This window comes from Pseudocolwellia sp. G5-9 (genome assembly GCF_055808995.1).
Map to the genome: position 1 here is coordinate 1,153,428 of NZ_CM147893.1, position 230,686 is coordinate 1,384,113.

195 protein-coding genes, 5 tRNA genes, 2 pseudogenes and 1 riboswitch (2 of these 203 only partly in view) are annotated in these 230,686 nt (G+C 35.2%); of the genes and pseudogenes, 77 read left to right on the top strand and 125 right to left on the bottom strand.

The features are described 5' to 3' along the window. The 4 genes from AC0L5Q_RS04965 to seqA all read right to left on the bottom strand — a co-directional run. Positions 1–1,146: the 5' portion of a thiamine pyrophosphate-dependent dehydrogenase E1 component subunit alpha gene (locus tag AC0L5Q_RS04965; RefSeq protein WP_473614988.1), read on the bottom strand. The gene continues 39 nt to the left of window position 1, outside the view; the window shows 1,146 of its 1,185 coding nt (coding positions 1–1,146); its start codon is at positions 1,144–1,146; its stop codon lies beyond the left edge, outside the window. A gap of 406 nt (positions 1,147–1,552) precedes the next feature. Then, a complete protein-coding gene (astE, locus tag AC0L5Q_RS04970) occupies positions 1,553–2,638 on the bottom strand; it encodes a succinylglutamate desuccinylase (protein WP_473614992.1) in 1,086 nt (361 codons plus the stop codon). Between the two features lie 453 nt (positions 2,639–3,091). Then, positions 3,092–4,741 (bottom strand): phosphoglucomutase (alpha-D-glucose-1,6-bisphosphate-dependent), encoded by a 1,650-nt coding sequence (gene pgm / locus AC0L5Q_RS04975; RefSeq protein WP_473614996.1) that lies wholly within the window; start codon positions 4,739–4,741, stop codon positions 3,092–3,094. Between the two features lie 42 nt (positions 4,742–4,783). After that, entirely contained in the window at positions 4,784–5,371 is a 588-nt protein-coding gene (gene seqA / locus AC0L5Q_RS04980; RefSeq protein ID WP_473615000.1) for a replication initiation negative regulator SeqA, read from the bottom strand. 196 nt (positions 5,372–5,567) lie between these two features. Between seqA and AC0L5Q_RS04985 the strand changes: the two genes are divergently transcribed. The 4 genes from AC0L5Q_RS04985 to fldA all read left to right on the top strand — a co-directional run bounded on the left by AC0L5Q_RS04985 (position 5,568) and on the right by fldA (position 7,511). Continuing rightward, the gene (locus AC0L5Q_RS04985; protein ID WP_473615003.1) at positions 5,568–6,329 is read left to right on the top strand and encodes an alpha/beta fold hydrolase; all 762 of its coding nucleotides are present in this window, start codon (positions 5,568–5,570) and stop codon (positions 6,327–6,329) included. Between the two features lie 85 nt (positions 6,330–6,414). Next, entirely contained in the window at positions 6,415–6,636 is a 222-nt protein-coding gene (locus AC0L5Q_RS04990; RefSeq protein ID WP_473615007.1) for a DUF2788 domain-containing protein, read from the top strand. An 11-nt stretch (positions 6,637–6,647) separates the two neighbouring features. Beyond that, on the top strand, positions 6,648–6,923 hold the full coding sequence (gene ybfE / locus AC0L5Q_RS04995) for a LexA regulated protein (protein WP_473615010.1): 276 nt from the start codon (positions 6,648–6,650) through the stop codon (positions 6,921–6,923). Between the two features lie 60 nt (positions 6,924–6,983). Beyond that, a complete protein-coding gene (gene fldA, locus AC0L5Q_RS05000; RefSeq protein WP_473615014.1) occupies positions 6,984–7,511 on the top strand; it encodes a flavodoxin FldA in 528 nt (175 codons plus the stop codon). A gap of 69 nt (positions 7,512–7,580) precedes the next feature. Here fldA and AC0L5Q_RS05005 read toward each other — a convergent pair whose 3' ends face one another. Continuing rightward, entirely contained in the window at positions 7,581–8,048 is a 468-nt protein-coding gene (locus tag AC0L5Q_RS05005) for a DUF4442 domain-containing protein (RefSeq protein ID WP_473615017.1), read from the bottom strand. Between the two features lie 180 nt (positions 8,049–8,228). Here AC0L5Q_RS05005 and fur point away from each other — a divergent pair, with 180 nt between their 5' ends. Continuing rightward, positions 8,229–8,672 (top strand): ferric iron uptake transcriptional regulator, encoded by a 444-nt coding sequence (gene fur, locus AC0L5Q_RS05010; protein WP_473615020.1) that lies wholly within the window; start codon positions 8,229–8,231, stop codon positions 8,670–8,672. A 131-nt stretch (positions 8,673–8,803) separates the two neighbouring features. Here the strand turns inward: fur and glnS are convergent, their stop codons facing one another. Further along, positions 8,804–10,480, bottom strand: a complete 1,677-nt coding sequence (gene glnS / locus AC0L5Q_RS05015; RefSeq protein WP_473615023.1) for a glutamine--tRNA ligase — start codon at positions 10,478–10,480, stop codon at positions 8,804–8,806. Positions 10,481–10,767: 287 nt separating this feature from the next. Between glnS and lepB the strand changes: the two genes are divergently transcribed. Together lepB and AC0L5Q_RS05025 are read left to right on the top strand one after the other, a co-directional pair. After that, positions 10,768–11,442 (top strand): signal peptidase I, encoded by a 675-nt coding sequence (gene lepB, locus AC0L5Q_RS05020; protein WP_473615024.1) that lies wholly within the window; start codon positions 10,768–10,770, stop codon positions 11,440–11,442. 125 nt (positions 11,443–11,567) lie between these two features. Next, positions 11,568–12,686, top strand: a complete 1,119-nt coding sequence (locus tag AC0L5Q_RS05025) for an aldose epimerase family protein (protein WP_473615025.1) — start codon at positions 11,568–11,570, stop codon at positions 12,684–12,686. Positions 12,687–12,825: 139 nt separating this feature from the next. On the opposite strand, the gene AC0L5Q_RS05030 is transcribed toward AC0L5Q_RS05025, so the two are convergent. Together AC0L5Q_RS05030 and AC0L5Q_RS05035 are read right to left on the bottom strand one after the other, a co-directional pair. After that, positions 12,826–13,191: a Rieske 2Fe-2S domain-containing protein gene (locus AC0L5Q_RS05030; RefSeq protein ID WP_473615028.1), complete on the bottom strand. Its 366-nt coding sequence runs from the start codon at positions 13,189–13,191 to the stop codon at positions 12,826–12,828. A 215-nt stretch (positions 13,192–13,406) separates the two neighbouring features. Next, a complete protein-coding gene (locus AC0L5Q_RS05035; RefSeq protein ID WP_473615031.1) occupies positions 13,407–13,589 on the bottom strand; it encodes a hypothetical protein in 183 nt (60 codons plus the stop codon). Between the two features lie 652 nt (positions 13,590–14,241). Between AC0L5Q_RS05035 and AC0L5Q_RS05040 the strand changes: the two genes are divergently transcribed. From AC0L5Q_RS05040 to AC0L5Q_RS05060, 5 genes are all read left to right on the top strand, one after another. Continuing rightward, entirely contained in the window at positions 14,242–14,694 is a 453-nt protein-coding gene (locus AC0L5Q_RS05040; protein ID WP_473615035.1) for a hypothetical protein, read from the top strand. A gap of 222 nt (positions 14,695–14,916) precedes the next feature. Next, entirely contained in the window at positions 14,917–15,216 is a 300-nt protein-coding gene (locus AC0L5Q_RS05045) for a hypothetical protein (protein WP_077338389.1), read from the top strand. 110 nt (positions 15,217–15,326) lie between these two features. Continuing rightward, positions 15,327–15,926 (top strand): uracil-DNA glycosylase family protein, encoded by a 600-nt coding sequence (locus AC0L5Q_RS05050; RefSeq protein WP_473615040.1) that lies wholly within the window; start codon positions 15,327–15,329, stop codon positions 15,924–15,926. 99 nt (positions 15,927–16,025) lie between these two features. Further along, a complete protein-coding gene (locus AC0L5Q_RS05055; RefSeq protein ID WP_076419147.1) occupies positions 16,026–16,436 on the top strand; it encodes a VF530 family protein in 411 nt (136 codons plus the stop codon). A 466-nt stretch (positions 16,437–16,902) separates the two neighbouring features. Further along, positions 16,903–17,787: a phytanoyl-CoA dioxygenase family protein gene (locus tag AC0L5Q_RS05060; protein WP_473615044.1), complete on the top strand. Its 885-nt coding sequence runs from the start codon at positions 16,903–16,905 to the stop codon at positions 17,785–17,787. Between the two features lie 22 nt (positions 17,788–17,809). Here AC0L5Q_RS05060 and AC0L5Q_RS05065 read toward each other — a convergent pair whose 3' ends face one another. Further along, on the bottom strand, positions 17,810–18,721 hold the full coding sequence (locus AC0L5Q_RS05065; protein WP_473615048.1) for a lysostaphin resistance A-like protein: 912 nt from the start codon (positions 18,719–18,721) through the stop codon (positions 17,810–17,812). 510 nt (positions 18,722–19,231) lie between these two features. Here AC0L5Q_RS05065 and AC0L5Q_RS05070 point away from each other — a divergent pair. Beyond that, positions 19,232–20,164 (top strand): exopolyphosphatase, encoded by a 933-nt coding sequence (locus AC0L5Q_RS05070; protein WP_473615052.1) that lies wholly within the window; start codon positions 19,232–19,234, stop codon positions 20,162–20,164. A 133-nt stretch (positions 20,165–20,297) separates the two neighbouring features. On the opposite strand, the gene AC0L5Q_RS05075 is transcribed toward AC0L5Q_RS05070, so the two are convergent. Beyond that, the gene (locus AC0L5Q_RS05075; protein ID WP_473615056.1) at positions 20,298–21,044 is read right to left on the bottom strand and encodes a DUF1194 domain-containing protein; all 747 of its coding nucleotides are present in this window, start codon (positions 21,042–21,044) and stop codon (positions 20,298–20,300) included. 353 nt (positions 21,045–21,397) lie between these two features. Between AC0L5Q_RS05075 and AC0L5Q_RS05080 the strand changes: the two genes are divergently transcribed. Further along, the gene (locus tag AC0L5Q_RS05080; protein ID WP_473615059.1) at positions 21,398–21,988 is read left to right on the top strand and encodes a zf-TFIIB domain-containing protein; all 591 of its coding nucleotides are present in this window, start codon (positions 21,398–21,400) and stop codon (positions 21,986–21,988) included. A gap of 932 nt (positions 21,989–22,920) precedes the next feature. Here AC0L5Q_RS05080 and AC0L5Q_RS05085 read toward each other — a convergent pair. After that, complete coding sequence (locus AC0L5Q_RS05085; RefSeq protein ID WP_473615063.1) at positions 22,921–23,574, bottom strand: hypothetical protein; 654 nt, start codon at positions 23,572–23,574, stop codon at positions 22,921–22,923. Between the two features lie 449 nt (positions 23,575–24,023). Between AC0L5Q_RS05085 and AC0L5Q_RS05090 the strand changes: the two genes are divergently transcribed. Then, positions 24,024–24,536, top strand: a complete 513-nt coding sequence (locus tag AC0L5Q_RS05090; RefSeq protein ID WP_473615066.1) for a hypothetical protein — start codon at positions 24,024–24,026, stop codon at positions 24,534–24,536. 145 nt (positions 24,537–24,681) lie between these two features. On the opposite strand, the gene sucD is transcribed toward AC0L5Q_RS05090, so the two are convergent. The 8 genes from sucD to sdhC all read right to left on the bottom strand — a co-directional run bounded on the left by sucD (position 24,682) and on the right by sdhC (position 34,694). Next, positions 24,682–25,554, bottom strand: a complete 873-nt coding sequence (sucD, locus tag AC0L5Q_RS05095; protein WP_473615069.1) for a succinate--CoA ligase subunit alpha — start codon at positions 25,552–25,554, stop codon at positions 24,682–24,684. After that, complete coding sequence (sucC, locus tag AC0L5Q_RS05100) at positions 25,554–26,720, bottom strand: ADP-forming succinate--CoA ligase subunit beta (RefSeq protein WP_473615072.1); 1,167 nt, start codon at positions 26,718–26,720, stop codon at positions 25,554–25,556. Before sucC ends, sucD begins: the two co-directional genes overlap by 1 nt. Before the next feature lie 213 nt (positions 26,721–26,933). Further along, positions 26,934–28,403, bottom strand: a complete 1,470-nt coding sequence (gene odhB / locus AC0L5Q_RS05105) for a 2-oxoglutarate dehydrogenase complex dihydrolipoyllysine-residue succinyltransferase (RefSeq protein ID WP_473615075.1) — start codon at positions 28,401–28,403, stop codon at positions 26,934–26,936. Between the two features lie 27 nt (positions 28,404–28,430). Continuing rightward, positions 28,431–31,235, bottom strand: a complete 2,805-nt coding sequence (sucA, locus tag AC0L5Q_RS05110; RefSeq protein WP_473615078.1) for a 2-oxoglutarate dehydrogenase E1 component — start codon at positions 31,233–31,235, stop codon at positions 28,431–28,433. A gap of 254 nt (positions 31,236–31,489) precedes the next feature. Beyond that, positions 31,490–32,200 carry a succinate dehydrogenase iron-sulfur subunit gene (locus AC0L5Q_RS05115; protein ID WP_473615081.1) on the bottom strand — a complete coding sequence of 237 codons (711 nt, stop codon included), beginning with the start codon at positions 32,198–32,200 and terminating at the stop codon, positions 31,490–31,492. A gap of 11 nt (positions 32,201–32,211) precedes the next feature. Then, the gene (sdhA, locus tag AC0L5Q_RS05120; RefSeq protein WP_473615085.1) at positions 32,212–33,978 is read right to left on the bottom strand and encodes a succinate dehydrogenase flavoprotein subunit; all 1,767 of its coding nucleotides are present in this window, start codon (positions 33,976–33,978) and stop codon (positions 32,212–32,214) included. Then, the gene (sdhD, locus tag AC0L5Q_RS05125) at positions 33,979–34,326 is read right to left on the bottom strand and encodes a succinate dehydrogenase, hydrophobic membrane anchor protein (protein ID WP_473615088.1); all 348 of its coding nucleotides are present in this window, start codon (positions 34,324–34,326) and stop codon (positions 33,979–33,981) included. It abuts the gene before it with no gap. After that, positions 34,320–34,694, bottom strand: a complete 375-nt coding sequence (gene sdhC / locus AC0L5Q_RS05130; protein WP_076419160.1) for a succinate dehydrogenase, cytochrome b556 subunit — start codon at positions 34,692–34,694, stop codon at positions 34,320–34,322. The genes sdhD and sdhC overlap by 7 nt, the downstream gene beginning before the upstream one ends. A gap of 401 nt (positions 34,695–35,095) precedes the next feature. Here sdhC and AC0L5Q_RS05135 point away from each other — a divergent pair, with 401 nt between their 5' ends. Both AC0L5Q_RS05135 and tcdA read left to right on the top strand, forming a co-directional pair. Then, positions 35,096–36,382, top strand: a complete 1,287-nt coding sequence (locus AC0L5Q_RS05135) for a citrate synthase (protein ID WP_473615094.1) — start codon at positions 35,096–35,098, stop codon at positions 36,380–36,382. Positions 36,383–36,871: 489 nt separating this feature from the next. After that, positions 36,872–37,669 (top strand): tRNA cyclic N6-threonylcarbamoyladenosine(37) synthase TcdA, encoded by a 798-nt coding sequence (gene tcdA / locus AC0L5Q_RS05140; protein WP_473615097.1) that lies wholly within the window; start codon positions 36,872–36,874, stop codon positions 37,667–37,669. Here the strand turns inward: tcdA and AC0L5Q_RS05145 are convergent. Continuing rightward, positions 37,666–39,345 (bottom strand): SufS family cysteine desulfurase, encoded by a 1,680-nt coding sequence (locus AC0L5Q_RS05145; protein WP_473615101.1) that lies wholly within the window; start codon positions 39,343–39,345, stop codon positions 37,666–37,668. The genes tcdA and AC0L5Q_RS05145 overlap by 4 nt on opposite strands. 160 nt (positions 39,346–39,505) lie before the next feature. Here AC0L5Q_RS05145 and AC0L5Q_RS05150 point away from each other — a divergent pair, with 160 nt between their 5' ends. Further along, positions 39,506–39,685, top strand: coding sequence for a hypothetical protein (locus tag AC0L5Q_RS05150; RefSeq protein WP_473615104.1), 180 nt, complete (start codon positions 39,506–39,508; stop codon positions 39,683–39,685). A 166-nt stretch (positions 39,686–39,851) separates the two neighbouring features. On the opposite strand, the gene AC0L5Q_RS05155 is transcribed toward AC0L5Q_RS05150, so the two are convergent. The 3 genes from AC0L5Q_RS05155 to pnp all read right to left on the bottom strand — a co-directional run bounded on the left by AC0L5Q_RS05155 (position 39,852) and on the right by pnp (position 44,517). After that, positions 39,852–41,333 (bottom strand): hypothetical protein, encoded by a 1,482-nt coding sequence (locus tag AC0L5Q_RS05155; protein WP_473615107.1) that lies wholly within the window; start codon positions 41,331–41,333, stop codon positions 39,852–39,854. Positions 41,334–41,392: 59 nt separating this feature from the next. Then, on the bottom strand, positions 41,393–42,301 hold the full coding sequence (nlpI, locus tag AC0L5Q_RS05160) for a lipoprotein NlpI (protein WP_473615111.1): 909 nt from the start codon (positions 42,299–42,301) through the stop codon (positions 41,393–41,395). A gap of 95 nt (positions 42,302–42,396) precedes the next feature. Beyond that, a complete protein-coding gene (pnp, locus tag AC0L5Q_RS05165; protein ID WP_473615114.1) occupies positions 42,397–44,517 on the bottom strand; it encodes a polyribonucleotide nucleotidyltransferase in 2,121 nt (706 codons plus the stop codon). 308 nt (positions 44,518–44,825) lie between these two features. Between pnp and AC0L5Q_RS05170 the strand changes: the two genes are divergently transcribed. Further along, positions 44,826–45,497, top strand: coding sequence for an alpha/beta hydrolase (locus AC0L5Q_RS05170; RefSeq protein WP_473615117.1), 672 nt, complete (start codon positions 44,826–44,828; stop codon positions 45,495–45,497). A 61-nt stretch (positions 45,498–45,558) separates the two neighbouring features. Here AC0L5Q_RS05170 and AC0L5Q_RS05175 read toward each other — a convergent pair whose 3' ends face one another. The 9 genes from AC0L5Q_RS05175 to grxD all read right to left on the bottom strand — a co-directional run bounded on the left by AC0L5Q_RS05175 (position 45,559) and on the right by grxD (position 57,623). Further along, entirely contained in the window at positions 45,559–46,674 is a 1,116-nt protein-coding gene (locus AC0L5Q_RS05175; protein WP_473615119.1) for a GNAT family N-acetyltransferase/peptidase C39 family protein, read from the bottom strand. A gap of 204 nt (positions 46,675–46,878) precedes the next feature. Next, positions 46,879–48,318, bottom strand: coding sequence for a RimK family protein (locus AC0L5Q_RS05180; protein WP_473615121.1), 1,440 nt, complete (start codon positions 48,316–48,318; stop codon positions 46,879–46,881). Positions 48,319–48,595: 277 nt separating this feature from the next. Then, positions 48,596–50,851: an Orn/Lys/Arg family decarboxylase gene (locus AC0L5Q_RS05185; protein WP_473615125.1), complete on the bottom strand. Its 2,256-nt coding sequence runs from the start codon at positions 50,849–50,851 to the stop codon at positions 48,596–48,598. A 55-nt stretch (positions 50,852–50,906) separates the two neighbouring features. Next, positions 50,907–52,187: a polyamine export protein PaeA gene (paeA, locus tag AC0L5Q_RS05190; RefSeq protein ID WP_473615129.1), complete on the bottom strand. Its 1,281-nt coding sequence runs from the start codon at positions 52,185–52,187 to the stop codon at positions 50,907–50,909. 180 nt (positions 52,188–52,367) lie between these two features. Continuing rightward, a complete protein-coding gene (locus tag AC0L5Q_RS05195) occupies positions 52,368–53,420 on the bottom strand; it encodes a peptidase M42 (protein ID WP_473615131.1) in 1,053 nt (350 codons plus the stop codon). A 55-nt stretch (positions 53,421–53,475) separates the two neighbouring features. Next, positions 53,476–55,383, bottom strand: coding sequence for a bifunctional glutathionylspermidine amidase/synthase (gss, locus tag AC0L5Q_RS05200; RefSeq protein WP_473615134.1), 1,908 nt, complete (start codon positions 55,381–55,383; stop codon positions 53,476–53,478). A 294-nt stretch (positions 55,384–55,677) separates the two neighbouring features. After that, complete coding sequence (locus AC0L5Q_RS05205) at positions 55,678–56,211, bottom strand: Mpo1 family 2-hydroxy fatty acid dioxygenase (RefSeq protein ID WP_473615137.1); 534 nt, start codon at positions 56,209–56,211, stop codon at positions 55,678–55,680. A 357-nt stretch (positions 56,212–56,568) separates the two neighbouring features. Continuing rightward, positions 56,569–57,174, bottom strand: coding sequence for a peroxiredoxin (locus tag AC0L5Q_RS05210; RefSeq protein ID WP_076419170.1), 606 nt, complete (start codon positions 57,172–57,174; stop codon positions 56,569–56,571). Between the two features lie 110 nt (positions 57,175–57,284). Next, entirely contained in the window at positions 57,285–57,623 is a 339-nt protein-coding gene (grxD, locus tag AC0L5Q_RS05215) for a Grx4 family monothiol glutaredoxin (RefSeq protein WP_473615141.1), read from the bottom strand. A gap of 324 nt (positions 57,624–57,947) precedes the next feature. Between grxD and sodB the strand changes: the two genes are divergently transcribed. Further along, entirely contained in the window at positions 57,948–58,529 is a 582-nt protein-coding gene (sodB, locus tag AC0L5Q_RS05220) for a superoxide dismutase [Fe] (RefSeq protein WP_473615145.1), read from the top strand. A gap of 127 nt (positions 58,530–58,656) precedes the next feature. Here sodB and AC0L5Q_RS05225 read toward each other — a convergent pair whose 3' ends face one another. Both AC0L5Q_RS05225 and AC0L5Q_RS05230 read right to left on the bottom strand, forming a co-directional pair. Then, entirely contained in the window at positions 58,657–59,172 is a 516-nt protein-coding gene (locus AC0L5Q_RS05225; protein ID WP_473615148.1) for a type II secretion system protein, read from the bottom strand. A 117-nt stretch (positions 59,173–59,289) separates the two neighbouring features. After that, a complete protein-coding gene (locus tag AC0L5Q_RS05230) occupies positions 59,290–60,420 on the bottom strand; it encodes an HDOD domain-containing protein (RefSeq protein WP_473615151.1) in 1,131 nt (376 codons plus the stop codon). Between the two features lie 442 nt (positions 60,421–60,862). Here AC0L5Q_RS05230 and argJ point away from each other — a divergent pair, with 442 nt between their 5' ends. Then, positions 60,863–62,122 carry a bifunctional glutamate N-acetyltransferase/amino-acid acetyltransferase ArgJ gene (argJ, locus tag AC0L5Q_RS05235; RefSeq protein ID WP_473615155.1) on the top strand — a complete coding sequence of 420 codons (1,260 nt, stop codon included), beginning with the start codon at positions 60,863–60,865 and terminating at the stop codon, positions 62,120–62,122. Positions 62,123–62,187: 65 nt separating this feature from the next. Here argJ and AC0L5Q_RS05240 read toward each other — a convergent pair whose 3' ends face one another. Beyond that, complete coding sequence (locus AC0L5Q_RS05240; RefSeq protein WP_473615157.1) at positions 62,188–62,385, bottom strand: helix-turn-helix transcriptional regulator; 198 nt, start codon at positions 62,383–62,385, stop codon at positions 62,188–62,190. Next, positions 62,382–62,804 (bottom strand): hypothetical protein, encoded by a 423-nt coding sequence (locus AC0L5Q_RS05245; protein ID WP_473615161.1) that lies wholly within the window; start codon positions 62,802–62,804, stop codon positions 62,382–62,384. The genes AC0L5Q_RS05240 and AC0L5Q_RS05245 overlap by 4 nt, the downstream gene beginning before the upstream one ends. A gap of 262 nt (positions 62,805–63,066) precedes the next feature. Between AC0L5Q_RS05245 and AC0L5Q_RS05250 the strand changes: the two genes are divergently transcribed. From AC0L5Q_RS05250 to AC0L5Q_RS05270, 5 genes are all read left to right on the top strand, one after another. Continuing rightward, positions 63,067–65,379: a beta-galactosidase gene (locus AC0L5Q_RS05250; protein WP_473615164.1), complete on the top strand. Its 2,313-nt coding sequence runs from the start codon at positions 63,067–63,069 to the stop codon at positions 65,377–65,379. Positions 65,380–65,596: 217 nt separating this feature from the next. Next, positions 65,597–67,411: an aminotransferase class III-fold pyridoxal phosphate-dependent enzyme gene (locus tag AC0L5Q_RS05255; RefSeq protein ID WP_473615168.1), complete on the top strand. Its 1,815-nt coding sequence runs from the start codon at positions 65,597–65,599 to the stop codon at positions 67,409–67,411. A 1-nt stretch (position 67,412) separates the two neighbouring features. After that, entirely contained in the window at positions 67,413–70,229 is a 2,817-nt protein-coding gene (locus AC0L5Q_RS05260) for a glycosyltransferase (RefSeq protein WP_473615172.1), read from the top strand. A 4-nt stretch (positions 70,230–70,233) separates the two neighbouring features. Beyond that, positions 70,234–71,184 (top strand): archaetidylserine decarboxylase, encoded by a 951-nt coding sequence (gene asd, locus AC0L5Q_RS05265; protein ID WP_473615176.1) that lies wholly within the window; start codon positions 70,234–70,236, stop codon positions 71,182–71,184. A 71-nt stretch (positions 71,185–71,255) separates the two neighbouring features. Further along, the gene (locus AC0L5Q_RS05270; RefSeq protein WP_473615179.1) at positions 71,256–71,876 is read left to right on the top strand and encodes a hypothetical protein; all 621 of its coding nucleotides are present in this window, start codon (positions 71,256–71,258) and stop codon (positions 71,874–71,876) included. A gap of 69 nt (positions 71,877–71,945) precedes the next feature. On the opposite strand, the gene AC0L5Q_RS05275 is transcribed toward AC0L5Q_RS05270, so the two are convergent. Next, the gene (locus AC0L5Q_RS05275; RefSeq protein WP_473615183.1) at positions 71,946–72,662 is read right to left on the bottom strand and encodes a helix-turn-helix transcriptional regulator; all 717 of its coding nucleotides are present in this window, start codon (positions 72,660–72,662) and stop codon (positions 71,946–71,948) included. Next, positions 72,655–72,978, bottom strand: coding sequence for a hypothetical protein (locus AC0L5Q_RS05280; protein ID WP_473615187.1), 324 nt, complete (start codon positions 72,976–72,978; stop codon positions 72,655–72,657). The genes AC0L5Q_RS05275 and AC0L5Q_RS05280 overlap by 8 nt, the downstream gene beginning before the upstream one ends. A gap of 424 nt (positions 72,979–73,402) precedes the next feature. Here AC0L5Q_RS05280 and AC0L5Q_RS05285 point away from each other — a divergent pair, with 424 nt between their 5' ends. Next, complete coding sequence (locus AC0L5Q_RS05285; RefSeq protein WP_473615190.1) at positions 73,403–73,558, top strand: hypothetical protein; 156 nt, start codon at positions 73,403–73,405, stop codon at positions 73,556–73,558. Positions 73,559–73,581: 23 nt separating this feature from the next. Here the strand turns inward: AC0L5Q_RS05285 and AC0L5Q_RS05290 are convergent, their stop codons facing one another. From AC0L5Q_RS05290 to AC0L5Q_RS05305, 4 genes are all read right to left on the bottom strand, one after another. Further along, a complete protein-coding gene (locus AC0L5Q_RS05290) occupies positions 73,582–74,385 on the bottom strand; it encodes an SDR family NAD(P)-dependent oxidoreductase (RefSeq protein ID WP_473615194.1) in 804 nt (267 codons plus the stop codon). A 27-nt stretch (positions 74,386–74,412) separates the two neighbouring features. Beyond that, entirely contained in the window at positions 74,413–75,381 is a 969-nt protein-coding gene (locus AC0L5Q_RS05295) for an LLM class oxidoreductase (protein WP_473615197.1), read from the bottom strand. A 101-nt stretch (positions 75,382–75,482) separates the two neighbouring features. After that, complete coding sequence (locus AC0L5Q_RS05300; RefSeq protein WP_473615200.1) at positions 75,483–75,782, bottom strand: DUF1330 domain-containing protein; 300 nt, start codon at positions 75,780–75,782, stop codon at positions 75,483–75,485. A gap of 94 nt (positions 75,783–75,876) precedes the next feature. Further along, positions 75,877–76,863: a zinc-dependent alcohol dehydrogenase family protein gene (locus AC0L5Q_RS05305; RefSeq protein WP_473615203.1), complete on the bottom strand. Its 987-nt coding sequence runs from the start codon at positions 76,861–76,863 to the stop codon at positions 75,877–75,879. Positions 76,864–76,989: 126 nt separating this feature from the next. Between AC0L5Q_RS05305 and AC0L5Q_RS05310 the strand changes: the two genes are divergently transcribed. The 5 genes and pseudogenes from AC0L5Q_RS05310 (at position 76,990) to AC0L5Q_RS05330 (ending at position 83,790) form a co-directional block, all read left to right on the top strand. After that, positions 76,990–77,880: a LysR family transcriptional regulator gene (locus AC0L5Q_RS05310; protein WP_473615205.1), complete on the top strand. Its 891-nt coding sequence runs from the start codon at positions 76,990–76,992 to the stop codon at positions 77,878–77,880. A gap of 209 nt (positions 77,881–78,089) precedes the next feature. After that, positions 78,090–78,275: pseudogene (locus AC0L5Q_RS05315) on the top strand (transposase); the annotation flags it as partial. A gap of 705 nt (positions 78,276–78,980) precedes the next feature. Further along, complete coding sequence (locus tag AC0L5Q_RS05320; RefSeq protein WP_473615209.1) at positions 78,981–79,286, top strand: Fis family transcriptional regulator; 306 nt, start codon at positions 78,981–78,983, stop codon at positions 79,284–79,286. Between the two features lie 326 nt (positions 79,287–79,612). Further along, entirely contained in the window at positions 79,613–81,922 is a 2,310-nt protein-coding gene (locus AC0L5Q_RS05325; protein ID WP_473615212.1) for a CRTAC1 family protein, read from the top strand. A gap of 350 nt (positions 81,923–82,272) precedes the next feature. Beyond that, positions 82,273–83,790: a sulfatase family protein gene (locus AC0L5Q_RS05330; RefSeq protein WP_473615216.1), complete on the top strand. Its 1,518-nt coding sequence runs from the start codon at positions 82,273–82,275 to the stop codon at positions 83,788–83,790. 145 nt (positions 83,791–83,935) lie between these two features. Here AC0L5Q_RS05330 and AC0L5Q_RS05335 read toward each other — a convergent pair whose 3' ends face one another. Next, the gene (locus AC0L5Q_RS05335) at positions 83,936–84,829 is read right to left on the bottom strand and encodes a LysR family transcriptional regulator (RefSeq protein ID WP_473615220.1); all 894 of its coding nucleotides are present in this window, start codon (positions 84,827–84,829) and stop codon (positions 83,936–83,938) included. Between the two features lie 209 nt (positions 84,830–85,038). Between AC0L5Q_RS05335 and AC0L5Q_RS05340 the strand changes: the two genes are divergently transcribed. Both AC0L5Q_RS05340 and AC0L5Q_RS05345 read left to right on the top strand, forming a co-directional pair. After that, positions 85,039–85,560: an NADPH-dependent FMN reductase gene (locus AC0L5Q_RS05340; RefSeq protein WP_473615224.1), complete on the top strand. Its 522-nt coding sequence runs from the start codon at positions 85,039–85,041 to the stop codon at positions 85,558–85,560. 202 nt (positions 85,561–85,762) lie between these two features. Then, on the top strand, positions 85,763–87,193 hold the full coding sequence (locus tag AC0L5Q_RS05345; RefSeq protein ID WP_473615228.1) for a sensor domain-containing diguanylate cyclase: 1,431 nt from the start codon (positions 85,763–85,765) through the stop codon (positions 87,191–87,193). A 284-nt stretch (positions 87,194–87,477) separates the two neighbouring features. Here AC0L5Q_RS05345 and AC0L5Q_RS05350 read toward each other — a convergent pair whose 3' ends face one another. Both AC0L5Q_RS05350 and metE read right to left on the bottom strand, forming a co-directional pair. Further along, positions 87,478–87,783 (bottom strand): hypothetical protein, encoded by a 306-nt coding sequence (locus tag AC0L5Q_RS05350; protein ID WP_473615232.1) that lies wholly within the window; start codon positions 87,781–87,783, stop codon positions 87,478–87,480. A 238-nt stretch (positions 87,784–88,021) separates the two neighbouring features. Then, complete coding sequence (gene metE, locus AC0L5Q_RS05355) at positions 88,022–90,301, bottom strand: 5-methyltetrahydropteroyltriglutamate--homocysteine S-methyltransferase (protein ID WP_473615236.1); 2,280 nt, start codon at positions 90,299–90,301, stop codon at positions 88,022–88,024. Positions 90,302–90,430: 129 nt separating this feature from the next. Between metE and AC0L5Q_RS05360 the strand changes: the two genes are divergently transcribed. Both AC0L5Q_RS05360 and AC0L5Q_RS05365 read left to right on the top strand, forming a co-directional pair. Next, positions 90,431–91,324, top strand: coding sequence for a LysR family transcriptional regulator (locus AC0L5Q_RS05360; RefSeq protein WP_473615240.1), 894 nt, complete (start codon positions 90,431–90,433; stop codon positions 91,322–91,324). 96 nt (positions 91,325–91,420) lie between these two features. Then, positions 91,421–91,936 carry an NUDIX hydrolase gene (locus AC0L5Q_RS05365; RefSeq protein WP_473615242.1) on the top strand — a complete coding sequence of 172 codons (516 nt, stop codon included), beginning with the start codon at positions 91,421–91,423 and terminating at the stop codon, positions 91,934–91,936. Between the two features lie 127 nt (positions 91,937–92,063). Here the strand turns inward: AC0L5Q_RS05365 and AC0L5Q_RS05370 are convergent, their stop codons facing one another. Next, a complete protein-coding gene (locus AC0L5Q_RS05370) occupies positions 92,064–92,462 on the bottom strand; it encodes a hypothetical protein (RefSeq protein ID WP_473615245.1) in 399 nt (132 codons plus the stop codon). Positions 92,463–92,781: 319 nt separating this feature from the next. Between AC0L5Q_RS05370 and AC0L5Q_RS05375 the strand changes: the two genes are divergently transcribed. Further along, positions 92,782–93,114, top strand: a complete 333-nt coding sequence (locus AC0L5Q_RS05375; protein WP_473615248.1) for a hypothetical protein — start codon at positions 92,782–92,784, stop codon at positions 93,112–93,114. A gap of 94 nt (positions 93,115–93,208) precedes the next feature. Here AC0L5Q_RS05375 and efpL read toward each other — a convergent pair whose 3' ends face one another. Together efpL and AC0L5Q_RS05385 are read right to left on the bottom strand one after the other, a co-directional pair. Then, positions 93,209–93,781 (bottom strand): elongation factor P-like protein EfpL, encoded by a 573-nt coding sequence (efpL, locus tag AC0L5Q_RS05380; RefSeq protein ID WP_473615251.1) that lies wholly within the window; start codon positions 93,779–93,781, stop codon positions 93,209–93,211. Positions 93,782–93,963: 182 nt separating this feature from the next. Beyond that, positions 93,964–95,238 carry a hypothetical protein gene (locus AC0L5Q_RS05385; protein WP_473615255.1) on the bottom strand — a complete coding sequence of 425 codons (1,275 nt, stop codon included), beginning with the start codon at positions 95,236–95,238 and terminating at the stop codon, positions 93,964–93,966. A 611-nt stretch (positions 95,239–95,849) separates the two neighbouring features. Between AC0L5Q_RS05385 and AC0L5Q_RS05390 the strand changes: the two genes are divergently transcribed. The 5 genes from AC0L5Q_RS05390 to AC0L5Q_RS05410 all read left to right on the top strand — a co-directional run bounded on the left by AC0L5Q_RS05390 (position 95,850) and on the right by AC0L5Q_RS05410 (position 102,067). Beyond that, positions 95,850–96,527: an HAD family hydrolase gene (locus tag AC0L5Q_RS05390; RefSeq protein WP_473615258.1), complete on the top strand. Its 678-nt coding sequence runs from the start codon at positions 95,850–95,852 to the stop codon at positions 96,525–96,527. Positions 96,528–96,601: 74 nt separating this feature from the next. Then, entirely contained in the window at positions 96,602–97,558 is a 957-nt protein-coding gene (locus tag AC0L5Q_RS05395) for a sugar-binding transcriptional regulator (RefSeq protein WP_473615261.1), read from the top strand. A gap of 171 nt (positions 97,559–97,729) precedes the next feature. Continuing rightward, positions 97,730–99,445: a purine-cytosine permease family protein gene (locus tag AC0L5Q_RS05400; RefSeq protein WP_473615264.1), complete on the top strand. Its 1,716-nt coding sequence runs from the start codon at positions 97,730–97,732 to the stop codon at positions 99,443–99,445. 155 nt (positions 99,446–99,600) lie between these two features. Further along, on the top strand, positions 99,601–101,142 hold the full coding sequence (locus AC0L5Q_RS05405) for a mannitol dehydrogenase family protein (protein ID WP_473615266.1): 1,542 nt from the start codon (positions 99,601–99,603) through the stop codon (positions 101,140–101,142). Between the two features lies 1 nt (position 101,143). After that, positions 101,144–102,067, top strand: coding sequence for a carbohydrate kinase family protein (locus AC0L5Q_RS05410; RefSeq protein ID WP_473615270.1), 924 nt, complete (start codon positions 101,144–101,146; stop codon positions 102,065–102,067). A 228-nt stretch (positions 102,068–102,295) separates the two neighbouring features. Here AC0L5Q_RS05410 and AC0L5Q_RS05415 read toward each other — a convergent pair whose 3' ends face one another. From AC0L5Q_RS05415 to AC0L5Q_RS05495, 17 genes and pseudogenes are all read right to left on the bottom strand, one after another. Continuing rightward, the gene (locus AC0L5Q_RS05415) at positions 102,296–103,606 is read right to left on the bottom strand and encodes a DEAD/DEAH box helicase (protein ID WP_473618259.1); all 1,311 of its coding nucleotides are present in this window, start codon (positions 103,604–103,606) and stop codon (positions 102,296–102,298) included. 258 nt (positions 103,607–103,864) lie between these two features. Then, complete coding sequence (locus AC0L5Q_RS05420) at positions 103,865–104,311, bottom strand: thiol-disulfide oxidoreductase DCC family protein (RefSeq protein ID WP_473615274.1); 447 nt, start codon at positions 104,309–104,311, stop codon at positions 103,865–103,867. 57 nt (positions 104,312–104,368) lie between these two features. After that, complete coding sequence (locus AC0L5Q_RS05425) at positions 104,369–104,773, bottom strand: DoxX-like family protein (RefSeq protein ID WP_473615278.1); 405 nt, start codon at positions 104,771–104,773, stop codon at positions 104,369–104,371. 11 nt (positions 104,774–104,784) lie between these two features. Beyond that, complete coding sequence (locus tag AC0L5Q_RS05430; protein WP_473615282.1) at positions 104,785–105,273, bottom strand: DUF2269 family protein; 489 nt, start codon at positions 105,271–105,273, stop codon at positions 104,785–104,787. Continuing rightward, the gene (locus AC0L5Q_RS05435; RefSeq protein WP_473615286.1) at positions 105,273–106,424 is read right to left on the bottom strand and encodes a saccharopine dehydrogenase family protein; all 1,152 of its coding nucleotides are present in this window, start codon (positions 106,422–106,424) and stop codon (positions 105,273–105,275) included. Before AC0L5Q_RS05435 ends, AC0L5Q_RS05430 begins: the two co-directional genes overlap by 1 nt. 129 nt (positions 106,425–106,553) lie before the next feature. Continuing rightward, a complete protein-coding gene (locus AC0L5Q_RS05440) occupies positions 106,554–108,278 on the bottom strand; it encodes a B12-binding domain-containing radical SAM protein (RefSeq protein WP_473615290.1) in 1,725 nt (574 codons plus the stop codon). Positions 108,279–108,513: 235 nt separating this feature from the next. Next, the gene (locus tag AC0L5Q_RS05445) at positions 108,514–108,681 is read right to left on the bottom strand and encodes a hypothetical protein (RefSeq protein ID WP_473615291.1); all 168 of its coding nucleotides are present in this window, start codon (positions 108,679–108,681) and stop codon (positions 108,514–108,516) included. Then, the gene (locus AC0L5Q_RS05450; RefSeq protein ID WP_473615294.1) at positions 108,671–108,862 is read right to left on the bottom strand and encodes a hypothetical protein; all 192 of its coding nucleotides are present in this window, start codon (positions 108,860–108,862) and stop codon (positions 108,671–108,673) included. Before AC0L5Q_RS05450 ends, AC0L5Q_RS05445 begins: the two co-directional genes overlap by 11 nt. Continuing rightward, positions 108,862–109,047: pseudogene (locus AC0L5Q_RS05455) on the bottom strand (BrnT family toxin); the annotation flags it as partial. The pseudogene AC0L5Q_RS05455 and the gene AC0L5Q_RS05450, both read right to left, overlap by 1 nt. 646 nt (positions 109,048–109,693) lie before the next feature. Then, positions 109,694–109,993 (bottom strand): hypothetical protein, encoded by a 300-nt coding sequence (locus tag AC0L5Q_RS05460; protein WP_473615297.1) that lies wholly within the window; start codon positions 109,991–109,993, stop codon positions 109,694–109,696. A 24-nt stretch (positions 109,994–110,017) separates the two neighbouring features. Further along, on the bottom strand, positions 110,018–110,557 hold the full coding sequence (locus AC0L5Q_RS05465; protein ID WP_473615300.1) for a hypothetical protein: 540 nt from the start codon (positions 110,555–110,557) through the stop codon (positions 110,018–110,020). 53 nt (positions 110,558–110,610) lie between these two features. Then, complete coding sequence (locus tag AC0L5Q_RS05470) at positions 110,611–110,964, bottom strand: low molecular weight protein tyrosine phosphatase family protein (protein WP_473615303.1); 354 nt, start codon at positions 110,962–110,964, stop codon at positions 110,611–110,613. 297 nt (positions 110,965–111,261) lie between these two features. Further along, on the bottom strand, positions 111,262–111,561 hold the full coding sequence (locus AC0L5Q_RS05475) for a hypothetical protein (RefSeq protein ID WP_473615307.1): 300 nt from the start codon (positions 111,559–111,561) through the stop codon (positions 111,262–111,264). Positions 111,562–111,625: 64 nt separating this feature from the next. Next, complete coding sequence (locus AC0L5Q_RS05480; RefSeq protein ID WP_473615310.1) at positions 111,626–112,471, bottom strand: TIGR04219 family outer membrane beta-barrel protein; 846 nt, start codon at positions 112,469–112,471, stop codon at positions 111,626–111,628. Between the two features lie 149 nt (positions 112,472–112,620). After that, on the bottom strand, positions 112,621–115,320 hold the full coding sequence (locus AC0L5Q_RS05485; RefSeq protein ID WP_473615313.1) for a DEAD/DEAH box helicase: 2,700 nt from the start codon (positions 115,318–115,320) through the stop codon (positions 112,621–112,623). A 2-nt stretch (positions 115,321–115,322) separates the two neighbouring features. Then, positions 115,323–115,979, bottom strand: coding sequence for an alpha/beta fold hydrolase domain-containing protein (locus tag AC0L5Q_RS05490; RefSeq protein WP_473615317.1), 657 nt, complete (start codon positions 115,977–115,979; stop codon positions 115,323–115,325). Between the two features lie 281 nt (positions 115,980–116,260). Next, positions 116,261–117,196 carry a DUF1186 domain-containing protein gene (locus tag AC0L5Q_RS05495; protein WP_473615320.1) on the bottom strand — a complete coding sequence of 312 codons (936 nt, stop codon included), beginning with the start codon at positions 117,194–117,196 and terminating at the stop codon, positions 116,261–116,263. Positions 117,197–117,484: 288 nt separating this feature from the next. Here AC0L5Q_RS05495 and AC0L5Q_RS05500 point away from each other — a divergent pair, with 288 nt between their 5' ends. Together AC0L5Q_RS05500 and AC0L5Q_RS05505 are read left to right on the top strand one after the other, a co-directional pair. Beyond that, positions 117,485–117,946 carry a hypothetical protein gene (locus AC0L5Q_RS05500; RefSeq protein ID WP_473615324.1) on the top strand — a complete coding sequence of 154 codons (462 nt, stop codon included), beginning with the start codon at positions 117,485–117,487 and terminating at the stop codon, positions 117,944–117,946. Between the two features lie 2 nt (positions 117,947–117,948). Then, complete coding sequence (locus AC0L5Q_RS05505) at positions 117,949–118,170, top strand: helix-turn-helix transcriptional regulator (protein ID WP_473615328.1); 222 nt, start codon at positions 117,949–117,951, stop codon at positions 118,168–118,170. A 258-nt stretch (positions 118,171–118,428) separates the two neighbouring features. On the opposite strand, the gene AC0L5Q_RS05510 is transcribed toward AC0L5Q_RS05505, so the two are convergent. After that, positions 118,429–118,519: transfer RNA gene (locus AC0L5Q_RS05510), tRNA-Ser, on the bottom strand. Positions 118,520–118,665: 146 nt separating this feature from the next. Here AC0L5Q_RS05510 and AC0L5Q_RS05515 point away from each other — a divergent pair. The 6 genes from AC0L5Q_RS05515 (at position 118,666) to AC0L5Q_RS05540 (ending at position 121,599) form a co-directional block, all read left to right on the top strand. Next, complete coding sequence (locus AC0L5Q_RS05515) at positions 118,666–119,262, top strand: DNA-3-methyladenine glycosylase I (RefSeq protein ID WP_473615331.1); 597 nt, start codon at positions 118,666–118,668, stop codon at positions 119,260–119,262. A 132-nt stretch (positions 119,263–119,394) separates the two neighbouring features. Further along, the gene (locus tag AC0L5Q_RS05520; protein ID WP_076417950.1) at positions 119,395–120,060 is read left to right on the top strand and encodes a Bax inhibitor-1/YccA family protein; all 666 of its coding nucleotides are present in this window, start codon (positions 119,395–119,397) and stop codon (positions 120,058–120,060) included. 108 nt (positions 120,061–120,168) lie between these two features. After that, positions 120,169–120,558: a sulfurtransferase complex subunit TusD gene (gene tusD, locus AC0L5Q_RS05525; protein ID WP_473615337.1), complete on the top strand. Its 390-nt coding sequence runs from the start codon at positions 120,169–120,171 to the stop codon at positions 120,556–120,558. Beyond that, on the top strand, positions 120,558–120,923 hold the full coding sequence (tusC, locus tag AC0L5Q_RS05530) for a sulfurtransferase complex subunit TusC (protein WP_473615340.1): 366 nt from the start codon (positions 120,558–120,560) through the stop codon (positions 120,921–120,923). The genes tusD and tusC overlap by 1 nt, the downstream gene beginning before the upstream one ends. Positions 120,924–120,932: 9 nt before the next feature. Further along, the gene (tusB, locus tag AC0L5Q_RS05535) at positions 120,933–121,229 is read left to right on the top strand and encodes a sulfurtransferase complex subunit TusB (protein ID WP_473615345.1); all 297 of its coding nucleotides are present in this window, start codon (positions 120,933–120,935) and stop codon (positions 121,227–121,229) included. A gap of 31 nt (positions 121,230–121,260) precedes the next feature. Beyond that, entirely contained in the window at positions 121,261–121,599 is a 339-nt protein-coding gene (locus AC0L5Q_RS05540) for a TusE/DsrC/DsvC family sulfur relay protein (protein WP_473615347.1), read from the top strand. 36 nt (positions 121,600–121,635) lie between these two features. On the opposite strand, the gene AC0L5Q_RS05545 is transcribed toward AC0L5Q_RS05540, so the two are convergent. Together AC0L5Q_RS05545 and AC0L5Q_RS05550 are read right to left on the bottom strand one after the other, a co-directional pair. After that, positions 121,636–121,839, bottom strand: a complete 204-nt coding sequence (locus AC0L5Q_RS05545) for a hypothetical protein (RefSeq protein ID WP_473615351.1) — start codon at positions 121,837–121,839, stop codon at positions 121,636–121,638. Positions 121,840–121,986: 147 nt separating this feature from the next. Continuing rightward, the gene (locus AC0L5Q_RS05550; protein WP_473615355.1) at positions 121,987–123,435 is read right to left on the bottom strand and encodes a glyceraldehyde-3-phosphate dehydrogenase; all 1,449 of its coding nucleotides are present in this window, start codon (positions 123,433–123,435) and stop codon (positions 121,987–121,989) included. A gap of 157 nt (positions 123,436–123,592) precedes the next feature. Here AC0L5Q_RS05550 and AC0L5Q_RS05555 point away from each other — a divergent pair, with 157 nt between their 5' ends. Further along, positions 123,593–124,402 carry a DUF2989 domain-containing protein gene (locus AC0L5Q_RS05555; protein ID WP_473615359.1) on the top strand — a complete coding sequence of 270 codons (810 nt, stop codon included), beginning with the start codon at positions 123,593–123,595 and terminating at the stop codon, positions 124,400–124,402. 39 nt (positions 124,403–124,441) lie between these two features. On the opposite strand, the gene msrB is transcribed toward AC0L5Q_RS05555, so the two are convergent. Beyond that, entirely contained in the window at positions 124,442–124,819 is a 378-nt protein-coding gene (msrB, locus tag AC0L5Q_RS05560; protein WP_473615362.1) for a peptide-methionine (R)-S-oxide reductase MsrB, read from the bottom strand. Positions 124,820–125,071: 252 nt separating this feature from the next. Here msrB and gap point away from each other — a divergent pair, with 252 nt between their 5' ends. Continuing rightward, positions 125,072–126,076: a type I glyceraldehyde-3-phosphate dehydrogenase gene (gene gap / locus AC0L5Q_RS05565; protein ID WP_473615366.1), complete on the top strand. Its 1,005-nt coding sequence runs from the start codon at positions 125,072–125,074 to the stop codon at positions 126,074–126,076. Positions 126,077–126,231: 155 nt separating this feature from the next. Here the strand turns inward: gap and AC0L5Q_RS05570 are convergent, their stop codons facing one another. From AC0L5Q_RS05570 to zwf, 5 genes are read right to left on the bottom strand one after another with little or no spacing between them, the layout of a single operon-like run. Continuing rightward, positions 126,232–126,879 carry a bifunctional 4-hydroxy-2-oxoglutarate aldolase/2-dehydro-3-deoxy-phosphogluconate aldolase gene (locus AC0L5Q_RS05570; RefSeq protein ID WP_473615370.1) on the bottom strand — a complete coding sequence of 216 codons (648 nt, stop codon included), beginning with the start codon at positions 126,877–126,879 and terminating at the stop codon, positions 126,232–126,234. Positions 126,880–126,888: 9 nt separating this feature from the next. Next, positions 126,889–127,863 (bottom strand): glucokinase, encoded by a 975-nt coding sequence (locus AC0L5Q_RS05575; protein WP_473615372.1) that lies wholly within the window; start codon positions 127,861–127,863, stop codon positions 126,889–126,891. A gap of 2 nt (positions 127,864–127,865) precedes the next feature. Next, positions 127,866–129,686, bottom strand: coding sequence for a phosphogluconate dehydratase (gene edd, locus AC0L5Q_RS05580; protein ID WP_473615375.1), 1,821 nt, complete (start codon positions 129,684–129,686; stop codon positions 127,866–127,868). A 3-nt stretch (positions 129,687–129,689) separates the two neighbouring features. After that, positions 129,690–130,385 carry a 6-phosphogluconolactonase gene (pgl, locus tag AC0L5Q_RS05585; RefSeq protein ID WP_473615378.1) on the bottom strand — a complete coding sequence of 232 codons (696 nt, stop codon included), beginning with the start codon at positions 130,383–130,385 and terminating at the stop codon, positions 129,690–129,692. Next, positions 130,385–131,854, bottom strand: a complete 1,470-nt coding sequence (gene zwf, locus AC0L5Q_RS05590; protein WP_473615381.1) for a glucose-6-phosphate dehydrogenase — start codon at positions 131,852–131,854, stop codon at positions 130,385–130,387. Before zwf ends, pgl begins: the two co-directional genes overlap by 1 nt. A gap of 302 nt (positions 131,855–132,156) precedes the next feature. Between zwf and AC0L5Q_RS05595 the strand changes: the two genes are divergently transcribed. Further along, positions 132,157–133,005 carry a MurR/RpiR family transcriptional regulator gene (locus tag AC0L5Q_RS05595; RefSeq protein WP_473615385.1) on the top strand — a complete coding sequence of 283 codons (849 nt, stop codon included), beginning with the start codon at positions 132,157–132,159 and terminating at the stop codon, positions 133,003–133,005. Positions 133,006–133,053: 48 nt separating this feature from the next. Beyond that, positions 133,054–134,505, top strand: coding sequence for a pyruvate kinase (gene pyk, locus AC0L5Q_RS05600; RefSeq protein WP_473615389.1), 1,452 nt, complete (start codon positions 133,054–133,056; stop codon positions 134,503–134,505). Positions 134,506–134,687: 182 nt separating this feature from the next. On the opposite strand, the gene AC0L5Q_RS05605 is transcribed toward pyk, so the two are convergent. From AC0L5Q_RS05605 to AC0L5Q_RS05720, 24 genes are all read right to left on the bottom strand, one after another. Beyond that, complete coding sequence (locus AC0L5Q_RS05605; protein ID WP_473615392.1) at positions 134,688–135,512, bottom strand: LytR/AlgR family response regulator transcription factor; 825 nt, start codon at positions 135,510–135,512, stop codon at positions 134,688–134,690. Continuing rightward, entirely contained in the window at positions 135,509–136,591 is a 1,083-nt protein-coding gene (locus tag AC0L5Q_RS05610) for a sensor histidine kinase (protein WP_473615396.1), read from the bottom strand. Before AC0L5Q_RS05610 ends, AC0L5Q_RS05605 begins: the two co-directional genes overlap by 4 nt. A 77-nt stretch (positions 136,592–136,668) precedes the next feature. Continuing rightward, positions 136,669–137,526, bottom strand: a complete 858-nt coding sequence (locus AC0L5Q_RS05615) for a hypothetical protein (protein ID WP_473615400.1) — start codon at positions 137,524–137,526, stop codon at positions 136,669–136,671. Between the two features lie 46 nt (positions 137,527–137,572). Next, a complete protein-coding gene (gene pnuC / locus AC0L5Q_RS05620; RefSeq protein ID WP_473615403.1) occupies positions 137,573–138,196 on the bottom strand; it encodes a nicotinamide riboside transporter PnuC in 624 nt (207 codons plus the stop codon). 27 nt (positions 138,197–138,223) lie between these two features. Further along, positions 138,224–138,490 carry a YkoF family thiamine/hydroxymethylpyrimidine-binding protein gene (locus tag AC0L5Q_RS05625; RefSeq protein WP_473615404.1) on the bottom strand — a complete coding sequence of 89 codons (267 nt, stop codon included), beginning with the start codon at positions 138,488–138,490 and terminating at the stop codon, positions 138,224–138,226. A gap of 119 nt (positions 138,491–138,609) precedes the next feature. Beyond that, positions 138,610–140,757 (bottom strand): TonB-dependent receptor, encoded by a 2,148-nt coding sequence (locus AC0L5Q_RS05630; protein ID WP_473615406.1) that lies wholly within the window; start codon positions 140,755–140,757, stop codon positions 138,610–138,612. A gap of 45 nt (positions 140,758–140,802) precedes the next feature. Further along, a riboswitch (TPP riboswitch) is annotated at positions 140,803–140,925 on the bottom strand. Positions 140,926–141,040: 115 nt separating this feature from the next. Beyond that, positions 141,041–141,391 (bottom strand): HIT domain-containing protein, encoded by a 351-nt coding sequence (locus AC0L5Q_RS05635; RefSeq protein WP_473615409.1) that lies wholly within the window; start codon positions 141,389–141,391, stop codon positions 141,041–141,043. A gap of 24 nt (positions 141,392–141,415) precedes the next feature. Continuing rightward, a complete protein-coding gene (locus tag AC0L5Q_RS05640; protein ID WP_473615413.1) occupies positions 141,416–144,520 on the bottom strand; it encodes an efflux RND transporter permease subunit in 3,105 nt (1,034 codons plus the stop codon). Beyond that, a complete protein-coding gene (locus AC0L5Q_RS05645) occupies positions 144,517–145,842 on the bottom strand; it encodes an efflux RND transporter periplasmic adaptor subunit (protein ID WP_473615416.1) in 1,326 nt (441 codons plus the stop codon). Before AC0L5Q_RS05645 ends, AC0L5Q_RS05640 begins: the two co-directional genes overlap by 4 nt. A 1-nt stretch (position 145,843) precedes the next feature. Continuing rightward, positions 145,844–147,319, bottom strand: coding sequence for an efflux transporter outer membrane subunit (locus tag AC0L5Q_RS05650; protein ID WP_473615420.1), 1,476 nt, complete (start codon positions 147,317–147,319; stop codon positions 145,844–145,846). 163 nt (positions 147,320–147,482) lie between these two features. Next, complete coding sequence (gene galE, locus AC0L5Q_RS05655) at positions 147,483–148,496, bottom strand: UDP-glucose 4-epimerase GalE (RefSeq protein ID WP_473615423.1); 1,014 nt, start codon at positions 148,494–148,496, stop codon at positions 147,483–147,485. Between the two features lie 47 nt (positions 148,497–148,543). Next, positions 148,544–149,440, bottom strand: coding sequence for a sugar kinase (locus tag AC0L5Q_RS05660; RefSeq protein WP_473618260.1), 897 nt, complete (start codon positions 149,438–149,440; stop codon positions 148,544–148,546). Between the two features lie 131 nt (positions 149,441–149,571). Continuing rightward, positions 149,572–151,062, bottom strand: coding sequence for a mannitol dehydrogenase family protein (locus AC0L5Q_RS05665; RefSeq protein WP_473615426.1), 1,491 nt, complete (start codon positions 151,060–151,062; stop codon positions 149,572–149,574). Between the two features lie 192 nt (positions 151,063–151,254). After that, positions 151,255–152,865: an alpha-L-fucosidase gene (locus AC0L5Q_RS05670; protein ID WP_473615429.1), complete on the bottom strand. Its 1,611-nt coding sequence runs from the start codon at positions 152,863–152,865 to the stop codon at positions 151,255–151,257. 601 nt (positions 152,866–153,466) lie between these two features. Then, positions 153,467–155,287, bottom strand: coding sequence for an acyl-CoA dehydrogenase C-terminal domain-containing protein (locus AC0L5Q_RS05675; protein ID WP_473615432.1), 1,821 nt, complete (start codon positions 155,285–155,287; stop codon positions 153,467–153,469). A gap of 973 nt (positions 155,288–156,260) precedes the next feature. Continuing rightward, positions 156,261–156,971: a DUF6445 family protein gene (locus AC0L5Q_RS05680; protein WP_473615435.1), complete on the bottom strand. Its 711-nt coding sequence runs from the start codon at positions 156,969–156,971 to the stop codon at positions 156,261–156,263. 234 nt (positions 156,972–157,205) lie between these two features. Beyond that, a tRNA-Asp gene (locus tag AC0L5Q_RS05685) sits at positions 157,206–157,282 on the bottom strand. Positions 157,283–157,330: 48 nt separating this feature from the next. Then, positions 157,331–157,407: transfer RNA gene (locus tag AC0L5Q_RS05690), tRNA-Asp, on the bottom strand. A gap of 52 nt (positions 157,408–157,459) precedes the next feature. Next, positions 157,460–157,536 (bottom strand) — tRNA-Asp (locus tag AC0L5Q_RS05695). Between the two features lie 50 nt (positions 157,537–157,586). Continuing rightward, positions 157,587–157,663 (bottom strand) — tRNA-Asp (locus tag AC0L5Q_RS05700). A 141-nt stretch (positions 157,664–157,804) separates the two neighbouring features. Further along, entirely contained in the window at positions 157,805–159,160 is a 1,356-nt protein-coding gene (locus AC0L5Q_RS05705) for a TIGR03503 family protein (protein ID WP_473615439.1), read from the bottom strand. Then, positions 159,161–159,883, bottom strand: a complete 723-nt coding sequence (gene dnaQ, locus AC0L5Q_RS05710) for a DNA polymerase III subunit epsilon (protein ID WP_473615442.1) — start codon at positions 159,881–159,883, stop codon at positions 159,161–159,163. Between the two features lie 25 nt (positions 159,884–159,908). Then, positions 159,909–160,397, bottom strand: coding sequence for a DUF2919 family protein (locus tag AC0L5Q_RS05715; RefSeq protein ID WP_473615446.1), 489 nt, complete (start codon positions 160,395–160,397; stop codon positions 159,909–159,911). Continuing rightward, positions 160,390–161,115 carry a DUF599 domain-containing protein gene (locus AC0L5Q_RS05720; protein ID WP_473615448.1) on the bottom strand — a complete coding sequence of 242 codons (726 nt, stop codon included), beginning with the start codon at positions 161,113–161,115 and terminating at the stop codon, positions 160,390–160,392. Before AC0L5Q_RS05720 ends, AC0L5Q_RS05715 begins: the two co-directional genes overlap by 8 nt. Positions 161,116–161,387: 272 nt before the next feature. Between AC0L5Q_RS05720 and AC0L5Q_RS05725 the strand changes: the two genes are divergently transcribed. The 9 genes from AC0L5Q_RS05725 to AC0L5Q_RS05765 all read left to right on the top strand — a co-directional run bounded on the left by AC0L5Q_RS05725 (position 161,388) and on the right by AC0L5Q_RS05765 (position 177,780). Continuing rightward, complete coding sequence (locus tag AC0L5Q_RS05725) at positions 161,388–163,769, top strand: carbohydrate binding family 9 domain-containing protein (RefSeq protein WP_473615452.1); 2,382 nt, start codon at positions 161,388–161,390, stop codon at positions 163,767–163,769. A gap of 484 nt (positions 163,770–164,253) precedes the next feature. Further along, a complete protein-coding gene (locus AC0L5Q_RS05730) occupies positions 164,254–165,579 on the top strand; it encodes a surface lipoprotein assembly modifier (protein WP_473615455.1) in 1,326 nt (441 codons plus the stop codon). Between the two features lie 11 nt (positions 165,580–165,590). Next, positions 165,591–166,844, top strand: a complete 1,254-nt coding sequence (locus AC0L5Q_RS05735; protein ID WP_473615460.1) for a FecR family protein — start codon at positions 165,591–165,593, stop codon at positions 166,842–166,844. Between the two features lie 41 nt (positions 166,845–166,885). Next, a complete protein-coding gene (locus tag AC0L5Q_RS05740; RefSeq protein ID WP_473615464.1) occupies positions 166,886–170,986 on the top strand; it encodes an Ig-like domain-containing protein in 4,101 nt (1,366 codons plus the stop codon). Positions 170,987–171,167: 181 nt separating this feature from the next. Continuing rightward, positions 171,168–172,016, top strand: a complete 849-nt coding sequence (locus AC0L5Q_RS05745) for an MBL fold metallo-hydrolase (RefSeq protein ID WP_473615468.1) — start codon at positions 171,168–171,170, stop codon at positions 172,014–172,016. Positions 172,017–172,091: 75 nt separating this feature from the next. After that, entirely contained in the window at positions 172,092–174,338 is a 2,247-nt protein-coding gene (locus AC0L5Q_RS05750; RefSeq protein ID WP_473615472.1) for a CHASE2 domain-containing protein, read from the top strand. 6 nt (positions 174,339–174,344) lie between these two features. Then, a complete protein-coding gene (locus AC0L5Q_RS05755) occupies positions 174,345–175,982 on the top strand; it encodes an HD domain-containing phosphohydrolase (RefSeq protein ID WP_473615476.1) in 1,638 nt (545 codons plus the stop codon). Between the two features lie 292 nt (positions 175,983–176,274). Then, entirely contained in the window at positions 176,275–177,243 is a 969-nt protein-coding gene (gene cysK / locus AC0L5Q_RS05760; protein ID WP_473615480.1) for a cysteine synthase A, read from the top strand. A gap of 105 nt (positions 177,244–177,348) precedes the next feature. Continuing rightward, positions 177,349–177,780 carry a hypothetical protein gene (locus AC0L5Q_RS05765; RefSeq protein ID WP_473615483.1) on the top strand — a complete coding sequence of 144 codons (432 nt, stop codon included), beginning with the start codon at positions 177,349–177,351 and terminating at the stop codon, positions 177,778–177,780. Positions 177,781–177,897: 117 nt separating this feature from the next. Here the strand turns inward: AC0L5Q_RS05765 and ggt are convergent, their stop codons facing one another. Then, the gene (gene ggt / locus AC0L5Q_RS05770; RefSeq protein WP_473615486.1) at positions 177,898–179,688 is read right to left on the bottom strand and encodes a gamma-glutamyltransferase; all 1,791 of its coding nucleotides are present in this window, start codon (positions 179,686–179,688) and stop codon (positions 177,898–177,900) included. Positions 179,689–179,713: 25 nt separating this feature from the next. Beyond that, on the bottom strand, positions 179,714–180,310 hold the full coding sequence (locus tag AC0L5Q_RS05775) for a tRNA-uridine aminocarboxypropyltransferase (RefSeq protein ID WP_473615489.1): 597 nt from the start codon (positions 180,308–180,310) through the stop codon (positions 179,714–179,716). Between the two features lie 128 nt (positions 180,311–180,438). Between AC0L5Q_RS05775 and rrtA the strand changes: the two genes are divergently transcribed. Further along, positions 180,439–181,029, top strand: a complete 591-nt coding sequence (rrtA, locus tag AC0L5Q_RS05780; RefSeq protein WP_473615493.1) for a rhombosortase — start codon at positions 180,439–180,441, stop codon at positions 181,027–181,029. On the opposite strand, the gene AC0L5Q_RS05785 is transcribed toward rrtA, so the two are convergent. From AC0L5Q_RS05785 to AC0L5Q_RS05800, 4 genes are all read right to left on the bottom strand, one after another. Continuing rightward, entirely contained in the window at positions 181,030–183,519 is a 2,490-nt protein-coding gene (locus AC0L5Q_RS05785) for a S9 family peptidase (protein ID WP_473618261.1), read from the bottom strand. Between the two features lie 236 nt (positions 183,520–183,755). Continuing rightward, positions 183,756–186,191 carry a TonB-dependent receptor gene (locus AC0L5Q_RS05790; RefSeq protein WP_473615497.1) on the bottom strand — a complete coding sequence of 812 codons (2,436 nt, stop codon included), beginning with the start codon at positions 186,189–186,191 and terminating at the stop codon, positions 183,756–183,758. A 79-nt stretch (positions 186,192–186,270) separates the two neighbouring features. Further along, the gene (locus AC0L5Q_RS05795; protein ID WP_473615499.1) at positions 186,271–186,615 is read right to left on the bottom strand and encodes a hypothetical protein; all 345 of its coding nucleotides are present in this window, start codon (positions 186,613–186,615) and stop codon (positions 186,271–186,273) included. Between the two features lie 177 nt (positions 186,616–186,792). Continuing rightward, entirely contained in the window at positions 186,793–187,677 is an 885-nt protein-coding gene (locus AC0L5Q_RS05800; RefSeq protein WP_473615503.1) for a LysR family transcriptional regulator, read from the bottom strand. A 143-nt stretch (positions 187,678–187,820) separates the two neighbouring features. On the opposite strand from AC0L5Q_RS05800, the gene AC0L5Q_RS05805 reads away from it, so the two are divergent. The 3 genes from AC0L5Q_RS05805 to AC0L5Q_RS05815 all read left to right on the top strand — a co-directional run bounded on the left by AC0L5Q_RS05805 (position 187,821) and on the right by AC0L5Q_RS05815 (position 191,333). Further along, on the top strand, positions 187,821–188,444 hold the full coding sequence (locus AC0L5Q_RS05805) for a glutathione S-transferase family protein (protein ID WP_473615506.1): 624 nt from the start codon (positions 187,821–187,823) through the stop codon (positions 188,442–188,444). Between the two features lie 91 nt (positions 188,445–188,535). Next, positions 188,536–190,653 carry an FAD-binding oxidoreductase gene (locus AC0L5Q_RS05810; RefSeq protein ID WP_473615510.1) on the top strand — a complete coding sequence of 706 codons (2,118 nt, stop codon included), beginning with the start codon at positions 188,536–188,538 and terminating at the stop codon, positions 190,651–190,653. Positions 190,654–190,781: 128 nt separating this feature from the next. Then, complete coding sequence (locus AC0L5Q_RS05815) at positions 190,782–191,333, top strand: acyloxyacyl hydrolase (protein ID WP_473615514.1); 552 nt, start codon at positions 190,782–190,784, stop codon at positions 191,331–191,333. Between the two features lie 60 nt (positions 191,334–191,393). Here AC0L5Q_RS05815 and AC0L5Q_RS05820 read toward each other — a convergent pair whose 3' ends face one another. The 8 genes from AC0L5Q_RS05820 to AC0L5Q_RS05855 all read right to left on the bottom strand — a co-directional run bounded on the left by AC0L5Q_RS05820 (position 191,394) and on the right by AC0L5Q_RS05855 (position 200,735). Next, a complete protein-coding gene (locus AC0L5Q_RS05820; RefSeq protein ID WP_473615520.1) occupies positions 191,394–192,707 on the bottom strand; it encodes an Ig-like domain-containing protein in 1,314 nt (437 codons plus the stop codon). Between the two features lie 33 nt (positions 192,708–192,740). Beyond that, complete coding sequence (locus tag AC0L5Q_RS05825) at positions 192,741–193,253, bottom strand: outer membrane beta-barrel protein (protein WP_077337886.1); 513 nt, start codon at positions 193,251–193,253, stop codon at positions 192,741–192,743. 191 nt (positions 193,254–193,444) lie between these two features. Beyond that, the gene (locus AC0L5Q_RS05830) at positions 193,445–194,014 is read right to left on the bottom strand and encodes a glutathione S-transferase family protein (protein ID WP_473615524.1); all 570 of its coding nucleotides are present in this window, start codon (positions 194,012–194,014) and stop codon (positions 193,445–193,447) included. A gap of 154 nt (positions 194,015–194,168) precedes the next feature. After that, the gene (locus AC0L5Q_RS05835; protein ID WP_473615527.1) at positions 194,169–197,912 is read right to left on the bottom strand and encodes an SbcC/MukB-like Walker B domain-containing protein; all 3,744 of its coding nucleotides are present in this window, start codon (positions 197,910–197,912) and stop codon (positions 194,169–194,171) included. Next, entirely contained in the window at positions 197,909–199,201 is a 1,293-nt protein-coding gene (gene sbcD / locus AC0L5Q_RS05840; RefSeq protein WP_473615531.1) for an exonuclease subunit SbcD, read from the bottom strand. The genes AC0L5Q_RS05835 and sbcD overlap by 4 nt, the downstream gene beginning before the upstream one ends. A gap of 121 nt (positions 199,202–199,322) precedes the next feature. Beyond that, a complete protein-coding gene (locus AC0L5Q_RS05845; RefSeq protein WP_473615535.1) occupies positions 199,323–199,958 on the bottom strand; it encodes a GNAT family N-acetyltransferase in 636 nt (211 codons plus the stop codon). Positions 199,959–200,093: 135 nt separating this feature from the next. Beyond that, positions 200,094–200,330, bottom strand: coding sequence for a DUF3192 domain-containing protein (locus AC0L5Q_RS05850; RefSeq protein WP_473615538.1), 237 nt, complete (start codon positions 200,328–200,330; stop codon positions 200,094–200,096). A 237-nt stretch (positions 200,331–200,567) separates the two neighbouring features. Next, complete coding sequence (locus tag AC0L5Q_RS05855) at positions 200,568–200,735, bottom strand: hypothetical protein (RefSeq protein WP_473615541.1); 168 nt, start codon at positions 200,733–200,735, stop codon at positions 200,568–200,570. A 206-nt stretch (positions 200,736–200,941) separates the two neighbouring features. On the opposite strand from AC0L5Q_RS05855, the gene AC0L5Q_RS05860 reads away from it, so the two are divergent. Continuing rightward, positions 200,942–201,277: a hypothetical protein gene (locus tag AC0L5Q_RS05860; protein ID WP_473615542.1), complete on the top strand. Its 336-nt coding sequence runs from the start codon at positions 200,942–200,944 to the stop codon at positions 201,275–201,277. Between the two features lie 110 nt (positions 201,278–201,387). Next, entirely contained in the window at positions 201,388–203,310 is a 1,923-nt protein-coding gene (locus tag AC0L5Q_RS05865; protein WP_473615546.1) for a DNA topoisomerase III, read from the top strand. 14 nt (positions 203,311–203,324) lie between these two features. Here the strand turns inward: AC0L5Q_RS05865 and syd are convergent, their stop codons facing one another. Further along, positions 203,325–203,891, bottom strand: coding sequence for a SecY-interacting protein (syd, locus tag AC0L5Q_RS05870; RefSeq protein ID WP_473615550.1), 567 nt, complete (start codon positions 203,889–203,891; stop codon positions 203,325–203,327). Positions 203,892–203,969: 78 nt separating this feature from the next. Between syd and queF the strand changes: the two genes are divergently transcribed. The 6 genes from queF (at position 203,970) to AC0L5Q_RS05900 (ending at position 212,834) form a co-directional block, all read left to right on the top strand. After that, the gene (queF, locus tag AC0L5Q_RS05875) at positions 203,970–204,818 is read left to right on the top strand and encodes an NADPH-dependent 7-cyano-7-deazaguanine reductase QueF (RefSeq protein ID WP_473615553.1); all 849 of its coding nucleotides are present in this window, start codon (positions 203,970–203,972) and stop codon (positions 204,816–204,818) included. A gap of 254 nt (positions 204,819–205,072) precedes the next feature. Beyond that, positions 205,073–206,668, top strand: coding sequence for a GGDEF domain-containing protein (locus tag AC0L5Q_RS05880; RefSeq protein ID WP_473615557.1), 1,596 nt, complete (start codon positions 205,073–205,075; stop codon positions 206,666–206,668). Positions 206,669–206,775: 107 nt separating this feature from the next. Next, complete coding sequence (ppnN, locus tag AC0L5Q_RS05885; protein ID WP_473615560.1) at positions 206,776–208,122, top strand: nucleotide 5'-monophosphate nucleosidase PpnN; 1,347 nt, start codon at positions 206,776–206,778, stop codon at positions 208,120–208,122. Between the two features lies 1 nt (position 208,123). Further along, positions 208,124–208,921 carry a flap endonuclease Xni gene (gene xni / locus AC0L5Q_RS05890; protein ID WP_473615564.1) on the top strand — a complete coding sequence of 266 codons (798 nt, stop codon included), beginning with the start codon at positions 208,124–208,126 and terminating at the stop codon, positions 208,919–208,921. A 165-nt stretch (positions 208,922–209,086) separates the two neighbouring features. Then, entirely contained in the window at positions 209,087–209,464 is a 378-nt protein-coding gene (locus AC0L5Q_RS05895; protein ID WP_473615568.1) for a DUF3192 domain-containing protein, read from the top strand. A gap of 232 nt (positions 209,465–209,696) precedes the next feature. Then, positions 209,697–212,834 carry an FG-GAP-like repeat-containing protein gene (locus AC0L5Q_RS05900; protein WP_473615572.1) on the top strand — a complete coding sequence of 1,046 codons (3,138 nt, stop codon included), beginning with the start codon at positions 209,697–209,699 and terminating at the stop codon, positions 212,832–212,834. A 430-nt stretch (positions 212,835–213,264) separates the two neighbouring features. Here the strand turns inward: AC0L5Q_RS05900 and rlmM are convergent, their stop codons facing one another. The 4 genes from rlmM to AC0L5Q_RS05920 form a co-directional block, all read right to left on the bottom strand. Continuing rightward, complete coding sequence (rlmM, locus tag AC0L5Q_RS05905) at positions 213,265–214,347, bottom strand: 23S rRNA (cytidine(2498)-2'-O)-methyltransferase RlmM (protein ID WP_473615577.1); 1,083 nt, start codon at positions 214,345–214,347, stop codon at positions 213,265–213,267. A gap of 64 nt (positions 214,348–214,411) precedes the next feature. Continuing rightward, positions 214,412–214,831 carry a DUF423 domain-containing protein gene (locus AC0L5Q_RS05910; protein WP_473615581.1) on the bottom strand — a complete coding sequence of 140 codons (420 nt, stop codon included), beginning with the start codon at positions 214,829–214,831 and terminating at the stop codon, positions 214,412–214,414. Next, the gene (locus tag AC0L5Q_RS05915; protein WP_473615585.1) at positions 214,818–215,471 is read right to left on the bottom strand and encodes an alpha/beta family hydrolase; all 654 of its coding nucleotides are present in this window, start codon (positions 215,469–215,471) and stop codon (positions 214,818–214,820) included. Before AC0L5Q_RS05915 ends, AC0L5Q_RS05910 begins: the two co-directional genes overlap by 14 nt. Continuing rightward, on the bottom strand, positions 215,458–216,372 hold the full coding sequence (locus AC0L5Q_RS05920; RefSeq protein WP_473615588.1) for a transcriptional regulator GcvA: 915 nt from the start codon (positions 216,370–216,372) through the stop codon (positions 215,458–215,460). Before AC0L5Q_RS05920 ends, AC0L5Q_RS05915 begins: the two co-directional genes overlap by 14 nt. Positions 216,373–216,670: 298 nt before the next feature. Between AC0L5Q_RS05920 and AC0L5Q_RS05925 the strand changes: the two genes are divergently transcribed. Further along, entirely contained in the window at positions 216,671–216,946 is a 276-nt protein-coding gene (locus AC0L5Q_RS05925) for a hypothetical protein (RefSeq protein WP_473615592.1), read from the top strand. A gap of 132 nt (positions 216,947–217,078) precedes the next feature. Here AC0L5Q_RS05925 and greA read toward each other — a convergent pair whose 3' ends face one another. The 6 genes from greA to AC0L5Q_RS05955 form a co-directional block, all read right to left on the bottom strand. After that, positions 217,079–217,555, bottom strand: a complete 477-nt coding sequence (greA, locus tag AC0L5Q_RS05930; protein WP_077337904.1) for a transcription elongation factor GreA — start codon at positions 217,553–217,555, stop codon at positions 217,079–217,081. Positions 217,556–217,751: 196 nt separating this feature from the next. Further along, positions 217,752–220,970, bottom strand: coding sequence for a carbamoyl-phosphate synthase large subunit (gene carB / locus AC0L5Q_RS05935; RefSeq protein WP_473615598.1), 3,219 nt, complete (start codon positions 220,968–220,970; stop codon positions 217,752–217,754). A 25-nt stretch (positions 220,971–220,995) separates the two neighbouring features. Continuing rightward, entirely contained in the window at positions 220,996–222,141 is a 1,146-nt protein-coding gene (gene carA, locus AC0L5Q_RS05940) for a glutamine-hydrolyzing carbamoyl-phosphate synthase small subunit (protein ID WP_473615602.1), read from the bottom strand. 272 nt (positions 222,142–222,413) lie between these two features. Continuing rightward, positions 222,414–223,217 (bottom strand): 4-hydroxy-tetrahydrodipicolinate reductase, encoded by an 804-nt coding sequence (gene dapB, locus AC0L5Q_RS05945; RefSeq protein ID WP_473615606.1) that lies wholly within the window; start codon positions 223,215–223,217, stop codon positions 222,414–222,416. Between the two features lie 22 nt (positions 223,218–223,239). Beyond that, complete coding sequence (locus tag AC0L5Q_RS05950; RefSeq protein WP_473615610.1) at positions 223,240–223,674, bottom strand: hypothetical protein; 435 nt, start codon at positions 223,672–223,674, stop codon at positions 223,240–223,242. Positions 223,675–223,746: 72 nt separating this feature from the next. After that, on the bottom strand, positions 223,747–224,370 hold the full coding sequence (locus tag AC0L5Q_RS05955) for an FKBP-type peptidyl-prolyl cis-trans isomerase (protein ID WP_473615614.1): 624 nt from the start codon (positions 224,368–224,370) through the stop codon (positions 223,747–223,749). Between the two features lie 285 nt (positions 224,371–224,655). On the opposite strand from AC0L5Q_RS05955, the gene AC0L5Q_RS05960 reads away from it, so the two are divergent. Beyond that, positions 224,656–225,984: a Na+/H+ antiporter NhaC family protein gene (locus AC0L5Q_RS05960; RefSeq protein WP_473615617.1), complete on the top strand. Its 1,329-nt coding sequence runs from the start codon at positions 224,656–224,658 to the stop codon at positions 225,982–225,984. A gap of 309 nt (positions 225,985–226,293) precedes the next feature. On the opposite strand, the gene AC0L5Q_RS05965 is transcribed toward AC0L5Q_RS05960, so the two are convergent. Next, a complete protein-coding gene (locus AC0L5Q_RS05965) occupies positions 226,294–227,124 on the bottom strand; it encodes a M48 family metallopeptidase (RefSeq protein WP_473615620.1) in 831 nt (276 codons plus the stop codon). Between the two features lie 324 nt (positions 227,125–227,448). After that, a protein-coding gene (locus AC0L5Q_RS05970; RefSeq protein ID WP_473615622.1) for a zinc-dependent metalloprotease family protein crosses the window boundary here: on the bottom strand, positions 227,449–230,686 show its 3' portion. The gene runs 746 nt beyond the window's last position; only the last 3,238 of its 3,984 coding nucleotides appear in the window; the start codon falls outside the window, past its right edge; it ends in the stop codon at positions 227,449–227,451.

The window sequence follows — 230,686 nt, forward strand, 5'->3', positions numbered from 1 at the left end:
GTATTTTTTAATATGTTCTTTTAATTCATTTAACTGACGTGTTAATTGAGGTGTCGGTATGTCGTATACATCGGTAATAAGATCTTCAACAGGTGGTTTATCAATTTTTTCAGCCACTTTGACTGCTGCTAAAATTTTATCTTTGTATTCCTCTTTCAACTCATTTTCTTGAGTTTCATTCCACCAATTATTAGCTTCCATCCATTTTTTCATGCGTAAAACAGGATCATTTTTTTGCCACTTCTCTTCTTCTTCACGCGTTCTATAACCCGTTGGATCATCAGAAGTAGAATGTGCACCTAAACGATAAGTCATACCTTCAATTAATACAGGTTTGTGTTCTTTAACCGCATAATCACGAGCTACTTGAGTTGCTTTTAAAACAGCTAAAACATCATTACCATCGACACGAATGGTTTTAATCCCGTACCCAACACCACGTGATGCAATACCATTACCTCTAAACTGTTCATCTGATGGAGTAGAAATAGCATAACCATTGTTTCTACAGAAAAAGATCACTGGAGCATTATGTACAGCAGCCATGTTTAAGCCTGCATGAAAATCTCCTTCTGAGGCAGCGCCTTCGCCAAAATAGCAAAGCGTAACAGCATTTAAACCTTGGAGTTTCTGTCCGTATGCATAACCTGAAGCTTGAGGGATTTGGGTAGCTAAAGGCGAAGATACCGTCATGTAATTCAAATCATTTGAACCATAATGAATAGGCATTTGTCTGCCTTTTCCTAAATCTTTTTCATTACTGAACATTTGATTCATAAAATTTTCAAGGCTAAAACCTCTAAAAATTAAAGCGCCTTGTTCACGGTATTGCGCCATGATCATATCTTGTGGCTCAAGGCCCGCAGTACCACCAATAGTAGTGGCTTCTTCACCTAATGCTGTCAAATAAAAACTTAATCGTCCTTGACGCTGTGATGCCACCATACGTTCATCTAATACTCGATGAAAGACGAATGATTGATAAATTTTAACAGCAAGCTCTTGATTAATTTCAGGTAATTCTGCTCCTGGAAACACGGTTCCATCATGGTTAAGAATTTTAAGAACTGGAATTTCGACTGAATGACCATCAATAAAGACAGGAGTATGTACATCCAATCCTTGTTTATATTCGTCACGGTTCATAGCGATCTCTTTTTAGTACGGTTACAAAAAATACTTATTATTTTTTCATGCTTTTGATAAGTATAGATTCAAAAATCAACTTGTTTGTATTGATTTCATATTCACGACTTAAACTTTACGTTCACGTAAACTTAATTACAAAAAAATGCATACTGCGACGTATTTAAAAAACAGATGGTTTTGTATTATATAGTTTACACCATTCCTTGAAAGCTATTAAAATAAGGCTATGTAAAATAAACGTTACGAGGTAACTAAGACTTTTTTTGCCTAAAACACGGGGAATATAAAGCGAAAAAACAGTAGAGAAAGACGATTAATAGTAATTGAATTTGTAAATTCAATTACTATTAATTCACAAAAATTAAGTGAGCCCTCAAAACTTAATTTGAAAGGAACAAATAGGTTATAAAATAATGGTAGGAGTAACCGTTAATAAAGCTCTTTGTCCGATAGCAACATCAGCATTAGGGAAGATAATCGCTTCACCATCTTGTTTTACTTTAACTTCTTTATCACCATCAAAAGCTAAAACATAATTGAGCGGAAAAGAGGTGAAATTATCAACATCGTCAGCAAAGTTTAATCGAAAATTTTCTGCTTCACGGTTTATCGTTTGGTAAATTTCAAACACATCAAAATCATCAGGATTGTAATCTCCTAATTCAATATCTGCACCCGTAATGAGTGCTAAGAGTGTATTGGTCACCTGGGTAAAATTATTCATGTTGTTTTCACCAAAGGGTTTAACTTTACCTAGTTCAACGGTAAAAGCATCAGCACCAAACTCATTGGCTGAAAAGTAACTGAAGGTAGTGGTTGGCGAATGAGAAAGCAACACAGTAGTAATTCCACATTGCTTTAAAAAAAGTAGTTGTTCTTTCTTCCATGGTTTTTCATGCTGAAAAGGATACACGGCAAATTTGTCATTTTTTGACCCTCTTATCGCAGTGTGTAAATCATAATGACAACGACTGCGACTTGAAGCGACTTGATCACCTTGTTGATAAAATCTTCGTACCGTGTTTTCAAGTAATTTAGCTCTTGTTCTCTCTTTATTGATAACTAATGAACCATCAGCAGCAGGTTTTGAGTGAGCGCCTGAAAAAAGGCGGTTCATGTTTTCTTCAACAAACCGTTTACCTATATTAATAGATGCGGGGTTACCAAACAAAAACAATACTCTTTGTGTAGCGGCTATTTCACCGAATATTAATTGTTTAATTAACGTATTACAAATTTCGATAGGTGCAGTTTCATTACCATGAATAGCACTTGATAAAACAATATCTTGAGTCGTATTACAGTCGGGTTCAAAAGATATGATACCTGTATCTAACACAGTAACTTTTGTAGATATATTAGTTGAAGTATTACTAGAATTTACAATAAATGAAAAAGGTTCAGCTAAAGACCATTCATTTTCACGACTTAATTTAAGAAAGTCACCGCTGGTTTGTAACTCTTTTTGATGTTCACTTAATGTACTCATAAAACCTCTATTTACATAGCTAAAAAACTATTCTACGTTAAATTTCAGGCAAATAAAAAGGTGCAATAAAGCACCTTTTTTTAAAGTTTTGTATAATTATTCATTCACTTACTTTCTATTTCCCTGAGCTTTATAAAGAGAGCTACTCATAACAAACCTTTAAGAATAGTTACATTGCTTTAAATAAAAAATATGCGAATATTTATGCGAATAAAACAATTTTATTTATTTAAAAATAATACCAAACGCATTAATGAATTGACCTATTTTATACGAAGAGTAAATGCTCAAATACACAGGTTCATCGTTCCAGACTGAACCTAAGCACCTACGTCCTGTAGGCGAGGCATTTATTTTAATAAGGAGTGCTCTAATTATTAAATAAATAACGATGTAATTGGCCATTTAAGCGAGTATAAATGATCAATTGGTTATTGCGATTGGTATAAATACTTATACTACGCCAGCATCAGTAAATGCAGCGCTAACAATCACTTTAGCTTCAGAGAATATAAGCTGTAAATGTTCATCACTAATAAAACTCTCCGCATAAATTTTATAAACATCTTCAGTTCCTGACGGACGAGCAGCAAACCAGCCATTCTTAGTCGTTACTTTAATACCACCAATCGCAGCATTGTTACCTGAAGCATGAGAAAGTATTTGCGTAATTTCTTCACCAGCTAAAATTGTTGTTTTAATTGCATCAGCTGTTAACGCTGTTAATACCGCTTTTTGTTGTAAGCTTGCTACGGCATCTACTCTTCCGTAAAAAGGCTTACCTAATTTAGCAGCAATAGCTTCAAAACGTTGATGAGGATCTTGGCCTGTTACAGCTAACATTTCAGCCGCTAATAAAGCCATGATAAAACCATCTTTATCAGTCGTCCAACATGAACCATCTCTTGCTAAAAATGATGCGCCAGCACTTTCTTCACCACCAAAGGCATAACTGCTGTCGTGTAAACCGTCTACAAACCATTTAAAACCAACAGGCACTTCTGATAAAGGACGTTCAATCATATCAGCAACACGGTCAATTAATGAACTTGACACTAAAGTTTTACCTATTTTACAGCTTGACGGCCAATCACGATGCGTCATTAAATATTCAATAGAAACAGCAAGATAATGATTAGGGTTCATTAAACCGCCAGACTTAGTGACGATACCATGGCGATCAAAATCAGGATCATTACCTACGGCAACATCAAACTTGTCTTTCATGGCAATTAAGCCAGCCATAGCATATGGAGATGAACAATCCATACGGATTTTCCCATCTTTATCTAATGGCATAAATGCAAAGCTAGCGTCTACTACGGGGTTAACTATTTCGATGTTAATTCCATACTTTTCAGCAATAACAGGCCAGTAATGAATACCTGAACCACCTAAAGGATCAACACCAATAGTAACGCCTGATTTAGCAATAGCGTCCATATCGATAACTTGATCAAGCTGGTTCACATAATGCTCAATAAAGTTTTGTTTCGTTAATAAAGGTGAACTTAGTGCTTGTGTGAAAGCTGTTTTCTTAACATCTTTTAACTGGGCTAAAATAATATCGTTAGCACGTTGTTCAATCAGTTTAGTGACTTCGCCTTCTGCAGGACCACCATGAGGAGGATTATATTTAATACCGCCATCGGTTGGCGGATTATGCGATGGAGTAATGATTAGTCCGTCAGCTTGATCTGTATTATTTTTGTTATGGCTAATAATTAAACGAGAAATAACAGGTGTTGGTGTAAAGCCATCATCATGTTGAATAACAACAGGTACATTATTACCAATTAACACCTCAATTGCTGTAGCAAATGCAGGCTCCGACAAAGCATGTGTATCTTTACCTAAAAATAACGGACCTTTATAACCTTGTACAGTTCTATATTCTGCAACTGCTTGGCAAATAGCAATAATATGACATTCGTTAAAACTTAATAAACTTGCACTTCCACGGTGACCTGATGTACCAAAAGTCACTTTCTGTTCAACAATATTTACATCGGGTGTTTGTAAAAAATAATCACTCACTAACCGACCAATATTAATACGATCTTCTGGTCGAGCTGGCTTTCCTGCATGAGGGTGAACTGACATGTAATATCCTCTAATGTTTAATTAAATTTTTGAACCATCTATCTACAATAATTCTCGAATATCTTCCGCTTCACTTTCACTATAACCTAAAGCTATAGCGACTTTTGTTAAAATCATTTTTTTACGAGTAGTATTTGAATTAGTAACAACCCAGTAAGGGCTTTCTGGAATTTGGAAAGGTTTAGTACTGCTTCCGCTTTCAGTTAATTCATTCAAGTTTGCGGAAAAATATAAACGGTCTCTGCCTCTAATATCTGAAACAACAGAAAAATTATTTGTATGAACACGATAAAGAGCGCCAAGAATTAACAAAAATCGCCCTACCGCACCTCGCTGCATAGCTAACTCTTCTTTATTTAAATAATTAAAAACAGACTCGTTCGTTGCTATTTCTTGGGTTACAGGTTGGCTATCTATTGTTGTTTGTTCAACGGTATTTTCAAACTCAGGCTCTTCTATAGCTTTGATAAGTTCAATACTACTAGCTACTTTATCGTTAGCAATGCTACTGGCAGGTTGTTCATTTTCAAACAAAAGCCTACGTAATATAGACGATGCACTTTCGCCAATAAATTGTGTTTGTGATGCGATATATTGATAAAGGTCTTCTTCTATTTCGATATTTTTCATTAATTACCTTGATACCTTGGAGATTAAAATACTACGAGCGCATTGTGATTATACTTATCTTCACTATAAGTCTCTACAATCTTTTAAGTTTCAACGCGACTTTATAAAAAAGATCTCCCCAAATAATTTCATTAAAATTGCAAGACTTATAAAAAAAAACGACAATAGTCCCTTTATTAATGAAAAAGCGATTTTAATGCAGTTACTTAATTACACTCAACAAGGCTCTGGTCCGCATATTATTCTTATACACGGATTATTTGGTAGCTTAGAAAACTTAAATATGGTTGCCAGAGGTTTACGTGAAAATTATACCGTTACCAGTGTAGATGTAAGAAATCACGGCAGTTCGTTTCATGAAAACTCTATGAGTTATCAAGAACTGGCTCAAGACATTATTAATGTAATGGCACATTTATCTATTGATAAAGCGCACTTTTTAGGCCATTCAATGGGAGGTAAAATAGCCATGCATTGCGCGTTAGCCTTTCCTGAAAAAGTAAATAAGTTGATTGTTGCCGATATTGCTCCGGTAGAATATCCACCGCACCATAATCAAATAAGAGAAGGCTTAAAGTCAATTGACCTGTCAGTAATAAAAAACAGAAAAGATGCAGATATCCAACTATCACATTATGTTGAAGAGACTGGCGTGCGTCAATTTCTACTCCGCAACCTAACAACAATTGATAACCAGTTAACTTTTAAATGTAATATAGACTTTATCAGCAATTGCTATAAACAGATCATGGTAGGTTTAGATACTTCCCATACTTTTAATGGCGAAACACTATTTATAAAAGGTGCTCAATCAAACTACATCCTAGCAGAGCATCGTCCCAAAATACTGGCACTTTTCCCTGACAGTAAAGCTAAAATAATTCAAGATGCTGGGCATTGGCTACATGCAGAAAAAACCTCAATATTTAATAAAATTGTAGCCAGTTTTTTAGCATAATTAATATGGGTATTATAAGACTAAAATATTTGGGCTTAGATGAAGGGCTATGCTACTATACGGCCTGAATTTTTTAGGGTGAATTATGTTAGCAGAGCATTTAGAATTAATTGAAGCAATAGCACTTAATCTTGCTTTTTTAGCCATATTTGGTTTTATTGGAATAACAATTCACGATGTTATGAAAAGTAACAATGTTCCCAAGAACGGGCAATACGTTGTTTATTTAGTTTTATTTTTAGGATGTGCAGGTTTTATCGCAAAAGGCGTTATCCAATTTATTTGGGAAAGCCAAGGCGTAGGTTAAAAAGAAATAGTATGGCTAAAGAAATAACAGACTTAACAACAATTGATTTATTCCAAGACGAAAAACGTCCGGGGCGCCCTAAAACGAATCCCCATTCTCGCAGTGTGCAAATAAAGATCAACAAAAGAAATCAAGTTAAACGTGATAAAAATAACGGATTAAAGCGTGTTGAATTTAAAATTCATCAATCGTTATTTGAACAACTTGAGCAATTGGCAGAAAAAAAAGGTGTTAACCGCAGCCAATTAATTGAATCGTTATTGACACAATCGTTAAAAAACATTTAGACATTAATAGTATTAGCCTTTCAACAACGGGCTAGATTACAGATAAAAGGTTATAAATTCATGGCAATTGTAGGTTTGTTTTTCGGAAGTGACACAGGTAATACCGAAGCCGTTAGTAAGATGATCCAGAAAAAATTGGGTAAAAAACTAATTGAAGTTAGAGATATTGCAAAAAGCACTAAAGAAGAAATAGCAGAGTTTGATTTACTTATTCTTGGTATACCCACTTGGTATTACGGTGAAAACCAGTGTGATTGGGATGACTTTTTACCTGAATTAGAAGAGATTGATTTTACCGATAAACTGGTTGCGATATTCGGCTTAGGTGATCAAGAAGATTACTCTGAATACTTTTGTGATGCTATGGGTCCATTACGTGATATTGTAGAATCTAAAGGCGCTATTTTAGTGGGTCATTGGCCAACTGAAGGTTACGAGTTTGAAGCATCTAAAGGATTAATAGACGATAATACGTTTATTGGTTTATGTATTGATGAAGACAGACAAGCTGAGCTAACAGACGAGCGTGTAACTAAATGGGTTAACCAACTTAATGATGAAATGTGCTTAGCTGAGTTTGCTGAATAAGCTTTTATTATTCTCCTCTCATTTAATAAAAAAGCTTTAATATTTATATATTAAAGCTTTTTTATTACTTTATCTTAAATGCTTTTTCTTACGTATATAAAGTGTTTTATTTACCCTAGCGATTAGCTCGCCCTTTTCATCTTTTATTTCTATTTCAAAAGTTGGTAAATATTTTTCACCATTTTCTGCGCTAAGCTTAATGTCATTAATCACGTCGTCAGAAAGTGTAAAATCTGCATAAATTTTCCCTTTGCCTGGTTTAATAAAGTCTATATCTGAGTACTTATCCCATACATGATATTCACGCCTTAAAAAATGCATAAGCATTAACATATAAAATGGGTCAGTCATTGCAAAGATAGAACCTCCAAAATGAGAACCAACAGCGTTACTATTCCAAGCACTTAACGATAAACGCACACGTGCATTTTTAAAATCTGGTGATATAGACACCAATTTAATCCGAGAAAAAAATAGAGGTGGCCAAATATTTAGCAACAACTTCATTACCCATGCTTTTTTAAACATCCAGTCCATTACGCTTAACCTATTTAGTTATACCAATAACAACAAAAACACATCGTACCAGTTGTTTTATCTCAATATAACATGAAAAATACTAAATTAAACAGCCTAACTTTAAACAAACCCTTTCAACCTGACGAATAAACCCCTATAATTTTGTCCTAATTATTAATAAAAAATAATAGAATATATATGCCTGATCAAAATGAAGAACTAAAACGTGCTGGTTTAAAAATTACTCTTCCAAGAGTAAAAATCCTGTCTATCTTGCAAGATCCAGCCAATCAACATATCAGTGCTGAAGATGTATATAAAATCTTGTTAGAGCAACATGAAGAAATAGGTTTAGCGACGGTATATCGTGTACTTAACCAATTTGATGATGCTGGCATTGTTTCTCGCCATCACTTTGAAGGTGGTAAATCAGTATTTGAACTTTCTCATAAAAAGCATCACGATCATTTAGTGTGTTTAAAATGCGGTAAAGTGGTTGAGTTTGAAGACGAGTTGATTGAACAAAGACAGCTTGATATTTCAAAAGAGCACAACATAAAACTCACTAACCATAGCTTATATCTTTATGGTGAATGTAATGATGTTGATGAATGTGAAGCTTATCGCAAAAGTAATTATTAAATTTAATACTGTATATTAATTTTAATACTACTGATAAAAAAACCGACTTTTCGTCGGTTTTTTTATGTCTGTATATACCCGTAACTATTCAAGATAGCTATTTAAGTACCTTGAATAGCAACAGACTATATCTAGTCACCCATTTTAGCCCAGGTATCTCTTAAGCCAACCGTTCTATTAAAGACTAACTTGTCACCTTTAATTGATTCTTCAGAGTTATCTAAACAAAAGTAACCTTGGCGTTCAAATTGAAACGCTTGCTCAGGTTTTGCGTTAACTAAATAAGGCTCTACTTTAGCTTTAGTATTAATAATAAGTGAATCAGGATTAATTACAGAATTAAAATCTTCAGCTGCACTTGGGTTTGCAACCGTAAACAAGCGATCATAAAGTCTAATTTCAGCATCAAGGCTTTGTTCTGCAGATACCCAATGAATAACACCTTTAGGTTTAGTGCCATCTGTTGGGTTTTTACCTAATGTTTCAGGGTCGTATTTACAATAAACCGTTGTAACATTACCTTCAGCATCCTTATCACAACGAACAGCCGTTACCACGTAAGCCCCACGTAAACGTACTGCTTTATCTAAAACTAAACGCTTGTACTTTTTATTAGCTTCTTCTCTAAAGTCTTCAGCTTCAATGTATAACTCTTTGCTAAAAGGAACAATACGCGTGCCTTGTGTGTCATCACTAGGATGGTTTTTAACCGTTAGCTCTTCAACTTTGGCATCATCGTAGTTTTCAATCACCAATTTAATCGGGTCAAGAACCGTCATAGCACGAGGAGCATTATCATTTAAATCTTCACGAATACAGGCTTCTAATACGCCCATTTCAACCGTGTTATCCATTTTGGTAACACCGATACGCTTGGTAAATTCGCGAATAGAAGCTGCTGTATAACCACGACGTCTAAAACCTGCAATGGTTGGCATACGCGGATCATCCCAACCCGTAACAAGCTTTTCATCAACTAAAGTATGTAACTTACGCTTACTCATTACGGTATATTCAAGGTTCAATCGTGAAAACTCGTATTGATGAGGAGTAATATCAATAGATACATTACTAAGCACCCAATCATAAAGTCGACGGTTGTCTTGAAACTCTAAAGTACATAATGAATGAGTTACACCTTCGATGGCATCAGATAAACAATGAGTAAAATCGTACATTGGGTAAATACACCATTTATCACCTGTTTGATGATGGTCGGCAAATTTAACACGATAGATAATAGGATCACGTAAACACATGAAGCTTGAAGACATATCTATTTTAGCTCGTAAGGAACATTCACCTTCTTTAAAGCCTCCTTCTCTCATTTTTTTGAAAAGAGCTAAATTTTCCTCAGGAGAAGTATCTCTATAAGGACTATTTTTACCTGGCGCTTTAAGTGTTCCACGGTATTCACGCGTTTCTTCACCATTTAAAAAGCAAACATAAGCTAAGCCTTTTTCAATTAGTTCAACTGCAAAACCATGCAAACGGTCGAAATAATCTGATGAATAACGAATATCACCAGCCCATTCAAAGCCTAACCATTTAACATCTGCTTGAATTGAGTTAACAAAATCGATGTCTTCTTTTTCAGGGTTAGTATCATCAAAACGTAAATTACAATGGCCTTTATAGTCTTGTGCAATACCAAAATTTAAACAAATAGACTTAGCATGGCCTATATGTAAATAACCATTAGGCTCAGGAGGAAAACGGGTTTGAACTACGCTATGCTTACCACTTTCTAGGTCTGCATCAATAATTTGGCGAATAAAATTTGTTGGACGGTTTTCAGCTTCCGACATCCAAGGAACCTCTAATAAAATAGTGATAAAACGTTAATTAATTGCATTATATCAACTGTTATAACTATCTAATACTATAAATTTACTTATGTTTATACCCGTTACCAATCAAAAGGCTATTTCAGAGCATATTGAATGATAACGGGTATATTAAGTCACCTGAATTCAGGCTAAGTAAAGCTTTCCATTTTCACATTTATTTACACTTCATCACATTTTTTCGCCAACTTATCAGCCCTTAACAAGTCAGACTCAGCTATATAATTATCTTAAAAAGGGACAATAAAATGAAAAAAATAGCAAAAGTAAAATTGAGGTTATTTATAAAAGAATACACAGGCTTATTCTCATTTATCGTACTCATGGTATTTTTCCGTAGTGCCGTAGCAGACTGGTATACGGTTCCTACGGGTTCTATGCAACCGACTATTGAAATAGGAGACAGAGTCGTCGTAAATAAGATGGCATACGATTTAAAAGTCCCATTAACCAATATAACATTAACAAGAATGAGTGAACCAAATAGAGGCGATATTATTGTTTTTGAATCAAAAGCTGCAGAAAATAGATTAATAAAACGAGTCATAGGTTTACCGGGTGATAAAGTTTCTATGACTAACGAAGTGCTCACCATTAACGGTAAGCGACTAAACTATGCCTTAAATGTTACAGAAAACCATGGAAAACAGACGCTTGAAAATTTAGTAGGATTTAAACATATCGTAAAATATGACCCGACTAGAAGTCCTAATTTAGCTTCATTCAATACAGTTACCGTACCTGCAGATCATTATTTAGTCCTAGGCGATAATCGTAGAAATAGCGCAGACTCAAGAGTGTATGGTTTTGTACCAAGAGAGGAACTAAAAGGTAAAGCTCACCATGTCGCTTTTTCATTAAATTATGATAATTATTACCTTCCTAAAACAGACCGTTATTTAAAAAATTTATATAAACTCTAAAGTATGTAAGTAAATAGCTCCCCGTTAAGCTATTTACTTAGTCGCTCTAAATCGCTGAATAATTCTTACTTGCTAACAAGTGCTTAGCTGTTTATTCTATAAAAAACCATATCAAGAAAAGCACCATGACTAACATACTACTTCCACCTCTACGTTACTCTTTATGTATTATTTTCTCGCTATTTTTAATATCAACCCCAAGTAAAGCTAATGTAACAACAAAGTTATGGGGAGAAGTAAAAAATCAGCCTGTTTACTTATATAGCGTAACTAATAAAAATGGCATGCGTTTAGAAATGACAAATTATGGCGCAAAAATCACTTCATTATTTGTGCACGACAAAAACGGTAAACTCGATGATATTGTTTTAGGGTTTGATTCTTTAGCAGAGTATGTGGCGCCTAACCAAAGCTTTGGAGCCACAATTGGTCGTTATACCAATAGAATTAAAGCGGGTAAATTTACTATTGATGGAACAACCTACCAATTAAACCAAAATGATGGCGATAATACTATTCATGGTGGAGGTGAGTTTGAAACTGCGGTATGGAAGACAAAAATTGAACAAACAACACTTGGAACCGCACTGATTTTTTCATATACATCTAAAGACGGCTCTCATGGCTTCCCTGGCAACTTAAACTCCACTGTGACTTATACCTTAACCGACAAAAATGAAGTACATGTTAGCTTTGAAGCAACAACCGATAAAAAAACACATGTAAACTTTACACACCACGGTTACTTTAATCTTAATGGTATGAAAGCACTTATTTATGATCATATCGTTGAAATAAATGCAGACAAATATGTTGTATTATCAACTGATGATGTAACAGCTACAGGTGAAATAGATACTGTTGCAGATAAGCCTTGGGATTTACGAAAACCGACTCGTGTAGGTGACAAAATTCATCAAATACCACTAAACGGTTATCACCAAAATTATGTTTTTGATGATTATGATGGTACGTTAAAAAAAGTAGCTAAAGTCGTAGAGCCAACGTCAGGGCGAACACTAGAACTTTCAACAACTCAGCCAGGTGTAACCTTTTATGCCGCAATGGGGTTAACACATAAACCTAAAGGTAAAAAAGGTATTGAATATCCTCCACACATTGCCTTTTGCTTAGAAACACAACACCATGTAGGAGCAGCGAATCAACCTAAATTTCCTACAACCTTATTGAAGCCAAATGAAAAATATCACGAAGTAGCTATTTATGCTTTTGGTATTGAATAACCATGACGTAAACTTAATGCCTTGTATACATGGATGCAGACCTTAGATTTTGTTTGGAGCGTAAAATCTGCGCCTAAATTGTTTTTAGTTCCCACTGAAACCTGCATCTTGAGGTGATATGGGTAAATAAGTAAGTATTTTAAGTTTTAGTTATAACGTATTGTTCATCACGTTTAATCACCGTGTAAGCTTGATTATATTTACTGTAGATACAAATAGGTCTTCTATGTAATGAACAATACACATTGCCATCAGGCTTTAATTCATCCCGACTAATATCGGCTCCTTGATGTGGGCATGATGCAGAAATAGTCCTTAAATCTTCACTACCATTTCCTAAATCCACTTGATAAATAACAACTTTTTGTACTAATTCGCTCGAAGGTAAAATAGCCTGCCCTACTAAAACGTCATCTCGATTTGTAGGTTTGACATCAAAAATATTAATATCTTCATTCACCACACCGCCAGCAGGAAAAAATTGCTTCAGATCTTGTTGATTCATACTTGCCTTTAATAACTAAAAAATAATAACGCTATGCCCTATAAAAAGTATTTTTACACTATTTGATTATTAAGTCATGTTGAAACATATAAAAATTGATTAAAGCCTTAAGAAAAAATTCACCTAAAGCTGTTAATCAAGTGATAATAAGAAGGAGGGAACTATAAATGATATTCTTATTTAAATATTGTAGTAAATAGCTCAATACAAAAAGATTAGTAATTGTATATCCCATATTCATCAGAGGCTGGAGATTCTTTCTTTAATCGTTGTTGCTGTTTCATCATTTTTGTATCACGACGTTTTCGTTTTTTTTCACTGCTCTTAATTTCAAATTCTGAAAACTCAGTAAATTCTTCGTCATCGTAATTCACATCATCCCATTGTGTAGTTGCCATAATAAATCCTCATAAAAGTTTACTTAAATCTAATCGGTTAATATGATTATTTTATGACAAAAAAATGAAATTTATAACGAATTGATGAGCCAATTAAGGTGTTTCAGTAAAATAGCGTTATGATCATTTTGCGACTTAAGCAACAAAAAACACTAAAAGCATCAAACTAAAATTTAGGCAAAAAAAAATACGACCGAAGTCGTATTTTCATTTAAAGCTAGCCAATCCCTGCTAATACCTCACCCTGAAGTTTTATTATCCCTAGCGTCCTAGCAATATCCATATTAATTAAGTCATCCCGACTTATCCTTATACTTTCCTTAGATAAAAGCTCCTGCTTTTTCTTAAATCCTATGCCTTCCTGACAGTGTTAATATTAAAGAATTTATATTTTTTGCCTAGAGACTAAAAAAAACAATTATAATCATTAATATACAAAATATTTAAAAAACAATAATTAACAAATAGTTACGCAAAAACTCCAGATAAAAACAGTAAAAAAACCATCATTCACTTACGCCTTTGTAGGTAATGTCTTACAAAGTCACTGACCAATACGACAAATAAGCCTCGGCTGTAATTAAAGTCGCTTTTCAATATTTTGTGAAAACGATACAATTAACATAACAACATGGATTTTCAGGCGATTGGAATGCAAAATATTTTATTTATTTTACTGTTAACATATAGTTATTGTACTTCGGCAACCACAATTTATAAGTGTGAGGTGGGTGACTCTACCGTTTTCAGCCAAACGCCCTGCGATGATAACAATACCCAAATTCACGTTGATGAAACTCAGTCGTATCAATCAAACAACCAACTCCCAACAGACAATAATTCCAATTCATCAACTAACACACAAAATTACCTTGTAGATAAAAAGATCAATAGAACGTCTAAAAAAATAGAAAGTTTAACAATAAAAATGAATAAAGAGCTTAAGCTATTAGAAACAAAATCTCTGTATACAAGTAACAATCGAGCAGGAGCAATATACAAACAGGCCTTATCTAACGAAATGCTCGCCACATCAAATAAATACAAAGCACTCATTAATGTTGAACAAAATAAACTTAAAATATTACAAAATAAAATCAATTAATTTAGATACTAATAGCAAATAATTACTTTAATAAATAATAAAATCAAAGCCTTTTAATTCACTATTAAAGGGCTTTTTTATTCCTACTAAAGACACTAAACATTCCTTTATGAATATATTTAAAAATAAAAACACAGTGTCATAATATTGTAATATTAATGTGTTAGCTAAAACCCGACTCCCTTGCTACTATTATATGGTATTAAGAAATAGGAGAAAAAAATGTATAAACGTATGTTAACCATGGTTGCTGTTTTAAGTTTTAGCCAAGTTGCTGTAGCAGACAAAGCAGAAATATTTAAATGCATTGACTCTAAATCGCTTACTGTTCAAGAAGAGTGTGTTGCTAATACTTTCGCACAAGATAGTTTTAATGATAATTTTTATTCTCAAATAGCAGAAAAAGCCTACGAGCCAAGTAACGATGCTTTTGCTTCAATCACTTATTATCCAAAACTCAACTTAATTGAAGTTAAGTCTATGGAACCTAAAAGTAAAACAACCTTAATCGCTAGCCGATAATACTTTTTGGGGAATACATTCTAAAGCTATTCCCCAAATTAGTTATTTTACTCTCCTCATAAATTGTTATAAATTTATCATATCCCTTTGTAAATAAAGTGCTTTGTACTTTGAATAACAACTCAGAAAATAACAATAATATCAATCAACTTCTGCGTAGTATTAAGTCGTGTACCTTATGTAAAAACGACCTTCCCCTTAACCCTTTACCTATTTTACAAGCAAGTAATAACAGTAAAATACTTATCGCAGGTCAAGCTCCAGGAATAGTCACTCACGAAAAAGGGATTCCTTTTAACGACAAAAGCGGTGAAAGATTACGTAAATGGTTGGATGTAACTGAAGAACAATTTTACAATCCCGAACTATTTGCCATTATTCCTATAGGGTTTTGTTATCCAGGAACAGGTAAATCAGGCGATTTACCGCCATTACCACTCTGTGCTAAAACATGGCGGTCAACGTTAATGAATGAACTCAGCCATATTCAACTCACTATCATTCTAGGAAAACACGCAACTAAGTGGCACTTAAACCGTAACGAATCGATCACTGAGTTAGCGTCTCAATGGCAAACCTTACTCACTAAACAACAATTAGTGCTGCCTCACCCTAGCCCGCGTAATAATATTTGGTTGAAAAAAAACGAATGGTTTGAAACTGATGTGCTTCCAAAGTTGCAATTGATGGTACAAAAAATACTTGCTTAATAAAGGTTACTTAATAAAAACTATCTATACGCTTGCAGGAAATTTATAATAACAAATTATATAAATACACTCTTTAATAATGTTACCAAAAGGCCGCCCATGACAACTGAAAACCCATACCACAATAACCCTCTTCACGGCCTAAAACTAGAAACCTTATTAAATGAGATTGTTGACCAATACGGGTTCGACTTACTTGACGCCTACTTAAACATTAACTGTTTTAGAAAAAATCCAAGTATTGCTTCAAGCATTAAATTTTTGAAGAAAACAGATTGGGCACGTGAAAAAGTAGAAGCCTTTTATTTATATCAATACAAAGGCCTACCAAAAGCTGACGACGAACAATTTCAACTTCCGCCACGAGCACGTATTGTTCCTGCCGATCAAAAAACCAAAGAACCTGCTGATTTAAGCTTTGAAGATGCTGAACGCTTACGCGCTAAAAAAGCAATAAAAACACGAGAAAGAGCAGCAAGCAAAGGTAACCCTTGGGCGAATGTAAAATAAATTTCAGAGTAAATTTACGTACATACCTAAAATAAAAACTCACGATAATTTCGTTATTTAAATAACGTGAGTTTATTTTCTCTCTCTGCTTGCCCTGTTCACTAAATATGAATTATTCTCAGTGATGGTTTCTATTTTATTTAATTGCTCTACTTCACACTATACCCGTTACCACTCAAGAGGCTATTTCAGAGCACTTGAGCGATATCAATTCAAGACAATGCTTTGTAATAATGGTCGTTCCCTTATAAAAAGCATTAACACAGAAGTGATTTTGCTCAAGCGCTTCTTCGATGGGTCTAAAAACAACATAAAATTATTTTTATATTAGAGCGAGTTGATGTTATCCAAATTAACTTCTATGTACTATTTTATGGTAATTATGTGTTATTTTTAATTTTATCTTAATGATACATTTACACAGTTTGAATAATGATAAAAATATGTACCTAAGAGGAAAATAATAATGGCTCAACAAGATCTAGCAAGCTATAACCATCAAGTATCAGATATTTTTAAAAAAGCAGTTAACGAATCAGACTATGCACCGTTTTCATTAAGCAAAGAACAAATTGAGCATTTTGAAAAATACGGCTATGTAAGCGATATAAAAATATTGGATGAAGAGCAAGTTGATATATTGCGCGCAGAACTTGACCAAATAAGGGAGCCTAACCACCCTGGTCGCGAGTTGTTTTATGAATACCATGGTAATCAGTCGACAGATCCTAATACAGTACTATTTCATTCTTTAGGCCATTGGAGAATTACACCAGGTTTTCACGATGCCCTATGGAATCCAGCCTTTGTTAAACCGGCAAGCCAATTATTGGGAGATAAGGCCATTCGTATGTGGCACGACCAACTTTTTTGTAAACCAGCTAACCATGGTGGCGTAGTTGCTTGGCATCAAGACTACTCATACTGGATAAGAACAGTACCAATGCAACATCTTACATGTTGGATTGCCCTAGACGATGCAGACACCGAAAACGGATGTTTAAACTATGTGCCAGGAAGTCATCGCTGGGGCTTATTAAATAGGCTAGAACTAGGTGGTGAAATGGATGCTATATTTGAACAGTTAACCGATGAACAACGCGAGCAAATAAAACCTGAACCTATGGTATTAAAAAAAGGACATGCGTGTTTCCATCATCCACTCATGTTACATGGCTCTTTTGAAAACAAATCGCAACGAAGTCGTCGAGCTATGGTATTAAATGTTTTTGCTGACGGAACAATGAGTAATACCGATGAAACCATGCTACGTGGTACAGATATAAAAATAAGCAAAGGCCAACCACTTAATAATCGCTATTTCCCTCTGCTTTATAAAGGTACTAAATAACCATTCAATTAGTGGGGTTAGGTTATTTAAGTAAAGGGTAAGTAAACAAACTTAAATGAATAAAGTTTAAAACAAAATGCCCTAAAATGGCGTAAGTTATTTTACCTGTAACGTGATAAATAAAACCATATAGCACACCTGCTAATGTAGCAACTAATACATAAGCTAAACCTCCAGCGAAGTGTGCAACACCAAATAAAATACTCGCAATAAACAAACCTGCTATAGGGTTAAAATATGTTGCGAGTTTTTGTTGAATAACTCCCCTGAAAAACACCTCTTCAATCACACATGTCAGCAATAAGTTATTTAAAGCAAAGAGCCACCACCACCTAGGAATATTGGGTTCAAACTGTATTAACCTTATAACGCTAGCTAGCGTAAAAATAACAATAAATCCTACAACAATAAGTAAACACAACTGAAAAATACCCACCCTTTCGCAATAATAGGGCTTTACATTAGGCTGCAAAATAGTAGGCACCATTAACAACAACGCGAATAAAATCATCGGTTTGTCTAAATTTAAATACAAAGTAAAGTCAGAGCTATTAATACTCTTATTCACCTTATCTAACACCAATAAATTATTAAAACCCGGTAATAAATGCGCGGCTAATCCAATACACAATATAATAACTAGGCTGGTAAGTATTACCTTAACCCAATAGTGGGTATTTTTATTTGCCGCAAACGCTAAGCTAAATAAAACAGCGATCACACCAATTCCCACTAAATTTATCGAATTCAATAAAAAAGACGATATTAAAGTAATAGCTATACCAAACCATGCCACTTTAGGTTTAATAAAAACACTAAAAATACTAATAAATAGCAATAACCAAGGTATGATTTGTGGATAAAGCAACGTTGAAAATTGAGACGACACTTCAGAAGTTAAGAGTGCGGAAGGTAAAAAATCAGTATTAAACATAATTGCAGATAGCTAATAAACTCAATATATAAATTATCATAACTTAGTAACGAATAATAAGTGTAAACATCTATTCATCTTTTATACCCATAACCATTCAAGATTCAGGTTTCAGTGTAACTAAAAATAATTTAAGCACAGATTTTATATTCCAAAAAAAATCTAAGGTCTACACCCATGTAGGAACGTGACTAAAGTTAATAACGAAGCATAAATGGTTTTTAGCCCCATCGAAAAAGCCCTTGAGAAGAATCACTTAATCAACAGTGCCTTGAATTGATATCGCTCAAGAGAGCTGAAATACGTATATTGAGCGGTAACGAGTATATATTTACTATTTTTTGTAAGCTTAAACATCAAAATACAATAATGATTAAACAAACTTTAAACAAAAAGTCATTTATTTAAACTTAAATGAGATTTCCCCTAATTAATTTACTTTTATTATGCTTAAATAAAGAATGTGTCGTATTAAATAACAAACAACAAAATATCTAATGGAGATAATTAATGTCGGATAATAAAAAATACCGTTTAGTAACCCGTAGTGATTTCGATGGATTAGTTTGTGCCATACTACTCAAACATATTAACTTGGTTGACGATATTCTCTTTGTTCATCCCAAAGATATGCAAGACGGTAAAATTGAAGTTGGAGCAAACGATATTTCAACCAATTTACCTTATGTTGACGGTGTACATATTGCTTTTGATCATCACCACAGTGAAACCATTCGTAACGGTAAAAAAGACAATCATATAATCGATCCAGATGCTCCTTCAGCCGCACGTGTAGTTTACGATTACTACGGTGGCTTAGAAGCTTTCCCTACAAGCTGGACAGATATGATGGAAGCCGTTGATAAAGGTGATTCTGCACAATTTAACATGGAAGAAGTATTACATGCTAAACGTTGGGAGTTACTTAACTTCATCATGGACTCGCGCACAGGCTTAGGTCGTTTCAGAGACTTTCGTATTTCAAACTACGAACTTATGATGAACTTAATCGACTTTGGTAAAGACCACAATATTGACGAATTACTCGCACTGCCTGATGTTAAAGAACGCACAGACTTATACTTTGAGCACGAAGAGAAATTTAAAGAACAAATTAAGCGTTGTGCCACAGTGCACGGTAACTTAGTTGTTTTAGATTTAAGAGAAGAAGAAGTTATTTATTCAGGTAACCGTTTTGTTATTTACGCTCTATTTCCGCAATGTAATATTTCAATCCATGTTATGTGGGGTCTTAAAAAACAAAATACGGTATTTGCTACCGGTAAATCTATTTTTGATCGCAGTTCAAAAACCAATGTTGGCGAGCTAATGCTTAAATACAATGGTGGTGGACACAATGCCGCAGGTACATGTCAGGTTCCACATGCTGAAAACGAAGCATGCCTTGCAGACTTAATTAAAACAATTAACGCTGATGGCTAGTTATTAGCTACATTTCATAACATTGTACTTTGAATAAAACTAGATAGGTTGAATGTGAACTACAGTGGATCAATGAACTAAGAATACTTGCTTTTGATGCAAGTATTCTTAAACATATAATATGCTATATCAACTACGCTTTTTTACGAAGTCTAGCCAATACTAAAAATGATAAAGCCATAATACCTAGAGTTGCAGGTTCAGACACAGAAGTACTTGTTTCACGTTGCAGTTTATTAATAACAGCAGTTTCAAAATCACCAAAGGTATTTGCAACATTAACAAAAGCACCAGGGCCACCAATTACATTATTAGTATAGTAATTTGATATACTTGAACTACCAATAGCTAAACCATTAATAGTTATACCGTTACTTACCGCATTATCTCTAGCAGCTTGATCTAAAGATGCAGAACTAGTTCCGTCACCTGATACATCAATTAAAGAACGTGTTGCTGTAAATCCGTTATTAATCATTAAGTCTACCGCTCTATTTACACCAGTGTAGATAGAAGTACCGCCACCACCAGGTCTTACAAAAGCATCTAGAACATCCGCAAATGCGTTAGCGTCAGCTATAGTGTTTAATACTACAAAAGTATCTAAAGATGTACTAAAGAAATTTGAAGAGAAAAACACAGCATTTACTGCAATACCATTTACGCTATTAGCAATATTATTTTGTACTGTCGCATTACGGAATGCAGCTGCGTAACCATCCATTTGTAAATTATATTCTGAAGTGCTTACACTACCAGAGACATCAATAGTTAATGATAACTCTACATCAATTATAGTTGCATTAGCATTTGGTAAGACAAATGCGAATGCCATTAAAGAGCTACATATTATTTTTTTTAATTGGGAGCCTATGTTCATAATGAATCCATCCTATTTTACGTGTTGAGTTTTTTTAAAGTGTTTGATTTTTTTCGTTACATTACCGTTAAATTATTGTAACAATAAGTTTAAAAGCAAAAACTAAACCATAAAAATAACCTTATAAAAATCAATAATTAAAAGAATATACATATAAATCTTTATAATAAGTGTAAAATAATCTGACAATTGCATTGCAGATTATGTATTTATATTTAAGAAATAAAACGTTATATACAGGCAATCAATTTGTTATTTTCCAATAGTAAATATATTTTTGACCACTGTTTAAAAATATAAATATGTTATGACATAACACAATTAAAAAATCATAAAGGTAAATAAGGACATTTATGGCTGAATCTCAATGCTCGTCTTGCAAACATATTGTTAAAGCAACAATCCGTCATTGCCCTATGTGTAATGGGAGTATGAAAGCGATTCAAAAATCGGCACTAAAAACATGCCCTCGCTGTACCACAAAGTTAGATGAATACATTTACCGAGACCACGAGCTCGATAAATGTAATACCTGCGAAGGAATATGGCTACAGCCAGATGAATTCTCAGTACTCACCTCTGAGTTTGATGTTTATAGAGACGACAACAGCAACCCGTTATACCAGCGCCCCGGTTTGCCCGCATCAGAAAACTACCTACCTTGTGCTAACTGTAAAAAAATAATGTCTCGTCGTAATTTCAAATCTATATCTGGCGTGCTTATAGACTCGTGTATTAACTGCGGTATCTGGTTAGACAAAGGTGAGTTAGAATTTATTAGAAACTTTGTAGCCAGTGGTGGCTTAGATAAATCACAAGACAATAAATTAGTGAAACATGAACTACAAATTGAAGCATTAGATGATCGTATTTCGGATGTTGAGTTGATGCAAAAAATGCTAAATAAATATAATTTGAAAAGAATATTCTTTAAAGGGTTTTGATCTTTCATTTAGTCAAACATCTATTCAAATATGTTTGACTAAATCCTAACTAATTATAGTAGATACGCGCTCAATCATTTAATAAACACTCTAAACCCAAGGTTACTTTACCTAATAGCCTATTGTCGCGGTGGCGACGACACCCAAAGGGAGTCTGCCTCCGGCCTCCCCTTGGAACCCCACGGAGCCCTAACTCAGCGACAACTGAAATGATAATTTTGCAGTTATCGATTCCTGTCGAATGCTCGTCACTGCGCGACGTCAGTTACAGCCATCTATGGCTGTAATCGAATAACAGCTATTAAAAATTATAATTTCAACGCTGAGATAGGAATAGGTGCACGCTGAACTAATCAGAAAACATTAAAGTTTTAGGTCATCTGATAAATAAAAGTCACACAAAGAAATGAGTAAATTAGCTCTGGCGGTAAGCTTAAATAATAGAAATTGAATAAAAGAGAAAACTAAGATGAGAAATATACAACTGGCTATAAGTGCTTTAAAAATGTCTGAGTGAGAAATAAATATCAGCTATTACTGGCAGTACGCCAGTAAAGTTAAGTGACATGGATTATATTCAGGATGAACGGTAACATGCGATGCCATGGATGGCAAAGAACGCAGTGCGTTCTGTACATTAACTAGATATATTCATTCTCAGGAAGAAATACATTTTTCAGCAGCGCCATGGAGTCCAGAGGGGGAATGTATTTTAACGCGTCGTCCCTTCCTTTTTTGGGCGCCGTCACACTGCGACAATAAAATATTCAGATTTAAGCCAAAACTAATGCTTAAATATTTCATCAGTTTTAATTATATTATTTAAAAGATATCTAGAGTTTGATATTACTTTATTTTTAAGAGGATCTAACTGATTAATTAATCCATCAAGGGACTCGTTAGTATCAGCCATAGTTATTGAATTACATACCTTAAAAAAAAACATAAATGTTACTTTTCAATTCAATAAATATATTAAATATTTCATCGGAAAAATAATTTTTAATATAAAATTCTATTTCTGGCTGCATATTGGCCATTTTATTTTTAATACTTTCATTCATTTCTTTTAACTTATCTTTATTTTCAATCTCGCAAATTTTAACTATTTGATATTGTTCAAAGTAGAGATTCATTAGCTTACAAATACTTATATAAACAGTTTTTTTTACGTCACGTAAAACTTCGTGATTTTTTAATTGTTTTTCATGTTCTATATCAGTTTTTTGCCGTTGTGCTTCTTTTGCTGCAAGGTATTTGACCTTTTTTGTTTCATTTATAATAAGTTTTGCGTGTCTTCTCGATTGAAAACAATTAGCAATCCAGGTTATTACCGCTGTACTCAAAACAGCAGCAAAAATAGTAAGATATAAATGTAACGGTATTGTGTATTCGGTGGGAAGTAGCAAATTATCTGTTTTTTGAGCAATATACTGTTTTAGTAACTTTTGATTTGAAATATCATTATTTTTCAATAAATTTAACTCTAAAGTTAAATTTTTTATACTATTACTGAACTCAATGTAGCTATGCTCCTCGAGTTGACTAATTTCAATATCCTTTTGCTTTTGTGTTGTAGACTGCATATTAACTCGTAAAAATTATTCAATAATAATCTAATATAACTCATTATTAATGTATAAAATAACAAAAACCGCCTTATCTATTAGATAGACAAGTTTTTATTAAGAACGACTGTTTGCAATCAAAAGCTAATTACCAAGCTGTTTTCTCTTTAAGTGTTTTACCGATATCTGCAAAAGAACGAACAATTTCAAGGCTTCTCTAGATTACTAGCGACATTCATAATTGTCGCTATTTAAATATGATTAGCTATAAGGCAAATCTTTGCCGCATCAACCTGCCCATCCCCCCTTAAGCAAACAATTTGTACCTAAACTTGCCCTAACACCAACTACAAAACTATCTCCAAGCATCTAATTTAAAAGGCTTATCACAGATACAAACATTGGCACATACTCTGCTAAATAATCATCATGTAAATAAAGAATTAAAAAATTTAAGGACACTTATTATGATGATTACCAATATAGATTATGCCAGCATAGTAGAAAAGGCTCGTGCAAATGGCGCGAGTAATGTTGATTTTGGTAAAAGTGTACAGCCAGTAGAAGCGATAAAAGGCCAACAAGACACGGTGACCTTATCAAAACAAGCTTTAGCATTAATGAATGGCGATAATACTAATACTGAAGAAGCCGCTCCTACCTATATAAAACCTGAAACAGCAAGCTCGTTATTAGCACAGAGTAAAACTGAGTCAGGAGATGCTGAAGAGCAAGAAAAAAGCACGAACTTTTCTGAAGTTATGCAAAAAATATTAGATCAACGTACAGGCGTTGATCGCAAAAAGCTTGAAGAAATAAACGCTATGATAGAAGAAATAGCAAACAACGAAGATATGAGCCCAGAAGAAAAAGAAAAGACAATGGAAATGCTAGAAAAAATGAAAGAAGAAATCATTGAAGAAAGTATAGAGCTACAAAAAGTGGCTAAGCAAACAGATAAACCTGAAAACGAGGTTTAGTTCGAGTCTAGTTTATTGAGAGTATATAACTGTAAAAAAACCCGTTTTATCTATTAGATAAAGCGGGTTTTTACATACAGGCTATATTGTGTCGTTATGGCATGAATACCAAAGTACAACACAAATACAAATTAGCAGCGTTAGCTTACCAACCTGTTTTCTCTTTAAGTGCACTGCCGATATCAGCTAAAGAACGAACAGTTTTAACACCTGCCGCTTCTAATGCTGCAAATTTCTCATCAGCTGTACCTTTACCACCAGCGATAATCGCGCCAGCGTGACCCATACGCTTACCTTCTGGTGCAGTAACACCAGCAATGTAAGATACAACAGGTTTAGTAACGTTAGCTTTGATGTATTCTGCAGCTTCTTCTTCAGCTGTTCCACCAATTTCACCAATCATTACGATTGCTTCAGTTTGCGGATCGTTTTGGAACATTTCTAAAACGTCGATGAAGTTAGTACCTGGAATTGGATCACCACCGATACCTACACAAGTAGATTGGCCGAAACCAGCATCAGTTGTTTGCTTAACCGCTTCATAAGTTAATGTACCTGAACGAGATACAATACCTACTTTACCTGGCTTGTGGATATGACCAGGCATAATACCAATTTTAGTTTCGCCTGGAGTGATAACACCTGGACAGTTAGGTCCAATCATGCGAACGCCAGATTGATCAAGCTTAGCTTTAACGTCAACCATATCTAAAGTTGGAATACCTTCAGTGATAGTAACAATAAGCTCGATGCCAGCATCAATAGCTTCTAAAATTGCATCTTTACAGAAAGGAGCAGGAACATAGATAACTGTAGCTGTTGCGCCAGTTGCTTCTACTGCATCACGTACTGTGTTAAATACTGGAAGGCCTAAATGCGTTTGACCGCCTTTACCTGGGCTTACGCCACCAACCATTTGTGTACCGTATTCAAGTGCTTGTTCTGAATGGAATGTACCTTGACCACCAGTGAAACCTTGACAGATTACTTTAGTATCTTTGTTAATTAAGACAGACATTATTTGCCCTCCGCAGCTGCTACAACTTTAGTCGCTGCATCAGTTAATGACTCAGCAGCAATGATATCTAAGCCAGAATTTTTAAGAACTTCACGACCTAATTCAGCATTAGTACCTTCTAAACGTACAACTACTGGTACTTTAACGCCTACTTCTTTAACTGCACCAATAATACCTTCAGCGATCATGTCACAACGAACAATACCACCAAAGATGTTAACTAAAACAGCTTTAACGTTATCGTCAGAAAGGATGATTTTGAATGCTTCAGAAACACGTTCTTTAGTCGCCCCGCCACCAACATCTAGGAAGTTAGCTGGCTTGCCACCGTGTAAATTAACGATATCCATTGTACCCATTGCTAGGCCGGCACCGTTAACCATACAACCTACGTTACCATCTAATGCTACGTAGTTTAATTCGAATTTAGCTGCATGTGCTTCACGCTCATCTTCTTGAGATGGATCGTGGAAGTCACGCATTTTAGGTTGACGGTATAAAGCGTTACCATCAATACCAATTTTACCATCTAAACAGTGAAGGTTACCTTCGTCAGTAATTACTAACGGGTTGATTTCTAATAATGCGAAATCAAAATCTTCAAACATTTTAGCAAGACCTAAAAAGATCTTAACAAATTGCTTCATTTGTGTAGGATTTAAACCTAATTTAAAACCTAATTCACGTGCTTGGTACGGTTGAGCACCTACAAGTGGATCAATTTCAGCTTGGTGAATTAACTCAGGCGTTTCTTCAGCAATCTTTTCAATGTCAACACCACCTTCAGTAGAAGCCATGAATACAACTTTACGACTTGCACGGTCAACAACAGCACCTAGGTATAATTCGTTAGCAATATCAGTACAGCTTTCTACTAAAATTTTTGCTACCGGTTGGCCTTTCTCATCTGTTTGGTATGTAACTAAGTTTTTACCTAACCAGTTTTGAGCAAAGTCTTTAATTTCTTGCTTAGATTTAACTAGCTTTACACCGCCAGCTTTACCACGTCCACCAGCGTGAACTTGAGTTTTAACAACCCACATATCGCCGCCAATTTTATCAGCAGCTTCGGCAGCTTCTTGAGCGGTATCGCAAGCGAAACCTTCAGAAACTGGTAAACCATATTCAGCGAATAATTGTTTCGCTTGATACTCATGCAAATTCATGGTGTTTTATCCATTTATCTGTAAATGATGACAACCGTTCCATATTTTCCCTCATAAAAAATATGCACCGCTGTCAGTAAAAATCCGGTCAGATTATAGTACAAAAGCTCTATAGACGGTAGTCTAAAGAGCTATTCGTAAGAATTATAATCGATATAAATACTGGTTATAAATGTTTATTATAAACGTACATTTTTATACAAAACTTTGTTATTAAACGTCTAAAAGAAGTCTTGCAGGATCTTCTAGCAACTCTTTAATAGTTACTAAGAATCCAACAGATTCTTTACCGTCAATTAAACGATGATCGTACGATAGTGCTAAGTACATCATTGGTAATATTTCAACTTTACCGTCAACAGCCATTGGGCGATCTTGGATTTTGTGCATACCTAAAATTGCCGCTTGCGGTAAATTTAAGATAGGCGTTGAAATAAGAGAACCAAATACACCACCGTTAGTGATAGTAAAGTTACCGCCTTGCATTTCAGCCATGGTTAACTTGCCGTCACGACCTTTAATCGCTAAGTCACGAATACCATTTTCGATACCCGCCATGCTTAGTTGATCGGCATCGCGTAATACAGGAGTTACTAAACCACGAGGAGTAGATACAGCAATACTTATATCAAAATAGTTGTGATAAACAATATCATCACCGTCAATTGATGCATTAACTGCTGGGTAACGTTTTAATGCTTCATTTACTGCTTTTACGTAGAAAGACATAAAGCCTAAACGCGTGTCATGGGCTTTTTCAAATAAGTCTTTATATTGTTTACGTAAATCCATAATTGGCTTCATGTTAACTTCGTTAAACGTAGTTAACATTGCCGTTGAGTTTTTAGCTTCAAGTAAACGAGTTGCAATAGTTTTACGTAGACGAGTCATAGGTACACGTTTTTGAGTACGTTCACCTAAGTCTTGTGCTACCGGAGCTGCTGCTTTAGGAGCTACTGGAGCGGCGGCTGGTTTGTTAGCTGCTGCTTCAACGTCTTCTTTAGAAATACGTCCGCCTTTACCAGAACCCACTACATCTGCTGCTGTAAGACCTTTTTCAGTCATTAAACGACGTACTGATGGACTTGCTAATTCATCATTGCTGATCGCTTCTTCTTTAGATTCAGTTACGATTGCTTTTGCGCCGGCATTAAGTTCACCAATTTTTTGGTTTCCTAATACTGTGTCGCCTTCAGCGTGGATAATTTTACCAATTACGCCATTGTCTTGAGCTACAACTTCTAATACCACTTTATCTGTTTCGATATCAACTAAGTTTTGATCCATAGTTACGGTATCACCTTCAGCAACATGCCAACCAGCTACTGTTGCATCTGCTACGGACTCAGGCAATACAGGTACAACAATATCAATTACGTTAACTGTGTCGCTTGCTGGAGCTGAAGATGCACTTGCTGCTGGAGCTGGAGCACTATCAGATGCTGCACCTTCAGACAAAATACCAATAACTTGTGAGCCTAGTACAGTTGAGCCTTCAGCTTCTGATATTGATGTTATTACACCATCAGATAAGGCTTGTACTTCAAGTACAACTTTATCTGTTTCGATGTCTACTAACACTTGATCGCGTGTAACTTTATCACCTACTTGTACATGCCAAGTAGCTACTGTTGCATCTGCAACTGATTCAGGTAAAACGGGAACCTTAATTTCGGTTGTCATTTATTTTATTCCTTAACAAAAACTAGTCTATTCAACATTTAGCGCGTCATGGACTAGCGCTTGTTGCTCTTTAACATGAACTGACATATAACCTACAGCAGGTGCTGCTGAAGCCTTACGGCCGGCATATATCAAATTAGTACCTTGAGGTATTACTGCTCTAAAATGATGCTGTGAACAATACCAAGCACCTTGGTTTTGTGGCTCTTCTTGACACCAAACAAAGTCTTTAGCATTTTCATATTTTGCAATTTCAGCTTTAAGATCTTTCTCAGGGAAAGGATAAAGCTGCTCTACACGCACAATAGCAACATTAGTTTGTTCGTTTTTACGACGTAGTTCTAATAATTCGTAATAAACTTTACCACTACAAAATACGACTCTTTCAACATCTTTCGGTTCTATTTCATCAACTTCACCGATTACGTTATGAAATACACCTGTAGAAAGCTCTTCTAATGAAGAAACCGCTAATGGGTGACGTAATAGTGATTTTGGTGACATAACAATAAGTGGACGACGCATAGGACGAACAACTTGACGACGAAGCATGTTAAATACTTGAGCAGGTGTAGATGGTACACAAACTTGCATATTATGATCAGCACACAATTGTAAGAAGCGCTCTAATCGAGCAGATGAATGCTCTGGACCTTGACCTTCATAACCATGAGGAAGCAACATAGTAAGACCACATAAGCGCCCCCACTTTTGCTCACCTGAACTTATAAATTGGTCAAACACTACTTGTGCACAGTTAGCAAAATCACCAAATTGTGCTTCCCAAATAGTTAAGCCTGCAGGTTCAGCCGTTGTATAACCATATTCAAAAGCTAATACTGATACTTCAGATAATACCGAGTCATGAACATCAAAAGGACCTTGTCCTTCACGTATGTTTTGTAACGGTAAATATTGACTTTGATCTGCTTGATTGTGTAATACGGCATGACGATGAAAGAATGTACCCCGTCCTGAATCTTGCCCAGTCAAACGAACACGCTGACCAGAATCAACAATAGAAGCATACGCTAAGTTTTCAGCCATACCCCAATCAAGTAATTTTTCACCTGAAGCCATTTTAACGCGGTCATCATAAATTTTCTGAACACGACCATGCACTTTATGTTCTGCTGGAAATGTTGAAATTTTAACCGCAAGTTCTTTTAACTTACTAAGAGAAATCTCTTTTTCGTAATCATCATCCCATTCATGACCTAAATATGGAGTCCAATCTACAGAATGTGCTGTCATTGGACGCCATTGTTCTACGGTACACTGACCTTCATCTAGTAGTTTACGGTAGTAGGCTGTCATTTCGTCAGACTTTGCTTTTGAAACAGTAGCTTCAGCGGCAAGTTTGTCTGCGTATAATTGACGCGGAGTAGGATGTTTTTTGACTTTTTTATACATCAACGGTTGAGTTGCACTAGGCTCATCAGCTTCGTTGTGTCCGTGACGACGGTAACAAACTAAGTCGATTACTACATCACGTTTAAATTCGTTACGGTAATCTAATGCAATTTGCGTTGCTAAAATTACAGCTTCTGGATCATCACCATTCACATGTAAAATTGGCGCTGAAACCATTTTAGCAATTTCCGTACAGTATTCACCGCTACGTGTATCTTGTGGGTTCGACGTTGTAAAACCTACTTGGTTATTAACAACAATACGTATTGTACCGCCCACTTTAAATGCGCGCGCCTGCGACATATTAAAGGTTTCTTGTACAACCCCTTGACCAGCAATAGCAGAGTCACCATGAATAGTAATAGGTAATACTAAATCACCTTGGCTACAGTTACGGCGATCTAAACGAGCGCGTACAGAACCAATAACTACAGGATTAACAATTTCAAGATGAGATGGGTTAAATGCTAATGCCAAATGAACATTACCTGATGGGGTAACAAAGTCAGATGAATAACCTTGATGATATTTAACATCACCAGAAGATAATATTTCATCATGCTTGCCGCCAAACTCATCAAATAATTTAGACGGATTTTTACCCATAACATTCACAAGAACGTTTAAGCGCCCTCTGTGCGCCATACCTATAACAACTTCTTTAGCACCTGCAGTACCTGCACGAGTAATAAGTTCTTTAAGCATAGGAACTAGTGCATCTCCCCCCTCTAACGAGAAGCGTTTTGCACCTGGAAATTTAGCTCCTAAGTATTTTTCTAGGCCATCTGCAGCAATCAAACCTTTAAGAATTTCTTCTTTTTCAGCAACCGTTAATACAGGTTTAGATTGAACTGACTCTAAACGATTTTGTAACCAACGTTTTTCGTCTGTTGAAGTGATATGCATATATTCAGCACCAATAGAACCACAATACGTAGTTTTAAGGGCTTTATATAAGTCGCCTAGCTTCATTGAATCTTGACCAATCGCAAATGATCCAACATTGTAATCTTTGTCAAAGTCGTTTTCTGATAAGTCATGGTGAGATAATTGTAAATCTCGCACTTTATCACGCTGCCATAAACCTAATGGATCGAGGTTTGCATTTTGATGGCCACGAAAACGGAACGCATTGATCAGTTGTAAAACTTTAACTTGTTTGGCGTCACCACCACTTGAAACAACTACCGTTTTACTGGGCTGTTTAGCTAAAGCTTTAAATTCGTCGCGAATTTCAGAATGTCTGTATTCAACATCTGAACCTTCAACTTTCGGAAGTTGTTGGAAAATTTCTCGCCATTCTGCAGAGACAGATTGTGAGTTATCCAGATAAGATTCGTATAATTCTTCAATATAAGCGGCGTTAGCGCCACTTAAATGGGAAGACTCTATCCAAGCCTTCATTGCACCTTCGGGCATTGCCTGTTCCTTTACTGGGATAAAAGCAATAAAACACATCGTAACTTTTTAACTTTCAATACGCTTATCAACGCGATGGGATAAATAAAATAAAGTTGATTTTATTTATCCCTTTGTGCTTTTAAACGAAATAACAAATGTTAAGCCGTTACACCAATCGTAAACTTTTCATTTACAATAGCAGAATATTACAATAATACCCTGCCATTTAGGAAATGAATTACATTTATAAATAAATGAAATTTATAAATGAATTAAACCGCTCGCGAAAGCAACATAGACTTTATATGCCCTATCGCTTTCGTTGGGTTTAAACCTTTTGGACATACATCAACACAGTTCATGATCCCGTGACAACGAAATACACTGTATGCATCTTGTAAACCATCTAAACGTTCTTCGGTCGCTGTATCACGGCTATCAATTAAAAATCGATAAGCATGTAACAAACCCGCTGGACCGATGAACTTATCAGGGTTCCACCAAAATGACGGACAAGAAGTTGAACAACACGCACATAAAATACATTCGTATAGCCCATCTAAATGTTCACGCTCTTCGATAGATTGTAGATGTTCTCTTGCTGGAACTTCTTTACCATCATTGATTAAATATGGCTTAACTTTTTCATACTGATTATAAAATTGAGTCATATCAATAATTAAATCACGTACTACAGGTAAACCAGGTAAAGGTCTTAGCACTATTTTATTTGCTGGTATATCTGATAACGGCGTGATACAAGCTAGGCCATTTTTACCATTCATATTTAAACCATCACTACCACAAACACCTTCACGGCATGAGCGACGGAATGATAAACTTGGATCTTGCTCTTTAAGTAAAATTAAAGCGTCTAGTACCATCATATCTGAACCATCAGGAATTTCTAACTCGTAGTCCTTCATATATGGTGCATTGTCTACATCAGGGTTATAACGGTAAATTGAAAATATCTGTTTCATCAAAATATTCCTTAGTAAACACGAGCTTTAGGTGGGAAAGCTTCACGGTGAACTGGACTCATATTAACTGAACGTTTTGTCATATCTTCTGTGTTAGGAGAGTAAATTGAATGACATAACCAGTTTTCATCATCACGTTCTGTGAAATCTTGACGAGCATGAGCACCACGAGATTCAGTTCTGAAGTTAGCTGCTTTAGCGCTACAGAATGCTGTTTCCATTAAGTTATCAAGCTCTAAACATTCAATACGTTGTGTATTAAAGTCTGAAGATTTATCACTTAAATGAGCATTTTGTAAACGTTCACGGATTTCAGTTAATTCCTTCATACCTTCAGCCATAGCTTCACCTTCGCGGAATACCGAGAAGTTAAGTTGCATACATTGCTGTAGGTCTTTACGAATTTGAACTGGATCTTCACCACTTGTAGATGATTCCCAACGATTAGTACGAGCAAGAGAAGCTTCTAAATCAGATTCTGAAGCATCATTTAATTTTTCAGATTCAGCTAAGTACTTACCTAAGTAATTACCCGCAGCACGACCAAACACAACTAAATCAAGTAATGAATTACCGCCTAAACGGTTAGCTCCATGAACTGATACACAAGCAATTTCACCAACAGCAAATAAACCTTCAACTAAGGTTTCAGTGCCATCAGCAGCAATGTTTAATGCTTGACCATTAACGTTACATGGTACACCACCCATTTGGTAATGACATGTAGGTATAACTGGAATTGGTTCTTCAGCAGGGTCAACATGAGCGAATGTTTTAGATAAATCACAAACACCAGGTAAACGTTGGTTTAATGTTTCACGACCTAAGTGATCTAGTTTTAACTTAATATGTGGACCCCAAGGACCGTCACAACCACGACCTTCACGAATTTCAGTCATCATTGAACGAGCAACAACATCACGGCCTGCAAGATCTTTCGCGTTAGGTGCATAGCGTTCCATGAAACGTTCACCATCTTTATTCAGAAGGTAACCACCTTCACCACGACAACCTTCAGTAACTAGTACACCGGCACCGGCTATACCTGTAGGATGGAACTGCCACATTTCCATATCTTGCATTTGTACGCCAGCACGAAGCGACATACCAACACCGTCACCTGTATTGATGTGAGCATTAGTTGTTGAAGCAAAGATACGACCCGCACCACCTGTTGCTAGAACAGTAGCACGAGCTTTAAAGTAAACCACTTCACCTGTTTCAATACATATAGCCGTTGCACCTACAACTGCACCATCAGCATTTTTAACAAGATCTAGTGCATACCATTCTGAGTATACGTTGGTTTTGTTTTTAACATTTTGTTGATACAAACAATGAAGTAAAGCATGGCCAGTACGGTCTGCTGCTGCTGCTGTGCGAGCTGCTTGTTCTCCACCAAAGTTTTTAGATTGACCACCGAATGGACGTTGGTAAATTTTACCTTCTTCCGTACGAGAAAAAGGTAAACCCATTTTCTCTAATTCGATAATTGATTCTGGACCAGTTTTACACATGTATTCAATTGCGTCTTGGTCACCAATATAATCAGAACCTTTAACCGTATCGTACATGTGTTGTTCCCAATGATCTTCATGCGCGTTACCTAACGCAACAGTAATACCACCTTGCGCTGAAACCGTATGAGAACGAGTAGGAAAAACTTTAGAGATAAGAGCACAAGATTTACCTGACTCTGTGATTGCTAATGCAGCGCGCATACCCGCACCGCCTGCGCCAATTACTATGGCGTCAAATTCACGAACTGGAACGCTCATTTATACACCCCATACTATGATGAATCCCGCAGCAAGATAAACAAGCAACGTGATTGAAAAAACAAATTGTAATGATCCACGAAGAAAAGCGGGTTTAACGTAGTCAGATAAAACCTGCCATACACCAATCCAAGCGTGAACGACTAATGCAATAATTGCTAATAACGTAAATATTTTCACGCTCATACATGAAAATAAATCATGCCAAACGTTAAACGTTACTTCTGGGGTAATAAGAAAGAAACCAGCTAAAAAGAATGTATATAAAGCAAGAATAATTGCGCTTGCTCTTAATAATATAAAATCGTGTACGCCGCTACGGCCTACTGTTGCTGCATTATTTACCATAACCAAACTCCTACTACAACAGTTAATACAAGCCATAAAACCATAATTAATTTAGCAGTCATATTACCTGATGCTAATTCTTCAAAATGGCCTAAGTCCATTAACAAATGACGAATACCACCTAGGAGGTGATAAATCAAAGCAGATAGAATACCTAAAAGGATAAACTTGAAGATAAAACCATCAAGTAGAGCTTGAAGTTGAGAAAAATCTTCAGCAGAAGATAATGATAGAGAAAGTGTCCACAATAATATGCCAATAGCAAAAACCATAATGACACCAGATATACGGTGTAGTATGGAAGCATTTGCAGCAGGATGCATTTTAATTGTAGTTAGATCTAGGTTTACAGGACGTTGTTTTTTCACGATTGTTGCCTAAGGAGCTCTTAGAGCTTTCAACTTGTTTTCTTTGCCACGTTAATCATTGTTATAACATGACCCCCCGTCGATCTTAGTTAATGTTTTATAATTTAGCTAAAAAGCCTGTAATTACCGAACATTAATTAAGAGCTGATTGATTATATAGACGATAATAATGAATTACAATTTTCTTAATTTAGCATTTTATTGCTATTTTAAAGGCTTGTGACTAAATTTTAAGCATATTTAATTTTTTGAGCATTATATGACCAACATCAATTTTACCTATTCACAATTGAATTGACTTACTAGGGGTGTTATGAAGTAGAATACGGTCAGTTTTATATTCACCAAAACTGACTAAATCTTAGTTTTTTCAGATAACGAATTTAATAGGGGATGAACATATGGCTGAATCAAAGGCCTCTCTAAGTATTAACGGCAAAGAAGTTGCTGAACTACCGATCCTTAAAGGTAGTGCAGGAAACGACGTAATAGACATCCGAACGTTGGGCGCTAGTGGTTATTTTACCTACGATCCTGGCTTTTTAGCCACCGCCTCTTGTGAATCATCAATTACTTTTATCGATGGCGGTAAAGGCGTATTACAACACCGTGGTTATCCTATTGCTAATCTTGCTAAAGATGCTGATTACCTTGAAGTTTGTTATATATTGCTAAACGGTGTAGCACCTTCTAAAAGCGAATACGATGATTTCGTAAACGTAATTACTAACCACACATTAGTACACGAAAAATTAGTACAATTCTTCCATGGCTTCTTACCTGATGCTCATCCAATGGCTATGCTTTGTGGAGTTGTAGGTGCCCTTTCATCTTTCTATCACGATGATTTAGATATTACAGATCCTGCGCAACGCATGCGTTGTGCACACCGTTTAATTGCTAAAATGCCAACTATCGCGGCAATGGCATATAAATATAATATGGGCCAACCTTTCGTATATCCGCGTAACGAATTATCGTATGCAGAAAACTTCTTACACATGATGTTTTCAGTACCTGCGGAAGAATACAATGTTAACCCTGTTGCTGCTAAAGCGATGGATCGTATATTTACACTTCATGCTGACCATGAGCAAAACGCTTCTACGTCAACAGTACGTTTGGCGGGCTCTTCAGGGGCTAACCCTTATGCATGTATTGCAGCAGGTGTTGCTTCTTTATGGGGTCCTGCACATGGTGGCGCAAACGAAGCCTGTTTAACTATGCTTGAAAAAATCGGCGATGTATCACGCGTAGATGAGTTTGTTGCTAAAGCTAAAGATAAATCAGATCCGTTCCGCTTAATGGGCTTTGGACATCGTGTTTACAAAAACTTTGATCCTCGTGCTACCGTAATGCGTGAAACATGTCATGAAGTATTACAAGAATTAGGTATTCAAGATCCGCTTTTAGATGTTGCTATGGCATTAGAAAAAGTAGCTTTAGAAGACCCGTACTTTATTGAGAAAAAGCTTTACCCAAATGTTGATTTTTACTCAGGTATTATATTGAAAGCATTAGGAATTCCTTCAAGTATGTTCACTGTAATTTTTGCAATGTCTCGTACTGTTGGTTGGATTGCTCATTGGGAAGAAATGTTATCTCAACCGGGACAAAAAATTGGTCGTCCTCGTCAATTATATACAGGCGAAATCGATAGAGAATTTGTTCCATTAAAAGGTAAATAAATCATTTTTCGATTTAAAAAGGCAGCATTAGCTGCCTTTTTTATGTCTTAAATTTAAGGATAATTATTCATATTTGCTTTTTTCATAGTAAAAAAATTAGAGTTTTAGCTCTTTTTATATTTATAGCTTTGATATTTACTATTCACAAACTAAATATCATCTGGATAAAAATCACCTTAAACAGGTTAGATCAACGCTTAACAAAATGATTTTATTTTTATAAATTTTGTTAATCTATAAATTATTTAAAACAAGGTGACTCAAGCTACCGTAACAGTTAAACAGGTCAAACATGAAAACTGGTATATTTTTTCTGTATAGCCCATTAATTATCATAAATTAAATAAATATTGATAATCACTTAAAAAAATACTTTTTTAAAAATATAAGCAAAATAGACATAAATTCTCCTCTGCTTTTAATTCACATCACTGCTTTATGGTTTACAGACTGATATAATTACTCTCTTTTTATTTTAGTTCTCTATGTATGTCTGATTATCAACTTAGGTTTGGCGGAATTAACCGCCTGTATGGCAATAATGGCTCTCAAATCCTTCAAGACTCACACTTTTGTGTTATTGGCATTGGTGGCGTAGGCTCTTGGGCTGCTGAAGCATTAGCACGTAACGGCGTAGGCGAAATAACACTGATTGATTTAGATGATATTTGCATAACAAATGTAAACCGCCAAATACATGCTTTAACCCATACGGTTGGTTTAAGTAAAGTCGAAGTAATGAACGACAGAATTAAAGCAATCAACCCTGATTGCAAAGTACATTTAGTAGAAGATTTTGTAACGCCTGATAATTTATTTGATTTACTCCTGTCAACTTTTGACTACGTTATTGACGCTATAGACTCTGTAAATGTGAAAACTAAACTTATTGCTCACTGTAAACGTAATAAATTACCTATTATTACTATTGGTGGCGCAGGTGGTCAGATAGATCCAACTCAAATTCAAATTTGTGACTTAAGCCAAACCTACCAAGATCCGTTATTAGCAAAAGTAAGAAATCAACTACGTCGAGAGCATAGTTTTTCAAGAAATGTGAAACGCAAGTTTTCAATTGATGCAGTATTTTCTACCGAGCAGTTGGTGTACCCAGATAATGAAGGAAATGTTTGCCACCAAAAGCCAGAAGCTAATGGGGCAATGAAATTAGATTGCAGTGGCGGGTTTGGATCTACAACTCATGTTACTGCAACTTTCGCTTTTTTTGCAGTAAGTAGAGCCATTCAAAAGTTAATCCGTAAAAAGTCAACTAAAGAGCAAAGCTAGCTACTGACGGTACTTTTTATCTTATCAACAATCGCAATAAGTCCATTCGCTCTTGATGGACTTAAATGCTGAATTAACCCTAGTTCATCAAAATAGCTATCTATATCAAACGCTAAAATATTTTCTACTGTTTTGTTATTGTAAGCAGCTAAAATGATAGTAAGTAAACCTCGTATGACTTTAGCATCGCTATCTGCGTAAAATTGATATATCCCCTGCTCTACGGTATGAATTAACCAAGCTTTGCTTTCACAGCCTTGAACTAGGTGTGTATCCGTTAATTGTTCTTCCGGTAAACGGGAATGTGCTTTACCTAGTAGCATGATTTCACGATGTCGGCTATCCCACCCTTTTAGCCTTGAAAACTTATCGATAATTGTCTGGCTATCCATAACGCTATTTATGGCATTACCGTAAATGACATGACTATTATCAACGCCTGCTATTTTTTCTTGCTCTGAAGCATTGATCAACTCTTTAATAGTATTAATGAACTGATCCACTTCCTCAAAAGTATTATAAGCAGTAAGGGCTATACGAATGCAGCCTTCATATTGTAAGTACTCCATTAAAGGCATTGCACAATGATGACCCGATCTAACCGCTATATTATTGGCATCTAAAAAGCTTGCTACATCATGATTATGGTGATGAGCTACCGTAAATGAAAAAAGTGGAATACTTGGGGCTTCATCCGTTATAAACGATACTGAATCGATAGCCTGCAGTTTTCCGTAGCAGTAATTGAGTAAACTATTTTCATATTCAATAATAGCCTTCATACTTTGTGTTAATATGAAATTAATCGCTGTAGCAAACGCAATAACTCCCGCGATATTAGGTGTACCCGCTTCAAATTTAAAAGGAAGAGTATTGTAGGTAGTTTTAGAAAAGCTAACGCTTGATATCATCTCTCCTCCACCTTGATATGGAGGCATTTTCTCTAAAAGAGCTCGTTTCCCATACAGCACACCAACACCTGTTGGACCGTACATTTTATGAGCTGAAAATACATAAAAATCACAATCTAGCGCTTGTACATCAACCATCTCGTGAGCAATAGCTTGTGCGCCATCAACAATAGAAATGATATTATTCTTTTTACACAGCTCGATAATGTCGTTAATAGGATTTATTTTGCCTATTACATTAGAAATATGAGCAAAACTGACTACTTTGGTTTTAGGTGAAATGAGTGATTTAAGTGCTTTTGTATCAATAATTCCGGTTTTAGTTAAAGGCACAACCTTTATTATAGCTGATTTTTTTTCAGCTATAATTTGCCACGGTACTATATTTGCGTGATGTTCACTTTGAGAAAGAATGATTTCGTCACCTGAATTAATGACTAAATCTCCTAAGCTATTCGCTAATAAGTTAATACTTTCTGTTGTGCCCTTCGTCCATATAATTTCTTCAATATAACGAGCATTAATAAATTGCTGAACAGAGCCTCTAGCATTTTCAAATGCAGATGTTGATATTGAACTAAGTTGATGAGATGCACGATGAACATTCGCATTATATTCTTGATAATACTCTTGGTATTTATCAATAACACACTGAGGTTTTTGTGTAGTTGCGGCATTATCAAAGTAAATAAGTTCTGAATTATTTAACTTATTTTTTAATAAAGGGAACTGCGTACGAAATTTTTCAACGTTAAAAGACTGCATTAAATAAAATAACTTATTTATATAATAATATTGAAATAATTATAACTGATAATTGCCTCAGATTTATACCCTTTACCATTCATGAACATGGTTTCATCATATTGATTGGTAAAGGGGATATACAGTATGTTTAAAACAATCGCGACTAATAGGCAATGTTATGAAACTGTATTCTTGGTATGACAAAAGCTCACAATATTTTCAAAATAATGAAAGTATTGAATCTCATGTTGAAAAGCCTCAAGTAGATAACACTAAAGTAAAAACGCCGGTTTCAAACAGAATAAAAACAACTCATTCAAAAACAACTTTTTCAGCATTCCAAAAAGGCTATTCTTAACACAACACTTATTAAAGAACATAGTTAAAACGGCTAATAAACACTGTCCTACGGATCCGTTTAAATGCTTATTGCTCATTGTTGTAAGGAATTTATGGAACAATGAGCAACAAGCATTTAATTCGAACAAAATTAAAACATGAAAGATCAACAGAGCCTAGTTCAACTAATACTCTCCTAATTTAATTTTATTGTATCGCGTTACTTCATTTTTATTTTCAATACTACCTGCTGTATGCATTTCTCGTCTTAATGCTTTATTTAACCACTGCAACCCTAACTGTTCTTTATTATTTTTAAACAAAGACTTAGCTACATTATAGTGGTAACTAGGCATAGAGTACTTATCAATATTTTTATTTAATAACTGTAAATACAATTCAATAAAAGGCTCTTCATAATAACGTAAGTTAGTTTTTATTTTTGTTGGTTTAAACGCTTGTGTACTATTGTTTTGACAAGTTTCAGCTTCAAATAAACCGATTTTTTGCGAATCATTAAATGCGTAACTAACTGGAGTTCCTATTTTCCATTTATTACCTACTCGTTCCATTAATGGTGTTGCTTTATCAATTAAATCAAACCATGGGATCTGCTTTGCTAGTATGGTTAAAACTTCTTTCCTGCTTCCTTCATAATAAGGTTTCAGCACAGAAATATTGTGTGAAAAAATACTTGTCTGTGGTTTTTGACAAATTTTATGATGACTAGATAATGGATACTCATCAACAAATCCTAATAAATGAGAAAGCTCATGAATGAACACATTTTTATCGTCAAGTTCATCTAAATACAAAATACCATTATTAACATTCGCTCCACCTTTATTGAGCATAAGCCCTAAGTAACGTGTATTCACTTCTGGATGTAATTGGCTCCATGCCGTTTCATTGCATTGAATAGCCTTTTCTGTATCGTAGCTACAATTAAGCTGCTCAATTGATATATAACGAGGACGATTAAAACAAAAGTAACGACTTATGGGCTGTTGCTGTACATTGCTAATAAGCGCATCTAACTTATGTAAGTTAGCTAAGTTAGTCGCAAATAATTGAATGCTATTACGACATTGATTTGGATTATTAGCTTGCTGATTGATTAAATGAATATCGTAATTTTTAGATATTTGATATTGTCGAATATCGTTAATCAGTGTGTTTTGCTGTTGTGACTCTATTAAAGGAAGTAGTTCATCTAAAGATTTTAGATCTCCTAAAGTAATGACTACATCAATTAATTTCTCTAAAGCATCGTGATCATACTTTTGTGTTAGTAGTAATGCTTTTGCTGCAATTAATTCGTCTTCTGCAATATAAAGGTCAGCCAACTCTACTAAGGCCTTTTCATGTTTAAGAAAAGCCGCTTGTTTATACCAATAAATAGCTTGAGTTGTGTCATCTTCAAGGTGGTAAATAGTTGCTAAGTCAAACGCTATGCTTTTATCTTTTTCGGCTAAAATTTTAGCTAAATAAAACCATTCATTCGAATGTTCTTCTACCATCAAAAAGCGATATTGAACCGCGTTTCGTATTCCTTTTTTAATAGCATAAGAAACTTCAGCTTCGCTAATATCGTTTAACGCTATTTTACTTTTTATATATTGAGGAAAAAAAAATGAGCCTGACGGTATACTTACCATCAGGCTCACTATTAATACTTTTAGAGTAATTGAAAAGAATTTCACTTTATTTAACAAAGCCAATAAATTTATTCAGGCTCAGTCGTAGTATCAATCTCTAATTTTTCACTGCGCATAAGATCTAATTCTAATTTAGCATAACGATGCTCAACAAATTCAAATACGTTCGTACTTAATGCTAATTTAAAAAAGTTAGCTGCGGCACCTTCTTTACCCAACAGTTGATTATACTTGCCTAGGTAAAAATAAGCTTCGCAAAGCCTATCGCTTAACTCTTTATTGGTACTTATATTAAGTGTTAAATTTTGAATAAACTCAGCTTGTGTTTCCTCACCTAAATAAAGGTTAATAATATTTTTTGCCCAAACGTTATCTGCAACTTCCGCAGAACGTGCGGCAAGATCGGCTTTGGCTTGCACTGCGTCTATTTGATATTCAGCTAAGTATAACCATAATAAACGGTATGGATCATCAGCACGACCATGATGAAATACTTGAAAATCGCTACGTGCTAAATTAGGTCTACCGCCGTAATAAAGTGCAATACCTCTATTTAAGTAGGCGTATTCATGTTCAGGATTTAAATCTAAAGCAGAATCAAATGAATCATAAGCTTGGTTAAATTCTTGTAGCTGAGTAAATTGAATACCAATAAAATTATACGCATCAACTAAATTAGGTTTTAGCTTAAGTGCACGATTAAAATCTAATCGAGCAAGAGAACGAAGCCCTACACTATCGTAGATAACACCACGGTCATAAAATAACTGAGCACGTTGTTCATCAGTAATTTTTGCTCTAAGTATAATGTCACTCAAGCGTAAAATTGCAATTTCACTTTTGTAATTAACAGCAACAGGTTCAGCAATAACTAATTGACCTATTCCGTTACTTTCACTTTTATTGCCATTGATTGCCGCACAACCTTGTGCACACAACACCATACTAATAATTAACAATCTACTTTTTAACAGCACAACATTCTTCCTATAAAACAATTGCTCTCAGTATATAAAAAAGGGAACCAATAGGCTCCCTTTTTTCTTATTTGCTCATTAATTCTTACAAATAATTATTCTGCTTCAGCTGGTGCTTCAGTCGCGGCTGGTTTTTCAGCTGCTTCTTTCATACTTAAACGAACACGGCCTTGACGGTCAACTTCAAGTACTTTAACAGTAACTTCTTGACCTTCTTTTAATACATCACTTACCGCATTAACACGTTCTTCAGAAATTTGTGAAATATGAACTAAACCATCTTTACCAGGTAATACATTAACAAATGCACCAAAATCAACAATACGTACAACTTTACCTTGGTAAATAGTACCTACTTCAATTTCAGCCGTTAATGCTTTAATACGGTTAATTGCATCTTCAGCTTGCTCGCTTGAAGTAGCTGCAATTTTAACTGTACCATCATCTTCAATTTCGATAGTTGTGCCAGTTTCTTCAGTAAGTTGACGAATAGTTGCGCCACCTTTACCGATAACGTCACGGATTTTATCAGTATTAATTTTTAATTTATGAATACGCGGAGCAAATTGTGAAATATCATCACGAGCGCCAGCAATAGCATCATCCATTACACTTAAGATATGAATACGAGCACCTTTCGCTTGGTTAAGCGCAGTTTGCATAATATCTTGAGTAATACCTTCAATTTTAATGTCCATTTGAAGAGCAGTAATACCGTTTTTAGTACCCGCTACTTTAAAGTCCATGTCACCTAAGTGATCTTCATCACCTAAGATATCAGAAAGAACAACGTGGCTGTCACCTTCTTTAACTAGACCCATAGCAATACCCGCTACAGAATCTTTAATTGGAACACCAGCATCCATAAGTGCTAATGAAGTACCACAAACAGAAGCCATTGAAGACGAACCGTTTGATTCAGTAATTTCAGAAACAACACGTACTGCGTACGGGAATTCTTCCATCGTTGGCATAACAGCTAACATACCGCGTTTAGCTAAACGGCCATGACCAATTTCACGACGCTTTGGAGAACCAACAAAACCTGTCTCGCCTACTGAGTAAGGAGGGAAGTTATAATGCAACATGAAGTTGTCAGTTTTCTCACCTAAAATAGTTTCAACACGTTGTGCGTCACGTGCAGTACCTAAAGTAGCGGTTACTAATGCTTGTGTTTCACCACGTGTAAATACAGCTGAACCATGCGTTCTTGGTAATACACCTGTCATAACATCTAGAGCACGGATCATTTCAGGATCACGACCATCAATACGTGGATGACCTTGAGTGATACGACCACGAACTACTGTTTTTTCTAAGTCGTGGAATAAATCTTTAGCTTCTTGAACGTTAAGTTCTGCATCTTCAGCTTCTAACTGTGCAATTACAGCATTTCTGATTTCAGCAACTTTTTCATAACGAACAGCTTTTTCTGTAATTTGGTAAGCTTCATCAACTTGTGCCGTAGCAAGCTCAGCAATTTTAGCTGTTAATGCTTCATTTTTAACAGGAGCAACCCAGTTCCATGAAGGCGTATTTACTTCAGCAGCAAATTCTTTAATAGCATTAATAGCCGTTTGTGATTGCTCATGGCCGTACATTACAGCGCCAAGCATTACATCTTCAGATAAAACGTCAGCTTCTGATTCAACCATAAGTACAGCAGCTTCAGTACCAGCAACAACTAAGTCTAATTGACTTGTTTCTAATTCAGACTGTAATGGGTTAAGAATATATTTACCGTCAGTGTAACCAACGCGAGCCGCACCAACTGGACCATTAAAAGGAGTACCTGAAATAGCTAATGCTGCAGAAGTACCTAATAATGAGATAATGTCTGGTGCAATTTCAGGGTTAGCTGAAACAACAGTGATAATAACTTGAACTTCGTTAGTAAAGCCTTCAGGGAATAACGGACGAATTGGACGGTCAATTAAACGACAGATTAATGTTTCTTCTTCTGAAGGGCGGCCTTCACGTTTGAAGAAACCACCAGGAATTTTACCTGCTGCGTATGTTTTTTCTTGATAGTTAACTGTTAAAGGGAAAAAATCTTGCCCTTCTTTAGCATCTTTTTTAGCAACAACAGACACTAATACACAAGTATCGTCCATGCTTGCCATTACAGCAGCTGTTGCTTGACGAGCGATAGCGCCCGTTTCTAGAGTTACGGTATGTTGACCGTATTGAAATGTTTTTGTAACAGTGTTGAACATATGTTCATTCCTTATTTTTTCGGATTATTTCCAATCTGTACAATTATTTATTCACTTAAGAAGAAAGCGAACTTTCTTTTTAAATTAAGTTGAACAAAAAATTATACAGTTTGGATAATGTAATAATTTTGCAAGAAAATTTGCTGAACCACAAAAATTCGCCCGCACATTATACTAACTAACCACACGATTTCCACAAAGAAAGTGGATTACTTACGGTATATTTTTTTATAGTTATTCTTTTGCATTACTCTTTATACGCTTCAGTTGATATAATTTAATTCTTTTTCAGTAAAAAGTTTAATTATATGACAACACCTTCATTAGAAAGAATTACGGTTGAGCCCAAAGTTAATGCGCAATCGTGCGTTATTTGGTTGCATGGTTTAGGCGATTCAGGTGCAGGTTTTGCCCCTATCGTTCCAGCGCTAAGTTTACCTTCAAATCATAGTATTCGTTTTATTTTCCCTCATGCCCCTGATAGAGCTGTGACCATTAACCAAGGCTATGTGATGAAAGCTTGGTACGACATTAAATCAATGGATCTGCACAACAGAGCAGATATGGAAGGTGTTTTAGAATCAGAAGCTTCTATTCATACACTTATTGACGAACAAATAAGTTCGGGCATTCCCGCTGAAAAAATTATACTTGCTGGTTTTAGCCAAGGTGGTGTTATAAGTTTATTTACTGGCTTGCGCTATTATAAGAAGTTAGCGGGAATTATGGCGCTTTCGTGCTATTTACCTAATGCCGATAAACTGCCTGATAATCTTCATGAAGCCAATAGTAAAACAAACATACTGCAAAATCATGGCGAACAAGATGAAGTGGTTTTAATGTCTGCAGGTAAAATGGCGAATAAATTATTACTTGAGCAAAACTACAACGTAGAGTGGAAATCGTACAATATGCCCCACAGTGTGTTACCAGAACAAATACAAGACATAGCTCAATGGATTAAAAAACGATTAGATTAACCTATACCCTTTACCATCCAATAAATTGCCAACAAGGTTGTTGGCAATTCACCAGCTCTAATTATGCTAAAGAAATAGTTACTGCAGCCCGTAAGCGTTGGCTACCAAAAGAAGCCATTTTATCAAAGTCTTCAATCGCAATAGGCACATATTGGCAATCAATAGCTGTTTGTAAATCTTCATCTAAATCAGGGTCGTGAACAAATAAGCAACGTTCATCAATGCCGGTAACGACCACCCAATGTGGCGATTTTTTCCCGTCAAGACGATAAGTACTAACTAAAATTAACACCGCTTCATTATTCTCTAAGCAGGCTTTAATATCATTGAATGAAATAGACTGCTCCAATAAGTTCACTTTTTCTTGCTGACATTGCGCTAACATTTGTTGATGTACCACAGTCATTATGTGTTTTTTATGCTCAGTTCGCACACCATCAACAAATAAAGGTTGATCGGTATTCAACCATACTTTGCTATTAAAACCTCTTCGCTGTGCTGACAATGCAAGCCCAAAGGGATGACAACCTCCATGACCAGAGGTCATAAAAATGGTGGTCGCCTCACGCCAAAGGTCCAGTTCTAGTGTAAGTGAGCTTTTTATACGGCTATTTAAACTTGTCATTGCCATCATTAAAGAAACAGGACCGCAGGTAAATTCAGTATTTTGCTTGAACCAAGGGGTTAGTTTTTTAATGCCTTTATCACCCATGGAGCGTATGCGTTTTTGCATACGTAAAGCATCAGAGTGATCATCGTAATAATCAACATATTCACCAAAAATACGGTAACCAAACGACTGATATAACGAAATTGCGTTCGTATTTTGTTTAGCAACTTCTAAACGCATGTAGTGGCGCTCATCCGTAGCAGCATGCTTCTCACTATATTCAAGAAGCTTTTTAGCAACCCCTTTACCACGAGCAACAGGTAATATTGCCAATGAATATAAACGCGCTAGCCGTGTTCCTTGGTGTTTTAAAATAAGTGCATAACCCAACATTTCATTTGAATTAGATTTTGCTACCCATAAATCGCTATGAGTAGATAAAATATGATGACGAAAGCTACGCTTACTCATTTGATCATAATTAAAACATGTTTGTTCTAATACGAATAAATCACTGAGATCTGTCAGTATAGCTTGCGATAAAAGAATATTGTTATCGTGTTTCATTAACGGTTCGAGCCTAGTAAACAAGATTGTGAATTCATCAGTTATACCAATTTGATTAAATAAGTGTTCTACTTTTTCATGAGGAAAAATGGATAAATATAAGGCATAAAATTTAGTAACTAGTGATTCTACTTATAAATTTTATAACGCTGTAGTTATTCATTTTAACCATTAAAAATGACCAGTTAATTAATCAACTTGGTATTACTGTCCTCTTTGCTCAAAACGTCTTAAAAACTCAGACATTACCTGCATGTAAAGTTCTTCACCTAAATAAGCATCTTCTACACCGCGATCAATATTAGGGTTATCGTTAACTTCTAGCACGTAAGCTTTACCATCTAATTCTTTAATATCAATACCATATAATCCATTGCCAACAACTGCTGCTGACTTTAAAGCAGCTTGAAGTACATGACGAGGCACTTCAAAGGTTGCTAGTGCATCAAAGCCACCTGAAAAATTACGTGAAGAACTGTGATTGTAAATTTGCCAATGATTTCTTGCCATGTAATAACGACAAGCATATAAAGCACGACCATTTAATACACCAATACGCCAGTCATAATCTGTATATAAATATTCTTGCGCCAATACCAAGGCTGACTCTTTTAAAAGCTCAACAATTAAGCTTTCTAATTCCGGTCGAGATTTAACTTTAAATACACCTTTAGAAAAAGCGCTCTCAGGCATTTTTAATACCATAGGATAACCAAACGTAGCCTCCAGTTGCGCTAAAGTTTCGGTTGAACTATCGCTAATAAACTCAGTTTTTAAGCTGGGGACTTTTTGATAATTAAAAGCATCATGTAAAAACACTTTATTACAGCAACGTAAAATAGAGTCTGGATCATCAATTACAACAATCCCCTGCTCTTCAGCTTCATAAGCTAATCGATAAGTGTGATGATTAATTGCTGTTGCTTCACGAATAAATAAGCCATCGAACTGATTAAGATGTACTAATTCATCTGCGGTAATAATTTGTGCTCTTATACCTAATTTAGCTCCCGCTTTCACAAATCGCTCAAGAGCACCTTTATTGCTAGGAGGCACTTTTTCATTCGGATCAACTAAAATAGCTAAATCCCAACGATATTTTTTATTACTGCGCTGATTACGATATGCAGTACGAGAGCTTTGTTCAACAATTTGTAAACATTGCGCTAACTGCTCTTTGGGTACTTGATTTAAACTTGCTCGCGTAATTTTGACTCGTAAGCCTTTACTTTCAGGGAGTAAAGTTATAGTTAATAATGGTGCAGGAAATTCACGAAAAACTCGCTGAGCAATAGCTTTGTAGTCGCCACCAATAACTTCTCCCATACAAACAAGTAAAGAAACTTCCGTAGCGGCCGAGTTATTAGACGTTAAAAACGCACCTTCAAACCACAAAAATTCACCTTGTGATCGCAATGCATTAATTGTTTTAACACTAGGAAAAACTGAATGTCCTCGAGCTTCAGCTAATAAAGAACAATAGTAGCCTTTACTCAAATAGCGTTCGGTATCGCATAAATTAATAATACGGGTTTTAGATTCGTGTTTTTTGGGGTAATCGTTTAAATAATCGTTAAAGCTTGTCGCATCAATTGAGTGAGTTAACAAAGTTTCGTCATCAACAACAAAAATAGTATTAAACATTGGGTCAATCCATAAGGATGGTGATGCTTGAGCACATCAGGAACTGACGGTTTGGGCACCCCATAAAAAGTACAGGGTTAAAAAGTTGCTAATATTTAGCGTGTAAATAGCGCTTTGTCAATCATATTTAATTGAATGAATTATTAAAGACGTTGGTATAAACAAATCGACAAAAAAGAGCAAATAATATGCTCTTTTTCCTTGTATACCCGTTACCAATCAAGAGGCTATTTCAGAGTGCATCTTGAATAATAACGGGTATATAAAAACACTATACTTAAGCTTTAACAACATCGATATAATAGCCTTCAACTCCATTAACGGTTTCTTTAACTAAGCCGTGAACATCGGTTTCAAAACCCGGTAATTCACTGTTAAAATCTCGAGCAAATTTTAAGTAGCTAATAATAGTTTTGTTAAAACGTTCGCCTGGCACCATTAAAGGAATTCCAGGAGGATAAGGTGTTACCAACATTGCAGTAATACGACCTTCAATGTCATCAATTGAAATACGTTCTATTTCACGGTGTGCCATTTTTGCCCAAGCATCCGCCGGTGTCATGGCCGTTTCAATGTTTGATAAATACATATTATTCGTAATTTTAGCTACGTCGTATTTTTTATACATTGCGTGAATTTTATTACATAAATCTTTTAATCCAATACGTTCATATCTCGGATGTTTTTTAACAAACTCAGGCAATACTCGCCATAGCAGTAAGTTTTGATCGTAATCATCTTTAAATTGCTGTAATTCAGTCACCATAGAATTCCAGCGACCTTTAGTAATTCCGATCGTAAACATAATAAAGAAAGAGTACAGGCCTGTTTTTTCAATAATAATACCGTGCTCTGATAAGTATTTACTTACAATAGCGGCTGGAATACCGCACTCATCAAAGTCACCTTTTACGTTTAAGCCGGGAGTGATAATGGTGGCTTTAATCGGATCAAGCATATTAAAGCCACTTTCTATTTCACCAAAATCATGCCAGCTGTCGCCTTCATGGATCATCCAATCATCTTGTTCGCCAATACCTTCATCAGCAATAGTGTCTGGTCCCCAAACTTTAAACCACCAATCGTCATCACCATAATCTTTATCAACTTTACGCATAGCGCGTCTAAAATCCATGGCTTCAAGTAACGATTCTTCCACTAAAGCATGTCCGCCTGGTGCTTCCATCATGGCAGCGGCAACATCACACGAAGCAATAATAGAGTACTGCGGGCTTGTTGATGAATGCATTAGATAAGATTCATTAAATCGATGAGTATCAAGCTTACGGTTATTAGCGTTTTGTACCAAAATTTGTGACGCTTGCGATAATCCTGCTAGCAACTTATGGGTGGATTGCGTGGAAAAAACTAATGTATCGTCTGAACGTGGTCGATCTGTACCTATAGCATGCATATTCTTATAAAAATCATGGAATGTCGCGTGTGGTAACCATGCTTCATCAAAGTGTAAGGTGTCGATTGTTGAACCTAAAATGTCTTTAATTTGCTCTACGTTATAAACAATACCGTCGTAAGTACTTTGTGTGATCGTTAAAATACGCGGCTTTTTATTTTTAGCATTACGCGCAAAAGGATTAGCCGCAATTTTCTTCTGGATAGATTCAGGGCTAAATTCAGATTTAGGAATAGGTCCAATAATGCCGTAATGATTACGCGTAGGCATTAAAAAGATAGGAATAGCCCCCGTCATAATAATTGAATGTAAAATCGATTTATGACAATTACGGTCAACGACGACAATATCCCCCGGCGCAACGGTTGAATGCCAAACAATTTTATTTGATGTTGATGTACCATTCGTCACAAAAAACAAATGGTCTGAATTAAAAATGCGTGCAGCATTTTGCTCACTGGCGGCAACAGGCCCTGTGTGATCTAATAATTGCCCTAATTCATCCACTGAATTACACACATCGGCACGTAACATGTTTTCACCAAAAAATTGATGAAACATTTGCCCAACAGGACTTTTTAAAAAAGCTACGCCACCCGAATGCCCTGGGCAATGCCATGAGTACGAACTGTCGCTCGCATAATCCATTAGCGCGCTAAAAAATGGCGGTGCTAACGAATCTAAATATTTTTTAGCTTCACGAATAATATGACGCGCCACAAATTCAGGCGTGTCTTCAAACATATGTATAAAACCATGTAATTCACGCAATACATCGTTTGGTATGTGTTGAGATGTTCTCGTTTCACCATACAAGAAAATAGGAATATCAGCATTACGTTTACGCACCGCGGTTATAAATGCACGAATTGAAGCTATTGCCTCATCTACAGCAGCTTCAGAACCATCACCAAATTCTTCGTCATCAATCGACAAAATAAAACTCGATGCACGACTCGCTTGTTGAGCAAAAGCGGTTAAGTCTACATAACTTGTAAAACCAACAACTTCCATTCCTTCGTTGGTTATTGATTCAGCTAAATCACGAATACTTGAACCTGATATATTTTCAGCTCTAAAATCTTCATCAATAACAACAATGGGAAAACGAAATTTCATGCATAGATTCCTTAAAATAATATGTAACCTACATTTAGGTTCGGTAGATATAAATTTAGACTATTTTTGTGACAAGTAGCTTAGTAATTTTAAGGTTATCCATATCAATAACCTCAAAACGATGTTCAGCATAAATCACATGATCCGTTAATGCTGGCAACCTACGTAATTTATACATAATAAAACCGGCTAAGGTTTCGTAATTTTCAGGTTCAGGAAAACCTTCTATATCAAGTGCTTTAGCAACATCAATAATAGAAGTAGCGCCGTCAATTAACCAAGAGCTACTATCGCGTGAAAGTATCTGCTGCTCATCTTGTGAACCTGAAAAACCATCAACAACCACAGAGGTCAATTCTTTTAAGGTAACTATTCCGACGACAAGCGAGTATTCGTTTAACACCACAGCAAAAGTTTCAGCATGATATTTAAAGGCTTCTAATGCTTCAGATAAGCTAAGAGAATCAGGTAAGTACATCACTTTTTTAATGATCATATCTGGTAATATTTCAGCTTCATTTCCCGCTAATACTTGTTTAAGTAAAGCTTTAGATTCAATTAAGCCTACAATAGAATCAAGCCCGTTATCACATACCAAATAAAAATTATGTGGGTGCTCAACAACTTTTGAACTGAGCGAGGCGGTAGATTCATTAACATCAAAAAACACAATATCGTCTCGTAAAGACATAACCGACATTAAACTTCTGTTTTCAAGTTCAAAAACATTACCGATCATTTGATATTCTTGTGAAGCAATTGAACCACTAGCCGCCCCAGCGTCAACAATAGCAACAATATCTTGTGCTGTTATGTTTTCTACGCGATCGATAGGAATACGACATAAGCGCATAATAGAGTCTGAAATTGTGTTGAAAAAAAGTACAAAAGGCTTTAGTAACACCACAAAAAACATCATAGGTTTTACTACGCGCAAAGCCACAGGCTCAGGTAGTGACATACCTATGCGTTTTGGTATTAAGTCAGCAAATAAAATAAATAAACTGGTGACCAATAAAAATGAGCAAGTAAAGCTAATTTGTGGGAGATATTTACCTTGATAAAAGTATGAAATAGACTCTTGAATTAATGGGGTAAAGGCTGCTTCACCAATAATACCGCCTAATATTGCAATAGCATTTAATGCAATTTGAATAACCGCAAAAAAAGCGCCTGATTTAGCTTGTAGTTGAAGGACTAACTTAGCGTTTTCGTTGCCTTCTTCAACCAGTACATTTAGCTTAAGTTGACGAGCTGCTGCTAATGCAATTTCAGCAATAGCAAAAAAAGCACTGGCAACAATAAGAACAAAGATCCAAAAAAAATCATTATTCACTTTATATATTCCACAAAATAAAAATAGAAAACGCTTTAGTTAATAACCAAATGATAGCGGTAGTATTAACTAAAAGTAATTTTAAAAATCATTAAAAACTCGCCATATTTTTGCTTTAAATAGTGTGAGCTTTGAAATTTCGCGGATTTAATCACCAATTTTTAATAAACGCAATCTATATTATTTAATATTTGCAACGAGCTTTAATAATTTTAGAAAAGCCTCTACAGACTCCTTCGAGGCTGACTCTTCCATGGTGTGATAACCTGTTGTAGGTATTTGTATTGTTGTACCGTCAACTAAGCCATTAGAGGCCGCAATAATTCGTCCTAGCTCAGTGCTCCCTAACGAATGAGGTGTTTCTCCAGCCTTTACTAAAAGCTTGTTTTGATTTTCAACATATCTATTTTTATAAGTAAAACTCAAGTTGTTTTGTACACATAAGTCTTCTATATATTTTGTACTTTCACTATTGAAATTTGCGTTCGCGTCTCTTTCTCTTAATACTAATAGTTGCTGGTCAGCTGTTGCTACGGTTGGAAACGGACTGGTATCAACAACAAATAACTTGTTGGTTGAACCTCCAAAACGCCTGAACCATTCAAGTAGGTAACGCCAACTTTTGCCTGCTTCTTCTTGCGCGGTAAAAAATGCTGTGCCTTTAAAGCCATGGCTAAATAAATCAACTAGAGCCGCATTGGTAATCACATTGTCGAGCTGGCCTGAGTATCTACCGTCTTTAAGAATCAACTTATCTCTAAATGCTATCGGCGTTCCTGCTACAACCCCTTCAAGACCATCAACTTCAAAAATTAAATTGTTACGGTTTTCACAAATATACGATTTAGTAATAATACCTTTACCACGATAAACACCTGACCACGGTTCATACGCATAAACTTCAACGGCATTAAAACGCTCGGTTATTTTGGTCATTAACTCTTCAGAAACCGAGTTATTTAATAAATCAGTTCTATTACCTGAAACAAATGCAGCATACTGAAATTCATTAGGCCCAGTACAAATAAGACCATGGCGATCACTATGAGCAGAAAACATAGCACTAAACGGATCGCTGCCTTGTGCAACTAATAAACCTTCGTACCACGTAACTTTAGCGCCACGCTCTTCAAGTTCACGCTGGAGTATACGAAAAAATGAATGCTCGGCACTCACTACACTTGGCTCTCTTATTAAGGTTTTTAATAAATCTAGAAAATCATCATCAAACATTTTTATTTACTCAAGTTGTTATAACTGTATCAATATCATTAAAAAACAATCGCACTTATTCTTGTAAAAACTGTTTATCATTAACAAATTGTAAAGGTAAACAATCGCTGTTTTTATTAATCACTCGCGAGCGATCAACTCTTACACCGCTACCAGAATATACACCTGATACCATAAAAGTTGATACTTGTGTGTAACTACCTTCAACATGAGGTAACGGAAAATATTGCTGATAGATTTTTTCTTGTTCACTAAAGTGCCCGTCTGTTGACTCTACCAACTCTTCATTTTTACTGAATAAAGAAATATTGGCACCACAACGCCCTACAATAGGCTTAGCAACATAGCCCAGCGCTTTTAACTCATCAGATAACTCAAAAGATGAATTAAGTAGTAATGGATGATTAGGAAATAAACTCCACAACACGGGTAAAATCGCTTTATTACTAGGAATAAGTGACCATAACGGCTCAAATACCATGACATTTTTACGAAATAGTACGTCTGATAACCCTATAGTTTTCCCTTTTTGTTGTCCTGGCTCATACACCGTTTGCTCTTTATCAAGGTTTTCACACTCTTGTCTTATTTGATCTAAGGCGGTTTCCCAAGCCCATGTTTTCCATACCCATGAAACTTGCTCGCCGTCTTCATCAATAATATTGTCGTTTTCATCCCATTCGAGGCCATTCAAGCCAATAACAACTTTACTATTTAAACCTGCGGCTCGAATAGCGTCTTGCATAAATAAAGCGTGATATTCTTCTTCAGGGTCGTTATCTCTTAAAATATGAACAACACCTTTAACATGACTTTTTTTCCATGCTTTAACTAAATCTTTAAATAAGTCTTTTCCGCCATTTTCGTCGTCGTTAAGTTTATGGTGATTAAACCATTTACCTTGCACTTTACCTGTTTCCATATAACAAGAGGCTGAATCACAGTTGTATTCGTATACCTTTAGCCCGTCTTCAGTTAAAGCAAAATCGAAACGACTTGTGATCACTTCATTCAAGCGGTTATCCCAAGATTGACGTATTTTAGGCAAAATCGCATTCGGTAAATTAAACTGACTTAGCAGTTCATCATTCGATAACACGTACTCGGTTGCATGCATAAATAAGCCATGCAGTTCGTTACTGGCATTTTCTAACGTATGTTGTGTAGTTTTTGACAAAATAAGGTATCTGTTTTGCTCTTCCACTACATCAGACAGGAAATGTCCTCCCATCGCTTTTACAAAAGCCGCTTCATCATTATTGGCAATATTGAGCCAAGATTTTTTCTTAGACTCAGCAATATCAATACGCCTACTTTTTACTTTATTTAATTCAATATTTTTGCCTACCGTTGGTTCAGCAAAGGTTTGGTCATCTGTTTGAATCATCCATCCTAAAATTTCAGCATCACCATAAGAACAAGTTATCCAATACTCGCCATCTTCATTGATAACAGCTTTAAGTTCTCGGGCATAATTATGTCCTTCAGGCCAAAGCGCATGCCCTACATTTTGTTCAGCAATACGAATATATTCAGAAGTAACTTCTGTAACAATAGCAACGTGGCCAGTGTCTTCAAACTCACCACCCTCTTTCCAAATTAATAAACACCCAATACTTGGGTGTCTCTGACTACCGTTAGCAAAAGCATTTAACGGTAATTCAACATTAGCGGTTACGTCGCGAACACTACGTAGTTCAAAAATATCATAAGCCATGGCAACATCATTAAAGATCAAGCCTTGGTTGATATACATCCAGCGTCGTGCAAATTCAACACATTGCCACTTATACCCCATATACACACCGTTATAATAACTACGGTAAGCACTGCGATTAGGGTAATCAACATCTGATGCGGTTTTATAATCAGATGAATAAACAGGCACATTGCCCAAGGCATGTCCTAATAAAGTACCAAACGCTTCAACCTTTTTATCAAAAAGCTTGTTGGAATATGTCATGAAAAGTGATCACTATAGGTGTGTGTAAAATAAATTTTTAAGTTATTAAACCTAAAAACAGTATTTCTATACTCAATTTATTAAAAGAATATTAATAAAGACTCTGTTTTATTGAGTACGTAGATTTAATAAGCGTTTTAATGCAGTTTGATAAAAAACACAATATTTATTTACATAAAACTGATAATAATTAAATAAGATATTGTTTGATGATTATTTAAAGAAAAAACCTTTAAGTGAGGTGACTTAAAGGTTTTTATTATTTTACGAAAGGGTTAACGCTATTGAAAGAAACTAGCCATGACTTGGGTTATTTAATTTTCGTCTTTTAGTAACCGCCATAGGCGTAATAGTGTCTTCTAATGTTTTCTCCCATCCTAATAAAAAATAGATCTCAGCCATTAAAAATAAAGGTGCAATAAGAAACTGACCCAAATCGTCAATAAATGCAGGTTTAGCTTTTTCGTAATAATGCCCAATAAACTGAAGTACCCAACCAACAACAAATACCACTAAAGCTATATATAATGCGTATTCATGATCAACAAAAAAACTCACTAAATATAAATTTATCGCACTATAAAACACCATAGCTATGGCCAATTTAACGTGCAAAATAAAATAATAGATAAGTGAAACCGCGAAAAAAACATAAGCAGGCGTGTATGTAAAACTGATATTGGCAAGGTCAAACTGATAAACGTTTAAGCTCAGAAACAAGGTTAATGCCCATATAATTAAAGGCACACCAATAAAATGGGTTTTAATATTAGTTTTATTAAAATGTGAACTTTTGTATTGAGATAATTGCTCTTCAATATTTTTCATATAATGGTCTTATTTATGTGGTTACTCCATTTTCATCATGACAATAAATAAGAGCAATGTAAACAAGTCAGACCAGAAGAAATAATTATTGAATAAAACGGTTTTATAATAAAAAGGCATTACATGAATAAATTTCAACATTAGAAAACAATGAGCGTGTTCTTTTAATAGTATTTATTTATATTTATCATTTTTTATATATAAATCAGTAGATTAAAAAGCCCATCATCCCGAGTTCGGGTTAAAGTAGAAATCTTAATAAAGTAGTAAAAACAAGATATAAAAAATGCCAATCAGTTAACCTGATTGGCATTAAACTTTATGTAACGCTTATTTAAATAGTGTTGTTAAACAATATTATAATTTGTCAGCATTATCAGATAAGTATGCAGCAACACCGTCTGGAGAAGCAGTCATACCTTTATCACCTTTGTTCCAGCCTGCAGGACAAACTTCACCGTGGTCTTGGTGGAATTGTAATGCATCAACCATACGTAACATTTCATCTACGTTACGGCCTAATGGTAAATCGTTAACTACTTGATGACGTACGTTACCTTCTTCATCAATTAAGAAAGAACCACGGAAAGCTACGCCAGCATCTGGATGCTCAACATCGTATGCTTGACAGATAGTGTGCTTAGTATCAGCAACTAATGTGTATTGTACTGGACCAATACCACCTTCGTTTACTGGTGTGTTTCTCCATGCATTGTGAGAAAATTGTGAATCAATAGAAACACCAATAACTTCAACACCACGGCTTTTGAATTCTTCAATACGGTGATCAAAAGCTAATAATTCTGAAGGACAAACAAATGTGAAATCTAAAGGATAGAAAAATACTACAGCTTTTTTACCTTTAATTGCTTCAGATAAAGTAAAGCTATCTACAATTTCACCAGTACCTAATACTGCTGCTGCTGTAAAATCCGGTGCTGGACGACCAACTAATACACTCATTTTATTCTCCTAATATATAAGTTTATAAAACCTTAAAGGCTAAATTATTTAATTAACACTAACCATTATTGTGACTAACATTTATATTTCAATACTCTTTGAAAAAGAAATTATGCTTCTTTTTCAGAATTATTTTTTGCTGCTGATGCTTTAACCAAAGTTTGTAGCTCACCTTGTTGAAACATTTCAATAATAATGTCACATCCGCCCACAAGCTCACCATCAACCCATAATTGTGGAAATGTAGGCCAATCAGCATATTTAGGTAATTCGGCTCTAATTTCTGGATCTTGTAAAATATCTACGTAAGCAAATTTTTCTTCACATGAAATAAGTGCTTGAGACGCTTGAGAAGAAAAGCCACAACTAGGAAGCTTAGGCGAACCTTTCATGTAAAGTATGATTGAATTTTCTGAAATTTGCTGTTTAATACGTTCGATCGTATCCATGGTAACCTCTATATTTAATTAACTTAACTGTATTATATACCCAAAGCACCTATGTAGTACTGAGTCATGAATATTAAAAGTGACTTGGGTATAACATGGAGGCAAAGTACAGATATACAATGCCATTCCTTCTTACAAACAAAATAGTTATATATTAAAACTTACTAACCTTGATAAAATCAATGTTAATCCCTATATATTGGGTTAAACTAAGTAAGCTTTATAAATACCCGAGTAGTTTACTAGGTTTATAATAAAAACAAACTAATTCTTTAATATATTCTATAAGAATATATATTTTTAATTACTTTTCAGGAGATAAAAATGGCTATTGAATTACCAGCATTACCCTATGCTATGGATGCGTTAGCACCACACATTTCACAAGAAACTTTAGAATTTCATTACGGTAAGCATCACAACACTTACGTTGTTAAGCTTAACGGATTAATTGAAGGTACTGACTTTGAAGGTAAATCTCTTGAAGATATCATTAAAACATCTTCAGCAGGCGTATTTAACAACGCAGCACAAATTTGGAACCACACGTTTTACTGGAACAGCTTAAGCCCTAACGGCGGCGGCGAACCTACTGGTGCTCTAGCTGACGCTATTACAGCTAGCTTTGGTTCTTTTGCTGAATTTAAAGCAAAATTCACAGACAGTGCAATTAACAACTTTGGTTCAAGCTGGACTTGGTTAGTTAAAAACGCTGATGGTTCTTTAGCAATCGTTAATACATCTAACGCTGCTACACCATTAACTGACGAAGGTGTTACACCTGTTATCACTGTAGATTTATGGGAACATGCATACTACATTGATTACCGTAACTTACGTCCTAGCTACATGGATGCTTTTTGGGCATTAGCTAACTGGGAATTTGCTTCAGCTAACTTTGCTTAATTTTTATAAATTAAAGTAAGTTGCTGGATCTGAATTTAAAAAGCCTTTGATTTTATCAAAGGCTTTTTTGTTTTTGTCACGCTTATATTGAGTTCCAGTTACGTTACTTAACCTGAGTTCGGGTTAATTAACAACCTGAATCAATAAACGCTACGACTGGCGCTACACCAGCACTTGTTGAACCTGTATAAGTAATATAGCAGTTACTCGCTAATATATTGACTGTGTTTACATATTGTCCTTTTGTTTTACCTAGTGTCGCTGTAGTGATAAAAAATATATTGTTACTACCATTTCCCGACCAAGTCCAATCATCACCAGATATATCTAATGCTTTTACAATACCCTCAGATCTATGCGCATTAGGGTACCCATATTTAATCGCTATATCGTCAGTTCCATCTCCATCTAAATCAATATTATCGGCAGCCTCATTCTGCTTACCTTGTACTATTGATTTTGTATAAACAAGTTTAGCTGCAGAAGCCATAGAACCTGATAATGATTTAAGTACTGATTCATTAGCATCGCCAGTTAAATCAATAAACTTAGGTGCCGCAGTCGCCGCTAAAATACCTAAAATAACAATAACAACAACTAACTCAATTAGCGTAAAACCATTTTTATTCATTTCGTGTTTCATTCGTTGTACTTCTCTATATATCCACTTGATAACAGTATAGAAGCTTTATTATAAAGAATACAGTATGTGATTTATCGTCTAATCACTCATCTAAAATCAAATTAAAAAATATGCTATTTAAAGCGCATTTACTTTTCTGATAAACATGGCATCTTTGAAGAGGACATTAATGTGTTGAAGCCCCGATAAATTAATTTTATTTTGGAGATAATAAAATTCAATAGGGTCATCATCACGTGAACCTAAACCACTGATATATGAAATATCTTTAATATCATTAAAAGCAACAAAATCCCCAAAACGACAAGCTATATAACAAAGTAAATTATTTTGTATCTCTTCGGTACTCACATCATCACCTAAACTCCCATTACATAACATTAATAAACTATTACCAATACCATTGATGAGAGAATCAGGGAGTGTCCACTCTTGAGCCATAATTTTACCAACAATAGCAGAGTTAAAGCCGTAAGACACCTGTGCTTTTTTCACTCTTTCATACAATGAATTTGACAATAAATAATCATCCGACAATTGCGGTTCATTAGATAACATAGCCATATCACCCAAATAACATAATAAACACCGTGTAGATAATTCAGCAGCGTTTTCTTTACCCAGCTCTTTAGCTAACAGTAAACAAAATGCACTTGCCATATAACTCGCTGTCGATAATTTTTGATATGCTTTTTCTTGTTGAGGAGTGTTAAATTTTATTACATCTTGTAATGTGATCTGCGCAATAATATTTTTAATTCCATTGACCCCCATAAAATTAATCGCATGCTGTATGCTTGTTATAGGTGTTCTTAATGCAAAAAGAGGAGAGTTAACAACATTTAATATTTTAGCCGTCATTTTAGGATCTGTTTTTATCAAATCAAATAGTTCGTTAGGTTCAAAGCCTCCTTTAATCAAGGTTAATAATATAGGATTAGGCTTCTTAAAGGTTTTTGCAATACGAGTGACTTCAAGCGTTTTTTCTTGGTTCAGATCACTAGCAAGGTTTACATTAAAATCAAAAAAACCATCAGGCATTTCACGAGTATTTTGAAGAACGCTCGAACTATCATTTGTAAATTGAGTTTTATTTACACTTTCAGGGAAGCTCTTTATATGCTGGTTTTTAAAGTTTCGACTATTACTTTTTGACACTTTATAAACAGGTTTCTTATTGTTCCCCCTAAAAAAAACAAAATACAAAACGATTAAAACTATCAATAACATAATGATTTTAAAAGACATAAAGCACCTAAAAAATTAATCCATAATATAATTAAATATATATTAACGATTAACTCACCAGATAACCACGTAAATATATAGCTAACCTCACTCGGGGTAATGAATGTTAGTGAATTAATTAAAAGCTTTATTTATCAAGTGATTGATGTGTATTGTTGTTTTCCTAAGCGATATTAGTCTCTCAACATTAATATTTTTGTGTATAACAAGGCGAATTTTTCTATCTATTAGTAATAAATTCAACGAAGTTAGGCGCAAAAATAGCTGCTAGAACAGCATTTATTAAGCCGAGTTAAGGTTGTTTAATACACAATATAAAAGTTCTGAAGTTATCTGATGATTTTTCGCAGGTATTTGTAAATAGTGAATCTATTTGTTTTGCATAAAAAATCATAAAAGCGTAATATTTATTTACTTTTATTTTTGTATTGTTATAGATGTTATGCCTGTTAATTTACCTGAACTTATTCCCGCGTCACTTACTCCCATTGAAGGCATCCGCCTAGGTTGGGCTGAATCAAATATTAAAAAACTAAATCGTAAAGACTTACTGATTATTGAAATTGCCGATAACAGTTCTGTATCCGGTGTTTTTACACAAAACCGCTTTTGTGCAGCGCCCGTTACCTTATGTAAAAAACATTTAACGGCTGTAAAAAACAAACAAGTCGCCAGTATTAAAGCCTTGGTAATAAATACCGGAAATGCTAATGCAGGCACAGGTGAGCAAGGCATGTTAGATGCAATGACTACTTGTCAGCATTTAGCTGAAACGATGAATATTCCTGTAGAATCTATATTACCTTTTTCAACAGGCGTTATTTTAGAACACCTACCGATGAATAAATTATTAGCCGGTTTACCGCTTGCTATAGCAAATTTAAAGAGCGATAACTGGGCCGATGCTGCTACAACCATTATGACCACAGATGTTGCTCCCAAAGCCTATTCTACTCAAGTACAAATAGGTAGCGAACAAGTAACGATTACAGGAATATCTAAGGGTGCTGGCATGATCCACCCTAATATGGCCACCATGTTAGGTTACGTAGCAACCGATGCCAATATAACTCAATCGTTATTAGACGAAATTACAAAAGAAGTCGCCGACTTATCGTTTAACTGTATTTCTGTTGACGGTGACACATCAACCAACGACTCATTTATCGTTATCGCTACAGGAAAAAGTAGTGCTCCTGCTATTACTAGTCGTGAAGATGCTGGCTTTAAGGAAGTATTTAATGCTCTACTTGAAACCTCGCAGTATTTAGCTAAAGCCATCATACGAGATGGTGAAGGTGCCACTAAATTTATAACTGTAACCGTTAACGGTGCCTTAAGTATTGAAGAAGCCAAAACAATCGGGTTTTCTATTGGTAAAAGCCCGCTGGTTAAAACAGCCATGTTTGCGTCAGATCCAAACTTAGGGCGTGTACTCGCTGCTATAGGTTACGCTTCACGCGAATGTAAATCGCTAGAAGACTTAGACACAGCACAACTAGAATTATATTTTGGTGACACATTAGTCGCTGAAAAAGGTGGTCGCGCCGCTAGTTACAAAGAAGAAGTAGGCCAAGCTATTATGAACGAAGCTGAAATAGATATTACGGTAGAACTTCATCGTGGCAATGAAAGCGCAACTATTTGGACATGTGATTTTAGCTACGATTACGTAAAAATTAATGCTGAATATAGAACGTAAATAGTTAGCGTTAATTACTCCGCTCTTCGTGTTACACAACCTACTTGTAAACAGGTTGTGTAATACTATTTCGTTTCGTCTTGAAATATTTCCTCAATTACCATTCCAAATAATCGAGATATTTTAAAAGCGAGCGGTAAACTAGGATCAAACTTTCCTTTTTCGATCGCATTAATCGTTTGCCTAGAGACCTCTAATTTTTCAGCTAAATTTGCTTGTGTCCAATTCAATTCAGCACGAAGAGCCTTTAACCTATTCTTCATTTGTATTTCACTCGTCCTACAACAATACCAATCATATAGCTAAGGCTTAGTATCATAATTAAGTGAAATGTCTTAGCCTCACCAATAATACCTCCCCTAGCAAGAATAGATAAACTAGCAAAGCTAACGATTGTAACCCCAACCGATAAAGCTAATGCGTCAAGTTGGATTTTTCTTTCCATTTCATCGAGGTAAATTAGGAAATACTTGTACGATAAAACAAGTTTAATTCCAACAGCAAGATTCACTATAAAGCACATGATAGCCGTTGCAGTATTAAACCATTCTACGGTTGTTAAATACGTGAACATACCTAAACTCAGCGTCCATAATATAGCCCAAACATTAGCTCTCATAGAGTTTTTAAGATCACGTTTTGGTAGCCCCTTACCCATAATACAATTAATCATGTCTTTCATATTGCGCCCCTTAATGTAAAGCAAACTTGACTTTAAGATAAAACAAACCAAACAAAAAGTAAAGTGAACTTTACTTTTTTTAAAACTGCTAGATATCAATAATTGTATTTGAGATTTCCTCTAGATGTTGATATTTGCATTTAAATTTATTGCCAAATAATCAAGCTACGTGGTAGATTGTCAACTTTCACCAATAAACAAATAAATTTACTAGTGATACACCGCTATAGATTTACCCAATAAGCTGATTAGGTTAATAAGCATGAAAAACACAACAATGTATTCCGTATTTTTACCCATGTCTCTATTATTAGGGGCTTGTGGTAACGATAAAACAACAGAGGTTACCAACACAGTATCTCCGACTAGTGATGTATTAATTGCAGACTTCGAACAAAATATTCCATCATGGGTAAGCAGTGAAAATGCTGTAATAAAGCAAATATCAAATAGTGGCGTAACAAAAGGTAAGCAAGCTCTTAACATTGATTTTGATTCCACAGAGCAAAAAGCATCAGTAACTTTACAGCCAGAAAAGCCTTGGGACTGGAGTCAACTTAATGCTTTTAATTTAGCAACTGATATCACTAACCCTAGCGATGTATCCGTACACCTTTATTTAACCGTTAAAGATAACAGCGGCTGGTTTCATAGACGTAGCGTTAGTATTCCTGCTCACTCTAGCGGAACATACTATGCAGAATTGAAGGGTGAACAATTAGAGTTTGATAGCGGTTTACGTGAAGATCCACCAGCATGGACGTCAACTGATCAAAAAATGTTTTGGCAAAATGGCCGAAAAAAACTACAACTTGAAAATATTGTTAGCATTACTTACAACGTAGACACGATGAATGAAGATAAAAGCTTGATCATCGACAATGTAAGATTAAGAGAAAACCCTGAAATTGACCCTAGCTATTTAGTTGGTATAACTGACAAGTTCGGTCAAAACGCTAAAATAGATTTTCCTAACAAAGTAAAATCTGAGGAACAGTTAAAAGCACTAGCTGATGCTGAATTAGCGACATTAGAAAAAGAAGGCCCTATGGCCGATCGCTCTAAATTTGGTGGTTGGAAAAGCGGACCTAAGCTAGAAGGTACAGGCTACTTTAGAACTGAAAAAGTTGATGGTAAATGGGCCATGGTAGATCCTGAAGGTTACTTATTTTTCTCTTCAGCCTTAGCCAATATCCGTATTGCTAATACCACTACAACTACAGGTGTTGATTTTAAAGACGATTCGGTTAGATATATCGATCCAAACGATGTAACGCCTGAAGACTCTTTAGGTATTCGCCCAGTATCAAAAGAAGCACAAAAAACACGTTATATTTCATCAGACGTTCGTCATAACTTATTTACTTGGTTACCTAGCTACGACGATGAATTGGCTAACCATTACAGTTACCGACGTTCTGTACATCGTGGCCCTATTCACCATGGTGAAACCTTCAGCTTTTACCAAGCTAATTTAGAAAGACGCTATGGTGAAACTTATCCCGATTCGTACAATGAAAAATGGCGAGATGTTACCATTAAACGTTTTAAAAACTGGGGATTTACTTCTACTGGTAACTGGACTGGTGCCGAATTTTATCAAATGGATCGCATCCCTTATTTTGCTAATGGCTGGATAATTGGTGACTTTAAAACCGTTTCTTCAGGCCATGATGTTTGGTCACCCATGCCAGATCCATTCGATCCTGAATTTAAACACAGAGCAGAGCTAACTACTCAAGTTATTGCTGAAGAAGTAAAAAACAACCCTTGGTGTATAGGTGTTTTTGTTGATAACGAAAAAAGCTGGGGTAATATAAGCACTAAACGTGGTCACTACGGCATAGTTATTCATACCTTATCAATTGAAGATAAAGACAGCCCAACTAAAAATGAATTTAATCGTTTATTAAAAGAAAAATACACCTCTATTGAATCTCTTAATACCGCTTGGAATACAAAGCTTGATTCATGGGAAACACTCAGCAATGGTTATAAAGTAGGTGATTTAACCGATGAGATGATTGCTGATTTTTCAACGTTATTAGAAGCTTACGCAACTCAATACTTTAAAATTGTACACAACGCATTAGAAAAAGTATTACCTAATCATATGTACATGGGCGTTCGTATGGCGCATTGGGGGATGACACCTGAAGCTGTAAAAGCGGCTAAAAAGTACGTTAACGTAATGAGCTACAACTATTACAAAGAAGGCCTACACGAAAAAGCATGGGAATTTTTAGCTGAAACCGATATGCCCAGTATTATTGGTGAATACCATATTGGCGCAACAAGCGATACCGGCTTATATCACCCTGGTTTAATACTCGCTTCAGATCAACAAGACAGAGCGCGTATGTACAAAGAATATATGAGAACCGTAGTAGACAATCCGTACTTTGTTGGCGCACATTGGTTTCAATACATTGATTCACCGCTTACAGGTAGAGCTTACGATGGCGAAAACTACAACGTAGGGTTTGTTACTATTGCCGATGTTCCATACAAAGCTATGGTAGATGCCACTAAAGAAATAAACAGCGAACTTTACCAACGACGATTTGGTAAGTAATACTCGCTGCATATAAGTAATAAAAACAATCATCAAGGTAATGTTACCCCAAAGTTACTTTGATGATTTATTTCATTCCATTTAATCTTAACGCTTCGCCTTTATCACCTTTGTCATGTATCTAAAACAAAGCTGTTACACAAACGACATATATCTGAAATAAATCCTTCAAATATCATTGGTAATCTCAAAGCTAAAGGAATAGTTGAGACTAACAATGAAAGAGAATTTTTTACTATACAGTCTATTTGCGGTAATTATAGTTTACCTATTAAACCGTATTAGAATACGTTTACAGCTATCTAGAGCTAAACACCCATCATTACGTGGTCATAGTAAATGGTCGCGCAGAATCACCAGTAAAATACCTTATTTTTCATATAATGAATCTCACTATTTTAGTTGCGATGGCGCGCCAGAGCACATTGCTTTGCAGCGTAAAGAGGCTTTATACAATTTAGCAACAAACGTTAATCAAAATTGTTCTAAAACCATTGATTACTGTAATAAACTTGAAAAAAGTATTTCTGATATTCAATTTACCAGCAATTACCGCATCCCCTTTCCTTTTCAAAAATTATTACCTAAAGCCTTTAAGTTAGGCTCTATTACCGACGAAACCCAAGGGACAAAAATAAAAGATTTAGATGGTAACTGGCGTTTTGATTTATCGGGTTCTTACGGCGTCAATGTATTTGGTTACGACTTCTACAAAGACTGTATGGACAAAGGCTTTGAACAAGTAAAAAACCTCGGCCCTGTTTTAGGTTCGTATCACCCTATTATTGGTGAAAACGTCGAGTTAATTAAACGTATTTCAGGATTAGACGAAGTGTCTTTTCACATGTCGGGCACTGAAGCCGTTATGCAAGCCGTTAGATTAGCGCGCTACCACACTAAAAAAACACATTTAGTACGCTTTTGTGGTGCTTATCATGGCTGGTGGGACGGCGTACAACCCGGTGTAGGTAATCGTCGCAAAGTAAACGATGTTTATACCCTAGCTGATTTAAGTGAAAACGCGTTACAAGTGTTATCAACCAGAAACGATATTGCTTGCGTATTAATAAACCCATTGCAAGCCTTTCATCCAAACTCTGATTCAGGCTCAGACTCAACACTTATCGCCAGCGACAGAGCCACTAATTTCAATAAAAAACAGTACACAGCTTGGCTTAAAAATATTCAAGAAATATGTAACCGTCGCAACATCGTACTTATTTTTGATGAAGTATTTACAGGGTTCAGACTTGGTTACAGAGGCGCACAAGGCTATTTTGATGTACAAGCTGACTTAGTGACCTACGGTAAAACTTTAGGAGGAGGCTTGCCTGTAGGCGTATTAGCTGGGCAATCACATTTAATGAAACGATTTAGAAAAGACGCGCCCGCTGATGTGTCTTTCGCACGAGGTACGTTCAACTCTCATCCTTATGTAATGGGTGCTATGAACGAGTTTTTAAATCGTATTCAATCGCCTGAAATTCAAAACATTTACCAAAGCATTGAAAGTGTTTGGAACAAACGCGTTGAAAAATTTAACCACAAGTTACAAGCCAATAACTTACCGCTCAAAATTACTAATATGCATAGCATTTTATCGGTTTTATACACTAAACCCAGTCGATACAACTGGATGCTGCAATTCTATTTAAAAAATGCAGGTTTAGAAATGAGTTGGTTAGGATCTGGCAGAATGATCATGAGCTTTAACTTTACTGATGAAGAGTTTGAAGAAGTTATGGCTCGCTTTGTTCAAGCTGCGCTTAGCATGAAAAACGACGGTTGGTGGTGGCAGTCAGCAGAGCTTACTAACAAAAAAATTAAGCGTCAGTTCTTATTCGACATGTTAACAAATATGTTTCCTGTTCTCGCTAACATTATGTCTTCCCCTATTAAAAGTATTTCTTTAAAGGCAGATTCAAGGTTACCTAATACGTCAGTAATAAACACAACTAACATCCAACCCATTAAAGAACCATTAACCTACAAACCTGAAACGAAAAACACAACAATAAAGAAGGTATCTTAATATGCTTCAAATCACTGACGCCATAAATAAAGAGCAACCATTAAAGAAGCACGTTACCAAAAGTAATTTCAGGGAGTCGTTACAAAACGAATACAACGACTACTTAGATTCTCAAATCAATCGATTCGACAGTGAAAACTGTTTAAAAATAGATTTACATTGCCATGACCATAACAGCGACGTGCCCGATGAATTGTGGGGCCGTATATTACGTTTACCTGAAACATGGCTAAAAACAAAAGAGCTCGTGAGCTTACTTAAAAAGAACAACATGGATGTGATCACAGTAAGTAACCATAATAATGCGCGTTCATGTTGGAAGCTACTAGACCAAGGTATTGATGTTTTAGTTGCCGCCGAATTTACCTGTTACTTTCCTGAATACGAGTTATACATTCATGTATTAACTTATGGCTTTACTAAAGAACAAGAAGTTGAGTTAAACGAAAAACGTCAAAATATTTATGACTTTCTTCGTTACACCGCACAAGCCGACATTCCGGTAATAATGCCTCACCCACTCTATTTTTATACTAAAAATGAAAAAATAGATCTCTCATTATTTGAAAAGCTCGCGGTAATGTTTCAACGCTTTGAAGTGTTAAATGGTCAGCGCGATTTATGGCAAAGTGTACTGACCTTAAATTGGGCGCAAAGTTTAACGGCAGAAAAAATACTCTCGTACGCTAAAAAACACAACTTAAACCCTTTTGATTTTGCGGTTGATCCCAACAAACCTAAAATTTTAACGGGGGGTTCCGACGACCATACAGGTATTTTTGCAGGGCAATGTGGCTCAAATCTTTATATTCCTAATTTAGCTAAAAGGTTAGAAACCGAAAAACCTTCTGCTCTCGCTCTTGAAGCTCTACGAGAAGGCAACGTATCGCCTTTTGGTCAAATAGGTGAAAACCAAAAGCTCAATATCGCCCTGCTCGATTATTTTTCGCAAGTGGCAACCAAAATAACCGACCCCGGCTTATTACGCATAATGCTGCACAGAGGTTCAGCATGGGACAAAATAGGTTGTTTTGTAGTAAGTAACTTTTTGTTAGAAATGCAAAAAAACAAAAAAGCGATGAAGTTCTTCCAGTTTATTCATGACGCACTTCAAGGTAAAAAACCCAACAAACTCATTAAATGGCAAACCTCTAAAAACTATCGTTTTTGTTTTAATTATTTAGAACAAATAGCCGACAGTAAACATAAATCTCCAGAAGAATTTGTAAGTACCGTTAACGATGTTATTGGCAAGTTATTCGCGTATTTAAACAAATTAATGGCCACTAAAATCGAAGAAACTATTAACCATAACAAAGGCCCTAAACTAACTAATATTTCTACCGAAGCAATAACCCGTAAATTTGAAGTACCTAGCCAACTTACAGCACTATTTTTTGGTAACAACGTAAAAAAAGACAACATGAGTAATGTGAAGGTTGAAAAGCTGCTCGACCACCTTTCATTTCCACTACTTATTAGTACTTTTTTAGCCGGAGCAACTTTAGCGTCTACACGTGTTTTATACCAAAACCGTAATTTATTAAATGGTTTTGCTGACCACTTAGGTAAAAATCGCCATCAAAATAAAGCCTTGTATTTAACCGATACATTACGCGATAAAAATGGTGTATCCAACTCGTTATCAGGCAAGTTAAAAGAAATTCAAAAAGCCGATTTACCTATCGACTTTTTAATTTGTCATACCGATATTGCACCAGAACCACACCTTTATGTAGTGCGTCCTATTTCAACGTTTTCGGTTCCTCATTATGGCGATCAAGAAATACGTATTCCTGACTTAATGGAAATAGCGCGTATATTTTACGAAGGCGGTTACGACCGTATTATTTGCTCTACCGAAGGGCCTATGGCAGTTGTGTCGTTGTTTATTCAACAAATGTTTAATGTGCCTTGTTACTTTTTTATGCACACCGATTGGATCGACTTTATCAAGCACGGCACTGACTTAACACAATACGAACGCGACCGAGTACGCCGTTTATTACGTGCTTTATATAATAGATACGACGGTATTTTTGTATTAAACAGCGAGCATAAAGAATGGCTAACGGATCATGAAATGCAGCTAGAACCCAGCAAGGTATTTTTAACTGCACACCATACACAGCCAAGAAATGCTAATGCCAAGCCCATGAAAAAATCTGACCTGTTTGCCGATGCTACAGACGACACACCTATTTTATTTATTGCGTGTAGAGTCAGCAAAGAAAAAGGCTTATTCGACTTACCCAAAATACTCGAAAAAGCTAAACAAGCCATACCTGATTTACGCCTTGTTATAGCGGGCTCGGGCCCTGCAACTGAAGAGCTACAAGACAAACTGCCTGAAGCGCTATTTTTAGGATGGCAAAGTAAAGAGCAACTTTCAACCCTGTACTTAACACTCGACTTATTCATATTTCCGTCAAAGTTTGACACCTTTGGCAACGTAATTTTAGAGTCTTTTGTGCACGGTATGCCAACACTCGCTTATAACTGCAAAGGGCCAAAAGATATTATTCAACATAACAAAAATGGTTATTTAGTTGAAAATATTAATGAAATGGCGAACAAAGTAGTGGAGTTTTACAGCAACAACACACAACGTAATGTAATGAAAAACAATGCTTTAATAAGAGCTTCAGAATATCAAGCAGAACCTATTATGCATCAGTTTATGTGTGACTTAGGTTTAGATATTCCATCGGGATATCCAACAAATAAACATAACACGCACACCACCACCAAAGCTGACGCTGAACCTCAGTACAGTTCATCTGAAAACGCATACGCCCAAGAGAAAACGGTTGCCTAACTCCATGACAAAAGTAACAACAAAGTTCACTCACACGTTAACCACAAAAGAACAATTAAATTTTTTAATTACCAACCGTATTCCAAGACGTTGGTTAACACAATTTATGGGGTGGTACAGTAAAATAGAAAACCCCATATTAACTAAAGTATCTATCGCGCTTTGGGCTGCTTTTTCCGACGACTTACAATTAAATGACGCAAAAAAGCAACGATTTAAAAGCCTACAAGACTGCTTTACGCGCGAGTTGAAAGACGGCTTACGCCCAATAGATTCTGACGAAAACATAGTCACCAGTCCTTGCGATGCCATTGTTGGCGCATGTGGAAATATTGAAGGCACTAAGGTGTTTCAAGCAAAAGGCTTTCCGTACGAATTAAATGACCTAATACCTGACTTTCATTTAATTAATAAATACCGTGACGGAAAATTTATCACTCTTAGGCTTAAATCAAGCATGTATCACCGTTTTCATGCCCCCGTAGATTGCTCAGTTAAAAAGGTGAATTACATTTCAGGCGATACATGGAATGTGAACCCTATTGCATTAAAGCGTGTTGAAAACCTATTTTGTAAAAACGAACGCGCCGTTATAGAACTTAAAACAGACGATCCAGATAACAGCATAACTTTAGTACCTGTTGCTGCAATTTTAGTGGCCTGCATGAAATTTAACTTCTTACCTAAACCCTTAGACATTAAATACAAAGGGCCTAATTACATTCATTGTAATGCTCGTTTTAGTAAAGGCGACGAAATGGGATATTTTCAACACGGCTCAACCATTATTTTATTCGCCACAAAAAACTATACGTTTTGTGAAGGCATAGAAAATGGGCAACGTGTAAATATGGGACAAGCCTTGTTAAGTGGCCACAAAATGTCTGACACAAAAAATAAAGGAAATAACTCAACAGAAAACACTAAAACAACGGCAAGTGCAGTAACACAGTAAAGCTTTAAAACAACACATTGCATTAAAAACATAAACTAACTTTATTCACTTACTTTATAAATGGGAAACTTATGAAATTTTACGACGAACTACAAAAACAACGCTGGGATGATCACCGTTTTTATCACCACAACCGCATCAACCAGTTTTTACATTTGCTAAGCGCTTGTTGTTTTTTAGCAAGTTACGTATTGGTATTTTACTACCCTGCCGCCGCCGCTTTAGTAGGTTGGTTACTGGCAATGACACTTCGTCAAACAGGCCATTTCTTTTTTGAACCTAAAACCTACGACCAAGTAAACCAAGCCACGCACGAACATAAAGAAAGTGTAAAAGTCGGCTACAACTTACAACGTAAAGTCGTGCTACTTTCTATCTGGGCCTTAATTCCTGTTATTTTATTTTTCGAACCGTCATTTTTCGGCATGATGCAAGAACACACCGAAGTAATGGGCTTCATCAACAACATGGCAATGATTTGGTTAGTAGTAGGTTTTGGTGCCGTAATATTTAGAACCGTACACCTATTTAAATTAATGGGCGTTCAATCAGGTTTGGTATGGTTTACTAAAATTTTAACAGACCCATTTCATGATATAAAAATTTACCACAAATCGGTTTATCATCTAATGAAAGGTGAAATGTACGACGACATGACTGACTGGTATGAAGAAACGCCAAAGGCAAGTTAAGCGTTAATTAATTCAATAGTTAAAACATATGAAAAAGTAGAGTGTACTTTTAACAGGCCCTGTAACGCTTTACTTTTTCTCATTAAACACCTCACAATCAGCATACTGTTTTTTTAATCGTAATAAATAATTATCTAAACTTACCTTAGGGTTAGGCGTTATCACCACGTCATCTACGTTTAATTTTTGTATGCGATCTAATCTAAATTCACGATAGTTTTCCCGTAATAAACACCATGATATTAAGGTCCATTTTTGCCCCCAAAACACTAAACCTAAAGGTTGAATACTGCGAGTAGAATGTTCGCCATCGGCTCTTATGTAATCAATGGTTAAACCAAAATTTTGCTTTATAGCTTTACGAATAGTAAGCGAATAATCAGATGCTGATGAATCAAGAAAATAAGACGGAACTAATAAGCTATTTTCAACGTTCGTTTGTTTTAGGCGTTCAGGTAACACCGCTTCAATTTTCAGCCTTGCTTGTTCAGCTGCAATGGCAAGGTCTTTATCGGTCCACCCTTTCACCATTTTTAAACCTAGCTGTACAGCTAATAGTTGTTCTGCGGTAAACATAATAGGTGGAATTTCAAAACCAGGTTGAAGCCGATAACCAACGCCAGCTTCACCTTCAATAGGAAAGCCCGTATCAAGCAACACCTGAATATCGCGATAAATAGTTCGCTCAGAGGTTTCAACAACTTCAGCAAGTTGACGCGCTGTAATAACAGTGCGTCGTCCTTTTAGTAGCGTTATTATTTTTAATAATCGATCGGCTTTAGCCACAGTTTTCAGCTTCAGTACACGTTGAATACAGAATATCGCCTAGCTGCATGCTCGTCGACTCTTTTTCAATAATATCCATCAGCTTTTTACAGGTAGGAGATTGCATAAAAATTTCACCTGCCTTTTTTTGTACTTCTCTATTTTGCCAATAAATAACATCAGTCCATGTATTAGTCGTTTCATCAACAGATAACGAACGATATTCAAAGCCCTCAATTTTTTCTATTTCTTTTAAAGCTAATTTATTTACTGCAACCACTTCATCATGGCTTACACCCGCTTTTGGTTTAAATGTAATAATTTCGACAACTTGCATAATACTTCCTTTATTTTAATTTAAATTTGATTAAGTTCGTAAATAAATATCAATCCGACTAATCGTTTGATATTTACGAGTTGTATTATGAGATAGGGCTCCTGACAAAACCTGTCAGCAGTGTTTTTATTTTTTACTAAAGCATTAACTTCAAAATATGTAAGCGCTGATTAATAATTAAAAAATAAAGATAAAAACATAGTAATAACCAGAAAAATAAAAAATAACATACTTTACTTTTAGTAATAGACAGAGGTTATATTCTAGTTTATATTTTATTTACACTCGTTTTGGGTTTAAATAAACACTAAATCGAACGTGTCGATAAATCACGGAAAATAACACAAATAATTGGCAAGTTAACCATCGTTCGTACCGCGATAATTTTAGCCAACATATTTTAGCTTTCTAACTAGGTGAATATATGAGTAAGCAATCGAGTATAAATATTCAAGTCCTTGATGGTAGTGATAGTGTTGCTAGTGAGCTTGAAGTTGAGTTATTAAAATCATTAGGTGAGGTATTACTTCAATCAAATAATTCGAGCTTTGTTTTAGCTATTAAAGATTCGATGACGTAATGAGCATAAAGTAAAATAGAACGTTAGCCTTTATTCATAATAATTTCTATTGCTTCTACAACCTCTTCTGATTTTTTTAGGTTTAATCCATCTGGGTGTGGCTGAGAAAACTGCCCACTATCGTTATCAAAATATTGACCTGAATGTTGGGAAACACTTTCTTCTAGTGCCATACGTTTCAATATTTCCGCGCCAATACTTAAATCTTGTCCTTCAACACCAAATCCCTCTTTTACCATTTTTGAGGCGAGTAAAGATCCAGGGTTAACGGCAATAATTGTAGGTCCTTTTTCGCCAAATTTTTCGGCAAGTACTTTACTCCACATGGTAATAGCCAATTTGCTTTGAGCATAAGCTTCCATATCACTCAGTTTTACTTTTCCAAGTAATGCCAGGATATTTACAGGCGATTGAGCGGCCGAAGAAAGGTTGATAATTCGCCCTGAATTCCCAAGTAAATGTAAAAGTTCTTGCGCCAAGATATATGGCGAAACAGTATTAACTACAAATCGTACATCTAATCCTTCAGGTGTCATTGAGTTATTTGACTTAAATACCCCCGCATTATTGATAAGTACATCAAGATTTTTATGTTCATTCTTAATATTATTGACAAGTTTTGTGACATCTGAAAAGACAGAAAAATCCGCTAAATAACCCTTGATGCTTCCTGCATTTGGTATTGCAGCCAATAGGTTCTTAACTGAGTTTAACTTTTCAACATTACGTCCATGTATTAATAAATCATGCCCATTAGACGCTAAAAGTTTCGCAGCCTCTAAGCCAATGCCGTCAGTTGCACCCGTGATTAGGATTGTTTTTTTCATGTTGTTTTCCCTTAAAATAGTAACAAGTTACGCAGTGAAATTAGGTAGTACTTCATCCGCAATACGTTTTAACGTTGCGGAAATATTCAATTGATTAAATCGTAAGTTAAGTGCAACGTGATTAACACCTATGTTTTCTAACGAGGTTAAATAGGTGATAAGGTGACGAGTTCCAATCCTAAAACCTAAATGAATAGGTGTTGGGGGAAAGTCTGGATCATCAGCCAAATCAAGATAAAGTGGCTGCATTACGGGTTGAGCCGTTCTTCCTGCCTCTTTCACTTTTTGTTGCCAACTATTAATAACATGAGACTGATCTTCAAGCTTTCTTGGGTAAGTCATCCAACCATAACTATTTTCAGCAATCCAACTCATATTTTGTTGGCTACTTCCCGTAACAATTAAAGGAAGCTTTTTTGACAGTGGTTTAGGTAACATATTCATGCTGCCATTAAGCTGTCCATAATGATTATCAAACTGTGGTTTGTCTTGCCACATTTGGTTTATGTAAGTAAAACTTTCTCGAAAACGATAACCACGATCGTCAAACGATTCATTCAATGCGGGATATTCTTCTGGCCTATCACCAGAGGCAACACCTAAAACTAATCGTCCTTTTGAAAATACATCGGCACTTGCTGCGGCCTTAGCCACATGAACTGGATGCCTGATAGGTAATACAATGCTTGATACACCAAGGGTAATGTTAGTCGTTATACCTGATAACAGACCCAAATAAACAAAAGGGTCGAATATTTGTCCTGCGTCACCAAATGTAGGTACGTCGAAAGGAACATCTCGTAACCATATTGAAGCAAACCCTAAGCTTTCAGCGAGCTGTATACGTTCAATATGATCTTCCATTGTAGGCACATTGCTATCAGCGTAATTTTCTATCGGAATGACTAAACCAATACTTAATCGGTTAGGTTTGAAAATACGATTATAACCTCGATTTACCGAGTCAAAATCCATTTGTTCTATTGAGGACTGCATTTAAAACTCCACTTTTATTCATTTTTTCGCCTGTTTACCGAAATAAAATACGCCAGAATTAAATGGTTAATTTATTCAATTCTGACGAATAATAACTTAGGCTAAGCATCAACGCTTTCAATAAGAAAATGATGACTAATCGAGCCTGCAGTACGTGCTTTCAGGTGAGGAGCATATTCAGGATCTTCCATAAAGGCTATTGCTGACTCTTTCGACGGCCACTCAATAATAACGCGAAGCGCTGCATTGTCGCCTTCACCCTCTAAGCGTTCATGGTTTGCTGTTCGCGCAATATACTTGCCACCGTGTTTAGTGACTATGGCATTAGTTGGAGCAACATAAACAGGTATCCAATCTTCATCGGTTGGTGTTACTTCTATCATTGAATAATAAGTCATCATTTTTCCTAATGTTTTTTATATTAAGGCTCTCTGGCAACCCCACCAAAGGGCTTTAACCAATATGTTCAAATGTTGAATTTAAGATAATAGCTCCTTAAATTTCTACAACCACTTTACCCATGCCTTGGCCACTTGAAAGGCGATCGTGTGCTTTACCAGCCTCTTCTAAACTAAAGCTTTGCTCATCTAACACTGGACGCAAAGCCCCAGCTTCAGCTATTTCAGTTAATGTATTAAGAATGTGAGCATGGGCTTCACGTTTATAGTTATGCAACATAGGAATCAACATAAAAACAACATGCAATGAAAGTCCTTTGAAATGTGCCACACTTAAATCTAATTCCACCATAGCAACCGTTGAGGCAACTTGCCCATTTAACGATGCTGCGTTAAATGAATTTGTCATGTTTTCGCCACCAACAGAGTCAAATACCACATCAAAACCATTACCTGCGGTATATTTAGCAACGTACTCTTCAACTGTTTCACTTTTGTAATTAATGCCTTTTGCGCCAAGATCTTCAATTAATGCTAGTTGTTTGTCACCACCACCGGTAGCAAAAACATTAGCACCCATATAGTTAGCCAGTTGTATAGCAATATGCCCAACACCTCCTGAGCCACCATGTACTAATACATTTTGGCCTTTGCTTGTATTTGAACGCGTTAATCCTTCGTAAGCGGTAATGCCTACTAATGGAATTGCAGCTGCTTCTCGCATGGTTAAATTTTTTGCTTTTCTAGCGATTAAATTAGCATCAGCCACTATGTATTCTGTTAAGGTCCCAGGTAAATCGGCTAACCCACCAGCACAACCATAGACTTCATCCCCAACTGAAAACTGAGTAATACCTTCGCCTACAGCTTCAACGATTCCCGCAAAGTCCATTCCTAAGACTGCGGGTAATGGTGGTGCAAGTGGTAAATCATTACCCATTAGACGTATCATGGTATCTACAGTGTTTACACTGCTCGCTTTAATATTAACTAAAACATGGCCCGCTTTAATTTCAGGCTTTGCTATCTCTGCTACTTCAAATACTTCTGAACTGCCAAAACTTTTTATAATCATTGCTTTCATGAGATTTTCCTTGTTGGATACGTCATTTATTTATAGGTGTTATTTAATGAGGTAAGTATATTTACTATTGGTTGCTTTGATAATAGACTTGAATAAAGAATCACTTTATAGTTTTTATTGATAATAATGAATATTGAACATCTTAAACTTTTTATTAGAATTGCAGCGACACATAACATTAGCTTAGCGGGAAGCGAGTTAAGGTTATCTCCCGCAGTAGCTAGTTCTCATATCAATAAATTAGAAGCAGGGTTAGGTGTTAGATTAATTCATCGAACGACTCGAAAAGTATCACTGACGGAAGAAGGGGAAGCCTTTCTTCCACACGCAGAAGATGTGATCTCTAGCATTGAAGCAGCACGAGCTTCAGTCGGTGCGGGTAACGCATTCCCCAGAGGAACATTACGCGTTGCTGCGCCTGCTTCTTTTGGACGAATGCATATATTGCCTGCACTAACAAAATTTCTAACGTTATACCCTGACTTAAATGTTGATTTAAAACTCTCAGATACCATTGTTGACCTAGTTGAAGGTGGGTTTGATATTGCTATTCGTAATTCTGAATTGAAGGATTCGAGTTTAATTGCGCGAAAATTAGCGCCCGACAACCGAATTTTGTGTGTATCGCCCACTTATTTAGCAAAAAATGACGAGCCAAAATTTCCAGAAGAATTGAATCTTCATCAATGTATTACATTAATGGGATTGGATGACTGGGCCTTTCATACCCCAAATGGACAAGTGAATATTAAAGTTAAAGGTAATTTAAGAACCGACAATGGGGAAGCTGTAAGAGATGCTTGTATTAATGGTTTAGGTATTACCATAAGCTCTAAATGGAGTGTTTATAAACACCTACAGAATGGAGAACTCATCCAAATACTTAACGAATATCCTCTTGCTAGCGATACGGCTATTTGGGCTGTTTATCCTAGTTCTAGGCTACTTGCCCCAAAAGTTAGAGCCTTTATCGATTACTTTACTGAATATTTTGGGAATACCCCTTACTGGGAATAAGTTATTTATAAGTATTTCCCTTCAATTTAGAGAGAACTAATCGAAGGGAGGTAAAGCACCGACCAAGATCGTATGCATTAAAGATGTATTAATCTTCTTAACTGACTAGCATTAGTGCTAGGGCGTGTTGAACTTTACTGTATAAAAAGTAGACGGAATGAAGATGAGGTATAATTGAATTCGCCAAGAAAACTTTATGCCAAACCTACATGCCTAGATTAATGTTAACAGATGAGACGTGGAATGTCCTATCCAGAGCTATGCACCTCAGTGGTCGGATTTATACTAAACCAGAATATAGAAAAACGCTTTAAGCCATACTTTATAAGATGCGAACAGGTATTCTATGGAGAGACCTTCCACCTTATTTTGGCGCATGGAGTGCCATTTATAGGCCAACACCATTCAGCGAAAACATGCTTAACTGAATGGTGTTGCCACAAAGGCGGCTTTGTTGACTATCAAGATGAAGGTAGCTCAACGTCTAATGAACACTAAAAACAGCTCGAAAACCCATTGATGTTAATGTCCGCTTTCGCATCAGGCTGTGTGAAAACTCCCAGCGTAAATTTTTTATGTCACGCTACGTAAATTAATAAGTAATTTGGCACCAAACTTACAACATGATTTAATCTACAGAGTCTTTTCTCTCTGATATTATTGAATTATGCCAATTAAAAATAGTTTTCACACAGTCTGATATCTAAGCAGACTATTTATTTTGATAAATTTACACCTAAATTAAGACCGTTTTGTAGCATAAGTGATCTTACAAAGACAACATTTAACTATCATCTATGAACTTGAAGTAGGCATTAGGATTAGCGAGTCAACGCATAAAGTGACCATAGCAATTGGGTGGTACAACTTATGTAATTTTCCACTAAAGACGCTGGTTGTTTAGTTGATTAAGTTCGTAAATGAATATCAATCCGACTAATCGTTTGATGTTCACGTGTTGTACTATTCAACAAGCCTACTAACAAAACCTGCCAGTAGGCTTTATTAACTACAAAACAACATTAATCTCATTGATGTTTTTAGCTGAAGAAATTACTATGCACCCGCCCCTCTTTATAAACAATGCTCCTCTGGTAACTATGAATAAACAAGATAAAAAATTTGAGAAAGAATTAATTAAAGCCCTTACGATATGCTGTGAAGAATTTAAAACTATGGTTAGCGGTTTTGAATGGCTGACTCACACCGTTAATTTTTCAAACATTGCTCAAAGTATAAAAATTATTTGCGTGTTTAAAGATAGTGCCACGTTAGAAGATGCAAAAGAAAAAGACGAATTAACGCATATGACTCATTCACTAATAGCCTGTTTAAACAACTTAGGTATTAGTATTAAAAAGCCAGCCCAACATATTCGTTTTGATAGCGAAGAAAATATGAAGTAATAACCGTTTAATAATAAATAACCGTAGCAATTAACCACAAGTTCGCGACTTTAATTGCTAAAACACATAATGCCATCATCAAGCTTGATATTTAAAATAACAAGTGTATATATAAAACAAAAGAAAAGCTGATATAATAACGCCTTTACAAAAGGCCGTACTACTTTCCCTATTTAATAGCAATTTGATCATGGGTTGTATGACTATAGTGTACTTATTACAGAATAATTACATATCAATCACTTTGCCTTTTCTAAAAAATTAATCGTTATCAAACTCCCTAAAAAACGAATTTAATAAAGTATTCTATGTATCAAGGACTAAAAATGAATATAAAAATAAAATCGCCTACTCTTATCTGCCTAGCAGTAAGCGCTTCAATATTAGGTATTTCCGCTTGTAATAATGTATTACCGCCAGCACATCAATCTACAACAAGCATAAACAAAGAAACTAATAATTTAGTTACTCAACCAATTCTTATTAATAATCAAAAAGACTTTTCAACCCTTTACCAAGTAAATGGTTCATTAATTAAAAAAATAATTATTAATGTTAGTGTAGATAAAAATTATGGAAGTTTAAGTTTATATGCAAATAACAAACTACTTGTTGATAACCTTGATATACCTTCACAAGGTTCACATACTTTAAATGCTTTAGTTATTTTTGATCAAAAAGGTGAGCAAAATTTACGTTTTTCAGGTCGTAGTAATAATATAACAATCAACAGTATCCACTTTGAAGATATAGATAATTTATCTTTACCTCAATTCACTGATATTTCAAAAGAATTAAGCTTTGAAACAGAAAAAACTTACAAGTATGGTGGCCCATCAATTGGTGATTACGATAATGATGGTGATTACGATTTCGCACTAAATAATCATAATCATATCCCTACTCAATTAGTAACAAATAATGGCGATTCGGTTGATATAAAAAGATTATTCCCTGGACCATTAGATTTTCATGGTTCAGCTTTTGGTGATTATGACAACGATGGTGATTTAGATTTAATGGTAGCCTTAGGTGGCGCTAATGGAACTAGCCCAACATCATACTCCTTATTCAAAAACGACAACGGTGAATTTAAAAATGTTTCTGTTGATGTAGGCATTACAACACCAGCTAGGGGGCGTTCACCACGTTGGATAGATTTAGATCTTGATGGTGATTTAGATGTAGCTCTATTTAACGCAAAAACACCCAATTATGACGGTCCAGAACAATTATTTTTCACTAATAATGGTGATGGCACTTTTAAAAAAATCAATATTGCAGGCTTAGAAGATGCTTACTCGGAACGCGCATTAATTACTGATGTTAACCATGATGGTAAAGACGATGTTTTATTGTTCTCGCCTGCTTCACTATGGATAAATAATGGTGATTTAACCTTTACTGATGCTTCTAAACAGTGGTTACCTGACTCTATCAGAGGAAAAGATGGCATTATTGCCTCTGCTAACCTTGATGTAAATAATGACGGCTTATTAGATCTTTATTTTGCTCGTGGTAAAACACATTATCAAATATCAAGAAAATCAATTGATTTTGATCCGAAAAAAGAAAAATTAGATATACGAGATGATGGTGAAACGGGTACAACAGTTATCAATTTTGATGCCAAAGGAAACGTTAAATTATCAGACTTAGAGCTGACCTATCGTCAGTATAATGGTGGTTACGCCATATTCTTAGGCGAAAATAAACAACGTAAAATAGTGAAAGCAAAAGGCTTTCAAGTTAGCCAACTACCAAAAGAAATGAAAACAGCAGATGATTTTTTAGACATATCAGCTGCTAGCGCACAAGGATGGCCAACAGAACGTAAAGAAAATGGTTTGTATATTGGGCACATTGGTAATGGAAAATGGAAAGCCGAATGGGTTAGAACACAAAACGTTTACTGGACTGTTACCTTCTCATTAACCGGTTTGACTGATATTGACTACGACTGGAAGCCGAATAACCGTAACGAGAAAGACGTATTATTAATAAACCAAGGCGATACTTTTACTGATGCACCAGCCAGCTGGAACCTACCACAAGGTGGTGACCATTGGGGAGTTACCCATGGTGATTTAAATAATGATGGCTTTGAAGACATTTTCTTATATCGCTATGGTTTTTTAAAAGAAAGAATAGCCGATTTAGCCTTAATTAATACCGGTAATAACTCTTTTGAAACTCTCACCTACCACGGAGCTAAAGATCCAAATGATCCGGGTCATGGCGACATGGGACAAGCATTTGACTTTGACTTAGACGGTAAGCTTGATTTATTAAATGGCAGTGAAGAAGAAGGTCACTGGTATTTATATAAAAACAATACACCTGATATAGGGAACTATGTATTAATTGATGTGGGTTATAGCCCTAAGCAAAATGTAGATCCATACTCTGCGGTTGTAAAAATAACAACAGCCTCAGGTAAACAACTGACCAAACGAATTGGTTCAGCCGGAGAATCATTCTCTCAAAGCTTACTAAGTAAAGTACATTTTGGTTTAGCTGATGAAAAACAAATTAAAAACATCAGCATACAATGGCGTAATGGTGAAATAGTTACTCTAAACGACGTAAAAGCCAATGCTTTATATTCAAGTAAGAATGGTAAAACAATAAAATAAAATATGCTCATTATCCCTGAAGATGCATAGGTAAGAATACTTGAGCGATATCAATTCAAAGTAATTTTTTATACTAAGTTGAATGCTAAATTAATCAACTTAGCTTTATAAAAATTCAATAAAGAATTGATTTTGCTCGAGTAATTTTTATATCGTCTTTATCCCCTCATATAAAATACCCATTACATAAAGCTTCAAGCTAAAAGATCAGTACCCTCTAAATTATTTATGATATTATTTACCTGATAATTTATATATAAATCACATATTTTATATAGATTACTTTGTATCATGCATCTTGCTACTATCAATAATCCTTTAATAAAAATAATTTAATAAGTTAGGTAAAAATGAAGATTACTCATCAAATAAAATTAACACTTATCACCCTATGTTGTACTTTTTCAACAATATCAGCAGCACAAAATAAACAGCCTAATATTGTTATTATTATGGCTGACGATCTGGGTTTAGGTGATGTTAGTGCTTTTCATCGACAATACAGTGATAAACCTGTTGTAGCTGAAACCCCTACTATTGATAGCTTAGCAGCACAAGGTATGTCATTTACTGATGCTCATTCGCCTACGGCTTTATGTGCTCCAACGCGCTACTCAGTAATGAGTGGTAATTCAACCTACCGTGGATACCAACCATGGGGAGTATGGAGCACATTCGATAAAACCGCTATTACCGATGATGATGCAACTATTGGCCGTGTAGGGAAACAAGCAGGTTACACCACTGGCTTTATCGGCAAGTGGCATATGGGAGGAACCTTTAATAGAAAAGACGGTACTCAACATAGCGGTGCAAAAGGTGGCCCTAAAACTAAAGTGGTTGACGTAAGCCGTTGGATTGCAGGAAATCCTAAAGAAATAGGCTTTGATTACGACTTTACGGTTCCTTCTGGTGTTCAAGGCCCTATGTATTTGGCTTATGAAAATTCAGTATGGTATCCACTTAACAAAGATTCAAAAATTGCTTATGTAGATGAAAATAGCGCATTAGACAAAAAGTTTGTTTCAGATAAAGGCCCTGGAATGGGAGAAAGCCACTGGGATGCTCGTAAACTTAATATGTTATTAGCAGAAAAAGCCACTGACTTTATAAAGCGTAATGCAGGAAAAAAACCTTTTCTATTAAACTACTGGAGCCCTGCTGTACATATACCGCATACACCCCCTCAAGAAATTAACGGTATTAAAATAGCAGGCACAACCCCAACAAATCACTTAGACATGAACCGTGTTCTTGATATTGAAGTGGCACAAATCATTCAAACGTTAAAAGATACAAATCAGTATGATAATACATTGATTATATTTACTTCTGATAATGGTGGTATAGGTAATCCATTTGAACAAAAAGCAGGTCATTTTTCATCAGGCCCTTACAGCGGAAGAAAAAACTCCGCTCTAGAAGGTGGACACCGAGTACCATTTATTGCTGTATGGCCTAACAAAATAAAAGCAGGTTCAGTAAATAACACTTTAGTTAACGGCACCGATATTGTTGCAACGATTGCTGCATTAACCCAAGTAAAATTAAACGAGAAGCAAGCGAAAGATTCATGGAATTTATTACCAACACTTTTAGGGCAACCTTTCCAAGAACGTAAACTATTAATGCAACAAGCAGGTAGTAATAAAGAGCTTATGATGAGAGAAGGCGATTGGAAAATTATCATTCAAACAAACAGAAACGTAACCGAACGTAAAATACATGCTTTGTATAATTTAAAAGATGACCCTCAAGAAAAAAATAACTTAGTAAATAAATCGGCTTATAAAGAACGTGTAACAGCCATGTTTAATAAATATTGGCAAATTAGAGACTCAGGTAAACGTACTGCACCTGTACTTTAAACAACCACTATAAACGTCCACTAAAAAGGCTTTTGTATAATCAAAAGCCTTTATCTAATAGCAATAAAAATGCATATTGCGAGTACTTATATTTCATAAAATTCATACGGCATTATTTATCAACAAGTCTAAAATACGATTGAAATTATCCCTCAACCAACAAATCTAAAAATTTTCTAACTTTAGGCGATAGGTGTTTTCTGCTAGGATATAGCGCGTAAATATCAATATTAACCTGCTTAAAATCTTCAAACAAAACAACCACTTTGTTTTCTTTCAGCTCTTTTTCCATATAAAACTCAGGTAAACGACTTATACCTTTATTTTGTAATACCATAGCCAATTCCATTTCAGCGTTATTACACAATATAGTGGCAGGCACATCAACTTGAACAACCTCCCCGCTTAGGGTTTCAAATTTCCATTTAGTCGGGTTTTTAAGGTTGCTGTAGCTAAGACACTTATGTGTTGATAAATCTTCTGGTTTTCGTGGTGTTCCGTGTAGCTTTAAATATTGAGGAGAGGCAACCGTATACGCTTTATAAGTTGCTATTTTTTTACAGACTAAACTTGAGTCTTCTAAATATTGCGTTGCCCTTATGGCAAGGTCATAACCTTCTTGAATAACATCAACTTTACGGTCGTTAAAATCAAGATTTAATTTAACATCAGGATACAACCTTGAATATTCCATAAGAGAAGACTGTAAATGAGTCATCCCGTATCCTATAGGACAACTTATTTTAAGCACACCTTTCGGTTCAATATTCGCTTGATTAATAATACCTAAAGCTTGCTCAGCATCTATGATCATTTGCTCACATTGTTGATAAAACGCCTGCCCTTCTGGTGTTAAACTTATTTTTCGTGTGGTTCTACTTAATAGTCTTACGCCTAAACGCGATTCTAATTTATTAACTTCTTTACTAATAAATGAGGTTGAATGGCCATTAATAAGTGACGCAGCGGTAAATCCCCCACTGTTTACTACCTGTGTAAATAACACCACGCCATCAAATAAATTAAGATTGTTATTCATGCTTAAACCTATTATTTTCTCATGAGAAAATAATAGCGCTACCACCAATCAATTAAAAGTCATTTGGAAATAATGTTTACACATTAAACCCATTAATCTTTATATAGAAACTATATAGAATAACTTTATAGCAACAAAACTTGTATTTTAAATAATAATTAATCACCTTTTTAACCATATAAATAACCATATTGAAAAGAGAAAATATAATGAAACTATTAGCCTTTGCAGCCAGTAACAGTAAAAATTCTATTAATAAAAAATTAGCAACGTATGCCGCTAATTTAGTTGAAAATGCAGAAATTGAAATTATTGATATAAACGATTATGAAATGCCTATTTTTAGTGAAGACAGAGAAAAAGATCTCGGGCAGCCACAGCAAGCAAAAGACTTCTATCAAAAAATAGGAGAAGCAGACGCTATTATTATTTCTTATGCAGAACACAATGGAACTTATACTGCGGCATTTAAAAACTTATTTGATTGGACTTCAAGAATAAACCAAAAACTTTATCAAAACAAAGCCGTAATTGCTTTAGCGACATCACCAGGTCCAGGAGGCGCAAAAAACGTTTTAAATAGCGCATTAACATCAGCACCACATTTTGAAGCTAATATTGTAGGATCGTTATCGGTACCGAGTTTCTACGATAATTTTGATAGTGAAACAGGAAAATTAACCAACACAGTATTAAATGAAGAATTAATTAGCATAATCAACAAGCTTTAAATCACTTACTTAAGCTTATTGTTTACCTATACCCGTTACTAATCAAGAGGCAAGATTCACTCAGACGTCCTGAAACTACATATTAGGTATGGGTACAAATGAATAGAAAATTAATACTCAATAATTAATTTTTTATTTTTCTCTCTTGTATTTGAGCATTATTCCTGCAGAATAGCGTTTTTTTAACTGCTTTGGATACTTAATGCTCAAAAGACAAAAAGACTTTAGCTCCCTTCTCGCTATTTTAATACTGTCTGGCTTTCTTGTAACAAGTTGGTTAAGTTATCAAGTAGCGAGCAGCTCAATAGAAAAACATATTTCAACTGATTCACTCCCCCTAACTAGCGACAATATTTACTCTGAAATTCAACACGATTTATTTAGACCTATTTTTATTTCGTCACTCATGGCACAAGACACCTTTGTTCGTGATTGGAAATTAAATGGAGAAAATAATCCCGAAAAAGTCGTAAAATATTTAAAAGAAATTCAAACCAAATATCATATTGTAACCAGCTATTTTGTCAGTAATGCAAGTGGCAACTATTACCACCCTAAAGGCATACTTAAAAAAGTATCAAAAAACGATCCGCAAGATAATTGGTATTTCTCCTTTAAAAACACACCTAGCACGCAAGACTATGAAATAAATATCGATCACGACACCGCTGATCCAAATAACATGACGGTTTTTGTCAATTACAAAGTATACGATTATAACAATAATTTTATTGGTGTTACCGGAGTTGGGCTGGCTTTAAATACCGTAAAACAACTCATCGAAAGTTACCAACAACGCTACCAACGTACCGTTTATTTTATTAATAAAATAGGCGATATAACGCTTCATGGTGATAATTTTAAAAACGAGTTACAACTTTCAAAACGACTAAATAACAGTAAACTCGCAGAATTTATTCTCAATACTCCATCCAACTCAATACATTATCAAAATGAAGGTAATAAAATTTATCTTAATAGCCGTTTTATTGAAGAATTTAATTGGTATTTAATTGTAGAACAGGGAGTGCTAGACAGTGAGAAAGAGCTCACCAAAGCTTTTATTATAAATATATTACTCAGTTTACTGGTTACTGCAGGTGTATTAATTATTGCCCATATTGCTTTTAATCGTTATCAAAGTAAATTAGTGATAATGGCGACTATCGACAAGCTATCAGGACTCCTTAACCGACAAGCCTTCGAACCTATTTTATTAAATAATATTGAACAGTGTAAAAGGAAAAAGCAGCCACTCACTTTAGTTTTACTCGATATAGACCACTTTAAAAATATTAATGACACTTACGGACATTTAACGGGTGACAAAGTTATTCAGTATGTTGCTCAAGCGTGTAAGCTTTATATAAGAGAAAGTGATGCTGTGTGTCGATGGGGCGGCGAAGAGTTTATTATTATGCTGGCAGACACATCTATCGAAGGTGCAAAACATACGGCTGAACGCATTCAAGAAAACCTGCTTAACAGTAGTATAGAACCTAAAGTAACTATCAGTTTTGGTATTACTGCCTATAAACCTAAAGAACAATTAGATAGCTTTTTAAACAGAGCAGATAACGCTTTATACCAAGCTAAAAGAAATGGTCGTAACCGTATAGAAATTAACGAGTAACTAACCTCAACTCGGGTTAATGAATGTTAGATAATGAATTAAAATTCTTATTTATCAAAAACCTTAATCTGTATCGTTGTTTTCCTAAGTTATATTAGTCTCTCAACAATGATATTTTTGTGTATAACAAGGCGAATTTTTCTATCTAATAGCTAGCTATTAGTAATAAATTCAACGAAGTTAGGCATAAAAATAGCTTGTTGAGTAACTTTGCTTATCCCTAGTTGAGGTTAACTATTTTTTTATATTTCATTTTGTTAAACATCTTTTAAACTGAGTTCAGGTTAAATAGATTTAGATTTACCCAAAAATAGTAGTTGAATGATTTCTTTCAAACTGGCACTTAGTAACCAGTAACTTAAACGACTTTGTTTCTTTTTAAGTATTCTCATTTCATTTCTTTTATGAATAGCTTTAAGCTGCATGGCTTTTTGCCTTTCTTCTAATTTAATTTGATCCCGTCGTTCTTGCGCTAAATTAGCTCGCTCTGTAAATCGAATTCGGCTCTGAGTAGATATACTCGACAAAATACTGCCACCTACAGTCTTTGTGCCTTTAACTTGAGTTTTAGGTTTTGGTGAACTACACATAAGCTCCTCCGGCTAATATTTTATCTCACCTTAGTAGACCTGATACTTCATAAAAAAAATTCATAATAAGGAAAATAGCAAAACATTCGCTAAAATATTTTGCTAATCGTATTTATCTAATACCATTAAATAAAGCTTAACTTACCTCAACTCGGGTTAATGAATGTTAGCGATTAGTAATAAATTCAACGGAGTTAGGCGTAAAAAAGCTGGTTGAGTAACTTTGCTTATCCCGAGCTTAGCTTGCTTTAGCTCTTAAAATTTGAGCTGCTTTCACCATGTTATGTAATGCCGGTTTGACTTCTTCCCACTGTCTTGTTTTTAAGCCACAATCAGGGTTTACCCATAAACGTTCTGCAGGTATACGCTTTTGTGCTTTTTCAATCAACTCAACCATGTAGTTTTCTGACTGAATATTAGGGGTATGAATATCATATACACCAGGCCCTAGCTCATTTGGATATTTGTATTCGTCAAACACATCTAACAATTCCATGTTAGAACGCGATGTTTCAATAGTAATAACATCAGCATCCATATCAGCAATAGCACCAATAATATCGTTAAATTCCGAATAACACATGTGAGTATGAATTTGCGTTTTATCGCTTACACCATTAGCAGTAATTTTAAATGACTGTATCGCCCAATCTAAATACTGCGACCATTGCGATTGCCTTAAAGGTAGTCCTTCCCTTAATGCTGCTTCATCTATTTGAATAATGTTGATGCCTGCACTTTCTAAATCTAACACTTCGTCTCTTATGGCTAACGCTAATTGTAAGCAAGTAGTTGAACGTGGTTGGTCGTCTCTTACAAAAGACCAATTTAGAATAGTCACGGGCCCTGTCAGCATGCCTTTCATTGGTTTTGTTGATAACGATTGTGCGTATTTAGTCCATTCTACCGTCATGGCTTTAGGTCGTGAAACGTCACCAAAAATAATAGGTGGTTTCACACAACGTGAACCGTAAGACTGAACCCAACCTGCTTCACTAAAGGCATAGCCATCAAGCTGCTCGCCAAAATATTCAACCATATCGTTTCGTTCAGGTTCACCATGCACCAATACATCAAGCCCCAATTCATGTTGAATATCAATACATTGCGATATTTCATTTTTCATAAATTCCGTGTATTGAGCTAGGTTAATTTCACCCTTCTTAAATTGTTGTCTGGTTTTTCTAATATCAGCGGTTTGAGGAAAAGAACCAATGGTTGTGGTTGGGTACAAAGGTAAATTAAAAATAGTGCGTTGTAGTTGGCTACGTTCAGCATAAGCTGACTTTCTTAAAGCAAGCGCTGGTGTAATAGCCGCAACTTTAGCTTTAATAGCTGAATTATTTACTCTGCTTGAAAGCTCTCGACTTTGTATTGCCTGTGCATTTAATGCTAACTCGGTTTGATAAGCATCGCGGCCATTATTTAATACCTGATGTATTAACGATAATTCTTCTAATTTTTGAATCGCAAAAGACAACCAGCTCTTTATCTCAGCATCAAGTTTTACTTCATTTGTTAAATCAACAGGCACATGTAATAAAGAACAAGACGGCGCTACCCATAATCTATTTTGAAGCTTTTTAGCTAATGGTTCTAACCAAGTTAACAGTGCATTAATATCTGTTTTCCAAATATTTCGACCATTAACCACACCTAGAGAAACAACTTTTTCTTCACTGATATTATCAATTAAGCTTTGTACTTCACTTTTTGCGTTAATCGTATCTAAATGCACACCGTCAACAGGTAACTCACAAACTAACGGTAAGTTTTCTTTTAGCTCACCAAAATAGGTAGCGAGTAAAATTTTACTACCGCACTGGCTTAACACTTTGTAAGTGGTATTTATTGCTTGTTGCCAGTTATTGTCTAACTCGGTAACTAATATAGGCTCATCAATTTGCACCCACTCTACGCCTAGTGCAGCAATGTTATTTAATAGCTGTTGATAAACCGGTAAAATTTGTTCAAGTAAGTTTATTTTTTCAGAGTTATCGGTTTCTTTACCTAACCATAAATATGAAACAGGACCTAAAATAACCGGCTTAACCTTATAACCTAACGCTTGTGCTTCTTTAATTTGACTAACTAAGCGTTCGCTATTCAATTCAAAAGTTGTACTACTTGAAAACTCTGGAACTATGTAATGGTAATTTGTATCAAACCATTTGGTCATTTCGCCTGCACTTACACAGCTACAAGCACTATCGTTCGCCGAACGTCCTCGTGCAATTCTAAAATAATTGTCTAACGAATTACCTGCTAAACCTTGTACTCGATCAGGAATATTACCTAATAAAAAGCTGGTATCTAATACTTGATCGTAAAAAGAAAAGTCGCCAACGGGCACATAATCTAAAGCTTCTTGGTTATTCCAATGGGTTTGTCTAAGGGTTAATGCTGTGGTTTCTAAATCAGCTTCTGTTATCTCTTTTTTCCAAAATTTCTCTAATTCAAATTTAAGTTCGCGCTTAGCGCCAATGCGTGAAAAACCAAGATTGTGTAAAATTGCCATGTGTATTATTTCCTTTCATAAATGATATAAGCAAATTGTACGCAAGCTCATTCATGAAAAATAATGATATAAATACATAGTTCTATGAATTAAACTCATGGGTAGGTTTTATAAAAAACAAAACATCATATGATTGAAAGAACACATTTATCAATAATAAGAGAAGTAGACCGATTAGGCACACTAACCGAAGCAGCCAATGCGCTATTCCTAACTCAGTCAGCCTTAAGTCACGCAATTAAAAAATTAGAAGGTCAATTAGGTATTAAAATTTGGTCGAAAGAAGGCCGAAATTTACGACTAACTCAAGCAGGCGAACATATATTATCGTTAGCTAACCGCACCCTTCCACAGCTTGAACATACTGAGCACTTAATCGCACAAATAGCGAAAGGTAAACGCGGTTCATTAAGAATAGGAATGGAGTGTCATCCTTGTTACCAGTGGTTATTAACCGTAGTTTCACCCTATTTAGAACAATGGCCCGATGTCGATTTAGACGTAAAACAACGCTTTCAGTTTGGAGGTTTAGGCGCATTATTCAGCCACGACATAGATGCTTTAGTAACGCCAGATCCGCTCTTCAAAAAAGGCTTAACTTACCTACCCGTTTTTGATTACGAGCTTGTTTTAGTCACTCATAAAGATCATCCATTGGCAAATAAAAGCTTTATAAAACCCCAAGACTTAAATAATGAAACATTAATCACTTATCCCGTAGAAACTGAACGCCTTGATATTTTTAGTAAATTTTTAACCCTTGAGCAATGTAGCCCACATAAACATAAAGTAATTGAAACAACCGACATTATGCTGCAAATGGTAGCCAGTAAACGTGGTGTTTCAGCTCTTCCTGCGTGGCTAGTAAAAGAGTATTCAAAAACATTACCCATCAAAGGTATAAAGCTAGGTAAACACGGAATTGATAAACAAATATTTATAGGCTTACGTGAGAAAGATATTGAAATTGAATATATTCAAAGCTTTATTGATATTGCCAGTCAGCTTAGTGTAGCTAAGTAATACTGACTCCCATCATAGTTTTTGTTTATTCAATAAGGTAAAATCAGTACTGATTTTACCTTTGTACCCATTTGATTAACCGAGTTAAAACATATAATGAAATTATTAAAATCTACCGTGCATCCTGACGTTTCAGACCTTTCAAACTCATGTTTTACACGTAAAGCGGCTCGCGCTATTGTACTTAATGGTGATCAAATACTGCTTTTATATACTCAAAGATATCACGACTATACCTTACCCGGTGGTGGCATTGACGAAGGTGAAAGTAATATAGAAGGTTTGATCAGAGAACTACGTGAAGAAACCGGTGCTCATAATGTTACTGACATTCAGCCCTTTGGTTTATATGAAGAATATCGACCTTGGCATAAAAGCGACTTTGATATAGTGCATATGGAGTCGTATTGCTACGTATGTAACATTGATGATGAATTACGTGCAACAGAGCTAGAAAGCTACGAAATACAAAATGGTATGACTCCCGTTTGGATGAACATTCATCAAGCCATAAAACATAACGAAAAAACGCTCGCTAAAAGCGCTAAAAAAGGTTTATCAATAGTACGTGAAACTTTTTTATTGAAAAAGATAGTAGAAGAGTTGCTTTAAATTCTCAGCTTTCATTACTGAGTAAAATAGCTTAACCAGAGTTCAGGTTAAATACATAATAAGTAGAACAAAATAGCGACAATATTCACCTATCTACTATTCTGCCCTCACTATTTAACCTCAAAATTTACTTGTATGACACTTTAGCTTTGTTTTTCAATCTATCTTTATAAATAGGATATAAATTATAGGTAGGATAAAACTCAGTCGTAAATGCCTTCCAAGCACTTCTCTCAATAGCAAGATTAACTTCATTAAGTTTGTGTGCGGGTACTTCTAACGTAACCACTTGTCCAATGCCCATCATCACATACCAACTTACAACAGAAACGCCTTTTGGCGGAAACTTATCAAAGAAGCCTTGCTCTTTTAAAATCTCTTGAATTTCATCTAAGTTCTTACTGTGATCATGTTTTAAGAAAACCGTTAAAAGAATTGAATCTTTCGGCGGCTTATCAACCTCAGGCTCAGCTAAAGAAGTAAAACTTGTTACAACAAGTATAAAAAACATAAATAATTTAGTCATAAACTTTCCTTTTTAAAATGAACTTTTAAACCTCATTAAGAAGCTAAATAGAATAAGCTAAAGTAAAGATATACATACTAATAGTCAATAAGAATATAACAATAATTAAAGACGTTAATGTAAATAGCCCCAACTCGGGTTAATGAATGTTAGATAATGAATTAAAATTATTATTTATCAAAACTTTAATCTGTATCGTTGTTTTCCTAAGTTATATTAGTCTCTCAACATTGATATTTTTGTGTATAACAAGGCGAATTTTTCTATCTAATAGCTAGTTATTAGTAATAAATTCAACGAAGTTAGGCATAAAAATAGCTTGTTGAGTAACTTTGCTTATCCCGAGCTGAGGTTAAATAGTACTTACGGTGAAGCAGTTATTCGATTGGGTGTTGGCAGAGCGCACAATAAATCGCTGACCCCTGTTGTTAAAATTAATGGAGCTGAAGTCGCTGTTATTGAAGATATTCGAGGTCACGATTTAAAAACACGACCTGAATTTTTTGGTGTACTTGAAATACCCGTAAGCTACGATTTATTAAAAGAAAACAATACTATAACGGTTAACTTTCCTGATACAGGCGGTAACGTGAGTAGTGTAACCATGCAAGTATTTAACATGACTGACGAAGCGGCAAGAACACCACGCTAGTTTATTACCCCCCAACTAAAAACAAAAAAACCTCAATAACATGACATTATTGAGGTTTTTTATTGCGCTAAGTAAAAACAATCAGCGCATCTATTTACTTATCAGCACGGCCCATAAATTTACATTCAGCCGTGTTTACTTTAATTTTATCGCCAGTAGAAATATGCTCAGGTACTTGTACAGTTAAACCGGTTGAAAGCACAGCAGGTTTAGTACGAGCCGTAGCAGAACCACCTTTAATTGATGGGTCAGTTTCAGTGATCACTAATTCAACACTTGCTGGTAAATCGATACCTACAGGCGCATCATCAATTGATATAAGTAACAAACCTTCCGTATCTTCACTAATGAAACGTATTTCGTCAGCAATTGCGTCTGCATTTAGGTTATATGGCGTGTAATCTTCATTGTCCATAAATACATATTGGTCGCCATCAATGTATGAAAACATAACCGGACGACGTGTTAATTCAGCCAATTTAAGCATATCGCTATCTTTAAATGTTTCATCAACTTTATGGCCTGTTACCACATCGTACATACGCATACGGTATAAACTACCACCTGCACGACCTTGCGGAACTGAACGCTCAATATCTTTAATAATGTAAACACCGCCGTTATATTCTATCGCAGTATTCTTTTTAACTTCACTTGCCTTTGGCATGAAAAACTTCCTTAAAATAATGAATGTGAGAAAAATAACATGAACTGGATTTTATGCAAGAATTTATCAGTTAAATGTTTACTTATCTTAAGTTTACTAAGCTAAACTGTAACTAAAAAAATACCGCTAAGCGGATTGTTCATTCCATTTAGCGGTACTTTTACCAATAAGGTTACAAATCGTTAATCAAAAAACACAGATATTTCAGCCGTGATACCATCCCAATCAGATCCTATTTGCCCAGCAGAGGCATTACCTTCAGACTGTTTAACATATTCAGCTTTAACTAACGTGCCACTTGCTACCCACCAACCTAAACCGACTTGAAAACGTGTTAAGTCTTTATCGCCTGAAACACCATCGCTTGCGTTAGTAATAGAACTATAACGCGTCGCTAAATATAAGCTTTCTGGTTTTATGTATTGTGTCGCTTCAATCGCATAGTAATGAATTTTACTTTCTATTTCTTGATAGCCTATCGCTTTACTCGCTACAGTTTGTTTACCGTTACTGTCTACAAAGCTGTAATCGTCTTTCGCAATTCCTGCCCAAGCTCTTAATAAAGTACTAGCACTTGCTTGGTACTGAGCATTTATTTGTAAAATATTGGCATTTAAACCGGGTAGTAATCCAGCATGAGTATCACGTGAATTGGTGCCTGATGATACAAAATTATAATTGTCGCCATCGCCTTGAATAAGCCCAGCGGTTTGAATATTAGCAAATTCTCGGCTAGCAACTTGGTCACCTAAATCACTCACAAACCAACCTAATCCTACATCTAAACCTAAATTGGTATTAATAGACGCTCTACCAAATACGTTATATCCTTTGTCGCTACCATAGTCTTCAAAAAAGGTCGGTACTGAAAGTCCAACATCAGCATTCACTTTAGTAATAGTAGAACCCATGATTTTTTTCGACCATAACGTTTGAATACCTGATTCAGCCGTTACAAAATCGATAGGTGAATTACCAATAAGAGGATTTTTTTGTACGGCAGCCCCATCAGAATAGCCACGATAATCAAATACAGTAGAAACAATGTTCCCAGCTCTAAATAACCATTGCGTATTTTCATCGGCTTTGTCGGCTAGGCCTAAAATGTCTAAATCGATATAAGCTAAATCTTGCGATATTTCAAACTGGTCGTCTGAACCAAAGTCGTTGGGTTCTTCGCCAAGATCTGCATAAGCAGTCACATAATCATTAATTTTAACGGCTAACTCTATGTTAAAACGTAAACGCTGAAAACCTGACGACATATTTGTGTTTATATTTTCAAATGCGCCAGCATTAGCTTCTATTGATTGATAGCCTTGCATAAGTAAAACTTTAGCATCAACTCTCCCATCAAAAAATTCTGCGGCATTTGCTGAATGTGTTAGCCCAACCGCCAAAACACTGGTTGAAATTAAAGTACGGGTCGATTTCATTAGTTTTGTTTTAATCATCATTATTATCCTAATTTTTTAGTTTGGCAGTATGAATTCTTCAGTTGTTTATCTTCACAAACACCACTGAGCATAAGCTCTTTTTGCGGGCATATTCCCAAAGCAAATTTATATCGTCAACCACTAATAATTAAAAAATAGATTCCCTATAAATTTTAAAAATATATTTCACTTTAAATTCAATAAATTAAGAATTTAATTTTTAGAGTAATAATTTTTTGTACGTTAAATATCCTCTTAAATTTAAAAATTTGAGCTAAACCTCAGGTTAAAAATGTCAAAAAAGGTGCAAAAAAGTAAAATAAACGGATCTTTTTTCATGAATAAACGTGTAATGATCAAATATGAATATATTTTTAATAAACACTAAATATATGAAATTAAATAACTTTACTTACATTCACGGTTTTTTAACTTTTCTTTTGATTAAAAATCACACGATAAAAGATTGACATTGCACTTTCTTGGTGGGATTATGCCCAACATTGGAGCTTACGCCCAACCTGATGGCAAATGCTCATCATAGGTATTTAATTACGTTAAAGTGGTTCGGTGTAAATGCACTGAAGTTTTATGCTAAGTTGCTTATACAAAAACTAGGTAAAAGGTAAAACATGAACGCGAACATTGAATTGATTATTTTTGACTGTGACGGTGTATTAATTGATAGCGAAATTATCAGCGCTACGGTACTTATTGAGCAATTATCTACCATAGGTATAGAGATTAATATCAACTACATCCAACAGCATTTTTTAGGATGTAGTTTTAGCTCAGTAAAAGAAAAAATACATAAAGCGTTTAATGTAAAGCTGCACAATAATTTTGAAAACGAATACCGTATTGCACTATTAACAGCGTTTGAGAGTAATTTACAAACCACCAAAGGTATTAAAACAGTTTTGTCTCAGCTTAGCGTACCGTTTTGTTTAGCAACAAGCAGTAGCCCGCAACGTACTGAAAAAGCATTAAGTCTTGTTGGCTTAACACCTTTTTTTAAAGAAACTGTTTTTACCGCTAGCGAAGTTAAAAATGGTAAGCCGGCACCTGATTTATTTTTGCATGCCGCTAAAACAATGAAAGTAGCACCAGAAAATTGTTTGGTTATTGAAGACAGCATGGCGGGAGTAACCGCCGCATTATCTGCAGGTATGCAAGTTATTCACTATAAAGGTGGGTTACATATGTCTGATGCAACTCATGCGGTTTCAATACAGTTTCCAAACGTTACGGTAATGCAACATTGGGATACGTTTATAACATTGCAGCCAGCACTTATGGCAAATAAATAGTTAGATAGGCATTACTAAGTGCCACACAAAAAAAATAAAATAATAAATAAAAATAACTAAACAAAGGCATCCTTATGGATAACAAATCAAATTCAGAACTAAAACGCTTAGAAGATGCTGCGCGTGCTGCTTGGCTTTATTACGTAGCTAAAAACACACAAGACGAAATAGCTCAAAAGTTAGAAGTTTCTCGTCAGTCAGCACAACGTTTAGTTGCCCTTGCAGTAAATGAAGGGTTAATTAAAGTACGTTTAGAGCATCCTATTACCGAATGTATGGAATTAGCCCAACAGCTAAAAGATACATTTAACTTACTTGAATGCGAAATAGTGCCGAGCGATCCTAACGCCCCAAATTCTAGTTACGGTTTAGCCCAGTGTGGAGCCACTATATTAGAACGTTATTTAAAATCAGACACACCTAAAACTTTAGCTTTTGGTACAGGTAGAGCATTAAAAGCTTGTATCGACGAGCTACCTTCAATGCAATGTCAGCAGCACAAAATAGTTTCATTATTAGGTAATATGATGGCAGATGGTTCAGCCTCAGCTTTTGATATTGTGGTAACCATGGCCAATAAAGTTAATGCTAAACACTTCCCGATGCCGCTTCCTGTTATTGCATCAACCGTTGCAGAAAAACAAATATTGCACAGCCTTAAACCCGTAAAAAGTATTTTTAGCTTAATTGAGCAAGCTGACGCTACTTTTGTCGGTATAGGCCAAATTACCGAAAACTCCCCTTTATTATTAGACGGTTTTATTAACGACTTTGAGCTTGAAAGCGTAAAAAACGATGGTGCACAAGGCGAAATTATTAGTTGGTTATATGATGAAAATGGTCAACTCCTTAATAATACCACCAACGAGCGAGTGGTAAGTTCTCCGTTAACCATTAATGCCAGTAAACCTGTTTATGGTATTGCTGCAGGTAGCGATAAAGTCAAAGCAATTCATGCAGCCCTTAAAGGTAAATTAATAAATTCATTAATTACAAATGAGTATACCGCCAAAGCCATACTTAGCATGTAATTAAAGTAAGTCCCAAAAAGTAGCTCCACAGTTAAAGCCTTGGTTTATAACTGCGGACAACGCTACTTAAAATAAGATGAAACGGTTAAATATTATTCATAAAACGTTTCAATTTCAAAACACATATCATGCACTGTTTATTTAACAGCCATGATAGAAGGAAAGCAAAAAATGGCCAATATTCATAGAGATAACTCATTTAGTAATATAAATGAAGAACAAATGCCAGTTGCAAAAAACAAATTGCATGGGTGGAAACATTTTGCAGGTTTATATGCTGGGGAGCATGTAGCCGCAACTGAATTTGTAATAGGTGCAACCTTCGTCGCATTAGGCGCTGCAACTACTGATATTTTACTGGGTTTATTAATCGGTAATTTATTAGCCATGTGTTCTTGGTGGTTATTAACAGCACCTATCGCTGTTGAAACACGCTTAAGCTTATACAATTACCTCAATAAAATTGCGGGTAATTCTATGACCAAGCTCTATAACTGGGCAAATGTTGTGATATTCTCCGTAATATCAGCCGCCATGATCACCGTATCTTCCACCGCGGTTAGGTTTTTGTTCGACATTCCAGCTCAGCTCAATTGGTACCCCAACAGTTTTTGGTTTGTCGCTATTGTGCTCGCCGTAGGATCTATCGTGGTGTTTGTTGCTATGTATGGCTTTTCAACGGTAGCTGACTTTTCTAAAATTTGTGCCCCTTGGTTATTTGTTATTTTTATTGCCGGTTCGTTTACCCTATTCCCTGCTTTATCTAACCATGTATTAGGCACAACAACTCTTAGTGGTTGGAGCGACTTTATTACCATTGGCGACAGTTCCATTTGGACAGGCTTCACCAGTGATGGTGAAAAAGGTATCGGCTTATTTGAAGTTATCGGCTTTGCATGGGCAGCTAACTCTATTACTCACTTTGGTTTAATCGACATGGCAATATTTCGTTTTGCTAAACGTAAAAGTTACGGTTTATTCTCAGGTGTTGGTATGTTCTTTGGCCATTACTTAGCATGGATATCTGCAGGTATTATGGGCGCTGGTGCAGCCGTATTACTTAAAACAACCATCACTTCGTTAGATCCAGGTGATGTGGCTTACCACGCATTAGGTTTAACCGGTTTTGTGATAATTATTATTGCTGGCTGGACAACGGCTAACGCTAATTTATACCGCGCAGGTTTAGCTGCACAGTCTATTTTTGTTAATCAATCACGCGAAAAAACAACCGCTATTGTAGGTGTTGTTACTGTTATTATTGCCTGTTTCCCTTTTGTATTTTCGCAAATGTTACCGCTATTAACTTACGCAGGTTTATTAGTTGTTCCTGTAGGCGGCATCGTATTTGCTGAGCATGTGTTATTTCCAAAAATTGGTTTAACGCGTTACTGGGCTAAGTATCAAAATATATCTCGCAGCGTACCAGCCATAGCAACTTGGGCCTTAGCTTTAGTATTCGGTTTTGGCTTAAATATTTTAGATGTTATGTCGTTCTACTACTTATTCATTCCTACATGGATTTTCAGTATTGTTGTTTACACCGTATTAGCAAAAAAATACGGTGCTGATAAAGACTACACAAAAGAGGTTGCTGCTGAAAACCTTGAACAAAAACAGATTGTTGCTTACCAAACAGAAGAAGCGCGAAACGACACACCCTTTGTTGAAGACACCAGCACAATAAGCAAAATATTAAATGCGGTATCAACAGTTTCGTTACTTATTATTACCGCGTTTGCTACCCAAGTTATGTTTTTCAGCTCAACGATGGACATATACGACACAAACAAAGTGCAATTTGAATATTACTGTTTCATTTTTACTATCGTTTATTTTGCTAGTGCTTATGCATCTCTTAAGCGCCAAAAAGCACTCAACAACTAACAACAGTAATACAAACTAATAAACACGCGCACATTAACGTTTAGGTTAACTAACAACACGCTAATGTGCTGCGTTTAACATAAAAAATTGAGTAACTACAAAACAGTTACCCTAATTTATTTTTAGGTTTAATCCTATTAAGTAAGGCCAAACACATGACAAACACCACACTAAATGAAACACAAAACGGTTCATTAAACCAACTTACATTAGCTAACTTACCTAGCCATATTGATATTCCTACTTATGATCGTAGCCAGTTAACCGCAGGTATTGTTCATATTGGTGTCGGTGGTTTTCATCGTGCGCATCAAGCTATGTACATTAATGAATTATTGAAAACACCGGGGTCAGAACAGTGGGCAATTTGTGGTGTAGGTTTATTAGAAAACAACCGTGGTTTGCGTGATATTTTAGTTAAACAAGACTACTTATATTCGTTAGTGGTACGCCACCCTAATGGCCAAATAGACAACAAAGTTATTGGTTCGATGATTGATTTCATCTTCGCGCCTGACAACAAACAAACCGTTATAGACAAATTAGCTCATAGCGAAACTAAAATAGTTTCGTTAACCATTACCGAAGGGGGTTACAACTTACACCCTACTACAGGCGAACTTGATTTATTAAACGAAGGCATCGCACACGATATTGCTAACCCTAACGACCCAAAAACAGCATTTGGTTATATTGCTGCAGCATTACAAATACGTAAAAACAAAGGTATGAACCCCTTTACGGTACAGTCTTGCGACAACATTCAACATAACGGCGCCGTAACACGAAAAATGTTACTTACGTTTACCCAGCAGCAAGATCCTGAGTTAAGCCAATGGATTAAAACACATGTTGAATTTCCAAATGCTATGGTTGACCGTATAACGCCAGTAACAACAAAAACAGATATTGACTACGTTACTAAAACTTATGGTTTAACCGACGAGTGGCCAATTACCTGTGAATCGTTTTCGCAATGGGTAATTGAAGACAATTTTAGCGACGGCCGACCTAACTGGAATTTAGCCGGTGCACAGTTTGTAACAGACGTAACCCCTTTTGAAAAAATGAAAATACGTTTATTAAACGCAGGCCATTCAGTACTTGGTTTATTAGGTTCTATTCATGGTTATGCCACGATAGACGAAACTGTATCCGACAAAGATTTTGCACAATACCTACGTGCATTTATGGACTTAGAAGTTACGCCGTTATTAGATAAATTAGACGGTATTGATTTAGAAGAATACAAAGACACATTAATAGAGCGTTTTTCAAATCCAAATATTAAAGACAGCCTCGCGCGTATTTGTTCTGAAAGTTCAGCCAAATTGCCTAAATTTTTAATTGCCTCTATTAACGAAAACTTAGCCGCAGGTCGCGATTGCTCTTTAGCCACTTTAGTGATTGCCACTTGGTGTTTATACAGCGACAAACAGGTAAACCAAGCGAATAATCCGTTAGATATTCAAGACGCAATGCGTGACGAACTAGCAGAGTATGCTCAACAAACTCGTACCGACCAACTCGCTTTTTTAAAGTTAACGAGCTTATTCGACAATTTAATTAATCAAGCTGATTTTAGTGAAAATTATACAACAGCAATTAACGCGTTATATTCGCCAACAAGTAACATTAAAACCATAATGAAAAACACGCTTGAGCAAAAATACCATACCCTTGCTAAAGGAAAATAACATGAACAGTTTATTTATTAATCATAAAGCCCCTAGCGATATCACTATTAATTGTTTTGGTGAAGTACTATGGGATTGTTTTAGTAGCGGTAAGCGTTTAGGTGGCGCACCTTTAAATGTATGTTTGCGCTTAAACTCTCTTGGCATTAAAGCCAATATGATCAGCGCCGTTGGCAAAGACACCTTAGGCAACGAACTACTTAACGTGATTACAGAACGCGAAATGAACACCCACTTTATCGCTGTCAATCCCGATAAAAAAACCAGTACAGTACAAGTTACGTTAGACAAAAGTGGCTCAGCATCGTACGAAATTGTTGCAGATACCGCTTGGGATAATATTGACTTAACCCCTGCCCTTATCGAACAAGTACAATCGTCAGATATTTTTGTATACGGCAGTTTAGTTGCTCGTCAAGAAACCTCGTTAAACACTTTAAAGCAGCTAATAAATGTCGCTCAATTTAAAGTGTTTGACGTAAACTTACGCAAACCCCATTACAACATTGAAACCTTAATAGAGTTAATGCAAGCCGCTAATTTTATTAAACTAAACGATGATGAGTTATACGAAATAGCTTACGCGATGGGTTCTAAATTTAACTCGCTAGAACAAAATTTAGAGTTTATTGCAGAAAAAACCAATACACCTTACATGTGCGTAACCAAAGGTAATCACGGTGCATTACTTAAAATTAATGATAAAAATTACTACAACTCAGGCTTTTTAATTAAAGTCGTAGATACGGTAGGAGCTGGCGATTCATTTTTAGGTTCATTAATTTATCAACTATGTAACACCACCAATGCACAATACGCAGTTAACTTTGCCTGTGCTGTTGGCGCTATGGTGGCACAAAGCCAAGGTGCCACACCTGAACTGTCAATGGAGGAAATTGAACAGTTTATGAATCCAACCTCTTAAATAGGTAGTAAACAATTAAAGCAATTATTTATCAACAGCTTAATGTGTATTATTGTTTTCCTAAGCTATATTAGTCTCTCAACATTGATATTTTTGCGTATAACAAGGCGAATTTTTCTACCTAATAGCTGGCTATTAGTAATAAATTCAACGAAGTTAGGCGTAAAAATAACTTGTTGAGTAACTTTGCTTATCCTGAGTTGAGGTTATTTAACTCAATACAAAAGTTTACTCATCATCACCGCTATTTAGCCAAATATCAGCATTAATGGTGGGTTTCTTTTTACGCTTTTTCTTACCGCTTCCAGCCGGTGCAGCCATAGGTTTTGTTTGTTCGGCAAACTCAGCCAGCAAAGCATCAATGGTATTTTCGTCAACTTCAAAGCCTTCAACTTGCTCGCGTTCAAGCCAAATTTTGTTCTTTTTCTCAATCACTTTAAAGTGATGATAATCTTCATGATCAATCAGCGATAAAGCCAAACCTACTTCGCCAGCACGACCACTTCGACCAATACGGTGCATGTAATCAGACGGGCTTCGAGGTAAATCAAAGTTAATAACAACAGGTAGTTTTTCAATATCTAAACCACGTGCAGCAATGTCGGTAGCAATTAATACTTCTATTTCACCACTCTTAAAGCCTTCAAGTACTCTACTACGAGCGCCCTGACCTTTGTCGCCATGAAACACTTCAGCCGTAATGCCGCGTTTAGAAAGCTTTGCCGCTAAATGTTCACAACTGTTTTTAGCATTTACAAAAATAAGCGCTTGTCGCCACGAATGCTGAATAATTAAATGGGCTAACACCGCTGTTTTCTCGCCTTTGTTCACCTCAAATACACGTTGTACCAAGGTACTTGCGTCAGCACTTTGTACTTGTATTTCAATCGGGTTATTCAGTAATTTTTGCGTTAAAGCTTTTACCTGATCAGGAAAAGTTGCTGAAAACAATAAAGTTTGTTTTTTAGTGGGCAATAAAGCTAAGAGCGCTGTTAGCTCTTCGGTAAAACCTAAACTTAACATGCGGTCGGCTTCATCAAGCACTAAGGTTTTAACCTTATCGAGTTTAATCGCATTACTTGAAATTAAATCGAGTAATCGACCCGGCGTTGCCACCAAAACATCTGTACCACCACGTAACGCCAGCATTTGTGTATTAGCTGACACACCACCAAACACAGCCACTGTTTTTATTTCGCCATTAAAATGTACCGCGTACGACTTAATGCTATCAGCCACTTGCTTAGCTAATTCGCGCGTAGGTACTAAAATTAATTGAGTAACAAAGTTACCTTTATTACTTACACTTTTACCTGAAGCTTTTTCAGCGTCTTTACTTTTAGAAAGCTGCTGCAAAATAGGCAATGCAAAAGTCGCCGTTTTACCCGACCCTGTATTTGCCCCTGCAATTAAATCGCGCCCAGCTAACACACTAGGAATAGCTCGCGCTTGAATAGGCGTTGGCTGCTGGTATTCCAGCTCAATTAATCGAGCTAATAATTGGGGAATAAGGCCAAGTTCTGTAAAGCTGGCAGGCATTGTAGGTATGGTTGTAGCTGTGGTAGCAACATGAGTTGAATCAGTGTTTTTGGCAGAGGTCATTAATATAAAGGGCTTAAAGCTAAAATAATTGCGGCTATTTTAACTTATTTAAAGCGGGTAAGTTAGTGAAATTAGATATTCATAAATAAACCCATTGAATACTTACTGAAGTCACTTTGCAACAGGAATAATTCATTGTTCAACGTTTTGGTTTAATTCAAAATAAAGGAGTATTACGCATAATAGGGTTAAAGCTTACTTTTTATTTTCTGCTTTAAGGTATCTGCTTTCATTCTCTTGCGTGGGTAACATGCAGGTATCGTACTTACCAAATAAAGCGTAACGATTAAGAGCAATACGATCATACAGCCAGCTTCTTATCGGCTTTGGCAATATTTTGAATACGTACAACACACGCCACGGGTACCCTAACTTATTTATAATATGTAAGAATGCGTCGCTCTTATCAAAACACTGATTACCTTCTACATATAACATAGTGTCGAAATGTTCTGTTGGCATATTAAAGTGTTTTAATATGCTCTGCCCTTCTGGCGATTGGACACTGCATAATTTGAAAAGCTGCTGCGTGTCGTACTTAATAATAAACTGACTCCACGCGTTACAAAGCTTACAGACCCCATCGAATAAAATAACGCAGTCGTTTTCAGTAATATGAGGTGGGTATTTTACAACGGGCATGAGCTTTCCTTGTTAATTTAATCCTTTAACTTACCAGCATTTCTTTAGTTATTAATTTTAATGTTCAGGCTTTGATTGAACAGAATTAACATGACTTGCGTATAAATAACCAATCAAAACAATGATCGGAATATTCTTAGTAATAGGTCCGAACGGATGCAACCAAAAACTCGCATCAATAAAAGTTAACAGTATCGTATAAAGTACAATAACACTCACTTGCACAATACAGCATACCTTGATTTTAAATGAAGTAATTAACCAAACACCAAGCATTATGTCTAATATACCGCCCGCATTAATCGCTATATCGGCAAGCATTCCTGTGATATTGGCGCTAGCTAATATTTGATAACCTATGTTGGGAGAGAAATACACTGAGGTTAATCCCGTAAAAATCCATAAAAAGGCTAATGAAAATCGCGCTGCTTTATTTAATGTTTTTTGGTTAACCTTATTCACTCAGAATTCCTTTAAACTAATGGGAACGGTTTAAAAACCATTAACCAGAAAATACCTAATATAGCTAAAAAGGCAGGTATACCCAGCAATACCCATGTTCTCATTAACGACTTAAACTCAGGTGTTACTACATTAGCATTAACCGACATTTCGGCTAGTTCACGTAATTTGTATTGAATTCTCAAAACAGGTAACCAACAAAGTCCAATAAAAACAAACAATCCTAATACCCAATAAAACCAAGGTGACGAGAATGAATAACCTTGCATGTTCATTAGAAATATTCCGCTAACTATTTGAGTAATAACCGCAGGTGTTGTAAATATCCAGTCGCCTAAAATTACATGTTTAGTAGTAATATAAATAGCTTGTGGATTATTAGAACGATTAGCCATAAACATAAAAAAAGCAATGCCCGCACCAGTGCCCGTTACGATAACAGCCGCTAAAATATGAATTAATTTGAGGGTTAAGTAATTTTCCATTAAAAAAGTCCCCATTATGTTTCCTGAACTTGTGCTTCACGAGACAAATTATCTTCAAATACAATATCTAAAGCATCAAAAGATGAACTAAAGTCGCTTAACTGTAATAAGCCTACACAAGACTTAGCACCGCTTTCTATCTTATGAGTACCTTCAGAACTAAGCAGTTTTTTTGCTAAAATAATGGTTGAAAGTGTTGGAATATAAGGACCGTTACCTTTAGGTGCGTACAAGGTCCACTTTACTTGTTTTGAATTTCCACTAATGCCTTTACCACTAATAAGTACCTCCATCGCTCCTTGGTCGCTACCAAAGGGTAAAAATATATTACTCGCGCTAACAATAGTTTTTGATAACGGTGCCCAGTTTTTTACAAGCTTTATTTTTGACAGATAAGCCATACCAACCATAGTTAAGTGCAGTATTGGCAGCTCTAATCCTGCTTGAAAACTTACTTGTTGTGAAACGCTATAGCGCTTAGGGAATAACTCTAAATCAGGTACGTCCACATTGGCTAAATAACGTTTACCAACAAAGCCACCAAAGTCGTTTACCTTAGAATCCATCCAACCATATACATTTTGCCAACGACCTTCTTTAAACACATTTAAAGGGTGACCTGTGTAAGACAATATAGCCTCAACGGTTGCTAAACCACGTTCAGCTTTATTACCCGGTGCAATGGCTAAATTTATCGATTCAATAGCGCTAAACTGATTTTGATAAAAGTCGACAACGGCTGAAGATAATCCAGGTACAGAGCTCGCTCCACTAACAATCAACACACCTTTTTCTTTCGCTTGCTTGTCTAGCTCGGCAATGTCACAAACAAATCTACGATCGTCAGCTAAATCAATATAATGAGCACCACAATCTATACATGCTTTAGGCACTCGGTAATCTTGCCCTTGAAATGGACCGCTTGTATGAATAACAAGAAATGGGGAAATAGTCGCTAGCTGTTGAGCAAAATCATCAGCAAATATATCAATAACCAACGGAGCTAAACTAGCGGATGCAGAATCCTTTAAACTTTCAACCAATGCTGATGCTTTACTTAAATTTCTGCCAGCGATTAGTATGTTTATCCCCTCAACTTCTGACAGGTTTTCAACAATCCTTTTACCGAAATTTCCGTAACCACCAAGAACAACTATATTTTTCACTTGTTACTTCCCTTTAATTATTCATCAATTTCATAATAAATTGTGGTACTAATCAACCACGGTATAAGCACACTTTATGTAACATAAACACAGAAGCTAAGCCTAAAATAGAACCACCCGTAATAATTACTAACTCATGTGACGTTGTTGTCGTTGTAACGACTTATTCTTAACTACTTGCGCTACTTGCGGAACAGCGTAAAGATTAAGACTACTGAACAAGCTTTTCAATTTAGCGGCTTCATAATCTTGTTCTATTTTTTCAATCACTAACGCATGCTTTTCAGGGTATAAAGCTTCAACCGATTGCGAAATCAACTCAAACAACTTCTTCAAATTAATTTTATGTATTTGTCCTGTTTTGTTAAAAATCCATTCGGTAATCGCCATAAAATCATCAAACGGTTCGTCCGATAATATATGTGGTAACGAATATTTAAAACGACCTGAATTACCAATCATATCCCAATAGCGAGCAAAGCGATTAATACGTTGCATCGTAGGAAAGCTAACTCTGTCGGTACTTAAAATATTAAACGGTGGTAACGGATTAAAACGTAAATCGAACGCTTCGGTATGCCTGATAATGGGGCTACCTTTTAAACGTTTTAAAATACCCATTTGAATTTCGTGTGGTCGACAATGGTAAAGCTGATTAAAGCTATCTTTAAAGGTATCAAAGGTTTCGCCAGGTAAACCAAAAATCAAATCGGCATGAATATGCGCTGAAGTATGATCTCTTAACCAAAGTAAGTTCTCTTTCGACTTAGCATTGTTTTGCTTACGGCTAATGTTTTTTTGCACTTCAACGTTGAAGGTTTGAATACCAATTTCGAACTGCAAACTACCCTCAGGAAACTGCGCTAACAATTCTTTGAGTTTTCTAGGAAGATGATCAGGCACCACTTCAAAATGAAGATAAAGATCGTCAGTCATTCTGTCTAAAAAGAACTGCATAATTTGCATTGTGGTTTTAATGTTTAAGTTGAAGGTTCTATCAATAAACTTAAAGTTACGCGCGCCACGTTCATACAAAATTTCCATTTGCTCAAGGAAGGTTGTTAACTCGAACGGCGTAGAGGCTTTGTCTAAAGACGACAAACAAAACTCACATTTAAACGGACAACCACGCGACGCTTCAACATAAAGCAAGCGATGTGTTAAATCTTCATCGGTGTAATATTCATACGGCAAAGCAATATCTTCTAACCCTACAGGTTGCGACTTAAGCACTTTTTTGTCGGGTAACTTGTTATTGAGTATGTTTTTACACAGCTCATAAAAACTAATATCTGCAGGACCCGTTAAAACATAGTCAGAATACTTAACAATAAGCTGTTCTTCAGTTTCGTAACTGACTTCTGGCCCACCTAACACCACCTTGATTTCAGGCGCTATTACTTTTAATAAGCTCACAACATCAGTGGTTTCAACAATATTCCAAATATAAACACCAAAGCCAACAATAGTAGGTTTAGACGCTAAAATTTGCTCAACAATATCGATAGCGCGCGTTTGAATAATAAATTCTTGAATCTCGCAAAGCGGCTGTAGCTCTTTTAAATTAGCGTACAAATAACGTAAACCAAAACTGGTATGAAAATATCGAGCGTTAAGCGTAGCAAGTACAATTTTAGGCGCACCATCATTTTCAGCCCTATTGTTTTCAACATAAGTAACTACATCAGCATTATTGTTGATATCTTCACCTGTAGAAGAAAGCTGTGGAGCAACTTCAATAAAGTTTGGCGTGTTTAAATCTGGCGAAGTTGTGCTAGATAAATCTGTAGTATTCTCTTCAGTTGAATGAATCTGTGTAACCGCTATGTCGGGATGTTTATTTTGCTCAGTCATACTGAATTGAATACCTTGATTGGGTCTGTTGATGGTTTTAAAGATGATTCAGGGATTATACGGGGAATGAGGAAGTTATTCAGTAATCTTATTTAAGCAATTAATAATAAAGTAAAAATCTGGTCTACAATACCTATGCTTGATATTCATTAAATTTTAGACGAAAAAAATCGCTAATAATTTAGCGATTTTTAATTACCTAATGAACAGATCAATGTACAAAAGCAGCCTTCTGTCACTTTGTGCTATTGGTTCGACATAGTTGCGATAACTCAACCGGTGTCAGTAATTTCGCTTCACTCGTTTTAGCGGCTCTTTCAATATCAGCATCTGTTTGTTTCTTTACTGATGTCCAGTTTGTTGAACCTACACTTTTTTCAATATTTTCTAGTTTAACTTTCATTTTCACCTCCTTTTGGAACGGGTTTAAACTCTTCCAGCTCTTTATCTGTGATGTTTGGTGAATCAATATCTGACAATATACCACGCTTAATATCGGCTTCAGTCATATTATCAATTACACTCTTATCAGTTGTTCCTTCCGACTTACAAATATCTTCCAGCTTGATTCGTTTAATTGCCATTACAACTCCTTAAAGGGTTTTAAAAAACCTAATTCATATGATTTTCTTTCTCGACTATTAGCTTTTCTAGCACTAATCAAACGGGTTACACCATCATTATCTCGAAAAGTATATACAATCATCAGTATACCAAACTTAGTCATACCTATAGTTTGATAGCGATCTTCGCCGTAATTCTTTCGTGTATCTTTTCGATAAACTCTCTAAGCATCAATAAATACATGAACAGCGTCAGAAAAATCAATATTATGCTTTTGTTTATTTATAACACTTTTCACATCATCCCATTCAAATTCCATTTTATCTCCTTTGGTTTGTAAGTTAGCCAGAGAACTGACTATTTTTAGTAATTACAGACTAATTATAAACCTAATCAGGGATTGTATGCAGATGAAGATCGATTTTATTCAAAGTTCGCTCCTTGAATAATTAAAAAATATACGCTTCTATCCTATAGCCATCAAACTAGATACGTATGCTGACTTTAAAACAATAATCAATATGGCTATTAAGTACCAAACGGCACTGAATATCATATTAAGGTAAGGTGTTAAATCCATCTATTGCTTAGTCCTTGTGAAAACTACTTTTACTCTCTGACGAAAGTTAATTTCATAATAAAATCAGCAACAACTAATCTACTATACAAACATATAAATAAACAACAAATTACAGACGAAAAAAAACCGCTATTTTATTAGCGGTTTTTAAAATATAGCGATATGAATATAAGCGCTGATTTTATTCTATAAAATAAAATTTATAGCAATCATAAAATAGCTACTTGTATCTCTTTTAGGCTATGTATAAATGTATTTTAAAACAAGCATATTATTTGTTTTTATTGTCTGTTTTAACTACTTTTAAATGTGCCCTTCTACGCTCTTCGTCAGCTTTTTCCATAGACTCATTTTCAGCGTCAAGCTCTTCTTCTGATTGATAAAGAAAATCCCAAGAACCACATAAAATATGTGTATCTGGATCTAACTCAGGAAGTTCTCTACTTTCGTCAAAATAAAATTCAGCACGTTTTTTTGCTCGTTCATCTAACCACGCTGCAAGCTCTGGAGAGCCTTCGGGAGGACGCTCTTTTTTCTTGTTGTCGTATGCAAGTTTAATTTTTTTAGTCATAATTTAATCCTTATACTATGGTAATTATAACATTTTCCAAAGGTGTTCAGGATCGCTTCCTTTACTTTTTTGATAAATAAAACCGTGGTTGCGATAATAGTGAATAAGTTTGTCATTTAATGGGCGCATTATTTTAATTTGGCTTGCGCCAATTAAATCGGCATACGCTTCAAAAACAGTGATATTTATTTCAAATATACGTTTATCTAAAATATGTTGTTCACAAGGGTTTTTCTCAATAACATCAAGGCGCATCGATTGCCCTGTTTTGGTTGGGAATCCAATCGCTAAACTACATAATGTTGTATTTAACCAAACAGCCAAATCTAATCTATCAGGATGTCGATAAGCCCACTTTTTATAGCCTTGAGAAAAAGACCAAGGAAGGTTTTTTCGATAAGGTGAAGATTCCCATATTTGAGCCATCAACAAAGCATCTTTATCTATATCTCGGAATATTACATTGTCTTTTAAATCGTACGGCAAGTTTTTTTTAGCGAGAGCTAAAGCTTCATTTCTATATTGTTGATATTTATTTTCAGCGTTTAAATGTTCCGTTTTCATTGTTATTTACTCATTCCTTGTATTAATTTCAGGCTGCTATGATATCTATTTTTTTAATCAGTTGGTAGCCGTGTAGTTCTCGATATTCCTAAATACGCACTAACAGCTTGGTCTAAAATCTCAACCAGTTCTGCATCCATGTATTGATAGTCATCGGGAATATCGAGCACTTGAATATTTTTATATTTGAGTGTGTTGGTGAACTCTGATTTTAGTCGGCTTTTATGATGTTCTTCCATTACAAAAATCGTGTCAGCCCATTCAATGTCTTTCGCGTTTACTGTTTTTCTAGCACTTGAACTTGTTCCTGCAGATCTTACGTTCAGGTTTGGGTGCTTTTTAAAGATGTGTTCGGCTGTAGGGCTACGCCATTGATTTTTACTGCATATAAAAAGGAGGTTTGTCATATCCATATGAAACTTGTGTTAGTGGGGTTAGCGAAATATTAAAACTTATTAGAAAGAATCGTTTATTTACGCAGTAATTACAAGCAGGTAAAAGGCCTTATTAATACTTTACTATAGATATTTGAGGTTTACTTTATTTTAGACGAAAAAAAACCGCGAATAAATAAGCGGTTTTTAAAATATAGCGATATGAATATAAGCGCTGATTTTATTCTATAAAATAAAATTTATCGCAATCATAAAATAGCTACTTGTATATCTTTTAGGCTATGTATAAATGTATTTAAAACAAGCATATTATTTGTTTTTATTGTCTGTTTTAACTACTTTTAAATGTGCCCTTCTACGCTCTTCGTCAGCTTTTTCCATAGACTCATTTTCAGCGTCAAGCTCTTCTTCTGATTGATAAAGAAAATCCCAAGAGCCACATAAAATATGTGTGTCTGGATCTAACTCAGGAACTTCTCTATTTTCATCAAAAAGAAAATCAGCAAACTCTTTAGCACGCTCATCAAGCCATATCGAAAGCTCTGGAGAACCTTCGGGAGGACGCTCTTTTTTCTTGCTGTCGTATGCGAGTTTTAATTTTTTAGTCATTCTTTTTTATTGGCTTTTATCTTTATATGTAACTACTTAGTTAGCGTAAAACGCCATAAGGTCTTTAAAAGTGAGCTATTACGCCGACAAAAGCACCTTTTAACTCAACATCTGCATACAAATTGTTTACGTTTTCAAATTCTATTTTCTCGGCTTGATAGCCTACGGTAAGATTAAAGTCCATTTTTGCTTGATCAAGTAGTCGATAACTTAAGCCAACTTGATAGTTATAAAGTGAATAGTCGTCTTTCAATGACACATTACCTTGTGCAAATACACTTAAATTAGCTAACGGTAAGCTAGCGTTAGTGGCAACATACAACATAGGCACAACTTTGCTTTTCTTTTTATTATCTGTTGTTACTGTATCTGTTATTTCTGTAACAGAATGATCATGCCCTTCGTGCTCTTCTACATCCCAAATAAAATCAGACGTTGTAGTAACTGTATTTGTTGTTGCGGTTACTGTAGCTGTGACATCAAAATCTCTAGCGGCTATGCCTAAATCAAATGAAAACAACGAATTGTCAATTACTTGATAATATAAAGTGTAATCGATATAACTGATGTTAAAGCTTGCATTAAGATCAGAATTTACATGAAGATTAACATGAGAAGTTTCGTTGTCGAATTTAGATTCTTGCACTACATTCGTTTTAGCTGTGGTATCAAACTTGGTATTCGAAATACGTACATTAGGGAGAAAAGGAAATGGATGTTTGGCGGCAACAAAGTAGTTATTTTGTTGTGCTTTTTTTAAATCTGAGTTAATTGGGTTTTGTTTCTCACCAAAAAATCCACTTGCTTCTCTTTGCCAAATTTGACCGCCAAGATATAAACCAACTGAATTTGCTTGCACGTTAGAGGTACAAAATACAGCAAGCGTTGCTGTAAAAAACGTTTTTTTCATGTGGTAACTGTCCTTGATTTACGAATGTAATATTCCATGTTTATACCCGTTATCTGAGCAATAAGGTTATATCAAAAATGTATTATACCGTGACTTTAATACTGCCATTATTAAAATAAATGATTAAATATAGGCTTCATATTAAAAAATTAGCGGTTAGTTAACCTGAGTTTTTTTACTACTTTTGCAATACATGTTTCTTTATCTACTACCCATAACCCGTAGCTAATAGGTAAGACTTCAACACCCGCACGTTTAAATAATTTGTAGGTGTTTAATTCAAAAAAGTCTGCCCATGGGCCAGGAAAACCGATCAGGTCTATGGCTAAGTATTGCTCCTTATATCGACACAGAATATCTACGTCTGTTCCTGCAATTGTGTAACCTGCCCACGTTTCAATATTTAATGTCGCTAATTCAGATATTACACTTTGCTGAAACTCGTCAAGTTGAGATGATACTGAATGGCTAGCTTCAAATTCGCTAATAGAGCCTAAGTATCTACGTAGTAAGTTGTGTTCAGGCAATTGAGTTTCATCTATCGATAGAAATAATATTTGCTTTTGCCTTGCCCGTGTAATGGTAACGTTGAAAACATCTGCTTTGTTTAAATATACCGCTGCGCGTTTTGAATTGTTATCGACAGAAAAAGAGATAAGCATAATGTCTCTTTCTTCTCCTTGAAAACCATAAGGCGTTGCGGCACGAATTTTATGTTTAATAATTTCAGCTTGGCTAAAGTTGACTTCAATTTCTTTGGCTAGGTGTTCTGCTTGATGCCTAAAGGGCGAGATAACGCCGATGCTATGGTCAATCCCAACATGTGTGTCTGCTTCTATTTGGTCTTTAATCGTCTGTATTACATGTTCAGTTTCTAGATGATTAACACCTGCTTTATCTCTAACGCCATTGACTCTTTGTAAATGAAGATGACCACTACTTGTGCAGGGGCGGTGTTGCATAACCTTTAACTTATTTTGATAAAAGTGTTGGTTACTAAAATGAATAAGCTCAGGTTTACTTCTAAAGTGTTCATCTAAAAAAGCTAACTGTTGATGGCTGGAGAGTGCAGTTAAGGCTAAATCTAAAATTGAATTATCACGATAACTTACAACGCCTTCACTATCAGGTTTGAGATCGTTTTTAATCGTTATTTGGGCTTCTTTGCTTTTAGCCAAGAACGAGTAATGCCTTAGCTGTTTGGTATCTCCAACCACCATCGCCCTTTTTGCGCGATAAAGTGCAGGTAAACAACTGCTGATATTGCATTGTGTTGCTTCATCGATAATAACTAAATCGAACATTTCTGCTTTTAAAGGCAACACTCTGTAAAGTGTATTCAAACTAACAAGCCAAACCGGAAAGGCAGAAAGCAATGAGGAATATTCAATATCGTCAAAAAGCTCAAATTGCCTTTTAGATGTTCGACTACGGATTGCTTTATTAAAGGCTTGTAGCGATGATCTTTGTTTTTCGACTAAGGTTTTTAAATTTCTATTTTTTAAGGCACTTAAATAACCGGCTGCAAGCTTTTCTCGCTGAATGTGCTTTGTATTTATTTCATTTAAAGAAACCCACTCTTTGGTGAGTTTTTTAATGCCACTTTGCGCTAAAGCTAAATATAAGCGCGTTAACCATTGTGCATCTCTTTGTTGTAGCCCTTTTAATCTTTGCCCTCTTACAATGGCTTTCTGACAAAATTTAACAAAGCGTTTTTCTAATACATTTAATGCGTTATTGATCGTTTTTAATTCTAATTCGCAAGTATCAGGTGCTTTGCTTAACTCTTCTGAAAAATACCCTGCTAAAAGATTTTCAATGTAAGTTTTTAACTTTTTAATAAACGCTTTTTGTCCTGCTCTAATTGATACGTCACTTAAACCAAAGTTATCGCCTAACTTTTCAGCGATCACATCTAAAGCGGCATCGTTATTAGCAACGATAAGTACAGATTCACCGCGTGCCATATGCTCTGCGGCAATGGCGGCTATTGTATAGCTTTTGCCCGTACCTGGAGGCCCAGAAGCACAACCTAAGTTAGCGTTTGCGGCAATTGATATGATTTTTTTCTGTGGTGTTGACAGCAAACCTGGTAGGTAATCATATTTTAGAGGTTTGATTGCTTGTGAGTTGTTGGTTGCCTTTTGTGAAGGCAACAACAGCTCTGATAACGGTGGAGATAGGTTGTCAGATTCAATGATCTCTTCCAATTCATGAAGAACTCCACGACTACTTGTCGACCTTTCAACAAAAACCAACATGGATGCAGGAAGCAAGGTGGGTGTTTTTCTTTTTAGTGCTTTTTTAATTTCGTTTGAGTTAACAAGGTTAGGAAAATTAAGTAACTCAAGTAAGTTTAATTCTATGGGGCTATCTTTGAGCCACGAAACCCACGTAGATGTAGATTGAATGTTGGTGTTATCTTCTAAGTCAGGCCTGCCATCACTTTCAGGCATTAATAATTGCGTTAACGATTCATTTATTTCAGGCGTTTGATTGTTAACAGAAAAGTAGTAATTGTTCTCATCTTTTTCGATTACAGCTTCATTAAACAAAATGGGTGTAACCACCTCTTTTATTTCGCCTTTAATCTCCAACTTACCAACTAAAATAAAGCTCGCGTAAAGTAATACACGCTCGCGTTGATATACTTCAACATGCTTCATCATTTGTTCTGCAAAGTTTTCAGGAATAGGCATTCGGGGAAGAAAACCAGAGCCTAAATCATCTTGCCCTTCTAAAATAAGACAGTCATCTTTTTTAAGTTTACTTAGGTTCCATAAATTCAGATCTGCACTGTCTTCTTTGTAGCAATCTCGGTAGTAGGAAAGGATATTTTGGATCGACACGGTTAACTTTGCCCTGACTGAATAAATTGATTTATCACTAAGGCACATTCTTTAGGTTTTGTTTGTATCACAAAGTGAGGTCCTTCTATTTTTTTAAATTCAATATGTTTAAAAACTTTAGAAAATTCATGACTTTTATTAGAAGATATGAGCTTATCTGAATGCGCTTGAATATACATGGTTGGAAGTTCAAAAGTTACCTGCGGAAGAACCTGTTTGCTCATAACCTTTAATCTATTTTTAATAATTTCATCTGGAATGGATTTAATCACTTTTACGAATTTAGATAAAAGCGCTTTTGAAGCTCCTGTTCCAAAGAAGAGTAATTTATAAAAAACAATTGATATGGATGAAGAAGCAAAAGCTTTAATAGGTAACCTTTTAGTTATGGGTAATAAGTATTTATTAGGAGAACTTAGAAAGCTAGCTACAAACACCACTCCTTTTATATGTGTTAATTCAAGCTTAAGGAGTTCAGGAACAATACCTCCAGAAAATGACTCAGCAAGCAAAATGTAATCTTGTTGCGGTAATTGTTTGCGAATGACTTGAGCTAACGAAGCATGATCTTGAGGACCATGGTTTGGCAATGGAATAACTAAATAATCACCATCAAGATGAGATAGAAAGTCTGTAAATAATTCTCCTGTACCATCCATACCTGGTAATAACACTAATGTAGAAATAACGACTTTCCTTGCTAGATATAAACAATAAACACTTGTTAACAAACTATATTATAGGTAAGTAAAAAAAGCCATTGATGTAATAGTTAGAACGATAGTTGGAATAAATAACAAGAGGTCGCGCTAAAACAGTTATGTGCTCTTTATCAAAATTTAGACGAAAAAAAACCGCGAATAAATAAGCGGTTTTTTAGCATGTGGCGGAGCTAACTGAATAAGTGATTAAGCTGAATTAACTGTTTCAACTTACTGCTTTATTGTAAACAACACTTTTTGAATTTCTTACCACTGCCACATGGACAAGGATCATTACGGCCCACTGTAGCTAAAGAGCTAACAGGAACACTGTTTTTTAGAATGATATTTTCGTCGTACAGGATATTATCTAATAAACCGCCTTTCTCCATTAACGAATCAAAGCCATCAAGTTCTTCATCTTCTGGTTCGTTAGCAATCCAAGTATTTAGGGTATCAACAACATTAAAGTTTGTTTGAATTATGCCAGATTCAATGAGCTTGTGTGAGCTGTCGCTATTCCATGCCTTTACTTCACTTTGTTTAAATCGGTCTTCATCGAATAGGTCTTTGTCACATAATTCGTTAAATTGGCTTTTAAAACTATCGAGTTGATATTTAATACAATAGTCTGCTAATGCACTTATTAAAAAGCTATTGATTGAACTTGGTAAAGCCAAAAATCCAGCTAGCCATTGAGTTATATGATCTTCTAGTTCAATTTTATCAATAACACCTGCTTCGTATTGAGCAAATACCGCTTCAATAGCTGATGCTTTGCAATACATGGCTTGATGACTACCCGTAATATAATTACATAAGGCTTGTGTATTACCGTCGGCGACATTATAAAATAACGTAGATGTTACCTCGGTGAGTGCGTCATCAAATATGGTATCAATGGGAGTTGCCAATGAATCGCTGCGAGCAAATAACTGTAAACACTTTTCTAACGCTGGTGAGTATTTTAATTCTGCTAATAGTAATGTTCCAAAAAATAAAATAGCTTCTTGTTCATTTGTTAACGATGTATCGTCTGCGCTAAATTGATCTATCAGCCGTTCTAATTCAGGGTAAAATGCAGACCAATTTTCTTTCGCTGCTTCTATACCGGCAATAGTTAATTTGTTGTCGTTTGTATTACTTATTGCCAATAAAATTTGTTCTACGTTCATTTAAAGTTCCGCGTTAACTAATCAATTCTGAGTGCATATACTGAAGTTCGTATACTAACATTTCTTATTCTTGTTAACATTTAAATAGATAAGTTAACCAAATAAGTTACTCACTTTAAATCACCAGCCTGTTTTTTCGTCATAAAACAAACGATTAATAGATCATTGAGATCAGTTACAAGTCAAATTTAGGATACATTATGTCAAACATATTTGACATCACTTAAAAGTAAAATTAACATTACACCATGTCAAATATTTTTAACACCACATAATAAGGAGTGAGAGATGTCATTTGTTCATAAAAGTGTTTGGGTGCAATTTTTAATTACTGTATTTATTGCATATTACTACGGTAGTGAGTTTGTTCATTTATTTTCAACAGAGCAACTTAATGATGATAACTTTACCTCATTACTATTTTCTACGGTTATCAAGCTCGTTATCCTGAATATCGTTGTACATACCATAGTGGCAGTGTTGAGTAACAAAAACGAAGTCGAGCAAGAAAGTGATGAACGAGATGTATTGATTAGTTTAAAAGGAGGGAACGCCGCCTACAACATGCTGAGTGCTTGGGTCGTATTCATAATAGTTAGCTTATGGGCAACATCATTAGGAAAAGGTCTTTACCATTTTGATACATTGAGTGGAGAATACAACATCTTGAATATATTACTTGTAGGCTTTCTTGTTGTAGAAATAATAAAATTTTCTTATCAGTTATTTCACTATCATAAGGGCGTGTAATTATGCCTAAAGTATTAACTAATAATGTTCGAGTTTTACGCTTTCATCGCAATGAGATGACACAGCAAGATTTAGCCAAAATGGTTAGTGTCTCTAGGCAAACTATTGTAGCAATAGAAAAAGGCAAATACTCACCATCGTTAGAAGTTGCCTTTAAAATTGCTGATGTATTTGGTGTATCTATTGCAGAGGTATTTAGTTATCAAGAACAAGTTGATAACTAATGTTTGATTTTAAATTGCTACTGATTGAGGAATATTAGCACCATGATTTGAACTCTAAATCAGGTTTAGCGCTACAAACCCTCTATTCTAAACATCAAACTCTAGACGAAAAAAAACCGCTAAATAATTAGCGGTTTCTTAGAATGTGGCGGTGAGATAGAGATTTGAACTCTACAGCAGGTTTAGCGCTACAAACCCTTTTGTTTTACTAAACACTAAATAGCAAAAAGCCGCTACAAGTAGCGGCTTTTTAGAATGTGGCGGTGAGATAGAGATTTGAACTCTAGAAGGGCTACAAACCCTTGCCGGTTTTCAAGACCGGTGCTTTCGACCACTCAGCCATCTCACCTGAATGTAATAAAGCAAGTGCTTGCCTTAAGACGAGGCGAATATTAAAGTGTGGAAAATAACTTGTAAAGTATTTATTTACATTAAGTGTTTGTTTGCTGAGTAATTAGTCAGTTTGCTTTCTATTTATACGTTAAAAGAGAAATTATGCCTGAAAATATGAAGTGTCGTTGTCCTTGGTTAGATGTTACCAAACCTGATTATGTAAAATATCATGATGAAGAATGGGGTGTTCCTGTGGTTGACGACCAAACCTTGTTTGAATATTTAACTTTAGAATCAGCACAAGCGGGTTTAAGTTGGTACACCATTTTAGTTAGACGTGATGGTTATAAAGCGGCATTTAATCATTTTAATGTTGAAGAAGTGGCTCTGTTTGATGAAAACAAAGTTAACGAGCTTTTGCTTAACGATAAAATTATTCGCCACAGGGGTAAAATAGAAGCTACGATAAATAACGCTAAGTGTTTCATTTTAATTCAACAGGAGTTTGGTTCGTTTAGTGAATACTTATGGCGCTTTGTTAATAACCGCACCATTGTGAATAGCTGGCAAAATAAGAACGACTACCCTGCTACGACTCAAGAGTCTGACGCGCTAAGTAAAGACTTAAAGAAACGAGGATTTAAGTTTTTAGGTTCAACCACTTGTTATGCTTTTATGCAGGCGTGTGGCATGGTGAATGATCACAGTGTTGATTGTTACAAACGGACACAAATAATTAATGAATATCAACAAGGTTAGTCATAGCAATTTGAAAAAACCCGTGCCATAATATGTCACAATGGTTTATCGAAGATAAGTAGTAAAAATACTTGAACTTCATTAGTATGACCATATCTAAGAAGTATAACTACGTTTTTAAAGGAAAACAGTATGCAATCAAATATTAGTTTAAATGCAACTAAAAGCTCTGCAATTGAAATTAATAAAGTATTAAAAAATACTTATATGTTGTTATCAATGACATTAGCATTTAGTGCAGTAACTGCTGGTATCTCTATGTCTATGGGCTTACCTCATGGAGCTGCTTTAATCATGACATTAGTTGCTTTTGGTTTGTTATTTGTTGTTAACAAAAAAGCTGACCAAGCAAGTGGTATTTATTGGATTTTTGCTTTCACTGGTTTAATGGGAGCTTCTTTAGGCCCAATGCTTAACCACTACGCAGCTCTACCAGGCGGACCTTCTTTAATTATGCAAGCGTTAGGCGGAACAGCATTAATATTTTTCGCTTTATCAGGTTATGCATTAACAAGTAAGAAAGACTTCTCATTTATGGGTGGTTTTTTGATGGTTGGTCTTATCGTTGCTCTTGTAGCGGGTATTGCTAACATCTTCTTTCAAATTCCTGCGCTTTCTTTAGCTGTAAGTGCTGCTGTTATTATGATTATGTCTGGCTTAATTTTATTTGATACAAGCCGTATTATTCACGGTGGCGAAACTAACTACATTAGAGCTACAGTGTCTTTATACTTAAATATTTATAATATTTTTGTTCACCTACTTAGCCTTTTAGGTGTTTTTGGTGGTGATGATTAATAATCATTAATTTAAAGTGATTATCGGTTTATAATAAAAGCCTCGCAATGCGAGGCTTTTTTTTACTTTGTTATTTACGTTTAGCTTTTTAAACTCTTGGAATTATTCGTGCAAACTCTATCAGTTGTTATTACCACCCCGCCCTGTAGCTATTTAACGATTACAGCTATTGATTATATTAACCATGCAATTAAAGCCGGTGTTGATATTGTGGGTGTGTTTTTTTATCAAGACGGTGTGTTAAACGCGAGTGCGAATATAGCGATTGCGAACGACGAATATCAAACACATAAACATTGGCAAAAGTTAAATACAGAGCACGGTGTTAATTTACATGTGTGTATTACGGCTTGTGAAAAAAGAGGCTTAAGCGACGATATTGGCGATACGGTTAACACAGAGGTTACGCACAGTAATATTAGTCAATACTTTACGGTTTCTGGCCTTGGTGAGTTGGTTGAGTTAACGGCTAAGTCTGAAAAAATGGTGCAATTTTAATGTCTGAATCATGTAAAAAAATCGCTATTTTAAATGCGTCTTCAACCATTAATCAAGCCAGTAAAGAAGCGTTAGATGCGGCGTTAATTTATGGTTCGTACGAGCAATCGACTTCGTTATTTTTTCAAGGTGAAGGTGTAAGGCAACTAATAAGCAATCAACAACTTGAAACGGTTCACGTTAAAGATTATTTAAAAACAATGGCGGCATTAGAGTTTTACGACATTGAAAATATATATGCGTGTAAAGCATCACTGATTGAACGTGGTTTAGCTGAAGATTTTCATCTTGATAATGTGCAGGTTTTAAGTAGCGATGCATTTTCAGATAAGCTACATCAGCACAATGTTATTTTAAGGTTTTAGTATTTTTATATGACTATTTTACATTTACAAAGAACATCTGCTTTTGATAAAAACGATTTTGCACAATGTGTGTTATCTATTAAACCTGACGATGCTTTGGTGCTTATTGATGATGGTTGTTATAACGCAAGCCATTCATTGTTTATCAACTTTAAAAAACAAAACCCTACAGTTGCGGTATTTCATATACAAGAGCATGCGCAAGCAAGAGCCATTGAGATTAACCATGATCAATCAAGCCCAATAACTATAGCTAAATTGGTTGAATTGACTTCTCAATATAACTCAACAATAACGTGGCAGTAAGCCGTTTTATGTATAAATTAGTGATATAAAGATGACAACAGAATTAGAATACAACGGGCAAATTATTCCTACGGATAAGCACGGTTACTTAGTTGACTTTACACAGTGGACAGAAGAACTTGCACCTTTGTTAGCTCAAACAGACGATATAGAGTTAACCGAAGCGCATTGGGAAATAGTAAGATTTGTACGAGAATTTTATTTAACTTACAACACATCCCCTGCGATAAGAGCATTAACAAAAGCGTTGAAAACAAAGTTTGGGGAAGATAAGGCAAGTAGCCGTTATTTATTTAGATTATTTCCTGATGGGCCTGCGAAACAAGCAACAAAATATGCAGGGTTACCGAAACCTGCTCGCTGCTTATAGCGATTAATTATTGTAAGTTGGTTAATAGAAAAATGATTAAACACTAATGTTAACAATACTTCCTAATGCTTCAGTACTTGCCCCTGCAGGTTGTACAGCAACATTAGCAGACTGAATTAACCTAAGCGCCATTTGCCCTTCAATTTCAGCTTGGCTTTTTGCTAGCCCTGCGGTTTTAATTCCTTGTGCTGTGTCTGTTTGAGTCATTGCTGGATTGCTTGTGTTCATGGTGATAGACATAAATTAAGTCCTCTGTGTGTTTCAACAATAATAATAAATTTAACTCAGAATATAACTATAGTCTGTATTGATAAAAATGCTCAAAAAAAAGCAACATATTTTTCAATATGTTGCTTTTTGTTTTAAGTATCAAACTAAAGGTGTTTGTTATGCTTGTGGCAATGTAGGTATTTCAATGCCGGCCATTTCAAGCATTACCCTTACCACCTGACAGCTATAACCAAATTCGTTATCGTACCATACGTATAATACGGCTCTGTCACCATCAACAATTGTTGCTTGTGAGTCTACAACACCTGCATAGCGCGAACCCACTAAATCGGTTGATACAATTTCTGTGGATGCGGTGTAATCTACTTGGTTTTGTAAATCTGAATTTAATGAGATTTGTCTTAAATAGTCGTTTAAGTCTGACTTAGTTGTGCTTTCTTTTAAGTTTAAGTTCATTATCGCCATAGATACATTGGGTGTTGGTACTCGGATCGCATTACCAGTTAATAAGCCTGCAAGCTCTGGTAATGCTTTAGCTACCGCCTTTGCTGCGCCTGTTGTGCTAATAACCATGTTTAATGGTGCACTACGACCACGGCGAGGTGCCGGATGATAGTTATCAATTAAGTTTTGATCATTGGTGTATGAATGTACGGTTTCAACATGGCCGTTTTTAATACCAAACTTGTCGTTAAGTGCTTTTAACACTGGCGTAATAGCATTGGTAGTACAGCTAGCCGCTGACACTATAGTGTCTTCAGGTTTGATCATTTTGTGATTAACACCATAAACCACATTTTTAATATCGCCTTTAGCTGGAGCTGTTAATAATACTTTACTAACACCTTTCGATTTAAGATGTTGACCTAAACCTTCTTCGTCACTCCAAATACCAGTGTTATCTACAACTAACGCGTTATTAATACCATACTCAGTGTAGTCAATTTCTGAAGGTGATTTAGCGTAAATAACTTGAATAAAAGCACCATTCGCTTTAATTACGTTGTTTTCTTTATCAATAGTAATACTACCGTTAAAAGCACCGTGAACTGAATCTCGACGTAATAAACTCGCGCGTTTTTCAAGATCATCTGCTTTACCAGGGCGAATAACAATGGCTTTTAAATTTAATGTACTACTTGGCCCTGTTCTTTCAATAAGCAATCGTGCTAATAAACGCCCAATACGACCAAAACCATATAATACAACGTCTTGAGACATAGACTCTTGTGTTTTATTAGCAATGCTATTTAATTCTTTACTTAAAAATTCTTCTATAGTTAAGCCATTAGCCTCACCTTTAAATAAATAACGGTAAGCTAATTTACCTGCGTCAATACGTGCTGGTGCAAGAGGAAGCTTACTTAGTGCCTCTATAAAAGGATAGCTTTCTCTGAGTCTTAATTTCGTTTCTTCATGAAGAGCAACTGACTTATGTGCTTTAATAATATCAATAGCTGATGCATTTACTAACGGACGGCCATGAATGGTAATTTCAATGCCTTTATTTCTAAATAATTGACCGATAATAGGTTGCATATTTTCAGCAAGAGTTTGTCGTTCTTGCCAACTACTTTGATATTGTTCTTCAAGAATACTTGTCATTATTTAAACCTTTTTATTTCTGTTAATTTCGCAATAAGCTATGATTAATTATTATCTGATTGGTATAAGAAAATTCACGCATATTGTAATTGATCATAAAACCTTTCACCATAGGTTACATGCAATTACTTTATAGATTGCAGGAATATTAAGCATAATGAATAGAAAAAATAATTTAATGCACGTAATAACGATAAGTAGCTGTGTATTTATAGCAGCCTGTAATCAAGCGCCGAGCTTTGCAGATTTGTGTAATGAACACCCTAAAATATGCAATGAGTTTAAAGAAGACTCATGGTGTAAAAAAGAACGAATAACAATAGGTTTTGCTAATCTTGCACAACAAACAACGCCAAAAGATGAAAACCAATACAATCAACTTGTTGGTTACGAAAATTACGCTAAGTGCATGGAACACGCATCTAAAATAGAACATATTAAGTTTAAAGAAAAACAAAGCATGCGTATAAATAACCTGGTTGACGCAAAAAAAAGAATTAAAGAGATATCAGACGACACTAAAGATTCAAAGCACCCTAGCTTGCTGTATTACCATTGGACACGGCATTTAAATAAAGGAGCATTACAAACATTTTTAGCGTTAGAAAATACGCATCAACTTGAAACACCCAGCTTACAATTTAATTTAGCCACTTATTACGCCAAGAAAGATCAAAATAAAACGTTGAATTTGCTATATCACGCTTTAGAACTAACAAATGAAAATGATCCAATCAATACTGAAATTTTCAAGTCTATTGCGACAATTTTTGCCGATAAGAAAAAATATAAACAAGTTTATATTTGGTCTAAAATATTACAGACCCATGCACCTGATGATGAGTCTATAAAAGGAGTTAAGCTAGAAAAATACGCTAAAACGTTTAACTTAAAAAGTAGCTTTTTGGATAATGTAGCCTTAAAAACACTTGATACAATTTTGAAAGGCGAATTCAAAAAGCCATAATGTTGTAAAGAAACAACAAAAGTATTATTACAACATAGGTTACACTTTACTTGTGAACGTTAAGCTTAACGAGTTAACACAGTACCTTTGCCCTGTGGGTAGAGGTCCATCGTCAAATACATGACCTAAATGAGAGTCGCAAGCTGTACATGTTATTTCAATTCGTTTCATGTTTATTGAATTATCTGGCTTGTAACTTACATTACCTTCCACAGCTTTGTAAAAGCTTGGCCAACCGCAACCGGCATTAAATTTATGCTCAGATGAAAACAAAGGTTTATCGCAACAGGCGCAGAGGTATTGTCCTGCTTCCCAATGATCATTATATATTCCAGTAAAAGGTCTTTCTGTAGCAGCTAATCTACACACTTTATAAGCTTCTTCAGATAGCTTATTTTTATACTCTTCGTCTTTCATAGTATTTCCTATAATTTAGCTATAACTTAACTATATCAAAGTTCATCATACTTTCCCGTTAACTTTTAAAATAGAAAAATAAAACCATAAATTACACGTTATTTTGTTAAAAAAACATTAAATACATCCCTCAAATTTATGACGTAAATTAATAAAATGATCACATGTTTTTTCATCGAAAATGTAAGTTTTACTTGAATTTTTCTCAAAATGATGTAATTTTACTACATTATTGTTATTTAGGATTAGATTATGACTATTAGAGTAGGTATTAACGGTTTTGGCCGTATTGGCCGTTTCGTATTTAGAGCAGCAGCAGAAAGAAATGATATTGAAGTTGTTGGTATTAATGATTTGATTGATGTTGACTACATGGCTTACATGCTTAAATATGACTCAACTCATGGTCGTTTTAAAGGGACTGTTGAAGTAGAAGACGGTAACTTAGTAGTAAATGGTAATACTATTCGTGTTACTGCAGTGCGTAATCCTGAAGAGTTAAAGTGGAACGACATTGACGTTGACGTTGTTGTTGAGTCTACAGGTTTATTCTTAACAGATGAAACAGCTCGCAAACATATCACTGCTGGTGCGAAAAAAGTAATTTTATCTGCTCCTTCTAAAGATGACACGCCTATGTTTGTATCGGGTGTTAACTTTGATAAATACGAAGGCCAAGACATCGTTTCTAACGCGTCATGTACCACTAACTGCCTAGCACCTATCGCTAAAGTATTAAACGATAAATGGGGCATTGCTGACGGTTTAATGACTACAGTACATGCAACAACTGCTACACAAAAAACAGTTGATAGCCCTTCTGCTAAAGATTGGCGTGGTGGTCGTGGTGCTGGTCAAAACATCATTCCATCATCGACTGGTGCAGCAAAAGCTGTTGGTAAAGTAATTCCTGAGCTTAACGGCAAATTAACAGGTATGGCTTTCCGTGTTCCTACTCCTGATGTTTCAGTAGTAGATTTAACGGTTAACTTAAAAACTCCAGCAACTTATGCAGAAATCTGTTCAGCAATGAAAGAAGCTTCTGAAGGCGCATTAAAAGGTGTTTTAGGTTACACAGAAGATCAAGTTGTTTCTAACGACTTTGTTGGTGAAATCTGTACTTCAGTATTCGACGCTAAAGCGGGTATCGCATTAACTGATACGTTTGTTAAAGTAGTTTCATGGTACGACAATGAAATTGGTTACTCTAACAAAGTTCTTGATTTAGCAGCGCACGTAATTAACTACAACAAGTAGTTATTACAACTAAAGTTTTGCTATAACAGGCATTACCGCTAATAAATGAAATGAAGCCAAGCAATGCTTGGCTTTTTTGTATCTATTTTACAGACATAAATTTACAGACATAAAAAAACCAAGCATTGCTTGGTTTTTATCACTCTACATAAATATTATTTAACGTGAGCTAGTGCTTGGCCTGCTAAATCAGTAATTGCTGACCAGTTTTTATTAGCAATAATTTCGTCTGATACTAACCAAGAACCACCACAACAAGCAACATTAGGTAGCGCTAAATAATCACGTATGTTGTTAATGTTAATGCCACCAGTTGGACAGAATTTAATATCAGGGAATGGACCACCAATTGATTGCAATGCTTTAACACCACCAGATGCTTCAGCAGGGAAGAATTTAAGGTGATCGTAACCGTAGTCAATACCATCCATAAGTTCTGAAATAGATGAAATACCAGGGATTAAAGCAATATCACCTTCTTTACCTGCTTGTAATAAGTCTTTTGTTAAACCAGGACTTATTGCAAATTTTGCTCCCGCGTCTTGACACTGTTGTAGCATAGCTCTATTTGTTACTGTGCCAGCACCAACAACAGCTTCAGGTAGTTCTTTAGCAATAATGCTAATAACATCTAATGCTGCGGGGGTTCTTAAAGTAACTTCTAATACCTTAACATTTGCAGCAAGAAGAGCTTCTGCAATTGGTAAAGCGTCAGCTACATCTTTAATAACAAGTACTGGAACAATCGGTCCCATGGCAAAAAGATCTTTTGGCGATACTTGCCAATTATTTGATAACGTCATAATTTCTCTTTATACAGTTTTTAAGGTTAGTTTTTGGCAAATAAAAGCAGTTGCACCAAGTAGGCCAGGTTGTGGCTCGGTGATCACAAATGTTGGTATCGCTTGATTAAATGCTTCAAACCTACCCTTTGCTTCAAAACGGCTTCTAAAGTTACTATTTTTAATATATTCGATAAATCGAGGCACTATACCCCCAGCGATATAAACGCCACCGAAACTTGCTAAAGTTAACGACAAGTTACCAGCAAAGCTTCCTAATATTTCACAAAATTTATCTAATGTTTCTTTACACACTTCACATTCATTGTTGATTGCTTTTTGTGTAATATCTTTAGCTTCTAATGCTTCAGGTTCAAGCCCTTTGATAGACATTAGTGCTTGATAAATCTGTTGAATTCCTAATCCTGAAAGTACTTGCTCGTAAGAAACATGCTTGTACTTTTTAAGTAAAAAATTAAGAATTTTTATTTCTGTTTCATCAGTAGGAGCGAAGTCAACATGACCGCCCTCACCACCTAAACTCACCCATTGCCCATTTACGTTAACAACGTTAGCAACACCTAAACCTGTGCCGGGGCCGCAGATTGAAATAGGTTTACCTTGTACAACATCGCCTGTACCAAGTTGAACCTTTTGTTCGTTATTTAATAACGGAACAGCATGAGCAATTGCGGTGTAATCGTTAATGAAATACATGTGAGTTAAATTTAACGTTTCTTGAAGTTCTTTTTTAGAAAACTTCCACGGTAAATTTGTCATTGACATTAAATCATTATCAACGGGGCAAGCTATTGCAAAACAAGCATTAAGTTCAGCATTACTTGTATCAATTTCTGATAAGTAATCTTGAATAATTTCAGCTAAACCAGAAAATTGATTACATTGATATAACTTCAGGTTACTGATATTGCCTTCGATATCCGTGGTACCAATTCTTAAATTAGTACCTCCAATATCAGCAACTAAATTAATCGATGAACTCATTTTTAAACGTCCTGATCAAACAGTGAACAAGCTCCGGTATTAGCAGAACTTAATGATTTACGCATAAATCCAAATAGCTCACGACCTAAACCTTCATGATGACCATTCACTTGAAATTGCGCATTTTCACGTTTAGCCAGCTCTTCTTCGCTTACTAATAGTGTTAATTCACCAGTTTCACCGTTTAATAAAATCATATCGCCTGTTTGTACTTTAGCGATTAATCCACCGTCTAAAGCTTCTGGGCACAAATGAATTGCAGCAGGAACTTTACCTGAAGCGCCAGACATACGGCCATCAGTTAATAAAGCTACTTTAAAGCCTTTATCTTGTAATACACCTAAAGGAGGCGTTAATTTATGAAGCTCAGGCATTCCTCGAGCTTTAGGGCCTTGAAAACGAACAACAGCAACAAAATCTTTATCAAGCTCGCCTGATTGGAAAGCAGCATCAAGATCATTTTGATCTTCAAATACAACAGCAGGTGCTTTAACTATTTCACAACCCGGTCTTAAAGATGATGTTTTGATAACAGAAGTACCTAAGTTGCCTTTTAATACTTTTAAACCACCATCAGCTTTAAAGGGCTGAGCAACTGTAGCTATAACTTCTTTGTCGCTTGACTCAGTTGCGCCATCAACCCAAATTAACTCACCATCTTTTAATATAGGTTTTTGTGTATAACGTGTTAAACCACGTCCACAAATAGTTTCAACATCTTCATGTACTAGGCCGCCTTCAATAAGCTCTTTAAATAAAAGTGCCATACCACCTGATTGTTCAAAGTGGTTAATGTCTGCGTGTCCGTTAGGGTAAATACGAGTAATAAGCGGTACAGCATCTGAAATATCATTAAAATCTTGGAAATCAATGATAATACCCGCAGCACGAGCAAAAGCGATAATGTGCATAGTTAGGTTAGTAGAACCACCTGTAGCTGTTAACCCAACAATAGCGTTAACAATTGAACGTTCGTCAATCATTTCACCAATAGGCATGTAGTTGCCAGCTTGTTCGGTTAAACGAGTTACTTGACGTGCCGCAGCTTTGGTTAGCTCTTCACGTAACTGGGTATTTGGAGCAACAAATGAAGCACCTGGTAAATGTAATCCCATCACTTCAACAACAAGTTGATTTGAATTAGCAGTACCAAAAAAAGTACACGTTCCAGCACTATGATATGAAGCGGATTCAGCTTCTAGTAATTCTTCTTTACCTACTTCGCCTTTAGCAAATTTTTGGCGAACACGTACTTTTTCTTTATTGGGTATACCCGATGGCATAGGACCAGCAGGAACAAATACCGTGGGTAAGTGACCAAAAGTCATACTAGCGATCATTAAGCCTGGTACTATTTTATCGCAAATACCTAACATTAATGCGCCATCAAACATGTTGTGAGATAAACCAACAGCCGTAGCCATTGCTATAACGTCACGACTCATTAAGCTTAAGTCCATACCTGGTTGACCTTGTGTAACACCGTCACACATGGCAGGAACACCGCCAGCGAATTGTGCAACACCGCCAGTTTCAGAAACGGCAGCTTTAATAATATCAGGGTATGTTTGATAAGGTTGGTGCGCTGAAAGCATATCGTTATATGCTGAGATAATAGCAATATCTGAGTGATTCAAACCGCGTAATTTTTGCTTATCTTCTTTTCCACAAGCAGCAAAGCCATGGGCTAAATTACCACATGATAAACTCGCTCTGTGAACTGTAGTTGACTTGGCGGCTCTGATCTTTTTTAAATATGCACTTCTAGAGTTCTTACTTCGTTCTATTATGCGTTGAGTAATATCTACAATTTCTTTTTTCATGAACTATTCTGCCCAATATACTTGTGTAGTGACTTTTTGATCTTGTAAGAACGCTCTTATTGGCATTTCAAAAAAATCAGCTCCAGCATTAGCTTGCGCTAATACTGTTTTCTTACTTTCACCACACACATGTAAAATAATATTTTTACTTTGTATAAGATGAGAGAAAGTGAATGTAATACGATTATTAGGCGCTGTTTTAGGTACAACTTTCATTAGCGCATCAGTATTATTAAGTGATAAACCTTGCTCAATTTGATCACTACATGGAAATAATGATGCGGTGTGACCGTCTTCACCCATTCCTAGAATTAAAACATCTAGCGGTAATACACTTTCTTTAGCCGCAATATTTAGCTCTGTTAATGTGCTTTCAGATAACTGTTCTCCCTTTTTAATATGGAAGAATGTTGCAGCTTTTGCATTATTTTGTAATAAATTTTCATGTACTAAACGTGTATTACTTGCATCACTTTCAAAATCAACCCAACGCTCATCGGCCAAAGTAATCGTCACTTTATCCCAAGCTAAATCAATTTGTGATAAGGCTTTAAAAAAGCCCTTTGGTGTAGACCCACCTGATACAGCTAAACTCGCCTTACCTTTTTCCGCAATAGCTTTACTTAACTCATTAGCAACTTTAGTGGCCAATGCTTCATCTAATTCATTACGCGTATTAAAATCATTAACTTGTTGCATTATTCAACCCACTGTCTATCGTCACGAGCAATTAAAGAAATTGAAGATACCGGTCCCCAAGAACCTGCTGGATAAGGCTTAGGTGGTTCGTTACTTTCTTTCCATGCTTCAATAATACTGTCTGCCCATGTCCAAGCAGCTTCCACTTCGTCACGACTAACAAATAAAGATTGATTACCGTTAATAACTTCAAGCATTAAACGCTCATAGGCATCAACAACTCGTTCGTTTTTATAAGTATCTGAAAAACTTAAATCAAGTTTGTTTTCTTGAATGTGCATTTGTGATGCGATACCTGGAATTTTGTTCATCATTTGCAATTCAACACCTTCATCTGGCTGTAGACGAATAGTTAATTTATTTGCAGGCAACTCTGAATAGCTTTCTTTGAATATGTTATGTGGCTGCTCTTTAAAATGAACAACAATTTCACTGTGTTTAGCAGGCATTCTTTTACCAGTTCTTAAGTAGAACGGTACGCCAGCCCAACGCCAGTTATCTATTTCAACTTTAATAGCAACGAATGTTTCAGTGTTACTGTTTGCTTTAGCACCTTCTTCATTCAAATAACCAGGTACAGCGTTTCCATTTAAGAAACCATCAGCGTACTGACCACGAACTGTTTTGTCTTTAATGTTCATACGGTCAATAGGTACAAGTGCTTTAATTGCTTTTAACTTTTCAAGACGAATACTGTCAGCACTTAAATCAGCAGGAGGTTCCATTGCTAACAATGATAATATTTGTAGTAAATGGTTTTGGATCATATCACGCATTTGACCTGCGTCGTCGTAAAATCCCCAGCGCCCTTCTATACCTACACTTTCAGCAACAGTAATTTGTACATGATCAATACTGTTTCTGTCCCAGTTCGTTGTAAATAACGAATTAGCAAAACGTAATACAAGTAAATTAAGAACCGTTTCTTTACCGAGGTAATGATCAATACGATAAATTTGATTTTCTTTAAAGAAACGAGATACTTGATCATTAATAACTTTTGAAGATTCTAAACAATGACCAATAGGTTTTTCCATTACCACGCGATCTTTATCAGTAATTAGATTTGCAGCATATAAACCATCAGAAATGTCACCAAAAATAGCAGGAGCCGTTGAGAAATAGTAAACTCTTGTGTCATTAGCGCCTTTAAGTGTTTTTGCTAATTTATTAAACGAACTGGTTTCTTTAAAATCAAGTTGTTGATAAACCAAACGATTTAAGAAACGTTCTAAAACATCTTCATTAAGTCCTTCTTTAACAAACTTAGTAAGGTTTTCATTTACTAGACTAGCAAAGGCTTTTAAATCATGCTCTTGACGAGCAACACCTACAATACGACTTTCTGGGTTTAATAAGCCGGCACAATCTAATTGATACAATGCAGGTAATAATTTACGGCGAGATAAATCACCTAAAGCACCAAAAATAACGATTTCACTTGGTGCTTGGCTATCAAAATTATTCATATTATTACTTCTCTAATTCGTTTATTACTTATTAACCCTATTATAGCCCTAATTTAGCGTGTGCTAGCTCATCAGTAAAGAACTTTTTGTAATTTTATTACATTATCGAAAAACGACTTCCCCCCTTATCCTTGCACAATATTTTTACAAAAAAAGTTGAAGTTTCAATTAAATATTTGCCAATATTTAGCATTTTCTTTATATTAGTAATAATTATGAAATAAATTTTCATTTTTTCTGTTATCATTTAGAAAATAAATTACAGTTAGTTTATTAAAAATAAGATCTAGGGTTAGTAATTAATGAATATATTAGAAAAAATCGCCAATGAACTAGACACCTTTAGTAAGTCTGAACGCAAAGTCGCTGACGTTATACTTTCATCTCCTGGCACTGTGATACACGCAAGTATCGCAGCTTTAGCAAAACAAGCTAATATCAGTGAGCCTACTGTAAATAGATTTTGTCGTAGATTAGACACTAAGGGTTACCCTGATTTTAAATTACATTTAGCGCAAAGCCTCGCTAATGGTACACCCTATGTAAATAGACATGTTGATGAAAATGATTCGGCTGAAGAATACACAACCAAAATCTTTGAATCAACCATGGCTAACCTTGAACTTGCACGTAAAAGTTTAGACACATCAACCATTAATCGTTCTGTAGATATTCTCACTCAAGCTAATAAAATTTCATTTTTTGGTTTAGGTGCTTCAGCTGTTGTAGCACACGACGCATTAAATAAATTTTTTAGGTTTAATGTGCCTGTTGTTTATTTTGATGACATATTAATGCAACGTATGAGTGCTATAAATAGCCGACAAGGTGATGTTGTAGTAGTTATATCTCATACGGGACGCACTAAATCATTGGTTGAAGTGGCAAGTTTAGCCAAAGAAAATGATGCTACAGTTATTGGGATTACTTCTGCTGGCACTCCATTAGCTAAAGAATGTAACATCGTTTTATCTATCGATGATGCAGAAGATACTGATTTATATATGCCTATGGCGTCACGTATTGCTCAACTCACGTTGATTGATATATTAGCAACCGGTTTTACGTTAAGACGTGGCACTAAGTTTAGAGATAACCTTAAAAAAGTCAAAGACAGCTTAAGAAGCTCAAGATTTGATCGAAAAGAATAAAGATTTACCCTTACCAATTAATTTAATTTAAAAAAATTAAGGATTAAAATGCCTAGAAGAACGAAAATAGTTGCCACATTGGGTCCAGCAACTGAAAATAGAGAAGTATTAAAAAACGTTATAAAAGCGGGTGTTAATGTTGTAAGACTAAACTTTTCACACGGTACTGCTCAAGACCATATTGATCGTGCAAATACTGTACGTGAAATTTCTAAAGAACTAGGTGTATATGTTGGTATTTTAGGTGATTTACAAGGTCCTAAAATTCGCGTATCTACATTCAAAGATGGCCCAATCAAGCTAGCTGTTGGTGATAAATTTGAATTAAATGCTGAGTTAGGTAAAGGCGAAGGTACTCAAGAGAAAGTGGGTATCGACTACAAGAAATTACCCTTAGACGTAAACGTTGATGATATTTTATTACTCGATGACGGTCGTGTTCAGCTTAAAGTATTAAGTACTACAGATACACAAGTATTTACTGAAGTTACTGTTGGTGGCCCTTTATCAAATAATAAAGGTATTAACCGTCAAGGTGGTGGTTTAACAGCTCCAGCATTAACCGAAAAAGATAAAGCTGATATTTTAACTGCTGCTGAAATTGGTGTTGATTTCTTAGCTGTTTCTTTCCCACGTGATGCTGCTGATATGCGTTTAGCTCGTTCTCTTGCTGAAGCGGCTGGTTGTGATGCACTTTTAGTATCTAAAATTGAACGTGCCGAAGCAGTTAACGATGACCAAGTGTTAGATGATATTATTTTAGCATCTGATGTTGTTATGGTTGCTCGTGGTGATTTAGGTGTTGAAATTGGTGATGCTGCATTAGTAGGTAAACAAAAACATATTATTGCTAGAAGCCGTCAATTAAACAGAGCTGTAATTACTGCAACTCAAATGATGGAAACTATGATTGAACAGCCTATGCCGACTCGTGCGGAAGTTATGGATGTTTCAAATGCTGTATTAGATGGTACAGATGCAGTAATGCTTTCAGCTGAAACAGCAGCGGGTAAATACCCTGTAGAAACAGTTAAAGCAATGGCTGCTGTTTGTGTTGGTGCTGAAACTCATCGTTCTGTAAATAGTTCAAATCACCGCTTAGAGCTTAAGTTTACTGAAATTTCAGAAACTCTTGCTTTATCTGCTATGTATGCCGCTAACCATTTAGATGGCGTTAAAGCAATTATTGCCCTTACAGAGTCAGGACAAACAAGTAAAATAATGTCTCGTATTACTTCTGGCTTACCGATTTACTCTGTTTCAAGACACAGTAAAACGCTAACAAGATCGGCTATTTATCGTGGTGTTTACCCTGTACAGTTTGACTCTACTTCTTGTGGTAACGATACTTTGTCAACTGAAACTCTTAAAATGGTTATTGGTAAATCAGAATTAAAAGTGGGCGATAAAATAATATTTACTCACGGCGATTCAATGGAAACTGTTGGTGCAACAAATACACTTAAGATATTAACAGTAGAAGAAAAACACTTAGGTTAATTAATTATTTAACCTATTTAATAGATAATAAAAAAGGTAGCCTCTGAGCTACCTTTTTTATTATCTTTATTTCAAAAGTACTACAAATATACCCGATATAATCGATATATTCGTAATGTTTTGATCGCAAACCTTTTGTTAAATTATCAAAATTATGTAATAAATTACATTTTTGTAATCAATTACGAATTAACAATACTTTTTACTTTATCTTTATAACTTCGACTTACCTTCAACTCTTTGTCGTTACTCATTACAAGATAATATTCACCATTAAGCTGGCTACAAAATTTACTGATATAATTTTTGTTAACCATGGTTGAACGATGACTACGAATAAAAATTCTAGGATCTAAACTTTCTTCTAATTGCTTCATTGTTTGTCGAAGAATGTGGGTTTCCGTTGCTGTATGCACACACATGTAATCACCTGCGGCATCTATCCATAAAATATTTTTAACAGGTACTCTACTCACTTCCCCTGCATCTTTTATCGCAAGTACATCAGAGTAATGATTAAAATGAATCGGCTTGTTGTTTTCTATCGCTTCTAAAATATCTTGGCTTGTATTACCCGTAACATCGCTCACGAGTTGGGCTAGTTTTAATTTTTGTTCAGCGTTATCTTTATTAGCAATACGTTCTCTAATTTTTTCTAATGCATTTTCAATTCGCACATCGTCAGCAGGTTTTAATAAATAATCTTGGGCGTGTATTTCAAAAGCTTTTAATGCATATTCTTCAAATGCAGTAACAAAGACAACAATAGGCATAGATAAGTTTTGAACAATAATTTCATTAACAACTTCAAACCCATTTAAACCCGGCATTTTTATATCAATAAACATTAAATCTGGCTTATGTGTTTTAATCGCTTCAAGCGCCTCTCGGCCATTACTACAATCTTTGATAATATTGATGTCTTTATGTTCTGCTAGCCTAACCATTAACCCTTTTCTGGCGAGCGGTTCATCGTCTACAACAATAGTGGATAAAACTTGTGTCATATTTCAGCTTCAACTTGGAGAGGAATTCTTATACTTACTTTAACACCTTTTGGCATATTGTTGGACACAATAAGAGAATAATCATTGTCAAATAATGCCTGTAAGCGTTCACGTGTATTAACAAGCCCTATGCCGTTTTCACGATGTAGGTTGTTATTAATAATAACAGCACCGGGGCCATCATCAGATAATTCTATGAATAGGTATTGACCAATAGCTTTTACGGCAACAGAGATAGTACCACCTTCTTCCTGTACCGATATCGCATGTTTAATGGCATTTTCGGCTATAGGTTGTAAAATCATACTTGGTACAAGAGCATTATTGCAGTTTTCATCTATATCAAAAACAACCTGTAAACGCTCTTCAAATCTTACCTTCTCTATATCTAAATAAAGTGTAAGTACTTGAATTTCGCTTTCAAGTGTTACTTTTTTCATTGGATCTTTATCTAAAGTATAGCGTAAAAAATCACTTAATTTAGTCACCATCGCATTAGCGACAATATTGTCTTTCACTAATATTAATGTAGAAATAGCATTAAGGGTGTTAAATAAAAAATGAGGGTTCAATTGATATCTCAACATTTTAAGTTGAGCTTGATGAGCTTCCGTATTAGCTGTTAATACATTTTGTTTTTCGTTTTGAAGCATTTGATAATATTTAAGACCAAAATATAAAACACTCCAACTAATCACTATATAAAACGACCATAAACTGAATTTAGTATAATAAATCAAGTATTCAGGACGATAACCATGTTGGTATATTTCCCAATAATTTAAATTTTTAATTACCTGCCAAATTACACCCGTTACAAATGAAACAACAATAAGGCTTAACGCGATTTGAATAGGTTTGAAATTCCAAACGTATCTATATATATAACGTAACGGTACAGTTAACATCCAACCAGAATAGGCATTAAGAAAAACGATAACAATAAAAATATCACGTAAATCGTGTAGTAAAGACCCTAAATAATGAACCAAAGCAAAGCCAAACCAACCAATAGTATGCATTAGCCAAAATAGTTTATCTTTATCTCTTATTAGGCTTTTCCAATTCACGAAAAACATCTCTATTTTATTATATAATTTATTATGCGGCAGGATTAATGGCGCTGCACGGTAATTAGACGTAACATTTTAGCGCCTTATCTCATAATGCTTTTTAAAGGCATCTCACTAGGCCAGATAAGGTCAAACAAATGAAATTGCTTAGCCGCTAATGTACGAAAATTTATTATTTTAGATTCATTCATAGTTTCCTCTACTTTCTCAATATACCACAAGCCATTAAGAAGATAAGAATATAATAAATAAGTGTTTAGGCTTTTTATATTAATGCCCTCATTAGGATTTAATGCTTGATACACTTTAAGCGCATAGCTTTGCTCATCAGCAGTAAGTAAGTTAATCGCAAAGAACATCGCTATTTCAAATTCTTTTTCCGCTAAACATGCGCATTCAAAGTCAATTAGCCAAGCCCTGCTATTTGCCATAATAATATTAGAAAAATTAATATCGCTATGACAAACCACGTAGTTATTACCAAACGGTGTTGGGAGTTTACAGAGTAATGCTTGTATATGATCTTTTTGAACATTAGAAAAACAAGAATTATTGACTATACGGGTAATGATCTTTGTTATGTTTAATAACGGTAAGGTAACTTTCAATGAATGGCATTGCTTCATCAAATCAAGTGCAATGCCTATTTTATCGGGCATTGAAGCACCACTTCTATCTAATGTTTCACCATAAACAAACTCATTTACTAACCAATCATTGGCTGCGTAAATAACCCTAGGTGACAATGCTATATGGGAAGCTGCTTTTGATGTTTTCAGTTCATTTTCAAAAAATGATAAATTATCGTTATATTTAACAAAGTAGCTTTTATCGTCATGTTTAACTTCAAAACATAAACTACTTTGTCCAGCTTCGATACGATTAATAATTAGTGAAGATGGGTTATGAAGTGCTACAAAACACGGTAGCGCCTTTATCATTTCGCATAATTGGTTATGGTTATAAATATATTTCACCATGAGTAATTTAATTAAATAATTCAGAATGGGTCATATCATCCCCCTTATATTCTCGTCGCCAAATATAATACCCATAAGCGGCAATTAATATAAACACGCCAAATAAGAAGGCTGTAGGCGTTAGACCTTTTTCTACATATAAATAAATAGAAACCGCGTCAATAACAATCCAATACAGCCAGTTTTCAATCACTTTTTGTGCAACTAGATAGGTTGAGAAAACAGCAAAAACAGTAGTCGCGCTGTCTAAATAAGGAAAGTCTGTTGGGGTATATTTATCCATAAAAAAACCAACACCTAAAGAAACAATACCCAGTATTGCTATAGAAATTAAATGCGTTTTAGCTGAGTATGTTTTCAGTTGAATACTGTTACTATGAAAATCATCGGTAGTTTTATTCCAACAATACCAACCGTAAAAAGCCATTCCCATGTAATACACTTGCAGAAAGCTATCCATCCATAAATAAAATTTATAAAACAAAAAAGTATAAATAGCGGTACTTATAAAAGCTGCCGGCCAACACCAAATGTTTTTTTTAGCGGCAAGTATCACATAAGCGAGTGAAGTAAAAACAGCAGCTAGTTCTAGAAAAGACAATGTTGAATAATAATTTAAAATAACGTCCATTAAAACTTACCCATTATAAGTTGATCATTACAATTCAGCTTCCACTTCTGATCTATTTCCGCCAATAAACTTACAAACAAATACGGCGGCATCAACACTATGGTGAACTTTTTTAATTTCAGACATAACATGATGTACGGCTAAATCGTAATCTCCAAACACTTGCGTGCTCATACCATTAGTAACAACGTTTAAACCATCAACCTCACGAAGTTTTTTAATAAAGTCCCATATTTCTTTCTTAAAGTTTTCTTCTGCTAATGGGTATAAACTTATTTCTATTGATATTTCCATTTTATTTATCTCTTATTCATTTTTTATTAAGCGAGCTATCAGTAATAATATACCGTTTATAGCTCGCTCTAATACTTCTGTTTTTCAACTAAATACTCTTTAAGTATATGTTTATTAAATTAAAAATCATAATTAAATGTAACACCAAAAACGGCAGGTTCACCTAACTGAGTGTAGCCAGATGTTGTATAACCATCGCGTGGATCATTCGGAAATTCAAAACCACGCACTTGGTATTCTTCATCTGTTATATTTCGTGCCCATACACTTACATTCCATTCGTCTTGAGAATAAGTGATTGATGCATTTAACAATTCATAAGCATTTGATTCTTTATCATGACTATCTGAGAAGTAAAAAGAATCTTTACCCTCTATCGATACATTTAATAATAAATTTTCTGTTATCGCGTAATTAGCGCCGATGTTAAATTGATATGACGGCGCGTGCGCTTGCTCACGACCTGATAACGATTTTATTCCATCTTCAGTTTGATATGAAAAGTCTTCATATTCAGTATCAAGTAAACCTAATGAACCATATATATCTAATGTATCTGTTGCTTGCCAACCTGACTCTATTTCTATACCTAAATTTTTACCTTGCGAGGCATTAGAAAGAAATTCAATAAATTCGCCTGCTTGTTCTACTTGATATGAAATTTTCACCTGAACGTCTTTGCGGTCCATATAAAAAGCGGCAGCTCTTAAATAAGCGTCGCCATCAAGGTAGGTGGCTTTAAAACCAAGTTCGTAGTTCATCACAAATTCAGGATCAAATTCACGCTGATTATCTTCGAGGGTTCCGTCGGTATTTACCCCTCCAGCTTTATAACCACGATTGATAGATGCATAAATTAAACTATCTTGCGTTTGATATGACAGAACAATTTTACCACCTATCATAGTGTCTGATGGTTTAGCAGAGAAGTTTGTTGAATTTTCATAATCTGCTTCACGATTTTCAACACGTAAGCCTGTTGTTAAAGTAACATTTTCTGTTAATACGGTGGCTAACTCTGCATATGCTGCCAGTGTTTCTGTATCAAAAGTTGACGAGAAGTCGCTGTCGTATGTATAAATACGCGTTAAATCTGATGTTTCTTGTTTATAGTAAACACCAGTAACCCAAGAGGTTGAACCATCAAATATTTCATCACCTTCTTTAGAAGTAGCACGTAACTCTAACGTTTGTGTTTCTTTTTCTCTAAAGTAATAATCTGTCGATGAATAACCATCAACTTCAGCTAAACAACCTGTAGGTGTAATACATGGATCAGGGAAATAAAGACCATTATCCCAATCATCTGCATTGTATTCATATTCACCATACGCCCAATCTTCATCATAGCCGTAACCAAGATCGCTATTTGCGTAACTCGCTATAAGCACTACATCAGCACTATCCAAGCCTTTATAATTGAATGTAGAAGCAATAGCCGTTGTTTCTTGTGTATCAAAACCAGGCTGGTCTGAGTAAGTTGTGCGGTTGTTGTCTAGTGAAAAAGCATCGTAACCATTATCAAAATCAAAATGCATAACAGTTAAATCAATCGATAAGTCTTTAGAGGCTTCAATAGCTAATTTACCACGAAGGCTTAATTCATCACGGTTATTTACGTCGTCACGATTCAAATAAATGTTATCAATAAAACCATCACTGTTATATTGTTCAGCCGCTAAACGGTATTTAACTTTATCGCTAGCAGGCCCAGAAAGAACAATGCCAGCACCTTTACTACCATAATTTCCCAAGGTCACTTTAACAGCACCTTCAAATGAATCACTCGGTGCATTAGTTTCAATATTAATAATACCCGCTAATGCATTAGCACCAAAGCGTGTGCCTTGTGGGCCACGAAAAACTTCGGTTTGTGCAACATCAAAAAGAGAAGAAACACTACCTATACCGGTAAATTCAACATTATCAATAATTACACCAACAGAAGGATTGATGGGTTCGCTGAATTGACTACGTTCACCAATACCACGTATTTGATAATAGCGTGCTCGTTGTGAGCCACTTGAAAAATTAACGTTAGGTGTTAATGCTAAAACTTCTTCTAAATTTTGAGCATTACGGCGCTTTATATCTTCTTCAGATAGTATGCTAATCGCGTTAGGGATTTTTTGAAGACTAGTTTCTCTGAAATCACCTTTTACGGTAATCACTTCTATAGAAGTCGTGTTTGCTTCTTCGGCAAAACTCGTTTGAGAAAATAAAACAGAAGATATCGCTAAAGCGATTGTAGATAGTTGGTTTGTCATTTGGTTCTCATATAAATATAAAATATGGAACCAGCGCATTTAATGGCGGTGTAAAATTCCCATTCCTACGCTGGCATTATCCAGTTCAGGTTCGAGGGTTTGTGCATTACACATCTCAGCAAATACGTTAACGTTAGTTAAATTGTATTCGCACCCCTTGGTTTGGCGTGAATTTTAACAATATTTAAACGAATGTACAGTGAAGAAGAAGGTAAACGAGGAGTTATATAGCATTTTATTATGTATCTCATAATAAAATGCTATTAGATAGGAGAATAAACGATTAAATAGAAAGCATTTTACCTAAGGGTTCGCCGCCAACTAAGTGCATATGAATATGATAAACCTCTTGGCCACCATGTTTATTACAATTCATAATTAAACGGTATCCGTCTTCATCAATCCCTTCTTCCTTTGCCAACTTTCTAGCAACACTGAACATTCGCCCAAGAGCAAGTTCATCATCTTCAGTGACATCGTTCACCGTAGGAATTAACTTATTAGGAATAATAAGTATATGACTTTTAGCTTGCGGTGAAATATCTCTAAAAGCGGTAACAAGATCGTCTTGATATAACAAAGGCGTTGGTATTTCTTGTCTAACTATTTTAGAAAATATGGTTTCTTCGGACATTATAATTCCTATCAATATTATGATTTATTGTGGTAATGATTTGTTCAATAAACTTTTCTTACTTCCCGTAACCCGCTGCACAATGGATTCAACTAATAAATAATTAACAGGTACTAAAATTAAGGTAATAAAAGTCGCAAATATAATACCAAAACTTAAGGATATTGCCATTGGGATCAAGAATTGTGCTTGAGTTGATTTTTCAAATAGTAGAGGCATTAAACCAAAAAATGTGGTTAGTGACGTTAATAATACCGGTCTAAATCTAGTTTGCCCTGCGGTTAATACTGCATCCATAAGATCAGCACCTTGTTGACGTTTTTTATTTATAAAGTCAACTAACACTAAACTATCGTTAACCACAACGCCAATTAATGCCATCATGCCTAATATACTAAAAATAGTAAGATCCATTCTCATAAACCAATGCCCAACGATTGCACCAATGATACCAAATGGAATAATTGACATAACAATAATTGGTTGAATATAAGATCTAAAAGGTATTGCAAGTAAACAATAAATAATAAAGAACACAAGAATAAGGCCTAGTCCTAAACTACTAAAAGAGTCAGCCTGTTCTTTTGCTTCACCTTCAATTACCAACTTAACACCGGGATATGAAGCAACTAGATTATCCACATAAGGTTGTAGATCTGCACTTAATACTGTCATGTTGGTGACTTTTTTATCTACATCGGCAGTAACATTTACACTACGGAAACGATCAATACGTTTAATAGCTGCAGGGCTTTTCCCTGGAACCAAGCTAGCGATATGTGATAAAGGTACTTGGCCACCTTGTGGCGTTTCAATGAGCATATCGCTTAAACTACTAATAGATTCTCTTTCTTCTCGTGGAAACATAACACTTACACGTACATCGTCTCGACCACGCTGAATACGCTGTATTTCAGAACCAAAGAAAGCACTCCTTACTTGTTGAGTAACATTAGAAGCAGATAATCCCATAGCATAACCTTGCGCATTTAACACAATTTGAAGCTCTTCTTTACCCGTAGATAAACTATCTGTAATTTCAAAAACTGAAGGGTATGTTGCCAATTTTTCTTTAATTTTATTGGCTATTTCTTTTAGCTCTTCAAAATTATTGCCCATCAATTGAAAATCAATCGGTGCACCCGACCGCCCAATCTCAGCTCTATAAGTTAGCTCTTCAGCGCCAGGAAGTTCCCCGATCAAATCACGCCACTCATTCACTAATTGCCTAGAACCTATTCCTGTTGTATTTTGATCTGCAGGTAAAATTTCAAAACGCACACGACCTGTTTCATTATTAGTAATAGCTAGAGTATTTAAAATAATACTATTACCTTCTTCATCCCGGTATTTATCTTGAAGTGTTTTAGCTGCGTTCGACATTTTTTGTACGTAACCGTCAACTACATCAAAACTAGTACCCACAGGCATTGTTAAATCAGCTCGAGCTGTTTCACTTGGAATACGTGGGAAAAATACAAATTTTGTCCAGCCACTCATAATAAATGCGCCGATCAATATAAACACACCTACAAATAACGATAATGTAGTTAATTTATTCATTACCGCTTTTTTAAGTAGTGGTTGATAGTATTTTAAAATTGCGTTTTCAAAACCATCAGCAAATCGCTCTTGCCACATAGAGAATTTAGATTGCTTTGTTTTTTCACTACGTAGTTTCAAATGTTTTAGATGTGACGGTAAAACAAACTTAGACTCAATTAATGAAAATAATAAAACAGGAATAACAATCGCTGGGATTTGGAAGAATATAGCACCACGTCGACCTTCAATAAAAGCTAAAGGCAAAAATGCAGCAACAGTGGTAAGTACACCAAAAGTAACTGGACCAGCAACTTCTTTCGTACCAATAATTGCAGCTTCTAAGCTTGATTTAGATGTATGTGTGTGTCGGTAAATATTCTCTCCCGTGACAATAGCATCATCTACCACTATCCCCAGTACAAGAATAAAACCAAATAGACTCATTATATTAATGGTTACACCAAGAAACGGCATAAAAACAAAAGCCCCCATAAAACTAATAGGGATACCAATAAATACCCAGAATGCTATAGAAGGTCTTAAAAACAATGTTAATAACACAAGGATAAGAATGCCGCCCTGAATAGCGTTTGTAATTAAAGTATTTAATCGACCTTTAACAACTTCAGAATCGTCATCCCAATAATTAAGTTTAAAACCTTCTGGTAAAGTATCTTGTCTATCGTCGATATATTCTCTTACCGCTTCGGCAACATCAATCGCATTTTGATTCCCAATTCTGTAAATATCAATCAGTGCGCCCTGCTGGCCATTAAATCGAGCTCGTAGTGGTCTTTCACCAAAACCGTCATCTACTTTTGCAATATCAATTAAACGCAGTAAAGAGCCATCAGGATTCGTTTTAATAACAATATTTTCATATTGTTCTCGACTATATGCTTGCCCTTTACTACGTATTAATACATCTCCGCCTTCTGTTTTTACATTTCCGCCAGAAACATCTTGAGAACTAACTCTAACGGCATTAACGATGTCAGAAATAGATAAATTATATTGTTTTAATGTATCTTGTTTGACTTCAATAATAATTTCGTAATCACGTACGGCATTCAGCGAAAGTTGAGTAACCTCTGGTAAGTTTAATAAATCATCTCTTACTTTTTCAGCAAATTCTCTAATTTCACGTTCGCTATAATCAGATGAAATAGTTACTGAAATAACATCACGTTTGTTTTGTCTAACTGAAGTGATTGGATTTTCGATACCGGCAGGAAACGTATTAATTGCATCCACTCTGTTTTTTACGTCTGCAAGTAATTCTCTGACATCATAGCCAGGTTCAGCTTCAATAGTGATACTTGCGGAACCTTCAACTGAAGTACTGATCAACTTTTCTATACCTTCAAGATCTTGAACAGCCTCTTCAACTTTTATCGCTAATCCAAGTTCTGCATCTTCAGGTGTGGAGCCTCTTAATTGAACTTTTACCTCTACAATTTCAGAAGCAATTGAAGGAAATACTTCAAGCGGGATATTACTTTTTAATGAAAACACTCCCATCAACAAAATGGTGATCATTAATAAGTTAGCCGCTACATGATTTTTTGCAAACCAAGCAATCATCGCTCTACTCCATTAACATTAGTTTGTTGACTTTCTCTTTTCGCTTTCATGAGTTTTCTTTGCTCAGGTGTTAACTCTTTTCTTAACTTACCGTCACCTTTTCCTCTCATAGCTTGAGCATTTTTCCTTTTATTTGGAGTAACAGCAGGAATACCATCAATTGATGTTACGGCTACTCGCATTCCTGAAGAAACTTGTCCTAATGGCGTTAAAACCAGTAAATCATTTTCAGAAAGTCCTGATTTAATAACTGCCACATTCTTATTTTGCCAAGCAATATCTATAGTTACCCTTTTTAATAAGTCGTTTTCAACAATATAAACATAACTACCTTGATATATAGTTTTATTAGGTATAACTATTGCGTTTTCAATAACTTTGCCTGAAATATTCGCTGTAACATACTGACCTATTTTTATTGGGTTAATATCACTATTTTCTTTACCATATGGGTCATTAATTTGCGCAACTACAAATAATTGCTGAGAATTAGTGTCTAATGCACCCTCTGTTCTCACAATCTCTCCTTGCCAAGATTGTTCACCTATAAGATCGGAATAAAACTCAACTTTAGGTAACTCCTTTTCAGAATTAACCGTAGATGTAAATCGATTAGGCTCAGGTAACACAACATAAGGTAAGTCTTTATTTTTTATCGGTAATCTAATTTCAACGTAATCTACAGCATAAATTTCAGCTAACTTGGTATTTGATGAAATAACCTGACCTATATCAACTTCTTTTTTTAATATACGTCCGGTATAAGGTGCTTTGATATCGCTTCGCTCTAACGCTAATTTAGCTTGCGATAAAGATGCTTCTGATGAGAACACATTCGCTTGAGCAGCCATTAACTGAGGTTTTCTTAATACTAAATCTGGCGCTTGGTCTTGATTTCCTAACCTTATCCAATCTTGTTTAGCTTGTTCAGAACGCGCTTCTTCTTCTTGTAAAGCTTGTTGTGCATTAAATAATGCTGATTTCGCTATTTGTATACTGGTTAACAAGTCTCGCTTGTCTAGTTCAATCAGAGTTTCCCCTTTCTCAAAAAAACCACCCTCTCTAAACTTAGGATTGATTTCAATGATTTGTCCTGACACTTGTGAATATAAAACACTTTGTGTTCGGGGTTTTACCGTTCCATAACTTTCAACATTAATTTTTAAATCTTCTAACTTTACTTTAACAGCTTCAATATTAAGTTTAGCAACATCTTCTTGTTTAAATTTTTTAAGAGTAGGTGGATTAGAAACAACAACATACGCTGTTATACCAAATGCAGCTAAAACAAGTATAGGGAGTATTTTTTTTATAGTTTTCACGTTATTGTTCCTGAATATTTGAAGGATGACTTTCATCATCTAATAAATTTGATTTTAACCCGCCACCCAAAGCTAAATAACTATCAGCTCTATTTTGTAATAATTGATTAGTAAGTTGAATAAGTGTTGTTTGGGCATCAAAGGCGCGTCTTTCAGATTCTAATACAGTTGTATATGTAACTAAGCCTCTCATATATTGGTTAAAAGATAATGTTTGTGCTTCAATCGCATTCACTTGCGCCTCTTTTGAATAAAGTAAACGTTCAATCAAAGATTTTCGTTTACTCATTAAATTTTCAACTTGTGCAAATGCACTAGAGACTTGAGCAAGATACTCTTGTTCTTTTTTAACAACTTCTAGCCTTGCTTGCTCTTCTAAAGAGGCTAAAGTTCCGCCGTTAAATATCGGTGCAGTTAAATTACCAATTAACGACCACGTTAAAGGATTGCCACTAAATAAATCCGTTAACTCTCTGCCTGAATCCCCATAAGTTCCAGTCAACGCAAGCCTTGGAAATCTTTGTTTATGAGCAACAGCAAGAGCCGCATCTAAAGATAAAAGCCCAAACCAACTTGAGGCAATGTCATTTCTTCGTGTTAATAATAAGGCGGGCTTTTCAATATGAAGTTCAGTATTGATTTTAGGAAAAACACTGTCAGCGTGAATAGTCCCTTTTGGATAATCACCTAACAGTAATTCTAAAGATCGTGCTGATTCTTTTACGGTTTGTTTTTGTTGAGCTACACGTGCTAACTCGCTATTCACGTTATTTTTCGTTAGATAAACATCTAAAGCATTATTCAAACCTAATTTATATGATGACTCAATCATATTTAAATTTTTAACAAGATTATCTGCTCTTTCTTGATATAAATTTAATAACTTTTGCGCTTCTATTAAGTTATACCAACCTTTTATGACATTAGTGACTAAAGTCAATTTTTGGTGTTGATATAAAGAATTTGCAGATGCATAAGCAAGTTGCTGCTGTTGTTGTTTATCTGATAACTGCCCCCAAATATCCACTTCATAACTTAAATTAAGTTTTATATTTGCGGAGGTTTGATAGGTTTCAGTATTTTCGCTTAATGTTTTGCTTCTTGTATTATTTGTTGAGAGTGATAGTTCAGGAAAATCACTCGCATTAGATACAGCCAAACGTTCCTTTGCCAAACTCACATTAATCGCTTGCGATTGAAGATCATGATTATTAGCTAATGCAACTTTTATTGCTGCAATAAGAGGTTCATCTTTAAAATCTTTTACCCATGGATCAAAAGTGTCATGACTTTCAGATGAAATGATATTAGTTGAGGCTTCTGTTTGCCATTGCTCAGGAACAACAATATTTTTGCTCTCATCCGTAATAGCAGAAATATTCGAACATGATTGAGTTAAAACTATTATGGGAAAGATTATTCTAGTGAAGGATGAATAACTTTTCTTTTTATACTTATTAGAATCAGCTTTAGTCAAAATAATGCCTGAAAAAGTTAAATATTAGGAACTTGTAATATAAAGTAAATAACTTAATTAAAACAAGCGTTTTAACATTCGCTTACATATTTTATTTTCAGGTAATACTTGAAAAAGAAAAAAGCCAACAACCTTCAGTCATTGGCTTTGTATAGAATATCGATTACGCGTTATAACCGTTCGGATTATTTGATTGCCAGCGCCATGAGTCATTAACCATATCTTCTAAAGACTTTTCGGCTTTCCAGTTTAGTACTGAGGCAGCATGAGCAGGGTTTGCATAACATTGCCCAATATCACCGGGACGACGCTCAACAATTTGGTAAGGAACATCTTTACCACAAGCTTTAGAAAAGGCTTTTACCATTTCTAATACCGAATAACCTTGGCCTGTGCCTAAGTTAAAAGTATGGCAACCCGCATTACCATGTAATGTTTCAATAGCTCGTACATGACCTTTAGCTAAATCAACTACATGAATGTAGTCACGTACACCTGTACCATCAACCGTGTCGTAATCATTACCAAAAACAGATAAAAACTCACGTTTACCTACAGCAACTTGAGTAATAAATGGCATTAGATTGTTTGGAATACCTTTTGGATCTTCACCAATAGTACCTGAAATATGAGCGCCAACAGGATTAAAGTAACGTAATAACACAACCGATAAGTTGCTGTTAGCATTAACCGTTTCACGACACATTTGTTCAACAACTAATTTAGTTTGACCATAAGGGTTTGTTGTACTTAATGGGAAGTCTTCAGTAATTGGAACCGTAGCAGGATCACCATATACGGTAGCAGAAGAACTAAACACTAACGTATTTACGTTATGTTTTTCCATTACCTGCATTAATACACGAGAACCGTTTACATTATTATCATAATACTTAAGAGGAACTTGTGTTGACTCACCTACAGCTTTTAAACCAGCGAAATGAATAACAGCATCAATAGTGTGTTGAGAAAAAGCAGCATCTAATGCTGCTTCATCACGTATATCAGCATTAATAAAAGTAACTTTTTTACCTGCTATCTTTTCAACACGACGTAGTGATTCTTCACTGCTGTTACTTAAATTATCAACAATAACAACTTCGTGGTTCGCTGCTAGTAATTCAATACATGTGTGAGAGCCAATATAACCAGCTCCACCTGTTACTAATATTTTCATGAAAAAATCTCCAGTATATTTTTAATATTTAGTCCATAAACACTTATTTAAAAATGTTTTTTATCAACAATTGCACCGTGGTGTTGAACAACAATAGAAGCGACGCGAGCTGCGCTTACTAGTGCTTCTTGTATACCTTCACCTTTTAGACGAGCCGCTAAATAGGTTCCAGCAAACGAATCACCAGCAGCTGTTGAATCAATCTGTTTTGCTGCAGGAGTAAAAGGTAGATGATACTCTTTATTTTCTTCATCGTATGCATAAACACCGTCTTTCCCACATTTTATAACCTGTTCATTTACATTGAATTTTTTCATGTAAGAAATAACAGACTCTCGATCATTTTGATTTAATAAATCGCTATGATCTTCTAAACCAGGTAATACAAGATCACTTCGGCTGTATATTTCTTCTAACCAATGGATTGCGTGTTCTTTACTGTTCCACATTCTAGGACGGTAATTAGGATCAAAAACAATTTTTGCCCCTTTACTTTTTAACAAATCGATTAACGACATTAATTTTTGCTTATCTTCGTCACTAAAAATAGCTAATGTTATGCCACTAAGGTAAACAAAATCAAAAGCACTTTCTGATAATTGTTTAACATCCACTAATTGCATTAACTGTGTTGCAGCAGAGCCGTCACGCCAATAAGAAAAGCTTCGTTCACCTTCATCATCTGTAGTTATTGAATAAATACCAATAGGTTTATCTTGCGATGTTTTTACAAAATCAGAATCTATACCTTCCGATTTCCATACATTGAGCATTTCTTCGCTAAAACCATCTTTACCTACTGACGATAAATATTGAATAGTAGCTTCAGGAAAATAACGTTTAGCGTATACAGCTGTATTATAGGTATCGCCAGCAAAAGACTTTACTAAACAGTTATTATTATCGGTTCGTAATTCGAGCATACACTCACCAATGATTAACATAGACGACACGGTCATTCTCCATATAAAATACAATAAAAAAGGCTAGTTATTACTAACCTTCAATTATATCTATTATTTTAGGTATAGCGCTACCATCATATAGTATTATCTTAGATTTAAATCTTATTAGCTCAAACAAAATCTATTTTAGAGGAAGCCTCAGCATAAAGAAGTGGTAACATTTTTTGATAACTATTTTGTAAACTTTGAATAAATTGTTGATTATTAGCTAACTCAACTTTAAATACTTGTTCGATTGAACATAATATTTGAATATCGTGTTCAATATCATCATTACATAGCGAAACTTTTTTCAGTAAGTTATCGGCTAAAGGATCCACTAACTCTTCTTTTTCGATACAACGTTTTCGCAAAAATAAAAACCAAGCAACAATAGCTCCACTTAACGACTCTATACTTCGCTTATCATGAAGGTTTTGTTCAATGATAGGAAGTATTCTCATTGGAAGTTTTTGTGAACCATCCCAAGCAATTTGAGCTAGTAAGTGCCTTATGGCTGGATTTCTAAAACGTTCAAAAATTTCATTGCTATAAGCTTTAGCATCAAGTTCTTTAGGTGAAATAAACGATGGAATAATTTCTTCATCTATCATTTTTTCAATAAAAGTTACTAGTTCAGGGTTTTGCATTGCATCAAAAACTGTTTCGCAACCAAGAAGTACACCAATGTAAGCTAAAGTTGAATGCGGGCAATTAAGTAAACGTAATTTGGCATTTTCAAAGCCTTCAACATCTGAAGTTAACACTGCGCCTGCGGCTTCCCATGCAGGTCTATCTTCAGGTAAGCAGTCTTCAATAATCCATTGTAAAAAAGATTCTCGTTTAATAGGCCAATTGTCTTTGATTGAAAACTCTTGTTCAATTAATTTACGTAAACTTTCATCAGTAGCAGGAGTAATACTGTCTACCATAGTACAAGGACAAATAAGGTGTTTTGATAGCCAATCAGCTAAATCGTTATCAAATGCTTGCGCAAACTGAATAACTGCAGCACGTAATTTTTTACCGTTATCAGTAATATTGTCACAACTAACAATACAAAATGGAGCTATCCCCTGTGCTTTTCTAATAGCTAACGCATTAACTAACATGCCAACAGCGGTTATAGCTTGCACGCTATTTGAGCCATTTGCTGTAGCTAAATCTTGAATAATTTCGCTGTGAGTTAGATCTAACTGACCTTCGTTATTTAGGCAGTAACCTTTTTCAGTAATAGTTAAGGTAACAAACTTAGTGTTTGTAGCTGATAAACGCTCAATAACCGCTTGGTATTGTTGAGTTGCAATCAATACTTCAGTAATAGAACCAATCACTTGGTATGAATTTTCGCTGTCTAATTGCGCTAAACTATATAAACCATTTTGTGGTGTTAAAGCATCACTTACGCCACTAGAGCGCATAGATACTGCACTTATAGCCCAATCACCACCTTGTGATTGTAGTGCCTGATGAGTATACCAAGCTTGATGCCCTCTAAAAAATGCTCCTGGACCTATGTGTACGATACCTATTTCAGGTTTATGGTGCTCATTTCTATATTTAGGTACATCAACGCCCCTACTTTCCAGTTCATGTAATGTTTTATCGCACAACAATTTCATTCTTTTTCCTTTCAACAAAACCAATAAATTCAAATACAATATAACACATTTATAGGTAAATCACATATACCACTAATGTTTATTCTTAAATATAAATACACGACTTGAAAATAAAAAAGCACTACTGACACAAAATAATAAAGTATCAAGTAGTGCTATAAATAACCTGCTGCTGCCAAGTTCACCTAAAGGTTATGTAGGATCGTCTTCGCCACCGATACCTATTTCATTTTCAAGCTGTAAATCGATTTTAAAGCCTGTGGCAAACTCAGTAGGAATATGATTAGGTAACTTAATAATTAATGCCTGAGGAGTTATCTCCCATTGTACAGTTTCGTTACTACCTAACATTTTTATATTCGCTATTTTCCCTTCTAATAACGTTAAGTCGCTACCTAAAGTTTTAACATGAATATCTTGAGTTGGAGTATCCATTACGTACATATAAAGCGTTTTATCGCCTTTTTTTGTAAAACGAATATCTTGCTGCTGGTAGACAATTTTCTGTTTTTCTACTTTATGCCCTCCACCGCGAATTCTTGTAGGACCTTCACCAAAAGATTTCCAAGGACGCGTACCATAAATACCTTCCCCATTCACTTTTAGCCAAGCCCCCATTTTAAGAAGCATGTTTTTCATCTCTTGAGGAATTGAACCATCAGGATTTGGCGGAACATTAAGTAACATCAAGCCATTTTTAGAAACAATATCAATTAAAATATCAATAATTTCGTTTGGAGAAACAAATTTAGCATTATGTCGATAGAACCAAGCACCTGGCGATGTATCTGTCATCCAGAAATCATCTTTAATTTTATTAGGTCTGCCACGTTCATAATCATGCACACCAGTATTTGCTGGAAATGATGTGTTTTTATAACTGACAACAACTTCTTTACCCCATTCTTTACCTTTATTAAAATAATAAGCTAAGAACTTTTTACGATATTCTTCATCTAACTCTTCTACCCACCAATCAAACCAAACAACTTCTGGCTCATATTTATCAACCACTTCTTTTAGCTTTGCGTACCATTCATCATGAAAACGTTTAGTAGGTTTAAAGTCAGTAACACTATGACGATCAGTGTATAAATCTGAGGTTTCTTCCGTTGCATCAAACTTGTATGCATTAGCGTAGTAAACCCAAGTAAAAGCGTGATGGAACGAAGTTAAAAACTTCATATCACGTTTTTCAATCGACTTTTTAAGCTCGCCCGTAACATCAACACCCGTAAATTTTTTCACATTCCAACGTGTTACATCACTGTCCCACATTGCAAAATTATCATGATGCATAGCAACTGGCCCAGCAAACTTAGCACCTGATTGAGCAAATAAGTCAGCCCACTCTTCAGGATCAAAAGCAGTGGGCTTAAAATTAGGGATAATATCTTTATAACCAACAACCGATGGATCACCATGCGCTTTGTAGTGATGTTGATATACATCACCGACAATAGGCTTGCCATTTTTTAAACGCTTTTCACCTGTATGCCAGTCGTACACTTCATCCATGTATAAATTCAGACCATACCAACCGACACCTCTTTTCATATTTATATTCGCGGTTGAAACAGGTCCCCAATGCGCATAAATACCTAATTTTGCATCTTGAAACCAATCAGGTTTTTCGTCATGCCTACCTAATGACTCCCATGTTTCTTGGTAGTAAGGTTCGGTTTCATTCACAACCTTACCCTCATTTTTTTCATCTACTGTTTGAGATGTACAGGCAGATATACCTAACGCTAAAGTAATAACAGAAAGTGTAAATATACGATTATTTGAAATGTTAAACATATTTTATATATCAATTTTATTTTTTACATACAATACAATATTTTTACAGAGGGATCTAGCTTTATACAGGTATGTTAAATAGGTAAGCTGTTCTAAACTAACAAAAATATAACTAACCTATTGTCTTAGTTAATAAATAACCTCAACTCGGGATAAGCAAAGTTACTCAAGAAAAGTATTCTATTTTTCAGAGGGGTTAATTCTATGTAAATAAAAAAGCCACTAATAAAATTAATGGCTTTAAGTTAAGTTAAGGTCTGTTGCTCTTTACTGATTGTTTTTTAAGTAATTTATTAACCTTTTATACAAGGCAAAGTATATGTTTCGTCGTTAATCTAATCTACTAGGCGATAAGGTAGTAGAAATAGCGAATAAAAGCTCTCTTACAGATCCGCTTAAATACTTATTGTTCATTGTTGCAAGGTATTTATACCCGTTACCATTCAAAATGCAGGTTTCAGTAGGAACTAAAAACAATTTAAGCACAGATTTTACGTTCCAAACAAAATCTAAGGTCTACATCCAGGTATGAACCTGACTAAAGTTAATAAGCATTTAATTCAAACATGAAAGTTCAACATACGCCAGTTAGTTTGAATAATTACAGAAATGATAATAACTCTTCATCGAGCTGCATTAATGTTTTTGGATCTGCCATCATAGTTACCGCTAACGACTTAGTTCTAGGTAACATTTTTTCAAAATAGAATTCAGCAGTTTTAATTTTAGCGCGATAGAAATCTCTATTTTCTACATCACCAGCTAACTTCTCATAGGCAGATTGAGCCATTTTCGCCCACATATAAGCCATAACAATATAGCCTGAATACATAAGGTAATCGACAGAAGCTGAACCAACAAAGTCTCTATTCTTTTTAGCTTTCATTGCTAATCTAAAGGTATGCTGTTGCCAGTTTGCTACGGCTTTACTCAATGGCCAAATAAATTTATTCATTTGACGTTTATGAGGGTTACTCGAAATCATACTTTTTTCTTTACAGAAAGATAAAATATCAAAGGTAAACTCTTTTAAAGAACTACCTCGAGTTAATAAAATTTTACGCCCTAGTAAGTCTAACGCTTGTATACCTGTGGTACCTTCATAAAGAGTGGCAATACGTGTGTCTCTTACTATTTGCTCCATCCCCCATTCTTTAATATAACCATGACCACCAAATATTTGTAAACCATGATTAGCACTTTCTAAACCGAGTTCAGTTAAAAAAGCTTTTAAAATAGGAGTAATAAAACCTAATTTGGTATCTGCAATTTTTTTCTCTTCATCTGTTTTAGCCATTTCAATTTTATCAACGAGTTTCGCTGCAAAATAAATCATGGCACGGCCGCCCTCAGAAATCGCTTTTTGTGTCATTAACATTTTACGAACATCTGGATGAACAATAATAGGATCCGCTACTTTTTCAGGCGCTTTTTTACCCGTTAAAGAACGCATTGAAAGTCGTTCTTTAGCATAAATAAGGGAGTTTTGAAAAGCCAACTCTGCTGCACAAACACCTTGCAATGCTGTACCTACTCGGGCTGTATTCATAAAGGTGAACATACATTCTAACCCCTTATTTTCTGGCCCAATGAGGAAGCCTTTAGCATTATCAAAATTCAGTACAGCTGTAGACGAAGCTTTGATCCCCATTTTATCTTCAATAGAACCACAAGTTACATTGTTAAATTCACCAATATTCCCCGTAGAATCAACTTGCATTTTAGGGACTATAAATAAAGAAATACCACGAGTACCTTCAGGTGCATTAGGTAAGCGAGCCAGTACAATATGAATGATGTTATCGGTTAAGTCGTGCTCACCTGCAGAGATAAATATTTTAGTTCCACTGATATCAAATGAACCATCATCATTAGGAACAGCTTTTGTTTTTACTTGCCCCAAGTCAGTACCACATTGAGGTTCAGTTAAACACATAGTACCTGTCCAAGTACCTTCAGTTAACTTTGTTAAATAAATTTCTTTTTGTTCGTCAGTCCCGTGTTCGTGAATAGTATTCATCGCACCATGGCTTAAACCAGGATACATGGCAAACGACCAGTTTGCTGTTCCCATCATTTCAGACTTAACCATGCCTAACGATGAAGGAAGCCCTTGACCGCCATAACCTTCTGGATGAGAAAGTGACTGCCAACCACCGTCAACATACTGCTGATAAGCTTCTTTAAACCCTTTAGGAGTAATAACTTTACCTTGATCAAAAGTACAACCTTCTTTGTCACCACTTTGATTTAATGGTAAAAGCTCCCCCTCACAAAACTTGGCGCATTCTTCCATTATAGCATCGACTAAGTCGGGAGTAGCTTCAGCAAACTCAGGTATTTTTTCATAATGTCCGTAATAATCGAAAACATCTTCAATTAAAAACTTTATATCCTTTATGGGCGCTTTGTAAGTTAGCATCAGGCGTACTCCTAAAAATTTAAGGGGATCTTTTGATTTCAATTAAACATTAAGTTTTATGATAAGTCAACTGGTCGTACCTCTAAAAATTAATAATAAAAAAGAACAAGTTAGAAAAAGGTAATAAAAATTAACGATTAAAAACAATATATTAGATTGTTTATTTATACGGTGGGTTCTATAGAATTAAATTGTTCGGCAATTATGCCTCACACTTAGCATAAAAAGGCCTACAATATTTTTTGAACTGATATCAAACCCATTAATGAATTAACCTCTTTGATATGAAGAATAAATGGTCAAATACAGGGGATTTATTTCAATAACTAAAGCGTGTTTTTACAACAGATAGTTTTCTATTTATGCAAGACTTCGTTTTTGATATATAGTTATTCTTGTTAAAAAACAATAATGTAGAAAAGTTCAAGCTAGCATTATCTAGAGGTTTATTTAATGAATATAAATGACAAATTGGCTATATTAACCTGAACTCGGTTAAGAGATATTTAACAATTTAAAATATAAAAAAATAATTTCATAGGATCTCTAGATAGATATTTTTTCTTAATTCAAGGCAAATTTCGCGTCAATACTCCTCTATTGCAAGTGAATTTAACGCAGACGTTAGGAAAAGTAACGCCTAGAGAAACATTTGTTAAGCCGAGCTCAGGCTATATTAATAAACTTCATATTATTCACTAACACTAGGTGATTGACCTTCGTGGAACATAAATCAAGTCACAATAAAACAGCTATTAAAAAGCTTAATGTACAAATAATCCCTTTGCTACTTATTTATAGCCGTTACTATTCAAGATGTAGGTTTCAGTGGGAACTAAAAACAATTTAGGCACAGATTTTATGTTCCAAACAAAATCTAAGGCCTACATCCATGAGAAATCTGACTAAAGTTAATAAGCCTCATAAATTATTTTAGCCATATCGCATAAGTGATTGATTGGTAACGGGTATATCATTTAAAGTCTATAAAAAAATTAGCAGTTAACCGCCCTGTAGCGGGATCATCGTTAACATCATGCTCTGGGTTTTCAATAAAAATTGAATGTAAAACACTCGCAGGATATATCAATAAGCGATTAGCTTTATAATCTACCTTTTTTAATAACTCATAATGTTCATCAGAATGAGTAAAGTATTTTTGCGTAGGAAGACCATTGTTATCTATATATTTTTGTGCGGCACTTATATAACTACTTTTTCTTCTTTGGGTAATATTTTCATAACCTGTAGGGCGATGGCGATAAAAGCCAGTCCCCCCAAATTCACCAGGATTTAAATAATGTAATACAGCAAAACTATATTGATTTTTATTATCGTAATGAGGAAGGCATTGCAGTAAATCTAATTCTCTTTCTGACTGTGTTAATAAAGAATATTGACCACTTTTCGGGATCAATGTTAAATTTTTAGGCACCTGATAAAAGCTATAGAAAATAGACTGAATTGCTTTTAAAATTGTCATGCCATAATCGCCACCAACATCAGCTCTGACTCCGGGGTAATATGTACCATCAACATTTTTTTGTTGTATATAATTAGCTGATTGGGCTTCGATAATAGCTGCAGAAGTATCAAGTAATATATCATCAAGAATAAATATAGGTGTGTTTTCATCACCAATAAAGAAATGGCTTGGTTTAGCTTTTAAATTAATTTCATTCATATTATTTCTGATGCTATATATAAAATTAGCATTTTAATAATAAAATATATGTATTACCAGTTTCATTATTAAATTAAACTATTTTATAGAACCGAGGTAGTGATTTGAATCAGGAGAAATAATTATTCAAGTTGATATGCGTAACGATTATCTAGGGAATAATGAATAAATATTTATTAAAGTAACTATGGGGAAAAGAATAAGATTAATACAAAGTTATACTATTTTAAAAATTGGCGGAGTGGACGGGACTCGAACCCGCGACCCCCGGCGTGACAGGCCGGTATTCTAACCAACTGAACTACCACTCCGCTATTTTTAAATAGCTATAAAATAAGAAAGAAAAAAACAAATAAAATTGGCGGAGTGGACGGGACTCGAACCCGCGACCCCCGGCGTGACAGGCCGGTATTCTAACCAACTGAACTACCACTCCGCAGAGATTTTATTTGAGATTTATAGGTCTCACCTATTTTATATAAAACAATTGGCGGAGTGGACGGGACTCGAACCCGCGACCCCCGGCGTGACAGGCCGGTATTCTAACCAACTGAACTACCACTCCGCTATATCGTTTTTTAGAATTTTTTTCAGGATCCTTAACCTTAGATTAATTGGCGGAGTGGACGGGACTCGAACCCGCGACCCCCGGCGTGACAGGCCGGTATTCTAACCAACTGAACTACCACTCCGCTACATCAATCACTGCATACAACATCTCGTTGAATGCGGCGGAGATAATACGGTTATGATGAGTTTCAGTCAACCCCTTTTTTAATATAATTAACTGTATGGATAATTGATGAGCAAAACGTTGGAAAACTCATCAAATTTTAAGCAGTTCCTTGTGCTTTAATCGCTTTTTTCTTACGTAAAGTTAAAAATACAAATATACAAATACCTACAACAATAATTACGCCATTAACAACGCCTATCATTATATACATTTGTTTTTGCTGTTCTTCTTCTTCCGCTTGAATTCTTGCAGCTTCAATTGCTCGAGCTTCAGCCTCTAGAGCTTCTTTTTCAGCAAGGATCTCTGCCGCTGTTTTTCTTGGAACCATAATCTCATTACCTTCATCATCAAGAGAAGGAATTAATAGCCCATTTTTGTTTTCAGCATTAAAAGTAAATTCTGGCAAAGTTAAGAAAAATTCACGTCCATTGATTGTTTTTCCAAAAACATCAACAGTAATACGGTGAATACCAGCCTCTGTATATTCCAATGTTTTTATTCTAGAATTGCTTTCTTTTTCAAGTAGAGAAAATGGGATTTCTTGCTTATCAGGATAAACAACCTTACCTTGTAATATAATACTATTTGGATCGACATACGTTGGGTCAATATCAAAGGTAACTACGTGATTAACACCTTCTTCATCACTTACTTCAACAGAGGTTTTAACTGGTGCTTTTTGAACAATAATAGGCTTTTGCCTTAACTCCCTCTTCATTAACGGCATTTTCACATGATAAATAGGCAGCCACTCTCCAGGAGCAAAGTCTAAAACAAACTCCCCTGTGTAAACGCCATCACCTGCTTTTTCATCAAAGTCATACCCATCATCTAAAAAAGATCCCAGCTTGATAGGTTGAGCACCAAAATTATCATATTGCCGATTATTAGAGCTGAATAAATCAATATCTAAATTAATAACAGCTCTAAATAGTGGATCACTTAAACCTTTATCGCCATTCATTAAACGCCCTGTTACTTTTAATGTTTCACCAGCGAGTAATATTTCAGGTAACGGCTCTGCTTCAATAACAACATCTGTAACTACAAGAATTTGACTATCAGGTAATATTTGACCTATTGCTTGCCAAGGTCCAGCCATTGGCTTTTTAATTTTAACTAAGTCGTAAGTGCGATCATCAAACCATTCAACGCTACCATCTTCAGGTAAACTGTTTATTTTGAGCTTACTACCGTCAGGCCTAACAAGAATAATAGGTTGAGAGCCTCTTTTACGATAAAAAATAAGTTTTAATTCATCTATATTAGCGTCAATTCGAAAACGGTTATCAAAATAAGGAATTTGATTCGTTACATTGTCTGAATCGTAATAATTAACCTGTGGCACGTCATCATCGGCAAAAACAAATAGGGGTAAAAAAAACAATAATGTGCTTATACAATACAAAATATGTAATGGTTTATTATTTTCCCTCATTTTTATGCTTCCCATTTATTTTCCCCATAGTGGTGAACTCCCTTTTTCTTCGATAACAGCTAAGCGTTCTTGATGTGCAATCACTTCATCGGCCGTGGCATCAATAATCTTTAATTTTGGTCGATTAGCGTCAAGTCTTCTAATCTCATTTGAGTCCCCGCTTTCATTATCTCCAGCAAGCAAATTAAAGGCAGCTTGCTTTCGAGTCATCTCTACATAAACAAAAGCAAGCAACTGAGCATCAATTAATGCACCGTGATAGGTTCGATCAACAAGCTTATCTACTTTATAAAACTTAGCTAAATAATCTAGAGTTTTGGGTGAACCAAACTCATCTTTAGACACTTTTAATGTATCTATAACAGTACACATATCATATGTCATAGGGACTTTTTTAGTGAGCATAGAAAACTCATGATCCATAAAGCCAACATCAAACTTCGCGTTATGAATAACTAATTCAGCACCATCAATAAATTTAATAAAATCATCGGCTACTTGTGAAAATACCGGTTTATCACTTAAAAAATCATTCGTTAAACCATGGATATCAATAACCTCTTGTTCCATTTGAATTAATGGATTGATATAAACATGATAATTTCGCCCGGTTAATTGACGATTAACCATTTCCACACAGCCTATTTCGACAATTCTGTGACCTTCCCTAGGATTTATACCTGTTGTTTCGGTATCGAGAATGATTAATCGTTCATCTTGTTTTTCAATGTTGTTCACGTGTAGGACCTTTTAGTTGAACACTTTATTTTGCGAGCTCTTCCGGAAATTCTTGAATGTTTAATCTTATTTTATGGCTGCTATACAAAAACCCAATCAATAATAAAGTAATTGATAACTGAATTAACAACCAGGATAAAGATATAAGTGATAAGTAAAAATAGCCAATAAGGCTCACACTTAAATCAGCTATCAGTGCAAATAATAAAAACTTTCTAATATGCTGCCAACAAACTTTAACCCATGGATGGGCATCAGGTCTTCTTAAACTGATGATTAGAATCACAAACAGTCCTACAGCTCCCGACACTAAACTTAAATAAAACATTTTAGGATCAGGAAAAACCATTTTAATGGTACCTGTTTGATTTTTCATATTCGAAATAGAAAGTATCCACACTATATAACCACGAGTTACAAAAGCTAATATTGCATAAATACTCTTAGATAATTTTAAACAATCAAACTGATTAAAATCTTTAAGAGAATACTTTGCATATTCATGTTTATGCATCGGGGAACCTTTCAGCTCTCTCTTTTTCTAAAAGATGCTGAGCTAAAGTAATAGCCTTAACGGCTTTAGAGTTAAACTCTCGATTATATAAGGTATACACAACAAAAATGGTGGCAAAAATAGATAATAATGGGTGATAAAACCAGCACATAACAGCAATAGAAAAATAATAAGCACGTAAACCATAATTATAGGAATGAGCGGCTTGATCATGCACTACAGCCATTTGCCTAGCATAAGCTCTAAGGTTTTCATTCAAACCACTTTCATCGATAGGTGCAGCTCCTATCATTACATTTAAAAAACCATACTGCCGCATTGACCAAGTAAATTTAAAAAACGACATAACAAAAATAAAAGCCAATATACCTAATTTAAATTGAAACATATGGGCACTGGATGTTGCAGCATAAGGGATAGAATACAATACTTCTTGAACTTGTTCTGTTTTTGCAAACAAAGTAAGAATACCAGCAATAACCAGTAACGTGGTAGAAGCAAAAAAAGCAATATTACGCTCAAGGTTTGAAATTAAGGAGGCTTCCCCAACTCTAATGTCTTTCTTTATAGCCTCATACATCCAATGAATACGATGTTGATTCAAACATCTTGCAATGCAATTTGTTGTTTTTGCTTTTTTTCTCGCGAAAAAAGAGTACCCCACCCAAAAAATCACCAAACAAAATAAAGCAGTATAATCTAATAGATATATAGACATTTAATTAAACGCATAAAGTTTTTCCTTCATTATGCAGTAGAGCAATTAAAGATTCGACCCTAAATAATGAAAAATTAAATAATGTTTTATGCTATCGACATAAAAAACACGAATAAATAATTGATAATAAAACAAAGTATAAGTTGTGCTAAGATATTATTTTTGTAACAATTTAAAGAATATAAATTGAATATTGAATTAATCAGTTCAATTTATATAAACATAATAAACACATCAAACAAACTATAATAATAATTAAACTCGGAGCACTAATGCGAAAGCTAAGGAATAGCTGTTTATATTTTTCAGCTGGCTTATTCTTACTAATTTCACTGTTTTCATCAGCTCAAACGCTTAAAGACAATAACGAGTTAATTATTCCAAACACTCATGATTCCATCGTTATTGATGGTGTTCTCGACGATCTTGTATGGAAAGATGCTCTTAATATTTCATTAGATCTTGTGAATAGTCCTTGGGATAACCTACCTAGCCCAGTTAAAACACAAGCTAAAATCATTGAAAACGGAAAATACATTTATATTTCGTTTGTAGCATCGGATCCAAATCCAACAGCAATTCATGGCTTTTTAGCAGACCGAGATACAACTTGGGACGATGACCTTGTCGGTATAAAATTAGATACTTTTAATAGCCGACAATTAAACTATAATTTTTTTGTAAATCCCTTCGGTGTACAAAACGACTCTATAACCAATGAAGTAACAGGGAAAAGTAATCGTTTATGGGATGGTAATTGGCAATCTTTTGGAAAGAAAACACCTACGGGTTATCAAGTCGAAATAGCCATACCTTACAATATTTTAAATTTTGACGAAAACAGCGCAGATAGAGTTTGGGCAATTGAATTAATCAGATTTTACCCGCGAGATGAACGCCTTCGAATTTCACATATACCACTTGATAAAGATAACAATTGTTGGTTATGTCAAATGCCAGAAATTAAAGGTTTTAAACACTCTAATATAAAAGAAAACCTCACGATAACGCCTTCTATCGTGGCATCACAGAACCAGAAAAGAAACATATCAGATCAGAAATGGTCAAAATTAAACGATATAGATGCAGGTATGGATATTCGCTGGGGCCCTAACCCAAATACACTACTTAATGCGACAATTAATCCTGATTTTTCAACAGTAGAATCTGATGCTGGTCAATTAAATATTAATAACGCTTCATCGTTATTTTTTGATGAAAAACGTAGTTTTTTTTTAGAAAACGCTGATTATTTTAGTAGTAATTTTAATCTTGTTTATACACGTAATATTGCTGATCCCGATTATGGAGCTAAGTTAACAAGTAGAACGGATAAATACAGTTACGGTTTATTTGTAACAAACGATCAACAAACCACCTTTATTGTTCCTGGTAATGTTAGTGATGACATTGCAACACTTAATAGAGAAAGTCATTCAGCAGCTTTTAACTACCGATATAATTACAGTGAACAATTAACCTTAGGCTTTGTTTCAACATTAAGAACCGCTGATGATTACCATAATTCATTAACTGGTATAGACGCAAAATATAGAATAAATGATTCGCATACGATTAATGCCCAGTTTTTATATTCAAATACCGAATACCCTAATGAGCTTTCTAAAAGCTTTTGTTTCGATGATTCTGAAGATGCTTGTCAACCCAAAGTAAGTAACGATTGCAAATTTGGAAATTGTGCTTTTAACGAACAAGTCAACAGAACCAATTTACAAGATGATTTTAGTGATCAAGCCTACAAAATAGATTATGAATATAGAACCGAATATTGGAAAGTAAGTCTCAACCATGAAAATATTGATAACTTATTCAGAGCAGATTTAGGTTTTATGACCAAAGCAGATTACCAACAAGACAACGTAGAAGTTATGCATTTAATTTATGGCGATAATGACGACTTTTGGTCAGAAATCTACTTATATAGTTCATGGCATAATACAAAAAATGAAAAAGGTGAATTTATTGAGCGCGCTTTTGACGGAACTATTGAGCTATTAGGACCTAAGTTATCATTTTTAAGTGTGAATATATCGCAAGCAACAAAAACAGGCCTCAGACATGATGATTCATTACTCAATTTAACAGGAAATACTACAAGGTTTGATGAAAAGGTTATTAAGTTATACGCTGAATTTAAGCCAAACAATAGGCTGTTCACCGGTATAGGGTTCGACTTTGGTGATAAAATTGATTACAACAACAATCGTTTAGGTACTTATCAAGAATTATATGCTGAGTTAACAAGCAATGTGACTGACCACCTATATGTCGCATTAACTCATACTTATAGTAAGTTAGACGCAGACTCTATTGCCCCTACAGTTAATGATAATGTCTACACAGCTAACCTAACAAATTTACGCATATCTTATCAATTTGATGTACAAAGCTATTTAAAACTTAATGTTGAATACTTTGATGTTAAATACAACACGAACAACAATCCATATATCGCACCAGATAACATTAATAAAGACCTATCTACACAACTTATATATTCATATAAGTTAAATCCTCAAACCGTCTTCTTTTTAGGGTATTCTGATAATAGTATTCAAAATGATAATTTAACTAAAATGTTTCGAAGAGAAAAAACATTTTTTAGTAAAGTAAGTTATGCATGGTCGCTATAAAAAGGTCAATCCTTAAACTTAATAACTAAATTCGTTTATTATTTTATAGGAAATCACTAGGGTCTGTTGAAATTTCCTGTTTAAGTTTTGTTCGAATTAAATACTTATTGCTCTCAGCGCAAGGTGTGTAGGCTAATTGTTCTATGTAAACTTCTTGCAACAATCAGCAAAGTTCAACAAAACCTAACGTCCCATTATTCATGTTGTTGTTATAAAAACGTTAACAAAAACCAACCAACAAGTTAATTTTTAAGCACCTTAAATTTACATTAAAATCATATAGATAACATCTCATTTACCAAACAAGAATTACCTTACAATTTTATTGATTATCGCTACCTGTAAAGGGTACGATGGCGTTTAAATAGACTAATTGTAAAAAAATGTAATTTATTTAATTCAAAAAATTAAAATTTTATAGAAGCTTCTTTTGCTTACTTAGTTTGATTATTTAAATAGATATTCTTATTAGTTGTGGATAAATATGATTAAAAATACGCTTTTCCCTATATTGTTATCTCTTTCTTGTATTTCTCATCAAGCGATCTCTGCTGAAATGCAAAATGCTGCCACTATAGATAAATTAAAAAAAGAGATAAATGAAAAGGATTTTCAAAACGCTTGGAATACAGCTCAATTACTAGAAGACGAATACCTTGGTGAAGCTTCCTTTGATTTTTTATATGGTGTTGCAGCTTTAGCAAACCATAATGCTGAACATGCAGTATTTGCGTTTGAAAGAGTTACAGCTAATAAACCTGATTGGTTGGATGCTCAATTTTTACTCGCTAAAGCCAACTATAAAATCGAAAACTATCAAGGCGCAATTAATACTAGCCAACAACTTATTAATAACCCTAAAACGTCTGTAAAGCTTAAAGAGTCTGCGAATAGCTTATTAAATGTATCTCAATCGAAATTAAATAAACAATCGTTTCATCTATCACAACGTGTGTCATTAAATGTAGGACACGATTCGAATATCAATGCAGGAACAACCGAAGATAATATATTTATCCCACTAACTGGAGCTACTTTTCCTTTAAATAATGATAGCAAGAAGAACAGCGACAATTACGCTGCATTAACTTACCGCGCTTCAGGGAGTAAAAAATTCTCGCAGGTATCTCAAATTAATTTTTCAGGAAAAGGCACTACACATAATTTTCAAAATGAATCTCAATATAATCGAATGTTTGCTGACCTAAATTTTCAATATCAGCATACTTTTGATTTTGGTCGTTTATCCGTAGGTTTAAAATTTACGCCTTTATGGTTAGACGACGACTTATACAGAACAAAAACCATGTTAACGACTAACTTCGAAAAGCAGCTAGATCCTAAATGGTTAGTTACTGCAGGTGTAGATGTTGGTCAAACAAAAAACAAAAACAGCGAATCATTAAATACAGATAATATTTCTACTAATTTAGCAGCTCATTACTTTTCAAATAACCTAAAACATTCTTTCGCTTTAAGTTATGCAGATGAAAAAAGCGATGAAAGTATCTACCACTATAATAGCCAAAAAATAACTACCGTAAGTTATTCAAATTTATGGCTTATAAACAACGCTTGGCTCGCTAGCAGCATGGTTGCCTTTCAACAAAAAAAATATCAAGATTTACATCCGTTCTTTCTTGAACAACGCGATGATGACATGTGGCTCGCATCGATCAACCTGCAATACACTCAGTCTAAAAGATGGTCTTACAATTTAAATATTAATGCGCAAGATAAAGACAGTAATTTATCACTCTTTTCTTATCAACGTTCAGACATTAGCTTAACTGCTAATATGAACTTTTAGGGGTAAATGATATGAGAACACACAATCAATTAAGCGATTTAACTTTACTAATAAAAATATCACCTAAACTAATACTACTTAGCTGTTTAGGCTACATTGGTACAAGTTACGCAACCCCTGAAGAAATAATTGCAGGAAAAACACTTTTAGCAAAAGGTGTTGTTAACGCTGTAAACCCAAAAACAAACAATGTTCGATCTTTAAAGCGTCGTTCTAAAATAATGTCTGTTGAGCACATCACCACAGGTGAAAATAGTAAAGCGCAATTTAGTATGTCTGATGGCGGTTTAATTACCCTCAAAGAAAATACAGAAATTAACGTCAGTAATTATGTATTTAACGAAGAAACACAAAAAGGTTCAGCAACACTGGAAGTGATCAGCGGTGGCTTACGTTCAATCAGTGGACTGATAAAAAAAACAGGTGGTGATTACCAAGTAAAAACCCCTGTTGGGTCAATTGGTATTCGCGGAACTCACTTTGCAGTTGAAGTATCAGGAGATGATGTTTATTTTGGTGTTTATAGCGGTAATATCGACATTGCACTAAATAATAATCAATCTCTTTCATTAGGTGTTACTGAAGGTTTTGCCTTTGCCTCAGTTAATCAAGCAGGTGAAATCACCCCATTTACACAGGCGCCTGAAATATTATCTTTAGGTTATAACACTTCGCAAGAAGCTTCAGAAGACGTTACAGCAGAAGAAAACGATAACACGGCATCTACAGATGTTAGTACTGAAACGACTACAATTGATACATCTGAAACATCAACAACTAACGAATCTACTAGTTCTGAGGAATATGTCCAAATAGCTTCAGAAAATAATGCTCAAGAAATAACAGAAGACATTATAGAGAAAATAGAAGATATAGAAGATACCCAAACCATTGCAGAATTAATCTCAGAAAGAACAGGAACCTTTGACTACCAACAAATAACTGAAAGTAACATCAGCTCATCTGTTGGCGCTACTAGCGATTTAACACTTAATTTAGCTGTTGATTTTGACAATGGAACAGTCCCTGGCGGTTCACTTAGCTTTACGGACGCTCAAGGCGAATGGTTTGCAACCTATTCAGGATTAATCAATGTTGACCAGTTAGATCTAGGTGTTAACTTTGCTTCTCATGCTAATAAGCTCGCAGATGGCAATATATCAGCTGACTTTTCTAATGGGTTAGACGAAATTACCGGAAATTTTGATTTACAAGAAATTGAAGATACAAGCGTAAATGCAACAGGCTCTTTCACAGTTAAATAACTGAGAGCTAGCTTACGATTATCAATATTAGGATTTTAACAATGCGTAAATTAAGTATTATTGCCGTTTCATTAATAACCTCAAGTTTACTACTTGCAGGATGTGGTAGCGAAGGCTCTGTATCTAATGAAATAAGTCAATCTCCAATTACTGTTGACCCATCTACTCCTGAAGTTCCATCACCTATTATTGATACAAATAATAATTCAATATCTCTTGCTGGAATACAAGGTAAAAATCAAATACAAGTACAAAAAGTTAAAGGTATTACCAAACCCCAAAATGCCATTGTAGATGCAGAATTCTCAAACGCTAAAGGCGACTTTGTTTACAAAGATAATACAAGTAGTGTTGCAGGCAACTTAACTTTTGCCATTAACGTTGAAGAACCAGATCAAATAACAGATATTTCACTTTACCTACCAAGCGTTGAACAAACTATCTCTGTATGTTCAAATAATTGCGGTACTACATTTAATAGAACACTCACAGGGTTTAATCCTCAGCTTTCAGGTGTTCAAGCAGGTAACTTACGTATAGAGTTGTTTGTTACAGATAGCGCACAAAACACAGCAATGCTAGATGCAATATCTATAGACTGGAGCCCGATTGAAATTACAGGTATTAGTGCAACAAGATCAGAAGACAAAATCACGGTTAATTGGCAAGGTGGCTCATCACTTAACCGATATAATGTTTACTCGGCAACTGAAGCAAATTTAACTCCAACAAGTGTGCTTAGCTTATCAAACGGTAGCCAACAACTCGCTATTAATACAAACCAAACAGACATAGCGGTAATCGACGAAACATCCAATTATTATGTTCTCATTACCGGTATAAACGAACAAGGCGAAAGTGGCCAATCAGCTCCTTTTCAAGTTACAGCGACAAAAGTTACTGTAAACCAACCACCTCAAGCGATTACCGATAACGTTATAATCGACGAAGATAATGTACTTAACACTAATGTGCTTGATAACGATATTGATCCTGAAAACAGCTTACTCACTTTAGATTCGATCATAACGCCACCTGTAAACGGACAGTTAACTTTCGACAATGCAGGTAATATTAGCTACCAGCCCAACAAAGATTTTTTTGGACAAGATAGTTTTACATACCAAATATTAGATGATGAAAGCAATAGCGCACAAGCAAATGTTTTAATTACAATTAATAATATAAATGACGAACCTATAGCAACAAACGATGCATATACCTTAGCCATAAATAACTCACTAGCAATAAGTAGCACGGGTTTATTAACTAACGACACCGATATTGATGGCGACTTTTTATTTGTTGATATACTCCCTGTATCACCTCCTCTACACGGTACTTTACAACTCAACTCGAATGGTAGTTTTACTTATATAGCAGACAATAGTTTTATTGATGAAGATAGCTTTGTATATCAAGTTACAGATAATAAAGGTGGAACGAGTAGTGCCCAAGTAACTATTTTATCTTCAGGAAGTGATGCTCCCCCTATTGCATTAAATGATATTTATGAAATAAATGAAGATACAACGCTTATTATCAACTCTGTTAATAACGGTATACTTGCAAACGATACAGATCCAAATTCATTGTCGATATCGTTAAACGAAACCTTATTAACATCAACAACTCATGGACAATTAAACCTTTCAACAGATGGTACTTTTACTTACATACCTGCTCCTAATTTTTTCGGTATTGATAGGTTTCAATACGAAATAATGAACACTTTAGGTAAAACGTCTCAGGCTTTTGTAAACATAACCGTTAATCCTGTTGCTGATATTCCAACAGCAAATAACGACAGTTATCAAATAAATGAAGATATTACACTTAGCATTAATTCAAATTCTGGCTTACTTGCTAACGATTCTGATATCGATGGGGGTACCTTAACCGTTAATACAACTCCTCTTGTTGCTCCACAACAAGGTAGCCTTATATTAAACACAGATGGTAGTTTTACTTACTTACCTAAAAATAACTTTAATGGTTTAGATACCTTTACTTATCAAATATTAAATAATAAAGGTGCTATCACAACAGCTCAGGCAAGTATCACGATAAACCCGATAAATGATGCACCTGTAGCCATGAATGACCAAGCTCAAACTAATTCTGAAACGCTGTTAATACTTGATGTACTCCTTAACGATAAAGATATTGACGGTGATGAATTAACTATTAACCCTTTTACACTAGATGAAGCATACGGAACGGTAACCGTTGAAAATAATAAATTACGCTTTGTTCCTTCAGTTACCTTTGGAGGACTAGCAGAAATAAGTTACACAATCTCGGATCCATCAGGAGAAGAAAGTACAGCAACCGTTTCTATATCAGTAAGCTTAGTTGGCTCTTTAAATGCAGATCCTATAGGCATTAACGACACTTATACGCTTGATGAAGATGAAGTATTAATAGGTTCATCTTTTTTAAATAATGATACTGACTCTGACGGTGGCACATTAACGGCCTCAACAACACCATTTACCAATGTAAGTAACGGTACATTAATCATCAATACTGACGGTACATTTATTTATACTCCAAATGCTAATTATAATGGAACAGACAGTTTTTCTTATAGATTATCTGATGGTCAAGGTGGCTTTAACAATGCACAAGTTACATTAAATATTGATCCCGTTAATGATGTACCTGTCGCCGTATCTGACATATATTCAACTCAAGAAAATACAAGCCTTACCGTTATAGCTTCAAGCTTTAATGCCTTGTTAAAAAATGACACTGATCAAGACGGCGACTCTTTAAGCATAAATGTTGGCATGAGCGGAAATCCCTCTTTTGGTAGTTTAACGCTGAGTAGTGATGGTAGCTTTACTTACATACCTGAAACTAATTTTAGTGGTATAGATAACTTTACTTATCAGTTAGAAGATAACCAAGGAGGCTCAACCTCAGGCAATGTAAGCATTAATGTCATTAATGTGAATGTAGCACCTAAAGCAGTAACAGATAACTACACTATGCTTGAAGGTGGTGTATTAAATGCGCTGTCTGTACTAAGTAACGATACTGATGCAGATGGAGATACTTTAACTGTTGATACCTCATTTTTATCTTCACCTTCGAATGGAGTTGTTAATTTTGCTAGCGACGGTACCTTTGTTTACACTCCTAGCATCGGCTTTGTAGGTTCAGATACTTTTACCTACAAAGTGGATGATGGCAATGGAGAGCAAGATGAAGGCCTTATACATATAACAGTCTCAACAGATCCTAGCGCTCACGGTAATCCTTTAGCTGTAACAGATTTTTATAATATTAACCAAGGTACAATTTTATCAGGCTCAAACCTATTAGATAATGATTTAAGCGACCAAACCAATAGCGCTGACACTAGCTTATTAACAGTAACAACTGTTCCACATGTAGCGCCATTACATGGCACGTTAATATTAGAAAGTAATGGTAACTTTACTTACACCCCAGAAAGTAGTTTTTCAGGTTTTGATTCATTTGAATACGAAGTTAGAAATATTTACAACAAAACCTCAACAGTTATCGTTACAATTAATATTGCTTCAGTAAACACGGCACCAAAGGCTGTAGCAGATACTTATGTAACAGACGAAAATACTACCCTAAATGCTTCTTCTGTATTAAATAACGATACCGATGTTGATGGAGATGCCTTAACAGTAAGTACTTCATTAATATCTTCTCCTTCTAACGGAAGTGTTTCTATTTCTTCTGATGGTACGTTTACTTACATACCAAATACAGATTTTGTTGGCGGAGACAGTTTTACCTACAGAGTACTTGATACTTATAGTGAATATGATGATACGGTAGTTAATATAACGGTAAAACCTAGTTCTTCATCTTCTAATCAGCCCTTAGCAAGAAATGACTTTTACTCTGTAAATACAAATCAATCTCTTACGGTAAACACAATACTTGATAATGATGATGACGGACAAATACTGTCTCTATTTCAGCTTTCAGTAGCAAAAAAAAGGGATGTAGAGCACGGAACACTAGCATTACAAAGTAATGGTAACTTTACTTATACACCAAACACTGATTACAGCGGCGAAGATTTCTTTATTTATCAAATTACAAATTTTTATGGTAAAAAATCTACAGCAAAAGTTATTATTACCGTTCTTTAATAACGAACAAACTAAAATTTTTAACAGTAATTTGGTACAAAGTTAAATTTAAACCCAATTATTAGAAAATATATAGATGTTAGTCTTTAATATAATTAACATCTATATATTATAAGCCGACAAACAAGTCTGTAGATGATGTTCGCTTACTTAAAAAGAAGAACTAATGGTATTAAAATAAATGAAAATCGAATTTTACGGCGTTAGAGGTTCTATGCCGACACCTGGAAAAAATACCGTATTGTTTGGTGGTAATACATCATGCGTATATGTTGAGCTTAATAATGGCGACTTTGTTATTTTAGATTCAGGTACAGGTATTACAAAGCTCAACAAAAAGTTAAATCATTACAAAGAAACAATTAATATTTTAGTTACACATAGTCATTGGGATCATATTCAAGGTTTTCCATATTTCCATCCTATATACTGCACGAACACAAAAATTAATATTATAACAGGAATTATGGACAATAATGACAACGACATGATATTGAAACAAATGTCTGGCTCAAGTCACCCGGTAAAATACAACGAACTCCCCTCCTCAATCACATTAAATGCTATTTCATCGCCTCAAAGTAAATTTAAGCTAAATGACTTTATTATAACAACACAAGCCTTAAATCACCCCGACGGTGGTACGGCTTACTGTTTACAAGGCGACAATCAAAAAATAGCTTTTGTTACCGATAATGAATTAATTCCACCTTCTGCAGCAGCCACAACATGGGATGAATGGATCGAATTTATATCTGACGCTGATGTATTAATTCATGATGCTCAATATAACAACCATGATATGCCGTTAAAGCATGGTTGGGGCCATAGTACTTATGAACAAGTTATGAAACTTGCTATTCAAGCCAATGTAAAACAACTCTTTTTTATTAGTCACGATCCTTGTAGAACAGACCAAGAGTTACTCGCGCAAGAACAATCAATTCAGTCAAAAAATACAGGAATAACACAAATTGCTTGTGCAAAAGAGGATTCAACGTTTGATTTAAATACAATGAGTTTACGTTAAGCTAATAATCATTCTATTTTATAGAGTACCGCATTTATTAAAAAGCTATTCGCACCCGAGGTTTAAAAAGTTCACTTGAAATCCCTCTTACACAATATATTTATAAGCACGTGCAACAAGTTATTCACCACACGCTTTCTTATTGGCGTTTGTATAACTTGCTTCGTTATAAGCTTACAGTTTATTAATGTTTCTCAAGTACAAGAAGTTATTCAGCGTATTGAAGGGATATTGTACGACTTCAGGCTTAATACAAACCTGCCTGCTGAAAAACGGCAGTTTGATGAACATATCGTTATTATAGATATAGATGAAAAAAGCATGAAGGAACAAGGTCGCTATCCTTGGAGCAGAAGTAAAGTCGCTGAATTAGTAGAAAAACTTCATCAAGCGGGTGTGGTGGTTATCGCATTTGATATATTTTTTGCAGAGCCAGAAAGAAACCCCGTCAATGAAATATTAAATAAAAATCCTCAATTAAATAAACAGCTAAGCACTCAAGTTAACGCGTTATCAGAGTCTGTTGATGCTGATACTATTTTTTCTAAAACATTAGAGAATTCTGAAGTTGTTTTAGGTTTTTTATTTGATAATCAAGCCGAAAATACAGGCTATATACCGCCTAGCTCAATTATTTGGACAAAAAATAAAAACGAGTCATCCGAGATCAGCGTATTTAATAATGCATTAGGCAATATTGAAAAACTACAAACATCTGCATTAGGCGCAGGTTTTATTAATGCCGTACCTGAAAGTGATGGATTTATCAGAAAAGCCTCTCTTGTACTTAACTATAACGGCACGCTTTATCCTTCGTTAGCACTAGAAGCAGCACGTGTTTATACCTTAAACGATTCAATACAAGCTGTAACTAAATCAAATAATAATATCTCATGGTTACAAGGCGTTAAGTTTGGAAAAAACATTATTCCCACTAACGAAAAAGGTCAAATACTTATTCCTTTTAAAGGAAAAAAACATAGTTTTGAATACATTTCAGCCACAGATGTACTCAATCAAAAATTACCTAAAGGTCATTTAGAAGGAAGTATTGCTTTTGTAGGAACTTCAGCCGTTGGGCTATCTGACCTACGAGCAACATCAGTTGGTGTTCAATACCCTGGGGTTGAAGTGCATGCCAACGTATTTGAAAGTTTAATTCATCCTGAAATTCTTCCTTTTGAGCCAGACAGTACTTTAGCTATATCGTTATTGTTATTAATATCTACAGGGCTAATACTTTCTTTTTTAATGACAGAGCAAACGCCAACAAAGATACTCATTTTTAGTACGTTTTTCTTCTGTATTCACATAGTCATTAACTGGTATTTATGGAATAAACTAAAAATAAGCCTACCTTTATTTCAAAATCTACTCTTAACTTTATTACTAACTCTCTATTACGCTGGTATAGGGTTCATAATGGAGAGCCAAAAAAGAAAAAGTATTATAGGCATGTTCAACCAATACGTTCCCCCTGCCTACATAGAAAAACTTATTAAAGCGGATAAAAATTTACAACTTAAAAGTGAAAAAAGAAACATGTCTGTACTTTTTGCTGACATTAGAAGTTTCACCGAACTTTCAGAGAATTTTACCCCTGAAGAGTTAACTGAATTTATGCAAATTTATTTAACTGAAGTCACCTCTATTATTTTTGATCATCAAGGCACTATCGACAAATACGTAGGCGATATGGTTATGGCATTCTGGAATGCGCCTTTAGATGACGACGATCACGCAACCCATGCCGTAGTAACCGCTTTAAAAATGATCCAAGCAACTCATAAACTATCCCGTATTTTTAATGAGAGAAATTGGCCTAGCGTTAATATAGGCGTAGGTATCAGTTCTGGTGATATGAATGTTGGCGATATGGGTTCAAGCTACCGTAAAGCCTATACCGTATTAGGTGATGAAGTGAATTTAGGATCAAGAATAGAATCGTTAACCAAGTATTATGGCGTAGATATTCTTATTACAGAAAAAACATTAGAGCAAATGTCACCTAATTATATTTTATGCCGGCAAGTTGACAAAATTAGAGTAAAAGGAAAAGCTCAGGCGGTTACTGTCTACCAACCTATAGCATTTAAAGAAAATTCAAATAAAGAGATTGAAGACTATTTATTACTGCATCAAAAAGGGATAAACGCATACACATTAGGAGAGTGGGATGAGGCAATAAAAGTCTTTAACCAATTAAAACAAAATGATTTTTGTTCAAAAGCACTTTATGATATATATTTAGATAGATTAGCACTATTAAAAAACTCACCACCAATATCGTGGAATGGTATTTTCGTCCATCAGTCAAAATAGGGAATTATGAATAATAAATATTTGAACGAGACTGTTTTCCAACATTTACTTAAAATTAGTATTGAATTAAGTAGTGAAGAAAATACCGAAATTTTAATGGAAAAAGTGCTTATTGCTGCCATGACAATTTCAAACGCAGATGCGGGATCAATCTATATGGTTGATCAAGCTAAAAATGCTGAATTTAGAACTGTTCTTAATAACAGTTTAAATTTACATTTAGGTGGTAGTTCAAATAACCCTATTACATTTCCAAGCATCCCATTATTTATAGATGGTCAGCCAAATAAAAGTGCCATGATCGCACACGCCATTAATAGCACTAAAGTTATAAACATCAAAGATGTATACGACGAACTTCCTTACGATTTAAGTGCCGCGCGTAAAATGGATAAAGAAACAGGCTATCGAACGCAATCCATGCTGACGTTTCCATTAAAAGATCACATTGGCGATATTATTGGTGCTATTCAAATAATCAACGCTCAAGAAAACAATGATCAAGGTCAACCAGTAACCGTAGAATTTACACCCGAAGTTGAAGAGCAAATACTTTCGTTTGCTTCACTTGGGGCTATTGCGTTAACCAACAAAGCATTAATAAAAAATATGGAAGAGCTGTTTGAGTCTTTTGCTCAAACTATTGCTGCCGTAATAGATGAAAAGTCGCCTCACACCGGCGGTCACTGTAAAAGAGTTCCTGAACTTACCTTATTAATAGCTGATGCTGTACATGATGAGAATAAAGGACCACTGGCAAGCTTTAACCTTACACCACAAGAAAGGCATCAACTCGATATAGCAGGTTGGTTACACGATTGCGGTAAAATAGTAACGCCTGATCACATTATTGATAAATCAACCAAACTAGAAACCATTTTTGACCGAATTCACTTTATTGATTCTAAATTTGAAATAGCCAAGCGAGATATAGATATTCGCTTTCAAAAAAGTATGATTAAAGCCTTAAAAAATGGTAATACAATAGAAGTTCAACAACTTGAAAGAGCATCTGATGTAGCCCATAAACAACTCAATTTAGATAGAGCTTTTATACAAAAAATTAATATTGGCGGTGAATTTTTAACAGATCAGCAAGAACAGCATATTAAAGAAATAGCCACTCGTTATAGCATAGTAATAAACAGAGAAAAGCAATCGTTACTTACCGAAGACGAAGTCACTAATCTTTGTATTAAAAGAGGAACGTTAAACGATAAAGAACGCTTGATCATTCAGCATCACATGGATGTAACGAGTGACATACTTGAAGCACTCCCCTTCCCTAAGCATTTATCAAATGTTGCTGAATATGCTTTAGGTCATCACGAAACAATGGACGGTAAAGGTTACCCTAAAGGCTTAACAAAAGAACAAATGTCAGTACCTGCACGCTTAATGGCTGTAGCAGATATATTTGAAGCCCTTTCGGCATCAGACAGACCTTACAAAAAAGCAAAACCCGTTAGCGAATGCCTAACAATTATGGGGAAGCTGGTATTAAATAATCATCTCGATGGGGATATTTTTACTATTTTTGTACGTTCCAAAGTATACGAAACTTACATTTTAAAGTTTGCAACCCCTGAACAGCTTGACGACTTTAATATAGAAGATATACCGGGGTTAAGTCATTATAATTAAGAAAAAACACGTAATAAGAGTACAAAAATCACTCGTAATATATCAACATATATGCCAATTCAAATTATCCCGTATATCTTATAACTAAATATCACTTCTTTTTTATTTATAAGCATATAACCTAAGACTGTAAATTTATTCGAATCAAGATATTCGTTAAATACCTAATTTATACCAAGTTGGTTCTGTAACGTTAAGTTACTCAATTTATTATTCAAATTGGTATTAATATCAAATAAAGTGCTATTAAGTCAGTATTAAAACTTAAAGCCAAAATGTATAGGAAGTAAGCATGTCAAATATATTTGAAGATAACTCAACGTCAGTAGGAAAAACGCCTCTTGTAAAGCTTAACCGCGTAACAACAGGTAATGTGTTCGCTAAAATAGAAGCCAGAAATCCAAGCTTTAGCGTTAAGTGCCGTATCGGTGCAAATATGATTTGGGACGCAGAGAAAAAAGGTTTATTAACACCAGGTAAAAACATTGTAGAACCTACAAGTGGTAATACAGGTATTGCATTAGCATTTGTTGCTGCAGCACGTGGTTATGGCATTACATTAACTATGCCAAGCACTATGAGCTTAGAGCGCCGTAAATTATTAACGGCTCTAGGTGCAAAAGTTGAATTAACTGACGGCGCAAAAGGCATGAACGGTGCTATAGCTAAAGCAAAAGAAATTAGAGATGCAGATCCTGAAAATACCATTCTTTTAGGTCAATTCGATAACCCAGCTAACCCAGAAATTCATGAAAAAACTACAGGCCCTGAAATTTGGGAAGATACTGATGGTAATGTTGATATTTTTGTTGCGGGTGTAGGTACAGGTGGCACAATAACAGGTACAGGCCGTTACCTTAAAAATGTTTCAGATAAAGAAGTTTTGTGTGTAGCTGTTGAACCAACAGATTCACCCGTAATTACACAAAAATTAGCGGGCGAAGAATTAAAACCGGGTCCACATAAAATTCAAGGTATTGGTGCTGGTTTTATTCCAGGTAACTTAGACTTATCGATTGTAGATGCTGTTGAACAAGTATCTAATGAAGATGCTATGGCAATGGCTCATCGCCTAATGAAAGAAGAAGGTATTTTAGCGGGTATTTCTTCAGGTGCTGCTGTAGTAGCGGCAAAAAGACTTGCTGAAAAACCTGAGAATAAAGATAAAAACATTGTTGTTATTTTACCAAGCTCTGCTGAACGTTACTTATCAAGTGCCTTATTTACTGATAGTTTCTCTGATAAAGAATTAGTTCAATAATACAAAGTAAATCAAAAAAGGCGCTTTAGCGCCTTTTTTATTGCCTAAAATAACTTTACAATGCCAATAGATTAATCGTTTAAACACAATGTTCTCAAGGAAATTATGAACTTTACTAGATATATACTGCTTGGTTTAGCGCTTTTAGTTTTAGGCTGTAATAAAGATAAAAATGACATATCAACAATAGATAACCCTGAGTTAGTTGTTATTGCATTTTTTGATGCTTTATATAATGAAAAAAACATAAAAAAAGCAGCTAGTGTATGCAGCCCCAAATTATCTCGAATTATCCTACATTACAAGTCACCTCAAGCCGTTGGACGTCATCTATTCAATATGCAATTTGATAAAGTAGAAATTACCCCTGACGACAGTGGAGTCAAAGTACGTGAACAATTTAAAGATGCTGCAACTATCACTGTTTTTTTTGATGGACTTTATAGAGGAGATAAAATAAAAGATGTTAAGCGTTTATCTCTTATACAAGTTGATGATAAATGGGTTATTAATAAAATATTAAAAGACCCCTTTTAAGGACTGTTATAGACCAGTTAAGAATTAACAAAATTTATTCAAATACAAAAAGCCCGAACGTAAGATAATGTTCGGGCTTTTTGTTATATTCACGTTTTTAAATAAAACGATAATAACCTACTGACCTAACACTTTACCTTCTCGTCTCGGGTCTGCTCCACCCTGTAAGCCATCCTTAAGTACTTTAATGACATGTAATCCACTATTTAAGTCACGAATACCTACCTTATGACCTATTGCCGTTAAACGTGGTGCTAGCGCCTCTAATGAGGTGCCTTTTTCAAGAGTTGTTGAATCATTACGATTGGTTATTTTAGGTAAGTTAACCGCCGCTTGAGGTGACAAGTCCCAATCTAAAACACCTACAATGGTTTGCGCTACATAATTAATAATTCGACTGCCTCCTGGAGAACCCAACACTAACTTTAAATTATTGTTTTGATCAAATACCATAGTAGGAGCCATTGAACTTCTTGGTCTTTTAAAAGGCTCTACACGGTTAGCCACTAACTTTCCGTTTTGGGTAGGCGACAATGAAAAATCTGTTAGCTGGTTATTCAGTATAAAACCTTCAACCATAACCGCTGAACCAAACGCCATCTCTACGCTGGTTGTCATTGATACGGAGTTTCCATCGGCATCTACAATTGAAATATGGCTAGTTGACGGACGCTCTATCGCATTATCTAAGCCTAAAGCAAGCGCACCTATAGGAGCGCCAGCTTGTGCTTTACCCATATCTTTTTTCGGATCAATTAACTTAGCCCGTTCAGCTAAATAATCAGGGGCTAATAAGCCAGCAACAGGTACATTTGAAAATGCAGGATCAGCGATATATTTTTCTCTATCAGCAAATGCGAGTTTCGAACTTTGCGTAAATAAATGTAGTGATTCAATACTGTTTGGTTGTTGTTTGCTTAAATCGAAATGACTTAATAGCCCCAACATTTGTATAACAGCTATACCACCAGAGCTTGGTGGAGCCATACCACAAATATTATAAATTCTGTATTCACCACATACAGCATCAACTTGATTAGGTTTGTATTGCTTTAGGTCGCTAAGCGATAAACGCCCCGGTGCAATTTGTGTATGTTGAACTTTATCTACAATTTTTTTAGCGACCCAACCTTCATAAAAAACAGCAATACCCTCTTGCGCAATACTTTTATAAACCTTAGCTAGTTTTGGATTTTTTAAAATATCGCCCGCTTTTATAGCGACACCATTAGGGTAAAAATAAGCTTTTATTTCAGGTAGCTGTTTTACACCGGGGTTATAAGCTAATGAAATTAATTTTGCTAAGCGTGGTGAAACAACAAAACCCGTTTCAGCAAGTTTAATCGCATCTACAAACAGCTCATTCCAAGCCAACTTACCATATTTTTGATGTGCTTGATGCAAAGCTGCCAATACACCTGGCGTACCAACCGAGCGTCCACCTACAACAGCTTTTATCCAAGAAACTGCCTTGCCATTTTCATCTAAAAACAAGTCAGACGTTGCTTTTTCTGGCGCGGTTTCTCTACCGTCAAAAGTAGTTAAATGTTTATTGGCTTTATCCCAATAAAGCATAAAAGCACCACCACCAATACCTGACGATTGCGGTTCAACTAAAGTTAACACCAACTGAACGGCAATAGCAGCATCAACCGCACTACCGCCTTTAGCAAGTACGTTGTAACCCGCTTGGCTCGCATAAGGGTTAGCCGCGGCGACCATAAACTTTTCAGTAAAAACATCTTTTTTCTGTTTTAGTCCTGTTGCTGCTTCTGGCTCCCTGTCTTCTTGCTCTGCTTTTTTAACAATATTTTGAGAGTTTGGTTGTTCTGGTGAAAAACTATTGCCACACGATGAAATCATTAACAGTGCGCTAATAATAAGTGACGGTTTAAACGGAGAAATCATAACCTTCCTTACTGATGAACTTGAGCTAGTTACCTTGCCTGAATAACAATTGAAAATCGTTAAACTGGCTAAAACGGTTTAATAATGGTTTATATTTATTTGAATTAGTTTCTATTGAACTTAAAGCATAAACACAGGCTTCTAAAGATGATAAAGCCTGCGCTTTTTGTGTTTTTCTAATATGATATTTACTTTCAATATCATCTGGTAAGGTTAAATGAGGCATGCCATGTAAAAAGTCATTTAGCATATACATTTTATAAGATTTTTTCCACGTGCCATCAATTAAAATAATACACTTTATTGAATTCAAAACTTTATCACATTTAACCATTTCATTTGTTAACGTTTTTGCATTTTCACTTGGGTATAACAAGGCAATTTCATTTTGGTATAAAGATAAAATTTCAGTTAATTCAGCATTCTCCTTAAAAACCTCACCAACAATTACCGTACAATTAACTAAGGAATTGGCCAATAACGTTATAGTACCTTTGGTTTGTTTTACTTCTGTAGGATGTTGAAGTACAACCACGTGAATATCATTTATTATTTCTGTAAACAAATGGCATATACAGGCTGATTTTGCACGTAAACAAAGGGGACAACATTCTCTTTTCATCTTTAACTACTGTAATTAAACTGCACATCAAGTATTTACACAGGTGCATTCAAAATATAATCGGTATACTATCAAATAAATAGACAGTTACGATATTGAATAACCTTTAAAATTCAACAAAAATTGATATGTTCACAATAAAATCACTCCCGCTTAAAAAACATCAAATCGCTTTACCTTTATTGGTTATTATTTTATCCACACTCGCTTTTATTTTCGATGTAGATTCTTTAGCTTTTCAACGTGATCGCTTTATAGAGGGTGAATTTTGGCGAGGACTTACAGGACACTTCTTACATACTAATTTTAATCATTTTGTTCTAAATATAAGCGCGGTTATTTTACTCTGGGCATTACACGGTCAATTTTATAATTTACTTAACTACACACTTATTTTTATTGTTTGCGCTATTACCACAACCTTTGGTGTTTATGTCTATTCACCTGAAATTATGCAATATGTTGGTTTATCGGGTGTTTTACACGGCTTATTTATATGGGGAGCCATTAAAGACATTCAAAATAAAGATAAAACGGGCTTTGTGTTACTTGTTGCCGTTATAGGTAAGGTAATTCACGAACAAGTAAAAGGAGCAAGCGAAGAAGTAGCAGACTTAATATCTGCTACTGTTGCGATAGACGCTCACTTATGGGGCATGATAGGCGGTGGAGTTATTGGTTTACTTTCTCTTTACCATGTTAAAAAGTCGAAAAAATAGCTATAAAGTAGTTTCAAACAATTTAAATATTCTACGGTATTCATTTAACCAAGAACTAGGCTGTACAAACCCATGTGGCTCTACGGGGTAAATAGCTGTTTCAAAGTCTTCTTTTTCTAATTCAATTAATCGCTGTACTAAGCGAACGGTATCTTGAAAAAATACGTTATCGTCAACCATAGGTGCATTAATTAATAGTGGTTTTTGTAACCCTTCGGCAAAGTAAATAGGTGAGCTACGTTCATACGCAATGGGATCGTCAGCAGGTGTATTTAAAATGTTAGACGTATAGCCATGATTATAATAAGCCCAATCAGACACTAAGCGTAAAGCTGAACCTGACTGAAATAAATCAGGTTGAGTAAACATAGACATTAGCGTTAAAAATCCACCGTATGAACCACCATAAGTTCCCACACGGTTGCGATCAACATTAGCATTTTCAACTAACCAATTAACACCATCTCGCATGTCTTCTACTTCTGGTTTTCCCATATGGCGATAAATAGCCGTGCGCCAATCGCGTCCATATCCAGCGGAAGCTCTATAGTCCATATCAATAACCACATAGCCTTTTTGTACTAACATACTATGGAACATGTATTCTCTGAAATATCCTGACCAACCTAAATGAGAATTTTGTAAGTAACCCGCGCCATGTGAAAACATAATCGCTTTATTTTTACTCTGTTTATTATTAACGTTTTTACTATCAACCCCTTCAGGTAAATACACTTTTGAATAGATAGGCTCAGCTTGATTGCTTGATGGAATAGCGACAATACTTGGTAACGACCAAGGCATTGATAAAAAAGCCTCTGAAACCGTATGCGTTAAACGAATAGCTTCAGGCGTATCATCAACAATTTCCACATAAAGTTCAGGGGGCATGTTTATCTCAGAGTGAGAAATTAACAGCTTGGTATTATCAGGGCTTAATTGATAATAATTATCGCCCCCTAGATCGGTTACCGCAGTAACGTCACCAGACTGTAAATCAAGTTGGTAAATTTCATAAATACCAGGATGCTTTTGATTTGCCCTAAAAAATAAAAAATCTTGGTTATTCGATAAAACTAAATCGTTTACTTCATACTTACCAAACGTCAACTGTTTTGCTTTACCTTTTAATGGCTTAACATAAATATGTGAGTAACCCGACTCTTCCGATAAATAATATAAGGCGTCGTCACTTTTTGCTGTTGCATTTAACCAACCAAACTCATTAAACGACCAATTGATCCAAGCATCGTCATGTAACCTATGTTGTGATTCAAAGCTTTTGGTTGCAAAATCAACCGTTGCTAACCATCGATCTTTGTTATCCCACGCTTCAAACAAAATGGCGACATTATCGCCTTTTTCATTCCATTGAATAGGCTCATTCGCTTCCATGACATGAATATACCGAGGCGACTTTTCACTTTTATAAACATGGCCCTGTTTTTTATAATTTTCTGCACGCACCTTAGCTAATACATCATCATCAAATCCAGGTAATGTATCAAAAGGTATATACGCCATAGTGCCATCAGTAATATCTAACAAGTAAACATATTCATTATATTGTCGATTATCGGCTACTCGACTGCGTACAGATTTGATCGCAATATCGCCCGACTTACCAATATAATCAGGCATAACATCGCTACTGTCAGACATAGCAGCAGAACTTGCTACACTAACTATTATTTTATTTCCTGCGGGCGATAAACTCGCATGAACAACTTTGTAGTCTTTATTAAAGTAAAAATTAGTTTGCGTAATTGAGCTATTTTTAACACGCCAAGTGCGTTTTTGGTCTTTAATCAGCTGCGCGTTTTCTTCTTGTAATTTCAGGTATTTAATCAGCTTGGTTTGCTCATTCGCTAAGTAAGACTCGTTAGCTGAAATATTTTCAGCTTCATTTTCCGAAGTCATTAATAAATTAGCTAACTCTTTAATTTGATTATTTTTTAAATTTACGCTGTAAAAAACATTACCAATTCGATAAGCCACATCGCCATTGTTTAAAAACATCGGTGAAGTTTCAACAGCCGAGGTATACGTTAGCTGATGTACATTGCCACTAGCGAGCGTTTTAATAAATACGTTGCCTTCAAAGGTATAAACCTCATGTGTTTTGTCATGATTAAGAATCGCGTTTTTGTCTGACACTTGATGTAAATGAGCTAAATTAACTTGTTTTCCATTACCTTTTTCATTAACTTTTTTTACAAATAAATCGCGTAAAATATTACCTTCACGCTTTTGTTGATAAAAAATAGTGTTACTGTCATCCCCCCAATACCAAGCCTCTGGCGCTCTACCAAACCAATCAGGATCTGACATTATTTGCTCCAGGGTTATCTCTTTATTTAAAGTATGAACATTTAAATTCGGCTTACTTTGAATAATTGCAGGTATAACAACTGTATTTTGAGTATCAACTTGAGAAGTGGCTGGAATATTAGTATCTGAGTTATATACCGAGGTACACGATAACGACATGACGCTAAATGCGGTGAACAATAATTGAGGTTTTATGTGTTTTTTTACTGAGTAATTTATTGGATGTTTGATTAACTGATTTATTAGAGATTTCATGTAATAGACACTGAATTAATGAAGGCATTTAACGTTATACTTCGGCTAGTGTCTAAATTCAATTTTCTGAGATAAAGAGTAAACATTTCATGATGAAAGGTGGAATTTTCATTCCACCTTTATCACTTTCGAATGCTTACTTAAAAACTTCCTCTTACACCTAAACTCACACCTCTTGCAGGCAGTGGCGCTACATCTTTCAAGAAAGATGAATGTACTCTAGCGTCAACATCAGTAATGTTATCTACTTTTAAAAACACAACAAAATCGTCACCTATATTGTTTATATAGTAATTAATGTTTGCGTCAACCATGGTATAGCCCTCTGTAGACGTTTCGTTTTCAGCGACTTTGTTTTGGCTAAAATAACGTTGAGCAGTTAACGATGCAGAAAAATTTTCGCCTGTGTAATTAAATTCAGAACCTATACGTAAAGGTGGAATTCTTGGTAAGTTGTCGCCTTGCGTTAATTTAGCTCTGATGTAGTCACCAAAAATTTTAGCGGTAAAGTTTGAAGATACTTGATAAATCAGCTCAGATTCTAATCCATATAAATCGACATCTGATTGTTCATAGGCATAAATAGGTAGAAAGCTTTCTTCTTCATGCTCGTGATCTGCTTCGTTATGCTCTTCTTCGTCTTCAAATATTTCGCTGGTAAACCCTGTATTGCGTTGAAAATAATAATCATCAATTCGATTATAAAAAGCACTCATAACAAAACCTAAATCACCTTCGAACTTTCTAAAGGTAACGTCAAAGCTCAAACTTGATTCAAGCTCAACATCTTTATCGGATAAAACCACTTGTTCTGTAGCTTCATCTATTTTGTATAGCGCTCCTAGCTCATAAGTACTAGTACCAATATGCGGGCCATTTGAAAACACTTCACTGGCAGACGGCGCACGTTGAGAATAACCTAACGATAAACCTAAGTTGTAGCCCGGAGTAAAGTTCCATACAACGCCTAAAGATGAACTTAATGGAGTAAATGATTGATCTTTCATATCCTGATTTAAAGCAATAAAATTATCACTTTCATCGGTTGGTTCTGCTTTTAATGACACATGTTCAAGACGTATTCCTGCTTGCACAAGAAATTGATCAAAGTGTTTTTCTTCTAGCCATGCAAATGCTGTCATCGCTGTTTTTGAAGGAGGCGTAAATGCTTCTTCCCCAATGGCTTCAAAGTCTGACTTTTTATAATGGAGTGTAAAAGCCCCTTTCCAGTCGTTTAAAGGTTTATGGTATAAGTCAAAGCGCGTTTCAAACATTTTATTTTTAAAGGTAGTCCCCGGAGCGCCATCTTCAATTTCTTGATGAATATAATCGGTATACGCAATTTTAGTAGCAACACGATGGAATACGTCATTATCAAAAGTTAGATCACTTAAAATCTGATAACGATCTTGCTCTAAAATACTGTATACCTGCTCTTCTTCGTGTTCGTCATGTTCTGCTTCATCATGGCCTTCCTCGTGTTCATGTCCAGGTAAACCGTACTTACGGTCTAAATATCCGTAAGAAAACCCTATAAAACCGTTATCCATTAAATAGCTAACACCGGCGTTATAGCCTTTAGCCCTTGAAGAAGAGTTTTCTAAGGTATCCGTTAATTCTTCATGTTCTTCGTGCTCTTCTTCCGTTTCGCCTTCATGCTCTTCATCTTCATGTTCGTCATGCTCTAGATCAGTTAACGGAATTTTATAATCGTTAGATTCACGATAAAAAGCATCTACATGAAAAGCTAAAGCCGTATCGTTATCAAGCTCTACACCGGTATTTACATTAAAAGAAGCTTCGTTTTCATCAGACACATCGTTGTGTTTAACTAAATAATCTACTTGATTATCTATGCTGGTAGGCACTCGGTTATCAACCACATTCACTACACCACCAATAGCGCCACTGCCGTAAAATAATGTTGCAGGTCCGCGTAATACTTCAATTTGTGTTGCTGTGCTTGCTTCAGATGAAACGGCATGATCAGGACCTACGCGAGAAGCATCACTTACATCAAGTCCGTTTTGAGTCACCATGACACGCGGCCCATCTAAACCACGAATAATAGGGCTACTTGATACAGGACCAAAGTAGCTTGAATGAACACCTAATTCTCCTTTAAGTGTTTCACCTAAGGTAGACGCTTGTTTTAATCTTAACTCATCACTCGATAACACGTTAATTGGCAATGCTGACTCAATTGAAGAGGAATGTAATGGCGTAGCATAAACGTCAATATTTTCCATCACACTTGGTTTTAGGGTGTATAACAATCCGCTTAAGTCGTTGTCGCCTACACTAACAAGCTCATTAAAGTGGCTATAGTTTTTAGCGACAATATGAAGCTCGTATTCGCCGGCATCTAATCCTGAAATTTCGAAATAACCTTGGTTATCTGTAAATACTTTTTTATTACTATGGCCAAGAACAATCTGGCTATTAACGCTAGGTTTTCCAGCAGTATTAACTACTTTTCCTGAAATTGTTTGTGCGAATGTTTGCGGTATTGCAAGCATACCTAAAGTACAACACGACAGCTTAAACGCCATCGTACTTTTTTTAATAAAAGTCATTGGATGTTCCTGTGAACTCAAAAATAAACGTTAAAAATACCGAAACACGTTGTGGTAACGGTAAAATAAATTTTAAGTATTACAATTGAACAGGAGGAGCTCTTAAAGGAGGTGTTACAGAGTAGTTTGAATGTGCTAACGGTTTAACAACATTCGATGAAAAGCTTAAAAAACGTGAGGCCAGCTGCTGAATAATTTCAACATTATTATCAACATTATCTATATTTTGCTGGCATAAATGACAGTTTTGCTCTGCACTGCTACTTGTTAAATCACCAATAGCTAAATCATAGTGGTTTCCATGACTTATAAATGAAAACAACAAGGCAAAAGCCAATACGATAGGTACAAAAACCTGACGTGCATTGACTCGCTGTAATTGAATTAAAAAGTTAGATAATTTGTTAGGTAATACGTTTAACAAAATAGATGCAAATGATTGATACTAATTAAGTGTGATATTATAACGTATATTGTTTATGTACAAGGGCTAATGGTTATAAGTATTATTTAATCCCCTTTTATAAATAAAGAGCTTATTTTAATTCAAAAGAAAATTAATAAAGTCGTGCTAATTTAGTCTGTAGAAATTACCAATTCATTAAAAATCATAATACTCTACAAGATGATCAATAAAAGCTCTAATGCGTGCCGTTAAATGTCGGTTAGGCGGATAAACCGCATAAAGACCAATGGCTGATGCTTCCGCAGCTTCAAATAATATCTTCAAGCTGCCGTCTTCCACATGCGAATTGACTGCATATAATGGTGCTCTGCCTATACCAACACCTTGCACAGCCATTTGTACAATAGCGCGTGGTGAATTGGCATGAAAGCTCCCCTGCATTTTGTAGGTTTTTATTTCGCCTTTTAGTTTAAAGCTCCAATGGGCAGGTTCCTTGGTGGTCATTTGTAATAAACAATTATGCGTTGTTAATCCACTCGGGTGTTTAGGTTCGCCGTATTTAAGTAAATAATCAGGTGATGCAACAACAACAATACGCATGTCGCGTAGCTTACGAGCGATCAATGTAGAATCATCTAATTTGCCAAAGCGAACGGCTAAATCAAATCCTCCCTCTACAATAGAAACAAGATGATCGGCTAAATGTAAATCTATACTTACATTAGGATGAATAAGCTGAAACGCTGCTATTGCCTCTACCAGTTCTTTACTACCAAACCCTGTTGGTGCTGTTATTCTTATAGGTCCAGCGAGATCTGATTGTCGCTGTTGAACCATGCCTTCTAGTTCATCAAATTGATCCAGTAAAGGCACACAACGTTCATAATAAGCTTTACCCGTGTCGGTTAACGTAACACTTCGGGTAGTACGGTAAAATAGCTGAGCACCTAGTTTTTCTTCTAACTGTTGTACATATTTACTGGCAAGTTTAGTACTAACATCTATTTGCTTAGCCCCACCAGTAAAAGATTCATTCGTAGCAACAGCCACAAATGCTTCCATACACTTTATCGTATCCATTAGCTTATCTCATCTCTCACATATTATCCCCATAATGTACATAAAGATTCCATATTTCAAGCTATTGTCTTCGATTCGATTCAAAAATATAGTAGTCACTCATTTAAAACAAGCACCATCACTGTACTTAAGAGAGAATAAAAATGACAAATTCAATAAAGATCCATAGCTTTCCACTTTCAGGCCATGCTCACCGCGTAGAGTTATTTGCAAGCATTGCGGGTATAAAGCACGAAGTAAATAATATTAATTTACCAGAAGGTGAACATAAACAAGCCCCTTTCTTAGCCTTGAACCCATTAGGACAAGTGCCAACGATTGAAGATGGCGATATTGTGATCAGCGATTCGAACGCTATTTTAGTTTACTTAGCGAGAAAATATGCGCCAGATTATCTCCCGCAAGATCCTCAATTAGAAGCTGAAGTACAAAAATTTCTTACCTTAGCCGCAGGCGAATTAGCTTATGGCCCTGCTGCTGCAAGATTAGTTACGGTATTTAATGTGCCAATTGATCACGATTTTACTAAAGCAACCGCTGCAAAAGTATTAACTAAGCTTGAAAATCATATGGTGGATCGTGAGTTTTTAGTAGGTAATGCACCGACTATTGCTGATATCTCTATTTATAGCTATACAGCACATGCTCCTGAAGGTGGTGTTTCATTGGAACCCTACCCTAATGTTCGTCGTTTATTATCAAACATTGAATCGTTATCAGGTTTTAAAGCGATGCCAACAACCAAAGCGGGTTTATTAGCTGAGTAAATATAATACAACTTATACACCGATAGAGCATGCCACGTTAATTTCGACATGCTCTCTTAAATAACTTCCCAATCGTTTTACCGAGGTATTTATGGATAAGCAAATAACAACTCAAGATAATAATGAAACTCCATTATCACCTTTTCATCGTGGTGAACATGAATTACAAGCACGCATAGGCAAACGTGAAAAAATGGAAAACATTGGTCATCGAGCTGTGCGTTCATTTATGCCAGATCAACACAGAGAATTTTTTGCGCAACTGCCTTTTATGGTTGTGGGTAGTGTAGACAATAACGGCTGGCCATGGGCTTCAATTTTACCCGGTAAACCGGGCTTTGTTGAATCACCAAGTCCCACTTCATTAAATATAGCAAGTACAGCCATTCAAGGTGATCCGCTTGGCGAATCATTAAAAGAAACAGGCCGACCTCTAGGTTTTGTTGGTATAGAACTCAATACACGACGACGCAATAGAGTAAATGGGCGTATCGCTACATCGAATGAAAATAACGTAACCGTTAACGTTGACCAATCCTTCGGTAATTGTCCGCAGTATATTCAACACAGAAGCCTCAACTTTATTCGTGAAGTAGGCGAACAAGGTCAGCATTATGAAAAACAAACCTTCTCAACACTTGACCAAGCAGCAAAAGCTTTAATTAAAACTGCTGATACTTTTTTTGTTTCAAGCTTTGTTCAATCAAAAGATCAACCCAAAATAGAAGGTGTTGATGTATCTCACCGAGGAGGCCGACCTGGATTTATTAAAATAGAAGGAAACACCTTAACAATACCTGATTACGCGGGTAATCAATTTTTTAATACCTTAGGTAATTTTTTGATTAACCCTAAAGGCGGCTTAATATTTATTGATTTTTCAACTGGCGAATTATTAATGTTAACGGGCACTGTAGAATTATTATGGGGTGCTAATGAAACACTTACTAATGAAGAGACTAACGAAGAAATACAAGCTTTTAAAGGCGCTGAAAGAGCGTGGAAGTTTACACTTGATCACGGTATTCGATTAAAAGACGCTTTGCCTTTTCGAGCAAACTTAGGCGAGTATTCTCCGAATACATTAATGACAGGTAATTGGGAAGAAACCGCTAAAACCATTGCTGCTCAAGCTAAACAAGAGCAGTGGCAAACTTTTAAAGTAACTAAAGTTGCAAACGAAAGTGAAGACATTCGTTCATTTTATTTAGAGCCTAACGACAACAGCGCGCTATTAACCTTTAAAGCAGGACAATACTTAACGGTAAAAATCCCCTCTTTGCCTGATCAAAAAGCACATATTCGCACTTACACCGTTTCATCAGCACCTGATGAAAACTATTACAGAATTTCAGTAAAAAAAGAAAATAAAGGTATTGTTTCAAACTACTTACACAACAACTTACAGCAAGGTGATGTTATTGAAGTAAAAACACCTCGTGGCGACTTTTATATAAATGCTTTAGAAAAAAGACCCGCCGTACTTATTGGCGCGGGTGTAGGTATTACTCCCATGATGTCAATGGCCTTGCATGTTTACAATGAAAGTATTCGCATGCGACAGCTTCGCCCGTTAACCGTTATTCATGCAGCTAAAACAACAAATAGCCGTGCATTTCTAGCTGAATTTAAACAATTAGAACAAGTAACAAACGGTGCTATACGCTACTTGAGCTTTATCAGCCAGCCTTTAACAACAGAAAAAGCAGGCATTGATTTTAATGCTAGCGGTCGTTTAAGTGCAGTTATTTATAAACAAATATTGTCTCTCGACGACTATGACTTTTTTCTTTGTGGTCCAACAGCATTCATGCAATCACAATACAATACTTTGTCTGAATTAGGCGTTAAAGATTCCCGTATTTTTGCGGAAGCTTTTGGCCCTGCATCAATACAAAGAACAGTTGCTCTTACCACTACTGATCAAGTAAACCTAGAAGCTGAAAACAGTGTGATCAAATTTACCAAATCTAAGTTTGAACAACCATGGAGCCAAGGTGATAAAACGATTTTAGAAACAGCTGAAGAGCATGGGTTAACGCCTGAATTTAGTTGTCGTAATGGTAAATGCGGATCCTGCGTAACGACATTATTATCAGGAGAAGTGACTTACAGAAATCAACCTAGCGCACCAATAAATAAAAACGAAGTACTGATCTGTTGTGCTGTTCCGGCAAAAAACAGCAATACAATCGAAATCGATTTATAACTCAGCCTGAATTTATATCTTTGGACGATTAGATTCAAAATGAAGACTTTTAGAAGCCTTTCCAATGACCTCTATTTGTACCATATCTTTACTGAACATTACCAAACACATTAATAGAAACTAAAAAAATGAACATATTAAACAACCTAAAAACATACACAGCAGCCCTATTACTTTTCACAACAGCTACCCATTTACCTACAGCTCATGCAGATAGTAATGTGATTGCTGTTGACTACATTCGTGGCGAAGGCGACGTAGAAGGTATTAAAATTGCCTATCAGCGTCATACTGATTACTTAAAGCAATTTTCATCAAACCTAGGACTTTATATTGAAACTAGTGTGAATTTTTGGGAATACGGCGCAGAAAACAAACATGATACAAACTTTGTATTAGCGATGTCGCCAGTAATTAGGTATCAAATTGGCAGTGCCTACTCCAACCCGTTATATGCAGAGTTAGGCATAGGCGTATCATTATTAGATGATACGCAGTTTGCAGGAAAAAACGTAAGTACTCATTATCAGTTTGAAGACAGATTAGGCTTAGTTTATAAGTTTGGGAAAAATCAAAAAAATAGCATTGCATTACGCTATTTGCATTACTCAAATGCGGGCTTTAAAAGTCCAAATCCGGGGTTAGATTTTGTGAGTCTTTCGTATAGTTCTATGATCTAGTTACTTATTTAGTTTTAAGTTAAGCCTTGTTTAACCGTTTAATTAAACAAGGCCAAGTATTTACTCAATATTTACACGAATAGTACTTGCAACTCCGTCATAAATAGCAGAAACAATTACAACGCCTTTAGCATTTGCTGTACTTGTTAATTTATAACTCGCCTTATTCGTACCTAATTGAACAGGTTTAGCTTCTACTAGCTTACTTCCGCCGTTAGTACTCCATTGAGCAAATTCAGAAACATTCAAGCTTTCAGGTGTCCCCTTATAATTAGCAGTTAATGTTAACTCTATTGAATCTGAAGGCTCAAGAGTGATATCTGTGCCATCATTGATTTGCATAGAGTCTATATCTGCTTCACCTGTAACTTGTAATGTCGCTATAGCTTCTTTACCACCACAGGTTCCAGTTAATGTTGTAACACCTGGTTTAAGTGCTAATATAGTTCCTTTATTATCACCCTCTGTTGTTATACCACTAACGTTCTGACCTACTTGTGACCAAGAGATAGCATTATCAATAACAAAATCTTGTTTAGAAGCTTTAGACTCTAAAGTTGCTTGGCTGCTAATTTGCATACGTTCACCAACGTTTAAGGTAATCAAACTAGTTATTTCGTCATTACGTAAAACATCGATATTATCTAAAAATTGAGGATCAGCTGTAACAGCTAATAACTTTGAAACATTACCTATTTTTGCTGTAATAATAATATCTTCAATTGTAGCGGACGAGGTATACAAAGTACCGTCAGTGGTGATAGTTGCACTTGTATTTTTATTCAGGCTAAACTCCATATTTTTTACTGTGTTTTCTGATACGTAGCCGTCATTGTATGTGACATCTCCTCTTATAGGAGTACCGATACAAGTATAAATATTACCGTCATATACCTCATCGGTTATTGGTGAAATTGTCTTTAATGCAATATTTGTTACACCTACGTCACTGACGGATATTTCACCTTCACCATAAATATCCTCTAAAATAGTAGTGGCTGTGATAGTGACAATACCTTGATTAACCGTTGAATTAGCTACTGCCGTTACTAAACCTTTACTATCCACAGTAGCAATACTAGGATCACTTGAAGTCCAACTTTTTATTTCATTGGTTACATCTCGTAGTTTACCATTACTATCAAGCCCCATCACTTTAAGTTGATGTTTATCATCTTTAGATAAACGTATATGATCATTAATAATGGTTACTTTTTCGATAATAGTGCCATCAGCACGTAGCTTTTCTAGCTCAACTGAACGGGCTAACTCAGCCGAATTATGATCTGAATTACAACCCACTATAGCGAAACAGCTTGATATTAAAGAGCTAATGAGAAGCCTATAAGGCAGTGATTTTTTTTGAATTTTCATCTGAATTCCTTTTATACAGCAAGGTAATAGGTACTAAAACTGATAAGTTATACCAAGAGAAATAGCCGTAATTTCAATATCGCTATCTTTATAAAGTGACTGATAGGCGAGCCTAACTTGAGTGTTTTTTAAGTAAGGAACTTGTTGATGCATAGCAATAGCCCACGAGAAACCATTATAATCATCGGTACCATTGTATGCTTCTTCAGGACCCGAAACCGTCATTTCAGTCATTGCATAGCCTGCTGAAAGATCTAAACCGAAACCATCCACAATACCTGATTGCATAACAAAATAGAGCCCGATACTTTTTTCTATATCAAATTCTGTACGAAGAATATTATCGGTATTATTAGCGACTAAATATTGAGCTTCAAAAGCCATATTGTTATTACTAACACCTACTCGTAAAGCTGTTGCTTTGGGTTTAGCTTCTTCACTAGAAAGCTCAATATTAGTAGATAAATAATCTACACCAATATAAGGAGTGTCAGCAAAGCACTGAAATGAAGAGCCAAGTAATAGTAGAGAAAAGAACTTGTTCATGAATGATAAAATCCATATTAAACTGAGGTGTGCATAGTATCTAGGCAGTTATATGGAGTCAAGGTTAGTAACTCCATATAGAAGAGTAAAATCATGGAAAAAATATTATAAATTAAGATTATAATTTGAAGTTAAGTTAACTTTACGGTGTCTAATAAATTGACTAGTAATGTAAAAGTTCAACAGTCCTATCAAGCTTTATCTGGACTTGTTGCTTCAAATAATTCCCAAGTATTAATTTTTGCTAAAAAGTCACTTAACCCAGTATGCCTATCAATTGAAAAACGCTGACGGAATACTCCCCAACTAAGTAAACAAGCTAAGCGAATTTGTCCATCAGAGTAATTATGTTCGCTAATAGTTGTTGAACTAATTATCGTATTAAGTTGCTTTAAACAATCACTCACTCTATCTCTCTGACGTTGCATGTAATCATTGTTTTCAGGCGTAATGCCACTATTACCTAAGATGAATAAATTAATTTCTGAATCAAGTGCTGTATTTACTAATGCGTATAGATCAAAGTCTGCAACATCAACAAATCCCGCTTGACCATTTTTTTGTTTAATATGCAATAAAATACTGCTTGAATCAGTTAACGTTAAATTACCATCTTGTAAAAATGGTACTTTCTTCGCTGGTGATTTTTCAGCACTGCTCGCATAGTCGGTATCAACAAATTCAAAGTCGATATTCGCGCTTAATAAAGCAATACGACAATGTCTTACAAACGGTGATGTGTAGCTGCCATAAAGAATCATATTTTTACCATAGTAGAGTTATTAAGAAGTTGTGCTTCTTATGTTAATTCAAATCATGTTAATCCGTTAATTAATTTTGAAACAATATTTGTGCAAGGTTCTGTTGCTCTTTCAGATACATTTTTGCAGCAATGAAGTTCAACAGATCCTAATATTAATTTGAAATAAACTTAAACTGAGCGTCTAACTCACTAATCCCTAAACCACTCACCTTTTTAACTTCAATTTGAACACTTATACGTTGCTTTAATGTTTCAACATGACTGATTATACCTATGGTTTTACCGCTGGCATTTAGGTTATCTAACGCATCAAGCGCTATTTCTAACGTGTCATTATCTAACGTGCCAAAACCTTCATCCAAAAACAGTGAATCGATACTCGTTTTTGCACTGACTAAATCTGAAAGTGCCAGAGCGAGGGCTAAACTGACTAAAAAGCTTTCACCGCCTGATAAGGTTTTAGTGTCGCGCACAGTATCCGCTTGCCATGTATCAATCACTTCAAGGGCAAGCGTGTCTTGCTCTTGTCTTTGTAACTGATAACGACCATGTAACTTAATTAATTGCTGATTAGCCAAGTAAACCAAATGCGCTAAAGTTAAACCTTGTGCGAAACGTCTGAATTTTCCACCGTCTGAGGAACCAATTAAACCATTTAAATGAGCTAAGTCATCAACGGTTTTCTGTTTTTCTAACATTGCGTCTAATAACTTTTGCTGTTGTACTTTTAGCTTTTTATTTTGTGCTAAGTTTTCAGTTTTTTGGCCCAACAAAAGTTGTGTTTGTTTTAACTGCTCGCTCAATAAAGCTAACGCCTGCTCTACTTGCGCAATCTCAAAATCTTTAATGCCTTTTTCTACTAACTGTTCTTTTTGCTGGTTTAAGGCTTCAAGGGTTTCGCTATGTTGCGCTATTAAAATTTGCGATTGTTGCTTATCTCGCTGTAACGATTCTTTTAGTTCAACTAACGTTTTACGCTGTTCGTCACTCATTAATGCATTTTTGAAGCTTGCTTCATCTGCAAACATGCTTTGTTGAATGGCTAACTCAAACGCTTTAATTGCGGTATCCTGCTCTATTTCTAATGCCGCGTATTGCTCTTTACTTGCTGTATATTGACCTTCTATCGTCTGAAACTTTTTAACAAAATCATTATGTTTGGTTTGTAGCTCAGTAAAGGCGACTTGTTCAAGTTTGCGTTGCTCTGCTATTTCAGCCCTCACCTGACTAACTTCTTTCTCGGCAAATAAGGCGGTTCTTTCTTCAAGGCTCTGCTTGTATTTTTTCTTAATATCTTCTTTTTGAATGGCTAATTGATCAAGTTCTTGCTGAGTTTGTTGTTGCTGAGAGTTTCCTATCGCGATTTGTTTTTCACATTCACTTAAGTGTTCTTTTATTTGATTAATTTGAGTTACATGCTGTTGATAAACAGATACTTGTTCTGACTGATTTATTAGCCATTGTTCCGCTTGTTCGATAGGTGGAATAATTAAACCAACCGAATGAATGTCTTGCGTTAATGCTTGTAAGCTTTGTTCAGCGCTATCTTTTTGCTGGGTAATTTGTTGAGCGATTACCGCTTGGTTTTCATGGGTAATTGACAATTGCTTGTCTAAAGCAGCAAGTGCATTTGTGCCTTCAAGTTGATGTTTTTCTAGCGTATGTAATTCTTTCTGAATAGTATTTAACTGTTGGCTTAGCTGATTTAGCTGACTAACAAGTTGATTCGTTTGTTGTAGTTCGCTCTCATTATTTTTTATCGTTTGCTCAATAAGCTGAAGTTCTTTTAATTCGCACGATAATCCAATAGCAGATTTTTGTTCATTCCATTGTGCAATCAAGGCATTTTGCTCTACGACCTTACTTTCAAGATCTTTTTCAGCTGAAGCTAAGTTAGTTTCTACCTTGGCTTTTTCTAAGTTAAGTTGAGCACCACTGTCTTTAATACGTTCAACTTCTTGCTTTAATTGATTAAATCGATGTTCTGTTTCGTTTTTCTGAACGTTTTTATACTCTTCAATCGCTGGATGCTCAAAAGAGCCGCATAACGGACAAGCCTCTCCTGCTTGTAATTTATTACGATGCTCTGTGAGTTCTACAATTTTTTTCTGCTGATTTAATATGGTTTCAACATCTTTAAATTGTTGATTTGTATTTTTATATTCAATTCTTAATTGCGCTAACTGAGCATCAAAATTAGTTATAGATTGCTTAAAATCCTGGGTGCTTTGTCGTACTTGTTCATTCGCTTGTTGCAACACAGAGTAACGCTGTGCACATTGCATAATTTGCGCTTGAACATTTTGGTTATTTTGTAAAAAGCTTAATTTTTCATTTAATACATTTTCGCCTTCTTCAATCGGATTATTACTATTAGTTACCAGCTCTTGTGTGCTTGGATTTTGTTGTAACAATGCAAACTTATTTTGAATAAGCTGTTCAGACTGCTTAATAACATTAGTGTATTGTTCGTTAGTCTGTTGGTTAGCACTAATTTGGTTATTTTTTTGCGTCGTGATCTGTTTTACTTGCTCTGCACTTTCTTGATTTTTTTGTGTTAATTGAGTAATACCTTGATTGATATGATCAATTTGCTGAAACTGATTTTTCCATAACGGAAGTTTTTCAGGCAAGGTAATTAACGATGGATTTTCTTCAATAAAGCGCGACGATATGGCAAAGCTTTCTTTATATGATGCAGCTTGCGTTTCGTGCTTTTTTCTCTCGCTATTATGTTTATTTATGGTTGTTGTAGCGCTTGCTAATTTTTGTTCAAGTTCGATACTTTGTTTATGGAGTTGAGCTAGCTCACCATCAAGCGGAATTATTTTTTCAACAATCAAAGTTTCTTGAGCAATACGTTCATTTTCTGATTTTTGCTGAACATGTTTTAGTTCATCAAGCTGATTTTGCGTATGTTTTACATCTTTTTGACCGAATGCTATTTGATTTTTTAATTGTGTTAATTGCTCTTTTTGAGCTGTAAGTTGCTTACCTGTTCGTTCTTTTAATTCGTAGTCCGTACGTAAACGCTCAGCGGGTTCTGAAGCTTTAAGTTGTTCCAATTCGTTGTGTGAGCTTTTTTCTTTGACTTCACACTCTGCAAATAGCTCGGTAGCTTTTGTTAATTTTTGCGTTGTTTCGTTAAAATTACTGGCCCACGTTTTAGCTTGTTGCGATAAGGTGAGCTGCTGTTGAAGCTCTGTTTCTTTTTTATTATTTTCTACTATGTCGTTCTCAATAACTGAAACTTCATCATCGCTTAATAAGGTTACGCCTTTGCTTTGTGCTTGTAATAACTTTAATTCATTACTTTCGTGTTTATGTTGTTCAAATACTTTTCGAGAAACAACGCCGTAAATTTCAGTACCCGTTAGCTCTTCGAGTAATTCTGCTCTATCTTTAGCCGGTGCATTTAAAAAAGCTGCAAATTCGCCTTGAGATAACATCATAGACTTGGTGAAACGTGGAAAGTCTAAGCCGGTTACTTTAGCAATTTCGGTTCTAACTGTTTGTAATTTTTCAGCCAAAATTTCGCCATCAAGGGTTGCCAATTCAGCTTTAGCGGCTTGTAAGTTACCGTTGATTTGCCCTTTCGCTTTACGCTGACTCCAAAAAGCACGGTAACCTTTACCTTTTACTTCAAATTCAACCTCGGCCAAACAAGATGCAGTATGACGTGTCATCAACTGGTTTTGATTGTCAGACACGGTAAGTCGTGGTGTACGGTGATATAAAGCTAAACAAATAGCATCTAAAATAGTAGTTTTACCCGCGCCTGTTGCACCGGTAATCGCAAATAAGGCGTTGTCTTTAAACGGCGCTTGTGTGAAATCAATTTTCCACTCACCTTTTAACGAGTTAATATTTTGAAAGCGTAAACTTAAAATTTTCATTGCGCTTTCTCCTCATTTTTTACTGTTTTACTATTTAATTCTTCTTGGGCTTCTTCAACGGCATGTTGAAATAAATGGGTAATTCGAGTTTTACGTGCCTGTTGCTCTTCTGTTTCCCAATGTTCGACAGCTAAACGGCTTTCAAAAACCTCATCTAACGAAAGTTCATTTAAGGTGATTTTCTTTTGATGGCTTGGCATTAATTCTCGCGCTTTTTTACTGCGTCTGATCAACAAGATTTCTACCGGAAAATCTTCAATTAAGGTTTCAATACGAGCAGTTAAGTCTTGTAAATATTCAGCACTATTTATTTCAATATCTAACCAAATTTTAGTGTTATCTTGAAGATCAGAACTGGAGCTATCAACTAAAGATAAATATGGTTCTATGTCTTTATTTAACGACTCTAAATTTGTTTTTAAGGTAACTAAAGGCTGAAAGCACGGTATGTCAATTTCGCTAATAATACGTTCAAATTTATCTTTTTTACCGGAAGCTAAAAATTCAATCATAACAATGCGTTTAGTTTGACTGGCTTCATCAAAACTTAGCGGAATAGGAGATCCGCAGTAACGAATATGTTCGGTTTTTGCGACTTTTTGTGCGCGATGTATATGCCCTAAAGCAATATAGTCGGCATCAGGAAAAGCATTGGCAGGAAAGGCTTCTAATGTACCAATATAAATATCTCTTACTGATTCAGACGTGGTTACGCCAACCGTAGTTAAATGCCCTGTGGCAATAATAGGATATTGTCCTTTCGATAAATTTTCTGCTTGATCAAACAAGGTTTGGTAGTGGCCACTTATGGCTTGTTGCAATGATTGCTGTTTTTGCGAAGCCGATTGCCCTGCACTACTTTTAATCACATCGCGTGGTCTAATAAAAGGAATGCCGCATATAACAGCTTGCGCTTCGCCTTGCTTGTTATTTATGGTGAAGACTTGCTCATCAATATTATCGCTAACCGCTGGAATAACCCTAGTTGATAAACTTTTAAGTAAAGTTTTAGACTCGCCCAGCATAGCAACCGAGTCGTGATTACCCGCCATAATAATAAGTTGGCAATGAATGTTATGCATTTGGCTAATAAAGTCGAAATACATTTCACGCGCATAACTTGGCGGTGTGCCTGTATCAAAAATATCGCCAGCAACAATTACCGCATCAATACTGTTTTCTTGAACTTGTTCAAGTAACCAATCAAGAAAAAGTTGATGTTCTTTAGCACGACTTTTGCCGTAAAAGTGTTGTCCTAAATGCCAATCAGAGGTGTGCAGTATTTTCATATGAGAGATATTTTGTTAGCGCGATTTATTGGAAAGGATTCTACCTGATTTTAAACGAAAAAACGGCTTTAAAAGCCGTTTTATTTAATGAATAACTAAATTAAATTACGAGGATAATACACTAACGATAATGAACCATTAAAGTCCCTGATACATTACCAACACTCACTTCTGAAAACGTTTTGTAATCAACATCGTTAAAAAAGTCTTGGTATTTTTTCGTTGTTACATAAACTACAACACCTTCACTGTCCTTGTCTTCTTCTAAAATAGTATTAATAGCAGCAACAAGATAATGACCAAACCCATGATGTTGATGCAACGGATGTATTGCAATAAACGACAACATATGGAATTTATTCAAAGGCACTGCAGCAAGTATTTTTTCTTCTTTTTCAATCATTTGCTTGGTACTAAAATAACCAGCGCCTAAAAGCATTTTTAAACGCCAATGCCAAAATCGATCTTTTCCCATTCCTGTGTCCGGCTTATTTAAACAAGCAACACCAACAATGCTTTCACCTAAATACAAACCAACCATAGGTTGTTTAGCGGTCCAAAAAGCATTGAGTTCTTCGCGAATTGATGTTCTTAGTCTTTGCTCGTAATCAGGTTTATCGCCATTAAATATTTCAAGAAAAACAGGATCATCATGGTAGGCTTGATACAATAAAGAAGCAGCAAGTTTTAAATCTTCAGCGGCTAAATATTCAGCTCTAACATTTAAATCAGTTTTTTCAGACACGGTATCACCCATCCTATTTCCTCACTTTATCCAGAATAATTTTAAAAGTTAAACCACTATTGAATTAAAACGGTCTACATAATTATAGACGATATACAATATCAGCATATTTTATAGTGAGCAAATTTCAAACAAATGATGCTAATATTACATCGCCATCAGCCTTTTATAACTTTTACCTTCACCTGTATCGGTTAAAACACCATTTTCGAAGTGTAAATAAGTACATTCATCTTTTGTTGTTAACCCATCTTTATGTATTCGTTGTGTTCTAAAATAAAGTACTTTAATTTCTTGTTCTTTAACTTGGTAAGATTCAGTAAAGTCAGCAACACCTAGCGTATCAATAACTTTTTGATGGGTTATATATATACCCGTAACCATTCAAGATGCAGGTTTCAGTGGGAACTAAAAACAATTTAGGCAAGGTATTAAATTTACGTCATGGTTATTCCCTGACTAAAGTTAATAACGCAGCATAAATTGTTTTTAGACCCATCGTAGAAGCACTTGAGCAAAATCACTTCTTCGTTAATGCTTTTTATAAGGGAACGACCATTATTGCAAAGCATTGCCTTGAATTGATATCGCTCAAGTGCTCTGAAATAGCCTCTTGATTGGTTACGGGTATAAAGGCATGTTAGCTATTTTTTTGCGGTTTTCAAATTCGCGCTCGTGATCATTTTGAAACATGTGATCTCTATCGTCACCATCAATGGCAATAACGCAGCCACTTAAAGTAGTAGCAATCGGTGCAACAAGAAGTAAAGCTAATAATGTTTTTTTCATGATATTTCCTAATAAGATAAAAATTACTGTGATCACTGAGCAATAATAAGTCATCACAACACTGAGTATTAATTCAATTAGCAAACACTAAACCAAAAATATAACTACTTGATTTAAAGCTATTTTATTTATAAATTAAAGATAATCGTATTTAAATTTAGTAAAATACACTAAAATTTAGCTACATTAACTTTAGGTTTATAAAAATGACTAACTTTGAAAAAATTATAATTATCGCCAATCAATTAGCTAATGAAGGAAAAAAACCTAGTGTTGCTTTGATTAAGTCAAAAGTCGCAAGCCCATTACCTTTACCTCAAATAATTAGTGCATTAAGAAGTTGGCAACACGAACCTGAGAATTGCGTTTTATTTGAAACATCAGCACCAGAAGATAAAAATACTCCCTTAATTGAGAATGATGAATTATCTGCTGAATTAATTAATGAAGCTATTACGGTAGCAATAGATAACGCACTTGGACCTATTAAGGCTGAACTAGCCAAAGTAAAAGCGCAGCTACTACAATTAACTCAAAAATAAAAAAACAGCTAAAAACAAGTTAAATTCTTTCGATTTATTTTACACTTAGCAATAAAGCATGTATAAATAAACAGTACAACTAATAAGTAGTGTAAACAGGTTTAATAGAATTGAAGTTATTTATTGCGGAAAAACCCAGTTTAGCAAGAGCAATTATCGACGTATTGCCTAAACCACATAAAAAAAATGATGGTTTTATTGAAGCAGGAAATGGCGATATTGTTACTTGGTGTATTGGCCATTTGCTAGAGCAAGCTCCGCCTGAAGATTATGATGTAAAATATAAAAAATGGGTTGTTGAGCATCTACCTATTATTCCGCAACAATGGCAATTAAAACCAAAAAGTAAAACACGAAAACAACTGACAGTGATTAAACGCTTAATTAAGCAATCAGATATTATCGTAAATTCTGGTGATGTAGACAGAGAAGGTCAAATTCTAGTAGATGAAGCCATTAGTTATTGCGGAGCTTCCAAAACCAAAATAAATAACGCCTTACGTTGTTTAATAAGTGATATGAATTTTGCTGCGGTAAAAAAGTCTGTTAACAACCTAAAGCCTAATAAAAATTATATTCCCTTAGCTACATCAGCCCTTGCTAGAGCAAGAGCCGATTGGCTTTACGGTTTAAATATGACACGTTTATGCACGCTGCAAGGACAAAAATCTGGCTACCAAGGCGTATTATCGATAGGACGAGTTCAAACACCTATTTTAGGTTTAGTGGTAAATCGTGATATTGAAATAAACAACTTTATTTCAAAACCTTTTTATGAGGTACTAGCAGACATAGCCACAAACAACGGTGAAAAATTTCAAGGAAAATGGCAACCAAGCAAAGCTTGCGAACCTTACATGGATGAAGAAAAACGCGTACTATCAAAAGAGCTTGCGTTAAATGTAGTAAACCGAATTACTGATCAACCCGGTAAAATCACCAAAGTAACGCAAGATAAAAAACAGCAACAAGCGCCGTTACTTTTTAGTTTATCTGGCTTACAAATAGCGGCTGCAAAAGCATTTGGTATGACCGCAAAACAAGTATTAGATACTTGTCAAAATCTTTACGAAAAACACAAACTCATCACCTACCCAAGATCAGACTGCCAATACTTACCCGTTGAGCATTTAAACGATGTAACAGCCGTTACCAGTGCCATTAGCCAAGTTTCAAATAAACTTGCACCTATGCTTAAATCAGCTGATTTAAAGAAAAAAAGCCGAGTATGGAATGATAAAAAAGTCAGTGCACATCATGCCATTATTCCTACCGCTAAAAATAAACCAACAGGTGTATTATCTTCAACTGAAGAAAAAATTTATGAGTTAGTAGCACGCCAATATATCGCGCAGTTTTATCCTAATTTTGAATATGTAGATAAACAAATTGATACTGTTATAAGCGGTGGGCTTTTTATTAGTAAACAAAAAGATATTGTTAAAAACGGTTGGAAAGATTTATTTCCCTCATTTAATAAAAATAAAGATACTAACTCTCAAGATAAAGAGTTTTCAGCAACCCAATTACCTAACGTAAAAGTGGGCGATACAGTACATTGCTTACAAGGAAATTTGATAGAAAAAAACACGAGCCCACCTAAACCTTTTACCGACGCGACTATTTTGTCAGCCCTTACTGGCATAGCGCGTTATGTAACAGACCCAGATATTAAAAAAGCTTTACGAGAAACAGACGGTTTAGGAACTGAAGCAACACGTGCGGGCATTATAGAGTTACTTTTTAAGCGCCAATTTTTAACACGAAAAGGAAAAGAAATAAGAGCAACAGAAATAGGGAGAAAATTAATTACTGCTTTGCCCTTACGAATTTCACAACCCGATATGACAGCTCTTTGGGAATCGCAGCTTGAATCAATAAGTACTCAATCACTCAATTATCAAGCCTTTATTGGTGGTGTTGAACAAAACTTAGGGCAACTAATTAACGAAGTAAAAAACATTAGTTTTACAGGGTTACCGCAATCAACTGCCCCGAGAAAGTTTACGAGAAAACGAAAAGCTAAAAAGTAAACTAACGGTTTAATCTAAGAAGCGTGCACACTCGGCGTTAAACCCGCAATAAATTCAACAAGATTATTAGCTAATTTTTTATGAGGCAAACACCCTACTTGCTCGACCCAAACTTCACCCGTTTCATTATCAATTGAAATGATCATGTCGTCTTCATCTGTTACCGCAAAGAAAATAGTAATACTCTGCTTTAACTTTTGTTTCATCATAATATGGCCTATCAGGTTTTGCTGTAGCCTTTCAAAGTCATCTTTGTTCCATGGTAAAAGTAATGAAAGCTTGCCATCGGCACTCTCAGCTTCAATTGATTCGCTATATACACAGGTAAAATAGTCTTTTATGTCTTGATGAAGTGAAAATTCAAGCGCTTTTTCAACATTTTCAAAATTTAAATCACTATCAATTTCAATAGGCTTCCAGTAGCTTTCTTCTTCGTTACTTTGCCCTTGTTCACAAGGAGAAACCCAGTCTTTATCTGATACAACGACAGGTAATTGGTGATGAACTTCCTGATACTTTTCGATATAAGAAGTGGTAAATGCTAACAAAGTATTTTTTACAGAAGTATTTGGTAATGTCATATCAGAGAAAGATCCTTTAAAATAAACGCATATTCTGCGTGCAAAATACGTTAACACAATATTGATAACAAGCCCTTTATGACTTTATACAAAAATTCTATCGAACTAAACGATTTATCTTTAGGTAAACCTACTGAATATTGTAGTGAATACAACCCTCAATTATTACAAGGCGTACCTCGCTCGTTAAACAGGGATGGTTTAGGAATAGATGCAAATAACCTTGCCTTTAAAGGTGAAGATGTTTGGTACGGTTACGAGCTTTCTTGGTTGAACAGTAAAGGTAAACCTATTGTTGCTGTTGCTGAATTCAGATTTGATTGCACTAGCCCAAATATTGTTGAATCTAAGTCGTTTAAACTTTATTTGAATAGTTTTAATCAAAGCAAATTTAGTACTTGGGATGAAGTACAAAAATGCTTAACTCAAGATTTGTCTAAAACAGCTGGCTGCCAAGCACGTGTAGCTCTTTTTAAAATTGACGAATGTACCGCCTTAAATATTGCTTCAACTTCAGCAAAGTGTATTGATGACATAGATGTAACTATTGATACTTACGATATTAATCCAGCCTTATTATCACTCTCTGATAATAACAATAGTGTTGAAAATAAAGCCTTAGTCAGTCATTTACTAAAGTCTAATTGTTTAATTACCAATCAGCCCGATTGGGCCAGTGTTTATATTACTTATTCTGGTACTGAGATAGATGAAGCATCATTATTAAGTTACTTGATTTCATTTAGGCAACATAACGAGTTTCATGAACAATGTGTTGAACGAATTTTTACTGATTTGATGAATGCTTTTACGCCCGAAAAGCTTACCGTATTTGCTCGTTATACAAGAAGAGGTGGATTAGACATTAATCCTTTTAGAACAACAGAAAATATTATTGCTCCTTGTTTAAGAACATTAAGACAATAAGTAGCTAACTTGTCATATTTATGACTATTCAAGCTAACGAATATATTAACTACAAATTATTAACATAAATGTCATAAAGTACATACGAACTAATTACTTATCCATACAAATCGCTGTCACAATAATCAGTGCTATGATAAATTTTGATATATACTAGTTAAATACACATTTTAATTTCGAATCGCTTTATTATGTTTTAAACATAATTAAAGGATTAAGTTAAATGATTCGATTGGCAGGACATAATTCCTTTTATGAGCGATACACCATCATCTGATACGCAGGTAACTCAATTAAAGCGTAAATTAGAAGCCGCTATTTCGTCGCGTGCGTCATTAGAAAATGACTTGAAGACTCAATCTTCGATGTTAGTTGATTTTATTGGAAAATTATCTCAAACCTGTAAAGGCCAAGATAAAACATTAGATAATAAGTTAGCCAATTTAAGAAATTTACTAAAAAAATCGGCTGCATTAGCTGATATTGAAAAGCAAATTTCAGTAATATCTCAACTATTACAGCAACACTCTACAACCAATGCTGCCAATATAAAAACCCTACACAACGATTTTTTATTAGCAGGAAAATCATTACAAAAAGTTAATGGTTTACCTAGTGGACTTAGACGTGATTTACGTTCTTTGCTAGAAAGCAGTGAAGATGAAAAAGATGCGGTGGTTCAATATATTCCTCTGTTAAGTCAGTTAGTCTCTTTTTACACTATCGTTTTAGCTTCAAAAAATACTCCTACAGGTAATGGTACAACCGCCGTAACCTCATTAAAAAATATAAATGAATTAGATACTGAACAACCTGTCAGCAAAGAATTTATCGAGAAATTTTCTGGTATATTAAATGAGCTTGCTTTATCTGATATCAACACAAAACAACTATCAACAGTTAAAGCCAAAATAACGCCTGACATGTCTAATAGCAATTTATTAGACCGCTTTTTTGAAGTATTTGATGTTATTGTAGAAGACTTAAAAAATGAACGAAATACAGCAAAAGTCTTTTTATCAACATTAAGCGAAACACTTTCTACTGTGCAATCAGCAGTTAAAAGCACATTGGAGATGAGCTCTGAGTCAGGCTCTAAACATGAAAAAATAAACAATATACTTCAAAAACAAGTCGGTGAAATGGCAACAGATATTAATAACGCCACATCTATTAATACGATAAAAAATGATATAAACAACAAGTTGAAACGCATAGCGCTTACTTTACAAAAAAAATCAGAACTTGAACAAGAACAAAACAACTTACTACAAGCTAAAATGCAAGATATGTCCGCTAAGGTAAAATCACTAGAAGAACAAAGTAAAACCTTTGAAAAACGAATTCAAGAACAACAAACTAAAAGCATGACAGATGCCTTAACTAAGCTGGCTAACAGAGCGGCTTTTGATGACTACTACGCCAAAGCACTTATGAAGTTTCACAGTAATAATTTTGACTTAGCGATTGTTGTTTTAGATTTAGATGACTTTAAACGTATAAATGATACCTACGGCCATACAGCAGGCGATAAGACATTACAAGTAATAGCAAACACCTTGAAAAAGCAAATTAGTGAACATGCATTCGTAGCTCGCTACGGTGGTGAAGAATTCGTGTTAATTATGTCTGAAATTAACAAAACACAACTTTTACAACGCTTAGATACCCTCAGACAGCAAATAGCCCGCTTACCCTTTAAATTTAAAAACGATAAAGTCAGCATTACCATTTCAGTGGGCGCTAGCCATATCAACAAAGAAGATAATACCCATACCGCATTCGAGCGAGCCGACGAGGCTCTTTATCAAGCTAAAGCCGAAGGAAAAAATCAAGTAGTTTACGTATAACCTTCATTTATCATCATAAGTATTAACGCTGTATATTTTTTATCGTGTTAATACTTTGGCCTATTACATCAAACATTTCATCCTAGGCCTTCAGAAAAGGAATAAACATGCATACACAACTTAATCCTGTAGGAAACATGAAACTACTTTCTCAAGTAGAAGTAGATCAACTTCAAAAATCTGCAACAAGCGATTTATACAACTTATACCGAAACTGTTCTCTTGCTGTATTAAACGCAGGTAGCCATACAGATGATGCCGAAGAAATTTATCAAAAATATACTGATTTTCACATTCAAGTATTAAGGCGTGAACGCGGTATAAAGTTAGACCTAGAAAACCCACCTCAACATGCATTTGTTGATGGCACCATCATTAAAGGTATTCAAGAGCATTTATCTGTAGTTTTAAGAGATATATTATTTACCAACACTAAATATAAAAATATCAGTAACGACTCAAGCGAAATAACACATGTAACATTCGATATTTTGCGTAACGCTAATGTTATCCAACCCGAAACTGATCCTAATTTAATTACTTGTTGGGGTGGTCATTCCATCAACCAAATTGAATATAAATATACCAAAGAAGTCGGCTATCAACTTGGCTTACGTGGTTTTAATATTTGTACTGGTTGTGGGCCCGGAGCAATGAAAGGGCCAATGAAAGGCGCAACTATAGGTCATGCAAAACAGCGTAATAACTTTGGTCGCTATATAGGTTTAACTGAACCGAGTATTATTGCTGCAGAGCCACCAAACCCGATTGTTAATGAATTAGTTATAATGCCTGATATTGAAAAAAGACTTGAAGCTTTTGTTCGTATATCTCATGGTATTATTATTTTTCCTGGTGGCGCAGGTACATCAGAAGAATTACTTTATTTATTAGGTATAATGCTTAACAGTAAAAACCAAGCACAAAAACTCCCTATTATTTTAACGGGACCTGTAGAAAGTGAAGAATACTTTAAAGAAATAGATGCTTTTATTGGCGCAACCTTAGGTGCCAAAGCACAAAGCTTGTATAAAATTATTATTGGTGATGCTGAAAAAGTGGCAAAAACGTTAAAAATAGAGCTTGAAGACGTACTCACTTATCGAAGAGAAATTGGTGATTCTTACCACTTTAACTGGTCTTTAGTCATAGAATCTGATTTTCAGCGCCCTTTTGAACCCACACATGAAAATATGGCAAACCAAAATATTAGCTATGATCAAGAAACCTCGACACTTGCTGCAAATTTAAGACGTATATTTTCAGGTATTGTCGCCGGTAATGTTAAGTCATCTGGTATTAAAGAAGTAAGGGAGCATGGTCCTTTTGAGATAACTGGAGATCCAAAAATAATGGCTTTAATGGATAAACTTTTAAAATCGTTTGTTGAACAAGAACGTATGAAACTTCCTGGCACTAAATACCAGCCTTGCTATCGTGTTATCGGAGAATAAAATGAGTGTACACCTTGTACTTATAGATGCTTTAAATTTAATTAGAAGAATCTACGCAGTACAAGAGCGCCCTTTTTTAATGAATAATGAGTTGTCGGACAATACCAAACAGCAAGTATTGTTCAACACTCAACAAGCTTGTATAAATGCAGTAAAAAAAATAATAGAACAACAACAACCTACTCATATTCTTACTGTATTTGACAGTAAAAATCCCTGTTGGCGCTACGAACTTTTTCCTGATTATAAGAAAGGCAGAAAGAAAATGCCTGAGCATTTAGCCAACCATCTCTCTTGTATTCAAGATGAACTGATGGAAATGAATGTAGATTCATTAATTTCTGAAACTGATGAAGCTGACGATTTAATTGCAACACTCGCCATTAAAGTAGCTTTGAAGGGACAAAACGTTACTATTATCTCTACTGATAAGTGCTTTTTATCTATGCTCAATAATCATATTAATGTTTATGATTACTTTAACAGACGTTATCTTAATGAAGCCTACGTACTTGAAAAATTTAATGTAACACCAGAACAGCTCATTGATTTATGGACGCTTACCGGCGATAGTACCAATAAAATCCCTGGCGTTGCTGGTATAGGTCAAATTACGGCATCTGATTTATTAAATGAATACGGCTCACTTACAGCGATAACTTCAGCAGAAAACCTTAAAGGTAGTATTGCTAAAAAGTTGGCTGAACACATAGATACAATCGAACTCAGCCGGAAGCTATTATCTCTAAAAAATGATATTCCGCTTGGCTTTAACTTGAAAGATATTCGATATCAATAATATATAAAATAGTCTAGATTCGTTTAGCTCCCTTTTAAATAGGATCAAACGACTTCACATAACGCTTTTTTATTTATAAGATTTATCTAAACACTCACATTTAAATACATCATGATGTGCGTTAACAATTACTAAATACTCGTATTTATATAAACAAGGCTTTTCATGAATCATAAATTTATAATACGCGCCATTATTGCATTAGCTATATATATTATTAGCTTTGCGCTCGTACTAAAATTTTATGACGACAACCCATCTAAAATGCAGTGGGAAGAAAGAGAAGATTACATTAGAAACTTTTTAACTACCGTAGAACTAAATAAATTTACTTTTGATGAAGCCTTACACTTACTTGGTAGCCCAGACATTACAGAAGCTAAACGGATTGATAATGACTATTATCAAGTCACGTTTTATAGAACCCATCATGTAAAATCAGATGGGATAACAACACAAGAAGAATGCACCCCCTTATTGTTTAAAAACAACATATTACTTGTCTCAGGTAAGAATGCTTACGAATCATTCAAATTATTATGATGCTCTAAAATATTGTATTAAATTTAAAAATCACAATCCTCCCCAAAAAAATCAAACGTAAAATCAATATCTGCATATACCTGTTACCACTCAAAATACATATTTCAAAGCATTTTGAATAACAACAGGTATATAACCTAAAAATTTATATTATTTTTTAAAATCCCTACCTGTTTGATAGTTTATTTAGTAAAGTCACTTTATTGTCAACAAAATACAGTTAACCAAAACCATGAAAATTTATAATAATCCAAACAAACTATTAAAAACATTAGTTGCTATTGTTGTATCAGGAAGCTTGCTTAATGCCTGTTCAAATACAAATAGTATTGCTTCAGCAATCTCAATAAAAGCAAATTCTCCCATTGTTATTCAACATACAATAACCGGTGATTTGGTCAAAAAAATCAAATTTGATATTAACAATCCAAAACCTTATGCATACATTAGTGTTTATGCCAACAACAAGCTATTAATAGACAACCTAAACATTCCCAAAAAGGGACAACAAATATTAAATGCTATTGTAAAGTTTGATGAATCTGGTGAAGTAAAACTAACGATAAAATCAAATAATGCTGATATCACGCTTAATAACCTAACATTTGAAGAAGTAGACGGATTAGCTATACCTCAATATCAAGACATCACCGTAAAAGCAGGTATGGATAAAGCAAGCTCGATTAAATATGGTGGGCCAACTATTGCTGATATTGACAATGATGGTGACTATGACTTTATTGTTAATAACCACAATGCTGAAACCAGTAAACTCTATTGGAATAATGGCGACGGTACAGTAACTAAACATAGTAAAAATCTTTCTAGATGGTTCATGCAAGACTTACACGGTACGGCAGCCGGCGATTATGATAACGATGGTGACTTAGATCTTGTTTTAACAATGGGTGGAGGAAACGGTAAACAACCTACAAAAGCAAATTTTTATAAAAATAATAATGGTCAATTTGTATTAAGTACCGGCGATGTAAATATAGATAAAGGTGGGCGTGGCCGTGGCGCAAAATGGTCTGATATGGATTTAGACGGCGACTTAGACTTAATGCTATTAAATGAATCTAGCCTCACCCACTCTAAACCACAGCAATTATTTTATAAAAATTTAGGTGATGGGACCTTTGAATACACAGCTATAGCAGGTTTAGAAGACCAAGAACCTTCACGTGCGCTGATCACTGATCTTAATAACGATAATATTGATGACATTATTCTATATAGCCCTTTATCTGTGTGGCAAGGTAATGGTGACTTTACTTTTACTGATATCACTTCACAGTTTCCACAAGATATTAGAGCACTTAAAGATGTAATGGCGTTAACTGATATTGATATTGATAATGACGGTGATTTAGATCTGTATCTTGCTCGAGGTAAAGTATTTGAGCATGGCTATGGTGAAGCACCCTCTGTAGATCATGACCCTATAACTAAAGAATTTTCAATAAAACCTCGCGGCTATAAAGGGGTTAATGAGTTTGAATTTATTGCTGATGGAGACATTAAATTTCATAAATACAACTACATGACTCAAGGCGCTTTTAGAGGTAAAGATTACCCTATATTTCTAGGTAATAAAAAATCATCAAAAATATTAAAACCTGGGGAAGAATTCGATCTTAAACAAAATGATGCGCAAGGTTGGCCTGATGATATTTCTGAAAATGGGGTCTACTTTGGCCACTTAGGTAACGGTCGCTGGAAATCAGCTTTAGTCCGTAATGGTAATATTTTTTGGTCATTCCGATTTAGCCTCAACGGCGTTAATGATGTCACGTTGGGCTTTGAACCAGAAAATAGAAATATTAGTGATATCTTATTAAAAAATGAAGGTGGGAGCTTTGTCGATGCTTCAAAGGAATGGAATATCCCAACAGGCGGTAATGCATTAGGTGTAACAACGGGTGATTTTAATAACGATAGTCATCAAGATCTTTTTGTATATCGTTGGGGATTAATTGGCTCTAGAATTTCTGATCTAATGTTATTAAATACAGGCAAAGGCAGCTTTGAAACATTAACCATGCATGGTGCTAATGATGTTGGTGGGCCAGGAAATGGAGATATGGGCCAAGCTTTTGATTTTGATTTAGATGGTGATCTTGACTTGTTAAACGGCAGTGAAGATGGAGAATGGTACCTTTACTCAAATGAATCTAAAAATCTAGCTGATCAAGGCAATTACGCATTAGTGAAAGTGGGGTACGCTCCTAAGTCTAACGTTGATGCAATATCTGCTGAAGTCATCATTAAAACACCTACCCATGAATATCGTAAACGCGTAGGATCAGCAGGTGCTGTTTTCTCGCAAAGCTTACTCAATATTGTTCATTTTGGTCTAGGTAAAGAAGACGTTATTGAAAGTATTAAAGTAAGATGGCGCAATGGAGAAGATCTTGAGATTTTGAATAAAAAAGCTAATCAGCTATTTGATACAAATAAAATTGATCCTCAAAAAATAAATATACACCCATCAACAACAGATATTAGAAAAGGAACATCAATTAACCTACATCCTCTAATATTACCAATAAATGCAGACAAAAATGTAAACTGGTCGTCAAGTAACAGCGATGTTGTAACCGTAAATGATGAAGGTTTTATCACCGCAGTGGGTGATGTAAATCAAACAGCTATAATTACTGCAACAAGCCCAATAAACAACCTATCTAGCAGTAGTAAAGTAAACATAGTGAAATGGTTTACACAACCACTTAAAAACATTTCTTTATCAGCTAAATCAACAAACCTAATTGCTGGTGAATCAATGACGATAAACGCAACCATAACTCCTGAGTATGCTGATAATGCTGATTTAACATGGATAAGTAGTAATACTACAGTTGCAACTGTAAGCGGTACGGGTGTAGTAACAAGCTTATCCAAAGGAGAGGTAACTATTACAGCTATATCAAAAAGTAATAAAAAGATTCAAGAGAGTATCAAGCTTACTGTTGAGCCATTCGTTGAACCTTTCCTAAAAATTATTAACAGCGAAAAATATGATAATGGTACCCCGATCGTTGACGATAATATTACTTTAAATGTTGAATATCATGCAGGTAGTGGTAATGAAGTTATTTCAGCTGACGAAGGTGGAATGAGATTCTGGTTAAGACACTTCAAATCTAAATGGATACCAGCAAAAGATATTGTATTAACTGACGCTAGTGTATTAAAAACGACCTCAGGTAGCGCAAAAATGGTAATACCACTAAAAGGTGCAACACCAACAGCTGAACTGCCCGAAGGTCACTTCTATCAATTACGAGTATCATTTACAAGTAGTGACGGTAAAAATCACGATGCACTAATATACCCTGTTAATATAGTTGCTTCGAAACAGCAGTAAAGTTTTATTAATAATATAGGTATAATGTATAGGAGAAGGAAATAGTATATTTTCTTCTCCTGATTACTACTACGTTATTCATACGCTTTACACAATAAAAAACCCTAAGTTATTAATAATATAACTTAGGGTTTTCTGTTTTATTTCAGGTTTATTAATGCGTTTGGTATTACAAGTCTAGGTTATTTAACCTAAACTCGGGTTAATGAATGTTAGTGAATTAATTAAAAGCTTTATTTATCAATTAATTGGTGTGTGTTTTTGTTTTCCTAAGCTATATTAGTCTCTCAACATTGATATTTTTATGTATAACAAGGCGAATTTTTCTATCTAATAGCTGGCTATTAGTAATAAATTCAACGAAGTTAGGCGTAAAAATAGCTTGTTGAGTAACTTTGCTTATCCCGAGTTGAGGTTATTTAAATTATGATTAAAATTCAGGTAAAGGCGATAAAATTCTCGCGTGAACAGTAACTTCCTCACGGTCATAATATAAATGCTTAGCGTAAAGTTCGTACTTAACTTTATAATGAGTAAACATATCTTTCATGGTTTGAAGATCTTCATTTACCTGCTGGTAACGACCTTTCATTGGAAGCTTTAAGTTAAACATAGCTTCTTTGCAATAACCTTTTAGTAACCACTCAGCCATCAGTTTGGCTACACGTTGCGGCTTTTCAATCATGTCGCACACTAACCAATAGTTATTTTGCTTCGTTGGTGTGTATTTAAAGCCATCCATCATTCGATGTTTTACTTGACCAGTTTCCATCAGTGAATCAGCCATAGCGCCATTATCAATAGAAGTTACCATCATACCACGTCTGACTAGCTGATATGTCCAACCTCCTGGTGCTGCGCCTAAATCAACAGCATTCATACCTGAAGTGAGACGTTCATCCCATTCGTCTTTAGGAATAAAATATAAAAAGGCTTCATCAAGTTTAAGGGTTGAGCGACTAGGCGCTGCATTAGGGAATTTTAAACGAGGTATGCCCATAACATGTAAAGACGAATTGTGCGCGTGTGAATAACCTAAAATAACCTCATTACCACTTAAAAATAAGGCATGTAGTATTGCACCGTCTTTATCATTCTTTTCTGTTAAAGAGCCTATTTTTCTTAGCGCTTGTCTAAGTGGGACGGCTAGTTTACGGCAAAATTTAGAAAGCTCTTTACCATCATTCGTGTCCGTCATTTCCATACGTAAATCAGCATATTGCCAATCAGTACCTAGGGCTTCAGTAATCGCTTCAACACGGTTATAGTCAGGTAAATCTAACTTTTCTGTTATCGTTAAAAACCACTGACGAGCAAAAATCAAACGACTCAGTGGCATTTTACTGATCAGCTGCTCGCCCTCTTCCGCATTATTTAAATGAAAATAAACAAGCCCTTCATTTTTTTTCAATTCTAAGTAGCCGTACACTTCATTCCATGCTGCTTTTTCTTGAATTTCTGCTCCACACTCTTTTTCAAAGCCGGGGCGACAATATAATATAATAGAGGCCATATTTACTTTCTTATTTACTTTCTAATGAACGAGGGTAATTACCCAAAGAGTGAATGAATAGCTTTTAACGATGTGCTTGATCATAATTTTCGAGCAATTTCTTGCCAATAAATATAATACACAACCAACCTAAAGCTAATAACATACCACCTACAGGTGCTAGTTTTCCGATAACAATGCCGATATCAGAAAATGCAAAAAATGTTTTAACGTATAAACTTCCGCTAAAACACAAAATACCTAAACAGAAACATACGCAAGAACCTAACAACCACTTCGATGGTATTTTTATATACCAAAGTGTTGTTATAAATAAAGCAAGCGTATGAATAAATTGATAAAACTGCGCACTGTCAATTCTAACTTTATCAATTGCAGATAATGTTTGCCCTGCATGAGCAAACCAAGCGCCGAATAATACTGAAAAAGCGCCACTTATACCAACAAAAAGCAATAATAACCGTATCATATTAAGATTTTTCATGAACAAACCTGACTAATTGTTCTACCGCTGTTTTAAGATGCTGCTCTTGAGTATAGCCTGACTTAACTCGTGGCTTTAAATCATGATCACCATCTGTAAAATAAATCACTTCACATAAATCAGATAACGCGTAATTTTCTATCTCTTCTTTATTACCTAATGCATCTCTATCGCCTTGAAGGATCAATATAGGTAACACAGTCTCTTGCAATGGAGCTAAACGCAGATTTTCAGGCTTTTTCTGAGGATGAAAAGGAAAACCTATACAAATAGTACCTTTAACGTGCTCAAGCAGCTGTTTTGAGAGTGTTGCAGCTACACGACCTCCCATAGATTTTCCGCCAATAAATAGCGGTAATTCGTTAGAGGTACTAGGTATGTATTTTTCAAGTAACAACTCATAGCAGGCTTCTAATTGCGGCATTCTATTAGGTGGGTACTTTCTTCCATCAAGTAAACGTTTATCCATGTAAGGAAAATTAAAACGTACTACATTTATATTTTTTTCATTTAACTTTAAGGCAAAATTTTCCATGAAATGATGGCTTTTATCTGCTCCAGCTCCATGAGCAAAAATAAACAAAGCCTTAGGCTTCTCAACAAAGTTTTCAATAACGGAGGGGAAGTTAATCGTTGTCATATAAATCTTCTTCTTGTTCTTGCGCTACGGTGTTTAAAACCCAATCTCTAAAGGCTGATATTTTACCTAACTCAAGTTGATGCTCTCTGCAGACAATATAATGTGAGTTTTTACTCACTAAAATTTCATTAAAAGGACAAATTAAGCGCCCTGAATCAATATCTGGTTTAGCAAAGGCACTATGCGCTAAAGCGACACCTTGGCCATGTATAGCGGCTTGTGCAACCATAGCAGAATGACTAAATATAGGCCCATTATTTACGTCTACGCCCTTCAAACCTACTTTTTTAAACCAGCGTTTCCAGTCTTCCCTTGATTTATAATGTAATAATGTATGATTTGCTAAGTCTTCAATACGCTTCAACGATTTACCGCTAGAAAAAATTAACGGAGAACAAACAGGAATTAAATATTCTTGATGTAATTTAACAGCATTAACATCTCCCCAACTACCGTGACCATAATAAATAGCAATATCTATATCTTCTGTTAATAAATTATCAGGTTGATCTACTGCTTTAATACGTACATCAATGTCAGGATGTAAAAGACTAAAAGCTTTTAATCGTGGTACAAGCCATTGAATAGCAAAGCTCGCTTGCACACTAACGGTAATAGCTCCTTTTTCGCCACGTGCGAGTAGTTTCTCTGTAGATTCTTTAATCAGATTGAAAACATCTTTAATATCTAAATAATAAGATTGCCCTTCCTCTGTTAAAAATAGTGATCTATTTTTCCGCATGAATAATTTAATTCCAATAAATTCTTCTAATGCTTTAACTTGGTGGCTAACAGCGGCTTGCGTCACAAAAAGTTCATCAGCAGCTCGTGTAAAGCTAAGCTGTCTTGCAGCGGCTTCAAACACTCTTAATGCGTTCAGAGGCGGTAATTTACTTGCCATTAGTAGGTTTCACTCAACTGGGTTGTTATTATATTTGATCTTATTACTTACAAGAATATGATATCCAAATCCTACACAAGTATCCATTAGTTTATCTAATGACTAACATTAAATTTGATCGTTTTTATTGTTCAATGCATTAGCTTAATATATACACCATAGATGAAGGACTTCATCTCAACCCCATAACCAGATGGGCTATAGAAAAAATTGTGACTCCCAACCCACAATTAATATTGAGAAAATAGGTCCTAAAAATCTATACGTAAATTAATGTATTTTTTTAGAGGTACCAAAAATGAAAAACGTAAAAATATTAACAAACACAGCCATATTCACTTTAGCTTTAGCTGCTTCAGCGTTAACACAAGCTGCAGAGTTAGTAAAAGTGGAAACTATAAACGATGTAGTTATTGAAACCAATGTAAACGCTGAATTAGCTCAAGCTATGAAAAACATAAGCATATTAACATTGAACATTGAAGAAACAGCAGATGCAATGCTTGTAACTCAAACTGAAGAACAATTTAATGCATCTGATGTTACGTCTACTTTAGTAGCAATTGCCGAATAGTTTAATTCTTAGCTTCTCTAGGGCTATTATTGATAAAAAAGGTGAGATGTTATTAATATGAAATATTATCATTCAATTATAAAAAAAGGTGCTCGTAGCACCTTTTTTAATACCTATAAAATGATATAAATATTAAATATGATCAACTGAAATAATTTCGTATTCAACCACTCCACCTGGAGTTGTTATTTCAATTTCACTGTCAACTTCTTTACCAATTAAGCCTCTAGCAATTGGAGAGTTTAATGAAATACGACCTGTTTTAAAGTCAGCCTCATCATCACCAACAATTTGATAAGTCACTTCTTCTTCCGTATCAATATTTAATAATTTAACCGTAACTCCAAAAATAACCTTTCCGGTGTTCGGTATTTTAGTTATATCAATAACTTGAGCATTACAAAGACGCCCTTCAATATCTTGGATACGACCTTCGCAAAAACCTTGCTCTTCTTTTGCTGCATGGTATTCAGCATTTTCTTTTAAATCACCATGTTCACGTGCTTCAGCAATATCTTTAACAATACGTGGACGTTTTTCTGTTTTTAAAATTCTTAATTCTTCTTTTAACTGTTCAGCGCCAAGAAGTGTCATTGGGTATTTAGTCATTTTATTTCTTCTTAATTTTCAATATTACCAATTTAATTAAAAAAACTGGTATAACAAATAAAAAAGTGGTCTTTCGTTAGAAACACCACTTTAAAAATAATTTTTACTCAACGGGTAAATTGCTTTATTTAAAAATAAATACAATGTGAGTAGCGACCTAACATCTTAAATCACTACTCACCATAAAGCTAGAGGCTTACTTACAACGAAGGTGTAATTCTTGAATAGAGTTAACCGTATTTCTATCATCTGCGGCATGAGCTTGGCACGCTGCAAAGGCTGCATTCAATGTTGTAGTGTATGCCACCTTATAACGTAATGCGCCGCCACGTAAAACTTTTGAATCTTCAATGGCTTTACGGCCTTCTGTTGTATTAATAATGTAGGTATATTCGCTATTCTTAATTCTATCAAGAATATGAGGACGACCTTCATGTACTTTATTTACACGACGTACAGGAACACCTGCTTCGCGTAAAATAACTTCAGTACCATGAGTAGCATCTAGCTCGTACCCTAACTCAACCATTTTCTTGGCTAAATCAAGTACACGACCTTTATCACTGTTACGAACAGAAATTAAGGCACGGCCATCTTTAGGAACAGATACACCTGCACCTAAGTTAGCTTTAGCAAAGGCTTCTTCAAATGTATCACCAACCCCCATAACTTCACCTGTTGAACGCATTTCTGGTCCAACCAATGGGTCACTACCGTGGAATTTGTTAAATGGTATAACAACTTCTTTAACAGAAAAGTATGGTGGAATAACTTCTTTAGTAATACCTAATTCTTTTAAGGTTTTACCTGCCATAACTTGTGCGCCAATTTTAGCTAAAGGAACACCTGTTGCTTTAGATACAAATGGAACTGTACGTGCGGCACGAGGGTTTACTTCAATAAGATAAACTTCACCATTTTTAACAGCCATTTGCGTATTCATTAAACCAATAACACCTAGCTCAAAAGCTAAATCGGTAACTTGCTTACGCATTACGTCTTGAACTTCTTGGCTTAAGCTATATACAGGTAATGAACATGCTGAGTCACCTGAGTGAACACCTGCTTGTTCAATGTGTTGCATAATGCCGCCAATAACCACATCAGTACCATCACAAATCACGTCAATATCAACTTCAATCGCATCATCTAAGAAGTGATCAAGTAATACTGGTGAATCGTTAGAAACGCTTACAGCTTCTGTCATGTAACGACGTAAATCATCTAAGTCGTATACAATTTCCATTGCACGACCACCTAATACGTATGAAGGACGAACAACAAGTGGGAAGCCAATCGCTTCAGCTTTAGCCATGGCTTCATCAATTGAAGTTACTGTTGCATTTTCAGGTTGTAATAAACCTAAACGGTCAACCGCTTGTTGGAAACGCTCTCTGTCTTCTGCACGGTCAATGGCATCCGGTGAGGTTCCAATAATTGGTACACCCGCAGCTTCTAAAGCGCGTGCTAGTTTAAGCGGGGTTTGACCTCCGTACTGAACAATTACGCCTTTAGGCTTTTCAACACGTACAATTTCAAGTACATCTTCAAAAGTGATAGATTCAAAATATAAACGATCAGATGTATCATAATCGGTAGAAACCGTTTCAGGGTTACAGTTAACCATGATGGTCTCAAAGCCATCTTCACGTAAAGCTAATGCAGCATGAACACAACAATAATCAAATTCAATACCTTGACCAATTCGATTTGGTCCGCCACCTAAAATCATGATTGATTCTTTATCTGTAGGATTAGCTTCACATTCTTCATCGTAAGTTGAGTACATGTAAGCTGTATCTGAACTAAATTCAGCGGCACACGTATCTACACGTTTATAAACTGGAAAAATATCAGCAGCATGGCGCTTTTTACGAATTTCAGATTCATTAACACCAATAACATCAGCAAGACGAGAGTCAGCAAAACCTTTACGCTTTAATTGTCTTAGATATTCAGGTGTTAACGACTTCATGCCGCCTTCAGAAACTTTTTTCTCTTCAAGAATTAAATCTTCAATTTGCACTAAGAACCAACGATCTATCTTAGTTGCATTAAAAACATCTTCAATGGTTAACCCTAAACGAAATGCATCGGCAACATACCAAATACGGTCTGCGCCTGCTTCTTGAAGCTCGTGCATAATTTTAGTTTTAGCACCTTTTTTGGTTACATCAACAATTGGGTCAAAACCACTCACGCCAACTTCTAAACCGCGTAATGCTTTTTGCATTGATTCTTGTTGGTTACGACCAATAGCCATAACTTCACCAACAGATTTCATTTGCGTTGTTAACCTATCTTCAGAACCAGCAAATTTTTCAAAGTTAAAACGAGGGATCTTAGTAACAACGTAATCAATTGTTGGTTCAAATGATGCTGGAGTTGCACCACCGGTAATATCATTTTGCAATTCATCAAGGGTATAACCTACAGCTAATTTTGCTGCAATTTTAGCGATTGGGAAACCTGTCGCTTTAGAGGCTAATGCAGATGAACGAGATACACGTGGGTTCATCTCGATGATAACCATACGCCCTGTATCAGGACATATACCAAATTGAACGTTTGAACCACCAGTTTCAACACCAATTTCACGTAATACCGCAATAGAAGCGTTACGCATAATTTGGTATTCTTTATCTGTTAGCGTTTGTGCTGGTGCTACAGTGATTGAATCACCAGTATGAATACCCATAGGGTCGAAGTTTTCAATTGAACAAATAATGATACAGTTATCATTTTTGTCACGAACCACTTCCATTTCATACTCTTTCCAGCCAATTAATGATTCATCAATTAATAATTCAGATGTTGGAGAAAGATCTAAGCCACGGGTACAAATCTCATCAAACTCTTCGATGTTATATGCGATACCGCCGCCTGTTCCACCCATAGTAAAAGATGGACGAATGATACAAGGAAAGCCTAAGTTCTTGCTTGCCGCATGCGCTTCTTCAATTGTATGAACAATTTCAGCTTTAGGACATTCAAGTCCTATATTTTTCATTGCTTGATCGAAGCGTTCACGGTTTTCCGCTTTGTCGATTGCGTCAGCTGTAGCGCCGATCATTTCAACATTAAATTCAGCTAATACGCCTTTCGCTTCTAATTCTAAAGCACAATTAAGTGCTGTTTGACCGCCCATTGTTGGTAATACCGCACAAGGACGTTCTTTTTCAATAATTTTGCGAACAACTTCCCAATGAATAGGCTCGATATAAGTTGCATCAGCCATTTCAGGGTCTGTCATTATAGTTGCAGGGTTAGAGTTAACTAAAATAACTCGATAACCTTCTTCGCGTAACGCTTTACAAGCTTGTGCGCCTGAATAATCAAATTCACATGCTTGACCAATAACAATTGGTCCAGCGCCTAAGATCAAGATACTTTTTAAATCGGTACGTTTTGGCATTTCTTTTTCTCTCTCTTGTCTTAGCTTAAGCTTTAGCAGCTTTGATTAAATCAATAAAGTGGTCAAACAAAGGTGCCGCATCATGTGGACCCGGACTCGCTTCTGGATGTCCTTGGAAACTAAATGCAGGCTTATCAGTTAAATGAATACCTTGTATTGTTCCATCAAATAACGACTTATGTGTTACTTCAATGTTTGCTGGAATATTTACTTCATCAATAGCAAAACCATGATTTTGTGACGTTATCATCACAACATCGCGTTTAAAGTCTTTCACTGGATGGTTAGCACCATGATGACCATGACTCATTTTAATGGTTGAAGCGCCATTAGCTAAGCCAAGTAATTGGTGGCCTAAACAAATACCAAACACAGGTAAATTAGTGGCTAAAATTTCTTTAATTGCTTCAATTGCGTAAGTACATGGCTCTGGATCACCAGGACCATTAGATAAAAATACGCCATCAGGATTCATGGCTAAAACATCGGCAGCAGACGTTTGTGCTGGTACAACTGTTAATCTACAACCACGGTCAACTAACATACGTAATATATTACGTTTAGCACCAAAATCGTATGCAACAACATGAAATGGTTTTTCAGCCGGTGTTACAAAGCCTTGACCTAATACCCAGCTACCTTCTGTCCATTCATATTGCTCTTTAGTAGAAACAACTTTTGCTAAATCCATACCTTTAAGGCCTGGAAATGCTTTTGCTTGTGCTAATGCACTTGCTTCATCAAGTGTCTCGCCTTCAGCAAGGTCGCCAGCAATGATACAACCGTTTTGAGCACCTTTTTCACGTAGAATACGTGTTAGCTTACGTGTATCAATATTAGCAATACCTAAAATATTATTGCGACTTAAGTAGTCACTTAAGTTCTCTTCATTTCTGAAGTTACTTGCTAGTAAAGGTAAATCTCTAATAACTAAACCTTTTGCTACAATCTCACCCGACTCTTCATCTTCTGAGTTAGTACCGGTATTACCGATATGAGGATAAGTAAGCGTAACAATTTGCTCTGCATATGAGGGATCGGTAAGAATTTCTTGGTAACCGGTCATTGAAGTATTGAATACAACTTCGCCAACAGCCGCCCCACTTGCACCAATAGCAGTACCTTTAAATACAGTGCCGTCTTCAAGCACCAAAATGGCAGATTTAGTCAATTTAACCTCCGTAAAGAAGAAAACAAACTTAATAATGAACAACTAAATAAATTCCATCATTAAGCATAAAAGTGGTATTTATTATTTTATTAAATACCACATAGAAAAAATGCCAAAAACAATGCTTTTATTTAAAAAGACTTAATTTTTGACAAAATCCACTTATTTTACGCTTGTATTACCTTTTCGTCTAGTCAAAAATGTAAAAAACAAGCTTTAATTTGAATTTTTATTCAAAACTGCCAAAAGTAGCAGTTATCTATAAAATTCTTTTATTTTAAACCTAATACGTCTTGCATATCGTAATAGCCGATATCAGCTTCACTCAACCAAAATGCGGCGCGCATAGCACCTAAAGCAAAAGTCATACGTGAGCTGGCTTTATGGGTGATTTCTAATCGTTCTCCAATATCCGCAAAAAAGGCAGTATGTTCGCCAACTATGTCGCCAGCCCTAACCGTTGCAAAACCTATGGTTTCTTTATCGCGTTCACCGGTAATACCTTCCCTGCCATAAACAGCACATTTATTTAAATCTCTACCTAGCGTATCAGCAATCACTTGACCCATTTTTACTGCGGTGCCAGACGGTGCATCTTTTTTAAATCTATGGTGTGCTTCAAATATTTCAATGTCGGTATGTTCACCAATTGCTTTTGCTGTGATCTCTAAAAGCTTAAAAAGTAAGTTCACTCCAACACTCGTATTAGGAGCAAGAATAACGGGAATGCTTTCGCCAGCTTGTTTAATTTCATCTACTTGTGCATCTGTAAAGCCTGTAGTACCGATAACTAGCGCTTTATTGTGCTGTTGACACCATTTAATGTTCTCAAGTGTTGTTTCAATTGAGGTAAAATCAATAAACACATCAGCTTCGAGTAGTTCATTTAAATCAATTGATGTTTTAGAACCAATTGCACCAATACCAGCTAATTCACCTAAATCAAAATTAACAAAAGAAGATGTTGCTCTAACGCTTCCACCCACTAATTCAATAGATTCATGCTCTACAGCTGCTTGAATTAAATTGCGGCCCATTCGACCACTACACCCTAATATGGCTACTTTTACTTTCATTCTTTATCTCTTAATTTCAAATCTACAATATTTTAAAAGGCTGAGCTAGTTCAATAGAGTTTTGTAACTCGTGCGAAACAACACTCACTATTTTTCCAATTTCTTCTGATTTATCATCATTATTAGCAATATGATAAAACGCTGTGAAGTCGGTAAATAGCTCATTGTTTTCATCATAAAACAACCAATCTATACATACATCTAATGAGTTTTTTTGACAATGCTGATAGCTAGCTTTATCAGCCACTATTTTCGAAATATTGGCATGCTTTAACACAGTAAATATATCTATAAATTCCTGTTTAAATTGTTCTTCATTAGCTAAGTTAGCTATTTTTTCAGGTGTATGTAAAGTACAAGGCAAATGATAGCAACTAAGTGCTGCATCCATATCATAAAACTTAAACGCTTCAATATAGCGGGTAAATAATACCTTTAGCTCTTGTTCTACTTGCATCAATCAATAAACCTAAATTTTTAAAATGGTTAGATATAAAAAAGCCCTCAACTGAGGGCTTTAAAATAACTACTAGCTAACAATAGCTAATAGCTCAACATCAAATATTAATGTTGCGTACGGAGGAATAGCTCCTTGAGAACCTCTCTCACCGTAAGCTAAGTTAAATGGAACGTATAAGCGCCATTTTGAACCTTCAGTCATTAGTTGTAATGCTTCAGTCCAACCAGCGATAACACCACCAACTGGGAACTCAGCTGGTTGACCGCGCTCTACAGAGCTATCAAAAACGTCGCCACTAATAAATGTACCGTGGTAATGTGTACGAACAGTACTTTCAGCTGTTGGCTTTTCGCCTTCGCCAGTTGCTAATACTTCGTATTGTAAACCTGATTCAGTAACGGTTACTTCATCACGCTTTGCGTTTTCTACTAAAAAGGCTTCGCCTTCAGCTGATAATGCTTTAGCAGCTTCTTGCTCTTGCTCTTGTAATTTTTTAGAAACAATAGCAAATGCTTCGTTTAATTGTTCGTCATCTACTTGGCTTGCAGCGTTTGCAATTGCATCCGCTAAACCAGCTTGAACAGCTGTTACGTCAAAATCTTTAAAAGGATTGTTACGTAATTGGTCACCTAATTGACGACCTACACCGTAACTTACACGTGCTTCGATTGATTCAAATTTGTTATCAGACATTTGGGGGGCTCTTATATTTGATTGCCATTCTCCATTTAAGTAAGTAATCAACCATTTAAAATTATAAAATGACTGAGGTAACTTTTTAAACGTTACTTGGCTTTAATAAAATTCGCGCGAAAGAATACCATAAAACATATATACCCTACAGTAAGATTTTAAGAGAATAATGTGATTAATTTGATATAAGTTATTTTTTATCCGTGAATGAATAGTTTTGCTAAAGCTTGAGCCTTTGAAAAATAAAGTGAATAATGCAACTCTATGCTCTTATTAGATGACATTATGAATTTAAACAGTACTTCACATAACTCAAACACCGAAGAAAAACGATTAATCAGCTTATTACCTTTTGGAGTATTCTTAGGACTATTTTTAGGTACAGGGATTATTTTAACTCTGAATGGCGTTGATTTTGCTTTTTATCAATTACCTGCAAGTATCGCCATTATCCCAGCTATTCTCTTTGCGATCTTCTTAGGTAAAGAATCTATAAACACACAAATCAATCAGTTTATTGATGGTGCTGGCCATAACAACATTATTACCATGTGTGTTATTTACTTATTAGCAGGCGCTTTTGCCACCGTAGCTAAATCAACCGGCAGTGTTGATGCAAGTGTTCAGTTAGGTTTATCTGTATTTCCTGATTACTTATTATTACCGGGGTTATTTCTTGTAGCAGCATTTATATCTACGGCAATGGGCACCTCTATGGGTACGATTGCGGCAATAGCTCCTATCGCTTTAGGTTTTATTGAATCAGCAAGTTTAGATGCTGGACTTGTAGCAGGTTGTATTATTTCAGGCGCTATATTTGGCGATAATTTATCTTTTATTTCTGATACCACTATTGCTTCAACCCGAAGCCAAGGGGCCAAAATGAAAGACAAATTTAAAGTTAACTTTAAATTTGCTATTCCCGCAGCGCTTATTTGTTTAGCCATTTTTGTATTTATGGGAGAAGACATTCCGTTTGAGCAAACACAAGACATCTCATTTATTGGCCTTATTCCTTATATTGTTATTCTTATATTGGCGTTGTCAGGAGTTAATGTATTTGTTGTATTAGTTATTGGTATTATTTTAGCAGCCTTTATTGGTATGTTGTCGAATGACTATCAATTAGGAAGTTGGGTTAGTGATATCAACACAGGCTTTGCAAGTATGCAAGACACCATGATACTCGCCTTATTTATCGGTGGCTTAAGTGAACTCATCAAACAACAAGGTGGCCTTGCCGCACTTACTGCAGCAGTTAAGTCTTTAGCAAATAAACTTTGTCCTAATAATAAAAAACGCTCAGCAGGAATAGGTATTGCCAGTTTAGCGTTTGCCTGTAACTTCTTTACTGCCAACAATACCGTTTCAATTATTGTTACCGGTGAAACCGCAAAAAACTTAGCAACCGACGGAGAGTTACCGCCGGCATACTCTGCTAGCATATTAGATATATATGCTTGTATCAGCCAAGGACTATTACCTTATGGTGCTCAAGCTTTACTATTAGGCGCTACGTTAAAAATTTCACCTGTAGAAGTTGTTTTAAGCTCTTACTACCCTATGGTGTTATTTTTTGTTGGTGGATATGCTTTTTGGCGAGCAACAAAATAAGAATTGATATAAAAAGGCGTAAACTTATTAGGTTTACGCCTTTTTATTTATTAACCTCAACTCGGGTTAATGAATGTTAGATAATGAATTAAAATTATTATTTATCAAAATCTTAACCTGTACCGTTGTTTTCCTAAGTTATATTAGTCTCTCAACATTGATATTTTTGTGTATAACAAGGCGAATTTTTCTATCTAATAGCTAGCTATTAGTAATAAATTCAACGAAGTTAGGCATAAAAATAGCTTGTTGAGTAATTTTGCTTATCCCGAGCTGAGGTTTATTAGTATTTTAAGCGTTTCTCTACGTTTAACTCTTCGCTTCTTCCACTTTAGAAATAGGAATAAACTCAGGCTTTACACAGTTTGGAGTTTTAGTTCCTGTCATCAATTTTTTAGACACAGGCAAATGAGCCGTTAATTGTTTAATACGTGTTTGATTTGACGGATGAGTCGATAAAAATTCAGGTGGCGCTGATTTTGAATTTTTAGCCATGTTTTGCCAAAGCTTAATACTGGCGCTAGGTTCAAAACCTGATTTAGCCATTAAGTCTTGCCCTACTATATCGGCTTCACTTTCGTGTGTTCTGCCATAAGGCATTAACACACCATATTGTACACCTAAACCTAATCCAGCCATCCAAAGGGCTTTATTTTCATTGCCTTTCGCTGCAAGCGCTACACCAGCAATAGCTAACCCGCCTTGAGCAACTTTGTTTGAAGATAAACGTTCGTTTGAATGATGTTCAATAACATGCCCCACTTCATGTCCCATAATGGCAGCAAGCTGGTCTTGACTTTCAGTGACATTCAAAATACCTGTATAAACACCTATCTTGCCACCGGGCAGTGCAAAAGCATTAATTTGTGGAGAATCAAATACCACAACTTCCCATTCACCGTCGTGAGCAGATTTAGGTACGTTTATTGTAATAGCATCTGCAACACATTGTACAAACTGGTTGGTAGCAGGATCTTGACTAATTTTTACTTCTGCTTTCATTTGTTCAAAAGATGTAGCGCCCATTTTGCTCAATTCAGTATTTGAATAAAGCATAATTTGGTTTCTACCTGAAGACGATGTGCTACATGCACTTAATAAAATTTGCGCTGCAACAGCACAAAGTAATAGTTTTTTCATTCATATTCCTAATTCAACATTCTTAAATCGATATGCTTAATTCAACCGCGTCAGAGTTATGTCACTGGTTTATTCAAATTATAAAGCTATACCAAGAAAAATAATGAATAAACAGCTTAACCATATTTAAAGTATTAAGAGGGACACCTTTATAATTTTAAGTCTAACTCACCCTATCCCAAAAGAATATTAAGTTGTTCTTAATTCCTATTTTAAATAAAAACAAACCCAACACAAAACACATGTAATTATTGATATCCCGTAAAAGCAAAAAAGCTTTTGAATAACTCAAAAGCTTTTAATTGAAAATCATACCTTTAACAACTAAACAATAACTTTAGTTTTTCGCAAATAATAACTAAAAAGCACTAAAAGAATTAACCCACTTCCCTCGCCTCCACTACTCTCATTTTGGTTATTAGGGGTAACGTCTTTGGTATTGTTATTAGCAGGTAAAGAAGATAATGATGCATCTAATGGGTATGCATCTAAACTATCAATAACATTATCACCATCATCATCAGTATCTTCATTATTGCCCACCCCATCCAAATCAGTATCTATTGACTCATTTGGATCTAGTGGAAAAGCGTCATCGACATCATTAACATTATCACCATCATCATCGGTATCTTCATTATTGCCCACGCCATCCAAATCAGTATCTATTGACTCATTTGGATCTAATGGAAAAGCGTCATCAACATCATTAACACTATCATTATCATCATCCAAATCTATCATATTAATGGCACCATCATTGTCACTGTCTACACAACCATTTTCATCAAATACATCAGGCATTTTATCTAAACTATCAACAATACAATCGTTATCATCATCAATATCTATAAAGTTTACAAGTCCATCTCCATCAGTATCATCAGCACCAAGAAGCCCCTCTGGTAAGAGTGTTATTTTTGTAAATTCAAATGTTTTGGTTTCAGCTTCTTCACCCAAACCAAGTCTATATTGAACGTCTGAATAACCTGTAACCCATAGGCTACCGTCTTTCTTTAATGCATATGTAGCATCCACAATCGAATAACTAGCCAACCAATCAGTATCTTCTCCAACTTTATTTAATTCTTTTGTTGCATTTTCACCACGCCCTAATACTGGAGAGTTATTGCTAACGGAAGCAGTATAAAGCTCCCCCGAAGATGAGATTATTGAAATATTATAATTTGAAACAGAAAAATGTGACCAACTATTATCTTCAATAAGTACAGGTGTATCATAATTTACATTTTCATCTTTTAGTAAGAAGATAGATCCCCAACCATACAGTCCTGAAGATGTATGTGCGTACTTTCGCCAAAGACCACCATTTATTTTTGTTACTGGTTCAGGAATATCTACTGGTGCTATTTTCCCATTAGTATCCATTCTCCCAAGAGAATTACCAATTCCACCAGTCCATACTTCTCCCTCATTATTCAAGAACATGTAAAAATGTTGTTCATGTTTTGATGCCCCAATCCAATTATACAATCCATTTACTTGAACAGGTGATTCAAAAGATTCAGAATTACCTACTTCAAAAAATGATGCTAATTTACCTATTCCCCACAAACTACCGTCAGCTTTTTGTAAGAAAATTCCATCACCAAAAACTCCAGAATTACTATATATAGCAGTCCAATCTTTATCTATTCCTATTTGCACCGGATCGCTGAAATACTTATCCTGGCCGCTGGTTGAAATGTCAACAGAAGAATAAGTTTCCACTCTCCATAAAGTCCCGTCGCTCTTCAATAAAATCAATAGATTACGGCCAGTACGAATATAAGCTAAATCAATCCAAGAGCCATCTGAAAATAGTTGAGGTTTAGCTCCCGACTTGTCTCCCCAAAACCACAATTGGCCGCGGTGTGTTAATAAAAATGAATATTTGAAGTAATCAAAAAAATCTTGTCGATAATTTGTTTGTAATATAGGAAGAGGTTTTACATGAACTAACGTGGTATAAACATCGTCAGGAAGATTGTTATCATCTGTTACACTTAATTGACTTTCTAAAACAAAGCTATCTTCTTTAAAATCAGCTGCTGCCTGATAGGTAAATGAGTTTTTCTCTATATCTAAGGTGAGACTTCCTTGCTTAGGTTCCTCATCTATTTTATAACTTATTACATCATCATCAATGCTATATCCAGGTAATATTCTGGTTAATGGTTCATTATTAGAAACAAACAATGTTATTTCTGTCGGTATCGTTGGTGGCTGATAAACTTGGCGTTCTACATGAATATTTACACTTTTAAGAGTTAATAGCTCACCATCAAAAGCTGAAAAATCAACACTACCAACAGAACCAAACTTTTGACTATTAACACTAATGATTAACCTGCCCTCATTATCAGAAACAGTAATGTCCCTAGTAGCGTTGATCTTGGTTGTAAGGTTATCGCTTCCTCCATTATCAAAAATAGAATAATCGACAGTAACACTGCCATTTTGAGGAATAACAATTGTATCTGCTACATTAATAACAGGTGCAGTATTAGTATAACCGCTAAACTGAACAGGTATATATTCTTTAGTGCCGCTTGCATCAATCACAACTACACTTGAAGCAGAAATGCTCTTAGTATTATTTAACAATAATTGAAACTGGTTATTTCCAAGTGATATGACGGTGGCTTCCAGCCAATCTTCAGCAGTTGAATCGAGTATACTAACATTAATCTCAGCTGCTATATTTGTAGAAAAATTTAATGTTAGTTGTGTGTTTTGATCTGTAATATGTTGAGGTAATATGTCACTAATATGTATATTGTGTTCTTTGCTATAACCTACTTCAACCGGCGTTGGTGCTGAATAATTAATCGCGCCATGTTCATATGTTTTATAAGCTCTAACCCAATAACATACTTGTTCGTCACCTTCAGGTATGCTTATTTCTGTTTCTTCAACAGTATTATAAATAGCGTAAGTATCTTTAAATAATGGACAAGTACCATTAAGTTTAACTTTTCTAATTTCATAACCATCAGCTTTTGGCATAGCAGACCAACTCAATTTCACTTCATTACTATATATACCTTTAGAGACAACAAAATTATCGGGATAACCAACGCCATTAAAATTAGCAACTATATTCGCAGTCTTATTCAACAACGATGCATTGTCTGCACTATTACCTTCTGATTCATCAATTCCTGTAGGTATTGATTGATAATTAATACTAGGATTTGAATAATGAGTAATAGTCTTGCAACTTACACCTGCTTTGTTACAAGCATCATCATATGACATAATAGTTTTAAATTGATTTTCCACATCAACATGGCCGTATGCATAATCGTTTTCAATAGTTTTTGAGCTTTCAACGAAGCGGTCATGCTTAGCGCCAAGATTGTGGCCTATTTCATGAGCAAAAGTTAAACCTCCTGTACAGTTTATACCTATAACACTAAGTCCATAACGGCTATCAACCCAACCTGAAGCACTCGTTGTGTAATAAGCCTTGCCGCAAAACGAATCAGTAAAAGCCCCCAAATGTCCATAATAATTGACTAAATCCGCATCATATTTATCACGTAATTCATCTAAACGG

Bases quoted from the DNA above. Each gene is read 5' to 3' on its own strand.
- astE (WP_473614992.1), bottom strand. From the start codon at position 2,638: ATGAGTACATTAAGTGAACATCAAAAAGAGTTACAAACCAGCGGTGAC.
- pgm (WP_473614996.1), bottom strand. From the start codon at position 4,741: ATGTCAGTTCACCCTCATGCAGGAAAGCCAGCTCGACCAGAAGATCGT.
- seqA (WP_473615000.1), bottom strand. From the start codon at position 5,371: ATGAAAAATATCGAAATAGAAGAAGACCTTTATCAATATATCGCATCA.
- AC0L5Q_RS04985 (WP_473615003.1), top strand. From the start codon at position 5,568: ATGCAGTTACTTAATTACACTCAACAAGGCTCTGGTCCGCATATTATT.
- AC0L5Q_RS04990 (WP_473615007.1), top strand. From the start codon at position 6,415: ATGTTAGCAGAGCATTTAGAATTAATTGAAGCAATAGCACTTAATCTT.
- ybfE (WP_473615010.1), top strand. From the start codon at position 6,648: ATGGCTAAAGAAATAACAGACTTAACAACAATTGATTTATTCCAAGAC.
- fldA (WP_473615014.1), top strand. From the start codon at position 6,984: ATGGCAATTGTAGGTTTGTTTTTCGGAAGTGACACAGGTAATACCGAA.
- AC0L5Q_RS05005 (WP_473615017.1), bottom strand. From the start codon at position 8,048: ATGGACTGGATGTTTAAAAAAGCATGGGTAATGAAGTTGTTGCTAAAT.
- fur (WP_473615020.1), top strand. From the start codon at position 8,229: ATGCCTGATCAAAATGAAGAACTAAAACGTGCTGGTTTAAAAATTACT.
- glnS (WP_473615023.1), bottom strand. From the start codon at position 10,480: ATGTCGGAAGCTGAAAACCGTCCAACAAATTTTATTCGCCAAATTATT.
- lepB (WP_473615024.1), top strand. From the start codon at position 10,768: ATGAAAAAAATAGCAAAAGTAAAATTGAGGTTATTTATAAAAGAATAC.
- AC0L5Q_RS05025 (WP_473615025.1), top strand. From the start codon at position 11,568: ATGACTAACATACTACTTCCACCTCTACGTTACTCTTTATGTATTATT.
- AC0L5Q_RS05030 (WP_473615028.1), bottom strand. From the start codon at position 13,191: ATGAATCAACAAGATCTGAAGCAATTTTTTCCTGCTGGCGGTGTGGTG.
- AC0L5Q_RS05035 (WP_473615031.1), bottom strand. From the start codon at position 13,589: ATGGCAACTACACAATGGGATGATGTGAATTACGATGACGAAGAATTT.
- AC0L5Q_RS05040 (WP_473615035.1), top strand. From the start codon at position 14,242: ATGCAAAATATTTTATTTATTTTACTGTTAACATATAGTTATTGTACT.
- AC0L5Q_RS05045 (WP_077338389.1), top strand. From the start codon at position 14,917: ATGTATAAACGTATGTTAACCATGGTTGCTGTTTTAAGTTTTAGCCAA.
- AC0L5Q_RS05055 (WP_076419147.1), top strand. From the start codon at position 16,026: ATGACAACTGAAAACCCATACCACAATAACCCTCTTCACGGCCTAAAA.
- AC0L5Q_RS05060 (WP_473615044.1), top strand. From the start codon at position 16,903: ATGGCTCAACAAGATCTAGCAAGCTATAACCATCAAGTATCAGATATT.
- AC0L5Q_RS05065 (WP_473615048.1), bottom strand. From the start codon at position 18,721: ATGTTTAATACTGATTTTTTACCTTCCGCACTCTTAACTTCTGAAGTG.
- AC0L5Q_RS05070 (WP_473615052.1), top strand. From the start codon at position 19,232: ATGTCGGATAATAAAAAATACCGTTTAGTAACCCGTAGTGATTTCGAT.
- AC0L5Q_RS05075 (WP_473615056.1), bottom strand. From the start codon at position 21,044: ATGAACATAGGCTCCCAATTAAAAAAAATAATATGTAGCTCTTTAATG.
- AC0L5Q_RS05080 (WP_473615059.1), top strand. From the start codon at position 21,398: ATGGCTGAATCTCAATGCTCGTCTTGCAAACATATTGTTAAAGCAACA.
- AC0L5Q_RS05085 (WP_473615063.1), bottom strand. From the start codon at position 23,574: ATGCAGTCTACAACACAAAAGCAAAAGGATATTGAAATTAGTCAACTC.
- AC0L5Q_RS05090 (WP_473615066.1), top strand. From the start codon at position 24,024: ATGATGATTACCAATATAGATTATGCCAGCATAGTAGAAAAGGCTCGT.
- sucD (WP_473615069.1), bottom strand. From the start codon at position 25,554: ATGTCTGTCTTAATTAACAAAGATACTAAAGTAATCTGTCAAGGTTTC.
- sucC (WP_473615072.1), bottom strand. From the start codon at position 26,720: ATGAATTTGCATGAGTATCAAGCGAAACAATTATTCGCTGAATATGGT.
- odhB (WP_473615075.1), bottom strand. From the start codon at position 28,403: ATGACAACCGAAATTAAGGTTCCCGTTTTACCTGAATCAGTTGCAGAT.
- sucA (WP_473615078.1), bottom strand. From the start codon at position 31,235: ATGCCCGAAGGTGCAATGAAGGCTTGGATAGAGTCTTCCCATTTAAGT.
- AC0L5Q_RS05115 (WP_473615081.1), bottom strand. From the start codon at position 32,200: ATGAAACAGATATTTTCAATTTACCGTTATAACCCTGATGTAGACAAT.
- sdhA (WP_473615085.1), bottom strand. From the start codon at position 33,978: ATGAGCGTTCCAGTTCGTGAATTTGACGCCATAGTAATTGGCGCAGGC.
- sdhD (WP_473615088.1), bottom strand. From the start codon at position 34,326: ATGGTAAATAATGCAGCAACAGTAGGCCGTAGCGGCGTACACGATTTT.
- AC0L5Q_RS05135 (WP_473615094.1), top strand. From the start codon at position 35,096: ATGGCTGAATCAAAGGCCTCTCTAAGTATTAACGGCAAAGAAGTTGCT.
- tcdA (WP_473615097.1), top strand. From the start codon at position 36,872: ATGTCTGATTATCAACTTAGGTTTGGCGGAATTAACCGCCTGTATGGC.
- AC0L5Q_RS05145 (WP_473615101.1), bottom strand. From the start codon at position 39,345: ATGCAGTCTTTTAACGTTGAAAAATTTCGTACGCAGTTCCCTTTATTA.
- AC0L5Q_RS05150 (WP_473615104.1), top strand. From the start codon at position 39,506: ATGAAACTGTATTCTTGGTATGACAAAAGCTCACAATATTTTCAAAAT.
- pnp (WP_473615114.1), bottom strand. From the start codon at position 44,517: ATGTTCAACACTGTTACAAAAACATTTCAATACGGTCAACATACCGTA.
- AC0L5Q_RS05170 (WP_473615117.1), top strand. From the start codon at position 44,826: ATGACAACACCTTCATTAGAAAGAATTACGGTTGAGCCCAAAGTTAAT.
- AC0L5Q_RS05175 (WP_473615119.1), bottom strand. From the start codon at position 46,674: ATGAAACACGATAACAATATTCTTTTATCGCAAGCTATACTGACAGAT.
- AC0L5Q_RS05180 (WP_473615121.1), bottom strand. From the start codon at position 48,318: ATGTTTAATACTATTTTTGTTGTTGATGACGAAACTTTGTTAACTCAC.
- AC0L5Q_RS05185 (WP_473615125.1), bottom strand. From the start codon at position 50,851: ATGAAATTTCGTTTTCCCATTGTTGTTATTGATGAAGATTTTAGAGCT.
- AC0L5Q_RS05195 (WP_473615131.1), bottom strand. From the start codon at position 53,420: ATGTTTGATGATGATTTTCTAGATTTATTAAAAACCTTAATAAGAGAG.
- gss (WP_473615134.1), bottom strand. From the start codon at position 55,383: ATGACATATTCCAACAAGCTTTTTGATAAAAAGGTTGAAGCGTTTGGT.
- AC0L5Q_RS05205 (WP_473615137.1), bottom strand. From the start codon at position 56,211: ATGAAAAATATTGAAGAGCAATTATCTCAATACAAAAGTTCACATTTT.
- AC0L5Q_RS05210 (WP_076419170.1), bottom strand. From the start codon at position 57,174: ATGAGTGTATTAGTTGGTCGTCCAGCACCGGATTTTACAGCAGCAGCA.
- grxD (WP_473615141.1), bottom strand. From the start codon at position 57,623: ATGGATACGATCGAACGTATTAAACAGCAAATTTCAGAAAATTCAATC.
- sodB (WP_473615145.1), top strand. From the start codon at position 57,948: ATGGCTATTGAATTACCAGCATTACCCTATGCTATGGATGCGTTAGCA.
- AC0L5Q_RS05225 (WP_473615148.1), bottom strand. From the start codon at position 59,172: ATGAAACACGAAATGAATAAAAATGGTTTTACGCTAATTGAGTTAGTT.
- AC0L5Q_RS05230 (WP_473615151.1), bottom strand. From the start codon at position 60,420: ATGTCTTTTAAAATCATTATGTTATTGATAGTTTTAATCGTTTTGTAT.
- argJ (WP_473615155.1), top strand. From the start codon at position 60,863: ATGCCTGTTAATTTACCTGAACTTATTCCCGCGTCACTTACTCCCATT.
- AC0L5Q_RS05240 (WP_473615157.1), bottom strand. From the start codon at position 62,385: ATGAAGAATAGGTTAAAGGCTCTTCGTGCTGAATTGAATTGGACACAA.
- AC0L5Q_RS05245 (WP_473615161.1), bottom strand. From the start codon at position 62,804: ATGAAAGACATGATTAATTGTATTATGGGTAAGGGGCTACCAAAACGT.
- AC0L5Q_RS05250 (WP_473615164.1), top strand. From the start codon at position 63,067: ATGAAAAACACAACAATGTATTCCGTATTTTTACCCATGTCTCTATTA.
- AC0L5Q_RS05255 (WP_473615168.1), top strand. From the start codon at position 65,597: ATGAAAGAGAATTTTTTACTATACAGTCTATTTGCGGTAATTATAGTT.
- AC0L5Q_RS05260 (WP_473615172.1), top strand. From the start codon at position 67,413: ATGCTTCAAATCACTGACGCCATAAATAAAGAGCAACCATTAAAGAAG.
- asd (WP_473615176.1), top strand. From the start codon at position 70,234: ATGACAAAAGTAACAACAAAGTTCACTCACACGTTAACCACAAAAGAA.
- AC0L5Q_RS05270 (WP_473615179.1), top strand. From the start codon at position 71,256: ATGAAATTTTACGACGAACTACAAAAACAACGCTGGGATGATCACCGT.
- AC0L5Q_RS05280 (WP_473615187.1), bottom strand. From the start codon at position 72,978: ATGCAAGTTGTCGAAATTATTACATTTAAACCAAAAGCGGGTGTAAGC.
- AC0L5Q_RS05285 (WP_473615190.1), top strand. From the start codon at position 73,403: ATGAGTAAGCAATCGAGTATAAATATTCAAGTCCTTGATGGTAGTGAT.
- AC0L5Q_RS05290 (WP_473615194.1), bottom strand. From the start codon at position 74,385: ATGAAAAAAACAATCCTAATCACGGGTGCAACTGACGGCATTGGCTTA.
- AC0L5Q_RS05295 (WP_473615197.1), bottom strand. From the start codon at position 75,381: ATGCAGTCCTCAATAGAACAAATGGATTTTGACTCGGTAAATCGAGGT.
- AC0L5Q_RS05300 (WP_473615200.1), bottom strand. From the start codon at position 75,782: ATGATGACTTATTATTCAATGATAGAAGTAACACCAACCGATGAAGAT.
- AC0L5Q_RS05305 (WP_473615203.1), bottom strand. From the start codon at position 76,863: ATGAAAGCAATGATTATAAAAAGTTTTGGCAGTTCAGAAGTATTTGAA.
- AC0L5Q_RS05310 (WP_473615205.1), top strand. From the start codon at position 76,990: ATGAATATTGAACATCTTAAACTTTTTATTAGAATTGCAGCGACACAT.
- AC0L5Q_RS05320 (WP_473615209.1), top strand. From the start codon at position 78,981: ATGAATAAACAAGATAAAAAATTTGAGAAAGAATTAATTAAAGCCCTT.
- AC0L5Q_RS05325 (WP_473615212.1), top strand. From the start codon at position 79,613: ATGAATATAAAAATAAAATCGCCTACTCTTATCTGCCTAGCAGTAAGC.
- AC0L5Q_RS05330 (WP_473615216.1), top strand. From the start codon at position 82,273: ATGAAGATTACTCATCAAATAAAATTAACACTTATCACCCTATGTTGT.
- AC0L5Q_RS05335 (WP_473615220.1), bottom strand. From the start codon at position 84,829: ATGAATAACAATCTTAATTTATTTGATGGCGTGGTGTTATTTACACAG.
- AC0L5Q_RS05340 (WP_473615224.1), top strand. From the start codon at position 85,039: ATGAAACTATTAGCCTTTGCAGCCAGTAACAGTAAAAATTCTATTAAT.
- AC0L5Q_RS05345 (WP_473615228.1), top strand. From the start codon at position 85,763: ATGCTCAAAAGACAAAAAGACTTTAGCTCCCTTCTCGCTATTTTAATA.
- AC0L5Q_RS05350 (WP_473615232.1), bottom strand. From the start codon at position 87,783: ATGTGTAGTTCACCAAAACCTAAAACTCAAGTTAAAGGCACAAAGACT.
- metE (WP_473615236.1), bottom strand. From the start codon at position 90,301: ATGGCAATTTTACACAATCTTGGTTTTTCACGCATTGGCGCTAAGCGC.
- AC0L5Q_RS05360 (WP_473615240.1), top strand. From the start codon at position 90,431: ATGATTGAAAGAACACATTTATCAATAATAAGAGAAGTAGACCGATTA.
- AC0L5Q_RS05365 (WP_473615242.1), top strand. From the start codon at position 91,421: ATGAAATTATTAAAATCTACCGTGCATCCTGACGTTTCAGACCTTTCA.
- AC0L5Q_RS05370 (WP_473615245.1), bottom strand. From the start codon at position 92,462: ATGACTAAATTATTTATGTTTTTTATACTTGTTGTAACAAGTTTTACT.
- efpL (WP_473615251.1), bottom strand. From the start codon at position 93,781: ATGCCAAAGGCAAGTGAAGTTAAAAAGAATACTGCGATAGAATATAAC.
- AC0L5Q_RS05385 (WP_473615255.1), bottom strand. From the start codon at position 95,238: ATGATGATTAAAACAAAACTAATGAAATCGACCCGTACTTTAATTTCA.
- AC0L5Q_RS05390 (WP_473615258.1), top strand. From the start codon at position 95,850: ATGAACGCGAACATTGAATTGATTATTTTTGACTGTGACGGTGTATTA.
- AC0L5Q_RS05395 (WP_473615261.1), top strand. From the start codon at position 96,602: ATGGATAACAAATCAAATTCAGAACTAAAACGCTTAGAAGATGCTGCG.
- AC0L5Q_RS05400 (WP_473615264.1), top strand. From the start codon at position 97,730: ATGGCCAATATTCATAGAGATAACTCATTTAGTAATATAAATGAAGAA.
- AC0L5Q_RS05405 (WP_473615266.1), top strand. From the start codon at position 99,601: ATGACAAACACCACACTAAATGAAACACAAAACGGTTCATTAAACCAA.
- AC0L5Q_RS05410 (WP_473615270.1), top strand. From the start codon at position 101,144: ATGAACAGTTTATTTATTAATCATAAAGCCCCTAGCGATATCACTATT.
- AC0L5Q_RS05415 (WP_473618259.1), bottom strand. From the start codon at position 103,606: ATGCCTGCCAGCTTTACAGAACTTGGCCTTATTCCCCAATTATTAGCT.
- AC0L5Q_RS05420 (WP_473615274.1), bottom strand. From the start codon at position 104,311: ATGCCCGTTGTAAAATACCCACCTCATATTACTGAAAACGACTGCGTT.
- AC0L5Q_RS05430 (WP_473615282.1), bottom strand. From the start codon at position 105,273: ATGGGGACTTTTTTAATGGAAAATTACTTAACCCTCAAATTAATTCAT.
- AC0L5Q_RS05440 (WP_473615290.1), bottom strand. From the start codon at position 108,278: ATGACTGAGCAAAATAAACATCCCGACATAGCGGTTACACAGATTCAT.
- AC0L5Q_RS05445 (WP_473615291.1), bottom strand. From the start codon at position 108,681: ATGAAAGTTAAACTAGAAAATATTGAAAAAAGTGTAGGTTCAACAAAC.
- AC0L5Q_RS05450 (WP_473615294.1), bottom strand. From the start codon at position 108,862: ATGGCAATTAAACGAATCAAGCTGGAAGATATTTGTAAGTCGGAAGGA.
- AC0L5Q_RS05460 (WP_473615297.1), bottom strand. From the start codon at position 109,993: ATGACTAAAAAAATTAAACTTGCATACGACAACAAGAAAAAAGAGCGT.
- AC0L5Q_RS05465 (WP_473615300.1), bottom strand. From the start codon at position 110,557: ATGAAAACGGAACATTTAAACGCTGAAAATAAATATCAACAATATAGA.
- AC0L5Q_RS05470 (WP_473615303.1), bottom strand. From the start codon at position 110,964: ATGACAAACCTCCTTTTTATATGCAGTAAAAATCAATGGCGTAGCCCT.
- AC0L5Q_RS05475 (WP_473615307.1), bottom strand. From the start codon at position 111,561: ATGACTAAAAAATTAAAACTCGCATACGACAGCAAGAAAAAAGAGCGT.
- AC0L5Q_RS05480 (WP_473615310.1), bottom strand. From the start codon at position 112,471: ATGAAAAAAACGTTTTTTACAGCAACGCTTGCTGTATTTTGTACCTCT.
- AC0L5Q_RS05490 (WP_473615317.1), bottom strand. From the start codon at position 115,979: ATGGATGGTACAGGAGAATTATTTACAGACTTTCTATCTCATCTTGAT.
- AC0L5Q_RS05495 (WP_473615320.1), bottom strand. From the start codon at position 117,196: ATGAACGTAGAACAAATTTTATTGGCAATAAGTAATACAAACGACAAC.
- AC0L5Q_RS05500 (WP_473615324.1), top strand. From the start codon at position 117,485: ATGTCATTTGTTCATAAAAGTGTTTGGGTGCAATTTTTAATTACTGTA.
- AC0L5Q_RS05505 (WP_473615328.1), top strand. From the start codon at position 117,949: ATGCCTAAAGTATTAACTAATAATGTTCGAGTTTTACGCTTTCATCGC.
- AC0L5Q_RS05515 (WP_473615331.1), top strand. From the start codon at position 118,666: ATGCCTGAAAATATGAAGTGTCGTTGTCCTTGGTTAGATGTTACCAAA.
- AC0L5Q_RS05520 (WP_076417950.1), top strand. From the start codon at position 119,395: ATGCAATCAAATATTAGTTTAAATGCAACTAAAAGCTCTGCAATTGAA.
- tusC (WP_473615340.1), top strand. From the start codon at position 120,558: ATGTCTGAATCATGTAAAAAAATCGCTATTTTAAATGCGTCTTCAACC.
- tusB (WP_473615345.1), top strand. From the start codon at position 120,933: ATGACTATTTTACATTTACAAAGAACATCTGCTTTTGATAAAAACGAT.
- AC0L5Q_RS05540 (WP_473615347.1), top strand. From the start codon at position 121,261: ATGACAACAGAATTAGAATACAACGGGCAAATTATTCCTACGGATAAG.
- AC0L5Q_RS05545 (WP_473615351.1), bottom strand. From the start codon at position 121,839: ATGTCTATCACCATGAACACAAGCAATCCAGCAATGACTCAAACAGAC.
- AC0L5Q_RS05550 (WP_473615355.1), bottom strand. From the start codon at position 123,435: ATGACAAGTATTCTTGAAGAACAATATCAAAGTAGTTGGCAAGAACGA.
- AC0L5Q_RS05555 (WP_473615359.1), top strand. From the start codon at position 123,593: ATGAATAGAAAAAATAATTTAATGCACGTAATAACGATAAGTAGCTGT.
- msrB (WP_473615362.1), bottom strand. From the start codon at position 124,819: ATGAAAGACGAAGAGTATAAAAATAAGCTATCTGAAGAAGCTTATAAA.
- gap (WP_473615366.1), top strand. From the start codon at position 125,072: ATGACTATTAGAGTAGGTATTAACGGTTTTGGCCGTATTGGCCGTTTC.
- AC0L5Q_RS05570 (WP_473615370.1), bottom strand. From the start codon at position 126,879: ATGACGTTATCAAATAATTGGCAAGTATCGCCAAAAGATCTTTTTGCC.
- AC0L5Q_RS05575 (WP_473615372.1), bottom strand. From the start codon at position 127,863: ATGAGTTCATCGATTAATTTAGTTGCTGATATTGGAGGTACTAATTTA.
- edd (WP_473615375.1), bottom strand. From the start codon at position 129,686: ATGAAAAAAGAAATTGTAGATATTACTCAACGCATAATAGAACGAAGT.
- pgl (WP_473615378.1), bottom strand. From the start codon at position 130,385: ATGCAACAAGTTAATGATTTTAATACGCGTAATGAATTAGATGAAGCA.
- zwf (WP_473615381.1), bottom strand. From the start codon at position 131,854: ATGAATAATTTTGATAGCCAAGCACCAAGTGAAATCGTTATTTTTGGT.
- AC0L5Q_RS05595 (WP_473615385.1), top strand. From the start codon at position 132,157: ATGAATATATTAGAAAAAATCGCCAATGAACTAGACACCTTTAGTAAG.
- pyk (WP_473615389.1), top strand. From the start codon at position 133,054: ATGCCTAGAAGAACGAAAATAGTTGCCACATTGGGTCCAGCAACTGAA.
- AC0L5Q_RS05605 (WP_473615392.1), bottom strand. From the start codon at position 135,512: ATGACACAAGTTTTATCCACTATTGTTGTAGACGATGAACCGCTCGCC.
- AC0L5Q_RS05610 (WP_473615396.1), bottom strand. From the start codon at position 136,591: ATGTTTTTCGTGAATTGGAAAAGCCTAATAAGAGATAAAGATAAACTA.
- AC0L5Q_RS05615 (WP_473615400.1), bottom strand. From the start codon at position 137,526: ATGATAAAGGCGCTACCGTGTTTTGTAGCACTTCATAACCCATCTTCA.
- pnuC (WP_473615403.1), bottom strand. From the start codon at position 138,196: ATGGACGTTATTTTAAATTATTATTCAACATTGTCTTTTCTAGAACTA.
- AC0L5Q_RS05625 (WP_473615404.1), bottom strand. From the start codon at position 138,490: ATGGAAATATCAATAGAAATAAGTTTATACCCATTAGCAGAAGAAAAC.
- AC0L5Q_RS05630 (WP_473615406.1), bottom strand. From the start codon at position 140,757: ATGACAAACCAACTATCTACAATCGCTTTAGCGATATCTTCTGTTTTA.
- AC0L5Q_RS05635 (WP_473615409.1), bottom strand. From the start codon at position 141,391: ATGTCCGAAGAAACCATATTTTCTAAAATAGTTAGACAAGAAATACCA.
- AC0L5Q_RS05640 (WP_473615413.1), bottom strand. From the start codon at position 144,520: ATGATTGCTTGGTTTGCAAAAAATCATGTAGCGGCTAACTTATTAATG.
- galE (WP_473615423.1), bottom strand. From the start codon at position 148,496: ATGAAAATATTAGTAACAGGTGGAGCTGGTTATATTGGCTCTCACACA.
- AC0L5Q_RS05660 (WP_473618260.1), bottom strand. From the start codon at position 149,440: ATGTTAATCATTGGTGAGTGTATGCTCGAATTACGAACCGATAATAAT.
- AC0L5Q_RS05665 (WP_473615426.1), bottom strand. From the start codon at position 151,062: ATGAAATTGTTGTGCGATAAAACATTACATGAACTGGAAAGTAGGGGC.
- AC0L5Q_RS05670 (WP_473615429.1), bottom strand. From the start codon at position 152,865: ATGTTTAACATTTCAAATAATCGTATATTTACACTTTCTGTTATTACT.
- AC0L5Q_RS05675 (WP_473615432.1), bottom strand. From the start codon at position 155,287: ATGCTAACTTACAAAGCGCCCATAAAGGATATAAAGTTTTTAATTGAA.
- AC0L5Q_RS05680 (WP_473615435.1), bottom strand. From the start codon at position 156,971: ATGAATGAAATTAATTTAAAAGCTAAACCAAGCCATTTCTTTATTGGT.
- AC0L5Q_RS05705 (WP_473615439.1), bottom strand. From the start codon at position 159,160: ATGGGAAGCATAAAAATGAGGGAAAATAATAAACCATTACATATTTTG.
- AC0L5Q_RS05715 (WP_473615446.1), bottom strand. From the start codon at position 160,397: ATGCATAAACATGAATATGCAAAGTATTCTCTTAAAGATTTTAATCAG.
- AC0L5Q_RS05720 (WP_473615448.1), bottom strand. From the start codon at position 161,115: ATGTCTATATATCTATTAGATTATACTGCTTTATTTTGTTTGGTGATT.
- AC0L5Q_RS05725 (WP_473615452.1), top strand. From the start codon at position 161,388: ATGCGAAAGCTAAGGAATAGCTGTTTATATTTTTCAGCTGGCTTATTC.
- AC0L5Q_RS05730 (WP_473615455.1), top strand. From the start codon at position 164,254: ATGATTAAAAATACGCTTTTCCCTATATTGTTATCTCTTTCTTGTATT.
- AC0L5Q_RS05735 (WP_473615460.1), top strand. From the start codon at position 165,591: ATGAGAACACACAATCAATTAAGCGATTTAACTTTACTAATAAAAATA.
- AC0L5Q_RS05740 (WP_473615464.1), top strand. From the start codon at position 166,886: ATGCGTAAATTAAGTATTATTGCCGTTTCATTAATAACCTCAAGTTTA.
- AC0L5Q_RS05745 (WP_473615468.1), top strand. From the start codon at position 171,168: ATGAAAATCGAATTTTACGGCGTTAGAGGTTCTATGCCGACACCTGGA.
- AC0L5Q_RS05755 (WP_473615476.1), top strand. From the start codon at position 174,345: ATGAATAATAAATATTTGAACGAGACTGTTTTCCAACATTTACTTAAA.
- cysK (WP_473615480.1), top strand. From the start codon at position 176,275: ATGTCAAATATATTTGAAGATAACTCAACGTCAGTAGGAAAAACGCCT.
- AC0L5Q_RS05765 (WP_473615483.1), top strand. From the start codon at position 177,349: ATGAACTTTACTAGATATATACTGCTTGGTTTAGCGCTTTTAGTTTTA.
- ggt (WP_473615486.1), bottom strand. From the start codon at position 179,688: ATGATTTCTCCGTTTAAACCGTCACTTATTATTAGCGCACTGTTAATG.
- AC0L5Q_RS05775 (WP_473615489.1), bottom strand. From the start codon at position 180,310: ATGAAAAGAGAATGTTGTCCCCTTTGTTTACGTGCAAAATCAGCCTGT.
- rrtA (WP_473615493.1), top strand. From the start codon at position 180,439: ATGTTCACAATAAAATCACTCCCGCTTAAAAAACATCAAATCGCTTTA.
- AC0L5Q_RS05785 (WP_473618261.1), bottom strand. From the start codon at position 183,519: ATGTCGTTATCGTGTACCTCGGTATATAACTCAGATACTAATATTCCA.
- AC0L5Q_RS05790 (WP_473615497.1), bottom strand. From the start codon at position 186,191: ATGACTTTTATTAAAAAAAGTACGATGGCGTTTAAGCTGTCGTGTTGT.
- AC0L5Q_RS05800 (WP_473615503.1), bottom strand. From the start codon at position 187,677: ATGGATACGATAAAGTGTATGGAAGCATTTGTGGCTGTTGCTACGAAT.
- AC0L5Q_RS05805 (WP_473615506.1), top strand. From the start codon at position 187,821: ATGACAAATTCAATAAAGATCCATAGCTTTCCACTTTCAGGCCATGCT.
- AC0L5Q_RS05810 (WP_473615510.1), top strand. From the start codon at position 188,536: ATGGATAAGCAAATAACAACTCAAGATAATAATGAAACTCCATTATCA.
- AC0L5Q_RS05815 (WP_473615514.1), top strand. From the start codon at position 190,782: ATGAACATATTAAACAACCTAAAAACATACACAGCAGCCCTATTACTT.
- AC0L5Q_RS05820 (WP_473615520.1), bottom strand. From the start codon at position 192,707: ATGAAAATTCAAAAAAAATCACTGCCTTATAGGCTTCTCATTAGCTCT.
- AC0L5Q_RS05825 (WP_077337886.1), bottom strand. From the start codon at position 193,253: ATGAACAAGTTCTTTTCTCTACTATTACTTGGCTCTTCATTTCAGTGC.
- AC0L5Q_RS05830 (WP_473615524.1), bottom strand. From the start codon at position 194,014: ATGATTCTTTATGGCAGCTACACATCACCGTTTGTAAGACATTGTCGT.
- AC0L5Q_RS05835 (WP_473615527.1), bottom strand. From the start codon at position 197,912: ATGAAAATTTTAAGTTTACGCTTTCAAAATATTAACTCGTTAAAAGGT.
- sbcD (WP_473615531.1), bottom strand. From the start codon at position 199,201: ATGAAAATACTGCACACCTCTGATTGGCATTTAGGACAACACTTTTAC.
- AC0L5Q_RS05845 (WP_473615535.1), bottom strand. From the start codon at position 199,958: ATGGGTGATACCGTGTCTGAAAAAACTGATTTAAATGTTAGAGCTGAA.
- AC0L5Q_RS05850 (WP_473615538.1), bottom strand. From the start codon at position 200,330: ATGGTTACGGGTATATATATAACCCATCAAAAAGTTATTGATACGCTA.
- AC0L5Q_RS05855 (WP_473615541.1), bottom strand. From the start codon at position 200,735: ATGAAAAAAACATTATTAGCTTTACTTCTTGTTGCACCGATTGCTACT.
- AC0L5Q_RS05860 (WP_473615542.1), top strand. From the start codon at position 200,942: ATGACTAACTTTGAAAAAATTATAATTATCGCCAATCAATTAGCTAAT.
- syd (WP_473615550.1), bottom strand. From the start codon at position 203,891: ATGACATTACCAAATACTTCTGTAAAAAATACTTTGTTAGCATTTACC.
- queF (WP_473615553.1), top strand. From the start codon at position 203,970: ATGACTTTATACAAAAATTCTATCGAACTAAACGATTTATCTTTAGGT.
- AC0L5Q_RS05880 (WP_473615557.1), top strand. From the start codon at position 205,073: ATGAGCGATACACCATCATCTGATACGCAGGTAACTCAATTAAAGCGT.
- ppnN (WP_473615560.1), top strand. From the start codon at position 206,776: ATGCATACACAACTTAATCCTGTAGGAAACATGAAACTACTTTCTCAA.
- xni (WP_473615564.1), top strand. From the start codon at position 208,124: ATGAGTGTACACCTTGTACTTATAGATGCTTTAAATTTAATTAGAAGA.
- AC0L5Q_RS05895 (WP_473615568.1), top strand. From the start codon at position 209,087: ATGAATCATAAATTTATAATACGCGCCATTATTGCATTAGCTATATAT.
- AC0L5Q_RS05900 (WP_473615572.1), top strand. From the start codon at position 209,697: ATGAAAATTTATAATAATCCAAACAAACTATTAAAAACATTAGTTGCT.
- rlmM (WP_473615577.1), bottom strand. From the start codon at position 214,347: ATGGCCTCTATTATATTATATTGTCGCCCCGGCTTTGAAAAAGAGTGT.
- AC0L5Q_RS05910 (WP_473615581.1), bottom strand. From the start codon at position 214,831: ATGAAAAATCTTAATATGATACGGTTATTATTGCTTTTTGTTGGTATA.
- AC0L5Q_RS05915 (WP_473615585.1), bottom strand. From the start codon at position 215,471: ATGACAACGATTAACTTCCCCTCCGTTATTGAAAACTTTGTTGAGAAG.
- AC0L5Q_RS05920 (WP_473615588.1), bottom strand. From the start codon at position 216,372: ATGGCAAGTAAATTACCGCCTCTGAACGCATTAAGAGTGTTTGAAGCC.
- AC0L5Q_RS05925 (WP_473615592.1), top strand. From the start codon at position 216,671: ATGAAAAACGTAAAAATATTAACAAACACAGCCATATTCACTTTAGCT.
- greA (WP_077337904.1), bottom strand. From the start codon at position 217,555: ATGACTAAATACCCAATGACACTTCTTGGCGCTGAACAGTTAAAAGAA.
- carB (WP_473615598.1), bottom strand. From the start codon at position 220,970: ATGCCAAAACGTACCGATTTAAAAAGTATCTTGATCTTAGGCGCTGGA.
- dapB (WP_473615606.1), bottom strand. From the start codon at position 223,217: ATGAAAGTAAAAGTAGCCATATTAGGGTGTAGTGGTCGAATGGGCCGC.
- AC0L5Q_RS05950 (WP_473615610.1), bottom strand. From the start codon at position 223,674: ATGCAAGTAGAACAAGAGCTAAAGGTATTATTTACCCGCTATATTGAA.
- AC0L5Q_RS05955 (WP_473615614.1), bottom strand. From the start codon at position 224,370: ATGTCTGATAACAAATTTGAATCAATCGAAGCACGTGTAAGTTACGGT.
- AC0L5Q_RS05960 (WP_473615617.1), top strand. From the start codon at position 224,656: ATGAATTTAAACAGTACTTCACATAACTCAAACACCGAAGAAAAACGA.
- AC0L5Q_RS05965 (WP_473615620.1), bottom strand. From the start codon at position 227,124: ATGAAAAAACTATTACTTTGTGCTGTTGCAGCGCAAATTTTATTAAGT.